We start from the raw sequence: 192,690 nt of genomic DNA, 5'->3' as shown, positions 1-192,690 counted from the left end.
CTGATGCGGACGCATTGCAAGAAGAGGAGAAGGATAAAGAAGAGAAGAGAATATCCTCCCTAAATCCCTCCAAAGGAAAAGCCTCACCCCAGCCCTCTCGGACTATGGACGGCTGGAAGGGGTGATCTGGCAGTTGTTGTATCATACCAAGTGGGGAAAGATACAACAACCGGGACGGTTTCTGATAGCGGGGGTGAAGAACCATTAAACAATCTCCCGGAATTTGTTGTTCTATTAATTGGAAAAAACAATAAAAACATATATTATGAATTCAATCAGACTGCATGATTCCGGCTCTTCCGAAGCCTTGAGGTTCGAGAAGGCACCCATCCCCGAAATAAGTACCAAGCAAATCCTTGTAAAGGTGTATGCTACTTCTGTGAACCACATTGATATCCTGAAAGCCTCTGGAAAGCTCGGTGAATTACACTTTCCCTGGATACCGGGACATGACTTTGCCGGCGTAGTAGAAAACGTGGGCGAGAAAGTAAAAGGCTTTAAAGTGGGCGATAAGGTATATGGCAACTGTAACGGTGGCTCTTATGCCGAGTACCTGGTGGCGGATATGAATAAAACAGCCAAAATGCCCGACAACCTGTCGTTTGTTGAAGCATCCTCCGTACCCCATGTGGCGGAAACCGCCTGGCAAGCAGTGCACACCCACGGAACGTTGCGCGCCGGACAAAAAGTCCTGATACATGGAGCCGCCGGTGCAGTAGGAGCGTATGCCGTACAATTTGCCCATCAAATCGGTGCATTTGTGTATGCTACGGCTTCGGGTGGCGATAAAGACTTTGTGAAATCGCTGGGTGCCGATGTGGTTATTGACTATAAAAAGGAAGACTTCACACAGATAGCCACAGAGCTAAAACTGGTGATCGACCTCGTGGGTGGCGAAACGCAACGCCGTTCCTTCCCACTATTGGTAAAAGGCGGAAGGCTGGTAAGCACCGTATCGCCTATTCCCGAAGATGAAGCTGAGAAGTATTTCGTAATGGGTACGTTTATGTATATCCAGCAATCTGCAAAGGAACTGAAAGTCATCACCCGCATGATTAATGACGGGCAGATAAAAACAGATGTAGCCGCCGTTTATCCATTAAAAGAAGCCGCAAAAGCCTGGGATAGTATGTTGGGGAAAGACATCACCGCCTCCACCAAACCACACGGAAAGTTCGTACTCGAAGTGGTAGATACTCCTGACCGGGAAGATGTGTATGGGAAAGACACCACCAGCGAAACCCCTTTGGGTAATGCAGGGATAACCGGACAGCGGCTGCGCTCGCAGTGGCGGGAAGGGGAGTAGAATATATCAATAGAATGAACACAGAGTCATTCTTTTTATATAAGTTTGCAAAGAAATTTGCAGTATAATGGAATTTAGAACCAGAGTAGACATCCCTACCCATTCGTCCCAGATATCCCACTCAGACCAACTGATGCTGATGGGATCATGTTTTGCCGAGAACATCGGCAACATGCTGACCGACGCCAAGTTCCGGTGCGATGTAAACCCATTCGGAATATTATATAATCCGCATTCTATCCGCGCCAGCCTCCGGCAAATCATGGAGAACAAACAGTATACAGCTGCGGATTTGTTTTTCCACGACGAACACTATCGCAGCTATATGCATCATGGGTCGTTTGCCAATAATGATCCGAAGGCAATGTTGCGTGATATCAATCACCGCATCAGCCAGGCACACCGTTCGTTGCCCCACCTCAATTACCTGTTGCTCACATTCGGCACCTCCTGGGTTTATACGCTAAAAGAAAACGGGCAAATCGTATCGAACTGCCACAAGATGCCGGCAAACACGTTTGAGCGTACCCGCCTGACTGTCGATGAAATCGTAAAAGACTATACCGAACTTATACAAGACCTCCGGAAACTGAATCCCTCGTGCAAATTCCTGTTTACCGTAAGCCCCATTCGTCATGCGAAAGATGGCGCACATGGCAATCAATTAAGTAAAGCTATTCTACTATTAGCCATAGAACGGTTACAAGAGTTTTTCACCGATCATGTGGTATATTTCCCCTCTTATGAAATCGTATTAGACGAATTGCGCGACTACCGGTTCTACAACGAAGACATGAATCATCCTTCGCCATTAGCCCTGGAATATGTCTGGGAGCGATTCTCCGAATCCTTCTTCTCCCGGCAAACGCAAACGATCATCAAAGAATGCCAAAAAATAAAGAAAGACCTCCTGCACAGACCTATAAATAAGGAGTCTACAGCCTATAGAGCTTTTTTAAAACAAATAGTGTTAAAAATAAACGGAATTGAAGAAAAATATCCGAACTTAGATTTTGAAAAAGAAAAAGAGAGATGTCATACGCTATTGAATTCATTACAGAATTGATCGGAGCAAAGCGGATTGGTGGTGCTGAGGCTTCAATTGATTGGTTATTAACAGACAGCAGATCGCTGTCTTTTCCCGAAGAAACTTTATTCTTTGCACTCCATACCAAACGGAATAACGGCTCCAACTATATACCCGATTTGTACGCCCGCGGTGTACGGAATTTTGTAATCGAAACCCATCCCCCCACAAGGGGTAAAGAACCAGCGATAGATATCAGGCCGGCAGACTATCCGGATAGCAACTTCTTGCTCGTACCCAACGCTTTGAAAGCATTGCAGAAACTGGCCGAGTTGCATCGTGCCCGCTTCAATGTGCCCGTTATAGGAGTTACAGGCAGTAACGGTAAAACCATCGTAAAAGAATGGTTGCACCAATTGCTAAGTCCCGACCGGGTGATTGCCCGTTCGCCACGCAGCTATAACTCACAGATTGGTGTGCCCCTTTCCGTCTGGCAAATGAACGAGACAACGGAACTCGCCATCTTTGAAGCCGGAATATCCGAAGTGGGCGAAATGCGCTCTTTGGAAACCATAATAAAACCTACAATCGGTATCATCACCACTATTGGCGGTGCCCACCAGGAAAACTTCTTCTCCCTACAAGAGAAGTGCCAGGAAAAGCTACAACTCTTTAAAGGCTGCGACGTCATTATCTACAACGGCGACAATGAAATGATTGTGAATTGTATGTCCAAATCATTGATGTCGGCCCGTGAGATTGCCTGGTCGATGGTAGATAAAGATAAACCGCTCTTTATAAATAAAATAGAGAAAAAGAAAGACCATACCGTCATTCACTACCGCTATCTGGAAATGGATAATACCTATCAGATACCGTTTATAGATGATGCCTCTATCGAAAACTCATTGAATTGCCTGGGCGCCTGTGTATACCTGATGTTACCGCCCGAGCTGATAACCGAACGCATGGCTCTTCTGGAACCCGTAGCCATGCGCCTCGAGGTGAAAGAAGGAAAGAATAATTGCGTACTGATTAATGATAGCTATAACTCGGACCTGGTTTCGTTGGATATTGCCCTTGATTTTCTCTATCGCCGTTCGCAGGATAAGAAACTCAAACGCACGTTGATCTTGTCGGATATACTGGAAACCGGACAAAGCGCTTCTACCTTATACCGGCGGGTGGCCCAGTTGGTGCATAGCAAGAATATCGGAAAGATTATCGGGGTAGGTAGCGACATTGCTTCGGCAGCCGGTCGCTTTGATTCTACCACCGGAAAGGCAATCATGGAGAAGTACTTCTTCCCGAACACCGATGCCTTCCTGAGTTCCGAAGTGTTCCGGAACCTACATGATGAGATTATTCTGATAAAAGGTGCGCGCAGCTTTGGATTTGAACGGATATCCGAAGCGCTGGAACTGAAAGTGCATGAAACTATACTGGAAATCAACCTGAGTGCATTGGTCGATAACCTGAATCATTTCCGTGCCGGGCTACACCCTAAAACCAAAGTGATTTGTATGGTGAAGGCTTCGGCCTACGGAGCGGGTTCATACGAGGTGGCCAAAACGCTTCAGGAGCATCGCGCCGATTATCTGGCGGTGGCGGTGGCCGACGAAGGTTCGGACTTGCGGAAAGCGGGAGTAACTGCTTCTATCATCGTAATGAATCCGGAACTGACTGCCTTCAAAACGATGTTCGATTATAAGCTTGAACCGGAGATTTATAATTTTCATATCCTCGAAGCACTCATCCGGGCAGCAGAAAAGGAAGGGGTAACCAATTTCCCGATTCATATCAAGATAGATACGGGCATGCACCGGCTCGGGTTTAATCCGGAAGATATGCCGTTACTGATTAAACGCCTGAAGGGGCAGAGTACCGTCATTCCCCGTTCCATATTCTCTCACCTGGTAGGAAGCGACAGCGCAGCGTTCGATGAGTTTACCCGCGGGCAGATTGCACTATTCGATCGGGTTTCTACTGAATTCCAGGAAGCATTTACGCATCGCATACTTCGCCATATCTGTAACTCGGCAGGAGCAGAGCGATTCCCGGAAGCACAATTTGATATGGTACGCCTGGGTATCGGGTTGTATGGCATCGACCCGGCAACCAATGCTATTATAAATAATGTAAGTACACTTAAGACTACCATACTGCAAATACGTAATGTCCCTGCTAATGAAACCGTAGGGTATAGCCGGAAGGGGGTACTGACCCGAGACTCACGGATTGCTGCATTGCCCATTGGCTATGCCGATGGCCTGAACCGCCACCTGGGGAATAGAAATGCATATTGTCTGGTAAACGGTCAGCCGGCTTCATACATCGGAAATATCTGCATGGATGTTTGTATGATCGACGTAACGGATATCGATTGCCGGGAAGGAGATCAAGTCATCGTATTTGGCGATGACCTGCCGATAACGTATCTATCGGATAAATTGGGTACTATTCCTTATGAGGTACTGACAAGTGTATCTTCCCGGGTGAAACGCGTATATTATCAAGAAAATTAGCTCCAAGGCGGCGGCTTTTGCTTTTTTTTATCTACATTTGGGCATTCATTATTGATTATATCTAAATTTGAATCTAATAAAAACCGAATATGATGAACTATCTACTGATAAGCTTCCTTAGCGGATATGAAATACTTATTGTAGCATTGCTTATACTTTTGCTATTTGGCGGTAAGAAAATCCCCGAACTAATGAAGGGGCTCGGAAAGGGAGTGAAAAGCTTTAAAGAAGGCGTGAACGAGGCCAAAGACGAGATCAATAAAGCCAAAGAAGATATTGAAAAACCATCGGAACAGAAAAAAGATCCGAATCTAAACTAGTTTGGCAGAAAAAGAATTAACCTTTTGGGATCATCTGGATGAGCTTCGTATGATGCTCTTCCGGGTTATTGGTGCGTTATTGATATTGGGTATAGGATATTTTATTGCTATGCCGTGGATATTCGAAAACGTGGTGATGGCTCCATGCCATAACGATTTTATCTTTTATCAGTACTTGCATAAAATCGGTACGGCACTCAACCTGACAGGTGATTTCTTTACTCAGTACTTTGAGGTTAAACTGATTAATATTAATCTGGCTGCTCCATTCTTTATCCATATCTCTACTTCTGTGTGGATGGCCGTGATTACTATTGCTCCTTATATTTTATTTGAGATCTGGCGTTTTATCAGTCCCGCACTTTATCCGGGTGAGCGTAAAGGTGTGAAGAAAGCACTGGCGCTTGGCGCCGGGATGTTTTTTCTGGGGGTATTGCTCGGATATTTTATGGTTTATCCGCTTACGCTCCGTTTCCTTTCTACCTATCAGCTCAGTTCGGCTATTGAGAATCAGATTTCGCTCAATTCATATATTGATAACTTTATGATGCTGATCTTATGCATGGGACTGGCATTTGAATTGCCACTTGTAACCTGGTTGCTTTCTTTGCTGGGTGTTATCAATAAAGCTTTTCTTCGCAAATATCGTCGCCATGCTGCTGTACTTATTACTGTACTGGCGGCAGTTATTACTCCGACAGGCGACCCATTTACTTTAACCGCTGTAGCTCTTCCTCTGTATCTGCTCTATGAATTAAGCATCCTGATGATTAAGGATAAGGAGAAAGAAGAGGAGGAAAAGGATGGAATTTGAAATAAGCGACTGTTTTGAAATCCTCCTTTCCGCTTGTAAAGCAGAAAACATCACACTAAAGACTCGCTACAAGCAAATTCGTGATTTGCTGGAACGCATATGCCGTGAGCAAATGCAAAGCGAGAGCCTGCAAATGACCGATCTTTCCGCCCGGATAAACTATGTGGCTGTAAAGGTCGGTCTGAATCATGTAGAGCAGAACCGTTTACACACCTTTCGTATTACTTCAAATAAGATACTGAACCGGCAGGAAGAAGCCGGGCAAGAGAACCTGTTGCGTGATATCAAAACGCTGGCTTTCTTTATTCGTAAGGTTTATCAGACAGATATTCCGAAAGAATTATATCGATTGCTCCCTAAAACCGATGCTACTTATATAGTAAAGGCGCCTGGCAAACAGGTGGCTAAACGGATGCGCGTCTGCTTTCAATATATGGATGAACTCTATCTGTATGTAATTCCTACAGATGCAATTACCGATGAACCCTTACGCGTGCGTTACAACCTGCCGGAAATTAACGATGAGTTTGCCGAAACCTGTGAACTGCTTTGGCAGCATGCACAATTAAATCTTCTGGATGTGTCCGAAGATGAAGATGGGATACTTACTCCCCGGTTTATCGTTCTCGAACCAGATTATTTGCTGGATATCAGTTCGCTGGCCGAGTGTTATAAAGATTACGGGCATCATCCGTTCAATTATCAGTTAACCAAACTGCAACCCGTACAAAATGCGCGTCCCATTCTCTTGGGTAATATCGTAAACCTCTTTCTGGACGAATGGATTTACGCCAAATATGAACCGGATTATATGGAATGCATGAAGAAGGCATTCCGGACTTATCCTATAGAACTGGCTGCATGTAAGGACCTGCAAGATCCTAAAGAAGAAGCGGCATTTTTTGCTGATTGCCGCATGCATTTCGAACATATCCGGCAAGCGGTGCAGGAGATATTTAAGCAGTCGGGGTACCAATTAGATAAAACGGATGCAGTTCTCGAACCATCTTACATTTGTGAAGCATTGGGACTCCAGGGGCGTTTGGACTATATGCAACGGGATATGCGTGCGTTCATTGAAATGAAATCCGGAAAAGCAGACGAGTACTCCATCCGTAATACGGTAACACCTAAGGAGAATAACAAGGTACAAATGCTTCTGTATCAGGCGGTACTGGAATATTCAATGGAAATGGATCATAAAAATGTTACTCCATATTTACTTTATACCCGGTATCCACTGTTATATCCCGCACGATCATCCTGGGCTATGGTGCGGCGGGTGATTAACTTAAGAAACCGGATTGTTGCCGATGAATATAGTATTCAGCTGCGCAATAGCATCCATTATACGGCAGATAAAATAGGAAGTATAACTGCCGATCTTTTAAATGAAAGAAAAATAAAGGGGCGGTTCTGGGAACAATACTTACGCCCGGGAATAGATCGGACTGTACAGGCGATATCAAAACTGTCGGAAACAGAGCGTGCCTATTTCTATTCTCTTTATAATTTTATTACAAAGGAGCAATATACCGCTAAATCCGGCGATGTAGATTACGAAGGAAGAACCGGCGCGGCTGCTTTATGGCTGTCAACCCTGGAAGAAAAGCGGGAGGCAGGAGAGATACTGTATGATCTGCAAATTGTTGATAACCATGCCGCAGATGAACACAAAGCATATGTCATTCTGAAAGGGGAGCCGGATGCTGTATCTCCCGAAGAGATTGAAACGCTGCCTAATTTTCGGGAGGGAGATGCTATTGTGCTTTATCAGCGCAATGCGACTTCTGATAATGTGACTAATAAGATGGTCTTCAAAGGAAACATTGAAGCCATTGGGGAGGATACAATAAAGATTCGCCTTCGGGCAACCCAGCATAATCCCTCGGTTTTGCCGATGGATAGTTTGTATGCAGTAGAACATGATTCTATGGATACGGCATTCCGATCTATGTATCTGGGGTTATCTTCTTTTTTATTTGCCAACCAGGAGCGTAGGGATTTACTTTTAGGTAAGCGATTGCCGGAGTTTGATGTTTCTTTGGAGGAAGATATAAATTCCGCCGAAGATGATTTTACCCGGATTGCACTCAAAGCCAAAGCTGCCAGGGATTATTTTTTGCTGATAGGTCCTCCGGGGACAGGCAAAACATCTTGTGCACTCCGGAGGATGGTGGAAACCTTTTGCGAGGAACCTGGTGCCCAGATATTACTATTGGCGTATACAAACAAGGCGGTAGATGAAATCTGCAAAGCCTTGAGGAATATCACTCCCAAGGTAGATTTTATTCGTTTGGGCAGCGAACTGTCTTGCGAACCGCAATACCGGGAATATCTGATAGAGAATGTTCTTTCTTCCTGCAACCGTCGTTCGGCGGTTAATGATCGCATATCTCGTTGCCGTATATTTGTGGGCACAGTGGCCACGCTTTCCGGTAAGCAGGAAATATTCCGGCTAAAACGATTCGATGTTGCCATTGTAGATGAGGCTACCCAAATCTTAGAGCCGCAGATTTTGGGATTACTTTGTCATCGCAATGAGGATGGGAGAAATACAATTGGAAAGTTTATCCTGATAGGCGACCATAAACAATTGCCCGCAGTAGTACTGCAATCATCGGTGCATACGGAAATTCACGAAGAATCCCTTCGTTCTATTGGGTTGACGAATTTAAAAGATTCGTTATTTGAACGTCTTTACCGGCAGCAAGATGCTGCACCCAGGTTTCCATGCGGCATCGCAACTCCCCTCCTGCCAGAGGAGGGGTGCCCAAAGGGCGGGGTGGTGGGAGCCTTTGGTAAGGGTAGGAGTTGTGATAACTTTTTAGATATATTATGCAAACAAGGCCGTATGCACCCCGAAGTAGCTCATTTCTCTAATACCCATTTCTACGCAGGGAAACTGGAATCTGTTGGTTTACCCCATCAACTAGAAGAACAAGTGCCTTATCAAAGAATTGCTTTCTTCCCATCCGAGGCTGAATCACCCGCTTCTTCTGCAAAGGTGAACCATAGCGAAGCAAGTATTGTAACCCAATTGGCGGTTGGTGTATACGAACGAACAGGATCTGCGTTTGATCCAACAAGGACTTTGGGTATAATTACTCCATATCGTAGTCAGATTGCACTGATAAAGAAAGAAATAGCTCGTTTGGGGATTGATGCACTTAATCATATCCTTATAGATACGGTAGAGCGTTTCCAGGGAAGCGAACGGGATATTATTATTTACTCGTTCTGTGTGAACAAGAGTTATCAACTTAGATTGTTGTCGAATGTCATAGAGGAAGATGGTAATATAATCGACCGGAAATTGAATGTTGCCTTGACCCGTGCGCGCAAGCAGATGCTTATCACAGGAGTTCCGCATTTGCTAAATTTAAACCCTGTCTATTCAAATTTGCTAAAATTAATGATTACGGACTGAGTATTCACAAAAATATGCAGTTATTAATTTTTATTCTCTCTTTATGCATTTCATTAACATCAAAGTTCGCTAGAAAACTTTATCTTTGCAATACGTTTTTTTCATAGAGATTTAGATTTAAGGTTAGAAAAACTGGGAAGTCGTGAGACTTCCCTTTTTTATGCGGCAAGGTGCCGCGGCCAAGTTTCAATGCTGAATGCTTTCCAATCCTCCTGCTTTTGATGCTTTCTTCCAATCCAACTTTTAGTGCTTTCAGAGCCTCTTTTGAGGCTGAAAGAGTGAATTTATTAGGAAAATTGCTGTCCGAAAGTACAATTTGTTGCTTGGATACATTAACATAATAAATGTATCTTCCGTTAATGATCAGGCTTTTGCCTAAACGAATGAATGTCTGCGCATCTGTACCCAACTGCTACTCTATAATTTCTTCGAATGCAGCAAGATTGAAAAGCTTTCCGGGTTTACCCAGCTATTAATTTATCCGGATTTCATGAAATGGCGATCTGATTGTATGAAACTCCCGGAATTGGTGATGAAATGATTTTCAGAGATTGAAATGGGGACTGTCCTTCTTTGTAAATGTTTGAAAATCATATTGTTTGTATGCTGAATTGTTAATAAAGTCATCTATCCTATATGAATATTTTATTCAAAATTGTATGCTATTTGCGCTTAAAAGTGGTGTTTAGAACAAAAAAACGCCAGTTCGGGTACGTAATTCGTTGATTCGTGCACGTCACAACTTAATTGGGCGTTTTTAGCCCTTTTTGGCGAATTTATTTTAAAATTAATGATATACCTTTGCCCTAGCTTAAGTATGAAAAAAAGTTCGTTAATGAGCTTCTAGACGTATAGTACTTAATATGCCTAACACGTTTTTATGTTTGTATTTTGTTTAAATATCTTAGATTGCTTATGGAGGCTAGATGCTCATAGGTATAATCATAGACTAGCTAGCCTATATTATGGGTAGAAAGTTTAAAATTGTGTTTTATAATAGGAGTCAGAATAATATATTAAATGCTAATGCTAAAAGATCTAAATAATAATCCCTTTAATCTCGGTTTTAGACTATTGTAGCCGGTTTGTTTCCCGGTAATAATATAAAATTAATGTTTTTGAAATAATTATATGTTGTATTAAATTTTGAACAATTATGAAGAAAAAGTTCCTTAACTTTATGCTCCTTGGAGCATTTGCTTTCGCTTTGAGTTCATCATTTGTAGCCTGTAGCAGTGACGACTACGATGATGATATCAAAAGATTGGAAGAACTAATTGATGCTAACAAGAAATCAATTGATGCTTTGAACACTACGATTGCGAATGGGCAATGGGTGAAATCTGTTACGCCAATTAGCAATGGGGTAAAAATTACACTTGGTAATGATACCTCTTATGAAATAACTAACGGTAAAGATGGCGCTGATGGTGGTGCCGGTACTGCTGGTAGTGTTGTTAAGATAGGTGATAATGGAAACTGGTTTATCGATAACGTTGATACTGGTGTTCCTGCCAAAGGTCAAGATGGTAAAGACGGTGAAGATGGTAAAGACGGTAGCAGCGGTAGCGCTAGCGTATTTACTCTCGGTGACAATGGAAACCTCTTTGTTGATGGCAAAGATACCGGAGTGCATATTGGAAAAGAAGGCATTACTGCTGTTTGGGCAGATGGTGCTTTAGCTTTGTTCGGTGTTGAAGGTTTTGAAGATGGGTATAAAATTGTTTTGAATTCAGCTTGTTTGTCAAGCCTTCAGTTTGTACCTGCATGGATTGATAATGGAGTTGCAACTCAAGGATTCTATTACATTCACAAACTGAATACTGCAACTGTTGTTTATAACTCAGAGCCAGATATGACTTTCCGTTATAATCCTACTTCAGCTAATTTGAATGGTATTGACTGGAGCTTTGTTAACAGAACTGCTACTATTACCAGAGCAACTGGTGATAAAGGTGATCTTTTATCAATTGTAGGTGCACCTAAAGTTGAAGACAACGCACTAGTATTTAGAGTGAAGGGTGATGCTACAAAACGTCAGGAAACTATCAGTACTGGTGGTAATAAAGAAGATATCGCATATCTTAACGCAACTGCACCTGTAGATCCTAACAAGGCTGATGGTGATAAAATGGATATTCTTTCTGATTATATCAAAATCAGATTTGAAGCTTTGAATGCTTATATTGGTGATACAGTACAACTGGTTAAGGATAACCCAAAACAACCTTATGCTGTATATGATTACTATACAAGCCTTACTGCTTTGAAATCTACTCCTTCAAGTGTATTTAATCATGCTATCGCTTTTGATGGTGGTACTTATGACTTACATGACTATGTGTTTGCAACAGCACAAGGTATTTCTACATCTAGAGAAATGATGGGTAAACTTGGATTTAAAGGATATACTTATAAGTTTGCTTCTATTGCTTATACTCCAGGTTGGGATACTACTGATCAAGCTGCATTCGTTACATTGGATCAAACAACTGGTAAATTTACTATCAATATGGGAACTGCCTCAATAGACAGAACTCCTATATTCCAAGCTGATCTTATTGCACCAAGCGGTGATATTATTGCTACACATTATATCAAGTTTAAGATTACTAATAAGATTGTTAATCCTATTCCTGAAGTGGTTATTGACGCACAAGATATTCCTTATATGGATCTGTACGCTGCTCAACCTGCTTATAGAGCAAGACTTTCAATGGATTGGTTGACAATGAATAAGGAAGTATATCAGAAATTAGGTTTGTCACACGACCAATTTACAGCTATCTATGGCTTTAGTGCTTGGTTGACTACTGATGACGGTCATGCTTGGAATGCATTCGATCCTACAACAAATAAGGGTGACTTCGGTTGGCTTAACATGAGCTCAAATGCTCCTAATGTAGATACTTATGCATTTGGTGCTGTAATTGATGCTCGTACACAATTTGGTCCTCACGAATGGTTGATGACATTCACTGCTTCTGATCCAGCTCTTTATCCATCAGTTGTTATCAGATACAAGTTTAATCTTGTAGCTCCTGCACACCCAGAATTTGAGCCTAACTATGTGAGTCCTGCTCAGGCTGGTGGTACTGCAACAACTAAGGGTAAATTGATCAATGGTGTATACGAAATGCAAACTACATTGGCTGAATCATTCAAAGTTCCATCTATGAATAACTTCAAGTCAAAAGTTGTAGACGTTATCGCTGCTCATGCAAATGTTGTATGGAACAAAGAAAGACACTACTTTGCTTATGTAAATGGTTATCCTACTGCTAGCGAATTTACTGCAAGAGCAATTGAAACTCCAACTGCGGTAGCTTCTAACGGTGCAATAGATGTACCAGTTGATTATGTAAATGATTTCATTTCACAAGATATCAGATTGACCACTCCGCTTACTGACGATGCTTGGACATATGATGTGAAACTGAGATCAGAATATGTAAACAACTGTGTGGTTGAAACTCCATGGAAGGTATTGTTCGAGAATCCGCTGAATGTAACTATGAAGCCAATTATTCTTGCTACAGAAGAAGAACCTTCTAAGGAACAATTAGCTAAACTGTTGAATGTATACTTAGGAACAATTCAAGTTTACAAAGACGGTGTTGCACAAGGTACATATCCATCAATATACCAAGTTCCTGCAATCAATGCTATGGGATGGGATATAGAACGTACATCATTTACAAATGCTACTACACTATATCTGGAAAATACAACAGACATTGTTTGGGATAACCAAGGTACATCTCTGAACAACGATGTTACAACAGAAAAAGTGAAGTTGGTTGTATCTACTCCTTATGCAATCAAGACTGGATATTTCCCAATTACTCTTAAGAAAACAGTCGGATTTGTAGGTAACTAAGATGTAGGAAATACAGAAATGTATAACTAATTAAACTAAATAAGGAAGGTGCTCATTCGTGAGCACCTTCTTTTTTTTATTGATATTGGGTCAAAAGGAAAGTTGGGTGGGTTTCTGGTTTCTATACTTGTAGTGGAATCTATATTCTAATGTTGGCAAGATATCACCTTATCATCTCTTACTTTTCATAGTGTTTCTTGGATTTATTTAACTCTTAACGTAATAATCACCACCTCACTAGGGGCAAACATACGTACATTCTTTCGCGAAGTTCCTAATCCGTTTGTGATGATAACAGGGATGCCTTCGCTATTATATTTAAGTCCCGTCCTGAAGCGCCTTTCAAGAGGAGAGTGAAGTATAGGTGCATATAATCCAAAGAAAGTAACTTGCCCTCCATGCGTATGTCCGGCGAGTGCCAGATCGGTATGGGTTATGGGAACCTGTTCTGCATATTCGGGTGTATGGACTAGTGACTTGTTTCTTCATATGATATATTAATTCTCGTTTTGAGGAAGCTCAACCTCCTGCCTAATACGAGGTATATCCGCCTTTCTGATCATACGCACGATGTTCCGGTATATTTTATGGAAGCCAAAACCACCTTTCCTCATTTCCTCGATTGCTTCTTCTTTAGTATAGTCTTGAAAGACAATACGGTACATAGCCAGGACTCCCCCTGTACGGTCTGAACCATGACGACAGTGGATGAGTATTGGACCTTGTCTGTCTTTGATGATTCTCAGTGCTTCAACAACCTGCTTCTCGCTAAGGGAGTGTGCGTGAGTTTTCAAACGGTGAAGCTTTATATCGGTATCCTCCGCTTCGTCGTTGTCGCTATGGAAACGCCGCAGGTTTAGTACCTCTTTGATCCCGAAAGTTTCGAGGGCTTTGAAGTCTTTTTTAGAAGGTTGCTCCGAGCGGTAAACTCCTTCATCTATTTTGTATAGATTGTCCAGCTTACTATCCGGAAGCGTTATCTTTTCTGCCTTTTGCTGTTGAGCAAAAGCAGCGGTTATAATGATTAAAAGTGTGAGTATAGATAGTGTTCTTTTCATTTTCTGTACTTTTTGTTGATATATTGCAAATATAGGTAATAAAAAAGCCTTCCCCGAAAAAGGAAAGGCTCTTTATGTATTATTAAAAAATAATTAGTCTAATGTGATAGGTTTGTATTTGGGTACAAGTGACTTCATTACCACCCAACCAATCAGGTAAGCAACGGCACAGATGCAGAATACAACAAAGTATCCGGCTGGTTTACCAATAAAGCCCATAAATTCCATTTGAACTTTGTCTGCATGAACAAATAAGTTACCAGCGAATTTTTGTAGCAACATAGAACCAATACCACCAGCCATACCACCAATACCGGTGATAGAAGCAATAGCTGTTTTAGGGAACATATCGCCTACAGTTGAGAAGATATTCGCCGACCATGATTGGTGAGCAGCACCGGCAATACCGATCAGAATAACAGGCAACCATGGTGAGATGTTTCCAAGTGGTTGTGCAAACAATACCACCAATGGGAAGAATGCAAAGATCAACATAGCTCTCATACGGGCGGCGTATGGATTCATACCTGTTTTATTAATAATAATAGTAGGTAGCTTACCACCATAAATAGATAACATGGTAATTGCATAAAGCGTAAAGATCAATGCGATACCTAGTCCTTCGGAAGTCTTAATACCAAATTGAGTATTCAGGTAAGAAGGGGTCCAGAATAAGAAGAACCACCATACACCATCAGTCATGAACTTACCAAAAGCAAAGGCCCAGGTTTGTTTGTATGAGAAACACTTCCAGAAAGGCATTTTCTTTTCTTCGCCATCTTCGTCTTTAGCGGCTTCGCCTTCTGTGAGCTTATCTTGTTCGATGTATTCAAGTTCAGCTTTGTTTACGTGTTTGCTCTTAGATGGAGCGTCGTACATAAATACCCAGAATCCCATCCAGATGAAACCTAAAGCACCAATTACGATGAAAGCCATTTCCCATCCCATGTGTTTAGCTAAAAGAGGAATACTTAATGGAGCGATCAATGCACCAATAGAGGCACCGGCATTGAAGATTGAAGTAGCATAAGCACGGTCTTTCTTTGGGAAATATTCGGCTGTTACCTTGATTGCGGCAGGGAAGTTTCCGGCTTCACCTAATGCTAATACGCAACGGGCAACAAGGAAACAGTACATACTAACTGTTGCAATAACTACGGCTGTATCTCCAACTGCTGCTGTTAATTCTGCTGCAGTGCTTAATCCAACATAAGATTCGGTTATCACTCCGCAAAGTGCGTGAAGACATGCACCTACCGACCATACGCCAATAGCCCATAGGAAACCTTTCTTGCTACCCATCCAGTCAACAAAACGGCCGGCAAATAACATACAAGCAGCATAACAAATCGAAAATACGGCTGTGATTGTTCCATAATGTGATTCATCCCAGTGGAATTCCGGTTTGATAAACTCATCCCAGGTTAGTGATAAAACCTGTCGGTCAAGATAGTTGATTGTCGTGGCAAAAAAAAGCATCGCACAGATAGTCCATCTGTAGTTCGTCATCTTTTCACCCGCTTTTTGAAATGTACTCATGATGATTGATTTAATATTAATTAGTTTTGATTTGGTTCCAAAAATACATAATATTTGAGAAAACCACCTATAATTCTCGTTTATTTTCCGGTATATTTTGGTAATCCTATGATATTTTTGCGTAAAACCTCTAAAAAAGCAGAATATTTGTTGTTTGCGCACACGAGAAATAAATATTCCACTTATTAGAACGAATTGTGCACAATATTGATAAAATAGACTGTTATCTTTGTATGATACTACTCTGTGAGAAATACTATATTTATATCATCTAATACCAGTAAAAAAATGTGTAAGTTATTTTACAAACTTTTCTTCTTCGGAGCTCTCTTAGGAACAGGGGCAAGCACGGTGCCACTGATGGCTCAACAAGTGAGTGATAAACAGCCCTGGTCTGTGCGTATGGTCGAGTCGGAAATGATTCGTAACCCGGAGTCCTGGCAGCTGGATTTTCAATCCCGTTTGAAGTGGGACTATTGCCACGGTCTGGAACTACAGGCTATGCTGGATGTGTACGACACTTACGGTGGTGAACATATTTTTGATTATGCGTTGGCCTATGCCGATACTATGGTTCAGGCTGATGGCAGCATCTTAACCTACAAGCTCGAAGAATATAACATTGACCGTCTGAATCCGGGGAAATATCTGTTCCGTATTTACGATCAAACCAAAAATGTGAAATATAAAAAGGCGATCGACCTGTTGCGGAGCCAGCTTGATACGCATCCTCGTAATGATGACGGTGGATTCTGGCATAAAAAGATATATCCTAACCAGATGTGGTTGGATGGCGTGTATATGGGGTCACCTTTCTATGCGGAATATGCTTATCGCAATTCCCGTCCGCAAGACTATGCGGATGTTGTGAAGCAATTCCTGTTGGCTGCCAAACATACATATGATCCTAAGACCAAACTATATCGTCATGCAACGGATATAGCCCGTAAGGAGCGTTGGGGCGACCCGGTGACCGGACAATCGGCGCATAGTTGGGGACGTGCGATGGGATGGTATGCTATGGCTTTCGTAGATGCACTCGATTTTATTCCTAAACATGAAGCCGGACGTGATTCTATGTTGGTTATACTTAATAATATAGTCGAGCAGGTGAAACGGATACAGGATGAGAAGACCGGCTTGTGGTATCAGGTGCTCGACCGGAGTGGGGATAAGGGTAATTATCTTGAAGCGACTTGTTCTACGATGTTTATCTATACTATTTTCAAGGCTGTGCGTATGGAGTATATAGATAAATCTTATCTGGAAGTGGCCATGAAAGGATATAACGGGATACTGAACACCCTGATGAAGGTAGATCAGAATGGAGTGATTTCCATCTCGAACTGTTGTGCAGTTGCCGGGCTGGGAGGGGCGAACTATCGTTCCGGTACGTATGAGTATTATTTGAGCGAGCCTGTTCGCGATAATGATCCCAAAGCTGTTGGTCCATTCATCATGGCTAGCCTGGAATGGGAACGCCTTCAACGTTTTGGATGTAAAAGGGCTAAGTAGAATGGTTTGGAAATGAAATAAATAAACCCAATTTAAATAGTATGAAACGTATTATCAATTTCTTGTTTTTTATCATCGTATGCTGTGGCTATATGCAAGCGCAGGAACAGCAACAGCAAGATACAATCGTTGTAGCACGCGATGGAACCGGTAAATACCGTACAATTGAAGAAGCCGTCGAAAGCGTTCGTGCATTTATGCACTATACGGTTACTATATATATAAAGAATGGACTCTATAAAGAGAAACTGGTTATCCCTTCCTGGGTAAAGAATGTGCAATTTGTGGGTGAAAGTGCCGAGGGCACTATCATCACCTATGATGACCATGCCAATATCAATAAAATGGGAACTTTCCGCACCTATACGGTAAAAGTAGAAGGAAGCGAAATCACTTTTAAAGACCTGACCATTGAGAATAATGCCGCCCAGCGCGGACAAGCGGTTGCATTGCATACCGAAGGCGATAAACTGATGTTCATCAACTGTCGTCTCTTGGGCAATCAGGATACTATATTTACCGGCTCTGAGGGAACGCGATTGCTTTTCACTAATTGCTATATCGAGGGAACTACTGACTTTATCTTTGGCCCTTCTACCGCCCTTTTCGAGAACTGCGTGATCCACAGTAAACGCAATTCATATATAACAGCAGCTTCGACCCCGGAAAATATAGAGTTTGGTTATGTCTTTAAAAACTGTACGCTGACTGCTGCCCCTGGCATAGATAAAGTATATCTTGGCCGTCCGTGGCGTCCGTATGGTGCTACGACGTTTTTGAATTGCGAAATGGGCGAACATATCGTTCCCGTAGGCTGGCATAACTGGGGGAAAGCGGAGAATGAGAAAACGGCCCGTTATGCTGAGTACGGTAGTAAAGGTCCGGGAGCTAACCCTAAAGCCAGAGTGGGTTGGAGTAAGCAGCTGACAGATAAAGAGGTGCGCAACTACACCATCGAGAATATATTCAAAGATTGTAGCAATTGGTATCCGTATAAATAATACGGATGCTTTTTCATCACCGAAAAAACAATTCTATGAAAACACTTTCTTCTATTTTATTCCTGTCGGTATGCCTTTGGTTAGCCGGATGTAAGCCGGCCCAGAATACCGGAAGTGAAAACGCTGAGGTTCAGAAAATACGCTTGTTCGAGGGAGATAATCCAGACCCTGCTGTTGTATTATACAACGGGGTGTATTATATGGTACATTCTTCATTTGATTATTGTCCCGGACTTGTAGTCTATCAATCAACAGACCTGGTAAACTGGACACCAAGTTCGGCTGCCCTGAAAGATTATGTTGGTGCGGTCTGGGCGCCGGATATTTGCGTTCACAATAACCGTTTCTATATTTACTTCCCGGCAATGGGGGCGAATGGTAAGAAAACCAATATGGTGGTTTGGGCAGACAGTCCGAATGGACCGTGGAGCGAACCGGTCGACCTGAAAGTTGGCGGGATAGATCCCGAACATGTAGTTGGCGAAGATGGCCGGCGCTATGTGTTGCTGAGTGCGGGCGATTTGCACCCGTTGTCGGAAGATGGTTTATCCATAACGGGCGAACCTATTATTATATATAAAGGATGGGAGGTTCCCGAGGAATGGGATATCGAAAGCTTCTCGTTTGAAGGACTGAACCTGAAAAAGATCGGCGATTATTATTATATTCTTGCCGCACAGGGCGGTACGGCAGGTCCTCCTACGGGTCACATGGTTGTTCAGGCTCGCTCGCGTACATTGGAGGGGCCGTGGGAAAACTCACCTTCTAATCCGTTGTTACGTACCGAATCGAGGAATGAACGCTGGTGGAGCCAGGGACACGGACAGATCATCGACGGGGTGAACGGCGAACTTTATATGACATTCCATGCTTATGAAAAGGATTATTTGACTCTGGGCCGTCAAACCCTGATTTGTGAAGTTAAGCTGGACGCCGATGGTTGGTTACAATTAAAGGAAGGGCCTATTTCTTTGCCTTCTCCAACCCGAATGATGGAGAGGAGAATAAAGGATTTTGTGTGGCAGTCGTACAAGGAAAGTATTGACGATCGCGCTACTATCTCTTCGGATGCAATTGTTCTGAAAACCCGGGGGAAGACGCCTTTAGATTCTTCACCTTTATTATTGCGTAGTGGTGATCATTCTTATGAGGTAGAGGCGTGTCTGGAGTTTGATAATCCGGAAGTATCGGCGGGATTGATTATTTATTATAATAATTCGATGAATTACGGATTCGGTTTCCGTCCGGGAGAACTTGTACGCTTCCGCCGTGGAGGAATCAACCGTGCAAAACCATTAATTCCTATAGAGCTGGCGAATGGTAAATATACACTTTGGGTAAAGATACGGAATACGGAAAACCTGATATCGGGTTGGTATAGCGCAGATGGCCAGACGTGGAGAAAATATCCGTGGGGATTTGATATGCAAGGATACCATCATAATACATTGGGTGAGTTTCTTTCACTACGTCCGGGCATTGTTGCCATGGGCGGAGAAGGCGAAGTGAAGATTACCGGATTGACTTACAGAACATTGGAATGAAAAAAACACTTATTGCACTATGCACATCCTTGTGCGTTTTATCCTGTACTACTCAGCAACCCAGGCAAATGGCTGAGTTAACCGGATGGGATAAAGTTCCCGAAATACTCAAGAACATCAACGAACCGGTGTTTCCGGATGCCGTTTTCAATATCCTTGATTACGGTGCACAATCCGATACTACCTTTGATAGCCGCAAAGCCATTCTGGATGCTATCAATACATGCAACCTATCAGGAGGAGGAAAAGTCCTGATCCCTGCCGGGACATACAAACTGAATGGTCCTCTTGTACTTAAAAGCCACGTGAACCTGCATCTTGAAAAAGGCGCAAGGCTGGAATTCTCTACTAATCCCAGCGACTACCTCCCTATGGTATTGACCAAGTGGGAAGGCACGGAGTGTTACAACTATTCACCTTTTATATATAGTTACCAATGCGTTGACGTAGCACTTACCGGCGAGGGTGTGATTGATGGAAATGGTGCGGCTGTATTTAATGGCTGGCGACAATTACAGAATCCGGCCATGCAGAAGCTTCGTCAGATGGGTAATGACAGTGTGCCTGTGTATCAGCGTGTATTTGGCGAGGGGCATTACCTTCGTCCTTGCATGATCCAGTTCTTTGGTTGCAAGAACGTATTGGTTGACGGCGTGCAGATATACGACTCTCCTTTCTGGATCATCCATCCCGTGTATTGCGATAACGTGATTGTGCGCAATGTGTATATCGACGGGCAGAATTACAACAATGACGGATGCGACCCGGAGTCCTCGACCAATGTGCTGATTGAGAATGTACATTTCAATGTAGGCGATGATGGAATCGCTATTAAGTCTGGTCGCGACCAGGACGGTTGGCGCGTAGGGCAGGCTACGGAGAATGTTATTATCCGTAATTGTCATTTCTCTCAATGGGCCATAACGATTGGAAGTGAAATGTCGGGCGGCGTTCGCGATATTTATATTGAAGACTGCAAGATTGATAGCTGCCGGAATGGAATTTACTTTAAATCGAATATGGACAGGGGTGGTTTCTTCGAAAACCTCTACATGCGCCGCATCACAGCCGATATTTGCCTTTGGGGAATGGTCAACTTCCGTACGGATTATCATGGATACCGGGGCGGCAATTATCCGACTCTTTTCCGGAACATAACCATAGAAGATGTCGTATGCAACCGGGTAGATAGTGTGGCTTTGATGGCTAATGGTATTCCGGAGGCTAAATTGTATAACATCACATTGCGGAATATTGACGTTAAAAGTGCTCCTAAAGCCACCCAGATGCGTAATGTGGAAAATCTGGTACTGGATAATGTAAGGGTGAACGGGAAGCTGGTTGAGGAAGCAGAGGAGTAGTTTTTACCACCCGTATGGCTTCTCCTTTTTTGGGGGAACCTTCTTATAATCAGTGTGTTGCATTTACTAATTTTTTCATATATATGTAAAGGTGTTAACCTCAGTGTGTAAACGCGTTTACGTCTGCTTGTAAACCCATTTACGTCTGCTTGTAAATGGGTTTATCTCTGCATGTAAATGAGCTTATCTCAGTTTGTTAATAGAGCAGCATCGGTACGTCCGACTTATCCTGGTTAAGTGGTCGTTATTCGATGCTTGTTGCTGAAAATGTTGTTGACTCATAGCCTCCTACCTCTGGAAATAAAGAACCCGAATAATTGACACATACCAAAATTACCACATCAAAAAACAAAAAATACACATAGAGGATTTTAGTAATATCTACTTTCGTTGACAGTCGTTAAGAATTTAAGCGGGTTTTAGCTTATTTTCTGAAAAGTGCTGATGCAGTGAAATCTTAAATCTATGGTCAAAAAACGATCGTTTAATGACCATATAATAAAACAGAGGTTAAGAACCATTTTTTATTATATAAACTATTAAAAACACATTCTATGGAACTAAAAAAGCTTGCGAAGAAGCTAGCAGCTACTCTATTCTTGAGTATGCTTAGCCTTATTGCTTTTGCTCAGAATCAGGCGATTACCGGTCATATAAAAGATACTACCGGTGAACCGATGATTGGAGTAAACGTACAAGTTGTAGGAACAACAATTGGAGCTATTACCGATTTTGACGGTAATTATAGCATTCAGGCTCCTGCTAATAGTAAACTTCAATTTTCTTTTATTGGTTATTTATCTCAAACGATAACCGTTGGAAATCAAACTAAGATTAATGTAACACTGGAGGAAGATGCAGCCAAACTCGACGAGGTTGTAGTTATTGGTTACGGTACAGTGAAAAGACGCGATTTAACAGGTGCCGTTGCTTCTGTTTCGGGTGAAAAACTAGCTGCTAACCCAGTTACTAATGTAGCACAAGCATTGCAGGGACAGCTTCCTGGTGTACAAGTAACCTCTCAGGACGGTCGTCCCGGTGCCGGTATGTCTATCCGCGTACGTGGTGGTGGCTCTATCACACAGTCCAATGATCCGCTTTTTATTGTTGATGGTGTTCAGGTAAGTGGAATTGATGATATCCCTGCCGATAACATTGAGAGTATTGACGTATTGAAAGATGCTGCTTCGACAGCTATTTACGGTGCCCGTGGCGCTAATGGCGTAATTTTGGTTACAACTAAAGGTGCAAAAGAAGGCCGTACTATTGTGAAGTATAATGCATATTATCAAATAAAAGAAAATCCGGAAACATTAGATGTCCTGGACGCTTATGATTTTGTATATAATACATGGGCGTATGCAACCGCTTACGGTGAAGCTTACGGTAAAGGAGTCGCTTCTTATTATGGACTAGGTTCATCAGCAGAAAGAAGTAGTATTTCTGATTACAAAAATGTAAAATCGCACAATTATGTAGATGATATTATGCGTACAGCAGGTAGCTGGAACCACGACCTGTCGCTTAGTGGAGGTAATGACAAAACGAAGTTCTACGCTGCTATAAACTATACAGACGATGAAGGTACTCGTGTAAATTCAGGATATAGCCGTTGGAGTGCTAATGTTAAGGTTAATCAGAAAATAAATAAGAATTTAAGTTTCAATGCAGATTTGCGTTACACAGAGACAGAAATTGAAGGAACTAAATTTGATAATGCAACTTCAGCTTACAGATTCCGTCCGATTGATAATCCATTAGGCTCCGGAGATTCCGGTGATCTTTTTCAAGGATCAGGTAATGTGGAAGATCTTAGAAATCCTGCTCTTGCGGTTGATAATTATCTGAAAACAGCAACTGTACGCAGAATTCGTGCAAAAGGAGACTTGACATGGCATGTAATTAAAGGTCTGACAGCCAAAACAGAATTGTCTTTGAGCCGTAACTGGAACGAAACACAAGATTGGGATGGCGGTTTGGAACTTAAATATACCACTGCAAAGCTAACCAAGAAAGATGGTTATGGAGTACGTTGGGCAAATACATTAAATTATGAAGTGCAAAACTTGGCCGAAGATCACAGCTTATCTTTCCTTGTAGGTAACGAAATATTGGCTTCGAAATCTAACTCATCGGAGATATTCGGTGCAGGCTATCCTGACGGATTTACTATGAAAGATGCTTTCGGTATGATTAACATGACAGGTACAACAAGTAATTCTAAAGGAAAAGACTATTTCTCGAATACAATCGGAACTCCTACTCGTACGGTATCTTACTTTGGACGTGCCAATTACTCTTATAAAGGACGTTACTTATTGACTGCAACTTTTCGTGCCGATGGTTCCTCAAAGTTTGCTCCTGATCATCAATGGGGATATTTCCCTGCTGCCGCTGCTGCGTGGCGTATCTCTGACGAGGCATTTATGGAAAGTACCAAAGATTGGTTAGATAACCTGAAATTGCGTTTGTCTTACGGTACATCGGGAGCTGATAATATTGATGCTTCTTTGTGGAAAGAAACCTGGAAAACAAATAATATTACTGTAGATGGTAATCCTATTACAGTTTATGTGCCTGGTGCTTTGCTAGGAAATCCTGACTTGAAGTGGGAAACGACTACTTCACGTAATATTGGTGTTGACTTTGGTTTCATGAGTAATAGAATACACGGTAGCTTGGATGTGTATTGGAATACAACCAAAGATATTTTGATGAAAGTCCCTGTAGATGCTTCGGCTGGATATAGTTACCAGTTCCAGAATGTGGGTCAAACCTCCAATAAAGGTTTTGAATTGGCATTAGGATTAGATATTGTTCGCACAAAAGATTTTAGCTTGAATATCAATGCTACTTACAACTTCAATAAAAACAATATTGATAAGCTAAACGAAAATGCTTTGGCCGATACACACACCGGTTGGGGGTCAAGTATGCGTAAACCGAATTACGATTATATCATTCGTAAAGGTCAATCGGTGGGTCTGATTCAGGGATTCAAGTCTGAAGGATTCTATACAGTAGATGATTTTAATTATACAAATGGAGTATATGTATTGAAAGATGGCGTTGCTGATATAAAAGGTATAGTGAATTATCCTGATTTCCTTACTAAGCAGCTTGTTCCGGCAGGACAGATAGCTTTTCCAGGTGCTGCGAAATTTAAAGATGTAGATGATAGTGGTACAGTTGATGAGGACGATGTTACTATTATCGGTAAAACGTTACCTAAACATACCGGAGGTTTCAATTTGAACGGAAGATGGAAATCTATTGATTTCTCCGCAGGGTTTGTATATCAAATCGGTGGCGAAGTGTATAATGCTAATGCTATGCACACCATGATGGGCGATAAGGACACTAGTTTGGGTGCAAATCGTTTAGCAATCATTAATGATACCTATAAGCTTTATGATATAAATTCAAGTGGAGATATCTATTTAGTTACCAATCCGGATGAATTGAATGCGTTAAATAGAAATGCTAAATATCCGACATTCTTCTCTGAATATGGCATTGCCACATCAGAATTTATAGAAGATGCTTCTTATCTTCGTTTACAAAACCTGACTGTTGGTTATACATTACCTAAGAATTGGACAAAGAAAGTAGGAGTAGAGAACTGCCGGTTCTACTTTACTGGAAGTAACTTGTTTTGTATCTCAGGATATTCTGGTCTTGATCCTGATGTAAATACTAGCATAGATGGTGTGGATGGTTTCCCAACCCCTAACTATGATTATAATTCTTATCCTAAAGCGAGAACATATACATTTGGTCTTAATGTGACATTCTAAACATGAAATTAATAGATATGAAGAAAATTATATATTCAACGCTGTGTGTAGCTGGTCTATTTTTAGCTACCTCTTGTGAAGATTTCTTAGAAACAGGCTCCCCATCAGTAGTTGATGCAGATTTTGTATTCTCCAATATTGTAACAGCACGTGCTGCAATGGATGGCGCGTATGAAACATGGAGAGATTGTGGTCAGAACCATGTGTTTGGCGATGGTCTGTACTATGCCGTAGATGTAACAGGATCTGATATTGAAAGACACCCGGAAGCCTTCTCTAACCAAACCGGGCGTCATTATCCAGAGAGTTTATATCAAAACGGAACCTTCGTTAGCTCTTATAACTTATTGAGTTATCTTAAAGAATCTACCGGTTATGCCAGTTTATTTGCTGTGATTGGTAAGGCTAATTCTATTATTAATGCCATGAAAGGGGCAGCTAATTTTGAAGAATTTATGAATGCCGGCCAACCTTCGGACTTGAGCCAGTTATACGGGGAAGCAGTTGCATTGCGCGCCACGGCATACCGTGAACTGATCAGAAACTATGGTGATGTTCCGTTTCAGGTTCTGAGTGGGGTGGCTGCATCTGGTTTAACCTCTCGTGATTCTATCTATGATTTTTGTCTTGAAGATCTGAAAGTTGTTGAACCTTTGATGTATCAGGTAGGCACTACAGTTTCTGTGCCGAAGAACTTCTTCTCTCGTACTTATGTACAAGGTTTGATCGGACGCATGGCTTTGGAAGCAGGAGGGTATCAAACACGTCGTACTGACTTAGGTGCAGATTTCTATAAAGACGGAAAAGGTAATGTGTTGAGTTTTGAAAAATTAGGTACCGAAAATAATAATTGTTTCTATGGTCGCCGCTCCGATTGGAAAGATTGTTATGAGTTAGCAAAAACTTATTTTAAGGCATGTATTGACAATCCGGGTACTGCAAAGTTCCATTTAACAGATTCACGTAAGGGTGCAAATGGAGAGGTATATGAAAACCCTTACCAATATTTCTTCCAGCAAATGAATGATTTGGAATTTGCAGACGAGTCTATTTATGAATACGCCATGACGCAAGGTACAGGAAATAATGCTCGTCCGTATTCTTTCGGACGTGTATCCAGTGGTGGTGGATCAAGTGCCTATCCTTGTAAGTCTTATGGTCAGGGACGTATTAATCCGGCATTTTATTATGGTTTGTTCGATCCGAACGATAAACGTCGTGATGTAAGTATAGCTGTAACCGGTAGTGCTGGTAATGGTACGGAAAAGTTAATTCCTTTCGTTCCGGCATCTACAGCTAATGGTGGTGGCATGACATTGAATAAGTGGGATGAGAACCGTATGGCTTCTCCGTATGTAATTAAACAACGCCTTTCGGGTATTAATGGTCCATACATGCGTATGGCAGAAATTTATTTGGGCTATGCAGAGGCTTGTGCTGCTACAAATGACGAGGCTAATGCTAAAACCTATCTGAAACTGATTCGCGAGCGCTCATTCTCAGCTGGAAAAGCAAATACAGATGCGTTTATCGCTTCTTGCGGTAGCGTATTGGATGCTGTTATTGAAGAGCGTGGATTTGAATTTGCAGGAGAAGGTGATCGTCGTTGGGCTTTGATTCGTACCGGTAAACTCCCGGAAGCGATTAAGCGAGTGAAAGAATTGACTAAGGCAATGTTAGATGGTTTGAAAGCTAATGGATATTATACATTCAGTAATGGTAATACGATTTCTAGCTACGTGTGGACAAAGCTGGTTGATGCTAAAACCGAATATGGACATCGTTTGACTACACAATGTCCTGAAGGTAAAGAAGATGATCCTGTATTGTATCCGGGATGGCGTGGACAAAATAACGATTGGGCAAAATATGGTTGTGATTATGGTACAACTACCCCTAAAACCAATCTGGCAATTAAAGGACTGTTTGAATATATAGATCCAAATGGTCCTGAAGCGAAAGCATTGGAAGCCGATCATTATACAAAAGCAAACTGGGGAGCAGATCTGGTTAATTACTATGATGAGTATTATACATATCTTTTCTACGATTATGACTATGTAAAAGCACCAATCTATTTGTGGCCATTTACTCCCAATATTGTATCCACAGGCGGATTTACCAACGGTTACGGTTTTAAACAAGAATAAAATGTAACTATCCATAATCTATATAGGGTGTGTCATTAAGACCTTTGGCACACCCTTATAGTTTAATTATTACTGCTTAAAGAACAGAAATTCCCCCTTTCTCCATCTTTTTAGTTCTATTTTTGGGTTTGTGCTAAGTAACTAAACTTCCGGAACAATGAAAACACACCTTTCTATCCTATTCATTTTATATCTCTGCACTTCCTCTTTTGCAAAGGGGTATGCAGATTATACTCCGCTAGATAAAGCCAACCCCATATCCTTCCATGGAGATTACATCCTTTATCAAGGAAAGAAGATCATACTTAACGACAAAGCATTCTTCATCGATGGCCAACTCTCCGAATCGGAAGTAGCCAATCACCCTTATGTTTTCAATAGTGTAAACGAAGCATTTAAATACATCAAAGACGGTTCCGAAGCAGAACCAATGACACTGTACATTGCACCTTACGTCTACTGGATAGACGATCCCGACGATCCGGCTATTCGCAAACCCGTTAATGGTTCGATACCCTATGGCCAGATCGTAAAAAGCAACTGGTTGAGATTTTACGGATTAACCCAAGACCCTCAAAATGTAATATTAGCCAGCAGACGGGGGCAAACTCATGGAGCGGAAGGCAATTTTACCATGTTTTACTTTGATGGAGACGGAATCAGCTCGGAAAATATAACTTTCGGTAATTACTGCAATGTAGATTTAAACTATCAGTTACTTCCCGAACTAAACCGCTCAAAGCGTTCCTCAACCATTGCCCAGGCACAACTTATTATTTGTAATAGCGATAAAGTTGTGGCACGTAACACACACTTCATCAGCCGGTTGAACCTATGTCCGTTTGCCGGAGCCAAACGCATACTCTTCGATAATTGCTATTTCGAAAGCACCGATGATGCCCTTTGCGGTACCGGAGTCTACCTCAATAGTAAATTCACCTTTTTTAGTTCCAAACCCTTTTATCGTACCCAGGGCACAGGAGCAGTTTTCTTTGATTGTGATTTTGATGTACTGACTAAAGGTAAACAATACCTGACCAAAGTGGGTAGTCCTGTTACTATAGTCGATTGCCGTTTTAAGAGTTCATCCGAATCTCTCTATTTTGGTTGGACACAAGATCCCACCGATGATCTGCGTTGCTATCAATATAATGTATCATTAAACGGAGCTCCCTTATTCATCAACTCCAATAAACCCGAAGTTACAGTCGACATGACAGGTAAACCTGTATTAGAAGCCTATAGAGTGGAACATGAAGGTAAAGTAATATACAATACATACAATCTTTTGCGGGGCAATGACGATTGGGACCCGATGGGAGTAAAAGAGCAAATCAAACAAATAGAAAAACAAACAACAAAGAATCTGACCCAGATACCGACTTACCTGAGGATTTCACCTTCGGTTGCATCCGTAGAATCGGGTGTAGATTCAGCTATGCTTAATGCAACCGTCATGCGATTTGGCAATTATGAATATAAAGAAGAACCTATACTCTGGTCCGCAACTTCGGATGATAAACGGTTTATCCACTTGACTCCGACAAACAGCAATAACAGTTGCGAAATAAAAGGTATTAACGAACAGGAGGAAACAAAGCAGGTTATAGTTCATGCTGCAACTGCTACCGGATTAGAATCGGCTGCATCACTGACCGTTGCTCCCCGATTCCTGGAAGCTCCCCGGTTTATATCCTTGCCTCGTATCGTGAAAACAGAAAAAGGAAAGCTTAGAGTTGATTATACTCTCGATTTGGAAGGGCGTGAAGACCAATCGCTGATAACATGGTATCGTTCGGATGCCCAAAGGAAAGTGTTTAAACCTGTTGCCGTTTCGCGTTTAAATCAACCGGAATATACCTATCAATTATCGGATGCGGATGTAGGCCACTATATTGCAGCATCAGTAGAGCCCAAGCACCTGCGCTGCCATCCGGGTAAACCGGAAGTAGGCATGACACCTGCGTCTGTTGTCAGAGAGGACATAGTTCCCAGCCGTGAATATTATACTGATTTCCGGAACTTTCCGGTAACCCGCCAGCCGCAGGTTATTCCGGGATTCTGGACTGTTGACGGATATAAGCCTTCGGATTTGGGACAGTATAATTGGGAGATTCCAACCGGCGACACCTGGTATTACGGTAAAGGGCTGGATGGAATGAAAGGACTAGGCCTGGTACAAGCAGCGAAAGGCGCCCGTTTGTTATATACTCCGGTTGAACAGGATTATGCCGATATGTCTGTGACGCTTCATGTAGATCCCGGCAAACAGGCCGGCCAGGGATTTGGTAGCGCTACCGGTCAATATATGGAAATCTACATCAAATATGATACACGTACACTTACCGGATATGGATTGCGCATTATCCGTACAACTAAATACGACCATGCTGTAGATTTTATACTGATGAAATATGAAAATGGACAGGCTACTCCTATTACGGAGCCTGTATCATCTGTTTGCTATCGTACGGATTGCACAATCTCTTTGAGTGTTAAAGGGAATAAGTTAATAGTCCATGCAGAAACAGCTACGGAACTACCGGTTTCCGATAAGCCCGGATTGGCCGGGGTTGTTGACCTGCAAGCAGATATTCTTCAGAATAATTTTGGGGGAATGGGTATTCAGCATACCGGATCAGTAGGTGCTAGTGCAACTATGCTGCACTGGTTAAAAGCGAATTGGGAATAAAATTATATCAATAAACCAACAGATTGCCATGAAACATCACGTATTGTTTAGAAGCTTATTGTTCTTTTGGGGATTGATGAACGTATCGGTGGGTTTTACTCAAGAGCGTCTCCAATTAGATCTTTCTTCTTCATTCTGGAATATCACATTAGATGAGAAAGCGGAATGGGCGAATGACAAACTTTATCTTCCTCCGGTGGATGTCAAGCAACTTCCGGTAAACCTCCCTACCGGAGGGTGGCAACTATTAGATAATCCTGATAAGGAAAATGTAACGCTTCCGGCTACTGTAGAAGGACATTTATGGGCCAGGCGGGGAGATGCCTTTGGCGTAAATGGCAATTATGTAGGCGTTTCATGGTTTACAACGAAAGTCTTTATTCCCCGTGAATGGGAAGGGAAAAACATTCAACTGAAAGTCGGTGCCGTTCGTTTTCGTGCCGAGATATTTATTAACCGGAAACTGGCCGGATATGACCTGGTAAATAGTACCCCGTTTGATGTGAATATCACAGACTATGTAATGGCGGGCGCTGAAAATGAGATTGCATTCCGTATAACCGATCCTAACGGAAACTTCAACTGGAAAGATTCTCAGGTGTATACGTGGGGGGAGTATCGCACGAATCCGACCCACGGATTTGGTGGAATAACAGGTAAAGTATCTTTGGTTGCTACGGATAAAATCTTTGTAGAAGATATATTTATTAAGAACCAACCTGCTTTTACGGATATTGAAGTCGATTTGACTGTACATAATCTGACAAACACCATAACTACAAAAGATGTCCTTCTGGAAGTCTTTGAATATCGTACAAGTAAACGTGTGTACTCCCGGAAATATCCGGCAATAACCTGTTCGGTTGGAGAATCTATGCATTCTTATCCTATATCAATGCCGGGTGCACAGTTATGGAGTGTGGATCATCCTAATCTTTATAATTTAACCGTTACGGTAGGAGAAGATAAAACGACTCAACGTTTTGGCTTTCGCTGGTTTGAAGTACGTGACATAAAAGGTGATCGTCAATATTACCTAAATGGAAAACGCATCGTATTGCGTTCTGCTATCTCCTGGAGTTTCTGGCCGGACAATGGCATTGCTCCTACAGATGAACTGGCACGCCGTCAGGTGCAGATCGCTAAGGACCTGGGATTGAATATGCTTAATTTTCATCGCACCATCGGACAACCCAACGTGCTGGATTATGCCGATGAGTTAGGTCTGTTATATTTTGAAGAACCCGGTGGCAATCAATATCCCGCCAATCGTTTCGATGATAACGATATGCAATCCCGTTTTTATTTCGGCTTCCGGAATGAGAAGTTTGCACGAATGATCCGTCGCGACCGTAGCCACCCCAGTTTGATTATCTATAACATGCATAATGAGCGCGGTGCATATCCGCAGGCAGAAGATTATCGCCAGATGCGGATGGGGCATGAACTTGATCCGACCCGCATTCTGACCTATAACTCAAGCAATGGTGAGAACCCTTTAAATGAACGTAATACCCGTTTCAAACTTCATCTGATGCCCAATGATACCACTTTCTACGATTATGGCTGGTGGGACAGACACCATGCGGGTGGTCCGGGTGTTTACCATGATGCTTTATATATCGGTAAAGATAACTATCATCGTTTCTCCGATCATAAAGACGAGATCATTTTCTGGGGAGAAGACGGCGCGATTGGTACCCCGCCACGTTTACAGCTAATCCGTGACGAAATCTTACGTACCGGACGTAAAGAGGGTTGGGAAGCTGCCGATTATCTGGCTTGGTATGATGCCTACGAACGTTTCCTGAAAGAGCAGCAATTCGACAAAGCCTTTCCGACAGTTGACCATTTGACCCGTGCCATGGGTAATGTGGCTTACTACTATCAAGGCCGTGTCATAGAGAATATCCGCATCAGTAATACGGTCGATGGATATGCCGTAAATGGTTGGGAAAGCATGAAACTGGAAAATCACTCCGGTATTGTAGATAACTATCGTAACCCCAAAGGGGATGTTGGCCTGATTGCCCGGTATAACCGCCCTTTGTTCTTATCGGTAAAGATGAATCGCAAAGTGCTTAGTATAGGCGATACGACAACGGTTGACGTATATATTGTGAATGAAGAAAACATACGTGGTAACTACCAACTGAAAATAACAGCAAAAGATGAGGACGGAAAGGTTGTTGCCACGTCTATACATAAAGTAAAAGTTGAAGGGGGAGTAGTGTATGGGCAGAATCTCATTACCAGATGGCAATTTATTCCTAAACAAGCCGGATATACCTATATTGAAGCGGAACTATTGAACGGGCAGAAAGTAATTACCCGTGGCGATGATTCCTTGTTTGTAGTAAAGTTGAATACCGAAGGAATCACCGCAAAAGGTTCTATTGCCGATACTACAGGCGTGCTTCAGCAGTTTATGAAAACGGCAGGTTTTGATCTTCCGACATATACTACTGGTACGCCTACGGGTGACTACCTGCTTGTGGGAGCCTTTGAACCTCAACAATGGGGTAGTGGTATGAGTGATATCATGGAATGGGTATATAAAGGACATACTCTGATTATTGTTGATAATCCTGTGCGTTGGGCCGAATTCCTGGCTGATAAAGAAGTACTGGATTACCGTGATTCTAAAATGTTGGGTCGTTCCTGGTATGGAGGTAATTTCTTTAATCGTCAACATCCGGTATTTGACGGACTACCTGCCGACTGTGCATTCAATTGGGAGTATCAGTGTTTCTCGGCTTATAATCGCCGTCGTATTGGAATGCGCGTATTCAATGGCGAAACAATCGTAGGCTGTGTTTCCGATCACAAGAAAGAAGTTTATTCTGCTTTGAGTATTATTCCTGCCGGAAGCGGTCGCGTAATCATCACTACACTGGATATTCCATCTTGTATCAGAGATGTGAAAGCATATACAATGCCGGTAGATATTGATGGAATGAATGAATCTATGAATACGTTTAATACATCGGGTGGCAATCGGGCCAATGTTATCGGGCAGCAATTGTTGCTTAATCTTTTAAAGATTAAATAAAGATGAAGAAGATATCAAATTACAGATTGATAATTATACGCAAATAATATGAGAAAAATTGTACCGATATTATTAATGAGTGTGTTTGCAGGAATGTCTTGTACCCATAAGCCTGTCACTCCTCCTTCATTGAATGCCTTCAATGACGCTATTCATCATTGGAATCTTGAACACAAAGAACGGAATTATGCTCGCTATGAACCAACGCAGTACCGTGAGATTGCAGATAATTTTATAGCCTATCAGAACGAAGATGGCGGTTGGCCTAAGAATCTGGATTGGCTTGCGGTTTTAAATACCGATTCTGTTTATGCCGCACTAAAGGAATCGTATAAGAAGAGTACGTTGGATAACCGGAATACTTTCCCGCAAATAGAATATCTGGCAGATGTTTATCGCATAACCAAAGAACCCCGTTATAAGGATGCTGTGTTGAAAGGAATGGGTTATTTGCTGGATACTCAGAAGAGCAATGGCGGTTGGCGTGGCTGGGATGTAGATGCTATCACATTTAATGATGATGTAACCACAGGAGCTTTAGAGTTATTCCGTAATATTCTACAAGGTGATGAGAGTTTTTCATGGTTGGATGCCGCTACTCTTCAACGTATTAAAGCCGGTTACGAGAAAGGACTACAGATGGTGCTCGATTGTCAGGTTGTGCAGGATGGAGTGAAAACAGCCTGGGCGCAACAGCATGACAATGAAACATTGGTTCCGGTTAAGGCGCGTACATATGAGCTACCCGGAATAACTGCCAATGAAAGCTGTGAGGTTATCTCGTTTTTGATGGGGATAGAGAATCCTTCGCCGGAAGTTGTTGAATCCGTCAAGTCGGCGGTAGCGTGGCTTGAAAAGGTGCAGATAAAAGGGCTGCGGGTGGAGAGAGTAACTTTGCCTGAAGATCAGATTATTAACCATGAATATCCTTATGATAACGTTGTAGTAGAAGATCCTGATGCCGAACCGATTTGGGCACGCTACTATGAAGTGTCGGATAATACACCATTTATGTGTACCCGCGCAGGTGAAAAGGTATGGAAGCTGGCAGATGTAAACGCCGAAAGACGTACCGGGTATGCATGGTATGGTTATTGGCCAAAGAAAGTGTTGAAGATATATCCTGATTGGCTGGAAAGGGTCAGTCGGTAAACGAAAACGCCTCACCGCAACAAGTCGCGATGATTTCTTGGAGGACGTTCTTTGCAAGTGAGGGTACATAAAGGCGTTTTGTGTACCCTCTTAGGCAAAGTTTGAGGTAAAGAGAAAAATGGAGTGGAAAGGAGTGATTTACTGTAGGGGCGGTTCGCGAACCGCCCCTACAGCTAATCATTTACATTCAAAACTATTCAGAAAAACATAAAACTAATCATAAAAACCATGAAGAACGCATTACTAAAGAAACGATTGATAACAAGTATATTACTAATCAATGCATTACTGCTTTCCGGTTGGAGCCAATCCAAAACATCAAAAGCAGAAGCGCTAAAGACTATGAAAGCCGCTACGACTTTCCTGATGAATAACGTTACTTACAAAGGAGGATTCGTTTGGAACTACCTGCCCGATTTCTCCCGTCAATGGGGAGAGATGGAGGCTTACCGCACGATGGCTTGGGTGCAACCTCCCGGAACCCCTTCTGTTGGCCATCTCCTTTTAGATGCCTATCATGCAACGGGCGATGAATTCTATTACGAATCGGCAAAAACAGTTGCCAATGCTTTGATCTGGGGGCAATTACCTTGCGGAGGTTGGAATTATATGTTTGATTTTGCCGGCGAGAATTCACTAAAACAATGGTACGGTACCATAGGCAAGCAAGCCTGGCGACTGGAAGAGTTTCAGCATTACTATGGCAATGCCACTTTTGATGATGCCGGGACAATACACGCAGCCAAGTTCCTGCTTCGGATGTACGTGGAAAAGAACGATCCTACCTTCCGCCCTGCTGTAGAGAAAGCCATTCGTTTTGTGTTAGACAGCCAATACCCGATCGGAGGATGGCCTCAACGCTATCCGTTGATGTACGACCACCCTTTCCAGGGTAAAGAAGATTATTCTTCTTTTATCACCTTGAACGACGATGTAAGCATTGAGAATATCGAATTCCTATTGCAATGTTACCAAGCTATGGGGATACAGGATATCAAAGAACCGATTATCCGGGCTATGAATATACTTATTGTTTTGCAACAAGGCGCCCCTTATGCAGGTTGGGCCGATCAGTATACCGTAACAGATCTGAAGCCGGCTCACGCCCGCTCTTACGAACCCCGCGCCATCAATACATCGACTACAGTTCAGATGATTTACCAGATGATGGAGTATTACCAACTGACCGGTGAATCCAAATTTATTGCAGGTATCCCTGCGGCCATCAAGTTCCTGGAGTCCATAAAGCTGCCCGATTCAGAGTTGGAACGCTATGGCAGGCGCGCCCGCGAAGGATACGATACTTTTGTTCCCCGTTTTATTGATCCGGACACGGGTAAACCGTTGTATGTACACCGTGAAGGTTCTAACGTAGTAAATGGCCGTTATTATACCGATCAGGATATTACGAATACAATTTCCCATTACAGTTCGGGCGCATTCCTGAATATAGCAGGGATAAAGGAAGCGTACGAGAGAGTGAAAAATACGCCTGTCAATGAGTTTGCTAAAAACTCTCCACTACTTTCCAATGAACCGATTCCGTTGGATAAGTATTATAGCCGGATGCCTTATGGCGGCAGAGGCGATCAGGAGAAGGGAGTTTCGGAAATAATCAAAGAATTAACCAAGGAGGGTTACTGGCTCAGTCCACTCCGGATGATTTCCAATCCCTACCAAAAGTGTCCGCCAATGCCTGCCAGCAACGAAAAGAAATATACAGCCACGTTTGTGGGAGATACATACGATACATCGCCTTATAGCAGCGAAGAAACAGTTATGGGTATTTCTATGGCAGCGTATATTGCCAATATGATGAAGCTGATTGGCTATCTGGACAATAATTAGCGGTACGCTTCTACGATCAGGCTGACTTTACGGAGTAGTTCGCCCGAGTCGCGTCCAACGCCACTCTCGTGGTATTCTGCCAGTTCGATCCTGCCTTCGGGGTTCATCAGGAAAGTACTGCGGATGATTCCGGATTCGGGGCTGATTACTCCCAGGCTTTTCCCTACTTTGCCCGTGCGGTCGGAAAGCATGGGGAACTGTATCTTATTTACGCTTGGCGATGCATCATGCCAGGCTTTGTGAGCGTAGTGCGAATCGGGAGATATACCATACACTTCGACACCTATTTGGCTGAGGTCGTTGTATATATCTGCCATGTCGGCCAGCTCGGTGGGGCAAACAAAGCAAAAGTCGTTGGGATAGAAAAACAAGATGGACCAATGGCCTTTCAGATCTTCGGAGCCGATTGTAACAAAGCCTTCGTTGTAATATGCAGGCAAACTAAAGTCTGTTATCTGTGAATTAATAATCGCTTTCATCTGAATTTGTTTTAATGCGTTCCGTATTTTGCTTCCAATTTATCGATCAGTGTAAGGTAATCTGCCCGGCCTACAAGGAATAAATCTCCATCGGCAAACACTGTGGGCAGTCCCATGATGTTTTTTTCAATGACTTCCAGTTTGTTGATGCCTCCGTCTACAATTTCATGATTGATCTGGTCGCTGTAAACGGTGATCGCATCGAGTGCCTGAACAATTTCCGAACAAGCCAGGCAACTCAGGTTGACGTAGGTGGTGAGATATATCGGTCCGTTGAGCTTTTTGATGCGTTCAATAACTGTTTCGCTGGGCAGGTTTTTTCCTTTGCCGTCGCAATTGAGGATGGCAAGTACCAGAGACGAAAATTCATGTCCGTTTGGTGTACTTCTGAATTTGATTCTGGTGCTCTTTTCGTTTTGTAAGATAGTGAATTGCAAGCCATTGCCATCGCTGAAACGACAGTCTATATTGGTTGAACAAGATGCCAGATCATTGAGCATCTCTTCCAACTCCTGGCGTTTGGGGTGCTTGGGCGATACCACGGCATCCAAGGTATAATGTTGGCTCAGGTCTTTGAAAAGCGTACGTAGTTGATCTTTTAATACAGTATCTAACATAATTAAGTTTAAATAAGAAATCAGATTTTTCCTATGAGGTCAATAGAAGGCCTTATGGTTTCGTCTCCCTCATTCCATTTGGCCGGACAAGCTTCTCCCGGATGCGCTGCAATGAAGATTGCTGCCTTTAGCTTACGCATCAGTTCGTTGGGAAGGCGTATCACATTCTTATTATAGAATTCGGCAATTTTAATTAGTCCTTCCGGGTTAACTATGAACGTGGAAGGGTTGATTGCGCTTTCTTCTTCTGCCATTACTCCCAGTGCATTGCATAATGATCCGGCGCGGTCGCCTAGCATGGGGAACTGTATTTTCTGGATATCGGCAGACTCGTTGTGCCAGGCTTTGTGCACGAATTGCGAATCGGTGCTGATGGCATAGATTTCGCCTCCCATTTGGTAGAGTTCATCTTGTATCTCTACCAGCCCCATGAGCTCGTTGAAACAAACGGGCGAGAAGTCTGCCGGATAGAAGAACAGGATACTCCACTTACCCAAAACATCTTTTTCTGTAATGATTTTGAATATGCCGTCATGGTATGCCTGGAGGGAGAATGGCGGTATATGAGAATTAATAATTGATTCCATAACACTCGACTAATAAAAAAGAAATTCAAAACAAAATAAGCTAAAAAAAGTCAGATATTCGGTATAAAAACAATATTTATACTAATAAAGGAAGATTTTTACACCTATATTTGCGCAAATCGATGTATTCTTGCAGAACTATTAAATTAATGGGTAAAATTATGAAAAATAAATTAATCTTAATTTTGTTTTCTTTCTTGTGTCTGTCTTCTTTTAAAGCGGATAAATCAAAAATTACGATTTTCATGATTGGCGATTCTACTATGGCCAATAAGAAACTGGATGGTGGAAATCCCGAACGCGGATGGGGACATATGCTTCCGGGGTTTTTGAGTGAAGATATTCTGGTAGATAACCATGCACAGAACGGACGCAGTTCGAAGAGTTTTATTGATGAGGGGCGCTGGGATGCTGTGGTTGCTAAGCTGAAAAAAGGTGATTATGTGTTTATTCAGTTTGGGCATAACGATGAAAAGACGAATCCCGACCGGCACACTGTTCCCGGCACAACGTTCGATATTAATTTAAAACGGTTTGTCGAAGAAACCCGCGCCAAGGGGGGGATACCTGTGTTGTTCAATTCTATTGTACGGCGTAATTTCAATGAAGAAGGCGTATTGGTCGATACGCATGGCGAATACTTGAACTCACCGCGTAATGTGGCAAAGGAGATGAATGTTCCTTTTGTCGATCTGAATAAGATTACTCACGATCTGATGCAGGGAATGGGCGTGGAAGAATCTAAGAAATTGTTGATGTGGGTGGAGCCGAACACGGTTCCTGCCATGCCGAAAGGAAAGGAAGATAATACGCATTTGAATGTATATGGTGGCCGGGTAGTGGCCGGATTGGCTATGGATGCGATTGTTGAGGTGGTGCCCGAACTGGCTGCATATGTACGTAAGTATGACTTTGTTGTGGCAAAGGATGGAAGCGGCAATTTCTTTACTGTTCAGGAGGCGATTAATGCGGTGCCCGATTTCCGTAAGAATGTCCGTACCCGAATCCTGGTGCGTAAGGGTGTTTATAAAGAGAAGGTTGTGGTTCCTGCAAGTAAGATAAATGTTTCTCTCGTTGGTGAAGAGGGTGCGGTGCTGACGTATGATGATTATGCTGCTAAGCCTAATGCCTTTGGCGAGAACATGGGAACGTCCGGTTCTTCCAGTTGTTATATTTATGGGCCTGACTTTTATGCCGAAAACATCACTTTCGAGAACTCCTCCGGTCCGGTGGGGCAAGCCGTGGCTTGTTTTGTAAGCGGCGACAGGGCTTATTTTAAGAACTGCCGTTTCCTGGGGTTTCAGGATACGTTGTATACTTATGGAAAAGACAGTCGACAGTATTACGAGGACTGTTATGTTGAAGGAACTGTCGATTTTATTTTCGGGTGGTCTACCGCATTGTTTAACCGTTGTACGATACATAGTAAAGGAGATGGTTACCTCACTGCGCCTTCTACCGATAAGGGTAAACCGTACGGTTATGTGTTTTATGATTGTACATTAACAGCCGATACGGGGGTGAGCAAGGTTTTCCTTTCCCGTCCGTGGCGGCCTTATGGACAGGCGGTTTTCATTCGTTGCCATATGGGTAAACAGATTCTTCCCGAAGGGTGGAACAACTGGGGTAAGAAGGATGCGGAGAAAACTGTTTTCTATGCCGAGTATGAGAGTACGGGCGAAGGGGCTAATCCGAAGGCGCGGGCTGCTTTCTCGCATCAGTTGAAAAACCTGAAGGGGTATGAGATTGAATCTATCTTGTTGGGAAATGACGGTTGGAATCCGGTGCAGCATGGAGATCGATTGTTTGAGGTGGCGAGATAATATAAATACTTAGGCGTGCCTTATTGCTCGTTTGTGGTGATCTTTCTTAATTTAGGGAAAATCGCAAATCTTGCTCAGAATATGTTCTGAGGCCTTTCTTTTCTATTGCAGCAGTTCACGATTGTAAACTGCTGCAATGGAAAAACGAGTTTTTAGCGTGTTTAATATTTTTAATTGAGTAAAGGTGATGTGTGTAACTACTGAAAATAGTCTACTTATTGAAAATGGCGTGAATTCAGTATAAGACTCAGTATAGGATTCGGTATAAGGCTCAGTATAAGATTCAATATAAGAAAACAGTATTCTAATCTATCTGTAAGGCTTTCAACTAAATACTTAAAGGTTGAAACCCAAATTCTTCTAGATTAGAAACCCAAATCCTTCAATATAAGAAATCAGCTTTCTTATATTGACTCACCTTAGATACTTATTAAAGAAATCCAGCGTTTCCTTTTGCATCGGTTTGCTAAAGAAATGCTGCTCCTCCCAGATCTTAGTCACAAGCCTGTCCGTGGCCTGTTGACTCTCCCACACCTTTTGCATTTCGGCATAAGCCGCCTTCACGCCTTCTACCGGAAATAGCTTATCTCTCGTTCCATTGAAGAATAAAGACGGTTTCGGGCAAGCGATAGATGCCACATGCGGATAATCCATGAAACGGCGAATGCCGGGAATGATCATCGAATAAGCCGATCCCCCCTTGTTCTGATTATTGGTTGCAGTCATCAGGTGCTCAGTCGTATTCATCCAACAGATAGAAGCCGAAGCAGCAATCCGGTCCGTGGTTGCCGCCAGCATCCAGGAACGGTGTGCACCCATCGAGAAGCCCAGTGAACCAATCTTTTCAGGATTAACCTGGGGCAAGGTTGCCAGAAACTCCGCACTGCGTACGTCGTCCATCGTGATAATGCTTCCCCACGAAGTGCCCATTTGCAGCAGATTGGCAGCCAAGGCTTGCTGCGTCTCATAATTAGGCCCTTCCTTGCGCCCGCGTTCCCCCCATAATAAAGCATCAATAGCCAGTACTACATAACCATTGGCGGCAAAATAATCGCCGGTGTACTGTTCGTCATAACACCTTCTTGCCCAATCATCTGCATCGGCAAGCACTTCATCGGCAACCCCGAAAGGACGCACCATCTTCTCTTTGCCAATCGTAAAGTGCGCACCATGGTCATGCAACATAACGATGGCCGGAAACGGTCCTTTTCCCTCGGGAATCAGCAAATAAGCCGGAATGCGCGACCATTCGGACACATTGAAAAGTAGCTTCTGCGCCACATAACCATCACGCCTCTCGGTAGCCAGTAATTGTACATTATACGAATCCGGAGCCGGTGGAAGATCCTCCATGCAAACCATTAAAACATCCCGTGCTTTTGCCCGCCAGTCATTGAACGCGAGGTCTTCTTCATAACCCCAGGCCATAGGGAAAGTCATGTTTTCTTTTATCTTATTGTAGAAAACCGGCATGTTTTTGGTAACCTCATACGAGTCGTACAATTCATTCTGAGCTGCTAAAGAGGAGAAACTCAAGCTAATCAGGCAAGTCATTACTATCTTTTTCATCATTTGTCATCTTGTTAAAACACAGGCAAATATATCAAAAAATAGCCATAAATTCGTATCTTTATCGCCAGATGATTCATGCTAATGATAGAATGGCTACAAAAAAACTACTTACTTTAATATCTTTTGTGGTGGGGATTACTGTGCAACTACTTGCACAAGGAAACTGCTTCTTTACCCACTACTCTTCCGAGGACGGACTATCCCAAAACACCGTAATGAGCATGCTCCAGGACCAGAAAGGGGCCATGTGGTTTGCTACATGGGACGGCATCAACAAATTTAATGGTTACTCCTTTACCACTTATAAAGCAGGGCAGGGCAGTCAGATCAGTTTGACGAACAACCGCGTAGACTATATGTATGAAGATAAATATGGCTATTTGTGGTTGCAAACCTACGACAATACCGTGCACCGCTTCAATCCCCAGACCGAGACATTCGAACAAGTACCGGCATCGGGCGAGGGAAGCACATTCCGGATCACCTCTATCAATCTGCTGGGAAATGGTACAGTTTGGCTACTGACCGATGATGAAGGAGCCATTCGCGTATCCGTCAACCCGCAAACCCACCAGGTTACTCCCGAAATATACACACTGAAATCCGGACTATTCCCTGCCGACAAATACAATAAAGTGTATCTGGATAAAAACGGAAATGAATGGGTTCTGACCAACAACGGATTAGGAATGATACCCGCCGGACAAAAGACCATAGAAACATACTTTGTCGAAAGTCAAGGCACTCCCCAACATGCCGAGCAATCATTCTATGCCATATGCGAAGATGCGAATGAAATCTATTTCGGCTCGGATAAAGGACGCCTGTGGCGCTTCCAAAAAAAAGACCAACGCTTCTTACTGTTAGAAGTGCCTACTAAAAGGAAAATAGTCGGCATAAACAAAACCACCCCCGATGAGATCCTGATCGCTACGGATAAGGATGGATTTTTTACCTATCGGCTGTCTAATTATAAACTCACACACTACTCACACGCCACCTGCAAAGCTTTGCTAAACACCCCCATCCTGTCTACCTATATGGATAAAAACTCCGAAGTATGGTTTGAACAAGAAGAACCCGGATGTGTCATGCACTTTAACCCCTTTACACAGGAAGCCAAACTTGAACGATTGGTTATAGAACCTGCTGCTGCCGACCGCTCCCGACCAAACTTCCATGTACACGAAGATATACGCGGCGTGGTGTGGGTGCATCCGTTTGGCGGCGGTTTGGCGCGTTACGACCGCGAACAAAACAAACTAATTCCATTCTATAACGAACCGGGCAGCAAAGACTGGCGGTTCTCAAACAAAATACACTCCACCTTCTCGGATAAACAAGGCAACCTGTGGATAGGAACCCACTCTAAAGGTTTAGAGAAAGTAACCTTCAGGCCGATACAATTTCACCTCACCACACCTCACCCCGATGAAATCGAGTCGTTACGTAATGAAGTACGCTCGTTGCTCGAAGATAAAGATCAAAACGTTTGGGTAGGACTCAAAAGCGGCGAGTTGCGTGTCTATAACAAGAACAGGCAATATCTTGGCTATCTGACAAATACCGGCGTGATAGCAAAAACCGGAACTCCGATGAAAGGAGTGGCATACAATCTGTTGCAAGACAGCAACGGGGTCTTGTGGATCGCTACAAAAGGTGATGGACTTATCCGTGCAGAAAAGACCTCCGGAGCATCCAACGCATACCATCTGACCCGCTATGTTTATAGTGTAGACGACATCTACAGCCTCAGCAACGACAATGTATATTGTGTATATGAAGATAAAAAAGGACGGCTATGGATCGCTACTTTTGCCGGCGGACTAAACTACATGGATAAAGATGAAAACGGGAACGTCGTTTTTATAAACCATCGCAATCACCTGAAAGGCTATCCTATAGACAATTGCTATAAAGCCCGTTTCGTAACCTCCGACAATAACGGGCATATCTGGGTAGGTACAACCACGGGTGCCATATGTTTCGATGCCGATTTCACGAATCCCGAGAATATAGTCTTTCATCATTACGCCCGCGTGCCGAGCAATCCGAACAGCTTGAGCAACAACGACGTTCACTGGATTATCAATACCGCCCAGAACGAACTCTTCCTGGCCACATTCGGAGGCGGATTAAACAAACTCATGTCTATGGATGAAGAAGGAAACGCCACTTTCGCTTCATATTCCGTACACGATGGCTTGCCTTCCGATGTCCTGCTCTCCATCCGCGAAGACGAAAAAGAAAACCTGTGGCTTAGTACCGAACATGGCATAAGTAAGTTCCTTCCCTCTGCCAATCAGTTTGAGAACTATGATGATAAAAGTATTACCTTCCGCGTGCGTTTTAACGAAGCCGCTTCAACCATAACAGCCGATGGAAATATACTTTTCGGGGCAAGTAACGGCATCTTCCGTTTTCATCCGGATTCCATTTATAAAAGCAGTTATGTGCCTCCGGTATTGTTCTCACGCTTGTATGTGGCTAATCAGGAAGTCATTCCCGGCGAACATTCTATCCTGAAAAACAGCCTTGACAATACACAAGACCTGGTGCTGACGCACAAAGAAAATATCGTAAGCATACAATATGCCGCTTTGGATTATACCAACCCGGCCAATGTGCAGTATGCTTATATGATGGAGGGGCTGGATAAACAATGGACCTACGCCGATAAACTCCGTAGTGCAACCTATACCCATTTGCCCAAAGGGAAATATACATTTAAAGTGCGGTCGACCAACAGCGATGGCGTTTGGGTAGAAAACACCCGGTCATTGAATGTAGAGATTCTGCCTTCGTTCTGGGAAACGCCATTGGCATACTCGCTTTATGTGATATGCATTATTTTATTTATTCTGGTAGCCGTATACGTATTGTTCACCATTTACCGTTTGAAGCATGAAGTGTCCATAGAGCAGCAAGTATCCGACATAAAGCTGCGCTTCTTCACCAACGTATCGCATGAACTGCGTACGCCGCTGACTCTGATTGCCGGGCCGGTGGAATGCGTTCTGAAAAATAAAGACCTGCCCGCCGAGGCTCGCGAACAGCTATTGGTGGTAGAACGAAACACCAACCGCATGCTTCGTCTGGTGAATCAGATTCTGGATTTCCGTAAAATACAGAACAAGAAAATGAAAATGCAGGTTGGCCGGGTGAATGTTGTACCGTTTGTCCGGAAAGTGATGGACAACTTCGAATCTATAGCCGAAGAACATCATATTGACTTTGTACTCGAAACGGAAAAAGACGATCTTTATCTCTGGGTAGACGATGATAAGCTGGAGAAAATCATATTCAACCTCTTATCCAATGCCTTTAAATATACTGCTAACGGTAAGATGATCGCTGTATTTATTCGTGAAGACCAGGATACGGTGACTATCGAAGTGCGCGACCAGGGTATCGGTATTGCCGACAATAAGAAAGGCTCTATTTTTGTGCGTTTTGAAAACCTGATGGATAAAAACCTGTTTAACCAGTCCAGCAGTTCGGGCATCGGCCTGTCACTGGTGAAAGAACTGGTCGAGATGCACAAAGCCGTCATATCTGTAGACAGCAAGTTGGGCGAGGGAAGCAGCTTTAAAGTTGAATTCCTTAAAGGCAGAGATCATTATGATGAGAGCGTAGAATATATCCTCGAAGATTCAAACAAAGTAACCGTATTTGAAAAAGTTGTCGACGAAGATAATCCATCCGTAACGGAAGAAGTGTTGATTGGAAATACTACTGCAAGAAATCACCCTCAACAGGTCATGTTGCTTGTCGAAGATAATCAGGAGTTGCGTCACTTCCTGCGGAGTATATTCTCTCAGAAGTTTAAAGTAATAGAAGCGGTAGATGGAATGGAGGGCTGGGACAAAGCACTTAAATTCCTTCCCGATATCATTATCAGTGATGTAATGATGCCCGAAAAGGACGGCATTGAAATGATGAAGGAACTACATGCCGATGTAACCACAAGCCACATTCCTATTGTACTGCTTACCGCTAAAACTGCAATCGAGAGCAAACTCGAAGGCTTGGAATTAGGAGCCGACGATTATATAACAAAACCATTCAGCGCCACTTATTTGCAGGCGCGGGTAGATAATATTTTGTTCAGGCGTTCGAAGTTGCAAGCGATATATCGCGCCAATCTGATGGGAGAGGCACCAACGGAAACATCAGGTGCAACTCCTATAACCCATGCGGCGGATGGCGTGGATACTTCTTCATTATCAGAAGAAGACAAGCAACCCGCAATGAGCAGCATAGACCGCAAATTCATGGATAAATTGCTGGAACTGATGGAGAAGAACATGGATAATGGCGATCTTGTTGTAGATGATTTTGTGAGTGAGTTGGCGGTAAGCCGTTCGGTGTTCTTTAAGAAACTAAAGATGCTGACCGGATTGGCACCGATTGAGTTTATCAAGGAAATGCGCATAAAACGTGCAGCACAATTGATTGAGACAGGAGAGTTCAATATGACCCAGATCTCTTATATGGTAGGTATAAACGATCCGCGCTACTTCAGTAAGTGTTTTAAGCAGAAATTTAACATGACCCCAACCGAATACAGGGATAAAGTGCTTAAAAGATGAGAAAATGCTGAACAGACCTCAATAATTACACAAAGTTGTAGTTGTCTTTGACGTTCTTTGCAATATAGATTTTATCATTTAAATAATGGAAAACATGTTGCAAAGAACGTTCTCTTTTTTTATGTTATGTTTTGTAGCTCTGTCTGCCGGAGCTTGTAGTAGTGACGATTCGCCGGGCGAAGATGTTCCGCCACCGGTTGTAACCCCTGAACCTGAACCCGATCCGGAACCCACCCCATCGGTTGATTTTCAATTGCCAACCCACGAGAATGACGTTTTGCTCCGTGCATTTCCCGGTGCGGAAGGAGGAGGTATGTTCACTACCGGAGGTCGCGGAGGAAAGGTTATCAAGGTAACCAATCTGAATGATAGTGGCGAAGGTAGCTTGCGTGCAGCAATCGCTGCTTCGGGGGTGCGTACAATTGTATTCGAGGTAGATGGAGTTATCGAGTTGAAGAGCGCATTGAAAATCAACAAAGGTGATTTAACGATTGCCGGCCAGACTGCTCCCGGAGATGGTATTTGCTTGAAGAACTATCCGTTGGTAGTGAATGCCGATAATGTGATTATCCGCTATATCCGTAGCCGGATGGGCGATAAAGGCAATCTTTCTTCGGGGACGGATGCTCTGGAGGGGCGTTACCTCAAGAATGTGATAATAGATCATTGTTCTATTAGTTGGAGCACAGATGAATGTGCCTCTTTTTATGCAAATGAAAACTTCACCATGCAGTGGTGTGTTATTTCCGAAAGTCTTCGTAACGCTTCTCACGAGAAAGGAACTCATGGGTATGGCGCAATTTGGGGTGGTGTGAATGCATCTTATCATCACAACTTACTGGCTCATCATGATAGTCGCAATCCCCGTTTTGATGGGGCAGAGGTGTACGCGCCACTATCAGATAAGACACAACTGAGGAGTGATCAGCGCGCTGTAGATTATCGTAACTGTGTGGTTTATAACTTCTCAAATTATCCGGCTTATGGTGGCGAAGGGCAGAAGGTGAACTTTGTCGGTAATTATTATAAGTGGGGACCTGCTTCTACAGGAGGTCCTGGCGATAGTTTTGATAAAAACGGGAATCGGATTACGAATAGCGCTAAGAAACGTGAGTTCTTCTATTCTGTATCGGGTGTGAAAGAGGGTGTTGATTATGGCTGTCCATCCATATATACGGGTGGAAATACGAATTATCTTTTTCCAGCTCATAGTATAAATAATAATAACTGGGCTGGCTTTGTGCTCGACAAGAGTCCGGGAAGTACAACGCTTACTAAACTGACCACTCCGGTTGCTATCACTCCCGATGGTATAGCTGCCAGAGTAACGACTCATTCCGCAGAAACAGCCTATAGTAAAGTTCTTGATTATGCCGGAGCAAGTTTGAAACGCGATGCTGTAGATGCGCGCATAATGAATAATACACGCAATGGAGTTGCCCAGTTTATGACTGGCTCCAACCATAGTAAAAATGGCTATATTGACAGCCAGGAGGATGTTGGCGGGTGGCCTGCTTATACTGCCGGAACGGCACCTAAAGATACAGATGGTGATGGTATGCCCGATGAATGGGAGGATATGGTTGGTCTGGATAAAAACTCAGCGACAGATGGTAATACAAAAACTCTTGATGCTACAGGAAGGTATACAAACCTGGAAGTGTATTTGCATTGGCTGGTAAAGGATATTACGAACGGGCAGGTTGCAGGAGGGGAGTATGTTAGTCAGTAGAAGATATATGATTTATTGATAGATAATCCCCTAATTGTAGTTCTTGATTCGGATTAAATAATTTAGCGTTGGACTTCTTCCTGGAAAGTCCAACGCTTTTTCTTTTTTGCGTTGGACTTTTACCCCAAAAGGTCAACGGAAACCATCGGAAAGTCCAATGGAAAAATGTTTCTGCGTTGGACCCCTTTTCAGGCAAAAGAGGAATGGGAAATATAAGAAAAGGCTAGCCCGAGCGAGATAGCCTTTTCTTATATCATCAGAATTTATCTGATTACCACCATCTTTGATCACCAATTTTGTTATAGATCAGCTCTTCATTAGAAAGAGTGAAATTGCCTTTTGTAGCATCAGCATAACCAGGATCGAGTGTAGTATACGTACCAGTATCATTTTTTGCCCCCGACTGTGTACTGCCTGTGAAATTAGGAGCATTAAAGTAGTTATTATTGCTCATTTCTACGATTGTAGTAGCAGCTTGGTTCGAATAATATCCTGCTGTATTGGAAAGAATATTCTTGTTGAACGTAATCTCATGGTTTGCCAGACGGATATAAAGGATTCGTCTGTTGTTGCCATTACATACTGCATTAAATGTATTATTGCTTATGTTTATAATGCTTTTTACACTTGGGAATGCCGTAGAACCGCCGGCGTCCATTCTGAAGCCATCACGGGCAGCAGCACTGCTATAAACTGTATTGTTTGTAAATGTAAACGATGCAGCAATGGAGTTACGGAAGTCGAATAAATCACCACCGTTACATTCTATGTTCGAATAGATATTGTTGGTTATAGTAATAGATGCAATATTACATTTTGTATTTCCATACAATGCACCTTTCGTATAATTTTTAATCTCGCAGTTATTGATAATTAACGCACCATATGTTCCGTCCGCATTATACACTATTGTTTGATCGCCAGATGAATCGGTTCCATCAAGAATCAAAGATTCAAGCTCAAGACCTGCAGTTAAGCGAATAATAGTACCCTTCAATACTGGTTTTTCAGCTGGTCTAACTGCTTTCAAAGCAACAGATTTAGAAACTGTAAGTGTAGCAACCTCATAAGTACCTGGCATGATTGCAAATACGTCGCCTTCTTCAGCAGCTGCAATCATAGCGGCGAGGTCATCAGTAGCTTCTACTAGTATAGCACCACCAATGTCAATAGGAGTTGCAAAGCTAATTGTTCCACGAGTTTTGCTTCCGTTGAATAGAGTTGCTGTATAGGCAGTTTCACCAGTCAAACCTGTAATTGTTGCTGCACCGGCGGCAATGTCTGCAGCAGTCACATTATAAGTGATATCCCCGGGAGTCAAAACAATCGAAGTCGCAGTTTCTCCGGCAGGCCAACGTAAAGTTACCTGAGTAGCTTCTAAATCGTTTACTTCGTCGAGTGCGTAGAATATTTGCTCAGCGTCTGTCTTAATGCTGACTTTAGTCCATTTAGATTCGTTCTTAGTTTCGGATAGAGCTTTGACACGTATGGTGTAGTTCACTTCACCATCAAGCCCGGTGAAGATATAGGGCAAGTCCAAAGTCGTAAGTCCAATAGCACTTTCTGTTATTGTTCCTTCGCCAGCAGCAGTTTCAAATACCTCTACGTTATAAGTTTGCGCGTCTTTTACTTCCTTCCAGTTTACACGTATACTTGTTCTATTTACAACTCTAAGTTCAACGTTAGTTGGTGAGAATAGGCGGTCTACATCAATAGATGTGATCTCATCTGCAATGTCATCACTACAACTTGTAGCAAACCCCATTACTGCAGAAACAGCCAATATGTATGTGATTTTTTTGAAGAAATTATTCATTTTCTATAATCTTTTAAATGTGATTAGTTAGGAACGTTGTAACCGTCATTGTTAAGCATTCCGTTGCTGTTATCAATGAAGTATTGCCAGATAGGCCAGAATTGTTGTGTGTCTGGGTCACGACGAGCAAGTGCTTCATAATAAGGCACAGCATCACCGTCGCTAAGCAAGTTCCAGTTTTTGTTCGATTCGTATCCTAACGCTACTCCGGCTTCGTCGCTATGACCAAACTCTAAACCATAGATGGTAACGGTTTCGCCATCAGCGGCAGTTTGATAATAGATCTTATTCGGTAAATCGGCGTATTTACCTTCGCGGTTAGCCAACTGTTTCAGCTTTCCTTCTGATTCTTTGATCTTGCTACTCAACAGGTTCCAACGGATAAGGTCACCCTTACGTAGTTTTTCACCGGTGAATTCAAATGCACGCTCATCAACAATAGCATTACGGAATGCGTCTTTGCTTGCAGTAGCTGTAGTCATAAATGCTGTAACTTTTGCAGGATGGTTAGGGAATGCACGGTCGCGAATCATCTTCAGGTATGGAGCGGCAGTAGCCGGACCATCTAGTTCGTTGATCGCTTCGGCAGCCATCAACACTACATCAGCGTAGCGCATGTAAAGCCAGTTCAAACCATCGTCATTGTCAGAGGTTACAATGCGAGGCAACCATTCGTAACGATATTTACCAAAGTACCATTTGTTTAAGTTGGTAGGCACCTGAACACCATCTGTCCATTCGTAAGGAATACAAGTCACATCACGACGTACGTCATCTTTGTCATAATCATAGAACAATGCCGGGTTAGGTCCATTAGCACCACCTTTAGCTTGTCCGGTGTATTTGTCTTTAGTTGTATGTTTCAAACCTAAGTCGAAGATTACACGTCCACGGCCTTCGCTGAAAGGTATTTCCCAAAGCGATTCCAAACCGGCTTTCAAGCCTTCACCACAAAGAGTTTTGAATACCTCTTCAAATCCCTGCAGTTGGCAAGTACCACTATTGATAACATCCAAACAGTCTTGTTTAACCAATGCGAACATCTTCTCGGGTGCTAGGTCTGGATCATTGCTTAAGCGGATGCCATCAGCACGTTGAGAGTAACCACCGGCAGCTAAAGCCAGACGCGAGCGCAAGCCTTTTACAAATGCTCTGTTTACACGTTCAACAGAAGTTGTAACTGTTGAACCATTAGGCCAAGGTACCATGGTGGCAGCTTCGTCCAAATCGGCCAATAGTTGCTTGTAAATCACATCACGGTCTGACTTAGGAAGATAAACAGTTTCAGAACTGATGGGTTCAAAACGGGCAGGAACATCTCCCCAGGCTTTCAACAAGTCGGCATATACTACAGCACGCAAGGTTAATATCTCACCCAAAATCTGAGCCATCTCCGGTCTGCTTTCAACATTACCGTACGTGCGAAGACCACGAATAGCCAGGTTCGCACGTTCAATGCCTTCGTAGAACTTAGCGTAAGCATTGTTGTTTGTGTTCATTTGGCCATTGCTCACTTGTGTGTTGTAATTGGCTAAACGAGCAGCATCTGTATTTATATCTCTAAGACTATTTGTTACTTCACAGTCGTTGTTTGTTCCATAATGTACTAAAAAACGTCCGCGGTATGAATTTGTCTCACAGAACGATTGGATGATACCTGCGATGGCACCTTCCGCTAATTCAGGAGTTGAGAAAATCAACGACTCGTCCATAGAAGATTTTGTCGGTGCATCTAATATATCATCACAAGAGCTCATAGCCCCCACAATAGATAATGCAATTAAAGATTTATATATAAATTTTTTCATTGTGATATTTTTAAAACATTAGAAATTCAAGTTCAAGCCGAATACGATAGAACGGCTCTTAGGATATGCAGAGTAGTCTACACCCGGAGTTAAAGATGTTTTACGACGAGTTGAAACTTCTGGGTCGAATCCGCTATAGTTAGTCAAGCAAAATACATTATAACCACTTACGTAGAAACGACAGTTTTGTATTTTAGCTTTCTGAACTAAAGAGCGAGGCAATGTATAACCCAATGTCAATGTGCTAAGACGTAGGAATGAACCATCTTCTACAGCCCAGTCAGAGAACACATAACGTTGCATATAAGGCGACCATAAATTTGTGTTTGCATTCATTTGTGCCAATTCTGTAGGGTCATTGGAAATAGTTCCATCAGTTCTTAGGTTGGTCCAACGGTTTCCGGTAGCCATTTCAGATATCATGTTACGAGAGTGGTATTTGCTGGTAGATGTGTATTCTATTTTATTTGCATTATAGATATCATTGCCATAACTCCAGTTGAAGTTAGCGCTTAAATCAAATCCGTAAGCACGTGCGTTGATTGTGAAACCACCAGTATGCAATGGATTAGCATCGCCAATAATTTCGCGGTCGTTTTCATCAACAATACCATTGTCATCCAAGTCTCTCAGTTTCATGGCACCCGGACGTACATAGCCCGCACCAATTACTGCAGAAGCATCAGGAGCTTTAGTTTTGTCTAGATCCCAAGTCTTTGTTGCTTCGTTGTATCCGGTGAAGTCTGATACTTCGTAACGACCGGCACTTCTATAGCCATACATACGTCCGATAGAACCACCTTTTTCAATCCAGTAGTCAGTACCGATCTCGGTAGATGCCCAACCCGAATCACCTGATATGTATGTCATTTGTCCCAAATCATTGATTTTGTTCTTGTTGAAACCAATGTTTCCGCTGAAACTTAAACCGAAGTTTTTCTTATCTATAGCTACCCAGTTGATTGTTGCTTCGAAACCAGTGTTTTGTGTTTCACCCATATTGCGGTATTGGCTGTCGTATCCTGTTCCAACTGTTGGAAACTCAATCAACAAGTCTTCGGTAGTGTTTTTGTATACCTCAAATGTACCGCTCAGGCGTCCGCCTAATGTAGTGAAGTCCAATCCTAAGTTACGTGTAACGGTTGTTTCCCACTTCAAATCAGGGTTTGCCATAACTTTCGAAGGCGACCAGTAGCTTGAGTAATCATTTACCCATGCTGTAGTCGATGAGTTGTACGTTTGTGACATTTGTCCCGATGGAATGTTGTTATTACCGGCAGTACCGTAGCTTACGCGAAGTTTCAAGTCATCCAACCAGTCTTCTGTTTTTTCCATGAATGCTTCAGAAGAAATACGCCATGCAACAGCTGCCGAAGGGAAATATCCCCATCTGTTTCCTTCTGAGAATTTAGAAGAACCGTCGGCACGGAATGTAGCACTTGCGATATACTTGCTCTTGTAATCGTAGTTCAAACGTCCGAAGAATGATAATAGGATGTCATTTGGAGACAAGTTCTTGTCGATAGAGTATGGAGTACCTTGTGTCGATAATTTGTTCGACTGATCAAAGGTAAAGAAGCTAGGCAAACCGTGAACGGTTGAAGTCAGTTGTTCTTTCTTAGTAATCACATACTCTTGACCGGCTAGTACCGATAGATTGTGCGATTCAGGCAACAGTTTTTTGAAATTGTAGTTCAATGTGTTGGTACTACGGAAAGAGTGGCGGTCTGTATCTGCAAAAATGATAGCTGGCATTCCTTTGTGTGCTTCTGCGGGAGTATTTTTCACATAGTATGTAGATGAACCATAGAAACGGTTGTCTATATTGGTGTGTTGGTCAAGACCAACTTCAGCTTTTACATTAAGTCCTTCGATGATTTCCCAGGTCACGCTTCCGTTCATATTGAGTGATTTGCGTTTTTGGAAACGGTCGTTATCGGCCATTTTAACATGCGGGTTAATCAAGTTGAAGTCTGAATCAGTTTCACCACTGTCATCGCTCAATCCTGCTACTGGGAATGGAGAGTATATCATGGCGTCTTTCAAACGAGAGTCGGCCGAAGATTTTTCGTTCTGTTCGTTTGCACCACCACCTTTAATATCTGTACTTGAGTAACGGATAGAGAAATCTACAGCTACAGCTTTATTAGGTTTGGTATTCAACTTCAACGACAAATTGTCTCTTTTATAGCCTGACATCTGCATGATGGCTTTGTCGTTCATGTGATTATAGCTGAAGTTATATTTGATTTTATCGCTACCACCGCTGATACTTAAGTTGTGGTTGAAAGTGAATCCTGTGCGACCAAAAATTTGATCTTGCCAGTCATTTGCTTGAACATCTTTGTACAAATCCATATCTTGGTAATTTCCAAAGAATTTAATATACTGCTCAGGTTTGTCGGCAAGCATAGCGCGCTCGTAGTTCCAGGAAGCATAGTCGTAGGGAGAAAGAACATCCAATGTCTTGGCAATCTTCTTCCAACCTACATAGGCATTGTAATTAATGCTGATTTTACCTTCTTTACCACTTTTGGTTGTGACAATGATTACCCCATTTGCACCACGAGAACCGTAGATTGCAGTTGAAGATGCATCTTTTAATACGTCAATGGATTCGATGTCGGATGGTGCAATATCATTGATCGACTCAACCGGGAATCCATCAACAATATATAAAGGAGTGTTATCGCCTGTGATGGAACCGCCGCCACGCACACGAATTTTCATTTCTGCATCAGGAGAACCTTCTGTAGAAGTAATCTGTACACCGGCTAATTTACCGGAAATAGCTTCAATTGCAGAGGAAACTGGTACAGCAGCAATAGCGTCGGCACCAACTGAGGATACTGAGCCTGTTAAGTCTTTACGTTTAACCGTACCATAACCGATAACCACTACTTCTTCCAATGCCGTAGCATCATCTTGTAGTGTAACATCCAGCTTAGATTTTCCATTTACGCTGATTTCCTGCGGTTTCATACCTATATATGAAACAACAACGGTTGCGTTAGAACCAACTTTGAGGTTGAAGTTGCCATCGAAGTCGGTGATTGTACCATTGGTAGTACCTTTTTCCAGGATAGATGCACCGATAATGGGCTCTCCTGTTGTGTCTTTCACATTACCGCTTAGGGTAATGGTTTGCGCAGACAAATTAATTCCTATAGCCACGAATAGCAGGAACAATGCCGTGCGCATGTTCTTCATTTTGTTAGACATTCTTTGCAAGTTTAAATTAAATAATCAAAAATAATATTCTTTTCACCAAAGTGTTAATATCACAGTACAAAAATAGACGGAGGTTAACATTTATATGTGTAATATTTGTTTTTGAGGTGGTATTTTTTGTTCTATATAACAGAATCGCATCTGTGGAGTGTTAAAATGATACTTGAATGCTATTTGTATATGTCAATGGCAGTGTGTAATTTTTATCCATTTTGCTCAGTTATTACACCTCGCGTAGCAAGTTTATCTTTATTTTTGCTGTGTAACCATTGATTAAACAAATGAAACGGATTGTATTATTGTTATTGATATCAGCTATTGTAGTACTTCCTCTTATGGCTCAGGAGTTTGTGCCTATTTGGGAAGGAGGGGCTATGCCCAATAGCAAAGGGGTAGCTTTGAAAGATAGTATTGCCAACGAGCGGGTGTATCAGGTGGGTACTCCCGGCATGTATGTATTCCAACCATCGGAAGCAGAAAATAAAGGGGCTGCCGTATTGATTATTCCCGGTGGGGGATACGTCCGTTTGGCTTATCAGATCAGTGGCTGGCAACTGGCGAAATGGTTTAATACGTTTGGGGTGACGGCATTTGTGCTGAATCATCGTTTTCCGCAATCTCCCGATGTGAAGGTGAGCCATAAAGCGCCTTTGGAGGATGCACAGCGGGCTATGCGCTATATCCGTAGTCATGCCAGGAAGTATGGCATTCAGGCCGACAGGGTTGGGGTAATGGGTTCGTCGGCGGGTGGACATTTATCTGCTTGTTTGTCCACCATTACAGAAGACTGGGGAAGGGGTGGCGATGGGCTTGATATTTATCCCTTCAAACCAAATTTTACACTATTAATTTCGCCCGTTGTTTCCATGCGGGAATATGCGCATAAGGGAAGCCGGGAAAATTTGTTAGGTAAGGAACCCACTGAAGAGTTGTTGCATTTGTTTTCTTGTGATGAACAGGTCGGAAATGATACTCCCCCGGCTTTTATGGTGCATGCCACTGACGACAGATCCGTATCTTCGATGAATAGCGTACTTTATTATTCTGCGTTAAAGAAGAATGGGGTGGCTGGCAGTGCGATGCATATTTATCCGGCGGGAGGGCATAGTATATCTTTGCGGGATAATCCCGGAACTACCATGTCGTGGTCTGATCTTGCAGAGGGATGGTTGCGGGAAATCGGGATACTTGAGTAATGTGATCTATGATATATCGGATTTACGTTGAATGAATACGCTTGTTGTCCGGACTTACACTAAAGCCAGAATTTCTTCGGCAGTGTTTACGATATGATTTGGGTTGAAATCTTCCAGTTCCGCGCGCGGACGGAATCCCCAGGTCACTCCGCAGGAAGTGATGCCGCTATTCAAGGCTGTTTGCATATCTACTCCGGAATCGCCTACGTATAGTACCTTTTCTTTGGGCGTACCTGCGATGCGAAGGATGTCGTGTACAATCGTTGGATCGGGCTTGGGAGAGATGCCTTCGCGTTGGCCGAATACGGCAACAAACTTAATTTCCGGGAAGTAATGCGCAATAAGCGCCTCCGTGCCAGCCTGGTATTTGTTGGAGGCTATGGCTATCTGTTTGCCTTGCTTCTGTAATGTATCCAGCAGTTCGGGTATTCCGGGGTACGGACGGCTTTTATCCATTTTATGTTCGGCATAGAACGGGAGGAATAGTTCGCGTACGCGAACGATGTTTTCTGCTGTCTTTTCTCCTTCGGGAAGGGCGCGCTCAAACAGTTTATTGATTCCATTGCCTACCATAAAGTTATAGGAGGCTTCGTCATGCGTTGGGAAGCCGAGGCGGTTGAGTGCATAGTTAACGCTTTGCGCCAGATCGGCTATGGTATTCAGAAGTGTTCCGTCCAGATCGAATATAATAAGTTCTTTCATTGTTATAGGATTTTAAACTACAAAAATACGGAATAAATTCTTTACATGAAAGGGTAGGTCCAATGAACTTAAAAGTATTGATGCATCAAAAAAAAACTTTTGATTCGACGAAAATTATTTTTTGATGCATCAAAAATTTATTTTTGTTGCATCCTACCTCAGGAGTATCTAAAAAGGGCTTTCAACGATGAAAGCCCTTTGGTATAAAAAGAAGACAACTGTCTATTATTTCTTTGTCACTCTGAACCAATCTACCTCAGCCCATCCACCATCGTTTATGGTAATGGCAGGACGCGTGCAGAATGTTCCGATCTTTGTTCCGATCCATTTGCCTTCTTTCGCCTGGAAGGATTGACCGAACTTCTGGAATTTCTTTCCGTCGAGGCTATAGCTAAAGTCGCACATCACGATAAGGTCATGACCGCCTTCGCTTGCACCGATCTTTTTGCCATCGGCGCGGAATTGAACTTTCAGGTAGATTGTAGCGTCTTTTAGTTCGGTAGAAGCGTTGACTTGCTCGGTGCCGTCACGGTCTGCCTTCTTGCATTCCACTTGCGTGAGAACGAGGCCCTTGTCTGTATTCTCGAGGATCAATCCGGCATAATCCATACCCATTACTACAAGTCCGGTACGTTCGCCGGTATACTTCTTGGTTGGCTTGAATGTCAGTTTCATGGTGGCCACGAAATTGTCGGATGGGGTTTTCTGCAACATCAGGTTAGCTACATCCCACAGACTTTTATACTCCTTGACCACCGGATATGAGTACAGGCGTACATTCCCTTTGCCACCATCGAAGAAAGCCCATTTTTCGTTGATATTGGCATGCCATTGCCATTGCGGTGAAAGGGTGAATCCGTCGAATTCATCACTTTCCTGTGGCGTACAGATCGGATATGTTTTTCCTACATTGGGTTTTTTATATGTAAGTACCGGTTCTCCGCATCCGTCGCCATCTTTGTCTACACCGATCACTGGCCATCCGTCGATCCACTTCATCGGTTGAAGGTGCACAATGCGTCCGTAAGCACCTACATCCTGAAAGTGCAGGAACCAATCTTCTCCCGTAGTTGTATCTACCCATGCTCCCTGATGAGGACCATTGACTTTGGTCTTACCCTGGTGCAGCACATCTTTTGATTCATAAGGGCCATATACGTTTTTCGAACGCAATACCGTTTGCCAGCCCGTTGGCACTCCGCCGGCTGGTGCAAAGATGTAGTAATAACCGTCTTTCTTATAGAATTTAGGGCCTTCAATGGTTTCGTGGCTTTCGTGGCCATCAAAAATAATACGCGATTGGGTTACAGCTTTCGTTGCATCGGGCGTAAGTTCGCAAATGCCCAAAATACTTTTCAGTCCGGCACGGCTTCCGGCATATCCATGTACAAGGTATACCTTGCCATCATCATCCCAAAGGGGAGATGTGTCAATAACTCCTTTGCCGGGCTTAACCAATACAGGTTCCGTCCACGGACCTTTCGGGTCTTTGGCTTTCACCATAAAAGCACCCTGGTCGGGGTCGCCCCAGAAGATGTAGAACTCGCCGTTGTGATGGCGAATGCAAGGCGCCCATACACGGTTGCCATGCTCGGGGCGTTCCGGAGTTTCGATTGGTGGGAGCGCATAAGGTACGGCGGCACCGACGATGGTCCAGTTTACCAGATCTTTGGAGTGTAAAATCTGTAAACCGGGCAAACTGTTGAAGCTCGAAGAGGTCATATAGTAATCATCGCCTATCCGGCAGGCATCCGGATCGGAATAATCTGCATAAAGAATCGGGTTCTTGTATGTACCGTTTCCTTGGTCGGCTACCCATACTTCGGATACGTAGTTCTTCTGTGCTACCGCAGGAAGAGTCATTAATAAGCAGAGGCTTAAAGTCTGTGCCAGTCTTTTCATGATAAATAATATTGGTTTTATAAATGTTTCAATATTGCAAAAATAGAGAAAACTGAAGGCCTTAAGGGGCAAATTTGTACACGATAGGGGGAATAATTGGTCTTTACTTAAGAGTTACCGTCACCGGATTGTCCAATTCTTCCTTCCACTCACGTACATAAGCAAACCATGCCTCGGGAGTTTTATATCCAAAGGTTTCTTTCATGGATGTGAACATGATGTAGTAGCGGATATACTTCTCGCCCTTGGCTCCTATGGTATACAGATAGTTGTTATTGAGATACTTGGTATTGTCTCTGACCTCTTGTTTTACGTACTTTTGTGGAACATACGCCGCCATACCAATTGTTTCTTTGGCATATTTCACCGTATCATTTACCGGCCAGTCGGTGCCCCAGGAGGCAATTAAACCTTTATGATCCGAGAAAGCAACCGAACCTTTTATATCTTGTACCCCGGTACAGAAGGTTTCGTCTTTCAACGGCTCCTCGAAGAATGTTTCTACTATGGCATCGCGATGTCCGGCATACAGCGTATAGCGGTTGATCATATTCAGGCTTGCACCCTGATATTCCCACTCATTGGCTTCTATTTCTACCACAGTGCGCACCGGACCATACGCCAGAATGCGCTCAGTGCGGGTAAACACCGGTTCAATGTGCGTTGCTTTTGTTCCGTTCCAACCTTTCAGGGCGCCCACACCAGCGCTTCCGCCTACACGCAACACATCATCGCCAAAACCGCGCGCAAGTTGCTCATCCGTAGGATAAAACTGTGATTCTTCAATCTCAAGTCCTTTGTTGAACTTGCCGTAAGGGTCGACAGTCTGTTTCTGATCAAAGTATAAACGATAAGCCACCAACTCCGACTCAAAAGCCGGTCCGTGATGATGAAGCTGATTGTAAATGTTGCTTGTACCCGGAATGGTCAGCGAGCGGATAGGCACATGCTTTCCTTTCTTATCGCTCACAAGCATCTCTGCAAATACACGCGCTTTATACTGTTTTTCATTCTTTTCTGAAGATAATGTAACCTTAAGAGTTTTCTTGCCGTTGGCTGGAAGATCAATTACAAAAGCCAGTTCATCGGCTTTACGATCATTGTTCAGATCGTCCAACTGCGATGGGATTTCTTGCGAACCGTCCCATACCGTAGCCGATTTGGCCTGGAAATCCAGTCCGAGATCGTTCAGCTTGATGACCACCGGAGCATCGGCTTGCTCCTTCTTCCAGTTATTTTTTACTTCAATTGAAATTGTTTTTTCTGTAGCCTGTGCCCACATTGCGGTACAAACCAAAGCAAATAAGAGAGAAAAGAATATCTTTTTCATGGGTATATATATTTAATTCATGCAAAAGTAAAACATTAATGCTCTATTTTCACTATTCATTTTGATTGAAAGACTGTAGAATCGTACAATATTTAATAATCCTTCCATCCGGCTTCGACAAATGTTTTGCGTTCCATCTTCCTGGGGTCAAGTTTCACATACTTGATGCGTTGCCGTCTCCAGGTGTAAACAACATGTATCATGCCATCTTTGCTTTGAATCACCGAAGGGTAGGAGTATTGGTTAATGGGCGAATCTTCCAGTACAACGGAAGCATCCCAATGCACCCCATCATCGCTAAGCGCTATGTTGATCGGCGTGCGGTTCTTGTTCATCCCTCCGCCAGGCAAGTAGCGATAGTGGTTATAAACAAATACGAAACGTCCGTCTTTCAGGTTCACTGCATCCGTGCCCGAATTGTTATTGGGTAGTGTGGTGAGTTTCAAAGGCGTCCATGTTTCTCCTTTATCGCTGCTCCAGGTGGTTGCTACGGCACCGTTATTGCGGGTGCGGCAAAGCGCCTGAAGCCTTCCGTCTTTGTGCATCAGGATGGAGGGCTGAATGGCCTGTACGGTAGATATATCGCCACTACGCTTTACCTTATCCGTTTCTATAACCTCGGATGCTTCAATAGGTCCAACCATTCTCCATGTCTTTCCGTTATCATCGCTTACTTCAAAGTGCACGCGCCATCCAAGCTCGCCTTCCGTACTGCTGGGACAAATCATGCGGTTGTCTATATAAACCGGTTTGTTTTTAACCGGACCCAGGAAACCTTCCGGCAATGCCTCCGATCTGCTCCATGTTTTGCCATTGTCTTTAGAACGTACCAGATGTCCGCTCCAGCGAGGAACATCCAGCCCGACTTTGTAGAACAGGAGCAGTTCTCCGTTTGGAGCCACCGAAAGTACAGGATTCCAACAAGCGCGCTTCTCCTGATTACCAATGATGCCATCGGCCACCACGACAGGAACCGTCCATTTTCCTTTTACGTTCCGGCTTACCCAAATGCAACAATCCGGATTCTTTTCTTTTGTACCACCAAACCATGCGGCAACAAGCCCTTCGGGTGTTTCTGCAATAGTAGAAGCATGGCTTTCCGGGAATGGGGCTTCATCGAAAATGAATTCATCCACCAAAATTCCTTGCCTGTCTTTGCCGAAGGTGATGTCTTTGGGAATAAAGAAACTATAATTTCCCGAACCAATCTCACAGATAGAATATCCGTTTTCCGAGCGAAGTACACTTACCCCTTTTGCCTGGTTGAGCTTGCGTTTTCCTTCTGTAATATCATTTGCACTTTCATTGGGTAGCCAGATCGTTGCCGTTGTATTAGCCGGAATGGTTATATCCCATTGATAATCCACCGCAGTTTGCGTCCAATGGCTCATTACTTTTCCATACGGGGTGATATAAGAAGCCTGAATGTTCCTGATTTCCTCTACTTCAAAGGCCGGTTTCATCTCTAATTTGCTGAAACCGGGAGCAGCACTCTTTATACCCGCCAGATTCTCGTAACAGAACGGAAGCAAATCGCCCAGCAGCATGACATGGTTCCCACTGTTCATTTCAGGGTTTGCGGTATTTCCGTTCCATAACTCCCAGATGGTAGTTGCACCATTGGCTACCATATATCCCCATCCGGGATACCTGGTATGCGTGGCTAATACATAAGCTACATCAGACCGCCCCATCCGGGCAAGTTCGCGCATAATCCATTGAATGCCAATCACACCGGAGGAGACTTTTACCTCACTATAAAAGACCATGCCTTCAATGATATTCTTTTCTACCCGTGCTATATGTTCCTGTGGTACTATGTCGAAAGCCAATGGCAGGAGGTTGGCTGTTACGGTATTGTTATCATAACACTGCTTTTCTGCATTCCCGAAAGCCCGGTTAAAACCATCCTTTACTTTTATAGCCAGTTCATCGTATTCTTTTATATCATCACTTAATTGCAGAAGACCGGCAAATTTGCTCAGGTACTTCAGCATTTGATAGTAATAAGCTGTTGAGATCAGTTTGCCATCCGTAATACGTGCCGGATCTTTGGAATGAATAAGCTCGGGTGATTCGGGGGGTAAACACCAATCGCCGTACCTGTCGCGTGTCACTACATATTCCGGAGTCATAAATTCGTCCTTCATATGTTTCATCCAGAGCCGCATAGCTTGATAGTTCTTTTGAATAGGGCGGATGTTACCATATTGCTCGTATAGCATATCGCTGATCAGGACAAGGGCGGAAGGCCAGGTCATATTCTCACTATAATAGTTCCAGAAAGCCGGAGCGACATCGGGGATACATCCGTCTTCGCGTTGGGCCTCGCGGATGTCGTCCATCCATTTGGCATATAGCGGTCCGTTGGCCATAAGGAAGCTCTCGCCAAGCGCTCCCATAGCACGATCGCCCAACCAGGGTTGGCGCTCATTGCGTTGCGGACAATCCACGGGCATACCTTTGTAGTTTCCTCTGATACCCCAGAAGGCGTTTTGCAGAATCTGGTTCAATACCAGATTATCGCTTTTGAACTCTCCGGTAGTCTGCATATCGTCGTTAACAACCTCACCAATGAAATAATCTGGCGTTGGAGTGCCCGGATAACCCGTAACCTCAACATACCGGAAGCCGTGATAAACAAAACGAGGCGCCCACTCTTCCAAGTCTTTACCTTTCAGAATATAGGTATCTGTAACTAGAGCATCGCGTAGGTTGTCGACATAAAGTTCTCCGTTTTCCTGTAATATCTCAGCGAAGCGGAGTTTTACGCTATCACCTGTTTGTCCTTTCACTTTCATGCGAATCCATCCTACCATGTTCTGTCCCATGTCCAGGATGTATTTGTTGTTATTTAATTTATTGATTGTAACGGGTTTGATTGTTTCTACTACTCTCATTCCCGGCATCATTTGTGCACGTAGTGTTCCTTGCGGCAAAGCAGCACGGTCGGCGTTTTGCCATAAACTATCGTTATAGCCCACTTCAGACCATCCGGTTAATTCCTTCCGGGCATCATAATCTTCTCCGTCATATTCATTATTGCTGCGTATCGGTCCGTCGGCAGTGAGTTTCCAATCTGTATCGGAGACAATGGTTTCTTGCGTTCCATCGGTGTATTCAACAATCAGGTTCATCCGCAGCTTCGGGTAACCGTAATTGTTTATTTTATATTGTTTATAGTGTTGGCGCATGGTGTACATGCGTCCATTTCCCAATGTAACCCCAACTGCATTATCATTTTGCGAACGAAGCAGTGAAGTCACATCATAACTATTATAAAGTAATGTTTTCCGGTAATCTGTTGGTGCAGGAGCAAGAACCAAATCGCCCACACGTTGTCCGTTAATGAATAGCTCATATAATCCTAAACCGGAGATGTGTACGGTGGCCTGTTTTATTTCTTTGCCTAAGCTGAATTCTTTGCGCAAGTAACGTGCAGACAGGCGCGACCACTGCGACTCCGTATCCCACAGCGAAGCCTTCTCCAATCCTATCCACCGGCCTTTCCACCGGCTCTCTCCCAACAGGCCCATACCCCAAAGGGCGGTATCACTCCAGGGAGCTTCGCCTATATTCGTATTGACTTTTACTTTCCAGTAATAACGCTTGTTGGAAATGAACTTCGGACCTTGATAGTTAATCCACTGTGATGCGTTAGAGAATACTGTTCCCGAATCCCAGACGTCTGCCTCATTCTGTGCCAACTTTTCAGGGGAAGAGGCTACCAGAATCTGGTAACTGGTTTGAACGACTCCACGCTCATTGCTTACTATACGCCAACTCAGGCGTGGGGACATGGCATCAATTCCTAATGGATTGGTTAGCTGTTCCGTTTGCAGACCTTCTACAAAAACAGAACCGCTCTGAGCTGTCCCTACTAAGAGAAAGCTCAGAGCGATTAATGTGAGTAATCTTTTCACCTTATTTCCTATTTACTTAAAACTTAGCATTTCAAGTTTATTACCTACATTATATGTTTCTCCGTCGACCTTAATATCTTTTGAATTGCTGATACGAAGTGGTGAACCTTTCTTGGCATCTATCTTGATGTTGTCCATCGTTACGTTGGCTGCCTGGCTAATCACTACACCTTCTTTGGCATCGGTGATCATCACATCTTTTACTGTTACGTTTTCAATCGGCATTTCGGGAAGCCCGTTGAAGAACATAGCCCGGCCGGCACCTTTACAATATACGTTAGAGATGTGTATGTTGCGGAAAGCAGGAGTTTCTTCCGTAACCGGCAATAGCGTCATATCCTGTTGCTCTTCGTCTTCGGCAGTCACCTCATTAGGACCTTTTCCACCGTAGAATAAGTCGAATAACAGCGGTTCGTTCGGTATGTCGATCATATTAATATTATGTATGTAGATGCCTTCTACTACGCCACCACGTCCGCGTGTACTTTTAAATCTCAGACCAACATCTGTTCCGAGGAAGGTACAGTCGGCTACATAGATGTTTTTGACACCACCAGACATTTCGCTACCTACCACAAAACCACCATGGCCATGGAATACCGTATTATTCTTAACGATCACATTCTGGCAAGGCTCACCTCTTCTACGACCATCTTCGTTTTTACCCGATTTGATACAGATAGCGTCATCACCTGCGTCGAAGATACAATTAACGACCAATGCATTCTTACATGATTCCAAGTCGAGTGCATCACCGTTTTGTGAGTACCAGGGATTGAAAACCTTTACTCTATTCAGCGTAATAAACTCGCAGGAAAGCGGATGAATACACCAACTTGGAGAGTTTTTGAAGGTTACATCCTCAAGCAGTACTTTCTTACATTTAACAAAGTTAAGCAGTACCGGACGAAGCCACGGACGTATTTCATTCCAATCGGCTTCTGTTTCAATGCCTTCGGGGTTATTGAATTCTTTGGTAGCCATCGCACCTTTCAGTGCACCGGCTGTTGGATACCATATCTTACCATCCGCATCAACAACACCACCCGATTTAACCAGGTTGCTCCATTGTCTTTCGGTTAGTTTTTCCTTTTTAACCGGACGCCAGGCATCACCAGCACCATCAAACACTCCAAATCCGGTGATTGCGATATTTTCTGCATTGCGAGCAGAGATAGGTGATTGGCAACGGCGGGTATCTAATCCTTCGAATGAAGTTTCAATAACCGGATATGCATCAAAGTTGTCAGTGAAGAGCACCAACGCATTCTTTTCCGTATATAAGTTTACATTGCTCAGGATTTCGATAGGTCCGGTAAGCCACAACCCTTCAGGGATGATTACTTTTCCGCCGCCCTTGGCGTTGACGTCTTTGATAGCATTGTTAATTGCATCTGTATTCATGGCTACGCCACCACTTTTAGCACCAAAGTCGAGAATATTTGCTTCGTATGCAGGGAAAGAAGGTTGTTCTACTTTCGGCATATCGAAAGGAAGGTTCTCGTAGATGCTGTCATCAATAGCAACCGTTTTTTGCTGATTGCAGTCCGCGCAACTAGCAAAAAGCGTGGCACATACTACAGAAGGTATTAGAATCTTTTTTAATAGTGTCTTCATCCTTGAATGTGAATTCTATAGTTATTATTATATATGTATTTTTAGTTTGATCGTTAGTAGTTGGAATCATCTTCATAAACGACTCTCGCGAGCCGTTTAATGAAGTAATAATGATTCATGTTAACCTAATTCTAACCTTAAATAAATATTATGAAAAAACCTCTTATTTACAGTATGCAAATATATTATGGATATGCCTTGGAAATGTGTACTATTTGATAATATAGGTGTATTTTTTGTTGAATTGTGCTTTTCTTGGAGACATCAGGAGCGGAATAATAAGAAAGTTCTTATCTTTGCAACCAAATTTAACAAATTCAAATAGGTATGAGTTATAACTTACTGAAAGGTAAAAGAGGTATTATTTTTGGTGCTCTCAACGAGCAATCTATTGCTTGGAAAGTAGCTGAGAAAGCTGTAGAGCAAGGCGCGACTATTACATTATCAAATACACCGGTTGCCGTACGTATGGGCGAAGTTTCCGGATTGGCAGAAAAGCTGAATTGCGAGGTGATTCCGGCAGATGCTACCAGTGTGGAAGATCTGGAAGAAGTGTTCCGTCGTTCAATGGAAGTACTAGGCGGACCGGTTGATTTTGTTCTTCACTCTATCGGCATGTCGCCTAACGTTCGTAAAAAACGTACGTATGACGACCTGGATTACGATATGTTGGACAAGACGCTGGATATTTCAGCCGTATCTTTCCATAAGATGATCCAGACAGCCAAGAAATTGAATGCCATAGCCGAATACGGTTCTATTCTGGCATTAAGTTATGTAGCCGCACAGCGTACATTCTTCGGATATAACGATATGGCCGATGCGAAAGCATTGTTAGAGTCTATTGCCCGTAGCTTCGGATATATTTATGGCCGCGAAAAGAATGTTCGCGTAAATACCATATCGCAATCGCCAACACCGACCACTGCCGGTTCTGGTGTAAAAGGTATGGATAAACTGATGGACTTTGCAGACCGTATGTCTCCGCTGGGTAATGCGTCGGCAGATGAATGCGCAGATTATTGCATCATGATGTTCTCCGATCTTACCCGTAAAGTAACTATGCAGAACTTATATCACGATGGTGGTTTCTCCAGCGTAGGTATGAGTTTGCGTGCCATGGCTACTTACCAGAAAGGTCTGGAAGAGTACATGGATGAAGACGGAAACATTATTTACGGATAAAATGTTATATCAGTAGTCAGAAGTTAGTAGTTAGGTTATGTTTTTACCTGGCGGGATCGAATCATTGGCCTGGCTACTAACTTCTAGCTTCTGACTACTAAAAGATAAACTATGAAAGCGCGGAGATATTCTATTTTTTTATTAGCCATAGTACTGCTCGCTGCCTGTTGGGTAAGCGTAGGAGACTTGAATGACTATGCGGATAATGATGATATCTCCGTGGCTCGTTACGACCGCTTGCAGAATGAATACGCCCGCTTCAATAGTGTTTCCGCATTGCAGAAGATGAATACTACTTATGGCCGGCCTACTCAAATTCTTGTAGAAGAGATTCTTACCATTGGCAGTGTAAGCGATAGCGATATAAATGAAAAGATAAAAGCATTCTATTCCGATTCTACATTGCTGCAACTAGTGGATGATGTCGAAGCAAAGTTTGCCGACTTAGACGATGTAGAGAATGAACTGAACAAAGGCTTTAAACGCCTGCAAAAGGAACTGCCATCTTTGATTATTCCTACAGTATATGCACAGGTTTCCGCTTTGAACGAGTCAATAGTTGTTGCCGATTCATTGCTAGGTATCAGTCTGGATAAATACATGGGAGAGGATTATCCTTTATATAACCGTTATTATTACGATTATCAATGCCGCTCCATGCGCCCGGACAGGATTGTTCCCGACTGTTTTACTTTTTATCTGATTGGTGGATATCCACTGCCTCCTTTAACCGACTGGACTTTACTTGAACGGATGATTCGTCAGGGACAAATCTATTATGTCGTACAACAGGCGCTAGGGTATAAATCCATATCGGATGTCATTGGTTATTCTGCTGTTGAGGAGAAATGGTGGTTGGAAAATTGCTCCGAGGTGTGGGAGTATCTGGTACGTAACCGGATGTTAGCTTCTACAGACCCGATGGTGGTCAGACGATTAATGTATCCGGCACCTTCTACATCTTTCTTTGGCGAAAACAGCCCTGCATTTATTGGCGTTTGTATGGGAGCGGAGATTGTTTCTTCTTATATGAAAAAGAACAAGAAGGTTACCCTGGAAGAACTTCTTCATACAACTAACTATCAGGAAATCTTGATGGGGTCGGGGTATACGACAGAAACAGGCAGTGACTTCAACCGTAAACAGTAATCGTTTAATTGTAAATATCCAATGGATACCGCTCTATATCTTATTCCCGTGACTTTAGGCGATACGCCGATTGAGAAAGTATTGCCATCCTATAATAAGGAAGTAATCCTGAATATTAAGCATTTCATTGTAGAGGATGTTCGTTCGGCCCGGCGTTTTCTGAAAAAGGTAGAGCAAAGTATAGATATTGATACGCTAACTTTTTATCCTCTGAACAAACATACTTCTCCCGAAGACCTGTCCGGCTATCTGCAACCTTTGGCTGGAGGACAATCTATGGGTGTTATATCCGAGGCGGGTTGTCCGGCGATAGCCGATCCGGGTGCGGATGTAGTTGCCATTGCTCAGCGTAAGGGACTGAAAGTCGTGCCTTTGGTAGGGCCTTCTTCTATTCTGTTGGCTGTAATGGGGTCAGGGTTTAACGGCCAAAGCTTTGCATTCCATGGATATCTGCCCATTGAACCCGGAGAGCGTGCAAAGAAACTAAAGATGCTGGAACAGCGTGCTTATACAGAAAAACAAACGCAGTTATTTATAGAAACTCCTTACCGTAACCATAAAATGGTTGAAGATATTCTGCAAAACTGTCGTCCCCAAACCAAATTATGTATAGCTGCCAACCTCACTTGCGAGGGTGAATATATTAAAACCCGTACGGTGAAGGATTGGAAGAACCGTGTGCCCGATCTTTCTAAGATTCCCTGTATATTCCTCTTGTTTCAATGATTAGTTTAAGGTGATCGTATTCATTTTCGAACATCTCACTGAAATAATTCTGATCCAGATTAAACTCTATTTGCTGGAATGTCCATAGTTTTCCGCCATCGAACTTCGGATCGCACAGAATTTTATCTTCTGTACCTAAGTCCAGGATGAATAAATAGACAATGCGGTCTGTTTCTTCATTCTTGAACTTGTACTTAATACTGAATTCCGGTTTCAGACCCTCCCAGTCTTGTGGGAATACCTCTTTCAATAACCGTTCTACGCCGCTGTTTATATCTTCTTTGAAGAGCAGGTAAGTTTCCAACGGTGTGTCTGTTTTCCCTTTATCAATTACGCGTTGCATGGAGCGTTTAGCCAGAAACAGCATGTCATGGCTAACAACAGCAATACGTATAATCGGGTTCATGTGTTCGTTCTTATATTCTTCTGCCAGATTCTTATCCACCTTACCAATAACCTCTCCTTCCGGAGTTATTACCGGAACGAACTCGGGAGCTTTCACATCCCTTAGTATTCGTATCTCAATTTGCCCGATAATAATACTGAAAACGAAAACAAGAAGCGGGGCGATATGCAGCATAAACCACATATAGCTATTATCTAATGAACGGGTGAAGATCAGACCGATTGTGATAAAAGCAAAGTGTATCGTGATCAGTCCGAAGAATATACGGATACAGCTCAGGGTAAATGTAGTTACCCGGACTTGTTCCCGCAGTCCTTGTGCGTCTTTATTCTTATATGAGCGGGTGGAATATCTCTTTCTGTTCAGGAACAAAAGCAGTAGGGGGAGAATGATGGCCATTTCCAGTGTCAGGGGAAGCAGGTGTTGAGGCCATTCGTTTTGTGATCCCATAACAAATGCTATGATACTGAATGCTGTGAGTATGATTGTGCTTGATAGTGAGATAAAGTGTAGAGCCGGTGGTTTGTGCATGAAATAGTAAAGAAGAGTAAATGATACTCCTATAGCGGCTCCAATGTACACAGCCATATCGGCTGCAATGAATTCGCTTAGTAGCATCGCAATAATCACGGGAATAAATCCTAATGACATGTTAGACATAGCTGAAAGTCCACTCTCATTTTTCATCCTGGTAATTTTCTCCTTTCATATATAAAACAATAAGTATGGTGAATAAGTTCTTCGCACTATGCTTTCTTTATGTGTTTTTCGGCGTGGTAGGAGGAACGTACCAGTGGACCACTCTCAACTTGTTGAAATCCTTTGTTTAAGCCTGTTTCCTTATATTCTTCGAATTGTTGGGGCGTAACATACTCACGTACGGCATAATGTTTGTGCGATGGTTGCAGGTATTGTCCAATAGTAAGAATGTGGCAGCCTGCACGGATAAGATCGTCCATAAGTTCTTCCACTTCGTGTGTTGTTTCCGAAAGCCCTACCATAATACCCGATTTGGCGGTGGTGCCGCTGGCTGCAATCTGTTTGATTACGTTCAGGCTTGTATCATAACGGGCAGCGCTTCGTACCAGCGGACTGATCCGTTTCACCGTTTCCATATTATGGGAGATGATGTCGGGGCGGGCTTCGATAACCAGGTCAACCAATTCCGGTTTCCCCTGGAAGTCGGGGATAAGTACTTCGATGGTGGTTTCGGGGTTCAGTGATTTTATGGCACGAATAGTATTTGCCCAGTGCTGCGCTCCCAGATCGGGCAAGTCGTCACGGTCTACAGATGTGATTACGGCATGTGTCAGCTTCATGAGCCGTATGGACTCTGCTACTCGTTTGGGCTCTTCCGGCTCTAAGGGTAGAGGTTTGCCGGTTTGTGTATTACAGAATTTGCAGCTACGGGTACAGATGTTACCCCCAATCATAAATGTAGCTGTTCCCTTTCCCCAGCATTCTCCCATGTTCGGACATCGCCCGCTGTTGCATATCGTATGCAGGCAGTTTGACTCTACAATACGTTTGGTTTCTGTGTATCTCTCATTGGCTCCTATACTGATTTTGAGCCATTCGGGTTTGCGTATTCGTTCTTTCATTTGTTAGAAGCTGGTAGAGCGTGTGTTATAAGAATGTTTTAATTGTAGGGGTATACTTATAACACAACCTCACTTAATCATAAGTAAGTAATAAAGAAGTCCGTCAACCTTGTGTACAGGTGGTAACGGGTGTTTCCTCCATATATGCCATGATCCCGGTTGGTGTAAATTTGCATTTCAAACTGTTTGTCTGCTTGTACAAGGCACTCGCTATACTCTACAACGTTTTGGTAATGTACGTTATCGTCGGCCATGCCATGAACCAGTAACAAACGGCCATTCAGATTGTTTGCCCGGGTGAAGGCTGATCCGGCTTTGTAACCTTCGGCATTTTCTTTCGGGGTACGCATGAAGCGTTCGCCGTATATGGTATCATAGTATTTCCAGTCGGTTACGGGTGCTACTGCTACTCCCGCTTTGAATACCGGGGTGCCTTCACTCATGCTCATAATCGTCATATACCCGCCATAACTCCATCCCCAGATGCCGATGCGGTTTTTGTCTACATGGGGCAGGGTGCCCAGGTATTTGGCTGTTTCTACCTGATCTTGTGATTCTTTCACTCCAAGGTTCAGATAGGTGCATTTCTTGAATTCTTCGCCGCGTCCTCCGGTTCCCCGTCCGTCTACACAAACAATGATATAGCCTTTGGTGGTCATGTATGATTCCCAGCTGGGGCCCGCCCAGTTGTCGACTACCTGTTGACTGCCCGGTCCGCTGTATTGGAACATCAATACCGGGTACTTTTTACTTGCGTTGAAGCCTGCCGGTTTCATGATCCAACCATTCAGTGTTGTTCCTTGTGTGGTATTGAAGGTAAAGAATTCTTTGGTTGGCAAACTGTATTGCGTCAGTAGTTGTTTTACCGCACTGTTGTCTATCAGGGTTTTCATTACCTTGCCGTTATTGTCGTTGATGGTGCTAACGGGAGGCGTTTGCAGGTTGGAGAAGGTGTTGATATAGTACTTCATGGTGCTGCTGAAGTGTGCATTGTTTGTACCTTTGCCTTCTGATAGTTTGGTTTTCTTTCCTTTCTTGTCTACTTTGTAGATGGCTTTGCAGAGTGGACCTTCTTCGTTGCTTTGGTAGAAGAATGTATCGCTTGCTTCATCCCATCCCAGGAAGTTGGTGACTTCCCACTTGCCTTGCGTTACTTGTTTCACGAGGTTGCCTCCCATGCTGTACCAGTATAGGTGGGCGTATCCGTCTTTTTCGCTTACGAAGCTGAAATTATCTTTGTAGAACCTGATGTTATTCAGTATTTTCTCGTCAATGTAATAAGGACTTTCGTCACGAAGTGCGAGCTTGCAGATGGTTGAACGCGGATCGGCAAAGTAAAGGTCGAGTCGGTTCTGGTAGCGGTTCATGGTGACGATGGCCAGTTTATTGGCATCTTTGGTGAACTTAATGCGTGGGATGTAGCCGTCCGGGTCGAGCGGCAGGTTCATTTTACGTGTCACCTTCGAGCGGATGTCGAATGTATGCACCGATACTTTAGAGTTCGGTTCGCCGGTTTTGGGATATTTGTAGCTGTATTCTCCGGGGTAGGTATCGAACTGGCGGATGTGTGGAGCCATTCCTGCATAGATCGGCAGGTTGAATAGCGGAACTTCCGACTCATCGAAGCGGATGTATGCCAGCATTTCGCTGTCGGCGTCAAATTCCAGTGCGCGGTTGAATTCAAATTCTTCTTCGTACACCCAGTCGGGTATGCCGTTGATGACTTCGTTGAATTTGCCGTCTTCGGTGACTTGCGATTCGCTGTTGCCGTAGAGCATTTTAATCAGGAAGATGTTATTGTCGCGTACGAAGGCGATCATTGTGCCGTCGGGCGAGAATACCGGGGCTTCTTGCGGGCCGCCGTCGGTAAGTGTTTCCAGTTTATTGTTTTTAATAGAGTAGATGTAGTGTACTGCGGTATAGGAGCGGCGGTATTTCTGTACGGTTTCTGTGCGGATGAGTATCTTTGTTTCGTCGGGTGAGAAGGTGTATCCGTCGAATGTTTTGAAGTTGCACTCTCTGGCGGTGGTTACGTCGAAGACTACGCCAACCTGTTCGCCGGTGCGGAATGAGTATTTTAGGATTTGGGTGCCTTCGTTGTTCATGCGGGTGTAGTGCTCTCCGTCGGCCATGGAAACGATGCCGCGCAGGCTTTCGGCACGGAATTTACCGTTGGTTATCTCTTTCAGGTTTAAAGGTTGTGAGCCTTGTGCCCAGCTGTTGAGGCTGAACAGACAACATAACAATAGGATACTGCTTATTTTTCTCATAACTATTTATTTACTGTAGGGGCGGTTCGCGAACCGCCCGTAAATGATTTCAACTTCTTCTTTGGGCGGTTCGCGAACCGCCCCTACAACGTATTGCTTCCGCATGGAAACCCGGGAGCAGCAAGTTGCTGCCAAATTTAATCAATTTCTTTGTTTCTCTTCCTGTTTGCTACGCTTTATTTGCTACTTTTGCGTGTGTTGATTGGTTTTGAGTGAAATGGTTTTGATTGTTTCTGGTTGGTTATACGTTATCTCAACCATCCACCCCCTGCCCCCGCCAGCGGGGGATAGGCTGCGCTACGCAGTATTTCCGCAAGGTATCCCCCGCTGGCGGGGGCAGGGGGTGGATGTTGAAGTCAGCATAGAATTCATTCCTTTCCAAACCGTTTTACTCTTTTAAATTTGTATATGAAACATATATATTCTTTAGTTTTCCTCCTATTGCTCTGTGGATGCGGAGGAAGAACCCCTTCTTCAACTCAGCTTCCCAGTGATGGAGTCGTCGAATTGTCGCACGCCCGGCAATTCTCCATTACCCATGCCGATAATTACACCGTTGTAAACGTGTTCAATCCCTGGAAGCCGGGAGATATCTACGCTACTTACTATTTGATAAAAGATAGTCTCACCGAAACGCCTGTCGATGGTAACAGGGTGTTGATTCCTGTAAAGAGCCTGATGGCCAACTCTGCTACCCACCTTGGTTTTCTCGATCTGCTCGGTGAATTGCCCGTTGTGACCGGAGTATGCAGTGCCGATTATATTTATAACCCAACGATACGGAAGGCGGTGAAAGACAAACAGGTGAAAGACCTGGGCGACGCTTTCAACCTGAATATAGAAGAACTGCTGTTGCTTCGTCCGCAGGCTGTGATGACCACTGCTTATAACGCCGACGATGCAAACAGCAAGAAGATGCGGCAAACCGGGCTGACATTAATATATAATATAGAATGGCAGGAACAGAGTTTGCTGGGACGTGCCGAATGGATCAAGTTTGTTGCCGCTTTTTTCGACAAAGGAGCTTTGGCCGATAGTATCTTCCAGGCGGTGGAACAACGGTATAACGAAGTTAAATCGCTGGCTGCTGCCGTAGATTATAAACCAACCGTTTTGTCGGGACAGGACTACCGTGGCGGTTGGTCTATGCCTGGCGGAGAGAGTTTTAATGCCCACTTGTTCAGCGATGCCGGAGGCGATTATTATTATAAGAATGATCAGACCACGGGCAGTATCTCCACTACGATAGAGGAAGCCTTGCTTCATTTCAGCAAAGTAGATGTATGGGTTAACACACAGGCATCTACGCTCGAAGAGTTAAGGAAATCGGAACCTAAATATAAACTCTTCAAAGCATATAAGGAAGGCAATGTGTACAATACCCGTAAACGCTCTAATGCATCCGGAGGAAATGATTACTGGGAAGGTGCGGTGGCGCGCCCCGATCTGCTGTTGAGCGATATGATTAAGGTATTCCATCCGGATGTATTGCCGGATTACGAATTGACTTATCTCGAAAAACTGGCTCCATGAAAAAGAAGTTCGTCTTTTTATTGGCATTGCTCCTGCTGGCTCTTGTGGCAGATATCGCCCTGGGCAGTGTCAGTCTGCCGTTGAGCGAGGTCTGGGCAGCGCTGACGGGACAAAGCCAGGATGAGGTGTACCGTGAAATCATCCTTAATCACCGGTTGCCCAAAGCGCTGACCGCCATACTGGCCGGTGCGGCGTTGTCTGTGGCGGGGGTGTTGATGCAAACACTCTTTCAAAATCCGCTGGCCGGACCCGATGTGTTGGGGGTAACCTCTGGCGCAAGTCTGGGTGTGGCCTTGCTGACGATGGGTACTTCGGCTTTGCCGCTTTGGATGCTAACGGGGTGGGGACAGGTAACGGCGGCTGTTGCCGGTGCCGTTTGCGTGCTGCTGTTGGTTATTGTGGTTTCCATAAAAGTACCGAATGCCGTTTCACTCCTGATTATCGGGATGATGTTTGGTAGCTTTGCCGGGGCGGTGGTCAGTATATTGCAGAGCGTGAGCAACCCCGATACATTGAAATTGTTTGTGACCTGGACGTTCGGCAGTCTGTCGGCAGTTGGCTGGGATTATATGCTCGTCATGGCGCCTGTGATAGGGATAGGTCTACTCATTGCTTTACTCTTGCAGAAACAGCTCAATGTTTTCCTGCTTGGGCAGAATTATGCGAGCGGGTTGGGTATTTCTGTTTCCCGGCTGCGGTTGTTTACTATTCTGGCTACTGCACTGCTGGCCGGCACATCTACTGCTTTCACCGGTCCCATTGCCTTTATCGGAATAACCATGCCGCACGTAGCGCGCGGATTGTTCCGCACTTCGAACCATCACATTATTCTGCCTGCCTCGATATTGTGTGGAGCAGTAACGATGTTGCTTTGCGACTTGATTTCCGGGTTGCCGGGAACGCAAACCACACTACCCATCAATGCGGTTACTGCACTGTTCGGTGCTCCTATTATCGTTTGGATTATTGCAAAGAAATCCCATTAAAGTTTTTCGGGAAAAAAGTGTCATATCTGACATAGCCCATCGGAAGGCCGATGGATAGAGCGTTTGGGAGGGCGGCTTATCGCGCAGAAGTAACATCCTAGTGTCACAAGTATCACGCGGTGACGCGCAACCCAGTATGCGAAGGCTGCTTTGGTAGGCTTGTAGACCGGATGCGCAAGTTTCTTAAGTATGAAAAGACCCGGGTGTAACGGCCCAAAAGACCCGGGTGTTTCCATACAAAAGACCCGGGTGTTTTAATCCAAAACACCCGGGTCTTCCGGAACTTATGCAATAACCTCCATGCATTCGCGCCTATTTCTTTTTCAACACCAGAAGCAATGCGCCGTCTTCGCCGTAAAGCCCGGCAACCTTATCGGCAGATACGTCGAAATATTTTACGGCATTGAGTGCATCCAATACCTTTCTTTCTATACTCATGTCCGGGCACGCCATCATAGTGGCGGCAACGGCAGGAAAGGACAGTGAACGTGGGTTGTTTTCTTCGGTAATAAATCCGCCGTTAATCATGTTACATCCGGCATTACCGTGAATTCTTTTTGCTTTCAGATCGAATACAATAAAAGGCTCTTTTTCCAACTTAGCAGGCAATGCTTCGTCTTTGATTTCGGTAATCTTCCATTCGCCCTCCAAAGATGTAATCAGGTCTACCGTCGTTTTAGGTTCAAGAACTATTACCGGACGTTTGTGCGCGTTCGTGAGCGCTATCTTGTCCGCCCCCGCCTTCTTATATCCTTTTACGATTTTCAATGCGTTCAACACGTTCTGCTCCATAGTCATATCGGGACACATCATGCGGGTACCGGCAATCGTACTCAGGTCGAGTTCGCCAGGTTTGGAACTCCGGTCGAATGATCCCATCATGCGGTTACACCCGCTATTTCCGTAAATTTTACCAGATACGGCATCGAAACCGATGTATGGCACATTCTGACCAGTGCCCGGAGCAACAGCCGAGCCGTTTATTTCAACAATATTCCATTCACCATTCAGTGCGCCAAGAGTGACGACCTCTTTCGAGGAACGGCAGGATGTGACAACCATCATTGCGCAAATGGCGCATAAAGAAACAACTACTTTTTTCATCTTTATATAATTTAAGCTGGTTTAAGTAACAAATAACTGCTTGGACGATTCATGCCAGCCAAGTTAAAACCTAAGCAAATATATCAATAATAATAGAAAATCTCTATTTTTGTATTCTTATAAAAACATAACGACTTTATAAAAGTTCAATATTAAAACCACTAATTTAGATGAACAGAACAAAATTTATGCTAACCGTGATCTCTATGTTTCTTGCACTAACAGTCAGTGCCCAAGGAGATTATATCGTGACAACAGCCTCTCCGAAGAGCGAAACATCTGCCGGAGATGAAGCACAATTCGTTGTGCAGAATTTCCCTTACTACACCATCTGCAACCTGCAAGCCGGGCAAAAGTTTATGCTCATGGTTGAGGATAGCTATGGAATTGTGTCTACCTTTAAATCTTCCGCCACCGGACGCGATGTGAGCAACAGCAAACTGCAACACAAAATCCTTGAGTTTCAGGGAACCGAAGAAGCGAGAAAAGAGACTTACATCGGCGAGTCGGTATCCACCCATTTTATCTTTGAAGTCGAGGGAGAAAAGTACTATCACGAAGTGAAGGGCAAATCGCTGGCAGACGTCTGCGGATCGAACCCACGGGCTGCCATACATAACCTCGTATTCCTGGGCGATGTAGACATCGCACGCGAACTCTTGATGGGCAAGACATTGTACACAAAAGTTACAAAAGCCCGCGTAGACGAAGGCGGCGCGGGAACAGGCAGCCGCGAAGTGAGTATCGCACGCAATCTGGAAGTAACCGTAACCGCCATCGGAGTAGGAACCAGAGAGTGCCCGGTTAAAATCGTATTCGAAGACCGCGATGGCAATAAATACTTCCGCAACGTAATGTTCTCAAAAACCAACGCCGGACTACAGGACTCGGAACTGACGGGCGTAAACCTCGAGAAACCTTTCGCCAATGTATTTACATTCGTTGATAAAGAAGCAATAACAACCGAAGATATACGCGCAAAATACATCAGAAGACTGGCATACCCGAAACGAACCGTTGAAGCGAAAAAAGAGAGCGGAGGCACGCAATCGCTCCTGCGCTTCACCCCACTTGTTGTCAAAGATATGACACTGGGCGCATCAACCCTGGCTACGCTGAAACTGGAAGATCAAAAAGGCACCAACTACACCGTAGATGTAAACCTAAAGTATGATATTTTTGAACGTAATGCAGATTACATCGATGATATGTTCGGCTATGGCGACCTGAGAAAACAATACCCAAGCATAACAGAAGAAAACTGGCTGCTGCTGGGCAAAGGTGAATTGAAAACCGGCATGACCAAAGACGAATGTATGCTGGCACTGGGATCGCCCATACAAATCGTAGCGAAACCCAACACACGCACCGAAACCTGGTATTACCAGGGAAGAACCGTCGAATTCGATAACGGACGCGTTGTTCGTCTGCGGTGAGGCACCGCTGCCAAGTGCCGCAAGCGGCGCTGCGCTAACAATATTCACCCCCTGCCCCCGCTAGCGAGGGACAAGCGAGGTGCTTGAGCCAGGCTTCCATGCGGCATCGTATCCCCCGCCGGCGGGGGCAGGGGGTGGATATTGTCATTGGTAGATAGACTTATGATACCGCCCCTACAGAAAAATACCTTTAATTAATCAATAGACTATTCTAAATAACCCCTTTTTTTCTTTATCTTTGCTTAGTTTATTTATAAACCCGAAGTAATTTTAATCGTAAATCGTAAATAGTCAAATTGTAAATCAAAAATGGGTAAAGTTCTTATTATTGGTGCAGGCGGTGTAGGTACTGTTGTAGCACACAAGGTGGCACAAAATGCCGATGTTTTTACTGACATAATGATTGCCAGCCGCACAAAGTCGAAGTGCGACGATATCGTGAAAGCGATAGGTAACCCAGCCATAAAAACAGCCCGGGTAGATGCTGATAATGTGGATGAACTGGTAGCGCTATTCAACGATTTTAAACCGGAGATGGTGATCAACGTAGCCCTTCCATACCAGGACCTGACCATTATGGAAGCATGTCTGCAAGCAGGTGTAAACTATCTGGATACCGCAAACTATGAGCCGAAAGATAAAGCGCACTTTGAATACAGCTGGCAATGGGCCTACCATGACAGATTCAAAGAAGCCGGCCTGACAGCCATTCTGGGTTGCGGATTCGACCCCGGAGTAAGCGGTATATTCACAGCCTACGCTGCGAAACATTATTTTGACGAAATACACTACCTGGATATCGTAGACTGCAATGCGGGAGATCACCACAAAGCATTCGCTACGAACTTCAATCCCGAAATCAATATCCGCGAAATCACTCAGAAAGGACGTTACTACGAGAACGGCGAATGGGTAGAAACCGGATCACTGGAAATTCACCAACCCATCACTTATCCCAATATCGGACCGAAAGAATCATATCTTCTCTACCACGAAGAATTGGAATCATTGGTAAAACATTACCCGACCATCAAACGCGCACGTTTCTGGATGACCTTCGGACAAGAGTACCTGACGCACTTACGCGTAATCCAAAACATCGGTATGGCACGCATTGACGAGATTGATTACAACGGACAAAAGATTGTTCCGATACAATTCCTCAAAGCGGTACTGCCTAATCCACAGGATTTGGGAGAGAACTATACCGGCGAAACATCCATCGGATGCCGCATACAGGGTATAAAAGATGGTAAAGAACGCACATATTATGTTTATAACAACTGTAGCCACGAAGCCGCATACAAAGAAACCGGTATGCAGGGAGTAAGCTACACCACCGGAGTACCAGCCATGATCGGCGCACTGATGTTCTTCAAAGGAGAGTGGAAACGCGCAGGAGTGAACAACGTAGAAGAATTCAACCCGGACCCATTCATGGAACAACTCAATAAACAAGGATTGCCCTGGCACGAAGAGTTTGATCTAAACCTTGAGGTTTAGATAGTTGAAAATTGAAAGTTGAAAGTTGAAAGTTGGCTATGCAGGCAAGGCAGCCTGAGCTTAACAGTCAACTAAATCGAAGTCTTTCAAATTGAATCAATAAATTACTAAATAACAATAAATTAATAATGCACTAATAAGTTGTAAGTTTTAAGTATGAGGTTATTTTCTGGAAAACAAGACCTATTCCGCATGGTAACTTTCAACTTTCAACTTTCAACTTTCAACTAATTAACTATGGCGAAGAAAGACGAACTGAATTTTGATGCAGACAACAAAAGCGACAAGCTGAAAGCGTTGCAGGCTGCAATGGACAAAATAGAGAAGAGTTTTGGAAAAGGCTCAATCATGAAAATGGGTGACGGTATCGTGGAACAGATTGAAGTTATTCCTTCGGGTTCAGTATCATTGGATATTGCACTCGGTGTAGGAGGATATCCACGCGGAAGAATAATCGAAATCTTCGGACCCGAATCTTCCGGTAAGACAACCCTGGCTATACACGCCATTGCCGAAGCACAAAAAGCAGGAGGTACAGCCGCATTCATTGATGCTGAACATGCTTTCGACCGTTTCTATGCTGAAAAGCTTGGCGTAAATATAGACGACCTGCTAATCTCTCAACCCGATAACGGTGAACAGGCATTGGAAATTGCCGAACAACTCATCCGCTCATCGGCCATTGATATTATCGTCATTGACTCGGTAGCAGCTTTGACTCCAAAATCGGAGATCGAAGGTGATATGGGAGAAAATAAAGTCGGTTTGCAGGCACGTTTGATGTCGCAAGCACTGCGTAAACTTACCGGAGCAGTGAGCAAAACCCGCACAACATGTATCTTTATCAATCAGTTGCGCGAGAAGATCGGTGTGATGTTTGGAAACCCCGAAACAACCACAGGGGGTAACGCCCTGAAGTTCTACGCTTCGGTACGTGTTGACATTCGTCCCTCAACCCCCATCAAAGACGGCGATGAAGTATTGGGTAAGCTAACCAAAGTGAAGGTAGTGAAGAATAAAGTTGCACCTCCATTCCGCAGAGCCGAATTTGATATCATGTTTGGCGAAGGTATCTCCAAATCAGGTGAGATCATTGATATGGGAGCCGATCTGGGTGTTATCAAGAAAAGCGGATCATGGTATAGCTATGAAGATACTAAACTGGCACAAGGTCGCGATGCTGCAAAACAAGTGATACAGGATAATCCGGAACTGGCAGAGGAACTGGAAAAACGTATCCAGGTAGCTCTTAAAGAAAATCCGAAAGGCATTGCACCTAAATCGAAGAAAGGTGCTGCGTCAAAAGAAGAATAAAAGAACTACGCAAGCGGTGTATACAAATATATAAAAGAGACCGTTTCAAGAATCCTCCCCCTACCCCCTCCAGAGGGGGATAAGCTGCGCTATATAGCGTTTCCGCAAGGTATCCCCCTCTGGAGGGGGTAGGGGGAGGATTCTTGAAACGGTCTCTTTTTGAATTCTATATCTTCCTTACAAGACCTTCACCCTCCGCTTATACTCATTAATAGCTGCATCAAGCCGTTCGCGCGCAGTAGTATCCCCCGGCACATTATGCGATGGGTGAATGTATAAATGCACCCCACGCTCTGCAAGGATTTCGGCTACCGTGGTGATGGTCATCCATACCATAGTGACGAATGCAAGTGTAGACAATGGACCTACTTTATCGAAGTGATTCTTTAGAGGCACAGAGGCATCTACCAATGGCACGCAAGAGTCTACAACGATATCTGCCAGTTCAAATAAGGTCTTACCACAGGAGTGACGGGTTTTCTTACCTACCGATTCGCCGGCCGAACCATATACGATCACTTTCATGCCTTTCTTTTTGGCCTCGAGTGCTACATCAATATTCACATTGTTGATGCCGGTATGCGAGAACAACCAGATACAATCCTTCTGATCAAAGTCGTAGTTCTTCATAATCTCTACACCATAACCTTCCGTTCTTTCGAGGAAAAGAAACTGGTGAATGCCCATCTGTCCGATAATCTGTGTAAAGAAAGTCAGCGGAAGTTCGCAAAGCGGATGAAAACCAACGAAACTACCAATGCGCGGATACATCTCTTCTACCGGGATGGTAGCGTGTCCACAACCAAAGGTATGTACCCAGCGCCCCGCTTCGATGGTATCGGCCATTGCTTCGGCTGCTTTTTTAATATTCTCCAGTTGCGAGGCTTCGATGGTATTCATGATGCCATGCGCGTTTTTTAACCATTCAAGTGCTAACATGTTTTTGAATTTAGAATTAATAATTATGGATGTATAATCTATGTATTTAATTAAATCCGCGGCGGAGTCTTGCTACGAAACGCCCAACGGAACAACACGATCATGATGACAATCGCCGTGATCATCATATACGGGAAAACCGTGATACCAAACTTCTGGGAAAGAATACCCGTCAGGTTATTGAGCAACGTGTTCCCTGTTAAAGCAATAACCATGGCTATACTGAAAGCTGTGCCGGACAGTGCGGCATATCGTTGCCCCAGTATACTAAGAATAACAGGAAAGGTAGAGGCTACTCCTGCACCAATAAGAACCATTCCCAAGGCGGCCCGCCAGAATTCGGGGGATGCCATAAGCAATAGGAATCCTACTCCTGCCATAACCAGGCTACATATAAGTACGGTACTTTCTTTTACCTTTTTGAAGATAACCACCAATAACAAGCGTGCGGCAGTTAGTCCGGCTACCATACAGGTGAGTACAAGTAAGGCTTTATCGGCAGGGATTTCGGTGGTTCGTCCCAGATATGAGGTAGTCCAGTTGTTGGTTACCCCTTCGATCCCGCTTTGGAAGAAGAGAATCAGACTGAATAATAACAGACTTTTCTCTTTTAATAACTTGATACCTTCTCTGATAGGGAAACCTTGTGGCTGTTTGGGGGCAGGGAAGCGGATAAACATACAAAAGATGATGCAAATAAGCATCAGGACTCCCGTGCCTTGCAAGATAGTCTCAAAGGAATAATGTTTGGAGAGGAATCCCATAAGTACAGGGATACCTAGCGCACCGATACCATAAAATGCTCCGAGCAGGCTAAGGCGCGCACCTTTTTCTTCATCACTGGATATATCGGCTACCAGCGCATTTGTTTCCCCGTTAAGGATGCCGCCACCCAAGCCAATACAAAGAATAGATAATTGTAATAGCGGAATATCGCTGAATAAAGCAATACCCTCTAACCCTAATAACACAACAATACAACTAAACAGCATAAGTACCTTATGTCCAAAGCGGTCGACAATCGGGCCGAAGAGCAGTGAGCCTACCAACAATCCTACAGGTAGAAAGGTCACAAGTGCCCCAGCCTGAAGATCATTCAACATGAGTTTCCCGGTAAGCGAGGGGAGTACCGCTCCCATCGTAATCATCGAAACTCCAAAGAAGGACATGCCGATACAGGCCGCCGTGAATACCAGGTTTTTATTGTAGCTACTCATACGACTGATTTTTGATGGCAAGGAAAGCCGCACCAATCAACCCCGCATTACCCGATAGCTCGGATGCGACGAACTTTACCTGTTTGATGCTTAACGGTTGTGCCCATTTGCAGGCTTCTTTATAGATGTCTTCGATAAAAACCGAAGCAGGACCAAACACACCTCCACCCCAGATAATCTTTTGCGGGTTGAGGATGCTTACAAGATTAGCTGCTGCCATCCCCCACATCTCAATGGCTTTTTGTATGGTAGTAACAGCTATGTGGTCGCCTTCGTTGTAAGCACTAAATACATCATAGGCTGTGATACGGGTGATTGGCTTTTGCCGTAACTTTCCACGGTACGATTTGTCTGCACGCACCGCATCGCGTACCCGGGCACCGATTCCATTTCCTGAGGCATAGTATTCGTAACATCCGCAGGCATCATACTCTGGTGAATAGGGGGCTTGAAGTGCCATCCAGCCTACAGCGCCTATAATATCGCTATTGCCATGCAGCACATGTCCGTCGATAATGATACCTGCTCCGATACCTGTACCGACAGCCATGAAAATAGCACTGTGACAGTCTTTTGCTGCACCTTGCCACATCTCGCCGTACATATAACAGGTACGGTCACTGTCAATGTATATCTGTATACGGGGATCGGAAACACAAGTTTGCAGAACCTCTTTCAGCGGATAGTTTTCCCAACCGGGTATGTTGGGGGCCCATACCCGGCCTGTCTGGGAGTAAACTATGCCCGGAACGCAAATCCCTATACTGTCGATGGGGATCAGGCTCCTGCGGGCGGTGGTTAGGAGTTTGGATAGGATTTCTGCGGCAAGCTTGCCAACATCGTGTCCGGTTCTTCCTTTCAGAAGTCTCTTCCGGTTGAACAGCATACTGCCATCGGGCATGAAAACTGCACTGGCAATTTTTGTTCCACCTATATCTAATGCAATTGTTGCCATAGTGGGGGAGTATTGAGTTATTAAGGTCTTGATACAAATCTAGTGATTTATCTGGGTTAACGGATAGATTAATAGAAGAAAATATACTTAAATAAAGTGTTTGATCATAAAAATGTGTTTAATACATTGGGGCTTTAGTATTAATGCTTGAAACTGTATACACCATTATTAGGGGGATTAGTAAAAGGGCGTAATTTTATAAGCTTTCTTGTTTTTATGTTCGTTAACAGTTTGTTGAACCGCAGAGTTTCGCAGATTAGTGCAGAGCTTTTATTCCTTATTTATTTCTCTGCGTTAATCTGCGAAACTCTGCGGTTTAACAATTTTAATAAAGAAACACTCAATTTCAAAGCTAAACAGTATTTCAATTCTGTATCTTTGGAGCCTGAAAGAAAATAGATATCTATGGACACTCCATTTTTATATACCGATTTCTCCACTTTCCTGCGGAAATACTTTCCGGAGAAAGTGCAGAAAATATCATTGAATGCCGGCTTTACTTGTCCTAATCGTGATGGTGTAAAAGGACAAGGAGGATGTACCTATTGTAATAACCAGACATTTAATCCGGAATATTGCAAAACGGAGAAGTCTATTACCCAACAGTTGGAAGAAGGGAAGCTGTTCTTCGCTCATAAGTATCCCCAAATGAAATATCTGGCCTATTTTCAGGCATATACCAATACCTATGGTGAGTTGGACGAGTTGAAGCGGAAGTATGAAGAGGCATTACAAGTAGATGGGGTAGTAGGGTTGGTTATCGGTACCCGTCCGGATTGTATGCCCGATAACCTGTTGAACTTTCTGGAAGAACTGAATAAAACGCATTTCCTGCTTGTAGAGTATGGTATTGAAAGCACCAACGATATTACCCTTAAACGTATAAACAGGGGGCATACCTATGCGAATACCGTTGATGCGGTAGAACGTACCGCCGCCCGCGGAATTCTTTCAGGTGGTCATGTCATATTAGGACTCCCGGGAGAGACGCACGATGAACTTGTTGTACAAGCCGGAGAACTATCTAAGCTACCTTTGTCAACCTTAAAAATGCACCAATTGCAGTTAATTCGCGGAACACGCATGGCAAGGGAGTACGAATTATGTCCACAGGATTTTCATTTATTTGAAGTCGATGAATATATTGACCTCGTGGTTGATTATATCCGGCATCTGCGTCCGGATATCGTGTTGGAACGCTTTGTCTCCCAATCTCCTAAAGAACTTTTGATTGCTCCCGATTGGGGGCTGAAGAACTATGAGTTTACTGCAAAGGTTCAGAAAAGGATGAAGGAATTGGGCGCTTATCAGGGGAAATCCTACCGGGATTGAGAAATAATGCCTATTTTTGTGGCGGCTTTAATTTATTCCAACTTAATAAAGAATTATGAAAGATAAAACGAGAGTAAAAGGGAGCATTCATTATGTAGGGGTTAACGACCGTCAGAAACATCTTTTTGAGAATCTTTGGCCATTGCCTAATGGCGTTTCTTACAATGCCTATCTCATAGACGATGAGAAAGTAGCCTTGGTGGATACTGTTGATGTTTGTTATTTTGAAGTGTTTCTCCGTAAAATAAAAAAGATTATTGGTGAACGCCCAATAGACTATCTGATCATTAATCATATGGAGCCTGATCATTCCGGCTCAATCCGCCTGATCAAACATTATTATCCTAACATCACAATTGTGGGTAACCGGCAGACTTTCGGCATGGTTGAAGGTTTTTACGGAGTGACCGATCTGCAACATCAGGTGAAAGATGGCGATACCCTTAACTTGGGTAAGAATCAACTGACCTTCCATCTGACTCCGATGGTGCACTGGCCCGAAACCATGATGACCTATTGTGAAACAGAACAAGTGCTCTTCTCGGGTGATGCCTTCGGATGCTTTGGTGCATTAGGTGGTGGCTTTATTGATGAGAAAATCAATACAGACATTTATTGGGAGGAAATGGTACGCTATTATTCTAATATCGTAGGCAAATACGGATCGCCTGTACAGAAAGCACTGGAGAAACTGAGTGGTTTGCCGGTTTCTGCCATCTGTTCTACGCATGGTCCGGTTTGGACGGGCGATAATATCGAACGGGTAATCAGCATTTATGATAAACTGAGTCTTTATGATGGAGACGAAGGTGTAGTTGTGATTTACGGTAGCATGTATGGCAATACGGAACAGATGGCGGAGGCGATTGCAGCCGAACTATCTGCCCAAGGTGTAAAGAATGTCATCATGCACAATACCAGCAAGAGTCATGCTTCATATATTCTGGCCGATATATTCAAATATAAAGGAATCATCGTAGGTTGTACTACTTACAATGGACAATTATATCCTGAGGTGGAAGCCATCTTATCCAAAATATCGGGTAGAGATATGAAGAACCGCTATTTCGGTTACTTCGGATCATTCTGCTGGGCAGGTGCAGCCGTAAAAAAGATCGCGGAATTTGCAGAAAAGAGCAAGTTCGAGATCGTAGGCGAGCCAGTGGAAATGAAGCAAGCTATGAAAGAAGATACATATGCGCAGTGCGAAGCACTTGCACAAGCTATGGCAGAGAAAATGATCAAGTAGCTAGAAGTTAGAAGTCAGTAGTCAGGTCAATGGTGCAATGCAACATAGAAAATATACAACCTGACTACTAACTTCTAGCTACTTACTACTAAATAAACAACCCCCTTAAAACTTAAAACGTATGAGACTTATTATTCAGCCGGATTATCAGACGATATCTAAATGGGCAGCTAATTATGTAGCAGCAAAAATCAACAAGGCTCAACCTAGCCCTGAAAAGCCTTTTGTATTGGGCTTGCCTACAGGTTCTTCTCCATTAGGCATGTATATGGAGCTGATCGAACTTAACAAAAAAGGCAAAGTGTCTTTTGCTAATGTGGTAACATTCAACATGGACGAATATGTTGGCCTGCCACAATCGCATCCGGAAAGTTATTACTCTTTCATGTGGAATAACTTCTTTAATCATGTAGATGTTAAACGGGAAAACGTAAATATCCTTAATGGTTGTGCCGAAGACCTTGATGCAGAATGTGCGCGCTATGAGGCATTGATCAAATCATATGGTGGAATCGACCTTTTCCTGGGCGGTATCGGTCCGGACGGACATATTGCTTTCAATGAACCGGGTTCATCCTTAACTTCCCGTACTCGTTTGAAGACGTTAACTACCGATACGATTATCGCTAATTCCCGTTTCTTCGATAATGATATCAATAAAGTTCCTAAAACAGCGCTTACCGTAGGTGTGGGAACGGTACTATCAGCAAAAGAGGTATTGATTATTGTAAACGGACATAATAAGGCCCGTGCTTTGTATCACGCAGTAGAAGGTTCAATCAATCAGATGTGGACAATCAGTGCGTTGCAGTTGCACGAAAAAGGAATCATTGTTTGTGATGATGCGGCTACTTATGAATTGAAAGTAGGTACATATCGTTATTTTAAAGATATTGAAGCTGCTAATCTGGATCCGGAAACGCTGCTGTAATTTACCATTTACTATTTACAATTTACCATTTAAGTATGTCTGTATACCTGCATAGTAAATGGTAGATTGTAAATGGTAAATAGTAAATCTCATCGTTCTTCCAGCCAACCCGCTCCTTGACGAACAATCTCCGGTTCGTCTCCGGTACAGTTTACAATGGTGGATAGTTCAACACCACCGATACCACCATCAATAACAAGATCAACTTGATCACCAAATTTCTCGTCGATAAGTTCGGGGGTGGTGATGTATTCAATGTCGTCGCTCTCATCGTGAGGGAGCGAAGTGGTCATAAACGGTGCATCCAACAGTGTGGCTATTTCACAGATGATGGTATTGTCCGGCATGCGGACCCCTACCTCTTTACGGTTCTTAAATATCTTAGGCAACCGGTGGTTTGTATTCAGAATGAAAGTGAAGGGACCAGGCAGGTTACGTTTCAATAGCTTGAACGTTTCATTATCTACTTTGGCATACTCGCTAACCATGCTCAGGTTGGAGCAAATAATAGACAGATTGTTCTTACGCGGATCAATATCTTTGATCTTGCATATACGTTCAATGGCGCGCTCTTTCAATCCATGACAACCGATGGCATAGACCGTATCGGTGGGATAGATAATTAACCCACCGTCATTCAGAATATCTACAATCTCTTGTAGCGTCTGTGGGTTGTTGTTCTTCTGGTATAGTTTGACTAACATAATTCTTTAAGTTGAAAATTGAAAGTTAAATATATCCGCATGGAAGCTTGGGTGCAGCGCCTCGCTGTTCATTTTAATTTCTTCTTTAAGAAATCCAAAGCCTTTTCAGTAGCTTTTTCTTTAACTTGTTTTTCCAGTTCCTCTTTGTTCACGGTTCCTGTAGAGTCTGAACCCAGTCCCAGCTTTTCGCCCAGTTTCTCCAGCGCCTGGTCTTTGACTACATCTACAGCCTGTTTAGCCATACTTTCCATATCAATCGAGACTTTAGGAGAAGAGAATGAACCTCCGATTTTCAGATCGACAGTGGTGTATTTTCCTATGCCGGTTGATGCTGGTAGGTTGATCTTCCCGGTATATGCAATGGTTTGATCCAGTCCGGTGGTGCCTGAAAGGTTGAGGTTGTAGTCTTTCCACTTGATGTCGAAAGGTTTGGTCGCTACCCGTCCATCCTTGATGGTGAAGTCGATGGTCATATCTTTCACCGTGATGTTTTTCAGATCAGGTTTTCCTGCGGCATCGGCAATCTGGTTGAGAACATCCACATCGCTAAGGCTTAAATCTTTGGTCGATAAGCTACCGTTACCCTGCATAGTGGGGAGTACCGGACTCATCTGGCCATCCAGATCAGTCTGTACATTGATGCTTCCGGAGAAGTTTCCTTTCAGATTCTCGAAAATAGGTGCCATCTGACGTACCATATTTAAGTCTTTGTATGCTTGTGCAAAGCTGACTCCTGTCATTTTGAATCCGGCATTCAACTCCGGTTTCTTAATATTGGCTGTTGAGTAATAACCATTCATTACAACGCTGCCACCCATGGTATTCATCGAAAGATTGCGCATATCCGCTTTACCGCCATTGATCATAAGATTGCCGCTGATGTTATTGAAAGACATATTATCCATCAGCACTTCTTTCATATTGGCAGTCATCGTGAAGTTGATGTTTTGAGGTATTTCAACTATACCTGTGGCCGTGGTATCTACTGCTGCGGTTGCTGTACTATCTTCTGCACCGCCCATAAAATCATTCAGGTTGAAATGGTTGGAGCGGATATTCAGGTTACCTTTCAGCGTTTTGCCTTGCAAGGCATATGCCATATAATTTTCGAAACGACTGTCGGCGGTGATATCGTTTTTACCGATATTGACGGTTGTTTCGCTTAATTGCAGGTATTGTGGTGTGAAAGTCAATAGAGATTTAAGTATGGTGATATCCGGCATGTCTTTCATTTGCAGTCTCATATCCGATAGCCTGACTGTTCCCGAAGCCTGGAATTTGTCGTATTGTTCTTTTTCTACATACGACATGCGGCCGGCAACCGATAGGTTGGCATCTACCACACCATTCAGGTCCATGTCTTCCAATGGATATACTTCCTTAACTTTGCCCAGGTTGAGTATACCTTGTGCTTGCGCCTTAAAGTCGGCATCGCTAACCGGTGTTTTGATCTCGGCCGTTAATCCGAAAGTATTGCCTGCCATGCGGAAATTGAACGGGCTGATGGCGATTTCGGTTAAATCGGCACTACCTCCCGGGTTCTTAACATTGGCATGGATATTGATCTGATCCACACCTGCCGGCAAAGAAGGATAACGGAACATGGCATTCTTTACATCCAGTACCGCCTCGAATTGCGGAAGTGTATCGCCCTGCATAATTCCTTTGGCATGGGCACTCAGTGTGGCCGTACCGTCTGTTTTCAGGCTGCTGAATTCTTTGGCATAGATGGCGGGAATGAGCGACAGGATTTCTTTGAAGCCCACTTCGCTGGTCACCAGACTGAGATCCATTTCCATAGCAGGGTCTTTAAGTGCCACCCATCCGTCTACGCCTGCTTTAATAGCATTGAGACGGAACTCATTCTTCTCCAGTGTATATTTATTGTTTGCCAGGTCGGCATCAATATCCATCTTGGCGTAGATGTTGGCTTTGCTCAGGAATGGTATGTTGTCCATTTTGTAGGTAAGCGATTCAATATCTGTTTCCAGCTTTAAGGTGGTTTGGTCGCTGCCTAAGTCGCCCGAACAAGTTGCCTTCAGGTTTTGGATGTCGGCATACATATTGGCCTGGCGATCGTCATAGATCACATTCAGGTTGTTTATGACGAGGCTTTTGAGTTGAATCTTGAAAGGGGAAGATGCAGTGTCTTCTGTACTTTCAGTTTCTACGGCAGTGGAATCGCTCTTCATAACATCCCAGTTTACTTTTCCGTCGGGCAGGACAATGGCTTTAGCCCACACATCTTTGAGAGAAATCCTGGAAATGTCGTAGCTGTCGCCAAACAGCGAGAATAGATCGACCGTAGCGGCTACTTCGCCGGCACGCAGAAGAGTGTCATTCTCAAATTCTTCAATACCTTTCAGCCAGAAGTCGTCGAGTACGATAGAAGCTTTGGGGAAATTCTTGAATAGACTGATGTTGAGGGTTTTGAAATCAAATTGTGCATTGAGCATCTTGTTCCCTTCTGTTTTTACGAGGCTTTCAATCTTTCCACGGAAAGCGAAAGGGAGAACAATCATAAGTACAAGGATTACTCCGAGTGCAATTGCTGTAATTTTCAGACCTTTTTTCATAATGCTTTAATTATAGTTTTATTTTGGTGCGGATTAGTCAATATGAGAGTTTGGAGGAGGCATCTTGCCGCTCTTTTTTTTCTTTTTCAATATCTCTGCCAGACGCCACTGTACACCCGCCAGGTCCTCACGGCCGGAGCGAAGCAGGGCATCACCAAATTGTTCGTGTGCCCCTGCATGGTCGGGTTTCAGGGTGGTAGCCTTATCAAAGTCTGCTATGGCTCCATCTATATTATTGGTGTTGAGGCGTAGCTTTCCCCGGTTATATATCGCTTTAAATTCTACGGGATTGATTTGTATAGCGGTGTTGAAGCAATTTTCCGCCTCTTCGAAGTCACCATTATTAAATAAGGTGACTCCCTTGCGTACCCAGGCATCCGTCATTTCCGGATAAAGTTCCAGAGCCTTATCGTAATTTGCTATCGCTGCCCGTACATCATGTGCATGGGTGATTGCTTCATTTCCCATTTGGTAATATTCGCGGGCATACTTCTGAAGATTCTTCTTCTGTTCGGTCATCCGCTCTTTTAAATGAACGTTCTCGGCCTTCAGTTTGTTGATGATTCCCAGCTTTTTACGGATGAGCCTTTTGATATTAGGTTTCTCAATGTCATAGCGCGAATGGATGGCGATGAAGAAATGTTCCAGGAATGCATCGAAGTCTCCCTCATCGAATGCCCGGGTGGCTTCTGCGTATTGTACATCGGCTTGTGCTTGTTTTAGCGCTTTGTCTATGGCCTGGCGGTTATTGAAGCGTTCGGCAAAGTTCACAATCTCCGGGCGGACGAAGATGTCGCCCCGGCTGATGGGCTTTTTCAACTGGATACCTTCGAGTGATGTACACCGGCTTAATGCCACATAAGCCTGTCCGCCGGCAAATACGCCACCGGTAAAGTCGATGATCACCTGACTGAATGTAAGTCCCTGACTTTTGTGAATCGTAATGGCCCAAGCCAGACGGATGGGGTACTGAACAAATACGCCAAGCTCTTCCTCTTCTATTTCTTTTTTCTTCTCGTTGTATTTATAGCGTATATTCCGCCAGGAATCCTTCTTTACATCGAACTCCTGTCCCTGGTCGGTGACTACGTATATTGTGCCCTCTTCGTCAATGCCGCTCACTACGCCTATGGTTCCGTTTACCCATCGCCTGTCGTAGTCGTTCTTAATGAAAATGATCTGTGCACCGGTTTTGAGTACCAGGTCTTTGGGTGTTGGGAGACTGTTCTCTGGAAATTCACCGGTGATTTCGCCTTCAAACACGACCGGTTCGCCGGGCAGCTCTTCCAGTTTCTTATCATTGATGAAATCTACCGTATCTCTGCGAGTGGCCAGTGTGATGTACATATCCTCCTCGGACTCCTTGATGGACGTGTTGTACCGGGTGTTGAGGAGTTGCAGATCGGGTGCTCCGGCTGTGTTATTGCGTATCCGGTCGAGGATACTAACAAATACTTTATCTGTTTGACGGTACACCTTGCATAGTTCGATAGACACAAGGTCGATTTCGGCAAATACCCGGGCAGAGAAGAAATAAGGGGTAGGGTAGAAGCGGGTGATAATCTCCCGTTCATCGTTTTTAATTACGGGTTCCAACTGGAATACATCACCTACCAACAAGATTTGTTTCCCTCCGAATGGTTGGCGAAGATTACGTGAATAGACACGTAGAATACGGTCGATGGCGTCAATCGTATCGGCGCGTACCATCGAAATCTCATCAATAATAATCAGTTCGGTTTGCTCTATCAGTTTGCGGTGCTGTTTGTTGTACCGTAGAAAATCGTGTATCCTTCCCCGTTGTAAACTCAGGTTAGGATCGTCCGGCAATAGCGGATGAAAAGGAAGTTTAAAGAAACTGTGCATCGTGCTGCCGCCGGCATTAATGGCGGCAATCCCCGTAGGGGCGAGCACAACGTGTTTCTTTTTGGTGTTCTGGCAGATGTATTTTAAGAATGTGGATTTCCCCGTACCTGCTTTCCCGGTTAAGAAAACAGATTGTCTGGTGTACTGGATCAGGCTCAATGCGTCCTGAAACTCTTTGTTCTGGGTGTCTATAGTAAAATCCACGGAGTGCTTGATTAATCAGCACAAAGATAATATTCTATTTAGGTTTAAACACAGATTAACGCGGATTAACGCAGATATTACAATGAAAAAGATGTAATAAACCTGCTTTAATCCGCGTTAATCTGTCTTTAAATTACTTCGAAATGCTCCAATGCTTTCAGAATTCCGTCATTATCCACCGTGTCGGTGACGTAATCTGCTACTTGTTTCACATTCTCTTTGGCATTGCCCATAGCCACCCCAATGGCAGCATGTTTCAGCATGGAGATGTCGTTGCCGCCATCACCGAATGCCATTGTTTCTTCGAGTGCTATGTCGAAATGTTTGATGATCTCGTCTATCCCCCTGTTCTTGCCATTGCCTTTGGCTACGATATCTGTGAATGATGGGTTCCAACGTCCCGACTCACAGTGAGGGAGCAGTGTAAGCCACTCTTTTTCCTGTGCAGGAGTGATAAACGGAGATATCTGGAAGATTTCCATGTTCGGAACATCATCTATTTTTATCTCGGGCAGGGTGGGGATGTTTAATGTTGTTGAAAATTCGTCCGACATCCAGCCCGGATTGCAAATGCCCATCTTCTTCTCCTGTACAAAGATGCAGGATATCGATTTCTTTTTTACCAGATTGACAATTGTTTCTACATCTCCGGCAGGAATACTGCTTTTGTATATAATTTCGTCGGTTCCGGCGAAACAATATGCACCATTCATGGTGATATATCCGTCGAATTCCAGTTTACCCAGATTGTTTATAATGGCTTTGGAGCGTCCTGTCGAGATGAAAACCTTAATACCTTTTTCCTTTGCTTTAATAATACTTTCAATTGTTGACTGTGGTATACTGTGCGTTTTAAAGCTTACCAGTGTGCCGTCGATGTCAAAAAACAATGCTTTAATCATATTGCTTACTATTGTTTTGCGGGACAAAGGTACTAATAAAAAACTGGGAATAAACAATATCAAAATAAAGAATGTTACATTTGTAATAAGATTAAAAATGCTGTGTTATGAAATACAACTTTGACGAGATCATTGATCGCCGGGGAACCGACGCTGTGAAGATAGATGCAATGAAAAACATTTGGGGTAAAACGGATATGATTCCTCTTTGGGTGGCCGATATGGACTTCCGTACTCCGCTTTTTGTTATTGATGCCTTGCGTGAACGGTTGAATCATGAGATATTAGGCTATCCTGTGAAGCCGCAAAGCTGGTATACTTCTATCATTCGTTGGTTAGAGAGTCGCCACGGATGGAAAGTGTCGGCCAGCGAGTTGACTTTTACACCTGGTGTTGTAGCCGGACTGGCTACGATACTCCATAGCTTTACCAAGAAAGGCGATAAAGTGATGGTTCAGCCTCCGGTTTATCATCCGTTCTTTCTGCTGACGGAACATAATCACCGGAAAGTGGTTTACAATCCGTTGATTTTGGAAGATGGACAATATCGTATGGATATGGAGCGCTTCAAAGAGGATATTAAAGGGTGCAAACTCTTTATCTTATGCAATCCCCATAATCCGGGTGGCCGCGTGTGGGATAAGGATGAGCTCGTTGAAGTAGCCCGCATTTGCCATGAAAACGGAACGATTGTCGTATCCGATGAGATTCATGCGGATCTGACCTTGCCTCCTTTTCAGCACCATTCGTTTGCTACGGTGAGCGAGGAGGCGGAGAATAACTCTATCATCCTGATGTCGCCCAGTAAGGCATTTAATATGCCGGGGCTGTTTAGTGCCTATTGTATTATCAAAAATAAGAATCTGCATGCAAAGCTTCAGGAGCATGTAAGGGCTAACGAGTCGGATCAGGGACATGTGTTTGCTTATATCGGCGTGGCGGCAGCGTATAGTAACGGTACAGAGTGGCTGGATCAGATGCTTGCCTACGTGCAAGGCAATATTGATTATACAGATGATTTCTTTAAGCGACATATGCCGTTGATTAAAGTTATTCGTCCCCAGGCGTCCTATCTGGTGTTTTTGGATTGCCGTGAGTTGGGACTGCCGCAGGATGAACTCGTGCGTTTATTTGTTGATGGTGCGCATCTGGCTCTGAACGATGGTGCCATGTTCGGAAAAGAAGGCGCCGGATTTATGCGTCTCAATGTCGGTACCCCACGCGCTGTGTTGAGACAGGCATTTCTGCAATTGCATACTGCATATAACTTGTTATAAGACGTTTCCTTCTTTGCGTGTTTACTCTCAAGCGCTTGAGAATTTTTTATCAAGCCTTTGAGAACAAACACTCAAGCGCTTGAGAATAAATTCTCATCGGCTTGAGAAGAACCGGACTGTGCAGTGTAGGTAATATCAGTGTTGCTTCTTCTACAATAATACACCCCTCTGGAAAAAATAATCTATCCGTTTGCTTGCTTTTCTAAAAGAACTATGATATATTTGTGATATCAAAATGATATCACTTAAATACTCGCTTTATGGAAACAAAAGAATTAACTTTTAATGGATTTAAGATGAATGGATTTGCAATGCTTTTCATTCTTATCTTATTGTTAGCTGCTAGCGTTGTCTGTTTCTGGGCAATAAAGTTTATTGGAGGATGGGGCATCGCACTTGGAATGACCCTTGTTCTGCTCTTCTGCTGCCTGACTCCCGGTTTTATGACCGTAGAACCCAATGAAGCCCGTGCTATGGTATTCTTCGGGAAATACAAAGGAACATTCAAGGATACCGGATTCTTCTTTGTAAATCCTTTCCTGAATAAAAAGAAACTTTCGCTTCGTGCGCGTAATCTCGATGTAGAACCGATCAAGGTGAATGATAAAATCGGTAATCCGATCCTGATTGGTTTGGTATTGGTGTGGAAACTCAAAGATACCTATAAAGCCATGTTTGAAATTGATGCTCAGACTATGGCGGCAAGTACCAACCCTGCTACCGGCGGACAATCTGTAGCCGGACGTATGACGGCTTTCGAGAACTTCGTGAAGATTCAGAGCGATGCTGCGCTTCGTCAGGTGGCCGGTCAGTATGCTTATGATGACAACGAAGGTTGCGTAAATGAATTGACCCTACGCTCCGGCGGTGAGGAAATCAATGACGAACTGGAACGCAAACTGAACGAACGTCTGGCTATGGCAGGGATGGAAGTGGTTGAGGCCCGTATTAATTATCTGGCTTATGCACCCGAAATTGCTGCGGTAATGCTTCGTCGTCAGCAAGCATCGGCCATTATTACTGCCCGTGAAAAGATCGTTGAAGGTGCTGTATCCATGGTGAAGATGGCGCTTCACAAACTGTCGGAAGAAGAAATCGTAGAATTGGACGAAGAAAAGAAGGCAGCTATGGTTAGCAATCTGCTGGTTGTATTGTGTGCCGATGAATCTGCGCAGCCGGTAATTAACACAGGTACTCTACATCATTAAGCCGCAACCGATGTTAAAGAAATATAGTATAATCATTCTGCTTTGCCTGCCCCTGTCTGCGCTTTTTGCACAACAACAGCATATGCAGTGCGCCAAAGAATTGCTTGAGTTTACTTTGGCCGGACAGGGAGATAGTGTGCACGTGCGATTGAATGAAGAAGTTCAAAAGGCAGTCGTTCCCGCAGTCTTTTCCCAGACCTTGCAACAACTGGAGAGTCAGTTTGGTAAATATCAGTCGCACGGCGATTGGCAAACAGATACCGCCGGCAATATAACCTTATATTATACCGACGTTCAGTTTGAGAAATATGCTTTACGCTTTATCACCGCTTTCGATGCGGATGGCAAAGCAAATACCATTCGTTTTGCCCCTGTGCCCGCTCCTTCAACTGCTTCGGCCATAAAGATGAACGAGGCGAAGATGGAAGAAAAGCCTATTGAAGTGGTGTGTGGAAAGTTCAGATTACCAGGTACACTGACATTGCCCAAAGGAATGAACAATGTTCCTGTAACCATTCTGGTACATGGCTCAGGACCGCAGGATAGAGATGAAACCATTGGACCCAATAAACCTTTTCGTGATTTAGCCTGGGGATTGGCTGGGCGGGGAATTGCTTCTATTCGTTATGATAAACGAACCAAAGTGTATGGCGCCGGATATGCAGAAGGTGGTGGAACCTACGATGAAGAAACCGTAGACGATGCCCTGGCAGCCGTTGAACTGGCCAAAACCATTAAGACACTCGATGCTAAGCAGATATATATTATCGGCCATAGCCTGGGCGCTATGCTGGCACCCCGAATGGCCGAACAATCAAAGGATCTGGCAGGCATTATTATGATGGCCGGGAATGCACGCCCATTCGAAGAGTTGTTGCCGGAGCAGATTGCGTATATCGCTTCCCTTCAGGATTCTTCGCCCGAAACAAAGAAACAAATCGAAGAGTTAAAGGTACAAGTAGCCAATGTGAAGAAGTTGGGTACGGATGGTTTTGACGAAAACACTCCTCTCCCCATGAATATTCCCCGGTCATATTGGGAGTTTTCCAACTCTTATAAGCAGGTGGAAGTGGCAAAAAAGCTATCTTTGCCCATATTGATTCTTCAGGGAGAGCGCGACTATCAGGTGACTATGGAGGACTTCGGACTGTGGCGTTTCGGGTTATTCCGTAATCCGAATGTGGCCTTCAAATCGTATCCGCAGTTGAATCACCTTTTCCATGAAGGAAGTGGAAAGGCTACTCCGTTTGAATATAATAAAGAGGCTTATATGCCTAAGTATGTGCTGGACGATATAGCCGGATGGATAAAAGATAAAAAAAGTATCAATCAATAATGAGTAAAAAAGAATCTTCAACCAAAAGTTTTGTGCTGCGGGTAGATGCGGAAACCATGGAAGCCATTGAAAAATGGGCGGCTGATGAGTTCCGTAGCACAAACGGTCAGCTTCAGTGGATAATCGCTGAAGCACTGAAAAAGAGCGGGCGGGTGAAGAAACCTAAGAAAACTGTAAATAAAGAGATCACAAATAGTAACGAGGACGCACATGATTAATCTTGGATTTAGATCGGGCAGAAATATGCCGAATGTTTATTTGGAACTGACTCTCATAGATCGTATTCTGGAGGGATTGGCCATACTTTTTACCGTAGCAGCCTGGATTCTGGCTACTGTTGTTTATTTTGGTGTGGTTTCTCCGCCAAGCAAATTGTTTGTTTCGCCCATAGCTATGACGGTGGCGATGATTGTTTTTCTTTGGGCGAGCCGTGCGCCGATTCGTTTTTATAACTTCCCCGTGAAACTAAATGAGCGAAACTATGTGATGCAATATTTCATAGCCACCCGTTTTACTCGTGTAGTAAGTTTAATTATCTGCCTGATGAGTTTTTGCGGATTGTTTATGGAGTTGGAATGGGTGTTTGGAATGACACAGGGCTTCTTTCAGCTAATGATGCATATCGTATTGGGTGTTTTACTTCTTTCTTTTGTTTTTTACTATATCTTTGCCTTCCGTAATCGCTGAATGACTGTTGATTAACACTATATAAAAAATAGAATAAAATGAAAAAGACACTGATTCTCCTTTTTGCCTTTATGGCATTTGGTGTGCATGCGCAGGATATTACGAAAGCTGTAAACCTGGGTAGATACGCTCAAGCCAATGCTGCTTACCCCAAGCAAGTGGTGTTTATAGGCAACTCAATTACCGATGGATGGCTGAAGGCCAGTCCGGACTTCTTTACCAGTAATAACTTTATAGGCAGAGGGATAAGCGGGCAAACCAGTCCTCAGCTTTTGTTGCGTTTCCGTCAGGATGTGATAAACCTGAGTCCGGTAGCTGTGGTGATCAATATAGGCATAAATGATATTGCACAGAACACAGGAGAGTACGTACCGGAGTTTACAATGAGTTGCATACAATCCATGGCGGAGTTGGCCGAGTATAATGGAATAAAGGTTATTCTATCTACTGTGCTTCCCGGGGGAGAGTTTCCCTGGCGCAAGGAAATAAAGGATGTATCCCAAAAGGTGGATGCGCTGAATGCAATGATTAAAGCATATGCGGAACCTAAAGGATATCCTTATATTGACTACAATACACCCATGAGAGATGAAAAGGGAGCGATGAAAGCCGGATTATCTACAGATGGCATACATCCAACCAAAGAAGGGTATCAGATTATGGAGAAGCTTGCTAAAGAAATGGTTGACAAGGTAATTCGTTTTTAACAGATTGCCGTAGAGGGTGTGTCATAAGTCGGTAAAGACACTTCGTCATTGCGAACGAAGTGAAGCAATCCAGCTTTTACGCTTTGTAGGCTGGATTGCTTCGGGTAAACCCTCGCAATGACGTTATGACACACCCTCTACAGTATTTCGTTTTAGATGATTACTCTTCATCAGCAAACATAGGGTCCCATGCCGGTAAACGGATTGGCTTTTGTTTCATTACCTCTTTAACTTTGCCGGTAATATATTTCTTTTCCAACACCAGACGGAACATATATTCATTGAACCATTCATCCGTCATAATGAGATGCCCGTTATTCGCTCCCGGACCCCAACTGTTTTCTACCATCCATTTTTTAGGCGTACCATTAGCATCGAGGTCTACCGCCATTAGCGTCATGGCGTGCGAAGAACCACTGGCAAAGGTCTGGATGCGCTGTTTCTTATCCATGCCGAAAGTCGTATCAAACAGAGAACCGTAGTCGTAGTAGTTTACATCAAGCACACCTCTGTCGCGGTCGAAGAACTTGCCCACGTCGCAGGAAAAGTACATCATAGTACTGTCCTTAATAGATGCGATAGCCATTTCCTTGATTTCTTCAATCGGTAGGTTGACGTACGTCCAGTTTTTACCATCATAGCGGTGGCGGTCGTAGTCGATCTCGTATAGCTTGTAGAATTCGCGCGTGGGGTCGTTCATCAGCATTACGTAGTCGTTCTCAATGTCGCCACCGATGAATTCGTTATAGAAGGACAGGGGAGTGTATTCTTTCGTTTCCACGGGTTCGCCTTTAGCGTTAGTACGCGCCCAGGTAAAGGTTGCGGGTGGTTCTCCCAGGTTTAGAACCAGCATGCGGTAGATCGTTCCCAGCATTTCGGTTTTGCTCTTTTCCAGTGCAGGGAGTTTGGCTCCTTTAGCCGATTGCTCGCGTAGTTGCAAACCGTATTCTTTAAGTTTAAGGCCAATGAGGTTGGACATTCTGCCGGTATTATCGCTGCTGTTTGTCTCTACCATGGCTTCGGCAGGTACAACACCGTATTTGGTCAGGATGTCGAATACGCCAGTGAATTGCCCGCCGTCGCTCAATACATTCTTAAAGAGCCATTCCACATGGCGGTCGTCCATCGGTTGCGTTCGGGTGTCGATGATGCCTTGCAGGAACAGGTTGGACTTTTCGAGCTGATCCCAGAAGAAAGAATAGTTGGTGGAGAATTTGAAATCTCCCATACCATATTTAGCAATGGCTTTGGCGCGGAACACGTTCAGCCCAGTGAAAAGCCAGCAACGGCCGGATGATTTCTGGTTGGTGATGCCTTTGCTGTTTACCTTATGCGAAAAGTACGTATCGAAGTTATTCTTGCTCTCCGTGTTGATGGCAAGTTGATTGATGTTGGTGTTGGTAATAGCATTTTGGATGGCCTTATCGGCTGTGGTTCCTTTATAGGATTGCTTGATTTGTTGCAGCATTTCGGGGGTGATTCCTCCATCCGGTTGCTGGGCGTAGATAGGCAACGTCATGGCTGTTAGCAGGACAATTGACCAAAGTCTTTTTGTTTTCATACTGTTTTTTAATTAGGTATTGGTAAAGCAAAGATAAAGAGAAAAAGTTAGTAACTCAACTTATTCTTCTGCTCCATATCCTTTGTTCCCGACACAGGAATAAGCGTGAATCCCCAGTTGTACTCCTTATCAGAATAAATGGTTGCATACTCCGTTGCCCTTGCTCCCCAACTGTTATAACCGGCCACTCCCTGTTGTTTCCAGTCGAGGCATACTTCGATAAAATTGCGTGGATTCAGGTCGTTAATATGAGTTTGCTTGCGCATAACATCTTTTGCTTGGGCTTCATCTTTATTCGCAATTTCTTCCGGTGAGAAGTTGGTCCATTGGTAGGGTGCATCAGACTCCTGCGCATCCAGATCTTCCACCGTATAGCGGAGCGTATTGAAACCGATCAGGCTATCGGCCTGTATCAGTAGGCCCTTTTGATTTTTGTCCAGTGCTGCCAGCCAGCGGGTATCGGTGTGGTGTCCGTTTTCCTGCGGACGAACATAGGGGTGATACATCTCATCTACATTGGCACGATACAGATCGACTATGGTACCTTTGTATCGGTCGCAATAATTCTCTTCGGGACCACGACCAAAGTATTGGATGTTTTGCAGCGAAAGAGGGATGCGGAAGCGTACACCGATACGGGGAACTTCCAGCGTATTCTTTCTCTTTATATCTGCCTGGGCTTGCGGACTGTGGGTGGCCATGAGTTCGGCTTCGGATTTGCTGATAACGATTTCTTCCTGTTGTATCGGGATGAACCTGGCCGAAATATTCATAATGCCGGTGGGGTATACACGATAAGTTATGATATAGTGATTCCCGGTTGGCAGAACATAGGTTAAGATCAGGCTTACCGCCTGTTTCTCTTCCTTGATCTCATAGGCATCTACGGTGAAATTCTTGCTCGCTTCTTTCCATATTTGCAGACGCTTGGGTGCTCCGTTTCCATAATCGTTATCGTTGGGAGCACGCCAGAAGTTGGGTTGAACACCAAAGTCTTCGCTGAAATATTCAGTTCCGTCCACCTGATATGAAGTAGGAATACCTTTTACTTTATCAAATACAAATGCAAGTTTAGAAGAGGATAAACGGATGGTCTGCGGTTGGTCATCCACCTGAATATCCGACCCTTTTCCTGTTTGATATGCTTTCTTACCGGCATAAACAGGCAACTCGAATTGATCGTAAGCGATGATATGTCCTGCCGGAACCAATGGCTCAGCCTCTTTGGTGGTGACTTTGAAATTAATGAAATACTCCACTCCCGGCTCTGCCTTCAACTTGCTTACGGGCAGAATAACCGTTTGACTCTCCTGTGGAGCCAGCGATAACGGAAGCACAGCCCTCCCGATAACACTGTGATTAGCCTTGATCTGGTATTCAACCCGGTATTTGGACAGATCGGTGAAATAGAACCGGTTGGTGATTTTGATTTCGCCTTTGGCCAGGTCTGTCGCTTCAAATCCAATGTTTTGGTGGGTGTACTTCACTTCTGCTATGCCCGGATGCGGGTTCTGATCCGGCCCGATAATGCCATCGGCAACGAAGTTTCCATCGGATGGAAGATCCTTGCCGTAGTCTCCACCATACGTCCAGTAAGGTTTTCCTTTATCGTCATAGGCGAGTAGGGAGTGATCTATCCATTCCCAGAGGTAGCCGCCTTGCAGGTGCGGATATGCATTGATAGCTTGCCATTGGCCGTAGAGGTCGCCGGTGGAGTTACCCATAGCGTGCGCATATTCTGATGGTACAATGGGACGGTCGGCTCCTGATCTGCCGATTTCCTCAAGCCAGGCAGCCGATGGATATTGGGGTACATACATGTCGGTGTTCCACTCCCAAAGGGCACGCTCGTAACATACAGGACGGTTCATCAGGCTCTTGTCCTTTTCTTTGAGCCAGAGGTAAGCCTGATAGAAGTTATATCCATTGCCGGCTTCATTGCCCAACGACCAAATGGTCACAGAAGGATAATTCTTATTTCGCTCGAACATATTCTCTACACGGTACAGGTGATTGGCGAGCCATGCAGGGTTATTGCCGAGTGTACCCCCTTTCCTGAGGTTGTAGTACATGCCGTGCGACTCAATATTGGCTTCATCATATACGTACAGACCGTATATATCGCACATTTCGTAGAACTTACGGTCTTGCGGATAGTGGCTCAGGCGCACGGAATTGATGTTGTTTAGTTTCATCAGTTCGAAGTTGCGTTTCATTTCCTCCGGTGTAACGTAATGCCCGCTATATTGGCTCACTTCGTGTATATTAACGCCTTTGAGTTTGATAGGCTGCCCGTTCACATAGAAAAGATTCTGCTTTTTGCCATTGATTTCGATATCGCTCTCTTTGATCTCGATACGGCGGAAACCGACGTTGAAAGGGATGATTTCTTCTTTTCCGTCATTGGTAACCGTGATTAATAGTTTATACAGATTAGGGTGCTCCGATGTCCATGTCGATACTTTATTAATAGTGGCGTCGAAGTTTACGGTTTGCCCTTCGGCAGGTACGTTCAGGGTTTCGGTAGACGTAGCGATTGTTTTTCCTTTCGCATCCAGCAGCTCGTAGCGAACAGTTGCCGGGGAGGAACCTTGCGAAAGGGTATTCTTTATATCTACTTCAAGTTTGAAGATACCGTTGAGGTACATGTCATCGAGCGTAGAAATTACCCGGAAGTCGTTTACCGCTACGCGGGGTTGCGACCAAAGGAATACATCGCGTTCAATGCCACTGATCCGCCAGAAGTCCTGGCATTCCAGGAAGGAGGCGGTGCTCCACCGGTAGATTTTAAGGGTGAGTATGTTCTTACCTTCGCGAAGGTACGGATTGATCAGAAACTCGGCGGGGTTTTTAGAGTCTTCACTATAGCCTATCTCTTTGCCGTTAATGTACACATAGGTTGCCGAACGTGCTCCCCCGATGTGCAGGTAAATGTCTCGGTCTTTCCAGTCGGCCGGGATTTCAATATCGCGGCGGTATACGCCCATCGGACTGTAGTGCGGCAGGTGTGGCGGGTTGGGGTTCCGGGGCTGGAACTCATACCCGTGGTTGATGTAGATGGGAGAACCGAATCCCTGTACTTCCCAGTTGCCGGGGACTTTAATGTCGGCCCATGTGGATGCATCTACATCGGCATCTGTAATGTTTGCCGGTGCCATGCCGTCGTTTTCGGTATAGAAGAACTTCCATGTGCCATTGAGCAGTTGATAGTATTTGCTTTGTTCGTACTCTCCGGTGAGTGCGGCGGCGCGGCTGTCGTAGGTCATGAATGTGGTGCGCGGCTTTTCTTTATTGACCTGCAACACGTTCATATCGCGCCAGTAAGGCAGGGTTTCTTTTGCCTGTAGCGGTATTGCGAATAGTGCGATAACTATTAGCGAAAAGAATATCTGTGTTTCTTTCTTACTTGTTTTCATTTCTTAATCGGTTTAATGGTAGTTCTGTAAGTACCCCGTGCCTCTGTGGTTGAGGCTTTTAATGTGATTCGGGTTAACTCATTTCCCCATACATGCGTCAGTCGGGGGTCTTTTACTTCCAGAATTTCGGTTTGGGCATTTAGCTGCGATGGGTTATAAGATAACTCTGCTGCTTCGCCGTTGCCATCGATCCGGATGGTTCCTGGCTGGGTAATCTCTGCTTTTCCCCATACGATAAAGTGTTGCTGATTAGGCGTAGTAGGGTTATCCAACAGAAAATCGTCTTCGATATATAACGCATGAGATGCCAGGCGATACGTGCGCTGCCACTTCTTTACTCCGGCTTCTGCGGGGTATGCACCTGCTATGTCCAGTGAGAAGGTTTTCTTACCCGGATTTGCTTTTACCTGGGAGGCTTTGTACGAACGTCCATATTTCTGTTGCTGACCGTTGATTTGAGGTAAGTTGTGATAGTCGCTTTGCATGGTCCATATACTGTAACGGTCCTTGCTGAACGTTTTTCCGGTGTAAGTTTCTACGCCGATATCTATAAAGAGGGGAGTATTGTTGATATATAGATTGAACGTTCCAACATCGTTGTGGTTATGGCTTTCATCGTTGTGTCCTCCTTTGGTTGCCAGAAACAGGTTTGGATTGGCCTGATAACAAAACTCGGTTTCCGGATACCAGGTGTACGGCTTATGCGGGTGCACAGAGGCGAAACTGTCTATTTGTTTATCATACCGGAAGGCTTCTAATGCGCGTAGCATATCCCGTTCTACGGATATAGGCTGGTAATGTTGTTTCTTGAGGTAAGCAGCAAACTCTTCCATCTCTTTACTTTCCACTTTGTCGCCGTAACGGGCAATCAGATGATAGTCCAGTCGTTCCCGGGCCGATGCATCGGCGAAGTTCACCACCCATCCGTTACCTACATAAGAGCGTGAAATATATTCGCCCATGTTTTTAATGGTGGGTTCGGCAAAAAGGGAGAGTTTTCCATCGGTCGCCTGATATATTAAATCCAGATAGTCGAACAGCTTCCCGGCGGAATGCCCCCAGTAGGACGGACCTTCCTCGCACGCACCATCGCTTTTGTTATAGTTGATGTACTTATCTACCGATACCATGCTGCGGTGTACAGCTTTCGCCAGTTTCTCCGGATCGTTCTCTAATAACAGGAAACATTGCAAGACATTGGAGTTGCACCACGTATTCCAGTTGTTGACTAGGGAGTTTCCGTCTTTGGCTCTGAAGGCCATCCACCAGAAGCGATCCTCCGTCATATAAGGAATGAGGATACGCTCGTTGATTTCTTCATAAAGCCTTTTGGAGAACTGAGGAGTTATCTTGTCGAATTCTTCGTGCAGGAAATAGTATATCCAGGAGAAGGTAGCGGCTACATCGGTCGATACGAGTTCCAGTACATGGTCGTTTTTAACAGGGAAAGTGCCTCCTGCCCGTTGAACTACGATATGTGCCGAGATGGACCAGGAGGTCATTTCGCAAACATGGAACACGCCGTCGAGCAAGGCGTCCAGAAACCGTCCTTTCCCTTCGGCAAGCTCGGCGATGAACAGGCGGGTGATGGCATGGATATTGGCATTATACGGGTCTGACATCGGACTGCGGTCTCCCGTGCGGGAGTATGCCATGTAATCGGTGGCTTTTATCACTTGCCATTGATAGTTGAGGTATTTTTCACCTTGTTCAATGCAATAGGCGGTGTTATCTCCCAGGAAATCGTTCCACCCTTTCCGGTCGGTATAATCAGGATAGGACACCCACTTCTGGTCCATGACGAGCCAGTTGGTCAGTGTTTGTATATCTGCTTGTTTTTGCAACAGGTTACGTTCCTGATAGGCTCTTGCCGACAGTGTTATCAGCAGAAGCATACAGCAAAAATATATTTTTTTCAGCATGGTTTATTGAGCAAATTGTAGTCCGTTAAGTTTATTCCAGGCGCCACGGGTGAAATCGGGGATTTCTACGGGTGCGCTGTTGTTGTCTAGTGAAATCTCGGTGAGAGGGATAAGGCAGCACCATTCGGCCAGGTCGTACACATCCATATCGAGGGGTAAACCGTTTTGCAAACAGTAAATCATACGATAATCCATAATGAAATCCATGCCACCGTGACCGCCTACTTGTTTGGCTTTCTCTTCAATATCCTTCACGATGGGGTGTTTGTATTTCTGCATCAGGGCTTCCATCACTTCTTTAGGTAGAAAGTCGTGGGCGTTGAGGTTCTCATGATTGGCAGCAACTTCGGGGTCAATATCGCCTCCGTCCAGTGCATAGCCTTCTACCGGATATTTGTTGGCAAAACCTTTGGTACCGGTAAGCTGGTACATGCGGTTATACGGGCGTGGCGAAGTCACGTTGTGCTCAATCAGGATGCTTTTGCCTTTTTCGGTGCGGATCATCGTGGTGGTGTGGTCGCCGTTACGGAAGTCGGTCACGGTTTCGCCTGTTTTCTCTTTGATGTAAGCCGGGTTGCCCACTGCTTTGGTATCTACCGATACGAGATAGTTCAGCTTGTCGCCCCGGTGAATGTTCATGGCCTGGCATACAGGGCCTAAACCGTGTGTAGGATATACATCTCCGCGATGGGTGCGGTTGAAGTCCATGCGCCAGTTGTTCCAGTATTGATCCCAATACGGTTGCAGTCCGTGAATGTAAGCACCCTCACCGTGCAACACCTCGCCAAGTAAGCCTTGTTGCACCATGTTCAGTGTGGTGAGTTCGAAGAAGTCGTATACGCAGTTCTCCAACTGGATGCAATGTTTGCGGGTTTGTTCCGATGTATTGATGAGGCCCCATATTTCGTCCATGGTCATGGCGGCGGGTACTTCGATGGCTACGTGTTTGCCGTCTTTCATGGCCTGTATGCCTATGGTGGCATGGCTTTTCCAGTCGGTGGCTATGTAAATCAGGTCTACGTTGGGCAGGGCGGTTACTTTTCGCCATGCGGCGGTGTCTCCGTAGAATTCTTCTGTTTGGGGGAGTCCGCGTTTAACCAGTGTTTCGTTCACTCGTTTTGTGTTCTCTTGTTCCACATCGCACAGGGCAACGATTTCTACTCCGGGGATGTGCGTCATGCGGTTTACCGCTCCGGGTCCCCGCATGCCTAGTCCGATAAAGGCAACGCGTACAGTGGGTATAGGGTCGCAGGTAAGTGCCAACACATCAGTTTGTCCTGCCGGACGTTCGGGGGTGGGGGTTGGAATAACACGTGCACATTCGCGGGTTTGGCAACCGCATAGGCAAATGGCTACGATGATTAAGGTCAAAAAGTGATTTCTCATGATCATTTATATTGAATTTAATAGATTGATTTGCCGCTATATTGCTTTTTATACACTTCAGATCGTACTATAATCCGGAATGTTCTTTTTCTCTTTCTGTCAGGGTCTGGTTTCCGGCTTTGTTCTCGGGATGGTAAAACCAGATGATCTGATCCTGGTATGTGATCCCGTTGTACTTAGCCTTTACTTCTAACGTATTTTTCCCAACTGCTAAGTTAACATTTTCAAAGATATAATGAACCGGGGTCGTGCCTTTTTGTGCGGACTTAATTTCCTGCCCATTAACAAAGAGGACGGGTTGCCCCAGATTTGAATAAACATTAACAGTGGTCACGGCCTGATAGCGTTCCGTGTTTCTGCGTCCGGTAATATAGAGTACGGGCTCTTTACTCCAATTGGCTTTGTACCAGTAGAACGGGTCTTTTTTTGTTTTCCGGTCGAAGGTAACCAGTCCTTTCATGTTCCGGGCTTCGACACCTCCTTGTGCCGCCATGGGAGTACAAAAGTCGAACATGTTCCAGATGTAGGAAGCTGCCAGGTGGGGCGAATGTGCTATATATCCCCAGTGCTTCTCGTGCAGGCGGGTGGCGAAGGTTTCGTTGTAGGAGTTGGTGAATCCGCAACAGTCGCCTACCTCACCTGTCTGTTCGTCTTGCTGGTCGATGTTGGCTTCGGCGCCATATTCGGCCAGTATAATAAGGTGGTGAGGATAGTCTCTTTCAAGGCTTTCGAGCCAGGGTTTGAGATCTTGTGTTTTTCTTTCGTACCATCCGAAATAGCGGTTGATACCTTGTATGTCGGCTTGCATATTCACCGGGTGTCCGGCATCTCCATAACCATTGACGGCTACGGTGTAGCGTCCGGGATCTTCCGACTTGGCCAGGTCGTGGAGTTCCGCGGTGATTTCGGCGGTATAGTTATGCGGTATGTACACTTCGTTGTGCAGGCCCCATACATAGATGGAGGGGTGGTTGTAATTTTGGCGGATAAGTTCCGTCAGTTGCCGGCGGGCATTATCCGCCTCGTGTGTAGTGACCCGGTTGACGAACGGAATCTCTGCCCATACCAGGAAACCGATGCTGTCGCACTTGGCGTAGACGTACTCTGCCTGTTGGTAATGTGCCAGGCGAATGGTGGTAGCCCCCATTTCGCGGATAAGCGCGAGGTCTTCGTCGTGGTGCGCATGGGTGAGCGCGCTGCCTACCTGCCAGCGATCCTGATGGCGGCATACGCCGTACATGGGCACTTTCTGCTCGTTCAAATACAGGCCGTCACCCTTCTTGAACCGGATGTGGCGTACACCTAATGGTTGGGTTACTTCATCTGTTATCCTGTCTTGATGATCGACCAGTTGGGTGACGACTCTGTATAGATATGGGTCTTCCAGTCCTTGCCACAGGTGGGGATGGCGCAGGGTGAACTGCTGTTCGGCAGTTTGCCGTCCTTGCGGCGAAAGGATGATGTTGGTTTGCTGTTTATCTTTAATACGTCCGTCGGATTCATAAATGGTGGTAACCAACCGCATGGGTAGCGGGTGATTGTACTTATTTTCGAGCTTGGTACGTATGTTGATCGTTGCCGATTTCCTGCTTACCTCTTTCTGGCTGATGTATAGTCCGGGTGAGGCATGATCGGTGACGGCAATATGAACTTTTTCGGTGATGATGAGGGATACAGGCCGGTACATCCCTCCATATACACCAAACAGGTTGTGGTTGACGGGAATGACATCGGGGCGTGAGGCGTTGTTGACCTTGACGAGTATTTCGTTGGGTTTGCCAACATTCAGCAGGGAAGAAATCTCTACGGCAAATGCCGGATACCCCCCTTCGTGTTTCCCGGCAAACTGACCGTTAATGTAGACATGGGCGGTACTTGCCACGCCTTCGAAACGCAGAAAGATGCGTTTATCCTTATGCGTGAGGGCGGGAGTGTAGCTTTTGCGGTAGTAGGCTTCTCCGGCGTAGAAGCTGTTTTTCTCTGTTTGCATGTCGGTGGCATTCCAGGTGTGAGGAATGGTGACGGTTTCCCAGGCGGGATCGCCAAATCCGCCCAGGATGGATTGATCGGAGAGAAAGGGAGTGGCGGCAGCAAGGACAGGGTCGTGTTCGAATGGGCCTTTTTTGAATAGCCAGTTGTCGTTAAAGGGGATGGTGATGCGTCCGGAAGCTGGCTCCGGTGCCTCATCGGGCACCTCGCCGGTGGTGAGTTGGAGGAGTTCCGTACCTGCCAGCAGTAAGGCACCGGGGCCATAAACGGCGGTCATGTTGCGTGTAACGGCTTTCGGGTCTGCACCGATGGGTTGCACCCAGCCTAGGCGGCCTTCCTCGTCGATGGCTGTGGCCAGGGCTTTCCATGCCATAGCGATTTTGGGAAGGAATGTCTTTTTGTCCAGCAAACTGTTGTTTACACCATATGCCAGTGCATAGGTGATGAGCGAGGTGGCGCTTGTTTCGGGGGTGGGATAGGCATCCGGGTCGAGCAGACTGGCGTGCCAGAAACCTTTCACGTCTTGTAAATCGGCCAGCCGGGTGCACAGCCGGACGAACAATGCTTCGTAAAACGAACGGTATGCCGATGTGCGGGGCATGTGCTTAAGGATATTGACCAGTCCGGCGGCAACCCATCCGTTTCCTCTGCCCCAAAATACTTTCTTTCCGTTACGCTCTGTCTGGTTAAAATAACTATCGTCACGGAAAAACAGGCTGTCTGCCGGACTGTACAGGTGGTTGTATGTTCGATGATATTGTTCGTTCATGAAGTCGATATACTTGTTGTCTTGCGTAATGACCGACATTTGGGTATATACGGACGGTGCCATGAACAGGGCATCGCACCAGGTCCATGCCTGTTTGCTCTCGTAATCCATGGCCGGATGGGGTGGATGGTTGACAATGGCATCTAACCGTTCGCGGGTATCGGCAATCATGGCATCTTCCTTATAAAGTGCATACATGGCAAGGTAGAACTGACTGATGCAAAGCTCGTCGGCATGGTATATACCAAATTGGGGATGGTGGATGAAGTTGCGGGGGAGTTTCCAATTTGCGTCATTACCTGTTTTCAGCAACCACTCGCGGTATGGGGCGGGGTCCTGGGCCACCAGGCTCCACCCGGCCAGGCCGAGGAAGAACGTGGCGTTTGTCCAGGCATCAATTCCGTAGTCGTGAAGGTGGAATGCGTTGCCTTTGGCAGAGTAGTTAAAGTCGGACATTTGCTTTCGGGCAACCGCCTGAAGCGTGTGATATATCTCCGGCTTTGGGGGGAGGTCTGCTCTGCCTTGGGCAGCACAAATATATGGAGAACCTATTGATAGTATAACCGACAAGATGCCGGTAGCGAATGTATTTCTCATGGCTAACTTTTCTTTTGCAATTAAAGTTCGTTTCTGTAACTGACTTTGATTGCAAAAATAGGTAGCCGGGACTTGTTGCTGTTGCTGGATTCACTATTTGTTTTGCTCAAATCCGGCTCAGGGGCTTTTCTGTACGATTATCCGTTCTGTAATATATCTTCCTTTTCGGGTGCGCCGGGTTCGGCGTGCTGTTCGGGACGGAAGGGGTTGAAGTAGTAGATGCCCAACGTGTCGAGGTAGTTGAGGAATACGGGCAGTTTCTGCATAAACAGCGAGCACTCCTTTGACCTTGCAGGGGTCCAGGCGGCTTCTGCCACGGCAGCCAGGCGGGGGAACACCATAAAGTCGAGTCGCTTGGGTTGGGCGATGCGTTCCGTCCATATATTCAGTTGCAGGCCGATGATCTGGTCCTCGTAGTTTTTGGTGAAGTGGATGATAGGATCGGGGAATCGGTATATGTCTTCGATGGAGTTGTAACCGTTCCAGGTGCGCCCCACGGTATGCGTGCCGTATTGAACGAAGTCGCCGTAGAGTGGGCGGCGTGGGGTCATGATGACACGGAAACCTTGTTCGAGGGCTTTAACGAGTTGCGAGGGTTTGTCGTGACGCCACCACATCACTATGGCTTGGGTGGGCGATACGCCCGAATCCACAATCTCGTCCCACCCGATCATGGTTCTGCCTTTTTGGGTGAGCATATCGGCCACCCGGCGGATGAAGTAGTGTTCGAGGCCGAGTTCGTTTTTCAGGTTATGGTCTGCAATAAACTGCTGGATTTGCGGGTCGGTGAACCAGCTCTGGTTCCCGAAATGTACTTCGTCGCCCCCGATATGGATGTAGGGAGCGGGGAAGAGGCTGACGATCTCGTCCAATACATTATTGATAAACTGAAAAGTCTCTTCTTTGCAAGGATGGTAGGTAAAGTGCTGCCAGCGTCCTTCGCCGCCACCGGAGATTTCGGGGTACGCCCGTCCGGCCGCGCTGGCATGTCCCGGCATATCAAACTCGGGGATGATCATGATTTGGCGTTGGGCGGCATAGGCCACGATTTCTTTGATATCCTCCTGTGTATAAAACGTGGCGGGGGCTTGCGGGTCGTGCCAGTTGCCGATGGCTCCGACGGTGGTCAGTTTTGGATACTGTTTGATCTCGATGCGCCAACCCTGTTCGTCGGTCAGGTGCCAGTGGAATATGTTCATTCGCAGCGAGGCCATGATGTCGAGGTATTGCTTTACCTTTTCTTTGCCGAAGAAGTGGCGACTCTCGTCGAGCATGAAACCGCGCCAGGCGTAGCGTGGGGCATCTTCAATCCGGCAAGTGGGGAGGGTGCCTTCGCCCGCACGAGCCAGTTGCAGCAATGATTCCTTGGCATAGAACAAACCGGAGGGCGAAGAGGCTTCCAGTGTCACGACTTCGGGGGTGACATGGAGTCGATACCCGTCTTTGACTTGATCGCCGGTGGAGTTCAATATGAATTTGATGGTGTTTTTACTTTCTTTCCGGGCAAGGCGAATGGACTGAAGCTCTTTATCAAGCGTTGCGGCTAGTTGCCGGCTGTGTTCGTCCTGGCCTTCAACGGTTGTTTGATTGTGGATCGTAAAGTTGCCCTTCTGCACAGACTGTTTGGCGGGGGTGGGGAAGAGCGGTAGTTGTGCCCATAACTCCGGAATAATGATGAGTAGGCAACATAGGGTGAGTACTTTTTTCATGTGTAAATCGTTGGTTTTTATTTCTTTTCCGGACATTTCTTTGCAATTTATCCGGGTTTATTATGTGTACATAACGTTTGGGGTTAAAGATAGGGAAGAATTGGGAATGTTGTGTTACTGGATTCACTATAAGTTTTGCTGTAAATAAGTTGAAAGGTGTTTTTGAGGGTTTCTTTTGTCAGAATGTCAGTTGGTGACAAAATGATAATCGAGTTACGCTGTATGGCTTTGTTCTGGCCGGCGGTGAAGAGACGTCGGAAAAACGTAAAGGTGACGGTTTTGTGAAATCTGAATAGATAGTATATTGTGGCTTTTATTTCTTTTTGATTCGGTTTCGTTTGAGTTAAGTGTGATAATGCTGTTTGTTTTTCCATATAAGAATAAAGTGTCAATTTTCGCTTGTTCATTCATTTAGGAGAACCAAGAGAAATAGAGTAGCTTTTCTTCATTTTTCCGGCAAGAAACAAGCGTTTCTCTTTAGAGATAGTAGCATTTCACTCGTTTGCCTATTGCATATTAATGAAATGCAATAAGCATTTGAAGCGTAAGGTTACTTCATATGACGAAAATGCAATAAGCAAATCGGAGAAATGCCGGTTTCTCATACCCGTTTTTGTATCGTTCTCCTAGTTTTGAGGTGGTTTTAGAAGCTGGAAGGGGAGCTTTGATGAAGTCTTGAGTAAGCAATTTGTTTGATATTTGAGAGTTTTGAAAGTGAAATTGGCGAATTGTGATCAAAGCGTTTTTTTTGTGCTTGGGCTGAATTTTGATGATGTAAGGGGGGAATGTTAGGAACAATAGGCTGAGGAATTGAGTATATAAGGATGAAATATTAGGTATAAAATAATGAAATCTTAACCACAAGAAATACATTCTGTAAGGCTGAAAGCCTGTTAGATTTAGCCTAGGGCCAGGGAGTGAAACGACCGCAGCCCTAGGTCAAGTTCATATTTAGCAGGGAGTTCTGTAGGAACGATATACAAATCAATCTTACCCCTCCTTCTTCCTATACTTCTTTGCAAACGCCGTTGGCGTTTCATCAAACTCCTTCTTAAAAGCTGCCGTAAAATACGACTGGCTCTCTATCCCTACCCGTTCCATAATCTCCCGGATAGACAAGTCCTCCTCTACCAGCAGTCGGGCAGCCTTTCGCAGGCGATAATTCAAAATAAACTCGACCGTCGATTTACTTGTCAAACTCTTCACCTTATTATATAACTTCGCCCGGCTTATAGATAGTTCAGATGCAATATAATTCACGTCCATTTCCGATTGGTCAATATTCTTTTCTACAATCGCAATAAACCGCTTCAGGAACTCCCGGTCCTGCCGACTGCCTCCCAGTTCAGTAGTATCAGCAAAATAATTCTTGGCATAATACTCCTGCAACTTCTTCCGTGTAGTGAAGATATTCTGCACCGATGCCCGGAGCAACCGCGAATCAACCGGTTTCTCGAAATAAAGATCCGCTCCCGAGTCTACCCCCTCCAGCTTACTCTCCAATCCCGTTTTCGCCGTGAGCAAGATAAATGGAATGTGCGACAGGTTTATATCCCCCTTCACCTCACGGCACAACGTGATACCGTCCTTTTCGGGCATCATAATATCACTAATGATCAATTCCACGGGCGACTTGCGGAGAACATCCGTAGCGATAACGCCATTGGCCGCTTCAATCACCTCAAAGTCGGCAGAAAGCGATTCCGCAATCAATCCCCGCAAATCATCATTATCCTCCACCAGCAAGATATGCTTCTTCTCCGACAAGAGCTTCTCGCTCGACTCGTCCAGCTCGCCCATATCTACAGCCACCTCTTTATTCATGTCCATATCCTCCTGCGTATAAAAATGGCTTGCCTTCGACAGCGCCACCACCATATCCGTGCCCGATTCGCGCTCACTGTATATCGTTAATACCCCCTTGTGCAGCAGCACCAGGCTCTTTACCAGCGCCAACCCGATACCCGTGCCCAGATGCGAGTCTGCCTTATCCGAATTCACTTTGTAGAACCGTTCGAAAACACTGGCTATCGACTCTTTTGAAATTCCAATCCCCGTATCGCGTACCACAATCAGGAAAGCATCTTCCGGAATCGTATCTCCCTGCACGGTAAAATGATTAATATGCGAAGAATGGAATCCCTTTGCATCATTATACGTTTCGATAGAAATATGCCCACCCTTCGTTGTATATTTGAACGCATTATTCAGCAGATTCAATAAGATCTTTTCCAACACATGCCTATCTGCATAGACCGAAGCCGGCAGATCATCACATTTCACCTCAAACGTTACTTCCTTTTGAAGCGCATAATTCCGGAAATCATAAGCAATGGCACCGACCAGATGATTCGCATCCAGCGGAGCAACCTGTAAAGCCATCTTTCCGTTCTCAATCGTGCGGAAGTCCATCAGGTCATTTACCAGATTGAGCAAACGTTGCGCATTATTATCCAGGATACGGTGATATTCTGCCTTCCAGCCCGATTCCTGTAACTTTTCCAGTACCGCGATAATAAGGAATAACGGCGTGCGGAAGTCGTGCGAAATGTTGGTGAAGAAACGTAATTGCGATTGATGAATCTCCTCCTTCTTCTGTTTGTCTACCGCATCCAGATATAATTGCAGTTTCATCCGTTTACGGATATGATAATGCCGCAGAATAAAGAATACAATCGTGCCCAATATCAGCATATAGACCATATAAGCCGGCAAACTCAACCACGGAGCCGGCAAGCGTTTAATCTCTACGGTATAAGGATTTGTGTTCCACATGCCGTTGCTATTGGCCACCATCACCTCGAACGTGTAGTCGCCCGATGGAACCTTGGTATACGATGCCGAACGACCCGTAGCTCCGGTTTCCGTCCATCGGTCATCATATCCGCGCAAACGGTAACGGAAGCTGTTTTTACTCGGATTAAGGTAATTGTCGGATGTGAACGTAAAGCCAAAGGTAGACTGGTTGTGCTTTAATACAATACACTTAGGGAACCAGGTCGTGTCGTTTTTCGCATCACTGGGAGTAGGAGTGGCAGGAGCATGGTCAATCAGGAAATCCAGCATAATGAGGTTCGGCTCGCGTTCGTTACGGCTCAATAACTTAGGATTAAGTGCTGTGAAACCATTTGTGCCACCGAAATAAAGCTCTCCCGTACGGGCTTTGAAAGTAGATAGCGGATAGAAAACCTGCCCTTGTGTACCATCCTCCTTGTCGAAACGCAGGCACTGACCGGTAGAAATCTCATACCGAAGCAACCCATTATCCGTTCCCAACCAAAGATTATTCTCGTCGTCCGCGCATAAACTGAAAATCGAATAGATATTAAAACGCAGAATATCATCGTAAGTCGTAAACTCCTTTGTACGGGTATTAAACTTGATCAGTCCTCCTCCAATCGTACCGATCCACAAATCTCCGTTACCGTCTGTACAAATGGCCTGACTGTTGAGGTATTGATTGTCCGGCGAGAAACTTTCCACCTCCTTGGTCACCGTATGGATCATGTATAACTTCTCCGAAACCAACCACAGTTGATTATTCCCCCGGCAAAAGTCGTAAATGAATTCCTCCCTGTCGGAAAGCATATAATGCGTAAACTTCTGTTCGCTGAAAGAATAATACGATACTACGACTTTATTTAGCTGATACGTGATCCACAGCCCATTTTCGCCCTCAAGGATAATCTTGCGCAAATCGTTTGTAAGCAATGAATTTTCATTCTCCGGATCGTGCCGGAAATGCCTGAACTGCTTGCTGCGTGTGTCGTAACAATCCAATCCGCCACGGAACATGGCAATCCAAAGCCGCTGCTGCGAATCGTAAACAACCGATTTCGTATTGTCATAGGCCAGGCTGTTCGGCGAGTCTCCCTGCCTTAGATAGGTGAATTCGCCCGTCAGCTTATTCATCCGGTTAATACCTCCACCTTCGGTAGCAATCCACAAATACGTATCGTCTTCTGTAAACCCGCTTATCAGATTATGATTCAATGCACTAACCAGTGGGGTGTAACTCTTCAGCCATACACTCTCGTCCGGGTTCACATAACACAACCCACCGGAGTATGTTCCGATCCACATATTCTCCTGCCGATCTTTCGTAATGCTCCAGACCGAGTTGTTGGGCAAACTAAACGGATCAAACTTAGAATGTATATAGTGACTATACAGGCCGGTTTCGGGATTAAGGATATACAACCCTTTTTGCGTTGCAATCCAAACCGAACCATTCTTATCCATGCAAATCGTCTTCGTTAAAACATTTCCGCCGTTCTCCTGGTGGAAGAAGTCATAAACCTGTTCTATTGTTGCTGTAGGGATATCAATTCGGAATAATCCCCGGTCGGCAATCAGTACCCACAACTTATTGCGGTCGCGGGTAATGCTTTGTATATTCGCCCCTTCATCAAATGAATAGAAGTGCAAGAACTCGTCCGATTCATAACTATAGCGGTAAATATCCTTAACTGTACTTACAAACAAACTACGTTCATCGCCTGTATATGATGTACTCCGAAGAAGACTCTTGCCTTCGTAGAGCGGCGTGTGCAACGTACCATCCGGGAAACGAATCGTCAGTTTTCCCTCCTTTGCCATCCAAAGGTTATCATACGAATCTGTATATAACTCCGATACCGACTGATTCATTATCTTATGGAACGTTTCGACCCACCTGTCATATATATACAATCCATTGGCTGTTGCCGCAAAAACATTCCCCTTACCATCTGCCTGGATACCATTGAACTGGCGTGTCTTGCCCGAACCCATATGGACCTCGGCAGAGAAAGCCGTGTGGTAATTCTTGTACTCATAACCATTGAAACGATACAGGTCATTATCAATAATAAACCAAATTAACCCATCTTTATCCTGTACTATAGACGAAACCCCGTTGTAGTAGAAACCACCCTCGGGTGAGAACGTACGGAAACGATAAGATTCCTTTGCCTGTATTACGGAAAAGGCGGACAACAAGATGATTATCCATCCGGAAATAATTAACTGTTTGTGTATCATAGGGGTGCTGAGTTTACATACAAATATAACAGATTAGAAAAACACTCAAATATGTTTTTCTTCTTTTTCTGAAAATATAGTTATTTGAGCAAATGCAATAGTTAAATGAGCAAATGCCTTCTTCGCGATAGCCTGCTTTTATATATCTTCTGTAGAAATAAAAAATGAGGCACATAGTTATTTGCGCAAAAGATATAGTCAAACCGGCAAGCCTTATAAATAGTAAGAACGTATGTTTGCAGAACAAATTTGTGATCGATCATACATCTAATTACTAACAAAAAATAAGGTGAAAACAAGAACCTTTAAAAATCTATTGCTTATGAGACAATACTTATTATTGTTATTCCTCGGCGTCCTTTCTCTTACGGCAAATGCGCAAGTAAGCGTCAGTGGCGTAGTTACCGACGCAATGAACGAACCACTGCCGGGCATCAGCATCGCTGTGGAGAATAGCACAACAGGAACCATTACGGATTTGGATGGTAAATACAATCTTACCGTACCCAACAGCAATTCAACCCTTATCTTCTCTTTTATAGGATATAAAACGCAGAAGATAACAGTAGGAAACCGCACCGTCATTAATGTAACCCTTATGGAAGACATTGCTACCCTCGACGAAGTAGTTGTAGTAGGGTACGGTACACAGAAAAAGGTAAATGTGACAGGGGCAGTATCTTCTATTAACTTCGAAGACCAAGCCTTGTCGCGTCCTGTAACCAGCGTATCTTCCTCACTTGCCGGACTAAGTGCCGGATTGTCTGTTTCCCAGGGATCTGGTCAACCAGGTGCGGATGGTGCAACACTTCGCGTGCGTGGTGTGGGAACACTAAACGATAACAACCCGCTAATTCTTATAGACGGGATGATCGGATCAATCGACGATGTTAACCCTAACGACATTGCCTCCATCTCTATTTTGAAGGACGGAGCTTCGGCAGCAATTTACGGAGCACGCGCAGGCGCAGGAGTAATCCTCATTACCACGAAAACAGGGAACAAAGGAGGAAAAGCAACCGTAACATACTCCGGTCGCCTATCCATTATGAATGCGGTGAATCTACCTGAAACAGTAAATAACTACGCCGACTTTATGGAATATACCAACGAAGCCAACTGGCAGAGTGGTGGTGACGGAAAGACATTCGACGCTATAACGGATATTCAACTCTGGCGCGATAAAGCAAAAGATCCGAATGGTATTAATGAATACGGCTATCCTAATTATATTGCTTATCCGAATACAAACTGGCAGGATGAGACTTATAACAAGAACAGCATGAAGAGCGAACATAACCTTTCTATTTCGGGCGGTAGTGAAAATACACGCTACCTTATGTCGATAGGGTATGTCGACAATCCGGGTCTTGTAGATTATTCGGGTATGGAACGCTTCAATATGCGTGCAAATATAGAAGCGGATGTAGCCAAATGGCTGACTGTGGGGACACGTATCTACGGAAACAAGGATCGTCTCGGTGTTCTTGATTTCGACGGAACGGGAGATAACGCCATAAGCAAATGGCTGATGGCAGCCGTACCGGGAGTTACTCCTTATTATGATGGTGTGTACGGAGGAGCGGAAAGTATCAATGAAAATCCGAGTCCGATCAATATCCGTCAGCGTCTGGATGCTTACGCAACCGGGCGGAAAGATAGAACCCGTCTGAACACTACTATCTATGCAAAAGTTAAAATTATGGACGGTTTAACCTATGATGTAAACCTTAACTACGATCGCTTGTGGCAGGAAACAAATAAGTGGGGAAGTGCAAATAACGCAAGGAAATATAGCTTTAGCCGCGGAAAAGAAATAAGCCCGGCAACGGCAAATGACCAACTAAGTACTTCAAACAACCGTTACGATATATACTCCTATACATTGGAACATCTGTTGAACTATTCCAAAACCTTTGCAAAAGACCACGATGTTACAGCTTTATTGGGTTACCAGGAGTATTACTGGAAACAATGGGATAATGGAGCAAGCCGTAGAGGATTGATTGATGAAACAATTCATAACCTTTCCTCCGGTACCGAGGTATTATCTGCCACAGGTACAGTGAAAGACCGTGCGTCACGCGCTATTTTCGGACGTTTGGGTTATGCTTTCAAATCGCGCTATCTATTCGAGTTTAATATGCGCTATGACGGACACTCACGCTTCCACAAAGACCAGCGCTGGGGAACATTCCCTTCCGTATCGGCAGGTTGGCGCGTAACCGAAGAGAGTTTTATGGAAAATACCCGTAGCTGGTTGGATAACCTGAAACTAAGGGTATCCTGGGGTAAGAACGGTAACTATGGTGGATCAAGTGTTGGCGATTATGAATACCAGGGTGGATATTCTGCAGTAACGTACCCTTTTGGCGATTCCCAACATTCAGGGTTAGTGCAAAAAGATATCGCTAATCAACTGTTAAGCTGGGAAAATACCAGTACAACAAATATCGGTTTGGAAGCAGCCTTCCTTAATAACCGCCTGACATTTGAATTTGATGCTTTCTGGAAAAAAACCGATGGTATTCTGTACAGGATAACTATTCCTCTGACAGCAGGTGACAAAACAGCACCTCGTATGAACTTGGCCGAATTGGAAAATAAAGGATATGAATTTACCATTGGTTGGAGAGACCGCGTCGGAAAGTTCAACTATGGCGTATCTGCTAACCTGAGCTATGCTACCAACGAAGTAAGCAAATATAAAGGTACATTAGAACAAGGATGGGTAGACGGAAATTGGGTGTCTAATCTCGGCGATGTCTCTCAGGGCGACAGAGAGCGTGTTGTAGAAGGTAAAATGATGAATGAATACTTCCTGCGTACAGTATACAAGGGAACCGGAACCTATACCAATACAGACGGTACAGTTAATCCTAATGGAGGGCCACGTGACGGTATGATACGCACAGAAGCCGATATGGCGTGGGTGAAAGCAATGGTAGCCGCCGGATATACCTTCCAGGGACAAACAAAAATAGGCGAACGCGATGGCTTGTACTATGGTGACTATATCTACGCGGACAACAACGATGATAAAGTACTGGGTAATGACGCCGACCGTAAATTCCTCGAATCATCGTCCATACCGAAATACACGTATGGTTTCCAACTATATGGCGAGTGGAAGGGGATTGATGTTTCAATGAACTTTGCCGGTGCCGCTGGCTTCAAACTATTGATGTATGAAAAAGGTTATAATTCAACCTTATTCGAATTCGGACGTGGTATGTCACAGAAAGTAGTAGATAACCACTACTTCTATGATCCGGCAAATCCGGACGACTCACGTACTAATATTCATGCTAAATATGGTCGTATAACCCAGTCGACAGTAAACAACAATCACGTTTGGTCCGATCTTTATCTATACAAAGGTGATTATCTGAAACTGAAAAACCTGACTATCGGATACTCATTGCCTAAACAGTGGTTGAGTAAGATTAGTCTTGAAAAAGTAAGATTCTACTACTCGGGAGAGAATTTATTCAGCCTGGATTCATTCCCAGGCACAGATCCGGAGCAGGGAGCAACACCTAAGTATCAACCTATCAGACAACATGCCTTTGGTGTGAATGTTACATTCTAATTAAATTATCGTGATATGAAGAAAATTTTAATCATATTCAGTATTATACTATCGTTTACTTCTTGTAAAAGCGATTTATTGGATACTTACCCATATGACAAGGCTGGTAGCGAAAACATGTGGACAACAGAATCGCTGGCAGATCAAGGGGTAGTAGGGATATACGAAACTTTGAGGCAACCTATGATTGCTGGTAAAATTGACCAACTGGAAGCATTTGGTGTTTCGGGTAATAATGTGTGGCTTTGGGGGTGGATTAACTGGATGACAAACCAAGTGTCAGCTTCCGAAGGAATGTTTGCTAATTATTGGAAACAACATTATGAAATGATCAGCCGGGCAAATGATGCCATTGCGAACTTAAATAAAGCTCCGCTATCGGAGGAAAAGTACAATCGTTTGATGAGCGAAAGCAAGTTCCTTCGTGCTTATGCATACTATCGTCTGAATATGGTATTCGATGGCGTACCGGTTTATCTTGAGCCTACCAAAGCCGAAGATTTTACGAAAGCTCGTGAAACTGCGGCGTCCGTTTGGCAAACAGTAGTAGCTGATCTGACCGACTGTATTAACGACAATAACTTTCCGGCCCGTTATGAAGCTAGTAATACGCTCTATGGAAGAACTACAAAAGGCGCTGCTTATGCACTTCGTGGTAAAGTCTACCTTTGGCTGAAGGAATGGGCGAAAGCTGAAAGTGATTTCAGAAAGGTAGGAGAAGCAGGGTATAGTCTTTTCCAGGGAGAATTTGGCGACCTTTTCACAGAAGAAAATGAAAGATGTCCTGAGATGATTTTCTCTTTCCAATGTATCCGTACAATAGGTTTAGGTAACAACGTAAGCCGGTACTATGGATCACACATCACTCATGGATGGTGTATAGCCGACTGTGCGCCTAACACCGACTTCGTTAACTCATATGAATGGGCAGACGGCCGGCCTTTCGACTGGGAAGATGTTTTGCCGGACTATAATAGCATGACTCCCAAACAACGTGTTGTATATTTCTTCCGCAACAACATGACAGAGGCTGAAAAAACTGCAGCTGCGGCGGCAGGCGCAGATATGAGTAGATATCTGCCAACAGGTAACGAAGAACGTATCTTACGGGTATACACCAACCGCGATAAGAGAATGAACGGTTCGGTTATTACTCCGTATTCAACTTTCGAAGGAGGAGTGGCTGGTACTCCTAATACGTATACAATGCGTTGGCCATACCGTGGTTATGGTGCACCTAATTTTGATATAGAGTCCAACACCAAAACAAGTTTTTATTATCTCTATCGTAAATTCGTAGGTGTAGGCGTTGATCCTTATATCAACCGCGACAACTCACCAATTGATATTCCATTAATCCGTTACGCTGATGTATTACTGGGATTGGCAGAAGCCTTGAACGAACAGGGAAAAACCGGTGAGGCACTTCCTTTCATCAATGAGGTACGTGAACGTGCAGGAAAACTGGCGTTAAAGTCTGGCGGTAGTGGACCTGTGAACGTAAGTGACCAAGCCGATTTAAGAAATCGTATCCGTCAGGAGTTCCGTTGGGAATTCTGTGGTGAAGCTATTAGTTATTTTGAAGAAATACGTTGTGGTACATATAAAGAAGCTAAGTTTTTCCCAGGTGCAGCGTTAAAGAATATTGAAGGAAGCCAGGGACGAAGTGCAACAGGTCAGAAATTTGTCTGGGGCGATCGGATGATGAGATGGCCTATTCCACCGGTTGAAAGAGAAAGGAATCCTAATCTGACCCAAAACATTGGTTGGGAGAATTAACTCATCTTCTTACTTCAAATTGACCACTTAACACAAGTATATATGGCTGCTTTTTATTAGAAAAGCAGCCATTATTATTTATTAAATCATATCTTTGCATACAGAAATCATATCTTATTAATCTTAAATCCATTCAGTTTGAACAAGTAATGAAAGAAACATCTACATTTGTAATAAACCCCCTATAGTAAACTATATCGACCTTTATATATTAACTAATTTATTTTTTGTATATGGAAAATACTTACTTACACATCCTAAACCAATTTAATCTGGGCGACCAGGTAAAAGAAGTAACCCCCTTTGGTAATGGGCATATCAACGATACGTTGAAAGTCGTATCCAACGATGGTGAAGCCAGATATATTCTTCAGCGCATCAACCATCTTATTTTTACCCAAGTAGACGTTTTGCAAAACAACATCCATGTCGTAACCTCTCATATCCGGAAGAAACTGGAAGAGAAAGGCGAAACCGACATCGACCGGAAAGTGCTCACATTCCTATCAACTAAAGATGCGGTAAACTACTATTTTGATGGTGAGAACTACTGGAGAGTATGCCTGATGATTCCCCGTAGCCAAAGTTTTGAACGCATCACCCCCGAACTATCCTATCAGGCAGCCAAAGCTTTTGGAGAATTCCAGTATATGCTGGCCGATATCCCCGAAGGCGTATTACAAGAAACGATTCCTAACTTCCATAATATGGAATTCCGGCTGCAACAATTCCGGGATGCTGTTGCCGCAAATGCCGCCGGTCGTTTATCCGAAGTGCAAAACCTGGTCGGAGAAGTAGAAAAGCGCGCCGAAAGCATGTGCATTCAGGAACAACTCTACCGTGAAGGTAAACTCAAAAAAAGAATTAACCACTGCGATACCAAAGTCAATAACATTCTTTTCGACGAAGATGGTCAGGTGCTTTGCGTAATCGACCTCGATACCGTTATGCCCGGTTTTGTCCTTTCCGACTTTGGCGATTTCATCCGCACAGGAGCAAATACCGGTTTAGAAGATGACGAAGACCTTGATCGTGTAGGAGTTAATATGGATATATTTAAGGCTTATGCCAAAGGATATCTGGAAACTGCCCGCTCTTTCCTTACTCCATTAGAGATCAGCTTGCTTCCTTATGGAGCCCGCCTGTTAACCTATATGCAAACCGTACGTTTCCTGACGGATTATATCAATGGCGATACTTACTATAAAATACATACGCCCGATCATAATCTGGTTCGTACAAGAGCACAACTAAAATTACTGCAAAGCCTCGAGGCTGCCGGGCAGGAAATGGACGATTATATAAATAGTTTATAACGTTTTATTATCACAAACTAAAACTTCGTAGTACCATGAAGAAAAAGAGTTGGATTGCAGGCTGCTGTCTGCTATCCTGTATTTTGTTTGCCTGTGCTCCAGGTAATCAACAGCCAACAAGCCAGAAGAAAAATCTTCCAGAACATGTTATCCTGATAGGTTTTGATGGATGGAGTGCCTATTCCATGAATAATGGAGCAGATATGCCAACTGTTCGCAAAATGATGGCAGAGGGTGCTGTCGATTTGAATAGCCGCTCGGTATTACCCTCGTCAAGTGCCGTCAACTGGGCCTCTATGTTTATGGGTGCAGGACCGGAAATACATGGATATACAGAGTGGGGATCGCGCGTTCCCGAACTTCCGTCGCGTGTGGTAAACAGTGATAATCGCTTCCCTAATATCTTTGGATTATACAGAGATAAATTTCCAGAAGCAGAGATTGGCTGTATTCACGAATGGAAAGGTATTCATTATCTGATGGACACCTTAGCACTTAATTACATGGAACAGGCACCACATATTACAGATGAAAATCCTGCTGGATGCACTCCATTTGCCATAAAGTATATAAAGGAAAAGAAACCTAATCTGCTAGCTGTTATTTATGATAAACCCGATGGTACAGGTCATACTTACGGTTGGACTTCCTCGGAGTATTATTCCATGATTACCCATCTGGATAACAGTCTGAAAGAAATTGTAAAAGCAGTGGAAGAAGCCGGAATTTTAGATGAGACAGTATTTATTGTTACTTCTGATCATGGCGGAATAGAGAAAGATCATGGAGGTAAAACGATGGATGAAATGGAACGTCCGCTAATCTTTTGGGGTAAGGGTATCAAAAAAGGACACCAGATAACAGAATGCACAATGATTTATGATGTTGCAAGTACAATGGCCTATCTGTTGGATGTAGAACAGCCACAGGTGTGGATTGGTCGTCCTGTAATGTCAATCTTTGAATAAGTATATGAGCCATTCATACTGCTTCTTTATTGATTTATAGGATTTTATACTAACTTGCTGTACTCTAACTAAAGCTTTTAGTTTATATTAACTAAAGAAATTAGTTTTTAAACTAAAAGTTTTAGTTCTTTGTTCTCATTAAGTTGAAGAACAATGAAAGGACTAACTACAAAAGAAGAAGAATTGATGGGGTTTTTCTGGGAGAAAGGCCCGCTATTCGTAAAAGAAATGCTCGCATTTTATGATGAACCCAAGCCTCATTTCAATACGTTGTCTACCATTGTACGCGGATTGGAGGAGAAAGGTTACCTGGATCATAAGACTTATGGTAATACGTATCAATACTGCGCCATAGTATCTGAAGAAGACTTCCGTAAAGGAACACTGAAAAATGTAATCAGCAAATACTTCAATAACTCATACCTGAGTGCTGTGTCTTCTCTCGTTAAAGAAGAAGATATCTCTTTAGATGATTTGAAAAAGTTGATTGAAGAAGTGGAGAACGCACATCAATCGGAATGAGTATGGGAGTTCTCTTTGTTTATATCCTCAAAGCAGCAGTTTGCCTCGCGATATTTTATTTATTCTATCGTTTGCTGTTGAGCCGCGAAACCTTTCATCGGTTTAATCGTATAGCGGTACTGAGCATCTTAGTGATATCCTTACTTATCCCATTCTGTGAAGTAAAAGTTACAGAGCAGAACGAAGTGCATCAAACCGTACTTTCATTAGAGCAACTGCTCTTATTAGCCGATATGATGGAGGAAGTACCTGTACTGGAAACACAGAGTGAAAAAACGCTGTGGGTACACGTTATATTATACATTTATCTGGTTGGTATACTTTTCTTTACCTGCCGGAATCTCTACTCTTTAATCCGTTTGGGATTCTTGCTGAAATCCGGTAAGCGGGAGAAACTAGAAAACGGAATTATCCTTGTTATACATGATAAAAATGATCTATCGCCTTTCAGTTGGATGCGGTATGTCGTTATCTCCCGTAAAGATTTGGAAGAAAACGGGAAGGAGATTCTTATTCATGAACTGGCGCATATCCGCAAACGACATTCAATCGACTTGCTGATTGCCGATGTCTGTATTTTCTTTCAATGGTTTAATCCGGCTGCCTGGCTCTTGAAACAGGAGTTGCAGAATATTCACGAATACGAGGCGGATGAAACTGTAATCAAAGAAGGCATTGATGCTAAACAATATCAATTATTATTAATTAAAAAAGCCGTTGGCACAAGGCTCTACTCTATGGCCAACAGCTTTAATCACAGTAAACTTAAAAAACGTATCACTATGATGTTAAAAGAAAAGTCAAGTCCATGGGCACGATTGAAGTACCTTTATGTACTTCCCCTGGCAGCAATCGCAGTTTCTGCCTTTGCCCGTCCCGAAATCTCAAACGAATTGAACGAGATTTCTAAGGTCAAAGTTAATGATTTAACTGCAATTGTAGAAGCAAATGAGGTAGAAAATAGGATTACTCAATCTGTTCAACCAAAGAACGATACTACCGAATGGTATGTTGAAAGTGCAGAAGAAGTTCAGCAATCACGAAGAAACCAGGAACCTGACGTTATACACTCCTCATTGAATGTGAAAATCAGGAGTGTAAATACCGAAAAGGAAGAAGGAGAGAAAGAACGATTAAATGCACTCTCTTATGAAGATGAAACCAATTCTATAGTTCTTGCGATGGTAGTACCGAAGGATAAACAAGAAGGAGAGATGACGGTTAGTGCAGAAACAATGAGTTTCTCATTCTCTGCGGCTCAGGATTCTGCCAAAGTACCTTCTCCTAATATCAGTTTCAATAAAGAACCTTTATTCTTTATAAATGGGAAGGAAGTGGATTATTCCATAATGAGTGCTCTGGACCCTAATTCTATAGAGTCAATAGATGTTCTTAAAGACGAAACTTCTACACGTATATATGGTGAGAGAGGGAAGAATGGCGTTGTTAATATAACACTGAAGAGCGCAAAGGATAAACCCAATATAACTATAGATCCATTGTCGAAAGGAAATTTCATTGAAGGTACTAAATCTCATATTGAAGGCAAGCCTATTGTTCTGCTTGATGGGAAAGAAGTCGATGCGATAGATTCGATAGACCCATTGATGATTAAGTCTGTGAATGTTTTAAAGGACATCACCGGAGCGAATGAAGAGGAGATAAAGCTATTTATGCAGTATGGCGAAAAAGCCAAAGATGGATTTATACTAATCAAATCAAAGAAACCTGACGATAACACCGGAATTCAACTATTGGGTGTTCAGCGAACTAAGGGTATATTAGTTGATGGGCTTGTAACCGATGAATCGGGTAAACCAATAGTGGGTGCTATTGTTCAGGTTTCAGGAACAACAGTTGGAACCGTCACTAATATGGATGGTAAATTTCAAATAATGGCAGCAAATAATGCGACATTGACTGTTAGTTATATTGATATGGAAAGTAGTACAGTTAAGGTTGCCCCAAATGTAACAGTCAAGTTAAAAGCGGAATAAATACTCAATTAGATTATAGCGTTGCGGAGATACGAAAGTATCTCCGTTTCTTGTTCCGGATGGAACCACCGGATCTCTTCATCCCGTTTGAACCAGGTCATTTGCTTACGGGAATAGATACGTGAGTTCTGCTTAATCTTTTCGATCGCAAAAGGCAACTCCCATGTGCCATCCAGATAGTTGAACATCTCTTTATAGCCTACTGTATTTAGTGAGTTAAGATGCCGGAAAGGATATACAGCTTTAGCCTCTTCCAGTAGCCCGTCTTCTATCATCATATCTACCCGTTGGTTGATACGTGTGTATAATTCCTCCCGGTCGCGGGTAAGTCCAATCTTAATGATACGGAAAGGGCGTTCTTTTTTCTCTTGCGTGCGGAATGAGGTGTACGTTTTGCCTGTCATGTAACAAATCTCCAAGGCGTGGATGACGCGTTTGGGATTCTTCTGATCTACAATATTATAGTACTCTGGGTCTAACAGTTTGAGTTCTGCACAAAGGCGTTCCAAACCTTCTTTCTCATATCGTTCCAGCATGAGCTGGCGGGTTTCAGCATCAATAGTCGGAATGTCATCAATGCCTTTGCATACAGCATCGACATACATCATAGAGCCGCCGGTCATTACAACGGTATCTTTTTCCTGAAAAAGTTTATCGAGTAGGTTTAGTACTTCGGCCTCGTATTGTGCAGCGCTATAATAATCGGTTAGTTTAAGTGTCCCAACGAAGTGATGTGGGATACGAGCCAGTTGTTCTGGGGTAGGAGCCGCCGTTCCTATTTTTAAATCGGCATACAGTTGCCGGGAATCCGAAGAGATAATATCTGTCCCGAACTGCTCTGCTATGCGCAGGCTGAGTTCTGTTTTCCCGACACCTGTAGGCCCTATAAGTACAATGAGGGTTGTCGCCATCAATTGTTGCTAAAATTGTTCTTCTTCACCTGTAGGAGCAGCATTGCCGCCCATATCGAATCCTTCGGCATCGAAGTCGTCCAAGTCAAAGTCCTGATCACCATAAAAGTTCTCATCTAAGTCAAGAGATCCACCTGCAGCAGCCAACTCTTCAAAGTCGACTGTTTGCTTTGGAGCTTCTCCCTCTTTGTGTGTACAAATTGCAGCCTTAACTTCTTTTCCTGTGATGATTTCGGATAGTTCTATGAAGAAGCAACGCTCTGTCATGTAGTCGAATACATACAATAGCTTTTGTTTTTCATCTTCAATGAGTTCACTTAGTGGGGTTTCGCTCATTACCCAACTATCCATTTCCGGATCGGTATCCATTTCTTCCAGTGTGATTTCCTGTTCTTTTTCCCAATCATCATCACAAATAAAGAATGAAGTCATTTGGTCGTCCGTGTAGTTCACTGACTTTATTATAGCCTGATGGAAGTCAAAAAAAGTAGCTTCCGGGTCAATCTGTATTTCTCTTACGAAGTCATCTACTTCATCAGAGATTATGGTAAATCTGTATATCATAGTTTCACTGTTATTTGATGGTGTAAAAGTAGTAAAAAAGCTATAGAATGCAAATAAAGGAAGCAAAATGCTTCCTTTATTAGTTGAAAGTTGAAAGTTGAAAATTGAAAGTTAGGCTGCGCCATATTCCGCATGGCAACTTTCAACTTTCAATTTTCAACTTTCAACTAAATAAGCTTTCAGCTTATTTAATAATTCCTCTTTCAGAGCTCCGGATGAAGCTTACGATATACTCTACTTCGGGGCAGGTTTCAATTTCAGCTTCTACTTTGGCCAATGCATCTGAAGTGTTCAATCCACTTTGATAAATAATACGATATGCATTATGTATGTTTTCAATCGTCTCATTAGAGAACCCACGGCGACGCAGGCCAATAATATTGATTCCGCTATATGCAATAGGTTCACGACCTGCAATGATATAAGGAGGAATGTCTTTGCTGAATCGGCTACCACCCTGAACCATTACATATCCGCCTACACGGCAGAATTGATGCATCAATACAGCACCGCTGATTATAGCATTGTCGTCAATAATGATTTCACCTGCCATTTTTGTGGCGTTTCCGATGATACATCCATTACCAACGATTGCATCGTGCGCAACATGAACGCCCTCCATCAGTAGGTTATTGCTGCCAACAATGGTTTTGCCTTTTGCAGCAGTACCCCGATTGATCGTTACGTTTTCGCGGATAGTATTATTGTCGCCGATCTCAGCCGTTGTTTCTTCGCCCCGAAATTTCAGGTCTTGTGGAATGGCTCCGATAACCGCACCTGGGAATATGGTGTTGTTATTTCCTATACGGCTACCATATAAAACAGTGGCATTGGCCATAATTTTGTTGTTATCTCCAATAACTACGTTTTTATCGATATAGACGAAAGGAGCGATTTCTACATTTTCCCCAATAATAGCTTCGGGATGTATGTACGCTAAGGGACTTATCATATATGCCTCTAAATTTATTTGTTTTTTATTATTTGAGCCATGAACTCGGCTTCGCAGGTTATTTTTTCACCAACGAATACATATCCTTTCATGGTGGCGATACCACGCCGTATCGGACTAGTCAATTCTACACGGAAGATCAAGGTATCTCCCGGAACTACTTTCTGACGGAATTTTACGCCGTCAATTTTCATGAAGTAAGTAGAGTAGCGATCCGGTTCGTCGACGGAGTTGAGTACCAATAGTCCACCAACCTGCGCCATAGCTTCCACCTGAAGTACTCCCGGCATTACCGGTTCTTGTGGGAAGTGTCCCTGGAAGAAAGGTTCGTTGGCTGTTACGTTTTTCACACCAACAATGTAGTTGGCGCCGATTTCGATTACTTTATCTACAAGTTGGAACGGGTAACGGTGGGGTAGCAATTCACGGATACGGTTAACGTCCATAATCGGTGCTTCCTCACAGTTGTATATTGGCGCTTGTATGTCGTGCAGGCGGATTTCTTTCCGCATCTGACGTGCAAATTTATTGTTAACTGTGTGTCCCGGGCGGGTGGCGATGATTCTACCCTTGATTGGTTTTCCAATCAGGGCAAGGTCGCCAATTACATCAAGCAGCTTGTGGCGTGCACATTCGTTTGGCCATACCAATGGTTTATGGTTGATGTATCCCAACTTGCTGGCATCCATGTGCGGTACTCCCATTACATCGGCCAGCTTGTCGTAGTTTTCTTGCGACATTTCGCGCTCGTAGATAACGATAGCGTTGTCCAGGTCGCCTCCTTTAATCAGTCCGGCGGAGAGTAGCGGTTCAATTTCACGTACAAACACAAATGTGCGGCTTCCTGCAATTTCGTGTTTGAAATTGCTCATATCTTCCAACGTGGCAAACTGATTAGGGATGATGTCGGAATCATAGGATACAAGTACGTTTAAGCTGAAGTTCTCGTCGGGGAGGACGGTGATAGAAGAACCTGTTTCTTCGTCGCGGAATTCAATTTTGGATTTGATGATGTAGAAGTCTTTAACGGCATTTTGCTCTTCAATTCCTACTTTCTCGATTTCCTGTACATAATATTGTGCACTACCATCCAGAATGGGGAATTCAGGTCCGTTTACTTCAATGAGGCAGTTGTCAATACCAAGAGCGTACAATGCTGCCATTCCGTGTTCGACTGTGCTTACTCTGGCCTGGCCTTTAGAGAGTACGGTTCCACGGGTGGTTTCGCTAACATTGTCAGCAACGGCGTCAATGATGGGTTTGCCTTCCAAGTCGATACGTTGAATCTTATATCCGTGGTTTTCGGGTGCGGGATTAAACGTAACGGTGAGGTCAAGTCCGGTATGCAGACCCTTCCCCTTTAATGAAAAACTGCCTTTTAACGTCTTCTGTTTTATCATTGGTTATTTATTTATTTGTTTTTTCAATTCGTCTAATTCTCTGCGAAGCATTTTTACTTCGGTTTGTATATCAGGCAAATCCTTAAAGGCTATAGATGCTTTGAAATACTGTTTAGCATCGAACGCCGGCGATCCCATGACCTGGCAGTTATCTTTGATGCTTCTTTGAATGCCGGATTGTCCTGCGATACCTACTTTATTGCCAATTTTAAGGTGGCCTGCTAAAGCTGCCTGTCCGCCTATCTGGCACCATTCACCTACTTTAGTAGAACCGGCAATGCCTGCTTGCCCGGCCATAACGGTATGTGAACCAACTTCAACATTGTGGGCTATTTGAATAAGATTGTCTAGTTTGGCACCACTGTGAATAATGGTAGCGCCCATTGTCGACCTGTCGACACAGGTGTTTGCTCCAATCTCCACTTTGTCTTCCAGAATCGCGATGCCGATCTGAGGAATCTTTTCGTATCCGTCGGCTGTTGGTGCAAAGCCAAAGCCATCGGAGCCAATAACGGCTCCGGAGTGAATGATACACTCATTTCCTATTCTACAGCCGTGGTATACGGTGGTATTGGGATATAGGATACAATTGTTTCCTACTTTTACGTCATCACCTACGTAGGTGTGTGGGTGGATCATTGTATTATCTCCGATCACTGTGTTCTCGCCGATATATGCAAATGGTCCGATATATGCGTTTTCACCGATTTTAGCGCTTGGCGCAACAAAAGCGAGTGAGTCAATTCCTTGTTTCCGGGGTTTGCTGGCTTCGTAGAGGGACATTAATTTGGCCAGACTTTCGTAGGCATTGTCTACTTTAATAAGGGTGGTGTCAATCTCTTTTTCCGGATTGAAATCTCTATTAACCAATACAATGCTGGACTGTGTTGTGTAAATATATGGTGTATATTTGGGATTCGCTAAAAAAGAGATTGCTCCGGGTATTCCTTCTTCTATTTTTGCAAATGTATTAACCGTTGCATTTTCGTTTCCGATGATCTCTCCTTGGATAAATGATGCAATTTGCTTAGCCGAAAACTCCATATTTTATTCTGTTATTACTGTATTTATATCCGCTCTATTACGTTTATAAAAAGTTTCATTCGTAACTATAATCCCTTAATTAAAACGCAAATAACGGGTTTTTTTTTCAGATTACCTTACTCTTTAGGGTATATTTTGCAATGGGGCATCGCTACGTAGGTAGCAAATGTAGTACTTCTTTACCTTTTTGGAGAGTAGGGAAATGTTTAACATATCTGACGCTTCTGCGATATTTTTGATATTTCCATTATTGTACATAATGTCAATACTATCATCAGCAGGGTCGTACATGTTCTTCTCTGTGCTGGGGGTAGACACGAAATAAGTAGTCGCTTCGGAGAAAGAAATGCCTAATCTGTTACTGATTTGCAAAGTTAGTTCTTTTTTTTGTTCTTCGCTAAATGGTTCATTAGATATCTCTACTTTAAATATTTTACGGTTGATTAATCCCTGGCTTAGCGTTGATAATATCTTGTCGGGATGGTTGCTCCAGACTTTAAGCGAAGTCCAAATGTCATTATCGTCTAACTGAATGAAATTTTCAAGACATTCGTTGTCGCGATAGAACCTGTTCCGGTCAATGTTCTGATACAAAAAGAAATGAAAGGCGGGGGAAGTAAAGAGTTCAACACCTTGTTGAGCCAATTCTTTGGCGCGGGATAGTGCACTAACCAACATGCTTTCGTAAGCAACGGAGGTTTTATGTAGGTAAACCTGCCAGTACATCAGTCGCCTTGCCATCAGGAAGTTTTCTATGGAATAGATGCCTTTGGATTCAATGACCAGGTGGTCGTCTTTAACGTTGAGCATCTTGATGATACGGGCGGAGCCGATATTTCCTTCGGTTACGCCGGTATAAAAGCTGTCGCGGCGGAGGTAGTCCAGGCGGTCCATATCTAATTGTCCGCTAACGAGTTGGTGCAGGAATTTCTTGGGATATTCGTCTTTGAATATACGTATGGCCAGGTCGAGCTTGCCATTGGTTTCTTCGTTGATGCGTTTCATCAGCAGCAGAGAGATTTCTTCGTGTGGCACGCCTTTGATGATTGTGTTTTCAAGTACGTGCGAGAAGGGGCCATGACCAACGTCGTGCATCAGAATGGCGATTCTGACTGCTTCGGCTTCTTCATTCGTGATGTCGTGGCCTTTTGACCTGAGTTGGATAATGGCTTCGCCTGTCAGATAAAACGCCCCCAGTGAATGCTGGAAGCGTGTGTGTTGTGCCCCCGGATACACAACAGAGGTAATACCCATTTGCTTTATTCGGGTAAGGCGTTGTAATACAGGGTGTTGTATGATATCATATAACAGCCCTTCGGGGATATTGATAAATCCGAATACCGGGTCGTTAATGATCTTTCTCTTGCTCATAATCAGTTGACAGTTGATAGTTGACAGTTGATAGTTGACAGTTAACAGTTGATAGTTGACAGTTGATAGTTACCATGCGGCATCGTAACTGTCAACTATCAACTGTTAACTGTCAACTGTTTAAGCTGTTCTGCCATATCTTGCTGTACTTCTTGTGCAGCTTTGCGGGCAGCTTCGGCAAATTTTTCTGTTTTATCGGCGTAGATGATAGCGCGTGAGGAGTTTACGATTAATCCGCAGGTGCTATTCATTCCGTATTTGCAAACTTCTTCGAGTGAGCCGCCTTGTGCGCCAACTCCGGGAACCAACAGGAAGTGGTTGGGGGCGACTTTACGTATGTCGGTAAACATTTTACCTTGTGTGGCGCCTACCACATACATCATTTGTTCGTCACTTGCCCATTCTTGTGATGTTCTTAGTACTTTTTCGAAGAGGCGTTCGCCATTGGCGTCTTCTGTTAACTGGAAATCGTGCGAGCCTTTGTTGGAGGTTAAGGCCAACAGGATGACCCATTTCTCAGGATAAAGCAGGAATGGTTTTACGCTGTCTTCGCCCATGTATGGGGCTACGGTTACGGAGTCTATATTTAGTTCGTCGAAGAATGAACGAGCGTACATTTCGCTGGTGTTGCCAATATCTCCTCGTTTTGCATCGGCAATGATGAATTGATCGGGGTAGTTTTCTTTGATGTAGGTTACGGTCTTTTCGAAGGCAATCCATCCTTTTACGCCCAGGCTTTCGTAAAAAGCAAGGTTGGGCTTATAGGCTATACAAAGATCGGCAGTAGCGTCGATGATGGCTTTGTTGAAAGCGAAGATCGGGTCTTCTTCTTTTAATAGGTGTTCGGGTATTTTCTTGATGTCTGTGTCCAGACCAACGCAAAGGAATGATTGTTTGCGTTTTATGTTTTCGAAGAGTTGTTGTTTATTCATATTATATTAAGTTGAAAGTTGAAAGTTGAAAGTTGTCCTGCGGCATCGCAATTTTCAACTTTCAACTGATTATAGTTCATTTTCTTTCATTCGCTCCGCATTCTCCGCCACAATCAGTTGGTCGATGCAACCTTGAATGTCTCCATCCATAAAGGCGGAAAGGTTGTAGATTGTATAATTGATGCGGTGGTCCGTAATACGTCCCTGCGGATAGTTATAGGTACGGATTTTTGCCGAGCGGTCGCCCGTCGATACCATTGTTTTTCTTTTGGATGATATGGCGTCCAGATGTTCTTGTAACTTCATGTCATACAGGCGGGTTCTCAGCATTTGCAGTGCCATTTCTTTGTTGGCCAGCTGCGAACGGGATACCTGGCACTGGATTTGTATTCCGGTGGGTTTGTGGTAAAGCTGTACTTTGGTTTCGACCTTGTTTACGTTCTGTCCGCCGGCACCACTCGAGCGTGCGGTCTGGAACTCCAAGTCGGCCGGGTTGATTTCTACGTCAACCTCTTCCGCTTCCGGCAGTACGGCTACGGATGCTGCCGATGTGTGTACGCGTCCCTGGGTTTCGGTGGCAGGCACGCGCTGTACGCGGTGTACGCCACTTTCGTATTTCAACGTACCGTAAACATTATCTCCGGATACGGTGAAAATGATTTCCTTGAAACCGCCCGATGTTCCTTCGCTGCTGCTGGTCACTTCCGTTTGCCAGCCTTTCAGTTCGCAGTATTTCATGTACATGCGGAACAGGTCGCCTGCGAAGATTGCAGCTTCGTCTCCTCCGGTTCCTCCGCGGATTTCGACTACGGCGTTTTTGCCGTCTTCCGGGTCTTTCGGTACCAACAGGAGTTTGATCTCTTCTTCGAGTTCGGGCAGGCGGGTTTGAGAGGAATCCAGCTCTTCGCGTGCCATTTCCTTCATTTCCGGGTCTTGTTCATTGCCCAGAATGGACTTTGCTTCTTCTATGTTAGCCAGTGTTTGGATGTACTCCTTACGGGCTTTCATGATGTCGTCCAGTTCTTTATACTCTTTGGTGAGTTTTACAAATCGTTTCTGGTCGGCAATGACAGACGGGTCGGTGATCAGGGTTGATACTTCCTCGAACCGGCTTACCAGACCTTCCAGCTTATCTAATATGTTATTTTCAGCCATGTATTAATATTCAAATGTTCCGAATTCGCTTTTAATAATCAGTTCTTTCTTTTCGCTTGCTTCTACGCGTCCTACAACTTGTGCGTCGATATTGAACGACTTGGAGATGGCGATCACTTCTTCGGCATGTTTGGGCGATAGATATACTTCCAACCGGTGGCCCATGTTGAATACTTTGTACATTTCTGCCCAGTCCGTTCCGCTTTGTTCGTGTATCGTTTTGAACAGCGGTGGAACGGGGAAGAGGTTATCTTTTATAACGCGTACATCGTTAACGAAATGCAGGATTTTGGTTTGCGCACCGCCCGAGCAGTGTACCATACCGTGGATTTGGGGACGCAGCGCATCCAGCAACTTCTTTACTACCGGCGCATACGTGCGGGTAGGAGAGAGCACCAGTTTGCCGGCATCTATGGGTGAGTTTTCTACCTCGTCGGTCAGTTTCAGGTTGCCCGAGTACACCAGTTCCGATGGCACGCCGGCGTCGTAACTTTCCGGATATTTCCCGGCCAGATACTTGGCAAACACATCATGGCGTGCCGAGGTAAGTCCATTGCTTCCCATTCCGCCGTTGTATTCCTTTTCGTATGTAGCCTGTCCGTAAGATGCCAGACCAACGATCACGTCTCCCGGACGGATATTGGCATTATCAATCACATCGCTGCGCTTCATACGGCAGGTCACCGTGCTATCTACGATAATCGTGCGTACCAGGTCGCCCACGTCGGCCGTTTCGCCCCCTGTGGCGTATACTCCAACGCCCATTTCGCGGAGCTCGGCAAGCAATTCGTCCGTTCCGTTGATGATGGCAGAAATAACTTCGCCGGGAATAAGGAGTTTATTACGTCCGATGGTTGATGATACGAGGATGTTGTCGATGGCTCCTACGCAAAGCAGATCGTCGATATTCATAATGAGCGCATCTTGTGCAATGCCTTTCCAAACAGAAATGTCGCCGGTTTCTTTCCAGTATAAGTAGGCCAGTGAAGATTTGGTTCCTGCACCGTCGGCATGCATAATGTTGCAATATTCAGGATCGCCACCCAATATATCAGGAATGATCTTGCAGAAGGCCTGTGGATAAAGCCCTTTATCAATATTCTTGATTGCGTTATGCACGTCTTCTTTTGATGCAGATACGCCTCGCATCATGTATCGTTGATTGCTCATGAGTTATGTGATTTTTGTATACAGCCGCAAAAATACTTCTTTTTTTTGGGGCGGCAAGGTGGTGCAGCCAAATTCTTGCATTATGGGCTTCTTCTTTCTGCGGCGAAGCGACCTTATGGCGCATGGCGTTCCTTAAACTGCAATCGCATTGAATTGCTTATTTGTTTGATTTTCCGACAAAGTTTGAAACGTTCGAAAAGACCCGGGTGTACCAGCCCGAAACACCCGGGTCTTTTAATACAATACACCCGGGTGTTTCAATCAAAAACACCCGGGTGTATGAAAATAAGAGAAACCGGCACCCGAAACTTATAACGGTTCTTCTTTAGAACAACGCTACTGTACGCGTCGGGACGCTACACTGCGTGATACTTGTGATAGTAGCGTGTGACTTCTCCGGAAATTTGCTTTCGGATAATCTTCTGTATATTAGTCTGTTAGCTGGGCTGGTGACAGATATGATACTTTTTTTCCGAAAAAAACTTCTGTACAGTTGTTAGAACTCTACTTTCGGAGCTACATCGGCACCTTCTTGTGCTTCAAAATAAGGACGCTTATCGAATCCGAACATGCCGGCAAAAATACTTTTAGGGAAGCGGCGTATGGTGGTATTATACTCCTGAGCAGCTTCGTTAAAATCCTTCCGGGCTACATTGATACGGTTCTCCGTACCTTCAAGCTGTGCCTGTAGTTCAAGGAAGTTCTGGTTCGCTTTCAGATCGGGATAATTTTCGGTAATAGCCAGTAATCGTCCCAATGCGCTACCGATTTCCCCTTGTGCTTTTTGGTATTTAGCAATAGCTTCGGGAGTCAGGTTATTCGGGTCTACTGTTACCTGTGTAGCCTTTGAACGCGCTTCAACTACACCTTCCAAAGTAGATTGTTCGTGAGTGGCATATCCTTTTACCGTATTAACCAGGTTAGGAATAAGGTCTGAACGGCGTTGGTATTGCGTTTCTACATTGGCCCATTTCGTACTGACGTTTTCGTCCATCGTAACCATGCCATTGTATGCTGAAGCTCCCCAGATAACGAGAATAACTAAAACGCCCACAATGGCAAGAATAGTAATCGTTGACTTTTTCATGTTGTTAAATGTATTAATATTAATTTATAATTGTTTTATTTAGAGTCCTTGCCGACCGCTAGAAACGGGAACCGGCTCCGCCGCCACCGCCGCGGCCACCACCAAAGCTACCGCCGCCGAAACCGCCACCAGATCTGCCTCCACCGCCGAAGCCTCCTAATCCACCACCAATAATCGGTCCCATACCACCACCGCGTCCACGGTAGTTTTCATCGTAAGATTGGTGCTGGCGTTTCAGGCGATAACCACAATTGCGGCACGTATATGTAACCTCTTCAGTTTTCACCCCATCCTTTTTGGAGATAAGTTTGCTGCCGGTACGCTGTAACTGATGTTTGCCACATTTTGGGCATTTGCTGGATTGCCACATCGCAAAGAGTGCAATACCGAAAAAAACAGCAATAAAGCCAATAACTGCCAGTATAATTCCCCAACCTTCAATTTCTTCTTCCTCCTCGTAGTCATTTACCATCGAGCCATCCAGCCTTCCACATACGGCACGGATACCGGCTACCATACCTTCGTTCCAGTTTCCATCTTTCAGGTAAGGTATCATCTCCTGCGTCTGAATTCTTTTACAAATAGCATCAGGCAAAACACCCTCCAACCCATATCCGGTATAGAACTGGATACAACGCTGGTCGGTTACCAGCAGAATAACAAGACCATTGTCTTTCCCCTTCTTACCGACTCCCCAGGTATTTAACAATTGATGAGAGAAATCAAAGCAATCGGCCTCACCAATAGATGGAACTACGGCTACAACAGTTTCGATCCCGGTTTGTTGCTCCAGATTGTACAAAAGGTTATCCATCGTACTGGTAGCCTCCTGAGATAATATACCCGACGGATCGCATACATACCGGGTTTTATCCTGTAGATGTATCTTAGGGATATTATCTACCGTATATACCTTATCCTGTGCCTGAGCAGTTATGATCAAGGTCAGAAACAATAATGAGGAAACTATGATACGTTTCATAATTATTATAAGTTTATAGAAGAATAACGAATTTGTAGCTATTTAGTTCTTGTGATGGTTATATGTATTTGTCGACAAATGCTTTGACTCTGGCAGTATATTCCTCTTTGTTATCCTTGTAGGCCGCAGCATGTGCGGCACCGGGCACAATCCATAGCTCTTTCGGGTCCGGTTTAGCTTCGTACAACGGATACACCATCCATGTAGGAACATACGTATCTGCATCGCCATGAATGAAGAACATCGGTAAACTGCACTTCTTTACCTGATTTAAAGCAGAAGCTTCTTTGAAGTCCCAACCATACTTCTGTTTGCACAACCAACTTGCGGCATGCAATAATGGAAATTCCGGCAGACTGAACTGCACCTCTAGCTCCTGCGAGAATTCGTCCCACACACTCGTATAACCGCAATCCTCTACAAAGCATTTTACATAATCTTCTTGCTGCTCGCCCGAAACCATCATCGTTGTTGCAGCTCCCATAGAAATACCATGCACTACCATCCGGGCGCTATCACCGTAAATTTGATTCGCCATTTCCATCCATTGAAGCACATCCAACCGGTCTTTCCATCCCATCTGTATGGCCTCCCCTTCACTGAGTCCATGATTCTGCAAATCGGGTAACAGGATGTTATAACTCAGGTCATGACTATACATATATCCGATTTGCATTATCCGTATCGCATTATCCGTATAGCCATGTACAATAACCGCCGTCTTTGCCGTAGGCTGGGAAGCAGCAACATAATAGGCATGGAGCTGTTTGCCCTTCCGGTTAGTGATAGTCGTATCTTTTAATGCGTTAGTCTGCTGAAGACTATCTAACCATTCATCCACAAAAGGATAGGTTTTCTCCATATAGTGATAGGATTCCACTATGTTCTTGCCACTGGAATTGGAGACTAAAGCATAATCAATCAGGTAGAGTCCACCGCCAAAAGATATAGCAATGAACACTACAAACAAGATTAATATAGAATAGATTACCTTCTTCATTTACTGGGGAATTAGAAACTTCGTAGCGGCTCGTTGCCGTTCCATATCTCCCATGCGGCGAAAGCTTGAAGAAGCAGCATTTCCAGCCCGTTCTTAGTGACGGCGCCTTGTGCTTCTCCTTTCTTCATAAACAGCGTTATATTCGGATTATATAATAAGTCGTACAATAAATGATCCGGAGTTAAGTATTGATAAGGTATATCCGGGCAGAAATCTACTTTGGGGTACATTCCTACCGGAGTACAGTTTACGATAACCTTATATTCGTCCATGATCTCGGGGGTGATCTCTTCGTAAGTAATCGCACCTTTCTGTGCAGTGCGTGAAACATGCAGACCCTCTACTCCCAGATTCTTTAGCCCGTGAAACACGGCTTTCGATGATCCGCCCGTACCCAATATTAGTGCCTTTTTATGCTGAGGCTGTAGCAAAGGTTCAATGGATTGTGTAAATCCGATAATATCGGAATTGTATCCTTTCAGTTTAATCTTACCTTTTACACGGGTGATTTTAATCACGTTAACCGCACCGATGGCAGCCGTATCTTTTTCCAGTTCATCCAGAAAAGGAATGACCTGTTCTTTATATGGAATGGTTACATTCAGTCCTGCCAATGTAGGATTTTCAAGTATAACCTCCATAAAGTCATTGATTGTGGGTATTTCGAAATTAAGATACTCTGCATCAATACCTTCGGCATGAAACTTCTCGTTGAAGTATCCTATAGAAAAAGAATGCCGCAAGGGATAACCGATTAAACCATACTTCTGCATATAATTAGTTTTGAGTTATGAGTTTTGAGTTATGAGTATTGAGTTTTGAGTTATGAGTTGTGGGTTGATGTGTAGAGTTTGGTTTATCCCTTATGTGAAAACCTATAACTCACAACTCATAACTCAAAACTCAATACTCATAACTCAAAACTCACTTGGTTGCTGTGTATAACGTACAAATTCCGAAAGTCAGGCGTTTGAAGTTGACTTCCTTAAAACCAGCGCGGGATATCACCCCCTTCATCACTTCTCCTTGCGGAAAAGCCTTTATTGTTTGCGGGAGATATTTATATGCGCTATTATCTTTAGACATGAGCTTTCCTATAACAGGAATAACCACCTTTGAATAAATGGCAAACAACTGTTTCATCGGAAACTTATCGGGAGTAGTCAGTTCAAGAATAACCAGATGTCCTTCTTTCTCGAGTACACGATATATTTCCAGCAGACATTTGTCCAGATCCTCAAAATTGCGAATCCCAAAAGCTATAGTGATTGCATCGAAACGTTCATCATCAAAAGAAAAAGAGGAACTATCTTCTTTGGCAAAGCTGATCTTATCGGACAGCCCCTCTTTCTTAACTTTATCTCTTCCCACATTCATCATACCTTCCGAAATGTCCGTTCCGATAAGCGTATCGGGTTGGAGCTGGCGGCAGGCGAGGATCGCAAAATCTCCCGTTCCGGTAGCCACATCCATGATGCGCTTCGGGTGGAAAGGTTTGAGCCAGGCAATGGCTTTCTTACGCCAACTTCTGTCAATACCTAAGGATAGGGTATGATTCAATCGGTCATAAGCATGCGCAATGTTGTCGAACATATGTTCAACCTGCTCTACTTTTTTGCTGTCGCTGCCGTAAGGCTTGATGTTTTCCTGTGGATAATTCATTTATCTTTCTTTCAGGAACGCAGTGATATTCTTTTCTATACGATCAGTGATATCTTCCGTATCTGCTTTAACGAATTTCTCTCCAACGATGTGTTCGTATAGTTCTATGTAGCGTTCGGAAACAGATTCCACATACGCATCGGTCATCTCAGGCACTTGCTGACCCGCTTTACCCATAAACCCATTGTCCATTAACCATTGGCGAACGAATTCTTTAGATAATTGCTTCTGAGCTTCACCCTTTTCGAATTTTTCTTCGTAACCTTCGGCATAGAAGTAACGAGAGGAGTCCGGAGTATGGATTTCATCAATCAGATAAACCTTACCGTCATTCTTTCCGAATTCATATTTTGTATCTACCAGGATAAGACCTTTCTCGGCAGCCATCTCTGTTCCGCGTTGGAAGAGTGCATAGGTATACTTCTCCATCAATTCGTAGTCTTCCTTGCTTACGATACCTTGAGCGATGATTTCTTCTTTAGAAATATTTTCATCGTGACCTTCATCAGCCTTGGTGGTAGGAGTAATGATCGGTGAAGGAAATTTCTGGTTTTCCTTCATTCCTTCCGGCAAGGTAACGCCACAAATCGTATGGTTTCCTGCTTTGTAGTCGCGCCATGCGCTACCGGTAAGATAGCCACGGATAATCATTTCCACACGAAAGCCTTCGCATCTGATACCTACGGTAACCATAGGGTCGGGAGTTGCTACCTTCCAGTTGGGAACAATATCGGCAGTAGCATCCAGGAATTTGGACGCTATTTGGTTCAATACCTGTCCTTTATAAGGAATTCCTTTAGGCAATACTACATCGAATGCGGAGATGCGATCACTCGCAACCATAACCAGAAGGTCGTCGTTGATGTTATATACATCACGTACTTTTCCGTGGTAAACACTTACTTGTCCCGGAAAGTTGAAATCTGTTCTTACTAATGCTTTGCTCATAATATATAGTTGCGGCAAGGTGCCGCTGCCATTTTGCCCTACGGGCGGTTATTATTATACATTTTCAATCTTGTCATCAGAAACTTTGGGTGCAGCACTTCGCTGCCCGCCACTGGGTGCGGCACCTTGCCGCTCGTATTTCTCATAAGCGTCGACAATGCGCTCTACGAGTTTATGGCGAACGATATCTTTTTTATTCAGTTCCACAAACGCGATTCCCTTTACATTCCTCAGGATTCGCATAGATTGTACCAATCCGGATATCTGGGATGGTGGTAAGTCTATTTGAGTAACATCGCCGGTAACGATCATCTTGGTATTCACTCCCATACGGGTAAGGAACATCTTGATTTGTTGTGCGGTGGTGTTCTGTGCTTCGTCCAGAATAACGACTGCATCATTCAATGTTCGTCCACGCATAAATGCCAATGGAGCGATCTGAATGATATTTAATTCCATATATTCCTTCAACTTTGCCGCCGGGATCATATCCTGTAAGGCATCGTAAAGAGGTTGCAAATACGGATCGATCTTCTCTTTCATGTCGCCAGGCAAGAACCCCAGCTTCTCTCCGGCTTCTACAGCGGGGCGACTTAGAATGATCTTTTTGATCTCCTTATTCTTAAGCGCCCGTACAGCCAGGGCAATAGCCGTATACGTTTTACCGGAGCCGGCGGGCCCTACCGCAAATATCATATCATTCTTGTTGAAGCCTTCCACCAGTTTCATCTGGTTCTCGCTTCGGGGAATGATGGGTTTCCCGGTAACGCTGAACACAATTACATTTCCGGCCTTTTCGGCTTGTGGAGCGTTACCCTTAATGATATCGATGATCACATCTTCCTTAAGCGAGTTGTACTCTGCGCAATATTTCTCCAGTCTGATGATATTCTCCTCAAACGAAGCCATTTCCTCCTCATCGCCCAATACTTTAATTACGTTGCCTCTGGCCACAATACGCAACTTGGGATATAGTGCTTTTATCAGTTGCAGGTTAGCATTGTTGACGCCATAAAAAATAACCGGATCAATATCTTCTAAAACTATCAGTTTCTCTATCATCGAATGCTTTTAAGGGTTCCTATAATAATTTAGGTAAAACAGAACGCAAATTTAATGAAACGTTTGAATACTTTGGCGGCACAATCTGAAATAATTTGTATTTTACTATCTTTGCCGGCTAAAATCACCCAACAAAACAATATTTGAATGTTTATGAAGTCAATAACAAGGGTGTTTTCATATTACAGCGGTGAATAAAGATTTCATTGTGATAAATAATAAGGCATAAGGAACGGAAAAAAGTCAGTAAAGTTGTAAAATCAGGAACTTTTATATAGCTTTGGGAGTACTCTGTTGATACAGTGAAAGATAGCAGTTGGAGTAAACCTTAAATATTATCTGACATGGAAATATTCTCTTGGATAAAGCGTACACTCGCCTTTATAGTCATCATACTTATAGGGCATACCATTCTGTATGGACAAAACAAATTGGCCGAGGAATATATAAAAGAAGCCGGTGACTTTGCTGTGATTTATAGTGGCGAACTGGAAACAAATTACAATCCATTCTTTTATTTGAATGATCCATATTACATCTCGCAGGATTATACTGTAGGTGAACTCGTTTACAGGGGTAATACTTATGCTAATCAGAAAATGCTGAAGTATAATCCACTCAATATCCGTACGGTTAATATTTATGATGGCCGTTATCTGTTTGGAGGAGAAATGTATGAATGTATGATTTCTTTTGTTAGCCATCGACAGAACTTGTCGGCTATACAATTGGATGAAAACTCACAGTTATTGCCTTATGATTGTCCCTTCCTACCCGAAACGGATAAAACTGAGTATGCAGATGAGCAAGCCAGAAAAAGTTTAAAACCGGATTTTCGTCATACACTTTACTGGAACCCTTTTGTTGAATCAATTATTCATGATTCATCGGCCGAAATGTCTTTTTATACTTCTGACCTTGCAGGAGAATTTAAAGTGGTAGTTGAAGGTTTTACTAAAGATGGAAAAGCTATTTACGGAACAACACTTTTTAGTGTTGTACCATAGTTTAAGGTTTTATAATTTCCCGTAATGTTTTGTTGTATTGAATACCTAACAGATTAGAATAATTGGTGCGAAACTCCTGGTAACAGGATTTCATCTTCTCAACCTCTCCTAACTTATATAAGAGGAGGCATTGTACCCGAAGTGCCTCTTCATTAAGGTAATCGTGTTGGAGCAATGTATCAGCAATTTTAATCCGGAACTCGTCGTTTGTAATGTTGGGATCGTTCAGCAATGAAATCAGCATCTCTATTGTTTGATACGAGAAGCGTCCTTTATGATGATTCAACCAATCTGATTCGATTCGGGGGAGTAAAGCTCCATTATATAACAAGTTTAGCAGAATGTTAAGATGGAACTCATCATTAAATCTGTTTTCTTTTATACCTTTATAATATGTTATGATTTCACTATAATCACATAATACGTCCTCACCAAAGACTATTTTCCAATAATTACCTTGATTAACGATTTCTACATGACCCACTTTCTCGAATATACCCCGTAATTTAGTGAGCGATACATTTCTGTTGTTTCTGGCAGCGTATTTGTTCTTGCTGCTCCACAGTTTCTCAACGATTGTATTTCCGCTGATTCCATCTGGATTCTCTTCTGTGCCTATGATTAACATGGTTAACAGTAACCTTAATCTTGGAGTAAACAAACTGGAAATATCATCTCCGTTCTTGTCTTTCACCACGAAGCCGCCCAATAACCGTATGCATTGTTTGGAGAGATCATGGGATGTTCGAAGATATCTTATTGGTTCTGATTCTTCTTTAATCTCTTCATGGTTTTTATCTTCTTTCACTACCACCTCTTCCTCCACCACACCGACTTTAGAAGTCTTCTTTTTGCTTCTTATGTAGGAGTAGAACCCAATGAAAATAATAATCGGAATAACGATTAAGAGACTGTAATACATGGCGATAGGTTTGTAATTGCAAAGATAACGGTATTTTTTTGAATCCCGGGTCTTCCTCTTCTGTTTTTAAGTTCTTATGGAGAAGATTAGGAAAGTTGTTTTCTCTTTTCTACCTTTGTATGGTAAAACAAAAGATATATACATATGAAACCAATAATTGCTCCTTCTATTTTATCGGCGGACTTTGCCCATCTGGCAAAAGATATGGAAATGATAAATCGTAGTGAAGCGGATTGGGTACATATTGATGTAATGGATGGCGTTTTCGTTCCTAATATATCTTTTGGGTTCCCGGTATTGAAGTTTGTGGCTGAATTGACCGACAAACCACTTGATGTGCATCTGATGATTGTTAATCCTGAAAAGTTTATTCATGAGGTCAAAGCATTGGGAGCGCATACGATGAATGTGCATTTTGAGGCATGTACGCATTTGCACCGTGTAATCCAGCAAATACGTGAGGCAGGCATGGAGCCCGCAGTAACTATTAATCCGGCTACTCCAGTTGCTCTGTTGAAGGATATTATCCGCGATGTATATATGGTGCTGGTTATGAGTGTAAATCCAGGTTTTGGCGGACAGGCTTTTATAGAACATTCGGTGGAGAAAGTTCGTGAACTACGTAAACTGATTGATGAAACTGGCTCAAAGGCTTTAATAGAAGTTGATGGAGGTGTAAATCTGGAAACTGGTGCACGTTTGGTCGCTGCAGGTGCTGATGCCTTAGTTGCAGGGAGTGCAGTTTTTGCAAATCAGGACCCGGAACAGATGATTCGCAATTTAAGAAATTTATAATCGAATTTTGATTGTCTGTTCCTAAATTCTACATATATACTGCATTCCGGTTATTTGTTCCGTTTGTAATGGGCATTCTTTTAGGGAACTACTTCTTTTTTGAGGGCATACGATTATCTTTTACCTTTTCTTTGCTGATCTTGCCTTTATTTCTCTTCTTATTATGCATCACATATCGGACATTCCGGCAATACTCTGCTCGTTGGCTTTTCGGATTATTAGGTTATTCTTTTTTTCTTGTATTCGGAATTTGTTGGCAGAATGTGAATTTGCAGCAAACTGTAGTAGATTTTCCAACTCATGAAAGTATTTACCGGGTTGTAGTTACAGAGCACCCGGAACAAAAAGAAAGGAGTATCCTCTGTAACGCGCGAATCATGCCGGAGGCATGCCATGTTTTGTTATATTTTTCATTAGATTCTATTGGAAAAGAACTAAGTCGTGGAGATGAGTTGCTAGTTTCAACCGGTCTGTCATTGCCTGCTTCCCGGGGTAATCCCGAAGAATTTGATTATGCGCGATATTTGATACATAAAGGAATTAGTGGAACAGGATTTGTCTCTTCGGGGAAGTGGATAGTCACGAAACATCACACTCAACGGACAATGCGGGATTATGCTACCGATTGCCGTGATGATGTATTGGCTCTTTATCGCAACCTTGGTTTTGAACAAGATAATTTTGCAGTTTTATCTGCATTGACCGTAGGTTATAAAGAAGAATTGAGCGAGTCGATACGTGAATCTTATTCGGTTTCCGGTGCGAGCCATGTGTTGGCCCTTTCCGGTTTACACATTGGCTTCTTATATGCTCTTCTCTTTTTCTTACTGCAAAGAATACCTGGAAATTCTACAGGTATGAAGGCTTTTAAGGTAGGGACTGTTATACTTTTATTGTGGCTTTTTGCTTTTATTACCGGATTCTCTCCTTCGGTAGTTCGTTCGGTTATCATGTTTTCCTTATTAGGTATCTCTATGTTTTTTCCCGATCGTCCGGTTTCGTTGAATACACTTTGTATTGCAGGCTTTGCCATGTTGATTTATAACCCTTCATGGCTATTTGATGTCGGTTTTCAGCTTTCATTTATGGCGGTTGCTGCTATTTTATTGATTCAGCCCTGGATCTATAAACGATTTATTTTCAAGAATCGTTTTCTAAATTGGCTATGGGGGATTGTAACGGTTTCTATTGCAGCTCAGATTGGTGTTGCCCCTTTGGTCTTATTGTACTTTTCCCGTTTCTCAGTCCATTTCCTTCTGACGAATATTTTGGTAATCCCTTTGGTAACACTCATTATTTATATGGCAATCGGTATGTTGTTACTCTCTTTTATTCCGGTTGTAGGGCAGATGATTGCATGGGCGTTGAACCTTCTTCTGGAACTTTTGAATGGAGTGGTTAGTGGAATTGAGAAACTTCCGTTTGCATCAGTGGATCATGTTTGGGTATACCGGTTTGAGGTTATACTTTTTTATCTGGCTTTATTACTCCTGGGGTGGTATGTGGTGCGTCGGCGCCCTCGTTTTATCCTGGCCTTTTTAACGGTTGTTCTGATGATGTCTGTTTATCGGGTTTATATGATTGAGGCAGATCGTCCACGCCAAAGCCTGGTATTTTACAATGTTCGGAATTGTCCGGTGGTTCATTGTATTTTACCTGATGGCAGGTCGTGGTTAGCCTATGCGGATACTGTTCCTGACGATCAACGCTTAACTCGTGTTGCTTCTGGTTATTGGAACCGGCTTCGTTTGTCATCTCCTGTTCCTGTATTAACGGATTATGCGGAAAACTGTTTTATTCGGCATAATAATATTCTTTCATTTGGAGGGAAGCGGATTTGTATAATCAATGATAATCGTTGGCGTGAGGTAAAGACCGAGTCACCTTTCCCAGTTGATTGCTTGTATTTGTGTAAAAACTATACCGGTCGCATAGAGGGACTTACATCTGTTTTCAACATACAGCATGTCGTTTTAGATTCTTCTTTGTCTGATTATCGCCGGAAGGTATTACAAGAAGAGTGCACCCGTTTGAATATCCCGTTAACGTCGTTGTCGGAGCAGGCTTCTTATTTTAAATATCCGATTTAGCCCGTGTTTAAAGATAAACATGTATCTTTGCCTTCAATTTTAAAAATTAGAAGAAGCGTATGCTAACTAAGGTTATTGAGCAATCAAATATAGATCATTTTACGAAGTGGTTTGAACGGGCAGACAAGATCGTTATTGTTTCCCACGTTTCTCCAGATGGCGATGCTATCGGTTCATCTCTTGGACTGTGGCATTTTCTGACTTCGCAGGATAAGAACGCATATGTAATTGTTCCTAATGCTTTTCCCGATTTTCTGAAATGGATGCCGGGGAGCAAGGATATTTTGCTGTACGACCATTATAAAGAATTTGCAGATCAATTGATTGCCGAGGCGGATGTTATTTGTTGTTTGGATTTTAATGTACTGAACCGTATTACCAATATGGCAGATAGTGTTGCGGCATCTCCTGCACGTAAAATCCTGATAGATCACCATTTGCATCCCGGTGACTTTTGTCGTATTACGATTTCCCACCCTCAGATATCTTCGACATCAGAGTTGATTTTCCGCTTGATTTGTCGTATGGGATATTTTTCGGACATATCTAAAGATGCTGCTGCATGTATTTATACCGGTATGATGACTGATACGGGTGGTTTTTCTTTTAACTCCAATAGTCCCGAAATTTATTTCATTATCAGTGAGCTGCTTTCCAAGGGCATTGATAAAGATGAAATATACCGGAAAGTCTACAATACATATTCAGAGTGTCGTTTGCGATTGATGGGGTATGTTCTTACACAAATGAAGGTGTATGAAGATCATCATTCGGCACTTCTTACGTTGACTATTGAAGAACAAAATCAATTTAAGTATGTGAAAGGCGATAGTGAGGGGTTTGTGAATATTCCACTTTCTATCAAAAATGTTCGTTTTACTTGTTTCTTGCGTGAAGATACAGAAAAGAATATGATAAAAATATCTTTGCGTTCAGTAGGCGATTTTCCCTGTAATAAAGTAGCTGCCGAATATTTTAATGGTGGTGGACATCTGAATGCTTCGGGAGGTGAATTTTATGGAACAATGGAAGCTGCTATTGCGAGATTCGAAGAAGCCCTAAAAGCTTTTGAACCACTGTTAAAGGTTAAAAGTTGAATCTAAATGGTTAAAGGTTGAGAACTTTACGGAACATCACTTTTAACTTTCAAGGAAAAAAAATACTTTTGTGATCATATTTAAAAAAATATAATGAAAAAATTAGTCTCGTTATTCTTGTTGATGTTAACCTGTGGCTTGGCGTTCCAGGCATGTAGTGACTCAAAGACCTATGCAGAAATGCTGGAGGAGGAAAAAGATGCCATCAATAATTTTATCAAAACGAATAAAATCAAGGTCATTTCTGCTTCAGAATTTGAAAAGAATGACAATAAGACCAATGTCGATGAAAACGAATATGTGCAGTTTTCCAATGGCGTATATATGCAAATAGTTAATTATGGTACGGGTAAAGACAGTATTAAAAGCCGTGACGTGATAACTGTTCGTTTTGTGGAATATGATATATTGACAGAAGATACAACTTTGACTAATTATGCCTGGCCTACTTGGCTGGATGTATTTGACTATACAATTTCGGGTACAACGGCCTACGGACAATTCAGACAAGGAGGGTTGATGTATTACAACTATCAAAGCAGTCAGGTTCCGGAAGGTTGGCTGGTTCCTTTGCAATATATCAAATCCGGAGCTGAGGTAAAGTTGATTGTTCCTTCTAAAGTAGGACACACTAATGCCATGCAGTACGTTTATCCATTCTATTATCATTTAAGAAGAATTCAGGTTTGGTGATTTTGGTCTTTAAGACTATAATGACCTAATGACAAACCTCTAACCCCCTATAAATATGACCCTTATTAAATCAATCTCCGGAATCCGCGGTACAATCGGCGGGCAGGTAGGAGAGGGACTCAATCCCCTTGATATTGTAAAGTTCACTTCGGCGTATGCCACATTGATTCGTAAAACCTGTAAATCTACAAGTAATAAAATCGTTGTGGGACGTGACGCACGTATTTCCGGTGAAATGGTAAAAAACGTTGTGGCTGGTACCCTGATGGGTATGGGTTGGGATGTGGTAGACATTGATTTGGCTTCTACCCCAACAACAGAATTGGCTGTAACTATGGAAGGTGCTTGCGGTGGTATTATTTTGACTGCTTCTCATAATCCTAAACAATGGAATGCGCTGAAACTTCTGAATGAATATGGCGAATTTCTGAATGATGCCGAAGGTAAGGAAGTGCTTCGTATTGCCGAAGCTGAGGAGTTTACCTATGCTGATGTAGATCATATAGGTACATACCGCCAGGATTTGACTTATAATCAAAAACATATAGATAGTGTTCTCGCTCTGGCTCTTGTAGATGTTGAGGCTATAAAGAAAGCTAATTTTCGCGTAGCAATTGATGCAGTAAATTCTGTGGGTGGAGTTATTCTTCCTGAATTACTGGAACGCCTGGGAGTAAAACATATCGAAAAGTTATACTGCGAACCAACCGGACATTTTGCTCATAATCCTGAACCTTTGGAGAAAAACCTCGGTGATATTATGGGATTGATGAAAGGCGGTAAAGCAGATGTTGCTTTTGTTGTAGACCCTGATGTAGATCGTTTGGCAATGATTTGTGAAGATGGCACGATGTATGGTGAAGAGTATACGCTAGTTACCATTGCCGATTATATATTGAAACATACACCGGGTAATACCGTTTCTAATCTGAGTTCAACCCGTGCATTGCGTGATGTGACTCGCAAATATGGTCAGGAGTATTTTGCTTCTGCTGTGGGCGAGGTTAACGTGGTGACTAAGATGAAAGAGGTAGACGCTGTTATTGGTGGTGAAGGTAATGGTGGAATAATTTATCCCGCCAGTCATTACGGACGGGATGCTTTGGTTGGTATTGCTTTATTCCTGAGCCATTTAGCTCACGAAGGAAAAACAGTAAGCGAGTTGCGTGCAACCTACCCTTCTTATTTTATGGCTAAGAATAAGGTTGACCTGACACCGGGCATTGATGTGGATGCAATCTTGGCTAAAGTGAAAGAAATATATAAGAACGAAGAAATCAATGATCTTGATGGCGTAAAGATTGACTTTGCTGATCAGTGGGTACATCTGCGCAAGAGCAATACAGAACCGATTATTCGTGTATATAGCGAGGCTCCAACTGCGGAGGCTGCGGAAGAAATTGGTCAAAAGGTTATGAATGTAATCTACGAATTGGCTAATAAATAAAAAAAGTAAAGGTAATTATGTGAGAAGGGGCTGTGAGGCCCCTTTTTCGGCAGACTCAAAGTTGGGAGTGAATATCCCTTTTCCGAAACTCTCTTTAATTTCTTCCATGCTCCAGAATCGTCCACCGTCTAGTTCACTGCTGGGCTGGATTTCTCCATCGTAGACTGTTTTATACACAAAAACCAATTCCTTCTCCCTGTCGGATTCAAAAACGTAGCTCCTTATAAATTCCGGTGTGAAATCTGTAATGTTGAGTTCTTCGCGGGCTTCACGTTTTAGTGCAATCTCTACGCTTTCTCCCAGATCAATATGCCCACCTACTGCGGTATCCCATTTCCCGGGCTGTATATCTTTCCATTCCGGGCGCTTTTGCAAATATAGTTCTCCTTTGGAGTTGAATACGTGAAGATGTACCACGGGATGTAGCTTTTTGCTGCCATCATGGCATTCCCCACGAGTGGCGGCTCCTATGATGTTTCCTTGTTCATCAACAAGAGGAAAAAGTTCGTTGCTGTTATCTTTTTGAGTCATGCTGCTTCTTTTTTTTTCTTTCTTTTCTGCTTTCAATATTTTGTCCGGGCTATTCAACTGTAGTAAGATAGTTATAGCAAATATCACACTATGGAATTAACAAGGATGAATCACCATAACTTAGAAAACGAAAATCATGTTCCAAAGCGTAATCATAAATGCGATGCCAATCTCCTTTTACGAAAGCCGATACGAGTAATAGTAGTGTGCTTTGTGGTTGGTGGAAATTGGTTACTATAGCTTTAACGATTTTGTATTCATATCCTGGTGCAATAATGATCTGGGTGCTGGTATGTAAAGCGTCCATTTGGTTACGGGTAAGATATAAAACTATATTTTTCAGTGCTTCTATTGCTGGTATATTTTCTTGCGTACCATAAGGTTGCCACTGATGAACGTGCAGTTCCTCTTCTCTCGCATCGGGATTACCGCCCAATGTGACACCTATATAATATAAGCTTTCCAGTGTTCTTACCGATGTTGTTCCTACGGCTATTGCTTCTCCATGATGTGCTATGAGCTTTTCGATTGTTGAACGTGATACGGATATATATTCCGTATGCATCTCATGCCCTTCAATTTCTTCACTTTTTACTGGTTTGAATGTCCCTGCACCAACGTGGAGGGTTAGTTCCTCACAATCTATACCCTTTTCTTTGAGTTTATCAAAAATATATGGAGTAAAATGCAATCCGGCTGTGGGAGCGGCTACCGATCCTTTTATTTTCGAATATACTGTTTGATATGTTTCTTTATCACTATCCTGGGTTTCCCTGTTTAGATACGGCGGTATGGGGAGCTCGCCGAAAACTTCCAGAATATCTGCAAAAGTTATTTCTGGGTTATTCCATGAAAAATCTACCCAATGGCTTGTACCACAGCTTTCTCCGCGTGTTGCAATCAGCGTAATGTGCTGCCCCTTTATATTAAGCTCTTTGTGTAGACTTCCCTCTTTCCATTTTTTCAGGTTCCCTATCATGCATAGCCATGCTGCACGTTCAGTTTGCTGGAAATTCAAGACATAGTCATTGGGTGATATCGGTTCCAGACAAAATATTTCTATCAATGCCCCTGTTTCTTTGCGGAAGTGTAGGCGTGCCTGAATTACTTTCGTGTTGTTGAAAACCATCAAACTACCTTTCGGGAGATAGTCGGGGAGGCTGGTGAATACATTTTCTGTGATCTCTCCGTTACGGTATACCAATAACTTCGATTTGTCACGTTCTGGTAAAGGAAATTTGGCTATCCGTTCGTCCGGAAGCTCGTAATTGTACTCACTAATTCGTATATGTTTAGGACTTTCTTTCATCAAATTCGTTATTTCACCGCAAAAATAGCGATATTTGCCGATAAGAGTTGAAAGTTGAAAGTTGAAAGTTGAAAATTATTTGTTAGAGAACTCTACAATGGTTTTTATTTTCCAATTTTAACTTTCAACTTTCAATTTTCAACTTTCAACTTATATAATGAAAATAGGAGATAAAGTGCGCTTTCTGAATGAAGTAGGAGGCGGTATTGTAAAAGGATTTAAGGGAAAAGATACGGTGTTGGTAGAAGATGCTGATGGTTTTGATATTCCCATGTTGGTTAGAAATTGTGTTGTAATCGACACCGATGATTATAATATGAAGCCAAGATCTTCGGTGAGTGTTGCACCTAAAGTAGAAGAGCCGGCCAAACCGGTGAAACCTGAGATAACTTCCCGGCCGTCGGAGGTGCGGGGTGGCGATCGGTTGAATGTTATGCTGGGATTTGTTCCCGATGATGTAAAAGCGATAACCAGTACCCCTTTTGAAGCCTATCTGGTTAACGATAGTAATTATTACCTGTATTACACCTATTTGAGTGCAGAGGGTAAGGCATGGAAGAGTCGTTCGCACGGATTGGTTGAACCTAACACCAAGTTGTTTCTTGAAGAGTTCGGTAAAGACATTCTGAATGAGCTTGAACATGTTGCCGTTCAGTTTATCGCTTTCAAGGATGATAAAACGTTTGGCCTGAAGCCAGCAATTAATGTAGAGTTAAGGATAGATACGGTGAAATTCTATAAACTGCATACTTTCCGCGAGTCGGATTTCTTTGAAGAACCTGCCCTTATCTATGATATTGTTAAAGATGATGTTCCGTCAAAGCAGGTTTTTGCTTCAGCAGAAGATATTCAAGCTGCCTTATTGCAAAATAAAAATGCCGGTGAGCGTCCCAAATCTCAACCAATAGTAAAACCCGGTACCCGTAATGGAGTAGTTGAAGTAGATCTTCATATCGATGAATTGCTGGATGATACTACGGGAATGGATAATAGCGAAATGCTGAATTATCAGTTGGATAAATTTCGCCAGGTGCTCGAGCAATATAAAGGAAAACGCGAACAGCGCATTGTGTTTATCCACGGTAAGGGAGATGGTGTGTTGCGTAAAGCTATACTCGATGAGTTAAAACGTAAGTACCGGAATTATACCCATCAGGATGCTTCTTTTCAGGAATATGGGTTTGGAGCTACGATGGTTACCATAAAATAAAAAAAGAAAGGGTGTCATTTGGTTATTAACATGACACCCTTTTCTTTCATTATTATATTAATATCAATCATGAGCTTACTTGATTTCAATGCCCCTGTTTTGCAAGGTAACGTTCATTAATTTGATATACTTTGCATACTGTTCGGCAGACAGGGTTCCTTTCATCAGTTTCAAATTGCCGTAAACAGCGTTTTGAAGCATTTTATCCTGATTCTTTTTAGCTCTTGTAGCACGTCCCATTTGTTCGTCAAAGAACGTAGTGATGTTTGCCACTTCTTCTGTCTGTGCAGAAGATAATTTCAGATAGTTGCTCAACTTAGTTACGTTGATGTTACCTTCCCATGTTGTTGCAGTTGTAGGTTGTTTACCTGCTGCAAAGCTACTTGCAGATAGGCAGATTACTGCCATTGCTGCTAATACTAAACGTTTCATAATAATACTTACTTTAATTTGTTATACCTAAAAACTTTTTTAACCTTAAAAACTATTACCTATTGAAAACATATCTAAGCGCTTAGTCTTTCTTTTTACCTATGCAAACTTATAAATATGTTCTATAACATAAAAACAAAGCCAATAGAAATATGTTCAATAACATGTTTTTTTTGATCTATATCAATTTTTGTGATTTGTTTAGAGTTGTTTCAAGGTGAAAGTGAAACGTTTTTGTAATATCTTCCCCGGTTTTTAGGGTCAATCCGAAAAGCCTGTTGAATTGTTAGATGGCTATAGACGTTATTGAAGGATTGGTGTATAACGGTATGGAAAGGAGTGAAACTCTCTCCCTGTAAAGGATACTGTTTATACAATGATTAGCAGCTAACTTTTCTTTTTGCTCGAAAATAGGTTGAATTGCTAAATTAATCTGATCATCAATCCGCCAAGTCACAAATACGAGCAAAAGTAGATCAAAAAGATAATATTTATTCCATTCTGGTTACATGCAAACTTTTAAAAAACTGTCAATGAGATGTTAAAATCAGGTCTTAGGCTTGCTTGTGCAGTGTATTATTGATATTTGGACGTGCTCCAGCGCAATAATTTCTACACTTGAGCCGCGTACTGTCGACAGCACGCGGCTCAAGTATCGACAGTCAAGCGCTCAAGTATCAACAGTCGAGCGCTCAAGTATCGACAGCACGCGGCTCAAGTCTTCAGCGTGTTTCATTTTATAGGTTTTTATCCTCTGGTTGTTCTGTTTTAAGCGGAGTAATTAAAGTGTGTATTTGCTGTGTTTGTTTTAATTCATGTGGTTATTTGTAACGCGTTTTATTTTATTCCGAGCATTAAGATAGTCTGTTTAGGGAAACTAAATCTTTTTGATTTTCGCAAATGCGATTCTTTTGCCATTTTACCTTCCCTTTCTTCCCCAAGCCCGGAATTTGCAATTACCACTCCATTCTGTTATCAAAATGTCATTTCTGTCATTTCTGTGCAGAAACAATCATATTTCATATAATGTCTCTTTATTCATGTGGAGAGATGAGATGGTGGGGTATAGGAACGATTGAATGTAATTGAACTTACGGATATGAATTAATCTACCCAAAGCAGATCGCTCATAATACTATCCGATATAAAGACCCCTTTGGGTGTAAGCCGAAGGTGGTCTTTTTCTATAATAAGTTCATCGGTCCGAAGGTACTTTTCTGCATTCTGCAAAGTATAGTTCAGGTAATCAGTTCCGAACTCTTTTTTCAGCTGAACCAGAGATAATCCCCACATGGTACGGATGCTGGTAATAATAAGATCATTGTATCGGGTAGGTTTATTTAAAGTCTCAATTTCAAAAGAACGTTTTCTACTCTCTATACCTTCTATATATAGATCTATTGAAGCTATATTCCATTCTCTCGATGTGTCATTGAAGGAATGTGCAGACGGTCCGCATCCCAGATATTTGATTCCACGCCAGTAAGATGAGTTATGGCGGGAATATTTGCCGGGTAAGCAAAAATTGGAAATTTCGTAGTGTTCATATCCTGCCGTAGAAAGCTGGCGGGTAAGTTCTGAAAAGAAAAACAAACTGTTGTCTTCGCTCACCTCTGCCACTTCTCTTTCCTTAAGCATATGATATAAAGGTGTGCCTTCTTCGTAAATCAGATGATATGCAGATAGGTGTTCCACTTTTAATTCTATAGCTTGTGAAAGATCATATTTCCAGCTTTCGGGCGTTTCTCCGGGGAGTCCGTAAATCAGGTCTATGCTGATGTTATTAAATCCTGCCAACCGGGCATTCTGTACGGCTGCGATGGCTTGTTCGGCCGTATGCCGGCGTTTAAGTAGCCTTAGCGTTTCATTATTAAAGGTTTGTATCCCAATACTAATCCGGTTGAATGGTAATGAAGATAAGGCTTCCAGATATTCGGGAGTGAGGTCATCCGGGTTGGCTTCGAGTGTGATCTCTTCACAATCTTCCATGCCGTATATTTCATGAATCGTATCGAATACCAGTCGGAAGTCGGTTGGTTGAAGCTGGGAGGGGGTACCTCCACCCCAATAGATTGTTTGTATGGGTTCTCCATTCAGATAGTCTTTTCGCAATTCAAGCTCTTTGCATAACGCTTGTATATAGCGTTCTTTTAACTCTGATTGTGTGGTAGAGTAAAAATCACAGTAGATGCACCTTGTCTTGCAAAAAGGAATATGTATGTATATACCTGCCATGATTATTTCTGATTTCTATAAAGAACAGCCTGTCCGGTCATGAACTCAAAGAATCTGATCATGATAGAATCACCGTTGATTGTATGCGCTTCGGGGTGGAATTGAACACCCCAGACAGGAAGCCCGGTGCTGGATTCAATCGCTTCGGGAATACCGTCGCAAGACCATGCGGTGACCCGAAATCCGGGAGCAACATCTTTAACAGCCTGATGATGATGGGAATTTGTGACAAGCTCCGTTTCTCCTGTAACAGTAGCAATTATAGAACCAGGCAACAGGTCTATGTAATGAGTCGGATATTTACTAGGTACTTTCTGGTTATGTTCCACAGATGTATCCTCGTATTGTGAAGGGATATCCTGATATAGCGAGCCTCCAAAAGCTACATTAATCAATTGTTCCCCACGACAAATGCCAAAAGTAGGCAACTTTCGGTCGGCAGCCAGGCGGATGAGGGCAAGATCGTAAACGTCACGTATATCATTCACATCGCCTAATTCCTCAATAGGCTCTTCATTATAATAGCTGGGATGAACATCTTCTCCTCCTATAAGGATGAGGCCATCCAGCATAGATATAATACGCGCCAGATCTTCTTCGGTTTCTATAATAGGAACAAGAATCGGTAAGCCACCAGCTTTTAAAACCGATTCAGTATAGGTTCGTCGTGCACTTGAAAAATTATTTTCAGGATGTGAACAAGAAATACCTATAAGCGGTTTTATTTCCTGAAGAGAGGTTTGCGGAAATAAGTTTTCTGCAAGTAAGAAAAACAAGGCGAATAAGAGTAGCTTTTTCATATATACAAAAATAAGAAAATTTACGATTAGACTATTTACGATTTACGATTGAAGTTACTTTTTAGTGTAAGAATGCCTTGTTTAATAGGCAATTCTGGTACTAACTTCAATCGTAAATCGTAAATCGTCTAATCGTAAATCAAAAATGTGTTGAATAACATGATTCATAACATTGCTTTTGTATTTATTAATTTATAATTTGCGAATCACTTAAAAATAGGGTATGTGAAAGCATACTGATTGTATCATTTAAACCCTAAATATTATGAAAGTATATCAAACAAACGAAATTAAGAACATCGCCCTGTTGGGAAGTTCTGGCTCTGGGAAAACCACTCTCGTAGAAGCTATGCTCTTCGAGAGTGGTGTTATAAAACGTCGCGGAACAATTGCTGCAAAAAACACTGTTAGCGACTATTTTCCGGTAGAGCAAGAGTATGGATACTCTGTATTTTCGACAGTTCTGAATGTAGAATGGAATAACAAGAAACTGAATATAATAGATTGCCCGGGTGCGGACGACTTTATAGGAGGTACAGTAACAGCTTTAAATGTAACCGACACAGCAATCATTCTTCTCAATGGCCAATACGGCGTAGAGGTTGGTACACAAAATCACTTCCGATATACAGAAAAATTTGGTAAACCGGTCATCTTCCTGGTGAACCAACTTGATAATGATAAATGCGATTATGACAATATACTGGAACAACTCAAAGAAGCATATGGCTCAAAAGTAGTTCCTATTCAATATCCGATTAAAACCGGACCGGATTTCAACGCACTGATTGACGTGTTGTTGATGAAAAAATACTCCTGGAAGCCCGAAGGTGGCGCTCCGATTATCGAAGATGTTCCTGCCGAAGAAATGGATAAAGCCATGGAAATGCATAAAGCATTGGTAGAAGCAGCAGCTGAGAATGACGAAGAACTGATGGAGAAATTCTTCGAACAAGACTCACTAACCGAAGACGAAATGCGCGAAGGTATCCGCAAAGGATTGGTTGCACGCGGTATGTTCCCGGTTTTCTGTGTATGCGCAGGAAAAGATATGGGGGTACGCCGTTTGATGGAATTCCTGGGCAATGTAGTACCTTTCGTATCAGATATGCCGAAGGTGATGGACACCGCCGGACAAGAAGTGGCTCCGGACCCTAAAGGGCCGACATCACTTTATTTCTTCAAAACAAGTGTTGAACCACACATTGGTGAGGTTTCCTATTTCAAAGTAATGAGTGGAGCGGTAAAAGAAGGCGACGATTTGGTGAATGCCGACCGGGGCTCGAAAGAACGTATGGCTCAGCTTTATGTCGTGGCAGGCGGTAACCGTACGAAGATCGAAAGATTGGAAGCAGGTGACATTGGCGCGGCAGTGAAACTGAAAGATGTGAAGACCGGCAATACGTTGGATGGAAAAGACTGTGATTATAAGTACGATTTTATCAAGTATCCGAACTCAAGATACTCACGTGCCATCAAACCAGACAATGAAGCGGATGTAGAAAAGATGATGGTTGCTCTTAATCGTATGCACGAAGAAGATCCGACATGGGTGATTGAACAATCGAAAGAATTACGCCAAACCATTGTACATGGCCAGGGAGAATTCCACTTGCGTACATTGAAATGGCGTCTGGAAACCAACGAGAAATTGCCAGTTAAGTTTGAAGAACCACGCATCCCTTATCGTGAAACGATCACTAAGGCAGCACGTGCAGACTATCGCCATAAAAAACAGTCGGGTGGTGCCGGACAGTTTGGTGAGGTGCATCTGATCGTGGAGCCTTATAAAGAAGGTATGCCCGTTCCTGATACATATAAATTCAACGGACAAGAGTTCAAAATGAACGTGAAAGGAACGGAAGAAGTTACACTGGATTGGGGCGGTAAACTGGTATTTGTAAATAGTATTGTGGGTGGTTCCATTGATACACGCTTCTTACCCGCTATTATGAAAGGTGTAATGGCACGCATGGAACAAGGGCCATTGACCGGTTCTTATGCACGTGATGTACGGGTGATTGTATACGATGGAAAGATGCACCCGGTTGACTCTAATGAAATCTCATTTATGCTTGCCGGACGTAATGCATTCAGTGAAGCATTTAAGAATGCCGGACCTAAGATCCTGGAACCTATATACGATGTTGAAGTGTTCGTTCCATCCGACAAGATGGGTGATGTAATGGGTGATCTTCAGGGGCGTCGTGCCATGATTATGGGTATGAGCAGTGAAAAAGGATTCGAGAAACTGGTAGCTAAAGTTCCATTGAAAGAAATGTCTTCCTATTCAACTGCATTGAGTTCGTTGACTGGTGGACGTGCTTCGTTCATTATGAAATTCGCAAGTTACGAACTCGTGCCAACCGATGTTCAGGACAAATTAATCAAGGAATTTGAAGCCAAACAGACAGAAGAGTAACTATCTGTAGCTGAGATATGTAAGCCGCTGTTCCTTCGTAATAGAAGGAATGGCGGTTTTTATTTCAATAAGGTGTATAAACCAAATGCTTCTTTAAGAAATCTTTAATTTTTTATTAAATTTGCAAACCAAAAGGCATTATATTTTGTTGTAACTACTAAAAAGCGGAATGAAAATTGCACTTTCGGTTAATTAAAGAAAAACCTCGGTTAAATCAGGTTAATATGTTAGGAGTGTTAATTAGGGAGTGTTAATTTTGTTGGTATGAAAAAGTCAACGATTTGGATTTTGGGTGTTGTTATGGGACTTTCCTTCCTCAGCTTGCTTTATTTGCAGGTAAGTTACATTGAGGAAATGGTGAAGATGCGTAACGAACGATTTGATGATTCCGTACAACGAAGCTTATATCAGGTTTCGAAGTATATGGAGCTTGAGGAGACGAGGCAATGGCTTATTAATGACGTAAATGAAACGGAAGCCAGGGCTTTAGCGCAGTCATCGGCTAGTGAAGATATCATTCAGCAGACTAAACAATATTCTATTGCCCCTGATGGGTCAATAACTGCGTTTGAACTGAAAACGATAACAACTAAGCCTTCTACGCTTTCGAAAGTGAGGATCACGGGAAAGAATACGATTCCGCAGACCTCGAAAAATCTGACGGAAGCGATAAAGAACCGCTTTCAATACCAACGTTATTTGCTCGACGAGGTGGTTTGGCAAATGTTACGCCGGGCTAGTGACAGGCCGCTGGAGGAACGAATTGATTTTAAGAAGCTAGACAACCATCTCAAGTCGGAGTTTGTAAACAATGGAATAAACATACCGTATCACTTTACGGTTATAGATAAAAACGGGCGTGAGGTGTATCGTTGTTCGGATTATGAAGACAAAGGAAGCGAAAGCTCATATAGTCAGATTCTTTTCCAGAATGATCCACCAGCACGAATGAGTATGGTGAAGGTACACTTTCCGGCAAAGAGAGATTTAATCTTTGATTCGGTGAGTTTTATGATACCTTCCATGGTGTTCACTTTTGTATTGCTCATTACGTTCATATTTACGATTTACATCATCTTCCGCCAGAAGAAGCTTACGGAAATGAAGAATGACTTTATCAATAATATGACGCATGAGTTTAAAACACCGATATCGACCATATCACTGGCTGCGCAGATGTTGAAAGACCCAGCTGTAGGGAAATCTCCACAGATGTTCCAACATATTTCGGGAGTGATTAATGATGAAACGAAGCGCTTGCGGTTCCAGGTTGAGAAGGTGCTTCAGATGTCCATGTTCGATAAACAAAGGGCTATTCTGAAGATGAAAGAGATCGACGCCAACGAAATGATTACTGGAGTAATCAACACCTTTACATTGAAGGTGGAACGGTATAACGGAAAGATTACCTCCAGTTTGGATGCTACCGACCCGATTATTTTCGTGGATGAGATGCATATTACCAATGTGATATTCAACCTGATGGATAACGCGGTGAAATATAAGAAACCGGAAGATGATCTGGTACTTGATATCAAGACATGGAACGAACCGGGCAAACTGATGATATCCATACAGGATAACGGAATCGGTATTAAGAAAGAAAACCTGAAAAAGATCTTTGATAAGTTCTATCGGGTACATACGGGTAATCTTCATGATGTGAAAGGATTCGGATTGGGATTAGCTTATGTGAAGAAAATAATTCATGATCATAAAGGAACAATCCGCGTGGAGAGTGACTTGAATGTAGGAACTAAATTTATAATTGCATTACCTTTACTAAAAAACTGAGAATATGGAAGAAAAATTGCGTATTTTGATGTGCGAAGATGATGAGAATCTTGGCATGCTTTTAAGAGAATACTTGCAGGCTAAAGGGTATACTGCCGAACTGTTTTCGGATGGCGAAGCTGGATACAAGGCTTTTTTGAAAAATAAATATGATTTATGCTTGTTTGATGTGATGATGCCTAAAAAAGACGGATTTACATTGGCGCAGGAAGTACGTGCTGTAAATGCGGATATTCCAATCATATTTTTAACTGCAAAAACATTGAAGGATGATATATTGGAAGGCTTTAAAATCGGAGCCGACGATTATATTACTAAACCGTTCAGTATGGAAGAGTTGACCTTCAGAATTGAAGCGATCCTCCGTCGTACGAAAGGGAAGAAGAATAAAGAAAGCAGCATTTACCGCATTGGTAAGTTTACGTTCGATACCCAGAAGCAGATTCTTTCTATTGATGGCGAAAGTACGAAACTGACAACTAAGGAGTCTGAACTGTTGGCTTTACTCTGTGCTCATGCAAACGAAATCCTGCAACGCGATTTCGCTTTGAAAACAATTTGGATTGATGATAACTATTTCAATGCCCGTAGTATGGACGTATACATCACCAAACTACGTAAGCACCTGAAAGCCGATCCAACAATCGAGATCATCAACATCCACGGCAAAGGATACAAACTCATCACTCCGGAAACCGAATAGCGGCAAGGTGCCGCTGCCAGTGGCTGCAAGCCGCGCTGCGCTGTTCTTAAGTGAGAGTAATATATAGAATGAGAGGCTGTTTAATCACTTAAATGGCCTCTTCTTTTATTTGTAATCTGCTGCAAATCTTTGCCATAATGCATTTGCAGGATTCTACAAACCTGTATGTTCTTGCTTATGTTACTTTTGTATTTGATAATTGCGGGTAATAAATATAGAGTCCGGGCGTTGGATATGAAGCAACTCATTGGCAACTACCTCTATAAGGTCAGAGTAGAGCAAATCCGGTTAATCCGGAAAGATGTAGCTAAGCAGAGTGGCGTCAGCGTAAGAAACCTCATAAATATAGAAACCGGATATAGTACCTCGATGTGTTGTGTTGTGCAAATTTACTAATTCTATGTATTTGCCAGCACCTTCTCTAATGAGAGTCAGGGTGGCTTTTAGGGCGTTATTGTGCCATTTCGATGTAGAACTGTTGTCAAAATCAAACAAGCGATTGTTGATTCTTTCGAAAGTAAAAAGAGAATCCGATAATAATTGTCTTACTTTTTTTTGTCTTTTGTTATTCTAATGTAGTAATTTTGCATAAACTTAAAAACAAAAGATCTATGGCAAGTATCACATTAGTTTATCGCCCTTCCGCCCGGAAAGGGCGACATGCGGGCAGTTTATCCTTGCGTTTGATTCATGAACGGAAAGTAAAAACAATCACATTAAAAGGTTGTCGTATTATGTCCGATGAATGGGATCAGGACACACACAGTATCCTGATTCCCTCCGATAATCCCAGTCGGGCCATTTACCTGAGAGCTGTTATTTCCAGGATTAACGATGAAAAAAGTTTAATAAACGGTCTTATCCTATCGCTCGAAAGCAAAGGACGCTATTCGCTCGACAACCTGTTGGGGCTCCTTCAGCCGGAGCATGATGAAAGTTCCTTGCAGGAGTATGTCGAAACTTTGGCTAACACCCTGATGTCACGTGGTCAGATCCGTGCGGCGCGTTCTTACCGTACGGTAACCCATGGTTTGTTCTCCTTTCTCAAGAAGAGCGATATTCCCTTGACCGGAATCAATGCCCGCCTGATCAAAGACTTTGAGAGCTATCTGAAAAATGAGGGGCGGATGCTGAATACCATATCCTACTATATGCGCAACCTGCAGGCAATCTATAACAAAGCCGTACAGGAAAAGCTGATTATCGCTCGCAATGAAGAGAACCCATTTGCGGATGTGTTTACCGGAGTGGTAAAAACGGTGGTGCAGGCGCCTTCCATGGATGAAATCCGCCAGCTGCTCAATATTGATTTTGAGGACCTCCTGCGTGGCAAGCCACCCGGTAGCCGTGAATATGCTTACTTTAAAAACCTGTGGGATACCCAGCGCTATTTTAGCTTCTGTTTGTATGCACGGGGGATGTGCTTCGTGGACCTGGCCTACCTGAAGAAGTCGGATATCCAGGGTAACTTTATCCGATATTCCTGCAAAAAGACCGACCAGCAGATTGATATACGGATTATAACTCCGATGCAATCCATTATCGATAGTTTTGCCGATGAAGCTTCGGATTCGCCCTATGTATTTCCCCTTATTCGCCAACTGGACAAACCTTCATATGTTCACTATGAAACTGTCCTGCGTACGCAGAACAACCGGATGAAAGAGCTTTCCATTCTGGCGGGGATAGATAAAACGATAAGTATGCATGCGGCGCGGCACATGTGGGCTACTATCGAGAAATCCCTCAATATTTAAGCTCTTACGTTTTATCATCCTAAAGGTTATGGAACTGCTGAGGATGATGAACAGTTCAGAAGGATTATGAGGAGTGGGTTAGATACTGTTTTATTTATTTCTTAAGGTTTTACGGCCTCACCCCGACTACGTTTGTGATATTTGAATACAAAAAGGAGAAGCCTTTTATAGACTTCTCCTTTTTATTTCGTGATGTTTTCTAAGGGAACCTTAATCGGTGATTCTTTTATTGATAATAATATAAGTAATCAAACCAACAACTACTGCAACAACCGAACCACCTAAGATAGAGTTGTTATTTACATTGCCTGTGAATGCACAAGCTATCAGTGTAATAGCACCAGCTAGAATGAGTAGTATTCCCAGATTCTTTAATAAACCTTTCATTTGTGTGTATTTTAAATAGTTATTATATTCCTACTCGCAAATTAAAGCATAATTATTTAACGAGGAAAATTATTTCTGCAAAAAAAACATTAATCAATCTAAATAGTTAATGCAAGGAGCACATTCTGAATCAAATAGATACTCAATCTTTGGTATTGAAGAATATTTTTCGTAGTACATCCTGACTTACGCGTAGTTCTTCAAGAGTTACATTGTTCAGTGCTTCCTTAAGTGTTTGAGTGGAAATAGCTCGTGCTTTCTCTTCCATATCCTTCCCGGTTTTGGTCAGATGGATGAGGTTGGTTCTACGATCCGCCTTGTCGGATATGCGAACCACCAGGTGCTGGCGTTCCATATTGTCGATAAGGCGCGTCATGCTGGGTTTGTCTTTAAAAGTTGCATTGCACAACTCTTGCTGGGTAACTCCGTCTTTTTCCCACAAAAAGATTAAGACAGTCCACTGTTCCGGAGTGATTTCCAACCCGTTCTGCCTGAAGTTACGATATAGTTTTCTATTAATTGCCGCCGAAACTTTTCCATTCAGTATGGCGAAGATCAGCTTAATGTCAAAGTCAAATTGCTCTATCATGAAATTATTGCTTAAACAACTAGACAAAGTTACTTCTTTAAATTGAGAATTGGAAATGGAGAATTGAGAATTCAAACCCGTATAAGTTTGTTTAAGTAAACAATGGATTAAATGCCGTCTTCTTATATATTTTCAACAATTAATTATCTGTTTTCCATTTTCCATTCTCAATTCATTTGGTGTTTACGGATAAAATCTCTACCTTTGCGCTCGCAAATATTAAAAATTAAATCATTTTTTAATTAATCAAGTATGAATCAATACGAAACCGTTTTCATTTTGACTCCCGTTTTGTCTGATGTACAGATGAAGGAAGCGGTAGAAAAGTTCACTGGTATTCTTAAAGAAGAAGGTGCTGAAATTATCAATGAAGAGAACTGGGGCTTGAAGAAACTGGCTTACCCAATTCAAAAGAAATCAACTGGATTTTATCAGTTGGTAGAGTTCAAAGCTAATCCTGAAACAATCGAAAAGCTGGAATTGAACTTCCGTCGTGACGAACGTGTGATCCGTTTCCTGACCTTCAGAATGGATAAGTATGCTGCTGAATACGCAGCGAAAAGAAGAAATGTGAAATCAACTAAAAAGGAGGAAAACTAATCATGGCACAGCAAAATCAATCGGAAATCAGATATTTGACTCCCCCATCAGTAGATGTAAAGAAGAAAAAATACTGCCGTTTCAAAAAGAGCGGAATCAAGTATATCGACTACAAAGATCCCGAATTCCTGAAGAAATTCTTGAACGAACAAGGAAAGATCCTTCCTCGTCGTATCACAGGTACTTCTTTGAAGTTCCAACGCAGAATTGCTCAGGCTGTTAAAAGAGCGCGTCACTTGGCGTTACTCCCATTCGTAACCGACATGATGAAATAATAGAAGGAGGAAAAGTATGGAAATTATATTGAAAGAAGACATAATAAACTTGGGTTATAAGAACGATATCGTAACAGTTAAATCTGGTTATGGACGTAATTATCTGATCCCTACAGGAAAAGCGGTTATCGCATCTCCTTCTGCAAAGAAAATGTTGGCTGAAGACTTGAAGCAACGTGCACACAAACTTGAGAAAATCAAGAAAGATGCAGAAGCAGTGGCTGCTAAGTTGGAAGGTGTAACTTTAACTATTGCAACTAAAGTTAGTTCAACCGGTACTATTTTTGGCTCTGTTGGTAACATTCAGATTGCTGAAGAATTGACGAAAAAGGGTTTCGACATCGACAGAAAGACTATTGTTGTAAAAGACGCAGTGAAAGAAGTTGGAGCTTATAAAGCAGTTGTAAAACTTCACAAAGAAGTTTCTGTTGAAATTCCATTTGAAGTTGTTGCTGAGTAATCAGTTATCAACACCATATAGAAAGAAAAAAGACCAGCCAAAGGGCCGGTCTTTTTTCTTTCTATATGGTGATATTTAGGATCAGCAGAAAATTAGGTGGACTAGTAAAATTTCTCTTTATTTTATTTCTAAAAAAGGTCGGTGCCATCCTAGTGAAATGCCCTAGGCAAATCATTGGAATGCCTAGGGCATCCCAACCACATAGTAACTATACAATAATTAGCAACCAACTTTTTTCTTGATTCTATTTAACTGCTATAAGTGCATAAAAAAAGTCTGGAGTGCTTTAGCACGACAGACTTTCAATTCTCTCAGATTAGTTAGTTCGGCTTATTCAGCTACAACTACTTCTTCTTCAACTACTACAATAGTGTCAGCAGCAGCCTCTGCTTCAGCAGCAGCAACAGCTTCTACAGCTGCGATAGAATCGGCGATGCGGATAGAATCAGCAGTAGCTTTTTCTGCATCAGCCTTTTTGTTACCGCAAGATGCCAGAGACATAGCAGCGATAGCAACGAACATAAATACTAATTTTTTCATTTTCTTTTGCTTTTAAATCTATAATACAATCTAGTGCTTAATAAAACGATGCAAATTTATGTACTTTTTCAATACCTTGTTCTTGAAAATGCAATTATTTTATAAAAAAGGTATTTGTTTCAATAAAAAAGGAAATTAATGCTATTTGCTCTCTTGTTTTATTCCTCTGCGATGCTGTTGTATAAATACCGTTTTATGCTCTTCTTGGGAGTTTTCTCGAACTCTGTTGGGTATAGTTGGATCTGGCTAACCTTTTCGTAAGCTGCAACACTATGATTCAGGTTTTTCAGATTCTCATCCATTATTGTTTTTACGTTCTCGGGAGTGTTCAATCCCAGAGAGTCCAATGCTTCATAATCGGCATAAACCAAGGCAACCAGTTTCTTACCTCTTTCAATGACAAGGCTCTCCATGATGAACGGCAAGTTGCTTAATTTCGCTTCGATTTCTTCGGGGAAGATGTTCTGCCCGCTTGGTCCAAGGATCATTGTTTTGCTCCGGCCGCGAATGAATATATTGCCATTCTCATCCATCGTGCCGAGGTCGCCTGTGCGTAACCAGCCATCTTCGGTGAATACCTCATCGGTTGCTTCTTTATTTTTGTAATAGCCTGTCATGACATTCTCGCCTCTTACCTGGATTTCGCCGACAACGGCTTCCGGATATTCTTTGTATATTCTGGCTTCCATGATGTCCAGGACTTTTCCGGATGATGTCGGTACGAACTCATTCCAGGGAGCATAGCTGATCAGGGGAGCACATTCGGTCATGCCATAGCCGATAGTGAATGGGAACTTTATCCGGTAGAAGAACTCCTCTACTTCGGGATTCATGGCGGCTCCGCCAATAATAACTTCTTTGAAACGTCCTCCCAGTGCTTCGATCAGCTTCTTGCGGATTTGTCCGTAGATCTGGTTGTCGAGCAATGGAATATTGAGTGCCCATTTCATTCCTCTTTTGTTGATCAGCGGTTGGATCACGTTTTTGTATATTTTCTCAATAACAAGCGGTACGGTAATGATCAGGTTGGGTTTGACTTCTTCAAACGCCTTCATAATGATTTTGGGCGATGGCGTTTTACCCAATAAAGTTACATGCGTGCCTACGGCGGTTGCGGTGAGAAAGTCAAAGGCACACCCATAGGCATGCGCCAGAGGTAAGAATGACAGGACTTTGTACCCTTTCTTTAGTAATTCCGTCCGGATTCCGAAGGTGACATTCCCGGCGAGATTATTTCCGGTGAGCATAACCCCTTTACTGAAACCTGTAGTTCCCGAGGTGTAGTTCAATAGCATTACCTTATCATTGGAGAGCGTGGTGTATTGGATGTCTTCTACACCGAATCCATCAGGGTATACTTCTTCCATTTCCCGGTCAATGTATTTGATGAACTTCTGAACCGTTTCTCCGTCGCGTTGATGCAGGCAGCGGAAGTCTGTCAGGGAAAACACACCACGGATTCCCAGCATTTTCTCTTCTTCCAGATTGTCCCAGATGGTATCGCTGGTGAAAAGGAAAACCGATTCGGAATGATTAACGATATGGTGTACGTCGTTGGGGTTAAAGTCCTGGAGAATAGGTACGATGATTGCCCCGTATGTTATGGTGGCCATATAGGCGATGCACCACCGGGCGTTGTTCTTGCCGATCACTGCGATCTTATCTCCACGGCGGAGGCTGCAATGCTTGAAAAGCAAGTGTAGTTTAGCTATTTCTTCGGCTACTTGTCCGTATGTATATGTCGTATCTTCACCATAATCCGTATAACAGGGAAGCTCCCAGTTTTCGCGGAAACTGCTTTCGTATAGTTTGATGAAATTCTCTTTTATCATTGCACATTTATTGTTTATTCGTGCAAAAATACAAAAAAGGGTTTAGTATTAAGCAGTTAATAGTTAGAATCTGTATAGTATTGCAACTTTCAACTTTCAACTTTCAACTTTCAGCTTTAAAAAGTGTAACTTTGCCGGGCATTTGAGCGCGATGAATTATGATAGATACTACTGTTTTTCAAGATAAAACTGCCGTTTACTATACTTTGGGCTGCAAACTGAACTTTTCGGAAACATCTACTATTGGGAAGACGTTGCGGGAAGCGGGGGTTCGCACGGCCCGTAAAGGCGAGCAGGCCGATATTTGTGTGATTAATACCTGTTCCGTAACCGAGATGGCCGACAAGAAGTGCCGGCAAGCCATACATCGTATGGTGAAGCAACATCCCGGAGCTTTTGTTGTTGTAACCGGGTGTTATGCACAATTGAAGCCAGAGAATATTGCGAAGATTGATGGTGTTGATGTGGTGTTGGGCGCAGAGCAGAAGAAGGATTTATTGCAATATCTGGGCGATTTACAAAAAAAGGATGGGGGAGAGGCGTATACTTCTGCCTTAAAAGATATCCGTTCGTTTTCTCCTTCGTGCTCGCGGGGTGATCGTACCCGCTTCTTCCTGAAAGTGCAGGATGGTTGTGACTATTATTGTTCCTATTGTACCATTCCTTTTGCCAGGGGGCGGAGCCGGAATGGAACGATTGAGTCTTTGGTTCAACAAGCGCGTGATGCCGCTGCCGAAGGAGGAAAGGAGATTGTGCTGACAGGAGTTAATATCGGAGATTTCGGTAAATCTACCGACGAAACATTCTTTGATCTGGTGAAAGCGCTTGATGAAGTGGAAGGTATACACCGTTATCGCATCTCTTCGATAGAACCCAACCTGCTGACGGATGAAATTATTGAATTCGTTGGCCGGTCGAAACGATTTATGCCTCATTTCCATATTCCACTTCAGTCGGGTAGTGATGAGGTTTTGAGGCTGATGCGCAGAAAATATGATACTTCCCTTTTTGCCTCGAAGATTAAAAAGATCAAAGAAGTGATGCCCCATGCCTTTATCGGGGTAGATGTAATTGTGGGTACACGAGGGGAAACGGATGAACTTTTCGAACAGGCATGTCAGTTTATTGCTGGTGTTGATGCTACCCAGTTGCACGTCTTTAGTTATTCCGAGCGGCCGGGAACGCAGGCTTTGAAAATAGATCATGCGGTTTCGCCGGAAGAGAAACACAAGCGTAGCCAGCGTTTGTTGCAGCTTTCGGATGAGAAAACGGTAGATTTTTATGCCCGTCACATCGGAAAGTCGGTAAAGGTATTGATGGAGAAATCTAAACCGGGCACCCCTATGCATGGGTTTACTGAAAATTATATCCGTGTTGAGGTAGGAAACGATGAGGCGTTGGATAATCAGATCGTAACTGTACGGTTGGGCGATTTCAATGAAGATAAAACATCGCTTCTCGGAACGATTATATCATAAGAATTGCAATGGTTAAGGTTGCTATTGTCATATTGAATTGGAATGGGTGTGAGATGCTCCGGCGTTTCCTGCCCTCCGTTGTGGAGTATTCAAGTGCAGATGATGTGGCTGTTTATGTGGCCGATAATGGGTCTACAGATGATTCGGTCGCTATGTTGCATGAGCAATTTCCTGCTGTCCGGTTAATCTGTCTGGAAACGAATCATGGTTTTGCAGATGGCTACAATCTGGCTTTAAAGGAAATAGAAGCCGAGTATTTTGTTCTGCTTAATTCCGATGTTGAGGTTACACAGTCGTGGTTGATGCCTTTAATCGGCTATATGGATGCTCATCCGGAAGTTGCTGCTTGCCAACCGAAAATTCGTAGTTGGCACACAAAAGACTACTTTGAATATGCAGGTGCCGCCGGCGGTTTCCTCGATGTTTATGGTTATCCTTTTTGCCGGGGGCGTATGATGGGCGCTGTCGAGAAAGATAATGGTCAATACGATGCGATCATTCCTGTATTTTGGGCTACAGGTGCAGCGCTTTTTATTCGTTCGGCCGATTTCCGTTCTGCCGGCGGTTTGGATGGGCGCTTTTTTGCTCACATGGAAGAGATTGATCTTTGCTGGAGGTTGCGCGCCCGGGGGCGTGGTATTGTTTGCATTCCTCAAAGTCTGGTGTACCATGTAGGAGGGGCGACATTGAAAAAAGAGAACCCCCGGAAGACTTTCCTTAACTTTCGTAACAATCTTGTAATGCTTTACAAGAATACTCCCGATGCCGATTTGTTGCGTATTATGCGTGTGCGGTGCTTCCTGGATTATTTGGCTGCTTTTCAGTTCTTCCTGAAAGGACAGTTTCCTAACGCTAGAGCAGTGCTCCGTGCACGTAGGGAATATCATGCCATTAGGAAAGATTTTTCAAGTAATCGTTCGGAGAATCTGGAAAAAACAATTGTCAAATCCATTCCCGAACAGATTAAAAGCTGTATATTGGTACAGTTTTATGTGAAAGGGAAGAGAGCCTTTTCGCAACTATTGTTCAACTAAAGGATAACAACGCATGAAGAAGTTAACTCGTAAGATAGGGCTCGTAGCACACGATGCTATGAAGAAAGATATGATCGAATGGGTGGTTTGGAACTCGGACGTATTAATGGGGCATAAATTCTATTGTACCGGCACTACGGGTACATTGATTCTGGAAGCCTTGAAGGAAAAACACCCCGAAGTAGAATGGGATTTCACGATTCTCAAATCCGGTCCGCTTGGTGGCGACCAGCAAATCGGTTCCCGTATTGTAGATGGGCAGATAGACTATTTGTTTTTCTTTACCGATCCTATGACCCTGCAACCCCATGACACGGATGTTAAAGCCTTGACCCGCCTTGCTGGTGTTGAGAACATCGTATTCTGTTGTAACCGGTCAACGGCCGACCATATCATATCCAGTCCTCTGTTTCTTGATCCGGAATACGTCCCGATTCGGCCGGACTACTCCAGCTATGCTAAACGGTTTGAAAACAAACCTGTCGTACAAGAAGCCGTGGAGTCTGTGAATAAGAGAAGAAAGAAGAAAAGCTAACTAACGTGAGTTTGATATAAGAAATCAGCTTTCTAATCTATCTGTAAGGCTGAAAGCCTGTCGGATTTAGCCTGGGGTCAGCGAGGAACGAGCGCAGCCCCAGGGCGGTGAGCCACCGCAGGCAATGAGTTCTGCAAGAACGGCATATAATCTTAATCTCTTTGTATATCACTCTTTCAGAGTTCCTTATTGAGACCCGTTGCCATCCTGGGGCTGCACTCACTTCGTTCGCTGACCCCAGGCTAAATCCGACAGGCTTTCAGCCTTACAGATACATCCCTTTATTTCATTTCTTATATTGAACTTACTAATAAAACCGTTGAAACATTACTGCAAAACCTTCTCAGCGTCACTGAGAAACTTTCTGAGCATCACTGAGAAACTTTCTGAACATCACTGAGAAACCTTTGCAGTAGCGTTGCAAAACTATTGCTGCATCTGGCTATCGGTTTGCTGTAAGTTCAACACCTGCGAAAGCTATATCTGCTCCCATAGGAGGGTTTTGCTTGGAAAGTTTAATGGTAACAGTTTCAATGGTAGGAAAGTCCTGAAAGATTCTCCGTACAATTCTGCCGGCAACATGTTCCAATAGTTTGGATGGAACGGCCATTTCTTCCGTCAACAGCCGGTAAATATCGGCGTAGCTTACGGTGTGGGTAATGTCATCGCTCTCTATGGCCTGACTTATATCGGTTTTCAGCTTCAGATCAATTAAGAAAGTATTGCCCACTCTGGTTTCTTGTGGCGATACTCCGTGGTAGGCATATATAGATACCTGGTTCAGGTAGATGTAAGATTCCATTATTGTTTTTCTTCTATGGTGTTTTCTTTTTCTTTTGTGCCCTCCTCTTCAGGAAGATTGTCTTTTCCTTTATTTTTATTTTTCCCGTTGGCCAACTTCTCCGTAGAGAAAAAGTCTTTCTGTGCAACAAACTGTGGCATGATCTTTACGATGAATGGAGTTAATGCCAGCGATACTCCTAAAACCACAATCAATATAGTGATAGCCAACGCCCATTCATTATGAATGAATTTGCCAAAGAATTTCCAACAGAAATGGAGGATAAATGCATGTACCCCCAGCGTGATAACCGAATATCGCCCCAGATATGAAATGATTGGTGCCTTCTTAAACCGTTTGCCGATAAGCATAATTGCAAAAATTCCTGCAAATGCAGCACCATATACCTGGAAGATATTACCTTCATAACTATTGGTACGCATACCAATCTTAGACGCGATGAAGTACATCGCAAGAACAGCTACGGCTACAAATCCGGGGATTAATTTATCGAACCGGTGCGGCATAAGGAAGAAGTTATAACGTCTGATCCAGAATCCGGCAACATAGAACGGTAATGCCGTCATTGCAACATCAATGTATAACGGAAGCTCTATACGTAATTTCCCAAGTGTAAAGCCCGTGACCCCGATGAGCAGTGAGACCAGGAACATCAGCGGCAGATGTTTATCACGCAGAGAGTGGACGAGGTAGAATATGATATTACAATTAAATAAAGCGACCAGGAACCAAATCGGCGGATTGAAATCAATCAGGTCGTGCTTATGGAAAATGATGAGTAGGTCGCTCCATTCTACCGGTAGTTGAAAGGCTCCCGGTATGACTTTCCAAATAATATATTTGGCCATGAATGCACCTACATAGAAAAATGTAAAAGGAATGATCAGTTTATTGATCTTGCGGATGAAGAATCCCCAAAAACCCTCGTAGGATTTGAAGAAAATACCCGAGATAAAGAAGTAAAGAGGCATTCTGAATGATGCAATAATGTTATGGCTGTCCATCCTTTCGAATGGCCCTCCGATATGAGACATAACAACAAGTATAATACAGATTCCTTTTGTGAGGTCGACGAACTCTATACGTTTTCCATCATTCATTTCTACGCCTGTCCTTTAGCATCTTAAGTTTGTTGCAAAGATACAATCAATAAATGATAAAAGGCCCTTTTCGAACTCAAAAAGAGAGAAAAAGACCTTTTTTTTATTGTTTGCTGATAATTATTTTTCCGCACCCCTTCCAGCGCTCATTATAAGCCTTTTTATCTTCTCATTCAGGCTATCTGCTTTCATCAGTTGCTCAAGCGTCAGGTGCATCCGGTATCTCCAGTAATGTTTCGGATTTGCCGGAATATTAATTCGTTCTTCCTGCACATTAGGATTCCTCCATTTGCTATCTATAGACATCCAATCCTGAAGAGCAAGAATGCACAACATCGAGTTGCTGTATAAATGATTGCGTACTACTTCTTCGCAAACTTCGGGAGTTGCCACTGCCGGAGCGGTTCCGTAATGCCCTAACATCTGGTTATAATATCGTTGTATCTGCAGATAGTCCTCCTCCCACCAGCCACGAAGTGTAGACATATCGTGAGTAGAAATTGTACATACTGAACGATACGGGTATTCGTTGAGTACACCAAACTCGTGTGCCGAATTCTTTGGCATTCGCTGAACCTCCAGACTTAAGATGCGCAAATCGTTCATTGCCGTAGCTACGCTATTAGGAATCATCCCCAGGTCCTCGCCACATACCAACATGCGTGTAGACTGCGTTAGCTGAGGCAGTTTCTTCATGGCTTGCTGATACCAGAAATCGTTATGGCGATGATAATAGTATTGATCATACAAGCGGTTGAATACATCTTTCTCCCAATCGGACAAAGCCCGGTAGATAAAATCATGCTGCACACTGATACGTGGGTGGAATCTTTCCGGGTCTTTATGATCTCTGACAAAAAGAACATTACTAATCAAAGCATATAACCCATCGCGAACCCAGATGCTATCCGTATCCGTTTTTCCGGCAAAAAACGCTTCAACCTTTCGTTGAGTGTCGAACTCCGGACGCATACAATATATTTCCCAGGCATCTGTTGGCTCAATAAATGTTTCTTTTACATATTCGGTGTGTGGTCCGAATATTTGTTGAAGAAATGATTCGTGGATATAAGGAGTCAGGAACACCTCTTCACGGAAAGGCAGTCCGTAGCCTTCAATTTCTTCGCGGCTCATGGGCAGTGCAGGCACAAATTGCCCCAATAGCCCATGCACGGCATCCATTGGGATTTGCCAGATACGGAAGAAACCAAGGATGTGGTCGATACGATAAGCATCGAAGTACTCCGACATTTTATGGAAGCGCTTCATCCACCATTTATATCCGTCTTTTTCCATAACATCCCAGTTGTACGTTGGGAATCCCCAGTTTTGACCATTAACAGAGAAGTCATCGGGTGGGGCACCTGCTTGTCCATCCAGGTTGAAATAATAGGGTTCTATCCATGCTTCCACACTGTTTCTGCTGATACCAATCGGAATATCACCTTTCAGGACCACACCATGCTCGCGGGCGTAAGTCGTCGCCTCCAATAATTGCAAATGCAGGTTGAACTGTATATAGTAATAAATAGCAATCTGATCATAGTGAGCACTGCCGGGTTGACATAACAAATCAATTTCCTTATGACTATATACAGAGTGTACCGGCCATTCCCTGAAGTTTGCTGTCTGGTAAATGTCACGTAAATAACTGAAAGCTGCATAAGGCTGCAACCACTCTTTATTGGATTCGAAGAATAGGCGGAAAGCATCTGATGCCAGCACTTTGTTACCTTCTTGTGCGAATATGAGTTGGAAATATTCCCATTTAGCCTGATCGACAGCTTCATAGTTTACGGTAGAAAGTGCATTCAGCTCTTTCTGCTTATCAGAAAACTCGGCCAGTTTCTCCTTATCTTTAATCTTTCCGATTTTACTCATGTCCATATAAAGCGGATGGAACGCGTAAATAGAAATACTGTTGTAAGGGTAGGAGTCGGTCCAGGTATGGGTGATCGTTGTGTCATTGATCGGTAAGATCTGGATGAACTTTTGATTGGTGTTGATAGCCCAGTCTACCATTTTCTTTAAGTCACCAAAGTCTCCGATACCAAAGCTGGTTTCCGAACGCAATGAGAATATAGGGATGGCAACTCCACTGCCTTTCCATGCCAGCAGATTGAAGTACACATACCTGTCGGATATGATGTAAGTTTCGTTTTCTTCTATCTGTGGATTAGATAGATAGCGATTCGGGTTGTCCTCCCATGCTTCTGCCTTTCCGGTTCTTTTGTTGAATAGAACGAACTTATATTCTAAAGGAAAAACTAATTTGGAAGCATCCAACTCGGCTTGCCATTCGGGGAAAGCAACATCGCTCATTTGCCAGGCTTTCCCGGCATCCCAATTGCCCAGTATTTTCTGATTACCCGAAATGGCCAGGCAATAATCTTCACTGATACGTGGAGCGTAAGCCTTAATCATCAATCCTTTCTTAAACCCTTTGGGTGCTTCTTCCTTATGTGGATGTACCAATAACGATTCGGTAAAAGCAGAACTATAGAACTGTTGTTGCTCGGGAATGTTTTTCCAGCAGTCGAACGTCCGGTATCTTTTCTTACTGTTCCCGGATAAGTAGATGTGGCGCGAAAAGCTCTTCCACTCTTCGCGTACAGGCTGTCCATCGCGGTAGATGTAGTAGTTGTATTCGATTGTTTTGTTTTCCGGTATTTGTATTTCTCTCTCTACAGACCAATGAATGCCATCTACTGTACGTAGTGGGGTGGCTTGTGCAGGGTCGTTATTCCCCAGCTCAGGTACCGAACCCAGTACTCTAACTTCCTCTCCCCAATTAGTGCGATATTCGATATGAAATGATAAAGTCATATATATTAAATTAAGTTTTATTCCAAAGGATGATGCAAGATATTATATTCTGATCTTACTGCAATCCTGAAGGCTCTTTGAAATAAAAATAATACTATGCAAACGTTTGTGTAAGCTATGCTTAATAACATAAAAAGGGGCCCATGAGGATCCCCTTTTTACTCTTTTTACATATAATTAATCTACATTTGGTCATCCACATCTGGATGCTCCGCATGTGGTGCAAATAAGACATCCTTCTTGATAAACCAGCGTCTCATTTCCACAGTTCGGGCATTTCTTGCCCTTTGCCTCTGTTCCGTCCTGAACATATTTCTTAAGTGCCCGCTCCACACCGTTCTTCCAGGTATTGATGTTTTCGCTGTCCAATTGTAATGAACTAACCAGCTTAATGACCTGTTCGATCGGCATTCTCCAGCGGAGTACTCCTGATATCAATTTTGCATAGTTCCAGTATTCCTTGTTGAACTTCTCGGATAGTCCTTCGATAGTTGTTTTGTATCCGCGTTTATTCTGGAACTGGAAGTCGTATCTCTTGTTTCCGTGTTCATCAACATTCTTGATGATCTTACCCATAGTGACGCTCTTAGGTAATAAGATACCTTCGTCATCATCCTGTAAACCGGTGAAGATCTCATAAGGTCTGCCATCGAGCAATCCGACAAAAGCTACCCATTTTTCCTTGTTATTCTGGAAACGAACAACATCAGCCTCAAGGGTCTGCGGACGGGTTTCTACAACTGTAGGCGGTTTACATGGTGGAAGCTCTTCGCCTTCTTTTTCACTTTTGGCAGAAATAAGAACTCCCGAACGCGATCCGTCACGGTAAACCGTACATCCCTTACAACCAGATTTCCATGCTTCGACGTATAGACGGTTAACCAGTTCCTCATCAACATCATTAGGAAGGTTGATGGTTACACTGATAGAGTGGTCGACCCATTTCTGGATTCTTCCCTGCATTTTAACCTTCATCAACCAATCTACATCGTTAGAGGTAGCTTTATAGTAAGGTGATTTTTCAACTAACTGGTCAATCTCTTCCTGGGTGTAGCGTTTTGCAGGATCGTATCCGTTTGCCTCCATCCAGGTCACGAACTTGTGGTGGAATACAACATATTCTTCGAAGGCATCACCTGTTTCGTCTACAAAATCAACACGTACTTGTGCGTCATTTGGATTGACTTTTCTTCTGCGTTTATATACAGGAAGGAACACAGGCTCAATTCCCGATGTGGTTTGCGTCATCAGGCTGGTTGTTCCTGTCGGAGCAATGGTAAGACATGCAATGTTACGTCTACCATACTTCTTCATTTCTTCGTAAAGCTGTGGATCAGCTTCGCGCAGGCGGTTGATGAATGGGTTTTCTTTTTCTCTCTCTGTATCGTAAACTTCGAATGCGCCACGTTCTTTGGCCATTTCAACAGAAGAACGATAGGCTCCTAACGCAACTTCTTTATGTACCTTTTCAGAGAATTCAGTCGCTTCTTCAGTACCATAGCGTAGGTTAAGTGCGGCAAGCATATCGCCTTCGGCTGTAATACCTACGCCGGTACGTCTTCCCTGGCCACTCTTTTTATATATCTTATCCCACAATACAAGCTCGGTGCGCTTTACTTCTGATTCTTCAGGGTCTTCATTGACTTTTTCCATGATCTTCTCGATCTTTTCGAGCTCAAGGTCAATGATATCGTCCATAATACGTTGTGCCAATCCTACATGTTTTCTGAACAGTTCAAAGTCAAAATAAGCATCCTCTTTGAACGGATTAACTACATACGAATAAAGATTGATTGCCAATAACCGGCAAGAATCGTACGGGCAAAGTGGAATCTCGCCACATGGGTTGGTCGATACGGTTTGATAGCCCAGATCAGCATAACAGTCGGGAACAGATTCACGAATGATTGTATCCCAGAATAAAACTCCCGGTTCTGCTGATTTCCATGCATTATGCACGATCTTTTTCCATAGACCAGACGCGTCTATTTCCTTCTTTAGAATAGGATCATTGCTGTCTATAGGATATTGTTGGGTGTAGCTTTGACCTTCGACTGCCGCTTTCATGAAATCATCATCCAGCTTAACCGAAACATTAGCGCCGGTCACTTTACCTTCGGTCATCTTAGCGTCAATAAAAGACTCCGAATCGGGATGTTTAATGGATACACTCAACATCAAAGCACCACGACGTCCATCTTGCGCAACCTCTCTCGTGGAGTTGGAATATCGTTCCATGAAAGGTACCAGGCCAGTTGATGTTAATGCTGAATTCTTTACCGGAGAGCCTTTGGGACGTATGTGTGAAAGGTCATGCCCAACGCCACCACGTCTTTTCATTAGTTGTACCTGCTCTTCGTCTATCTTGATGATAGCACCGTAAGAATCGGCAGCACCGTCTACGCCAATCACAAAGCAATTCGATAATGAAGCTACCTGATAGTCATTTCCGATACCTGTCATCGGACTTCCCTGGGGTACAATATACTTGAAATGATCAAGCAGATCGTATAGTTCCTTCGCACTGAGTGGATTGGCATATTTAGCCTCTACCCGTGCTACTTCATTGGCGATGCGCCAATGCATATCCTCTGGTGATTTTTCATAGATGTTTCCAAAGGAATCTTTTACCGCATATTTGTTTACCCAAACTCTTGCGGCAAGCTCATCACCTTGGAAGTACCGTAAAGATTCTTCGAAGGCTTCATTGTAAGAATACGTTTGTTTTCCCACGTTGTTTTGCAACTAATAAGTGTTATTTAAATAAGTAATGTTTGTAGAAGTTATACTTATTATTGATAAACGCTCGGCAAAGCTATGAATGTTTTTTCTTATTTCAAAATAAAAAACGGGTAAGTTATTAACAGGTGTGAAGTTTTCCGTTTTGAACTATTAAGTCGTTGTGAATTAGATGGATGTGATTTTAAAAGGCTTCAAAAGTTTTCCAAAAAGAAAAATCACTTCTATAAATATGCCTGTCCTGTTTTCGGGAATGATGAACTATAATAAGATTATTTAATTATTGAATTGGCCGAATCGTTATTCTTTGTTTTATCTTTGCAAAAAAATATAGTATGGAATCAATGAAAAACAGACGGACAATCCGGAAGTATTTGTCTAAAGAAATTTCTTTAGATTTGTTGAATGATTTGCTCGAGACTTCATTCCGAGCTTCCACAACGGGAAATATGCAGCTTTACAGTGTTGTTGTTACCCGCGATCCTGTAATGAAAGAAAAATTGTCTCCGGCTCATTATAATCAATTACCTATAAAAACAGCTCCGGTTGTACTTACTTTTTGTGCCGATTTCGGACGGTTCACGAAATGGTGTGAAGAGCGGGGGGCCGTTCCGGGATATGATAATTTCCAGTCTTTTATGAATGCTTTTATGGATGCGTTGATTGTAGCGCAGACATTTTGTACAGCGGCCGAAGAAGCCGGGTTAGGTATTTGCTATTTGGGAACTACCACTTATAACCCTCAGATGATTATCGAAACGCTGCAACTGCCGAAGCTCGTATTCCCGGTGACAACGATTACTGTTGGTTATCCGGATGGAATGCCGGAACAGGTCGACCGTTTGCCTTTGGATGGAATTATACATGATGAGTATTATCATGATTATACTTCGGAGGCTATAAGTAGAATTTATGCTTATAAGGAATCGTTGCCGGAGAATAAACAGTTTGTAGCGGAGAATGATAAGGAAACATTAGCGCAGGTGTTTACCGATATAAGGTATACGAAGAAAGATAATGAAGCTATTTCTGAAAATTTTATGAAGGTTCTTAAGCAACAAGGATTCTTATAGAGTTGAAAGTTGAAAGTTGAAAATTGAAAGTTAGGCTGCGCACGGAATATAATTCCGCATGGTAACTTTCAACTTTCAACTTTCAATTTTCAACTAAAAAAGAGATTATCTCTTTTTCTTCAACGAAGTTTCTATACTTTCCAGATCTGCCCGGAATGTTTTATCTACTTCGCATAGTTCTTTCACGATTTTGCAGGCATGCAATACGGTGGCATGATCCTTTCCACCGATTAGCTGACCAATCTTAGATGAAGAAGAGTCAGTATGCTTCTTTGCCAGAAACATGGCGATTTGCCTTACCTGAACTACTTCTCTTTTTCTTGATTTAGTGTGGATAACTGATGTGTCAATCTCGAAGTGTTGGCAAACCGTTTCGATAATTGTATCTATCGTGATGGCCTTTGTTTCGTTACGTACGATTTTGCGAAGGATACGTTGTGCCAAATCCAGATCTATATCTTTATTATATATAGTAGAATGTGCCATGATAGAGATGATAACCCCTTCCAGGTCACGCACGCTTTCGTGTACATTCTCGGCTATATATTCTATAACCTCAGCTGGGAACTGCAAGCCATCGCGATGTAGCTTGTTTCTCAGGATATCTTTTCTCAGCTCAATGGATGGCTTTTCAAGTTCGGCTACCATTCCCCATTTAAAACGGGTAAGAAGCCTTTCTTCCATGCCTTGCAACAATACCGGTGCACGATCTGAAGTAAGGATCAATTGCTTTCCATTTTGGTGCAGGTGATTAAAAATGTGGAAGAATGTATTCTGAGTTTTGGTAACTCCTGCAAACTCCTGAATATCATCTATGATCAGTATATCAATTGTCTGATAGAAGTTGATGAAGTCATTGGTCGTATTGTTGCGTACAGAGTCGGTATATTGCACCTGAAATAAATGGGCAGATACATAGAGTACTCTCTTTTCAGGATATAATTCTTTAATCTTTGATCCAATGGCATTGGAAAGGTGGGTTTTACCTACTCCCGATGCTCCATGAAGGAATAAAGGGTTAAATACGGTTTTTGCCGGATTCTGAGCAACGGCTTCTGCCACACTTCTTGATAGCTTATTGCTATATCCTTCGATGAAGTTTTCAAAAGTATAGTCCGGATTCAGTTGTGAATCCAGGTCTTGTACCGCCGGAGCCTTTAAAGTATTAGGAGCTTTATTGCCGTTACGTATAACACTTTTCTGAGATGTACTGATAGGACGATTGCTGGCTTCAAGATTAATCGTGGTCTTGGAGCTATTATCAACCATTACGTTATACATCAATTTAGTTCCTTCGCCTATTTCTTTATATAGAGTTGCGCGTAGCAAATCTATAAACTTATCTTCTATGAATTCATAAAAGAACTGGCTAGGGACTTGTAAGGTTAGAGTTTTGTCTTCATATTTCAAAGGTGAAATAGGGACAAACCAAGTGTTAAAGGTCGTTTCGGGGACGTTGTCTTGAATTACTTTAAGACAACGATTCCACAACCCGACATGATCAGATTCTATCATACGGCTATCAATACACAATTATAATATAAGCTAAACTTCTACACTGCAAAATTGAGAATCTTATTTCAAAAAAACAAATGCATTTTTTTCTTGCGTTTCTCGACAAAGCAATAATGTATTTAATTTCAGGGAGTTATACGATTTGAAAATTATCTTGTTGATAACTCAGGCTTTGTGTGAATTAACTCTCTGTATGTTAGCTTGTTGTCTTGTTAATATCTTGTTATTTTCCAAGGTTTGACTCAATGAAAAATACGCTTCTTTCACTCACTGGGCTTAGGTTACGGACCTTTTTGTTGAAGGATTAAAACGTCTTTGTTATTTAGATAAATTCTATATAGCAGGATTATTTTGTTTTGTCTTTCCTACCAAAAAGAGAGAAATGGACATAGCGTTTTGGATGCGCTTGCAGGTCTTCCAGGAGGCTTGCTGCATTATTGGCTGTCGCATTTAGGTTATTGTAAAAATTGGGCTCATTCAAGAGTAACCCAATAGAGTTATCTTTTCTGTTTAATTTGTCTGTAACTAATTTTACGTTATACAAGGTAGAGTCTATTTTGCTGAAAGTAGCATCGAAGTCGATTTCTTTTAGGTTGCTACTAACCTGGATGAAGTTGTCTCCAATTGTATTTAATTTGGCCGTAAGCTGAGGAATATCGCGGCGCATCAAGGTGTTCAGATGGGCGGTAGATACTTCCAGGTTGGCCGTTGTATTTCTGATTGATTGTAGCGTTGCGGGAATATTCTCGTCGCCCAGAATACGATTGAGTGAGGTTAATATGGAATCCAGCTTGGGCACCATTTGCTCCACTTGCGGAAGCAGTGCGTTTACACTAGCCATCATGCCTTTGTTTTCTTTTCCGGGGATGGTATCGCCAATGGCATAGCTCTCTCTTGGATTGTTGACCATCATGATGTTCATTTTCACGCCTCCCAGCATTTCAGTCTCAAGCTCTGCCCAACTTCCTTTGGGAATGCGGGTATGGGTGTCGAGTTCTACTTCTACGGTGATGTTGCCGGGGTTGTTATAATCGTAGACGATGTCGTGCACCAGGCCTATTTTGTATCCGTCGGCAAATACGGGGCTTGAAATGGTTAATCCGTTGATATTTGCATATTTCACATAGAAATAGCTGGTTGGTTTGAACAGGTGTACTCCTTTCAGGTAGTTGATGCCATATATGAGTACAGATAGGGCTATGATACCGGCTATTCCGATTCTGACTTCTTTGGTAAATATCTTTTTGATTTTAGATGTTATCATTTTAATTGTTTTTCTTTTTGAACTCTGCAATGGCTGCATTAATATTCATTTTCTTGCCGTTCTTAAATGCTACGATAAACAGGCCGGGGAATTTATCGGATATGCTTTTACGCACACGGATTATCTCATTGTAATTCCCGGAAGCGCCGTATGTGTATTTGTATAATCCACTTTCTTTATAACTGTCTACTCCTTTCAAACCTTTGAATTCTTTATGATTGGTATCCAGGGGTTTGGTTGAAGCGAGTATTTGTACTTTGAAGATGATATTGTCTGCGGCCGGTTGAGTTGCAACGCTTGTTTCGGGTTTACCAGTCGTTGTTACCGGTTTGGTGGCTGCCGCTGGTTTGTTGTTGGTAACGGGTTTGGTTTCAACCGGTTCTTGTTTCGTCGATGGGCTTGCGTATCCTCCGGATGCCAACCGGCTTTGGTGTTCGTCTTTGTATTGCAGAAACGCGCGGTATATTCCCCGTGAGAGATTGTCGACTCCTTCGGTTGAAATGAGATACCGTTCTTCTTCGGGTGTGGAGATGAATCCTAACTCGATAAGCACGCTTGGCATGGCGCTGGCTTTAAGTACGAGGAATCCGGCCTGGTGTACCCCGCGGTCGATGCGGCGGCAGGTTCCTTTAAAATGCTGCTGGACGATGGAAGCAAAGTGTACGCTTTGCGACATGTATTTGTCTTGCATGAATTCGAATATAATATACGATTCGGACGAGTTGGGGTCAAAGCCTGCATACCTCGTCTGGTAGTCATCTTCGTATAAGATTACGGAGTTTTCGCGTTTAGCCACGCTGAGGTTGGCTTCCGACTTGGCCAAACCTAATGTCCAGGTAGATGCTCCTTTGATGGTGTTGTTTTTGGCAAGGGCGTTGGTGTGTATGGAGATGAATAGGTCGGCTTTGGCATTATTGGCTATTTCGGCGCGGCGGTCGAGGCTGACAAATACATCATTGCTTCTGGTGTATACAACGTTTACGTCTTTACAATTGCTCCGGATTAGGTTGCCAAGTTTCAATGCAACTTTCAGGTTGATATCTTTTTCCTTGGAGATTTTCCCGATCGCTCCCGGGTCGTGCCCCCCATGTCCGGGGTCAATAACAACGACAAACTCTTTGGCTGCAATATTATCTATGCATAAAGGTGATGCCAGCAACCATATGCAGATAAAGGTGAATAAAACAAACTGTCTGCGAAACATCATTATTATTATAAAATTAATGTGCAAATGTAGTAGAATTTTGCAGGAAACTACCTACTTTATAATAGTTTTCTGCATTTTTGGTCCGTTTTTCATTAGAATTTCCCTAATTCGGCGTTACTTTGCAGGGAAGAAAACATAAATAGGTCTACACAATGAAGATTGAAACGATGGTATGCTGAAATTTTTAAAAAACTGGACATTGCCTGTTGCCATGTTTGTTGGTGCGGTGGGGTACCCATTGTTTATCAGGCTTTCTTTTCTGACTCCGGCACTGATTTTTATTATGTTGCTATTGACTTTTTCTAAAATATCGCTGAGAGAGTTAAAGCCACGGCCTTTGCATGTTTGGTTGTTGGTAATTCAGTTGGTGGGGGCGGTTGCGGTATATTTGTTGTTGCGTGGAGTTAACGAGGTATTGGCGCAGGCTGCAATGGTGTGTGTGATTTGTCCTACGGCAACATCGGCTGCTGTGATTACGGCTAAACTTGGGGGAAGCGCCGCTAGTTTAACGACATACACTTTGCTCGTGAATATGGTTGTGGCTGTGGTAGTTCCTATCTTGTTTCCTTTGATTGAGCCGCATCCCGAGGTTACTTTCTGGACGGCATGTTCTATTATTCTGGGAAAGGTTTTTGTGCTGCTTATCTGTCCTTTCCTGCTTTCTTTATTGTTACGTAAAGCACTGCCGAAAGTGCACCATACGTTATTGGGCTTGCATGAGCTGGCTTTTTATCTTTGGGCCTTTGCTTTGGCTATTGTGACCTCGCAGATACTTTCTTCTCTGCTGAACTATGCCGAAGACGTTACCATTGGAATACTTATGGCTGTGGCTACCTTCGTTATCTGTTGTTTACAATTCTTTTTAGGTAAAACTCTGGGAAGTGTTTATCAGGATCGTGTGAGTGGTGGGCAGGCACTGGGGCAGAAGAATACGATTCTGGCTATTTGGATGGCTCATACTTACCTGAATCCATTGTCGGCCGTCGGTCCTGGTTTTTATGTGATCTGGCAGAATATGATTAACTCCTGGCAGCTTTGGAAGAAGAGGAAGAGAGAGGGCGAGGGCACTAAATTGTAGGTCAGGAATCTGCCTACAGTAACCTTGTTATGATTGTGACATTGATTGGGCACTGCCTTGCCAACAGCTTGGCACTGCTTTGCCAACGGCTTGGCAATACACTGCCAACAGCTTGGCAATACACTGCCAAGCCGATGGCAAAACTGGGTACTTTATTCGAAGAAAGGGGCTTCTCCTTGTACCTCCTCAAGTACTTTTGCTACTTTGCTGATTTCTTCTTCTTCTCCGCGTATCAGAAGTGTAACTGCTCCTTCGGCACCGCCAATTCCGCCCGAGGCGATATGGATGACTTCTACGTTAGCGAAGGCTTTTATGGCTTCGATTTCGGTAAACACTTCACCGGGTATGAACTTAAGAGTAGGCGTTTGTCCCAACTCCACAATCCGGGCAACGGTTGCTTCTATATCTTCCGACGAATCTTTCTCCAATCCGATTGGAATAATTAATCGTATCTTACCCGACTCTGCCAAAGGAGTCAATGCGCCAATTGTACCTCCAGTGGGGGAGCCAACTAAAACTGCTGCTTTCTTTTGCCGGTAGTTCAATAAGTTACCCCCTTTAAACGCGATAGCACCTTCTTTAAGAAGAGCTATTGACTCGTTTAATGGCTGCGTCTTGGCTTCTCCATTTTCCAGGTATACACTGCCCAGTCGTTGGCTTACTTGTTTGGGCGTATAGTTCTTTTTAGGAACCAAATGTCCCGTCAGTAAAGAGCCGGCAATGAGTGTTTCATTCAAAAACTCTTCGGCAATGTAGTGGTTGGTACTTCCGGTGGTAATAAGCACCTGACCTTTTTGAAGATTTTCAGCGACGGGGGCATAATGCTTCAATCCCTTGGCTATTAATCTTTTTCCTTCTGCAACTGTTAGTGTTGTCCACATTTTATAATTTCCTTTTATTTGTTGTACTTCGGGAGAACTCTCGGGCTTGCTCGTTGTCGGGTTGCAACTTGTAAGCGAGCACATTACAAGTCCGCAAATGATTGGTCCGAAATAAAGAATCTTTTTCATGTCTAATCAATTTTGAGTATTATACAATATATATTTCTTTCTCATTTCCTTATACCTGTTTAATCCTTCCTGCCATTCCTTGCGTATCTCCGCTTCAGATTTACCGGCAATAATAGCAGTTCTCACCTTGTTGGTGCCCATCAGTAGATCCATCCAGCGGCTTCGCGAGAAGAATGCTGCACCTTCGCCCGATTTTTTATAAAAATCAATCACGTATCGTAACGTAAGCCCATCAACATCTTTCGCTTCCCGCAAATCTATGCCATAACACGGCTTATCTTTATGCATGGGGTTCTTATCAAATCCGGGAAGCGAGCGTGGAGTGAACGTAAACTCTCCATACTTTTTATTGGGCGCCCCTAATACCTGAAATGGATATGTCGTTCCTCTGCCCACACTGATTTTAGTTGCTTCGAACGGACAAAGCGATGCATATAAACGGATTGACTGATCGTTCGGTAGGTTGGGAGAGGGTTTGATGGGTAATGAATACGGTTGTCCATGCATCCAACCCAGCATCGGAATAACAGTAAGCTTACACGTCTTCGGATTTGCCTTTAGCCACCCCTCGCCATTAATCATGCGAGCCAGTTCGCCCACCGTACACCCATGAAGCACCGGAATGGAATGCATACCAACGAAACTCCGGAAAGCCTGATCAAGAATAGGACCATCGATGTAATCGCAAGGATTTGGGCGGTCGAATACAAGAAACTCTTTTTTATGCTCTGCACAAGCCTCCATAACATAATGCATCGTACTGATATAAGTATAGAACCGTGCTCCAACATCTTGTATATCGAACACAATAATATCTATTCCCCGAAGTTGTTCGGCCGTAGGCTTTTTATTATTACCATACAGAGAGATGATAGGAGTGCCCGTGCGACTGTCTTTTCCGTCCTTGACCACCTCTCCTGCATCGGCATTTCCACGAAAACCATGCTCAGGGGCAAAAACGGCTGCTACATCAATCTTTAATGAAAGCAGCGTATCCAGCAAATGGGTTTGCTGTTGGCCTACAATAGACGTATGGTTGATTACCATACCCACCCGCTTGCCTTTTAACAGCGGAAGATATTCATCTATACGTTCAGCTCCTGTAACTACGCGCTCTCCGGCATAAGATGTGACAGACAACCAAGATAGGAAAAGAAAAAAAGTGAGTCTTAAAAAGTCAGATGCTTTCATTTTTGTGATGGTTATTTTGTAATATTGCACAAAAATAAGATTTAAGTCTTTAAGTTTATGAGTTTTTCAGTTTTTAAGATTATAGATACGTATTATCCCGAGAATAACGAATTGAAACACATCTTGCTTACTCATAGCCGTTCGGTAGCTGAGAAGGCCGTTTCCATAGCCGAAAAACATCCCGAATACCAGTTGGATAAAACCTTTCTTTATGAAGCAGCCATGCTTCACGATATTGGAATTCTACTGACAGATGCCCAGGGCATTTTTTGTTTTGGCGATCAACCTTACATCTGTCATGGCTATCTGGGAGCCGAATTAGTCAGCAAGGCCGGCTATCCCCACCATGCTTTGGTTTGCGAGCGACATACCGGCGCCGGCATCTCTTTAGAACAAATCATTGAACAAAAACTCCCTTTGCCCCATCGCCCAATGCTCCCAATAAGCCTGGAGGAACAAGTGGTGTGCTTTGCCGATAAGTTTTTTTCAAAAACACATTTAAACACAGAGAAAACAGTAGAGAAAGCTCTTAAGAGTATTTCCCGCTATGGAGAAGACGGGATTATCCGTTTCAAGAACTGGTGCGAGATGTTCTTATAGTCACTAAAAAATAATTAAAATACCCTATTCTCACGTATATTTCTGAGAGAATGTGTACTTTTGCCAGCGCAAGCGTAAATGTATAGGTTAATGACGTTGTTAAAAGCAAATATATTTATATCATTCTTATTGCTCGTTCTGTTCCTACTAATCTCTGGTGACGCTATGTCGCAACGTCGGGGAAAAGGAATTGAACCGCGTGATAGCCTGGGCGTTAATGTGCCGAATGATTCTATCGGACAAGATTCCTTGTCTCTGACTCCTGTACCTGAAAAGAAAAAACAACCTCTGAACGCACCGGTGATTTACGAGGCAAATGACTCCATTGTCTTTACCGGCGACGGATACGCCCATCTCTATGGAAGCGGGAAAGTGAATTACGAAAAAATCGAGTTGACCTCACAAATCATATCCATGAATATGGATAGTAGCACAGTATACGCCCGTGGAGTGGAAGATACCTTAGGAGTGGTAACCGGTACTCCCGTTTTTAAAGACGGTGAAACGCCTTATGAAACAAAGACTATCCGCTATAACTTCAAGAGTAAGAAAGGTCTTATCAGTAATATCGTAACCCAACAGGGTGAAGGATATGTTGTTGGTAATAATGCCAAAAAAGGGGCTAATGATGAACTCTATATGAATAATGGCCGGTATACAACGTGCGACCATCACGATCATCCCCACTTTTATTTGCAGTTGACCCGTGCCAAAGTACGCCCTAAGAAAAATGTAGTTACAGGTCCTGCCTATCTGGTAGTAGAAGATGTTCCTTTGCCTATTGCCGTTCCCTTCTTTTTCTTCCCATTCTCAAGTAGCTATCAATCCGGGTTTATCATGCCGACGTACATGGATGATAATAGTAAAGGTTTTGGACTTACCGGTGGAGGGTATTATTTTGCAATCAGCGATCAGATGGACGCTAAAGTAATCACCGAAATATTCACCAAAGGTTCCTGGGCATTAGGAGTAGAAACCAATTATAATAAAAGATACAAATACTCAGGAGCTTTGCAAGCCAACTATCAGGTAACGAAAACGGGAGATAAGAACATGCCCGACTATCTGGTGGCTAAAGACTTTAAGATCGCGTGGAATCACCGTCAGGATGCAAAGGCCAGCCCAAACAGCACCTTCTCTGCCAGTGTGAATTTTACGACCAGTAGTTATGAAAGGCAGAATGTGAACAACTACTACAATCCCAACCTGATGTCACAGAATACAAAGACATCCAGTGTGAGTTATTCGCGTAATTTCCCGGATCAAAACCTGACGATCTCTTCTACAGCGAATATCGCTCAAACTATGCGTGACTCTTCAATCGCGGTGACTCTGCCCGACTTGAATATATCATTAAGCCGTATATTCCCCTTCAAACGCAAAAGAGCAGTAGGAGAGGAACGCTGGTATGAGAAAATATCACTAAGCTATACCGGTCGCTTAACAAACAGTATTAAGACAAAAGACGACCAACTGTTCGAGAAAAGTCTGATCAAAGACTGGACAAACGGAATGAATCATAGTATTCCAATTAGCGCTACATTTACCTTGTTTAAATACTTTAATATAACTCCGTCGGTGAATTATACAGAACGGTGGTATACACGTAAAGTAATGCAGGCATATGATGAGGAACAGAAAAAAATGGCGCCGTCCGATACGGTGTATGGCTTCCATCGTGTATATAACTACAATGCCAGTTTAGGTGTTAGCACCAAACTCTATGGTATGTACAAACCGCTATTTGCAAAGAGTAAGGAAATTCAAATCCGCCATGTAATGACTCCACAGATAAGCCTAAGTGCTGCTCCTGACTTTGGTTCCCCACGATATGGCTATTATGAACCTTATAGCTATACGGATTCAAATGGTAATGTACAAACTGGCTATTATTCTCCTTATTCTTATGACGGAGCGCCGTTTAGCCCTCCGGGAAGAGGTAAGCAAGGAAGTGTTAGCTTCGACCTTTCGAATAATATTGAAGCTAAATGGAAATCAGATAAAGATACTACCGGTTACGTCAAAAAATCAATCATTGATGAGTTGGGTGCGAGCATATCCTATAATATGGCTGCCGATTCTATGCAATGGAGTGACCTTTCCTTGCGCGTGCGTATCAAATTAACCAAGAGCTATACATTGAACCTGAACTCGTCTTTTGCAACTTATGCATATGCATTCGATAGCAAAGGTAACGTATATACAAGTAAACGTACAGAGTGGTCGTATGGTCGCTTCGGTCGCTTCCAGGGTTGGGGATCTTCCTTTAACTACAGCTTTAGTAATGATACCTGGAAAAAGTGGTTCGGACCTAAGGAGGATAAAGATGAGAAGCCACCAGAAGGAACCCCGACAGGTGAAGAAGAGGATCCCAATGCAGAGTTGAATCCCGATGGTACCCCAGTGAAACGCGTTGAAAAAGCAGAAGCCGGCGCGGATGGGTATCAGGAGTTTAAAATGCCGTGGACGTTGAATATCAGCTATTCATTTAATATTCGTGAGGATAAAACCAAGCCTATAAATGATAAAACCATGCGATATCCATACAAGTATACGCATAACTTAAATGCTTCGGGTAATATAAAACTGTCTAATAAGTGGGCGGTAAATTTTAACTCAGGATACGACTTTGATGCTAAAGAAATTACCCAGACTACTTTCAGTATATCCCGTGATTTGCACTGCTTTAATATGACCGCCAGTCTTTCTCCTTTTGGACGCTGGAAGTCATATAACTTTACGATCCGTGCAAGTTCAAGTATCCTGCAAGACTTGAAATGGGAACAAAGAAGCCAAATGAATAGTAATATTCAATGGTATTGATATTTACGATTTGATGATTTACTATTTACGATTGGAATTACTGATGATCATAATATCTGTAATTCCAATCGTAAATAGTAAATCATCAAATCGTAAATATCAAACCCTCTTCACCAATTGATTTCTTCTTTTCCGTGTGCTTTCAGATATTCGTTAGTGCGACTGAAATGCTTATTTCCGAAAAAGCCATTGTATGCAGATAAAGGTGATGGATGTGCAGAACTTAATACTAAGTGCTTATTGCGGTCAATGAATGCTCCTTTCTTTTGTGCATATGATCCCCAAAGAATAAAAACAAGATTCTCTCTGGCATTTGCAAGTTCGCGTATAGCAGCGTCTGTGAATGCTTCCCAGCCTTTATTCTGATGTGAACCTGCCTGATGAGCGCGTACCGTAAGGGTTGCATTCAATAGCAGAACACCTTGTTCGGCCCAACGGGTTAAATTTCCGGTGCTTGGAGGATTTGTTCCTATATCTTCTTTGATTTCCTTAAAGATGTTGATAAGGGATGGCGGAAATTTCACCCCATCATTCACGGAAAAACATAACCCGTGAGCCTGACCCGGTCCATGATAAGGGTCTTGTCCGATAATAACAACTTTAACCTTGTCGAATGGGCACAAATTGAAAGCATTAAAAATAAGCTTACCGGGAGGATAAATGGGTTGTTGCAGATATTCGTTACGCACGAATTCAGTTAGTTTATGAAAATAATCCTTCTCAAACTCCGGTTCTAAATGTGTTTTCCAGCTTTCTTCAATTTGTACATTCATAATTATGTAGTTTTTATATTGTTTTATTTAGCAAACATACGTAAAAATGCTGATATATAGACAAGCTGTATTATAGAAATGTTATAAAACAAAAAAAGGAGCAAATGGTGTTATGCTCCTTTTTCGTGTTCCGAATATATGGAATAGTATAGGGTTCCTAACCTCGTTGCGGCACGCTGCCGCCTAAATTAGTGGCATATCAAGTCGTTGACACTCTTCTCTCATGTCGTTCGGCCAGATACTTGCCTGAATTTCTCCGATATGTGCTTTGCGAAGATAGTACATACAAAGTCTGGACTGTCCGATACCACCTCCGATGGATAAGGGTAATAAATCGTCCATCAATCTTTTGTGGAAGTATAGTTCCAGTCTCTTTTCTTCTCCTTCTTCTTTTAATTGCTTAAGCAAAGCTTCTCTATCCACACGAATACCCATAGAAGAGAGTTCTACTGAACGTTGAAGTACATCATTCCAGACAAGGAGGTCGCCGTTTAATCCGGGTAAACCATTGAGTCCTTCACTGGTATAGTCATCGTAGTCAGGAGCGCGCCCGTCATGTTTCTTTCCGTTGCTAAGTTTGCAGCCAATGCCAATGATGAATACCGCACCATATTTCCTGGCTATTGCATCTTCGCGTCCTTTAGGTTCCAATTCGGGATAGAGTTGCAATAACTCCTCCGAGTGGATGA

General features: G+C 43.3%; 135 protein-coding genes and 3 pseudogenes (1 of these 138 running past the window's edge). 66 read left to right on the top strand and 72 right to left on the bottom strand.

Annotated elements, in window-relative coordinates; translation table 11 throughout:
• Window positions 1-265 precede the first annotated feature (265 nt).
• The 6 genes from D0T87_RS04630 to D0T87_RS04605 all read left to right on the top strand — a co-directional run bounded on the left by D0T87_RS04630 (window position 266) and on the right by D0T87_RS04605 (window position 9,422).
• Window positions 266-1,306 (top strand): NADP-dependent oxidoreductase, encoded by a 1,041-nt coding sequence (locus tag D0T87_RS04630; protein ID WP_163173244.1) that lies wholly within the window; start codon window positions 266-268, stop codon window positions 1,304-1,306.
• 67 nt (window positions 1,307-1,373) lie between these two features.
• On the top strand, window positions 1,374-2,372 hold the full coding sequence (locus D0T87_RS04625) for a GSCFA domain-containing protein (RefSeq protein ID WP_163173242.1): 999 nt from the start codon (window positions 1,374-1,376) through the stop codon (window positions 2,370-2,372).
• The gene (locus D0T87_RS04620) at window positions 2,339-4,858 is read left to right on the top strand and encodes a bifunctional UDP-N-acetylmuramoyl-tripeptide:D-alanyl-D-alanine ligase/alanine racemase (protein WP_163173240.1); all 2,520 of its coding nucleotides are present in this window, start codon (window positions 2,339-2,341) and stop codon (window positions 4,856-4,858) included. Before D0T87_RS04625 ends, D0T87_RS04620 begins: the two co-directional genes overlap by 34 nt.
• 89 nt (window positions 4,859-4,947) lie before the next feature.
• Window positions 4,948-5,178: a twin-arginine translocase TatA/TatE family subunit gene (locus D0T87_RS04615; protein WP_163173238.1), complete on the top strand. Its 231-nt coding sequence runs from the start codon at window positions 4,948-4,950 to the stop codon at window positions 5,176-5,178.
• A 1-nt stretch (window position 5,179) separates the two neighbouring features.
• Window positions 5,180-5,992: a twin-arginine translocase subunit TatC gene (tatC, locus tag D0T87_RS04610; RefSeq protein ID WP_163173236.1), complete on the top strand. Its 813-nt coding sequence runs from the start codon at window positions 5,180-5,182 to the stop codon at window positions 5,990-5,992.
• Entirely contained in the window at window positions 5,982-9,422 is a 3,441-nt protein-coding gene (locus D0T87_RS04605; protein ID WP_163173234.1) for a DEAD/DEAH box helicase, read from the top strand. The genes tatC and D0T87_RS04605 overlap by 11 nt, the downstream gene beginning before the upstream one ends.
• 79 nt (window positions 9,423-9,501) lie before the next feature.
• Here D0T87_RS04605 and D0T87_RS04600 read toward each other — a convergent pair whose 3' ends face one another.
• On the bottom strand, window positions 9,502-9,831 hold the full coding sequence (locus D0T87_RS04600; RefSeq protein WP_163173232.1) for a hypothetical protein: 330 nt from the start codon (window positions 9,829-9,831) through the stop codon (window positions 9,502-9,504).
• A gap of 747 nt (window positions 9,832-10,578) precedes the next feature.
• Between D0T87_RS04600 and D0T87_RS04595 the strand changes: the two genes are divergently transcribed.
• A complete protein-coding gene (locus D0T87_RS04595) occupies window positions 10,579-13,302 on the top strand; it encodes a hypothetical protein (RefSeq protein ID WP_163173230.1) in 2,724 nt (907 codons plus the stop codon).
• Between the two features lie 203 nt (window positions 13,303-13,505).
• On the opposite strand, the pseudogene D0T87_RS24500 reads toward D0T87_RS04595, so the two are convergent.
• The 3 genes and pseudogenes from D0T87_RS24500 to D0T87_RS04585 all read right to left on the bottom strand — a co-directional run.
• Window positions 13,506-13,775: pseudogene (locus D0T87_RS24500) on the bottom strand (metallophosphoesterase); the annotation flags it as partial.
• 24 nt (window positions 13,776-13,799) lie between these two features.
• Complete coding sequence (locus D0T87_RS04590) at window positions 13,800-14,360, bottom strand: dual specificity protein phosphatase family protein (RefSeq protein ID WP_163173228.1); 561 nt, start codon at window positions 14,358-14,360, stop codon at window positions 13,800-13,802.
• Between the two features lie 93 nt (window positions 14,361-14,453).
• Window positions 14,454-15,899 (bottom strand): MFS transporter, encoded by a 1,446-nt coding sequence (locus tag D0T87_RS04585; protein WP_163173226.1) that lies wholly within the window; start codon window positions 15,897-15,899, stop codon window positions 14,454-14,456.
• Between the two features lie 288 nt (window positions 15,900-16,187).
• Here D0T87_RS04585 and D0T87_RS04580 point away from each other — a divergent pair, with 288 nt between their 5' ends.
• The 10 genes from D0T87_RS04580 to D0T87_RS04535 all read left to right on the top strand — a co-directional run bounded on the left by D0T87_RS04580 (window position 16,188) and on the right by D0T87_RS04535 (window position 36,011).
• Entirely contained in the window at window positions 16,188-17,414 is a 1,227-nt protein-coding gene (locus D0T87_RS04580; RefSeq protein ID WP_163173224.1) for a glycoside hydrolase family 105 protein, read from the top strand.
• A gap of 41 nt (window positions 17,415-17,455) precedes the next feature.
• The gene (locus D0T87_RS04575) at window positions 17,456-18,415 is read left to right on the top strand and encodes a pectinesterase family protein (RefSeq protein WP_163173222.1); all 960 of its coding nucleotides are present in this window, start codon (window positions 17,456-17,458) and stop codon (window positions 18,413-18,415) included.
• 35 nt (window positions 18,416-18,450) lie between these two features.
• Window positions 18,451-19,959, top strand: a complete 1,509-nt coding sequence (locus tag D0T87_RS04570) for a family 43 glycosylhydrolase (protein ID WP_163173220.1) — start codon at window positions 18,451-18,453, stop codon at window positions 19,957-19,959.
• Window positions 19,956-21,320 carry a glycoside hydrolase family 28 protein gene (locus tag D0T87_RS04565; RefSeq protein WP_163173218.1) on the top strand — a complete coding sequence of 455 codons (1,365 nt, stop codon included), beginning with the start codon at window positions 19,956-19,958 and terminating at the stop codon, window positions 21,318-21,320. Before D0T87_RS04570 ends, D0T87_RS04565 begins: the two co-directional genes overlap by 4 nt.
• 554 nt (window positions 21,321-21,874) lie before the next feature.
• The gene (locus tag D0T87_RS04560) at window positions 21,875-25,117 is read left to right on the top strand and encodes a TonB-dependent receptor (RefSeq protein ID WP_163173216.1); all 3,243 of its coding nucleotides are present in this window, start codon (window positions 21,875-21,877) and stop codon (window positions 25,115-25,117) included.
• Window positions 25,118-25,119: 2 nt separating this feature from the next.
• Window positions 25,120-27,267: a RagB/SusD family nutrient uptake outer membrane protein gene (locus D0T87_RS04555; protein ID WP_163173214.1), complete on the top strand. Its 2,148-nt coding sequence runs from the start codon at window positions 25,120-25,122 to the stop codon at window positions 27,265-27,267.
• Between the two features lie 157 nt (window positions 27,268-27,424).
• Window positions 27,425-29,959, top strand: coding sequence for a hypothetical protein (locus D0T87_RS04550; protein WP_163173212.1), 2,535 nt, complete (start codon window positions 27,425-27,427; stop codon window positions 29,957-29,959).
• Window positions 29,960-30,035: 76 nt separating this feature from the next.
• On the top strand, window positions 30,036-33,011 hold the full coding sequence (locus D0T87_RS04545; RefSeq protein ID WP_203558612.1) for a sugar-binding domain-containing protein: 2,976 nt from the start codon (window positions 30,036-30,038) through the stop codon (window positions 33,009-33,011).
• Between the two features lie 48 nt (window positions 33,012-33,059).
• A complete protein-coding gene (pelA, locus tag D0T87_RS04540) occupies window positions 33,060-34,163 on the top strand; it encodes a pectate lyase (RefSeq protein ID WP_239063477.1) in 1,104 nt (367 codons plus the stop codon).
• Window positions 34,164-34,391: 228 nt separating this feature from the next.
• Complete coding sequence (locus tag D0T87_RS04535) at window positions 34,392-36,011, top strand: pectate lyase (RefSeq protein ID WP_163173208.1); 1,620 nt, start codon at window positions 34,392-34,394, stop codon at window positions 36,009-36,011.
• Here the strand turns inward: D0T87_RS04535 and D0T87_RS04530 are convergent.
• Genes D0T87_RS04530 through D0T87_RS04520 form a run of 3 tightly spaced genes read right to left on the bottom strand, consistent with a single transcriptional unit; the run spans window position 36,008 to window position 37,694 of the window.
• Entirely contained in the window at window positions 36,008-36,490 is a 483-nt protein-coding gene (locus D0T87_RS04530; protein WP_163173206.1) for a redoxin domain-containing protein, read from the bottom strand. The genes D0T87_RS04535 and D0T87_RS04530 overlap by 4 nt on opposite strands.
• 11 nt (window positions 36,491-36,501) lie before the next feature.
• Entirely contained in the window at window positions 36,502-37,107 is a 606-nt protein-coding gene (locus D0T87_RS04525) for a hypothetical protein (RefSeq protein WP_163173205.1), read from the bottom strand.
• Between the two features lie 20 nt (window positions 37,108-37,127).
• Complete coding sequence (locus D0T87_RS04520) at window positions 37,128-37,694, bottom strand: redoxin domain-containing protein (protein ID WP_163173203.1); 567 nt, start codon at window positions 37,692-37,694, stop codon at window positions 37,128-37,130.
• Window positions 37,695-37,855: 161 nt separating this feature from the next.
• Between D0T87_RS04520 and D0T87_RS04515 the strand changes: the two genes are divergently transcribed.
• Complete coding sequence (locus D0T87_RS04515) at window positions 37,856-39,517, top strand: pectinesterase family protein (protein WP_163173201.1); 1,662 nt, start codon at window positions 37,856-37,858, stop codon at window positions 39,515-39,517.
• A 414-nt stretch (window positions 39,518-39,931) separates the two neighbouring features.
• Here the strand turns inward: D0T87_RS04515 and D0T87_RS04510 are convergent, their stop codons facing one another.
• A complete protein-coding gene (locus tag D0T87_RS04510; protein ID WP_163173270.1) occupies window positions 39,932-41,086 on the bottom strand; it encodes a dienelactone hydrolase family protein in 1,155 nt (384 codons plus the stop codon).
• 92 nt (window positions 41,087-41,178) lie between these two features.
• On the opposite strand from D0T87_RS04510, the gene D0T87_RS04505 reads away from it, so the two are divergent.
• Both D0T87_RS04505 and D0T87_RS04500 read left to right on the top strand, forming a co-directional pair.
• A complete protein-coding gene (locus tag D0T87_RS04505) occupies window positions 41,179-45,681 on the top strand; it encodes a hybrid sensor histidine kinase/response regulator transcription factor (RefSeq protein WP_163173199.1) in 4,503 nt (1,500 codons plus the stop codon).
• A gap of 94 nt (window positions 45,682-45,775) precedes the next feature.
• On the top strand, window positions 45,776-47,413 hold the full coding sequence (locus D0T87_RS04500) for a polysaccharide lyase family 1 protein (RefSeq protein ID WP_163173197.1): 1,638 nt from the start codon (window positions 45,776-45,778) through the stop codon (window positions 47,411-47,413).
• Between the two features lie 271 nt (window positions 47,414-47,684).
• On the opposite strand, the gene D0T87_RS04495 is transcribed toward D0T87_RS04500, so the two are convergent.
• From D0T87_RS04495 to D0T87_RS04485, 3 genes are read right to left on the bottom strand one after another with little or no spacing between them, the layout of a single operon-like run.
• The gene (locus D0T87_RS04495) at window positions 47,685-49,229 is read right to left on the bottom strand and encodes a DUF4957 domain-containing protein (protein ID WP_163173195.1); all 1,545 of its coding nucleotides are present in this window, start codon (window positions 49,227-49,229) and stop codon (window positions 47,685-47,687) included.
• Window positions 49,230-49,252: 23 nt separating this feature from the next.
• Window positions 49,253-51,037 carry a RagB/SusD family nutrient uptake outer membrane protein gene (locus D0T87_RS04490; RefSeq protein ID WP_163173193.1) on the bottom strand — a complete coding sequence of 595 codons (1,785 nt, stop codon included), beginning with the start codon at window positions 51,035-51,037 and terminating at the stop codon, window positions 49,253-49,255.
• Window positions 51,038-51,055: 18 nt separating this feature from the next.
• Window positions 51,056-54,259, bottom strand: a complete 3,204-nt coding sequence (locus tag D0T87_RS04485; protein ID WP_163173191.1) for a TonB-dependent receptor — start codon at window positions 54,257-54,259, stop codon at window positions 51,056-51,058.
• A 290-nt stretch (window positions 54,260-54,549) separates the two neighbouring features.
• Between D0T87_RS04485 and D0T87_RS04480 the strand changes: the two genes are divergently transcribed.
• Window positions 54,550-55,464: an alpha/beta hydrolase gene (locus tag D0T87_RS04480; RefSeq protein WP_163173189.1), complete on the top strand. Its 915-nt coding sequence runs from the start codon at window positions 54,550-54,552 to the stop codon at window positions 55,462-55,464.
• A 54-nt stretch (window positions 55,465-55,518) separates the two neighbouring features.
• Here the strand turns inward: D0T87_RS04480 and D0T87_RS04475 are convergent, their stop codons facing one another.
• From D0T87_RS04475 to D0T87_RS04455, 5 genes are all read right to left on the bottom strand, one after another.
• Complete coding sequence (locus D0T87_RS04475; protein WP_163173187.1) at window positions 55,519-56,166, bottom strand: HAD family hydrolase; 648 nt, start codon at window positions 56,164-56,166, stop codon at window positions 55,519-55,521.
• 225 nt (window positions 56,167-56,391) lie between these two features.
• On the bottom strand, window positions 56,392-58,068 hold the full coding sequence (locus D0T87_RS04470; protein ID WP_163173185.1) for a glycoside hydrolase 43 family protein: 1,677 nt from the start codon (window positions 58,066-58,068) through the stop codon (window positions 56,392-56,394).
• Window positions 58,069-58,171: 103 nt separating this feature from the next.
• Window positions 58,172-59,398, bottom strand: a complete 1,227-nt coding sequence (locus D0T87_RS04465; RefSeq protein ID WP_163173183.1) for a DUF4861 domain-containing protein — start codon at window positions 59,396-59,398, stop codon at window positions 58,172-58,174.
• A gap of 92 nt (window positions 59,399-59,490) precedes the next feature.
• Window positions 59,491-63,321 (bottom strand): family 78 glycoside hydrolase catalytic domain, encoded by a 3,831-nt coding sequence (locus D0T87_RS04460; protein WP_163173181.1) that lies wholly within the window; start codon window positions 63,319-63,321, stop codon window positions 59,491-59,493.
• Window positions 63,322-63,333: 12 nt separating this feature from the next.
• The gene (locus D0T87_RS04455; protein ID WP_163173179.1) at window positions 63,334-64,938 is read right to left on the bottom strand and encodes a glycoside hydrolase family 28 protein; all 1,605 of its coding nucleotides are present in this window, start codon (window positions 64,936-64,938) and stop codon (window positions 63,334-63,336) included.
• A 327-nt stretch (window positions 64,939-65,265) separates the two neighbouring features.
• Between D0T87_RS04455 and D0T87_RS04450 the strand changes: the two genes are divergently transcribed.
• From D0T87_RS04450 to D0T87_RS04440, 3 genes are all read left to right on the top strand, one after another.
• Window positions 65,266-66,123: an enoyl-ACP reductase gene (locus tag D0T87_RS04450; protein ID WP_163173177.1), complete on the top strand. Its 858-nt coding sequence runs from the start codon at window positions 65,266-65,268 to the stop codon at window positions 66,121-66,123.
• A gap of 111 nt (window positions 66,124-66,234) precedes the next feature.
• A complete protein-coding gene (locus tag D0T87_RS04445; RefSeq protein WP_163173175.1) occupies window positions 66,235-67,272 on the top strand; it encodes a gliding motility lipoprotein GldB in 1,038 nt (345 codons plus the stop codon).
• Between the two features lie 21 nt (window positions 67,273-67,293).
• The gene (locus D0T87_RS04440; protein WP_163173173.1) at window positions 67,294-67,998 is read left to right on the top strand and encodes an SAM-dependent methyltransferase; all 705 of its coding nucleotides are present in this window, start codon (window positions 67,294-67,296) and stop codon (window positions 67,996-67,998) included.
• Here the strand turns inward: D0T87_RS04440 and D0T87_RS04435 are convergent.
• From D0T87_RS04435 to D0T87_RS04425, 3 genes are all read right to left on the bottom strand, one after another.
• On the bottom strand, window positions 67,964-69,091 hold the full coding sequence (locus D0T87_RS04435; RefSeq protein ID WP_163173171.1) for a hypothetical protein: 1,128 nt from the start codon (window positions 69,089-69,091) through the stop codon (window positions 67,964-67,966). The two genes, D0T87_RS04440 and D0T87_RS04435, sit on opposite strands and share 35 nt — an antisense overlap.
• Window positions 69,092-69,150: 59 nt before the next feature.
• Window positions 69,151-70,005, bottom strand: coding sequence for a lipoyl synthase (gene lipA / locus D0T87_RS04430; protein ID WP_163173170.1), 855 nt, complete (start codon window positions 70,003-70,005; stop codon window positions 69,151-69,153).
• Between the two features lie 77 nt (window positions 70,006-70,082).
• Window positions 70,083-72,275, bottom strand: coding sequence for a S9 family peptidase (locus D0T87_RS04425; protein WP_163173168.1), 2,193 nt, complete (start codon window positions 72,273-72,275; stop codon window positions 70,083-70,085).
• Between the two features lie 408 nt (window positions 72,276-72,683).
• Between D0T87_RS04425 and D0T87_RS04420 the strand changes: the two genes are divergently transcribed.
• A complete protein-coding gene (locus D0T87_RS04420; protein ID WP_163173166.1) occupies window positions 72,684-73,808 on the top strand; it encodes an ABC transporter substrate-binding protein in 1,125 nt (374 codons plus the stop codon).
• Window positions 73,805-74,794 carry an iron ABC transporter permease gene (locus tag D0T87_RS04415; RefSeq protein WP_163173164.1) on the top strand — a complete coding sequence of 330 codons (990 nt, stop codon included), beginning with the start codon at window positions 73,805-73,807 and terminating at the stop codon, window positions 74,792-74,794. Before D0T87_RS04420 ends, D0T87_RS04415 begins: the two co-directional genes overlap by 4 nt.
• Window positions 74,795-75,106: 312 nt before the next feature.
• On the opposite strand, the gene D0T87_RS04410 is transcribed toward D0T87_RS04415, so the two are convergent.
• A complete protein-coding gene (locus D0T87_RS04410) occupies window positions 75,107-75,898 on the bottom strand; it encodes an META domain-containing protein (protein ID WP_163173163.1) in 792 nt (263 codons plus the stop codon).
• A gap of 170 nt (window positions 75,899-76,068) precedes the next feature.
• On the opposite strand from D0T87_RS04410, the gene D0T87_RS04405 reads away from it, so the two are divergent.
• The 3 genes from D0T87_RS04405 (at window position 76,069) to recA (ending at window position 80,151) form a co-directional block, all read left to right on the top strand.
• Entirely contained in the window at window positions 76,069-77,334 is a 1,266-nt protein-coding gene (locus D0T87_RS04405) for a hypothetical protein (RefSeq protein ID WP_163173161.1), read from the top strand.
• Between the two features lie 309 nt (window positions 77,335-77,643).
• Entirely contained in the window at window positions 77,644-78,837 is a 1,194-nt protein-coding gene (locus D0T87_RS04400; RefSeq protein ID WP_163173159.1) for a saccharopine dehydrogenase family protein, read from the top strand.
• A 237-nt stretch (window positions 78,838-79,074) separates the two neighbouring features.
• A complete protein-coding gene (recA, locus tag D0T87_RS04395) occupies window positions 79,075-80,151 on the top strand; it encodes a recombinase RecA (protein ID WP_163173157.1) in 1,077 nt (358 codons plus the stop codon).
• A 177-nt stretch (window positions 80,152-80,328) separates the two neighbouring features.
• Here recA and D0T87_RS04390 read toward each other — a convergent pair whose 3' ends face one another.
• From D0T87_RS04390 to D0T87_RS04380, 3 genes are read right to left on the bottom strand one after another with little or no spacing between them, the layout of a single operon-like run.
• On the bottom strand, window positions 80,329-81,090 hold the full coding sequence (locus D0T87_RS04390) for a sugar isomerase domain-containing protein (protein ID WP_163173154.1): 762 nt from the start codon (window positions 81,088-81,090) through the stop codon (window positions 80,329-80,331).
• A gap of 50 nt (window positions 81,091-81,140) precedes the next feature.
• Window positions 81,141-82,307 (bottom strand): sugar MFS transporter, encoded by a 1,167-nt coding sequence (locus D0T87_RS04385; RefSeq protein WP_163173152.1) that lies wholly within the window; start codon window positions 82,305-82,307, stop codon window positions 81,141-81,143.
• Window positions 82,300-83,262 (bottom strand): ROK family protein, encoded by a 963-nt coding sequence (locus D0T87_RS04380; protein ID WP_163173150.1) that lies wholly within the window; start codon window positions 83,260-83,262, stop codon window positions 82,300-82,302. The genes D0T87_RS04385 and D0T87_RS04380 overlap by 8 nt, the downstream gene beginning before the upstream one ends.
• Window positions 83,263-83,667: 405 nt before the next feature.
• Between D0T87_RS04380 and D0T87_RS04375 the strand changes: the two genes are divergently transcribed.
• The 3 genes from D0T87_RS04375 (at window position 83,668) to nagB (ending at window position 86,774) form a co-directional block, all read left to right on the top strand.
• Window positions 83,668-84,594 carry a TIGR01212 family radical SAM protein gene (locus tag D0T87_RS04375; protein ID WP_163173148.1) on the top strand — a complete coding sequence of 309 codons (927 nt, stop codon included), beginning with the start codon at window positions 83,668-83,670 and terminating at the stop codon, window positions 84,592-84,594.
• A gap of 55 nt (window positions 84,595-84,649) precedes the next feature.
• Window positions 84,650-85,843 (top strand): FprA family A-type flavoprotein, encoded by a 1,194-nt coding sequence (locus tag D0T87_RS04370; protein ID WP_163173146.1) that lies wholly within the window; start codon window positions 84,650-84,652, stop codon window positions 85,841-85,843.
• 121 nt (window positions 85,844-85,964) lie between these two features.
• Window positions 85,965-86,774: a glucosamine-6-phosphate deaminase gene (nagB, locus tag D0T87_RS04365; protein WP_163173144.1), complete on the top strand. Its 810-nt coding sequence runs from the start codon at window positions 85,965-85,967 to the stop codon at window positions 86,772-86,774.
• An 89-nt stretch (window positions 86,775-86,863) separates the two neighbouring features.
• Here nagB and D0T87_RS04360 read toward each other — a convergent pair whose 3' ends face one another.
• The 4 genes from D0T87_RS04360 to D0T87_RS04345 form a co-directional block, all read right to left on the bottom strand.
• Window positions 86,864-87,478: an L-threonylcarbamoyladenylate synthase gene (locus D0T87_RS04360; RefSeq protein WP_163173142.1), complete on the bottom strand. Its 615-nt coding sequence runs from the start codon at window positions 87,476-87,478 to the stop codon at window positions 86,864-86,866.
• A gap of 68 nt (window positions 87,479-87,546) precedes the next feature.
• On the bottom strand, window positions 87,547-90,054 hold the full coding sequence (locus D0T87_RS04355) for an AsmA family protein (RefSeq protein WP_163173140.1): 2,508 nt from the start codon (window positions 90,052-90,054) through the stop codon (window positions 87,547-87,549).
• Window positions 90,055-90,087: 33 nt separating this feature from the next.
• Window positions 90,088-92,124 carry a tetratricopeptide repeat protein gene (locus D0T87_RS04350; protein ID WP_163173138.1) on the bottom strand — a complete coding sequence of 679 codons (2,037 nt, stop codon included), beginning with the start codon at window positions 92,122-92,124 and terminating at the stop codon, window positions 90,088-90,090.
• 128 nt (window positions 92,125-92,252) lie between these two features.
• Window positions 92,253-93,026 carry a Cof-type HAD-IIB family hydrolase gene (locus D0T87_RS04345; RefSeq protein ID WP_163173136.1) on the bottom strand — a complete coding sequence of 258 codons (774 nt, stop codon included), beginning with the start codon at window positions 93,024-93,026 and terminating at the stop codon, window positions 92,253-92,255.
• Window positions 93,027-93,133: 107 nt separating this feature from the next.
• On the opposite strand from D0T87_RS04345, the gene D0T87_RS04340 reads away from it, so the two are divergent.
• The 6 genes from D0T87_RS04340 to D0T87_RS04315 all read left to right on the top strand — a co-directional run bounded on the left by D0T87_RS04340 (window position 93,134) and on the right by D0T87_RS04315 (window position 98,241).
• Window positions 93,134-94,303: a MalY/PatB family protein gene (locus tag D0T87_RS04340; protein WP_163173134.1), complete on the top strand. Its 1,170-nt coding sequence runs from the start codon at window positions 93,134-93,136 to the stop codon at window positions 94,301-94,303.
• A 260-nt stretch (window positions 94,304-94,563) separates the two neighbouring features.
• Window positions 94,564-95,511 carry an SPFH domain-containing protein gene (locus D0T87_RS04335; RefSeq protein WP_163173131.1) on the top strand — a complete coding sequence of 316 codons (948 nt, stop codon included), beginning with the start codon at window positions 94,564-94,566 and terminating at the stop codon, window positions 95,509-95,511.
• Between the two features lie 10 nt (window positions 95,512-95,521).
• Window positions 95,522-96,847, top strand: coding sequence for an alpha/beta fold hydrolase (locus tag D0T87_RS04330; protein WP_163173129.1), 1,326 nt, complete (start codon window positions 95,522-95,524; stop codon window positions 96,845-96,847).
• Window positions 96,847-97,065 carry an Arc family DNA-binding protein gene (locus tag D0T87_RS04325; RefSeq protein ID WP_163173127.1) on the top strand — a complete coding sequence of 73 codons (219 nt, stop codon included), beginning with the start codon at window positions 96,847-96,849 and terminating at the stop codon, window positions 97,063-97,065. The genes D0T87_RS04330 and D0T87_RS04325 overlap by 1 nt, the downstream gene beginning before the upstream one ends.
• Before the next feature lie 25 nt (window positions 97,066-97,090).
• Window positions 97,091-97,534: a hypothetical protein gene (locus D0T87_RS04320; RefSeq protein ID WP_163173125.1), complete on the top strand. Its 444-nt coding sequence runs from the start codon at window positions 97,091-97,093 to the stop codon at window positions 97,532-97,534.
• Window positions 97,535-97,572: 38 nt separating this feature from the next.
• Window positions 97,573-98,241 (top strand): GDSL-type esterase/lipase family protein, encoded by a 669-nt coding sequence (locus D0T87_RS04315; protein WP_163173123.1) that lies wholly within the window; start codon window positions 97,573-97,575, stop codon window positions 98,239-98,241.
• A 160-nt stretch (window positions 98,242-98,401) separates the two neighbouring features.
• Here the strand turns inward: D0T87_RS04315 and D0T87_RS04310 are convergent, their stop codons facing one another.
• The 8 genes and pseudogenes from D0T87_RS04310 to D0T87_RS04280 form a co-directional block, all read right to left on the bottom strand.
• Window positions 98,402-99,802: a C1 family peptidase gene (locus D0T87_RS04310; RefSeq protein WP_163173121.1), complete on the bottom strand. Its 1,401-nt coding sequence runs from the start codon at window positions 99,800-99,802 to the stop codon at window positions 98,402-98,404.
• 47 nt (window positions 99,803-99,849) lie between these two features.
• Window positions 99,850-103,218, bottom strand: coding sequence for a glycoside hydrolase family 2 TIM barrel-domain containing protein (locus D0T87_RS04305; RefSeq protein WP_163173119.1), 3,369 nt, complete (start codon window positions 103,216-103,218; stop codon window positions 99,850-99,852).
• The gene (locus D0T87_RS04300) at window positions 103,215-105,113 is read right to left on the bottom strand and encodes a heparinase II/III family protein (protein ID WP_163173117.1); all 1,899 of its coding nucleotides are present in this window, start codon (window positions 105,111-105,113) and stop codon (window positions 103,215-103,217) included. The genes D0T87_RS04305 and D0T87_RS04300 overlap by 4 nt, the downstream gene beginning before the upstream one ends.
• 30 nt (window positions 105,114-105,143) lie before the next feature.
• Complete coding sequence (locus D0T87_RS04295) at window positions 105,144-106,526, bottom strand: Gfo/Idh/MocA family protein (RefSeq protein WP_163173115.1); 1,383 nt, start codon at window positions 106,524-106,526, stop codon at window positions 105,144-105,146.
• 67 nt (window positions 106,527-106,593) lie between these two features.
• The gene (locus D0T87_RS25045) at window positions 106,594-108,720 is read right to left on the bottom strand and encodes a glycoside hydrolase family 2 protein (protein ID WP_370526819.1); all 2,127 of its coding nucleotides are present in this window, start codon (window positions 108,718-108,720) and stop codon (window positions 106,594-106,596) included.
• A gap of 24 nt (window positions 108,721-108,744) precedes the next feature.
• Window positions 108,745-109,881 (bottom strand): annotated as a pseudogene (locus D0T87_RS25040) (glycoside hydrolase family 105 protein); the annotation flags it as partial.
• 137 nt (window positions 109,882-110,018) lie between these two features.
• Entirely contained in the window at window positions 110,019-111,590 is a 1,572-nt protein-coding gene (locus D0T87_RS04285) for a beta-N-acetylhexosaminidase (protein WP_163173266.1), read from the bottom strand.
• Between the two features lie 990 nt (window positions 111,591-112,580).
• A complete protein-coding gene (locus D0T87_RS04280) occupies window positions 112,581-116,612 on the bottom strand; it encodes a hybrid sensor histidine kinase/response regulator transcription factor (RefSeq protein ID WP_163173113.1) in 4,032 nt (1,343 codons plus the stop codon).
• A gap of 322 nt (window positions 116,613-116,934) precedes the next feature.
• On the opposite strand from D0T87_RS04280, the gene D0T87_RS04275 reads away from it, so the two are divergent.
• The 6 genes from D0T87_RS04275 (at window position 116,935) to D0T87_RS04250 (ending at window position 126,786) form a co-directional block, all read left to right on the top strand.
• Complete coding sequence (locus tag D0T87_RS04275) at window positions 116,935-120,204, top strand: TonB-dependent receptor (RefSeq protein WP_163173111.1); 3,270 nt, start codon at window positions 116,935-116,937, stop codon at window positions 120,202-120,204.
• Between the two features lie 15 nt (window positions 120,205-120,219).
• The gene (locus tag D0T87_RS04270) at window positions 120,220-121,983 is read left to right on the top strand and encodes a RagB/SusD family nutrient uptake outer membrane protein (protein WP_163173109.1); all 1,764 of its coding nucleotides are present in this window, start codon (window positions 120,220-120,222) and stop codon (window positions 121,981-121,983) included.
• 233 nt (window positions 121,984-122,216) lie between these two features.
• Entirely contained in the window at window positions 122,217-123,299 is a 1,083-nt protein-coding gene (locus D0T87_RS04265) for a phosphotransferase enzyme family protein (protein ID WP_163173107.1), read from the top strand.
• Window positions 123,300-123,334: 35 nt separating this feature from the next.
• Window positions 123,335-124,267 carry an alkaline phosphatase gene (locus D0T87_RS04260; protein ID WP_163173105.1) on the top strand — a complete coding sequence of 311 codons (933 nt, stop codon included), beginning with the start codon at window positions 123,335-123,337 and terminating at the stop codon, window positions 124,265-124,267.
• A gap of 153 nt (window positions 124,268-124,420) precedes the next feature.
• Window positions 124,421-124,789: a BlaI/MecI/CopY family transcriptional regulator gene (locus tag D0T87_RS04255; RefSeq protein ID WP_163173103.1), complete on the top strand. Its 369-nt coding sequence runs from the start codon at window positions 124,421-124,423 to the stop codon at window positions 124,787-124,789.
• A gap of 2 nt (window positions 124,790-124,791) precedes the next feature.
• The gene (locus tag D0T87_RS04250) at window positions 124,792-126,786 is read left to right on the top strand and encodes a M56 family metallopeptidase (RefSeq protein ID WP_163173101.1); all 1,995 of its coding nucleotides are present in this window, start codon (window positions 124,792-124,794) and stop codon (window positions 126,784-126,786) included.
• An 8-nt stretch (window positions 126,787-126,794) separates the two neighbouring features.
• Here the strand turns inward: D0T87_RS04250 and miaA are convergent, their stop codons facing one another.
• From miaA to D0T87_RS04170, 16 genes are all read right to left on the bottom strand, one after another.
• Window positions 126,795-127,697, bottom strand: a complete 903-nt coding sequence (gene miaA, locus D0T87_RS04245) for a tRNA (adenosine(37)-N6)-dimethylallyltransferase MiaA (RefSeq protein ID WP_163173099.1) — start codon at window positions 127,695-127,697, stop codon at window positions 126,795-126,797.
• Window positions 127,698-127,706: 9 nt separating this feature from the next.
• Window positions 127,707-128,261: a plasmid pRiA4b ORF-3 family protein gene (locus tag D0T87_RS04240; RefSeq protein ID WP_163173096.1), complete on the bottom strand. Its 555-nt coding sequence runs from the start codon at window positions 128,259-128,261 to the stop codon at window positions 127,707-127,709.
• A gap of 184 nt (window positions 128,262-128,445) precedes the next feature.
• On the bottom strand, window positions 128,446-129,213 hold the full coding sequence (gene lpxA, locus D0T87_RS04235) for an acyl-ACP--UDP-N-acetylglucosamine O-acyltransferase (RefSeq protein ID WP_163173095.1): 768 nt from the start codon (window positions 129,211-129,213) through the stop codon (window positions 128,446-128,448).
• Between the two features lie 14 nt (window positions 129,214-129,227).
• Window positions 129,228-130,613 (bottom strand): bifunctional UDP-3-O-[3-hydroxymyristoyl] N-acetylglucosamine deacetylase/3-hydroxyacyl-ACP dehydratase, encoded by a 1,386-nt coding sequence (locus tag D0T87_RS04230; RefSeq protein ID WP_163173093.1) that lies wholly within the window; start codon window positions 130,611-130,613, stop codon window positions 129,228-129,230.
• A gap of 3 nt (window positions 130,614-130,616) precedes the next feature.
• The gene (gene lpxD / locus D0T87_RS04225) at window positions 130,617-131,657 is read right to left on the bottom strand and encodes a UDP-3-O-(3-hydroxymyristoyl)glucosamine N-acyltransferase (RefSeq protein WP_163173091.1); all 1,041 of its coding nucleotides are present in this window, start codon (window positions 131,655-131,657) and stop codon (window positions 130,617-130,619) included.
• Window positions 131,658-131,780: 123 nt separating this feature from the next.
• Window positions 131,781-133,028 (bottom strand): HD domain-containing protein, encoded by a 1,248-nt coding sequence (locus tag D0T87_RS04220; RefSeq protein WP_203558608.1) that lies wholly within the window; start codon window positions 133,026-133,028, stop codon window positions 131,781-131,783.
• Between the two features lie 98 nt (window positions 133,029-133,126).
• Window positions 133,127-133,960 carry an orotidine-5'-phosphate decarboxylase gene (gene pyrF, locus D0T87_RS04215; RefSeq protein WP_163173089.1) on the bottom strand — a complete coding sequence of 278 codons (834 nt, stop codon included), beginning with the start codon at window positions 133,958-133,960 and terminating at the stop codon, window positions 133,127-133,129.
• Window positions 133,961-134,029: 69 nt separating this feature from the next.
• Entirely contained in the window at window positions 134,030-135,115 is a 1,086-nt protein-coding gene (gene prfA, locus D0T87_RS04210) for a peptide chain release factor 1 (protein WP_163173086.1), read from the bottom strand.
• Between the two features lie 3 nt (window positions 135,116-135,118).
• A complete protein-coding gene (locus tag D0T87_RS04205; RefSeq protein ID WP_163173085.1) occupies window positions 135,119-136,285 on the bottom strand; it encodes an AIR synthase-related protein in 1,167 nt (388 codons plus the stop codon).
• A 496-nt stretch (window positions 136,286-136,781) separates the two neighbouring features.
• Window positions 136,782-137,372: a LemA family protein gene (locus D0T87_RS04200; protein ID WP_163173083.1), complete on the bottom strand. Its 591-nt coding sequence runs from the start codon at window positions 137,370-137,372 to the stop codon at window positions 136,782-136,784.
• 58 nt (window positions 137,373-137,430) lie between these two features.
• A complete protein-coding gene (locus tag D0T87_RS04195; protein WP_163173081.1) occupies window positions 137,431-138,354 on the bottom strand; it encodes a TPM domain-containing protein in 924 nt (307 codons plus the stop codon).
• A gap of 58 nt (window positions 138,355-138,412) precedes the next feature.
• Window positions 138,413-139,354, bottom strand: a complete 942-nt coding sequence (locus D0T87_RS04190; RefSeq protein WP_163173079.1) for an alpha/beta hydrolase — start codon at window positions 139,352-139,354, stop codon at window positions 138,413-138,415.
• An 11-nt stretch (window positions 139,355-139,365) separates the two neighbouring features.
• Entirely contained in the window at window positions 139,366-140,127 is a 762-nt protein-coding gene (locus D0T87_RS04185) for a shikimate dehydrogenase (protein WP_163173077.1), read from the bottom strand.
• Window positions 140,128-140,278: 151 nt separating this feature from the next.
• Window positions 140,279-141,016 (bottom strand): bifunctional demethylmenaquinone methyltransferase/2-methoxy-6-polyprenyl-1,4-benzoquinol methylase UbiE, encoded by a 738-nt coding sequence (ubiE, locus tag D0T87_RS04180; RefSeq protein WP_163173076.1) that lies wholly within the window; start codon window positions 141,014-141,016, stop codon window positions 140,279-140,281.
• Window positions 141,017-141,964, bottom strand: coding sequence for a phosphoribosylaminoimidazolesuccinocarboxamide synthase (locus D0T87_RS04175; protein ID WP_163173074.1), 948 nt, complete (start codon window positions 141,962-141,964; stop codon window positions 141,017-141,019).
• A gap of 54 nt (window positions 141,965-142,018) precedes the next feature.
• Window positions 142,019-143,026: a PhoH family protein gene (locus D0T87_RS04170; RefSeq protein ID WP_239063474.1), complete on the bottom strand. Its 1,008-nt coding sequence runs from the start codon at window positions 143,024-143,026 to the stop codon at window positions 142,019-142,021.
• A 344-nt stretch (window positions 143,027-143,370) separates the two neighbouring features.
• Between D0T87_RS04170 and D0T87_RS04165 the strand changes: the two genes are divergently transcribed.
• Complete coding sequence (locus tag D0T87_RS04165; protein WP_163173072.1) at window positions 143,371-144,033, top strand: hypothetical protein; 663 nt, start codon at window positions 143,371-143,373, stop codon at window positions 144,031-144,033.
• A gap of 1 nt (window position 144,034) precedes the next feature.
• Here the strand turns inward: D0T87_RS04165 and D0T87_RS04160 are convergent, their stop codons facing one another.
• Window positions 144,035-144,955, bottom strand: coding sequence for a hypothetical protein (locus D0T87_RS04160; RefSeq protein ID WP_163173070.1), 921 nt, complete (start codon window positions 144,953-144,955; stop codon window positions 144,035-144,037).
• A gap of 144 nt (window positions 144,956-145,099) precedes the next feature.
• Here D0T87_RS04160 and rpe point away from each other — a divergent pair, with 144 nt between their 5' ends.
• The 5 genes from rpe to glmM all read left to right on the top strand — a co-directional run bounded on the left by rpe (window position 145,100) and on the right by glmM (window position 151,077).
• A complete protein-coding gene (gene rpe / locus D0T87_RS04155; protein WP_163173068.1) occupies window positions 145,100-145,750 on the top strand; it encodes a ribulose-phosphate 3-epimerase in 651 nt (216 codons plus the stop codon).
• 68 nt (window positions 145,751-145,818) lie between these two features.
• A complete protein-coding gene (locus D0T87_RS04150; RefSeq protein WP_163173262.1) occupies window positions 145,819-147,840 on the top strand; it encodes a ComEC/Rec2 family competence protein in 2,022 nt (673 codons plus the stop codon).
• A gap of 59 nt (window positions 147,841-147,899) precedes the next feature.
• Window positions 147,900-148,937, top strand: a complete 1,038-nt coding sequence (locus D0T87_RS04145; protein ID WP_163173066.1) for a bifunctional oligoribonuclease/PAP phosphatase NrnA — start codon at window positions 147,900-147,902, stop codon at window positions 148,935-148,937.
• A 93-nt stretch (window positions 148,938-149,030) separates the two neighbouring features.
• Entirely contained in the window at window positions 149,031-149,630 is a 600-nt protein-coding gene (locus D0T87_RS04140; protein ID WP_163173064.1) for a DUF4827 domain-containing protein, read from the top strand.
• A 55-nt stretch (window positions 149,631-149,685) separates the two neighbouring features.
• Entirely contained in the window at window positions 149,686-151,077 is a 1,392-nt protein-coding gene (gene glmM / locus D0T87_RS04135) for a phosphoglucosamine mutase (protein WP_163173062.1), read from the top strand.
• 15 nt (window positions 151,078-151,092) lie between these two features.
• Here glmM and D0T87_RS04130 read toward each other — a convergent pair whose 3' ends face one another.
• Window positions 151,093-151,608, bottom strand: coding sequence for an NUDIX domain-containing protein (locus tag D0T87_RS04130; RefSeq protein ID WP_163173060.1), 516 nt, complete (start codon window positions 151,606-151,608; stop codon window positions 151,093-151,095).
• 88 nt (window positions 151,609-151,696) lie between these two features.
• Complete coding sequence (locus D0T87_RS04125) at window positions 151,697-152,917, bottom strand: S-adenosylmethionine:tRNA ribosyltransferase-isomerase (protein ID WP_163173058.1); 1,221 nt, start codon at window positions 152,915-152,917, stop codon at window positions 151,697-151,699.
• Between the two features lie 157 nt (window positions 152,918-153,074).
• On the opposite strand from D0T87_RS04125, the gene D0T87_RS04120 reads away from it, so the two are divergent.
• Entirely contained in the window at window positions 153,075-154,127 is a 1,053-nt protein-coding gene (locus D0T87_RS04120) for a DUF2027 domain-containing protein (RefSeq protein ID WP_163173056.1), read from the top strand.
• A 75-nt stretch (window positions 154,128-154,202) separates the two neighbouring features.
• On the opposite strand, the gene D0T87_RS04115 is transcribed toward D0T87_RS04120, so the two are convergent.
• From D0T87_RS04115 to D0T87_RS04105, 3 genes are all read right to left on the bottom strand, one after another.
• Entirely contained in the window at window positions 154,203-154,559 is a 357-nt protein-coding gene (locus D0T87_RS04115) for a hypothetical protein (RefSeq protein WP_163173054.1), read from the bottom strand.
• 1,104 nt (window positions 154,560-155,663) lie between these two features.
• Window positions 155,664-156,794: a radical SAM family heme chaperone HemW gene (hemW, locus tag D0T87_RS04110; RefSeq protein ID WP_163173052.1), complete on the bottom strand. Its 1,131-nt coding sequence runs from the start codon at window positions 156,792-156,794 to the stop codon at window positions 155,664-155,666.
• A 2-nt stretch (window positions 156,795-156,796) separates the two neighbouring features.
• A complete protein-coding gene (locus tag D0T87_RS04105; protein ID WP_163173050.1) occupies window positions 156,797-157,594 on the bottom strand; it encodes a gamma-glutamyl-gamma-aminobutyrate hydrolase family protein in 798 nt (265 codons plus the stop codon).
• Between the two features lie 265 nt (window positions 157,595-157,859).
• On the opposite strand from D0T87_RS04105, the gene D0T87_RS04100 reads away from it, so the two are divergent.
• The 5 genes from D0T87_RS04100 to D0T87_RS04085 all read left to right on the top strand — a co-directional run bounded on the left by D0T87_RS04100 (window position 157,860) and on the right by D0T87_RS04085 (window position 164,270).
• Complete coding sequence (locus tag D0T87_RS04100) at window positions 157,860-160,016, top strand: translation factor GTPase family protein (RefSeq protein WP_163173048.1); 2,157 nt, start codon at window positions 157,860-157,862, stop codon at window positions 160,014-160,016.
• Window positions 160,017-160,280: 264 nt separating this feature from the next.
• On the top strand, window positions 160,281-161,810 hold the full coding sequence (locus D0T87_RS04095) for a sensor histidine kinase KdpD (RefSeq protein WP_163173046.1): 1,530 nt from the start codon (window positions 160,281-160,283) through the stop codon (window positions 161,808-161,810).
• A gap of 4 nt (window positions 161,811-161,814) precedes the next feature.
• Window positions 161,815-162,513: a response regulator transcription factor gene (locus tag D0T87_RS04090; protein ID WP_163173044.1), complete on the top strand. Its 699-nt coding sequence runs from the start codon at window positions 161,815-161,817 to the stop codon at window positions 162,511-162,513.
• Between the two features lie 234 nt (window positions 162,514-162,747).
• Window positions 162,748-162,909 (top strand): hypothetical protein, encoded by a 162-nt coding sequence (locus D0T87_RS24155; protein ID WP_203558607.1) that lies wholly within the window; start codon window positions 162,748-162,750, stop codon window positions 162,907-162,909.
• Between the two features lie 215 nt (window positions 162,910-163,124).
• Window positions 163,125-164,270, top strand: coding sequence for a site-specific integrase (locus D0T87_RS04085; protein ID WP_163173042.1), 1,146 nt, complete (start codon window positions 163,125-163,127; stop codon window positions 164,268-164,270).
• A gap of 210 nt (window positions 164,271-164,480) precedes the next feature.
• On the opposite strand, the gene D0T87_RS24150 is transcribed toward D0T87_RS04085, so the two are convergent.
• Together D0T87_RS24150 and D0T87_RS04080 are read right to left on the bottom strand one after the other, a co-directional pair.
• Window positions 164,481-164,657 (bottom strand): hypothetical protein, encoded by a 177-nt coding sequence (locus tag D0T87_RS24150; protein ID WP_203558606.1) that lies wholly within the window; start codon window positions 164,655-164,657, stop codon window positions 164,481-164,483.
• Between the two features lie 142 nt (window positions 164,658-164,799).
• A complete protein-coding gene (locus D0T87_RS04080) occupies window positions 164,800-165,246 on the bottom strand; it encodes a MarR family winged helix-turn-helix transcriptional regulator (protein WP_163173040.1) in 447 nt (148 codons plus the stop codon).
• 252 nt (window positions 165,247-165,498) lie between these two features.
• Between D0T87_RS04080 and rpsF the strand changes: the two genes are divergently transcribed.
• The 3 genes from rpsF to rplI are packed head-to-tail and all read left to right on the top strand — an operon-like array spanning window position 165,499 to window position 166,581.
• On the top strand, window positions 165,499-165,846 hold the full coding sequence (rpsF, locus tag D0T87_RS04075) for a 30S ribosomal protein S6 (RefSeq protein WP_163173038.1): 348 nt from the start codon (window positions 165,499-165,501) through the stop codon (window positions 165,844-165,846).
• A gap of 2 nt (window positions 165,847-165,848) precedes the next feature.
• Window positions 165,849-166,121, top strand: a complete 273-nt coding sequence (rpsR, locus tag D0T87_RS04070) for a 30S ribosomal protein S18 (RefSeq protein ID WP_122125219.1) — start codon at window positions 165,849-165,851, stop codon at window positions 166,119-166,121.
• Window positions 166,122-166,137: 16 nt separating this feature from the next.
• On the top strand, window positions 166,138-166,581 hold the full coding sequence (gene rplI, locus D0T87_RS04065) for a 50S ribosomal protein L9 (RefSeq protein WP_163173036.1): 444 nt from the start codon (window positions 166,138-166,140) through the stop codon (window positions 166,579-166,581).
• Between the two features lie 330 nt (window positions 166,582-166,911).
• On the opposite strand, the gene D0T87_RS04060 is transcribed toward rplI, so the two are convergent.
• Both D0T87_RS04060 and D0T87_RS04055 read right to left on the bottom strand, forming a co-directional pair.
• Window positions 166,912-167,121 (bottom strand): hypothetical protein, encoded by a 210-nt coding sequence (locus D0T87_RS04060; protein WP_163173034.1) that lies wholly within the window; start codon window positions 167,119-167,121, stop codon window positions 166,912-166,914.
• A gap of 158 nt (window positions 167,122-167,279) precedes the next feature.
• The gene (locus D0T87_RS04055) at window positions 167,280-168,953 is read right to left on the bottom strand and encodes a long-chain fatty acid--CoA ligase (protein ID WP_163173032.1); all 1,674 of its coding nucleotides are present in this window, start codon (window positions 168,951-168,953) and stop codon (window positions 167,280-167,282) included.
• 158 nt (window positions 168,954-169,111) lie between these two features.
• On the opposite strand from D0T87_RS04055, the gene mtaB reads away from it, so the two are divergent.
• Genes mtaB through D0T87_RS04040 form a run of 3 tightly spaced genes read left to right on the top strand, consistent with a single transcriptional unit; the run spans window position 169,112 to window position 172,000 of the window.
• Window positions 169,112-170,431 (top strand): tRNA (N(6)-L-threonylcarbamoyladenosine(37)-C(2))-methylthiotransferase MtaB, encoded by a 1,320-nt coding sequence (mtaB, locus tag D0T87_RS04050; RefSeq protein ID WP_163173030.1) that lies wholly within the window; start codon window positions 169,112-169,114, stop codon window positions 170,429-170,431.
• Window positions 170,432-170,439: 8 nt separating this feature from the next.
• On the top strand, window positions 170,440-171,465 hold the full coding sequence (locus D0T87_RS04045; RefSeq protein WP_163173028.1) for a glycosyltransferase family 2 protein: 1,026 nt from the start codon (window positions 170,440-170,442) through the stop codon (window positions 171,463-171,465).
• A 13-nt stretch (window positions 171,466-171,478) separates the two neighbouring features.
• Entirely contained in the window at window positions 171,479-172,000 is a 522-nt protein-coding gene (locus D0T87_RS04040) for a methylglyoxal synthase (RefSeq protein WP_163173026.1), read from the top strand.
• A 442-nt stretch (window positions 172,001-172,442) separates the two neighbouring features.
• Here the strand turns inward: D0T87_RS04040 and folB are convergent, their stop codons facing one another.
• From folB to D0T87_RS04020, 4 genes and pseudogenes are all read right to left on the bottom strand, one after another.
• Window positions 172,443-172,802 carry a dihydroneopterin aldolase gene (gene folB, locus D0T87_RS04035; protein ID WP_163173024.1) on the bottom strand — a complete coding sequence of 120 codons (360 nt, stop codon included), beginning with the start codon at window positions 172,800-172,802 and terminating at the stop codon, window positions 172,443-172,445.
• A 95-nt stretch (window positions 172,803-172,897) separates the two neighbouring features.
• Window positions 172,898-173,902: pseudogene (locus D0T87_RS04030) on the bottom strand (acyltransferase family protein); the annotation flags it as partial.
• A gap of 120 nt (window positions 173,903-174,022) precedes the next feature.
• The gene (locus D0T87_RS04025) at window positions 174,023-176,728 is read right to left on the bottom strand and encodes a 4-alpha-glucanotransferase (RefSeq protein ID WP_163173020.1); all 2,706 of its coding nucleotides are present in this window, start codon (window positions 176,726-176,728) and stop codon (window positions 174,023-174,025) included.
• Between the two features lie 192 nt (window positions 176,729-176,920).
• Window positions 176,921-179,461 carry an adenosylcobalamin-dependent ribonucleoside-diphosphate reductase gene (locus tag D0T87_RS04020; protein ID WP_163173017.1) on the bottom strand — a complete coding sequence of 847 codons (2,541 nt, stop codon included), beginning with the start codon at window positions 179,459-179,461 and terminating at the stop codon, window positions 176,921-176,923.
• Window positions 179,462-179,802: 341 nt separating this feature from the next.
• Here D0T87_RS04020 and D0T87_RS04015 point away from each other — a divergent pair, with 341 nt between their 5' ends.
• Window positions 179,803-180,540, top strand: coding sequence for an NADPH-dependent oxidoreductase (locus tag D0T87_RS04015; RefSeq protein ID WP_163173015.1), 738 nt, complete (start codon window positions 179,803-179,805; stop codon window positions 180,538-180,540).
• A 105-nt stretch (window positions 180,541-180,645) separates the two neighbouring features.
• Here D0T87_RS04015 and dnaA read toward each other — a convergent pair whose 3' ends face one another.
• From dnaA to D0T87_RS04000, 3 genes are all read right to left on the bottom strand, one after another.
• Window positions 180,646-182,055 carry a chromosomal replication initiator protein DnaA gene (gene dnaA, locus D0T87_RS04010; RefSeq protein WP_163173013.1) on the bottom strand — a complete coding sequence of 470 codons (1,410 nt, stop codon included), beginning with the start codon at window positions 182,053-182,055 and terminating at the stop codon, window positions 180,646-180,648.
• Window positions 182,056-182,401: 346 nt separating this feature from the next.
• Complete coding sequence (locus D0T87_RS04005; RefSeq protein WP_163173011.1) at window positions 182,402-183,319, bottom strand: MlaD family protein; 918 nt, start codon at window positions 183,317-183,319, stop codon at window positions 182,402-182,404.
• Window position 183,320: 1 nt separating this feature from the next.
• On the bottom strand, window positions 183,321-184,526 hold the full coding sequence (locus D0T87_RS04000; protein WP_163173009.1) for an N-acetylmuramoyl-L-alanine amidase: 1,206 nt from the start codon (window positions 184,524-184,526) through the stop codon (window positions 183,321-183,323).
• A gap of 172 nt (window positions 184,527-184,698) precedes the next feature.
• On the opposite strand from D0T87_RS04000, the gene D0T87_RS03995 reads away from it, so the two are divergent.
• A complete protein-coding gene (locus D0T87_RS03995) occupies window positions 184,699-185,604 on the top strand; it encodes a transporter (protein ID WP_163173006.1) in 906 nt (301 codons plus the stop codon).
• Window positions 185,605-185,756: 152 nt separating this feature from the next.
• On the opposite strand, the gene D0T87_RS03990 is transcribed toward D0T87_RS03995, so the two are convergent.
• Window positions 185,757-186,614, bottom strand: coding sequence for a hypothetical protein (locus D0T87_RS03990; protein WP_163173005.1), 858 nt, complete (start codon window positions 186,612-186,614; stop codon window positions 185,757-185,759).
• A 6-nt stretch (window positions 186,615-186,620) separates the two neighbouring features.
• Complete coding sequence (locus D0T87_RS03985; RefSeq protein WP_163173003.1) at window positions 186,621-187,805, bottom strand: exo-beta-N-acetylmuramidase NamZ domain-containing protein; 1,185 nt, start codon at window positions 187,803-187,805, stop codon at window positions 186,621-186,623.
• Between the two features lie 57 nt (window positions 187,806-187,862).
• Between D0T87_RS03985 and D0T87_RS03980 the strand changes: the two genes are divergently transcribed.
• The gene (locus D0T87_RS03980; RefSeq protein WP_163173001.1) at window positions 187,863-188,405 is read left to right on the top strand and encodes an HD domain-containing protein; all 543 of its coding nucleotides are present in this window, start codon (window positions 187,863-187,865) and stop codon (window positions 188,403-188,405) included.
• A 90-nt stretch (window positions 188,406-188,495) separates the two neighbouring features.
• Window positions 188,496-191,228 carry a putative LPS assembly protein LptD gene (locus D0T87_RS03975; protein ID WP_163172999.1) on the top strand — a complete coding sequence of 911 codons (2,733 nt, stop codon included), beginning with the start codon at window positions 188,496-188,498 and terminating at the stop codon, window positions 191,226-191,228.
• 110 nt (window positions 191,229-191,338) lie between these two features.
• Here the strand turns inward: D0T87_RS03975 and D0T87_RS03970 are convergent, their stop codons facing one another.
• The gene (locus tag D0T87_RS03970) at window positions 191,339-192,001 is read right to left on the bottom strand and encodes a uracil-DNA glycosylase (RefSeq protein ID WP_163172996.1); all 663 of its coding nucleotides are present in this window, start codon (window positions 191,999-192,001) and stop codon (window positions 191,339-191,341) included.
• A 183-nt stretch (window positions 192,002-192,184) separates the two neighbouring features.
• Window positions 192,185-192,690, bottom strand: partial view of an aspartate--ammonia ligase gene (gene asnA / locus D0T87_RS03965; protein WP_163172994.1) — the 3' portion only. Its footprint extends 532 nt past the window's final position; 506 of the gene's 1,038 nt are visible here — the last part of the coding sequence; the start codon falls outside the window, past its right edge; its stop codon occupies window positions 192,185-192,187.

Source organism: Bacteroides sp. 51 (assembly GCF_010500965.1).
In the GTDB taxonomy this organism is placed as follows: domain Bacteria; phylum Bacteroidota; class Bacteroidia; order Bacteroidales; family Bacteroidaceae; genus Bacteroides.
This window is presented reverse-complemented; position numbering and strand designations above follow the sequence as displayed.

What these genes read in the sequence shown, in the direction of transcription:
- D0T87_RS04630 (WP_163173244.1), top strand. Translation starts at nt 266, where the DNA reads ATGAATTCAATCAGACTGCATGATTCCGGCTCTTCCGAAGCCTTGAGG.
- D0T87_RS04625 (WP_163173242.1), top strand. Translation starts at nt 1,374, where the DNA reads ATGGAATTTAGAACCAGAGTAGACATCCCTACCCATTCGTCCCAGATA.
- D0T87_RS04620 (WP_163173240.1), top strand. Translation starts at nt 2,339, where the DNA reads ATGTCATACGCTATTGAATTCATTACAGAATTGATCGGAGCAAAGCGG.
- D0T87_RS04615 (WP_163173238.1), top strand. Translation starts at nt 4,948, where the DNA reads ATGATGAACTATCTACTGATAAGCTTCCTTAGCGGATATGAAATACTT.
- D0T87_RS04605 (WP_163173234.1), top strand. Translation starts at nt 5,982, where the DNA reads ATGGAATTTGAAATAAGCGACTGTTTTGAAATCCTCCTTTCCGCTTGT.
- D0T87_RS04595 (WP_163173230.1), top strand. Translation starts at nt 10,579, where the DNA reads ATGAAGAAAAAGTTCCTTAACTTTATGCTCCTTGGAGCATTTGCTTTC.
- D0T87_RS04590 (WP_163173228.1), bottom strand. Translation starts at nt 14,360, where the DNA reads ATGAAAAGAACACTATCTATACTCACACTTTTAATCATTATAACCGCT.
- D0T87_RS04585 (WP_163173226.1), bottom strand. Translation starts at nt 15,899, where the DNA reads ATGAGTACATTTCAAAAAGCGGGTGAAAAGATGACGAACTACAGATGG.
- D0T87_RS04580 (WP_163173224.1), top strand. Translation starts at nt 16,188, where the DNA reads ATGTGTAAGTTATTTTACAAACTTTTCTTCTTCGGAGCTCTCTTAGGA.
- D0T87_RS04575 (WP_163173222.1), top strand. Translation starts at nt 17,456, where the DNA reads ATGAAACGTATTATCAATTTCTTGTTTTTTATCATCGTATGCTGTGGC.
- D0T87_RS04570 (WP_163173220.1), top strand. Translation starts at nt 18,451, where the DNA reads ATGAAAACACTTTCTTCTATTTTATTCCTGTCGGTATGCCTTTGGTTA.
- D0T87_RS04565 (WP_163173218.1), top strand. Translation starts at nt 19,956, where the DNA reads ATGAAAAAAACACTTATTGCACTATGCACATCCTTGTGCGTTTTATCC.
- D0T87_RS04560 (WP_163173216.1), top strand. Translation starts at nt 21,875, where the DNA reads ATGGAACTAAAAAAGCTTGCGAAGAAGCTAGCAGCTACTCTATTCTTG.
- D0T87_RS04555 (WP_163173214.1), top strand. Translation starts at nt 25,120, where the DNA reads ATGAAATTAATAGATATGAAGAAAATTATATATTCAACGCTGTGTGTA.
- D0T87_RS04550 (WP_163173212.1), top strand. Translation starts at nt 27,425, where the DNA reads ATGAAAACACACCTTTCTATCCTATTCATTTTATATCTCTGCACTTCC.
- D0T87_RS04545 (WP_203558612.1), top strand. Translation starts at nt 30,036, where the DNA reads ATGAACGTATCGGTGGGTTTTACTCAAGAGCGTCTCCAATTAGATCTT.
- pelA (WP_239063477.1), top strand. Translation starts at nt 33,060, where the DNA reads ATGAGAAAAATTGTACCGATATTATTAATGAGTGTGTTTGCAGGAATG.
- D0T87_RS04535 (WP_163173208.1), top strand. Translation starts at nt 34,392, where the DNA reads ATGAAGAACGCATTACTAAAGAAACGATTGATAACAAGTATATTACTA.
- D0T87_RS04530 (WP_163173206.1), bottom strand. Translation starts at nt 36,490, where the DNA reads ATGAAAGCGATTATTAATTCACAGATAACAGACTTTAGTTTGCCTGCA.
- D0T87_RS04525 (WP_163173205.1), bottom strand. Translation starts at nt 37,107, where the DNA reads ATGTTAGATACTGTATTAAAAGATCAACTACGTACGCTTTTCAAAGAC.
- D0T87_RS04520 (WP_163173203.1), bottom strand. Translation starts at nt 37,694, where the DNA reads ATGGAATCAATTATTAATTCTCATATACCGCCATTCTCCCTCCAGGCA.
- D0T87_RS04515 (WP_163173201.1), top strand. Translation starts at nt 37,856, where the DNA reads ATGAAAAATAAATTAATCTTAATTTTGTTTTCTTTCTTGTGTCTGTCT.
- D0T87_RS04510 (WP_163173270.1), bottom strand. Translation starts at nt 41,086, where the DNA reads ATGAAAAAGATAGTAATGACTTGCCTGATTAGCTTGAGTTTCTCCTCT.
- D0T87_RS04505 (WP_163173199.1), top strand. Translation starts at nt 41,179, where the DNA reads ATGGCTACAAAAAAACTACTTACTTTAATATCTTTTGTGGTGGGGATT.
- D0T87_RS04500 (WP_163173197.1), top strand. Translation starts at nt 45,776, where the DNA reads ATGTTGCAAAGAACGTTCTCTTTTTTTATGTTATGTTTTGTAGCTCTG.
- D0T87_RS04495 (WP_163173195.1), bottom strand. Translation starts at nt 49,229, where the DNA reads ATGAATAATTTCTTCAAAAAAATCACATACATATTGGCTGTTTCTGCA.
- D0T87_RS04490 (WP_163173193.1), bottom strand. Translation starts at nt 51,037, where the DNA reads ATGAAAAAATTTATATATAAATCTTTAATTGCATTATCTATTGTGGGG.
- D0T87_RS04485 (WP_163173191.1), bottom strand. Translation starts at nt 54,259, where the DNA reads ATGTCTAACAAAATGAAGAACATGCGCACGGCATTGTTCCTGCTATTC.
- D0T87_RS04480 (WP_163173189.1), top strand. Translation starts at nt 54,550, where the DNA reads ATGAAACGGATTGTATTATTGTTATTGATATCAGCTATTGTAGTACTT.
- D0T87_RS04475 (WP_163173187.1), bottom strand. Translation starts at nt 56,166, where the DNA reads ATGAAAGAACTTATTATATTCGATCTGGACGGAACACTTCTGAATACC.
- D0T87_RS04470 (WP_163173185.1), bottom strand. Translation starts at nt 58,068, where the DNA reads ATGAAAAGACTGGCACAGACTTTAAGCCTCTGCTTATTAATGACTCTT.
- D0T87_RS04465 (WP_163173183.1), bottom strand. Translation starts at nt 59,398, where the DNA reads ATGAAAAAGATATTCTTTTCTCTCTTATTTGCTTTGGTTTGTACCGCA.
- D0T87_RS04455 (WP_163173179.1), bottom strand. Translation starts at nt 64,938, where the DNA reads ATGAAGACACTATTAAAAAAGATTCTAATACCTTCTGTAGTATGTGCC.
- D0T87_RS04450 (WP_163173177.1), top strand. Translation starts at nt 65,266, where the DNA reads ATGAGTTATAACTTACTGAAAGGTAAAAGAGGTATTATTTTTGGTGCT.
- D0T87_RS04445 (WP_163173175.1), top strand. Translation starts at nt 66,235, where the DNA reads ATGAAAGCGCGGAGATATTCTATTTTTTTATTAGCCATAGTACTGCTC.
- D0T87_RS04440 (WP_163173173.1), top strand. Translation starts at nt 67,294, where the DNA reads ATGGATACCGCTCTATATCTTATTCCCGTGACTTTAGGCGATACGCCG.
- D0T87_RS04435 (WP_163173171.1), bottom strand. Translation starts at nt 69,091, where the DNA reads ATGAAAAATGAGAGTGGACTTTCAGCTATGTCTAACATGTCATTAGGA.
- lipA (WP_163173170.1), bottom strand. Translation starts at nt 70,005, where the DNA reads ATGAAAGAACGAATACGCAAACCCGAATGGCTCAAAATCAGTATAGGA.
- D0T87_RS04425 (WP_163173168.1), bottom strand. Translation starts at nt 72,275, where the DNA reads ATGAGAAAAATAAGCAGTATCCTATTGTTATGTTGTCTGTTCAGCCTC.
- D0T87_RS04420 (WP_163173166.1), top strand. Translation starts at nt 72,684, where the DNA reads ATGAAACATATATATTCTTTAGTTTTCCTCCTATTGCTCTGTGGATGC.
- D0T87_RS04415 (WP_163173164.1), top strand. Translation starts at nt 73,805, where the DNA reads ATGAAAAAGAAGTTCGTCTTTTTATTGGCATTGCTCCTGCTGGCTCTT.
- D0T87_RS04410 (WP_163173163.1), bottom strand. Translation starts at nt 75,898, where the DNA reads ATGAAAAAAGTAGTTGTTTCTTTATGCGCCATTTGCGCAATGATGGTT.
- D0T87_RS04405 (WP_163173161.1), top strand. Translation starts at nt 76,069, where the DNA reads ATGAACAGAACAAAATTTATGCTAACCGTGATCTCTATGTTTCTTGCA.
- D0T87_RS04400 (WP_163173159.1), top strand. Translation starts at nt 77,644, where the DNA reads ATGGGTAAAGTTCTTATTATTGGTGCAGGCGGTGTAGGTACTGTTGTA.
- recA (WP_163173157.1), top strand. Translation starts at nt 79,075, where the DNA reads ATGGCGAAGAAAGACGAACTGAATTTTGATGCAGACAACAAAAGCGAC.
- D0T87_RS04390 (WP_163173154.1), bottom strand. Translation starts at nt 81,090, where the DNA reads ATGTTAGCACTTGAATGGTTAAAAAACGCGCATGGCATCATGAATACC.
- D0T87_RS04385 (WP_163173152.1), bottom strand. Translation starts at nt 82,307, where the DNA reads ATGAGTAGCTACAATAAAAACCTGGTATTCACGGCGGCCTGTATCGGC.
- D0T87_RS04380 (WP_163173150.1), bottom strand. Translation starts at nt 83,262, where the DNA reads ATGGCAACAATTGCATTAGATATAGGTGGAACAAAAATTGCCAGTGCA.
- D0T87_RS04375 (WP_163173148.1), top strand. Translation starts at nt 83,668, where the DNA reads ATGGACACTCCATTTTTATATACCGATTTCTCCACTTTCCTGCGGAAA.
- D0T87_RS04370 (WP_163173146.1), top strand. Translation starts at nt 84,650, where the DNA reads ATGAAAGATAAAACGAGAGTAAAAGGGAGCATTCATTATGTAGGGGTT.
- nagB (WP_163173144.1), top strand. Translation starts at nt 85,965, where the DNA reads ATGAGACTTATTATTCAGCCGGATTATCAGACGATATCTAAATGGGCA.
- D0T87_RS04360 (WP_163173142.1), bottom strand. Translation starts at nt 87,478, where the DNA reads ATGTTAGTCAAACTATACCAGAAGAACAACAACCCACAGACGCTACAA.
- D0T87_RS04355 (WP_163173140.1), bottom strand. Translation starts at nt 90,054, where the DNA reads ATGAAAAAAGGTCTGAAAATTACAGCAATTGCACTCGGAGTAATCCTT.
- D0T87_RS04345 (WP_163173136.1), bottom strand. Translation starts at nt 93,026, where the DNA reads ATGATTAAAGCATTGTTTTTTGACATCGACGGCACACTGGTAAGCTTT.
- D0T87_RS04340 (WP_163173134.1), top strand. Translation starts at nt 93,134, where the DNA reads ATGAAATACAACTTTGACGAGATCATTGATCGCCGGGGAACCGACGCT.
- D0T87_RS04335 (WP_163173131.1), top strand. Translation starts at nt 94,564, where the DNA reads ATGGAAACAAAAGAATTAACTTTTAATGGATTTAAGATGAATGGATTT.
- D0T87_RS04330 (WP_163173129.1), top strand. Translation starts at nt 95,522, where the DNA reads ATGTTAAAGAAATATAGTATAATCATTCTGCTTTGCCTGCCCCTGTCT.
- D0T87_RS04325 (WP_163173127.1), top strand. Translation starts at nt 96,847, where the DNA reads ATGAGTAAAAAAGAATCTTCAACCAAAAGTTTTGTGCTGCGGGTAGAT.
- D0T87_RS04320 (WP_163173125.1), top strand. Translation starts at nt 97,091, where the DNA reads ATGCCGAATGTTTATTTGGAACTGACTCTCATAGATCGTATTCTGGAG.
- D0T87_RS04315 (WP_163173123.1), top strand. Translation starts at nt 97,573, where the DNA reads ATGAAAAAGACACTGATTCTCCTTTTTGCCTTTATGGCATTTGGTGTG.
- D0T87_RS04310 (WP_163173121.1), bottom strand. Translation starts at nt 99,802, where the DNA reads ATGAAAACAAAAAGACTTTGGTCAATTGTCCTGCTAACAGCCATGACG.
- D0T87_RS04305 (WP_163173119.1), bottom strand. Translation starts at nt 103,218, where the DNA reads ATGAAAACAAGTAAGAAAGAAACACAGATATTCTTTTCGCTAATAGTT.
- D0T87_RS04300 (WP_163173117.1), bottom strand. Translation starts at nt 105,113, where the DNA reads ATGCTTCTGCTGATAACACTGTCGGCAAGAGCCTATCAGGAACGTAAC.
- D0T87_RS04295 (WP_163173115.1), bottom strand. Translation starts at nt 106,526, where the DNA reads ATGAGAAATCACTTTTTGACCTTAATCATCGTAGCCATTTGCCTATGC.
- D0T87_RS04285 (WP_163173266.1), bottom strand. Translation starts at nt 111,590, where the DNA reads ATGAAAAAAGTACTCACCCTATGTTGCCTACTCATCATTATTCCGGAG.
- D0T87_RS04280 (WP_163173113.1), bottom strand. Translation starts at nt 116,612, where the DNA reads ATGATACACAAACAGTTAATTATTTCCGGATGGATAATCATCTTGTTG.
- D0T87_RS04275 (WP_163173111.1), top strand. Translation starts at nt 116,935, where the DNA reads ATGAGACAATACTTATTATTGTTATTCCTCGGCGTCCTTTCTCTTACG.
- D0T87_RS04270 (WP_163173109.1), top strand. Translation starts at nt 120,220, where the DNA reads ATGAAGAAAATTTTAATCATATTCAGTATTATACTATCGTTTACTTCT.
- D0T87_RS04265 (WP_163173107.1), top strand. Translation starts at nt 122,217, where the DNA reads ATGGAAAATACTTACTTACACATCCTAAACCAATTTAATCTGGGCGAC.
- D0T87_RS04260 (WP_163173105.1), top strand. Translation starts at nt 123,335, where the DNA reads ATGAAGAAAAAGAGTTGGATTGCAGGCTGCTGTCTGCTATCCTGTATT.
- D0T87_RS04255 (WP_163173103.1), top strand. Translation starts at nt 124,421, where the DNA reads ATGAAAGGACTAACTACAAAAGAAGAAGAATTGATGGGGTTTTTCTGG.
- D0T87_RS04250 (WP_163173101.1), top strand. Translation starts at nt 124,792, where the DNA reads ATGGGAGTTCTCTTTGTTTATATCCTCAAAGCAGCAGTTTGCCTCGCG.
- miaA (WP_163173099.1), bottom strand. Translation starts at nt 127,697, where the DNA reads ATGGCGACAACCCTCATTGTACTTATAGGGCCTACAGGTGTCGGGAAA.
- D0T87_RS04240 (WP_163173096.1), bottom strand. Translation starts at nt 128,261, where the DNA reads ATGATATACAGATTTACCATAATCTCTGATGAAGTAGATGACTTCGTA.
- lpxA (WP_163173095.1), bottom strand. Translation starts at nt 129,213, where the DNA reads ATGATAAGTCCCTTAGCGTACATACATCCCGAAGCTATTATTGGGGAA.
- D0T87_RS04230 (WP_163173093.1), bottom strand. Translation starts at nt 130,613, where the DNA reads ATGATAAAACAGAAGACGTTAAAAGGCAGTTTTTCATTAAAGGGGAAG.
- lpxD (WP_163173091.1), bottom strand. Translation starts at nt 131,657, where the DNA reads ATGGAGTTTTCGGCTAAGCAAATTGCATCATTTATCCAAGGAGAGATC.
- D0T87_RS04220 (WP_203558608.1), bottom strand. Translation starts at nt 133,028, where the DNA reads ATGAGCAAGAGAAAGATCATTAACGACCCGGTATTCGGATTTATCAAT.
- pyrF (WP_163173089.1), bottom strand. Translation starts at nt 133,960, where the DNA reads ATGAATAAACAACAACTCTTCGAAAACATAAAACGCAAACAATCATTC.
- prfA (WP_163173086.1), bottom strand. Translation starts at nt 135,115, where the DNA reads ATGGCTGAAAATAACATATTAGATAAGCTGGAAGGTCTGGTAAGCCGG.
- D0T87_RS04205 (WP_163173085.1), bottom strand. Translation starts at nt 136,285, where the DNA reads ATGAGCAATCAACGATACATGATGCGAGGCGTATCTGCATCAAAAGAA.
- D0T87_RS04200 (WP_163173083.1), bottom strand. Translation starts at nt 137,372, where the DNA reads ATGAAAAAGTCAACGATTACTATTCTTGCCATTGTGGGCGTTTTAGTT.
- D0T87_RS04195 (WP_163173081.1), bottom strand. Translation starts at nt 138,354, where the DNA reads ATGAAACGTATCATAGTTTCCTCATTATTGTTTCTGACCTTGATCATA.
- D0T87_RS04190 (WP_163173079.1), bottom strand. Translation starts at nt 139,354, where the DNA reads ATGAAGAAGGTAATCTATTCTATATTAATCTTGTTTGTAGTGTTCATT.
- D0T87_RS04185 (WP_163173077.1), bottom strand. Translation starts at nt 140,127, where the DNA reads ATGCAGAAGTATGGTTTAATCGGTTATCCCTTGCGGCATTCTTTTTCT.
- ubiE (WP_163173076.1), bottom strand. Translation starts at nt 141,016, where the DNA reads ATGAATTATCCACAGGAAAACATCAAGCCTTACGGCAGCGACAGCAAA.
- D0T87_RS04175 (WP_163173074.1), bottom strand. Translation starts at nt 141,964, where the DNA reads ATGAGCAAAGCATTAGTAAGAACAGATTTCAACTTTCCGGGACAAGTA.
- D0T87_RS04170 (WP_239063474.1), bottom strand. Translation starts at nt 143,026, where the DNA reads ATGATAGAGAAACTGATAGTTTTAGAAGATATTGATCCGGTTATTTTT.
- D0T87_RS04165 (WP_163173072.1), top strand. Translation starts at nt 143,371, where the DNA reads ATGGAAATATTCTCTTGGATAAAGCGTACACTCGCCTTTATAGTCATC.
- D0T87_RS04160 (WP_163173070.1), bottom strand. Translation starts at nt 144,955, where the DNA reads ATGTATTACAGTCTCTTAATCGTTATTCCGATTATTATTTTCATTGGG.
- rpe (WP_163173068.1), top strand. Translation starts at nt 145,100, where the DNA reads ATGAAACCAATAATTGCTCCTTCTATTTTATCGGCGGACTTTGCCCAT.
- D0T87_RS04150 (WP_163173262.1), top strand. Translation starts at nt 145,819, where the DNA reads ATGGGCATTCTTTTAGGGAACTACTTCTTTTTTGAGGGCATACGATTA.
- D0T87_RS04145 (WP_163173066.1), top strand. Translation starts at nt 147,900, where the DNA reads ATGCTAACTAAGGTTATTGAGCAATCAAATATAGATCATTTTACGAAG.
- D0T87_RS04140 (WP_163173064.1), top strand. Translation starts at nt 149,031, where the DNA reads ATGAAAAAATTAGTCTCGTTATTCTTGTTGATGTTAACCTGTGGCTTG.
- glmM (WP_163173062.1), top strand. Translation starts at nt 149,686, where the DNA reads ATGACCCTTATTAAATCAATCTCCGGAATCCGCGGTACAATCGGCGGG.
- D0T87_RS04130 (WP_163173060.1), bottom strand. Translation starts at nt 151,608, where the DNA reads ATGACTCAAAAAGATAACAGCAACGAACTTTTTCCTCTTGTTGATGAA.
- D0T87_RS04125 (WP_163173058.1), bottom strand. Translation starts at nt 152,917, where the DNA reads ATGAAAGAAAGTCCTAAACATATACGAATTAGTGAGTACAATTACGAG.
- D0T87_RS04120 (WP_163173056.1), top strand. Translation starts at nt 153,075, where the DNA reads ATGAAAATAGGAGATAAAGTGCGCTTTCTGAATGAAGTAGGAGGCGGT.
- D0T87_RS04115 (WP_163173054.1), bottom strand. Translation starts at nt 154,559, where the DNA reads ATGAAACGTTTAGTATTAGCAGCAATGGCAGTAATCTGCCTATCTGCA.
- hemW (WP_163173052.1), bottom strand. Translation starts at nt 156,794, where the DNA reads ATGGCAGGTATATACATACATATTCCTTTTTGCAAGACAAGGTGCATC.
- D0T87_RS04105 (WP_163173050.1), bottom strand. Translation starts at nt 157,594, where the DNA reads ATGAAAAAGCTACTCTTATTCGCCTTGTTTTTCTTACTTGCAGAAAAC.
- D0T87_RS04100 (WP_163173048.1), top strand. Translation starts at nt 157,860, where the DNA reads ATGAAAGTATATCAAACAAACGAAATTAAGAACATCGCCCTGTTGGGA.
- D0T87_RS04095 (WP_163173046.1), top strand. Translation starts at nt 160,281, where the DNA reads ATGAAAAAGTCAACGATTTGGATTTTGGGTGTTGTTATGGGACTTTCC.
- D0T87_RS04090 (WP_163173044.1), top strand. Translation starts at nt 161,815, where the DNA reads ATGGAAGAAAAATTGCGTATTTTGATGTGCGAAGATGATGAGAATCTT.
- D0T87_RS24155 (WP_203558607.1), top strand. Translation starts at nt 162,748, where the DNA reads ATGAAGCAACTCATTGGCAACTACCTCTATAAGGTCAGAGTAGAGCAA.
- D0T87_RS04085 (WP_163173042.1), top strand. Translation starts at nt 163,125, where the DNA reads ATGGCAAGTATCACATTAGTTTATCGCCCTTCCGCCCGGAAAGGGCGA.
- D0T87_RS24150 (WP_203558606.1), bottom strand. Translation starts at nt 164,657, where the DNA reads ATGAAAGGTTTATTAAAGAATCTGGGAATACTACTCATTCTAGCTGGT.
- D0T87_RS04080 (WP_163173040.1), bottom strand. Translation starts at nt 165,246, where the DNA reads ATGATAGAGCAATTTGACTTTGACATTAAGCTGATCTTCGCCATACTG.
- rpsF (WP_163173038.1), top strand. Translation starts at nt 165,499, where the DNA reads ATGAATCAATACGAAACCGTTTTCATTTTGACTCCCGTTTTGTCTGAT.
- rpsR (WP_122125219.1), top strand. Translation starts at nt 165,849, where the DNA reads ATGGCACAGCAAAATCAATCGGAAATCAGATATTTGACTCCCCCATCA.
- rplI (WP_163173036.1), top strand. Translation starts at nt 166,138, where the DNA reads ATGGAAATTATATTGAAAGAAGACATAATAAACTTGGGTTATAAGAAC.
- D0T87_RS04060 (WP_163173034.1), bottom strand. Translation starts at nt 167,121, where the DNA reads ATGAAAAAATTAGTATTTATGTTCGTTGCTATCGCTGCTATGTCTCTG.
- D0T87_RS04055 (WP_163173032.1), bottom strand. Translation starts at nt 168,953, where the DNA reads ATGATAAAAGAGAATTTCATCAAACTATACGAAAGCAGTTTCCGCGAA.
- mtaB (WP_163173030.1), top strand. Translation starts at nt 169,112, where the DNA reads ATGATAGATACTACTGTTTTTCAAGATAAAACTGCCGTTTACTATACT.
- D0T87_RS04045 (WP_163173028.1), top strand. Translation starts at nt 170,440, where the DNA reads ATGGTTAAGGTTGCTATTGTCATATTGAATTGGAATGGGTGTGAGATG.
- D0T87_RS04040 (WP_163173026.1), top strand. Translation starts at nt 171,479, where the DNA reads ATGAAGAAGTTAACTCGTAAGATAGGGCTCGTAGCACACGATGCTATG.
- folB (WP_163173024.1), bottom strand. Translation starts at nt 172,802, where the DNA reads ATGGAATCTTACATCTACCTGAACCAGGTATCTATATATGCCTACCAC.
- D0T87_RS04025 (WP_163173020.1), bottom strand. Translation starts at nt 176,728, where the DNA reads ATGACTTTATCATTTCATATCGAATATCGCACTAATTGGGGAGAGGAA.
- D0T87_RS04015 (WP_163173015.1), top strand. Translation starts at nt 179,803, where the DNA reads ATGGAATCAATGAAAAACAGACGGACAATCCGGAAGTATTTGTCTAAA.
- dnaA (WP_163173013.1), bottom strand. Translation starts at nt 182,055, where the DNA reads ATGATAGAATCTGATCATGTCGGGTTGTGGAATCGTTGTCTTAAAGTA.
- D0T87_RS04005 (WP_163173011.1), bottom strand. Translation starts at nt 183,319, where the DNA reads ATGATAACATCTAAAATCAAAAAGATATTTACCAAAGAAGTCAGAATC.
- D0T87_RS04000 (WP_163173009.1), bottom strand. Translation starts at nt 184,526, where the DNA reads ATGATGTTTCGCAGACAGTTTGTTTTATTCACCTTTATCTGCATATGG.
- D0T87_RS03995 (WP_163173006.1), top strand. Translation starts at nt 184,699, where the DNA reads ATGCTGAAATTTTTAAAAAACTGGACATTGCCTGTTGCCATGTTTGTT.
- D0T87_RS03990 (WP_163173005.1), bottom strand. Translation starts at nt 186,614, where the DNA reads ATGAAAAAGATTCTTTATTTCGGACCAATCATTTGCGGACTTGTAATG.
- D0T87_RS03985 (WP_163173003.1), bottom strand. Translation starts at nt 187,805, where the DNA reads ATGAAAGCATCTGACTTTTTAAGACTCACTTTTTTTCTTTTCCTATCT.
- D0T87_RS03980 (WP_163173001.1), top strand. Translation starts at nt 187,863, where the DNA reads ATGAGTTTTTCAGTTTTTAAGATTATAGATACGTATTATCCCGAGAAT.
- D0T87_RS03975 (WP_163172999.1), top strand. Translation starts at nt 188,496, where the DNA reads ATGACGTTGTTAAAAGCAAATATATTTATATCATTCTTATTGCTCGTT.
- D0T87_RS03970 (WP_163172996.1), bottom strand. Translation starts at nt 192,001, where the DNA reads ATGAATGTACAAATTGAAGAAAGCTGGAAAACACATTTAGAACCGGAG.